The sequence below is a fragment of the Sanguibacter suarezii NBRC 16159 genome, assembly GCF_001552735.1.
GTDB classification, from domain to species: Bacteria; Actinomycetota; Actinomycetes; order Actinomycetales; family Cellulomonadaceae; genus Sanguibacter; species Sanguibacter suarezii.
Window position 1 is genome coordinate 346,030 of sequence record NZ_BCRT01000021.1, and the last position, 216,790, is coordinate 562,819.

Sequence of the window (216,790 nt, forward strand, 5' to 3'; positions counted from 1 at the left end):
CCGGTGCGGGTCACCGAGATCCACCGGGACTGGGCGTCGCTCAGCTCGCGCCGCTCGTGGCCGTCGTCGACCTCGATGACGGCGAGGGCGGGCAAGGCGAGCAGGAGCGCGTCGTCGACCGCGGCGAGCTGCTGGCGGACCGCACCGACGGCCGTCGCGTCGCGCAGGACGAGGGTGACGACGGTGTCGAGGTCGGCGAGGTCGGCGAGGTCGGTGGTGCCGACGGTCGCTTCAGCGCCGGGCTGGTGGGCGGGCGCGGGGAAGGGCAGGCGCAGGACGGGGAGCGCGAGACCGCGGGCGTCGATCTGCTGGGCCAGGGCTGGTATCCCGGCCAGCGCCGGACGGCTCTGGTCCAGGCTGAACCGCACACCGCCCTCGCGGGAGGCGACCGTGATGTCGTCGGAGACGGACCGCACCGCGGCGAACCCGACGCCGAAGCGCCCGACGGCCCCGGCACTCGCCGCCGGGGTTGCGTCGGTCGTCGCGTAAGTCGTCGCGCCGGCCGTCGCACCGGTCTTCGCGGAGGCGCGCAGCGAGGACAGCGACGCGACACCGTCGGCGTCCAGGCCGGTGCCGGTGTTCGCAGCGATGAGACGGACGCCGTGGGCGTCCTCGACGAGCCGGAGCACGAGGCGACCAGCCACACCTGCCCGGGCCGCGGCGTCGGCGGCGTTCTGGGCGAGCTCGACGATCACGCGGTCCCGGTAGTAACCGGTCGCGTGGTCCTCCTCGGTGTTCGCGTCCTCGCGGAACCGGGCCGGTGACCGCTCCCACGCAGTCAGGACCGCCGAGCGCAGCTCGGCGGTCCTGAACGGGTCGGTCGTCATCGGTGGCTCGTCATGGCCGACGGGTCACTGCTCGGCTGCCGGGGCCTGCTCTGCCGGAGCCTGCTCTGCGTCGGCCGGCACGACGACCTGCTCGACGATCTCGAGCTGCATCTCGTTGATCACCGGGGCGGAGTCCGGCCAGTCGGTGGGGTGAGCCGGGACGTCCGTCTCCGAGTGCGCCCCGCAGCCGTGGTCGTAGGAGACGACCTTGCCGTCGTCGGGCGACCACTCGTTGACGCACACGCCGAAGACCTGGCCCAGCGCGCCCTGCAGCGGGACCAAGAAACCGCAGGTCCCACAGCCGGCAGCGGACTGGATGGCGCCGGGGGTCGTGGGGCCGTGAGAGCCCTCGTACCAGCGCTGCGCGGCCTCGTTGCGGCCCTCGGGTGACAGGACGCGGACGCGGGCCAGAGCCAGCTCCTCGATCGCGACGCGATCTTCTTCCTCGTCACCGGTCGGGGTGTAGCCCGGCTCCAGGCGTGGGTCGTCCGGCTGGAAGGGCAGCACGTCGCCAGGACCGATGTCGCCGGGGCGCAGGCGCTCCGACCACGGCAGCCACTCAGGGGCGAGGATCGCGTCGTCGCCCGGAAGGAGCTCGACCTCGCACACCGTGGCGTTCTTCGCCCGGGGAGCCCGGGCCAGGGTGACCGTCCAGTGCCATCCCCGGTAGCCGCGCATGGTGCACGCGAAGCTGTGCGAGACGAGCCGGTCCGCGTCCATCGTGGCACCGAGGTGCTCACCGACGTCCGAGGGGTGCTCAGCCGTCTCCTGGGCAGCGTGGAGTGCAACCTCGACGGCCCCCATAAGGACGGCGTCTGGCTTTGGCCGAGACGCCCGCGTTCGCGGGGCCGAGCCGGTGGCAGGTGCTGCTGACATGTGTTCTACGCCTCGATGTCGTCCGCGACGGCTCGGAGGACCGTGGCGACCTTGGTCGCCGCTGCCTTCTCTGGGTAGCGTCCCCGTCGCAACGAGTTCCCCAAGCCGTCCAAGAGTTTGATGAGATCCTCGACGATGACCGCCATGTCGTCAGCGGGTTTGCGCTGCGCCTTGGCGACCGAGGGCACGGGGTCCAGGAACGTCACGGAGAGAGCCTGCGGGCCCTTGCGTCCGTCGGCCACGCCGAACTCGACCTTGGCTCCCGGCTTGGGCGCAGTGACGCCCTCAGGCAGCGCGGAGGCGTGCAGGAACACCTGCTCGCCGTCATCGCTGGCGATGAAACCGAAACCGCGTTCTGCATCGAAGAACTTGACCTTGCCGGTGGGCACGTGAAACCTCGGAGTGCTCGTCGGGATATGACCTCACAGGGTATCGGACCAGAGCCCAACAGTGAGTCTCGATCATTATCCGCGCAGAACGGGCCAGTCGCCTAACCAGCGGCGCGCCCCGCGCGCGTCACGGACGGCCCAGGCCGTAGTACGTCCACCCGGCAGAACGCCACTTGGCAGGGTTGAGGACGTTGCGTCCGTCGATGATCACGGGGGCGTTGACCAGCGTGGCTGTCTCCACCGGGTCGAGGATGACGAACTCGCGCCACTCGGTGACGAGCACGACGAGGTCTGCCCCCTTGAGCGCGCCGTCGATCTGCTCGGCCTGCTTGAGGGTCGGGTGCAGGCGCGCGAGCGGTGGGAGCGCTGCGGGGTCGGTGACCACCACGTCGGCGCCGAGCGCGCTCAGCCGAGTTGCGACCTCGACGGCGGGTGAGTCACGGAGGTCGTCGGAGTGCGGCTTGAACGCGGCGCCGAGGATGGTCACCTTCGCCCCGGGGAGCCTGTCTCCGAGCGCTTCTTGTGCGAGGTGGACCACGCGGTCGCGGCGGCGCAGGTTGATCTTGTCCACCTCACGGAGGAACCCGACGGAGTCGTGGGCGCCGAGCTCGTCGGCGCGGGCGGTAAAGGCGCGGATGTCCTTGGGCAGGCACCCTCCCCCGAACCCGACGCCAGCCTGGAGGAACTTCTTGCCGATCCGGTCATCCATGCCGATAGCACCGGCCAGCTGGGTGACATCCGCTCCGGTGAGCTCGCAGATCTCGGCCATGGCGTTGATGAAGGAGATCTTCGTGGCGAGGAAGGAGTTGGCGGCCACCTTGACGAGCTCGGCGGTGGCGTAGTCAGTTGTCAGGCGGGGGATCTTGCGGCGCAGCTGGTCGGCGTAGACCTCGTCGAGGACCTCGCGCGCGGCCTCACCGGCGGGGCCTTGTGGGAGGCCGTAGACGATGCGGTCCGGGGACAGGGTGTCGTTGACTGCGTACCCCTCGCGCAGGAACTCGGGGTTCCAGATAAGCGTGGAGCCGACCGCCTCGAGCTGGGCGGCGAGGCGGGCGGCGGTGCCGACCGGGACGGTGGACTTGCCCACGACGATGGGGGTGCGTCCGCTCGCCTTGTTCAGCTCGACTAGTGCCGTGACGGAGGCGTCGACGTAGGTCATGTCTGCTGCGTCGCTGCCTGGGAGTTGGGGGGTTCCGACGCAGACGAAGTGGACTTGAGCATCGGCCGTGCGGGCGATGTCGGTGGTGAACGTGAGGCGACCGCAGTCCAAGGCGCGAGCGAGCAGCTCGGGGAAGCCGGGCTCGTGGAAGGGTGCCCGCCCCTCGGCCAACGCGGCAATCTTGCCTGGATCGACGTCCACGCCGACCACGTGGTGTCCGAGGTCTGCCATACAGGCAGCGTGCACGGCACCGAGGTAGCCACAACCGATCACTGAGATACGCATCTGAGTACCGCTCTCGCTAGCAGGTGCGTCTCGTCCGCACCCTCATCCAGGACTACTTCTCACACGACCGCGTCAGCAGCGCTACTTCCCACGGACTTCACTTGCATGCTGGTGGTACCAGTCCACAGTGGACTTCAGTCCGTCTTCAAGCGAAATCTTCGAGCGCCAGCCCGCCTCTGCCAACAGCGTGACGTCGAGGAGCTTCTGCGGCGTTCCATCGGGCTTCGACGTGTCCCAGGCAGTCCGCCCCTCGTAGCCGACTACCCGTGCGACGGTCTCTGCGATCTCACGGATGCTCACGTCGACGCCTGTCCCCACATTTACCTGCTGCGGGCCGTCGTAGTGCTCAAGCAGGTGCAGACAAGCGCTTGCCAAATCATCTACGTGCAGAAACTCTCTGCGCGGCGTTCCCGTCCCCCAGTTGGTCACAGACCCCGCACCCGAACGGGCTGCGTCGTCATACCGCCGGATCAAAGCCGGAAGCACGTGCGATCCCGTTGGAGAGAAATTATCGTTCGGCCCGTAGAGGTTGGTCGGCATGGCACTGATCCACGGCAGACCGTACTGACGTCGCACCGCCTGCACATGCAAGATTCCCGCGATCTTCGCGATCGCATAGGCATCGTTGGTCGGTTCAAGAAGACCCGTGAGCAACGAGTCTTCTCGGATGGGCTGCTCTGCAAACTTGGGATAGATACACGAAGAACCAAGAAATAGGACGCGCTCGACGTCGTGCGCGAGAGCTGCATCAAGCACATTAGTCTGGATTCGGAGATTGTCCGACAAGAAGTCGACGGGCATGGTGCTATTTGCCAGAATCCCACCGACCTTTGCTGCTGCGACTACCACATATCGCGGCTTGACCTCTTCGAAGAATTCAAAGACACTTTCACGCTTTTTGAGGTCCAGCTCACTAGATGATTTGCCCACCAAGTTGTGGAAGCCCTCTGCTTCCAGCAAGCGCCAGACCGCCGACCCGACGAGCCCTCTGTGACCAGCAACATAGAAGGTCCCGGCACGGTCCAACGGTCCTGGCGTGTAAACGTCCTGGGATCGCGTAGTCACTCGTGCCCCCAAGACGCGAGCTTCACGGTGTCGATCCAAGGGCGGCCCGAGTTCTCAAGCGCGCTAACGTCTGCGTCGACCATCAACTTGGCAAGCTCGTGTCCATCAACAGTGGCCTTCCAGCCCAACTTTTCGGCCGCCTTGCTTGGGTCTCCAATGAGCGCATCGACTTCGGTGGGGCGCAAGTACCGCTCATCGAACCTCACGTGATCCTCCCAGTTCAGCCCCACGTGCTCGAAGGCCGTCTCCAAGAAGTCGCGAACCGTGAGCCCGACGCCGGTGGCGAGTGCGTAATCGTCAGGCTCGTCGACCTGCAGCATGCGCCACATACCCTCAACATACTCGGCCGCGTAGCCCCAGTCTCGAATCGAGTCGATGTTACCGAGATACACATGCTCCTGCTGGCCGGCCTTAATCGCTGCTACAGCACGTGTGATCTTTCGAGTGACAAACGTCTCTCCACGGCGAGGCGACTCATGGTTGAACAAGATGCCGTTTACGGCGTACAAGCCATACGCTTCCCGATAATTCTTGGTAATCCAGTAGCTGTAGAGCTTAGCGGCCGCATAAGGAGATCGGGGATAAAACTGCGTGGTCTCACTCTGCGGAGGAGGGGTAGCGCCGAACAACTCGGAAGACGACGCTTGATAGAAGCGGGTAGCGATCCCCGAGAGTCGAACTGCTTCCAGGAGCCGTACCGTGCCGGTACCAGTGGTGTCTGCAGTATGCTCCGGCTCATCGAAGGACACGCGAACGTGCGACTGTGCGGCCAAATTGTATACCTCGTCCGGCCGGATCTCTGACATCAATGTGACGAGTCGAGAGCCATCACTCAGGTCGCCATAGTGAAGAAACAGCTTCGCGGCGGGATCGTGGGGATCGACGTAGAGATGATCAATTCGAGCGGTATTAAACGTGGATGCCCGCCGAATCAGCCCATGAACCTCATAGCCCTTGCTAAGCAGCAGTTCCGCAAGGTAGGAACCATCCTGACCCGTGATTCCAGTAATCAACGCGCGCTTTGTCATTCAACTACTCACTTTATCTAGGGGGCGTGACGAACGGGACTCTGCCGTCAAAGAGTACAGCCAATCCTCGAACTGGTCCAGCGCCGCGCGCTCGGTCAAAACTTCCTCACGAAAGCGTCTTCCTGACTCCCCAAGAGCGCTGGCCAGGAGAGGGGTACGGCCCAGATCCTCAGCGGCAATCAACAACGCCAGCGGATCCCCTGCCTCGACCCGAATTCCACCTCCCGATGCAGCGATTTCGCTAGCTGTCGCTCCACCTGGCGCCGTGGCAGCGAGGACAGGAACACCAGTGGTGAAATACGAGGTCAACTTGCTTGGCACAGACATCTCTGCCACACCGACCAACTCGTTCACGAGCAACACGTCGGCTGCCCGCATCATGTCCTGGTACTCGCGGTCTCCAACGCTGTCGATGAAGGAGATCTTCTCAAGCCCCGACGCGGATCGCTCGAGCGCGGGCCGTTGGTTACCATTCCCCAGGAGCACAAATTTTACCCTTGATGAGCGACTTTGAGCGAGCTTGGCAGCCTCGACGACATTTCCCAACCCTTGCTTCACGCCCATATTGCCTGTATGCAAGACGACAACATCGCTATCGCTCCAACCATAACGCGCACGGGTCGCCACTCGATTCACCGGAGCATGATCCTCCAGGTGTGACCAGTTGCGTATCACACGAACCGACGATTGCTTGACCCCCATTACGTCAACCAGTTGACTTCGGAAGAGTTCGTGAATGACCACCACGCCGTTTGCGAGTCGCAAAGTCCGCGATTCGAACTTCGCAAGAATACCAGCAAAACGTCCGTTTAGCTGGCCCGTTTCCTGTGCGCCTTTTGAGTAAATATCTTGGATCCAAAATCCGATCACTGGCCGTCTGTATTTAAATCGGAAGAACCCCGATGCAATCGACGAAGATATTAGCGCCGGGCTCGTTGCAATAACGACGTCAGCGCCCTTCCATCCTTTGAGTCCGGCTTGGACACCAAAGATTACTTCCATAGCTACGCGCGAGGCTAAAGTCGGACTAGCCGGGATTGGATGACGGAATCGCGTCACATGGACCCCATCAATAACCTCGCTTCGCCGACGACCTCTGTAGCCTTCAACAAGCTTCCATTGGGGGTAGTGGGGCAAGCCCGCCAACACTCGAACCTCATGCCCCCTTTGCGAGAGCCCCTCGGCGAGCCCCGCTGTATAGGGAGCGCTACCACTGGGTTCAGGTCGGTAGTTCAGACCAATTATTAGGATTCGGAGCGGTGCGGGTTTCATTGCCTGCATTGTACACGAAACTAGACGAGCCGGAGACGCTCATTGGCAGGACGCGCGATGCTGCCACACGTCTCCAGACGGCAGCGATTCAGCGACGAAGAGCCGAGCGTTAGTCGCCTAGATCGCCCTGGTCCCCAGGGTTTAGCAGAGACACGCGGTTGAGCGCAGTGAGGCGTTTTAATGTCGTACACGAGCAGCTTCGAGATAGTGAGCCCAAGTACACGCGTGCAATAGCTCTTCGCAGTTGAGAGTGCAGCGGGGTCAGGCGTGGCGGTCCCGGGATCGGCGCCTCGGCACAGTCGCCAAGTAGGGCCGTAGCCGGTGGGTTGTGGCTCTTGCAATCGAGGGTGTAGTCGGGGGCAGGCCAGCCGCGGCGTGTCGTTGAGCAGGTAGCGGTCGAGGTCTTCCGATGATGGAGGTTCTCACACTGCCTATCCGGAAGACGTGTCTGACTGTGCGTCTTGGGATGGCTGGTCTGGGACCTGCTGTCGCTACCTTCACATGCCCTGACCTGAGCACATTCTGTCGCCTCGACGAGTTGGGCCTCGAAGCCGTTGGGCAGCACCTCGGGCCTGACCGGGCGGTGTTGGCGTGCCGGGTCACCGAACCTGATCAGTGGTGCCGGCGGTGCAGGTGCGAGGGGATCTCTCGAGAGAGCGTCACTCGTGAGCTCGCGCACGAACCTCTGGGTTGGCGCCCGGCCACGCTCGTGCTCACGGTGCGCCGCTACCAGTGCGCGGGCTTCTCTCATGTGTGGCGTTAGTACACCAGCGCCGCGGCCGAGCCGCGTTCGAAGATCTCCCGTCGCGGTCTTCGCTGGGCATTGGAAGGCCTGGTCGTGCAACATCTGACGGTCACCGGGGTAGCCGAAGGCCTCGCGGTTGCCTGGAACGCCGCCAACACCGCTGTCTTGGCCGAAGGTCGTCGCCTCCTGATTGCCGATCCCCACCGCTTCGAAGCAGTGACGACGATCGGGGTCGACGAGCACGTCTGGCGACATGTCCGCCGGGGCGAGAAGTACGTCACCGTCATTGTCGACCTGACCCCGATCCGCGAGAAGACGAGCCCCGCCCGGCTCTTGGACACGGTCGAAGGCCGATCCAAGGCCGTGTTCAAACAGTGGCTCGCCGACCGCCCTAATCTCTGGCGGGCCGGCGTTGAGGTCGTCGTTGTGGACGGCTTCACCGGGTTCAAGATGGCGGCCGCCGAAGAGTTGCCCGACGCGGTCCCAGTCATAGACCCGTTCCACGTCGTCCGCCTCGCGGGCGACGCGTTGGACCGCTGCCGCCGACGGGTTCAGCGCGATCTGCACTGCCACCGCGGACGTCGAGACGACCCGCTCTACCGCGCTCGCCGGATCCTGCACACCGGCGCCGACCTACTCCCCGAACGCCAACAGGCACGCCTGCACTCCGTGTTCGCTGACGACGAGCACGTGGAGGTCGAAGCGACCTGGGGCACCTACCAGGCGATGGTCGCGGCCTACCAGGAACCCGACCGCGCCCGTGGCCGCGACCTCATGCAAGCCCTGATCGACACGGTCAGCTCCAGCGTTCCCACCGCATTGACGGACATCGTCACGCTCGGGCGCACGCTGAAGAAATGAGCAGCCGACATCCTGGCCTACTTCGATCGCCCCGGCACCAGCAACGGACCCCGGAGGCGATCAACGGCCGCCTCGAGCACCTCCGCGGCTCCTCCCTCGGCCTCCGCAACCTCACCAACTACATCGCCAGATCACTCCTGGAGACCGGCGGATTCAGACCGCTCCTACACTCTGGATTGCAATGAGCCCTCAAACCCTTAGGAGACACGCCCTAGGCCCAGGTCAGAGTCGCCGAGCAGGTCCTCTACTTCCCCGGCGGGGTCTAGGTCGCCCAGCTGCGACGCACGCGCACAGAGAAGGGCAAGAAGAGCGTCGAGTCGTCTACGTCATCACCTCGATGACCGCCCACGAGGCCTCACCCGATCAGATTGCGACCTTGGTCAAAGGGCATTGCTCCATCGAAAACCGGCTGCACTTGGCCCGAGATGTCACCCTCGACGAAGACAGTTCCCAAATCCGCACCGGCAACGTACCCCCCCGCGTCATGGCGACCTTGCGCTCGTCAGCGATCAGTCGCATCCGCCTCGCCGGCCACGCCAACACCGCCCAGCCCCTGCGACATCATGCCCGCGACGCCACCAGGCCCATCACGCTCCTGCTGACCTGCTGAAACACGACTTTGCCGAGGCCCTGCAGTTTCGGGGCCCTGACACTGAGGGCGCGGCCATGGTCGGGAACCAAATACGCCCCTACGAAGCGCCAACTTAGCCAGCCGCTTCAATCCGGGCTTCACGCTCGCCATCCCGTGACGCAGATAATAGGTCAGCGGAACGTGGCTCTGAACGCGCATCGAAGACGGTGAGACTGAAAGGTCAAATGCGGTAGCTACACGATCAGCGATCAGCAACTGGCCGAGCGCCGTGGGATGGATACGGTCTGGACCGAGCAGTAGGGCACCACTGAGGGTGCCGTCGACGACGACCACTCCGGTGCCAACCTCCGTCGCGGCGCGCCGAAGTGCGGCTGTGTGATCAGCGGATCTCACCGTAATTACGGCGATCTGGTTGGCTACCCCTTGGAGCCGGTGCAAGATCAAGGAGGCATTCGCCTGGAGTATTTCCGGCGGAATCCCCTGGAGGGCATCATTCGTACCGACCGAGACGACCGCATAGTCGTAGGTGGTAGCGACCAGGAAGGCTAGCTCGGCTGCGACCACCTCGGAGGTGGCTCCTCCCCGTCCATAACGGGTGTACGAGCAGTCCGCGGCTTCGGCAACCCAGTGCCCGAAACCCATCGAAGGGATGTTCGCTAACGGGACGGTGAACCCATTTACGATGCTGTCGCCAAGAGCGACCAGGCTACCGGCCATGGGCGGCGCCCCTTAGTACGTTATTGACGCGCGCCCCGACAACCTTCGCTGCCCAGACCATACGACTTGGCTTCTGTACTATACGGACACCGAGGCGCCAAATAGACGTTACCTGGCTGCGCAGCAACTCGAGGCGTCCGACCAATGCCGCGTTGACCGTCACTGTAAACCGCTCCGCAAGGAGTCCCGGTCGCGCCCTGATGCCTTGCACCGTGTTTGCGATGTTCCGGTCGTGCACCGCCTGCAACCACATGGGCTCAACAGCAACCTGAGTGACGGGCCCATGCGTCGCGAGGCGGTCATGCCAGTCGACGTACACCCCCACTGCATCCTCACGACGCTCGATAAGAGTCATGAAAGCATTCGACGGATCGGAGCGATGGAAGAGCCGACCATCGTCGGCCATCTGGAGGCCGTTTGTAAAGTTGATGAACTCGCGATCCTGGCCCGTGAACTGTCCCTGCACACGCACGACGAAGCCATCAGCGATCGCATCGTCGTTGTCAAGACGCGTTGTAAGGATGTGGACAGCCTCTGACCTTGCTGTTGCGGGAGCGACGAGGTCAGCCGCTGTGGGCATACCCGAGATCCAGATCGGCTCAAAGCCGCAGCCGACTTTAGAAAGCCGAGAGATCTCATCATCGAACCAGTCCTCTCGCTCCTCGTCCAGCAAGATCAGCCATCGGAAGTCACCGGATTGCGATGAGACAGACGGAAGACATACACGCTCGAAATAGCCGAGTCGGTGACGAAGCCACGACTCGGGTGCTGGATCCGCACCGTAGCGCAAGTTGAACCGCGTGAGTATGAAGTGGTCGTATGCTGCGGACATGCGGTCCACCATATCTGGTCCTCGTATCGGCAGGTACCACCACGGTGCGCTCAGGCCCTCGGGCGACGTGGGGTCTGCTGCACGAATCGGCGACAGTTCGTTTCAGGCTGCGAGTGCTACCTGAGTGGTCATGATGGCTTCGTATTCGATGGGGGTCAATCGGCCGAGGCGGGCTTGGCTGCGGCGGCGGCAGGTGCGTTCGATCCAGGTGATGATCGCTAGGGCGTGTCTCCTGATGTGCGGAGCCAAACGATGATGGCTCCCAGGACTGCTACGCCGCGGTAGATGACAGCGAGTTTGTCGTAGCGGGTGGCCAGGCAACGCCATTGTTTGAGAACGGCGAAGGAGCGTTCGACGACGTTGCGGTTCTTGTAGAGGACGGGGTCGTAGCTGACGGGTCGTCCCCCGCGCGATCCGCGCCGGGTGCAATTGGCGCGTTGGTCGCGCGGCTCGGGAACGACTGTCTCGTACCGGGTTTAGTGGAGGCTCGGAACTGACGCTTCGACGGTAGCCGAGGCGGGGTTGTGACGGTAGTGGTTGGTCTCATGTTCGGCGGGTGGGATCAGGCCGATCTCCCCGTGTAGGCGTCGGTGGTTGAACCAGTCGATGTACTCGGCTGTGGCGATCTCGAGGTCGTCGATGCCGTTCCACGGGCCTTTGTTGCGGACGAGCTCGGCTTTGAACAGGGAGTTGAAGGCCTCGGCGAGGGCGTTGTCGTAGGAGTCGCCTGTCGTGCCGACCGATGCGACGGCGCATGCTTCGGCGAGGCGCTGGGTGTAGCGAATAGCGACATATTGAACGCCTCGATCGCTGTGATGCGTCAGGCCCGACAGGTCGCGGCCTTCGCGTTTGCGGGTCCAGATCCCCATCTCCAGGGCGTCCAGGGCGAGGTCAGTGCGCAGCGACGTCGACAACTGCCAGCCGACCATGCGCCGGGAGAACACGTCGGTGACGAACGCCGCGTAGACCCACCCGGTGAAGGTCCGGCAGTAGGTGATGTCGGCGACCCACAGCTGGTCGAGTGCGGTCGCGGTGAACGCTCGCTTGACCAGGTCCGGACGGTCGTCAGGGCCGCGGCCAGGGACGGTCGTGCGTGGCCCCTTCACCCGGCTGATCCCACGCAGCCCAGCCGTTTTCATGAGCCGGCCGACCGTGCAGCGCGCCACCGCGCGTCCTTGCCGATGGAGTTCGGCGTGGACTTTGCGGATTCCGTAGACACCGTCGTTGGCCGTGTTGACCTCCTCTATGACCGCGGTCATAGAGGTATCTGAGGCCGAACGCGCCGAGGGTGGGCGCGCCCTGGCCGCGTAGTACGTGCTCGGGGCGACCTGCAACGCCGTGCAGATCGGCTCGACCCCGAACTCGTCCTTGGTGGCCTCGATGTAGGCGACTACCTGGTGTGTGGGCGGTCGAGCTCCGCCGCGAAGAAAGCCGACGCCGACTTCAAGATCGCGTTCGCCCGGCGCAGCTCACGATTCTCACGCTCCAGTTCAAGAAGACGCTGCGCATCCGCCGTCGATGTGCCCGGCCGATCCCCCTCATCGATCTCAGCCTGATTGACCCATCCTCGCAGCGTCTCAGGGTTGATCCCCAACTGCTCCGCGACGCGGCGCACAGCGCCAGGCCGGGCTGCCGGGTCTCGCCGGGCATCCACGGCCATCCTGATCGCTCGTTCCCGAAGCTCCTCGGGGTACTTCCTCGGTGCTGCCATGACACTCATCCTTTCGTGGAATGAGAGCCTCCATCAAACCCGGTACGAGACACCCTGCGCCCCACGCCCGCACTATGACACCAAGAAGGCCTTGGCGCGAGTCAGGTCCGATGTGAGCGTAGTTCAGAACATCCTTCCGCAGCGGGACCGATAGAAATCGAGATCGCCATGACAAGCAGCAGCCAGCCGCCAGCCTGCCACTGAATAGGCTGAGAAAAGACTGCGGTAACCAGGAACATAACTAGTGGCATTAAGCCGAATGGATGGCGAACCGCAATCAGGACTGTTAGCACCAGCGCAATTGAGAGAGTCGCGGCTAGAGTTGGAGAATGCTGAAAAGCGACAATAAGGTTAATGTTCCCAAGCGAAGCAGACGTTGCCGCAGTCGACTCGAAAATCCCGCGGTCGGAGACGGATTCTGGTGCCAGCGAGCCCTTTTCCGAGATCAATCGCATCGAGAACCACAAGCCCACCGCGAGCAGCCCCAACCCGGCGAGCATCGCCAACAACGGTTGCCGACCCCTCTTCGATAGCCACAGGCACACATAAAGGGCCAAACCCGCAAGGAAGGCGACATACACCCCAAAAGATTGTGTGGCTAGCGCAACGAAAGAAAGCGAGATTACAGCAAGGATCCTATGCGCCCTTCGCTGGAGAAGAGTCAAAGCAGCCGTCAGCAATGGAATGAGGAGAAAAACGGTCAACCCAGGCTCACCGACCAGTGGGGCGAATCTGCGCGTGCCCTCGATAAGAGGTGGACCGGCGCTAGAAAGAGTTACGGGGGCATACACAAACACCAGCCGTTCGCCCACCTCGACCACCCGGGCGGGACCACTTGGAAAGCCGGTGATAACCGTCGTAAAATACGAAAAGGCGAGCGTCCCAAGGACCAGAGATAATCCCCGACAGGCGTCTCGAGTAAAATCCGTCCGTTGCATCACGAGCATTGCACATATGCCGATCAAGACATAAAGAGCCCCAACTTGCGCTTGACCAACTAGAAGCATCGCAATGAAGCAGCAAGAAAAGACGCCAGCAACGGCAACGGATGTAGCTAAACGAGGGCTCTTCGCGGCCGGATATGTACAGATGATGACCAATAGCCCCGCCGCCCCGCAAAGCGCCACCAATAGCGAGCTTTCGCCGAACACTCCCGGCGGGATTCCTAGAATGCAAAGCGCAGCAAGCGTTCCACGAACGCCACATATTACGGCGGAGAGCAGTATGAAGGCCGCAACCAGCAGCGATTGTGCTATCAGCACATCGCCGCCCATCGTCACTGCCACAACTGCGCCAACAATCGCGAGCACGCAACCCGACAGGAAGTACGGGCGGCTGACAACGCGGCGCAAATAGATGTCGCGTCTCCCGTCGATCAATCTTGGTTCAGAGCGAGTCATCCACCTGCACGCCAACCTCTCTTGTGAATCGCTGCCGGATAAGTGATGCGGGATTCCCTCCTACGATCGTATACGGATCGACGTTCCGAGTTACCACCGATCCGGCACCAATTACTGCTCCATCTCCAATAGAAATGCCAGAAAGGATAACGGAGCCGTAGCCAATCCAAACACCCTCTCCGATATCGATTCGGTCACTAGGTGAGGCTCCGCGGTCGCCCACCCATGTCGCCTCCAGGATAGTTATGCCGATCTCATCGATAGCATGATCGGAACGCCCCACAATACCAACGTTGGCAGCGATTAGAGTCTTGCTTCCAATTCTTCCTGCAACTTCGATAGTGCAATTTCTACCTATAGCGACATCATCTTCGATGTGAAGTCCATGAAAAGATCTTATGATCGTACCAGATCCTATACGAACTGACTGGCCAAGTGTTACATCGCCAAAGACAGTCAGGCGCGTTGCGAACTTCTGCCATACGGCTCGAATAGCCGATCCTCCCGGCACACTTCCCAGCCTTCCGCGGTCACGAGCAATCACAATCGTCCTTTCGGATCGTCCTGAAGGGCAGAAAAGAAACCTTGAGCCATGGCGGTTGAGGAGTAGCTTCGCGCCACCGACTCAACGATTCCGGTGTGATTCCACGCAGCCCTTGTGCGCCAAAGTTCGACAATAGCCCGGGATAGGCTTTCAGAGTCATCCTCTCGAAAGTGAACGCCCACGTCCTTGTTCATGAGTTCGATTTCAGGTGCGTGCGGTTCTCGATCCGCAACTATCATCGGGACACCGAAGCCAAGCGACTGGGTAAGGCTGAGGCCAGCATAGCCGGGAGAAGCAGAAGCAAACGCCTCTGAATAGAGTTGCTTAAGAACATCATAGTCGGCGATGTGACCTAGTGTGTCGACGCGCGTTGAAATTCCTCGTTGGTGAGAGCTGGATTCGATTCTCTCAGCCAACGATCCTCCCCCCACAAATGTCAGCCTGACCTCTTCCGGCAAGTGGCGGAGCGCTCTCTCGAATCCGTCTAGGAGCAGTTCGGGCTTCTTGGCTGGCTCCATCCGACCTACATAGAGGAGACGGAAGCGGCTCGTCGTCTCGTCCCAGCCGAGTGCATCCACAGGGTATAGGCCATTTGCCGCAACCCAGACCGCTACTGAAGGCTCATCTTTAAGCACTGCTCGAGCATCGTCCCAAGTGTAGGCTATCAACCCCGTGGCCAATCGACGCATCACTCTACGCAACGGGGCCGTTCGCGCTGCTGGCCCCCGTCGCGGATACATGTGGCCCCACAACAGGATTCGCTTTCTCGTTATTCGTGCGTACGCAATTAGTGCCCACGCGGTCAGGGACCTAGGGTTGAGGTCAGCGACGATAGTGTCGACATGCCGGGCTCGACTCAGAGCGCCTTTTTGCCAAAGCAGCCGATGGCCGAGCAAATGGCGGTTCTCGAGGTGCCGGACTCCCTTGAACCCAGCGCTTTGAACTGTGATGTCGAGATGCTTATCGCCTGCGGCGATCTCAATTTCGTCGCCGCTATCTCTCGAAAGCGCCAAAAGCTCGTTAAGGAAGTTGCCTCGATAGTCAGGTAGCACGGCCAATATAACGGCTGTTCTCATGATCAGTGTTTCCTTCTGAGTAGTTGAATGCGCTTGCAACCACCGCTGGGGAAGCTGCGCACAAGGTCTCCATCCAAGCGCCCGCCGTACATGCCAGCACGCACTTTTTAGCCGTTGACTTACGCAGGATCATAGGGGAATTCTCGTTACATACGCTAAGTTCAGTTTTGGGCAATCTTTCCGGAATTGATGATCGTGTGTTAATTCCCATCTTCACCGGGCAGACCGCGCCCGCATCTCAACCGGTCCGGTGCGTCGCCACAAACCCCGGGGTGAGGACCCTACCCGGCGACATTGCCGAGGCCCCGGCTCCAGCCCCAGCACGACACCGCCTACCACGCCATCGCTACTAGCTACTAGTTAACCGGCGATGAGGTTAGAATCCACCATCCAGTCAAGGTAGCAAACCTCAAGTGGTGGTTCTACCCTCTGGTCTTGCGCTACTGCCTCAGCGTGCGATCTGGCGGAATGCAGGTCCCAGTCTGCGAGTAGATCACCAAGCACTCTCACCGCATCCGCAGGATCATCTCGGGTGTATCTCAAACCCCAGACCACGGAATCGGTCGGAGGTTCGATCGAGTCCGCGTAGATCACCGGCAATCCGACGCCGGCCGCCTCTTGCATCGCGAGGCTATTCGCTTCATGGGCCGACGTATGGAAGAGGACATCCGACATTCTCAGCACCTCGCTGGGAGAATCGGTCGAGCCACAATAGCTGCCCGCCAATGGGGGCTTTTCATTCAACGCCGAGTCGAGATGCGTGTCGCCCGATAGTGGGCCCCACCATTCAAAACGGAGATCCGGGTACTTCTCGCTGGCCAATTCAACCACCTGACGCCAGAATAACGGCCGCTTCACCGGGTCCACCCGGGCCAGAGTTACAACTCTGCGAGGCACGCTACTGATTGCCGGCTTCGGCGAGAATTTGCAAGAAGGTCGGTTTAAGATCACCGTCGCTCGCTTTGTATTCCCGAAATGTGCCCTATACCTTGTCAATTGAGCTTCGCTGACCGCAATGACACTAGCTGTGATAGGCAGAAGGATGCGTTCTAATATTCTTGCGGAAACCCTGGCGAAATCGTCGCTCCCACTGTGGAGAACGACATGAACTGGCGCAACACCTATGCTAGCTACGCGCGCATAAAGCGCGGGAAGATATGAGTGGGCGACGACAAGGGCCGGGTTCAGCCGCTTAAGTTCCTTCCGCAGGCCGATTAGCCGTCTCCAGCGACCCGAGCGCACCTGCTCTGGGTCTAAATAAACCGTCTCTGACTCGTGAGTCATGGCCTTCCAACCGACACCGAGGTCAGCCACAAGGCTTTCAGCACCGCCGATACGCTCGCTCAATAGAACCTGAACGATCATCATAACAATCCAGCCCCTTCAGCAGGCACGTGACTCTCTCTACGAAACGCTCTCAAAAGCACCGTCACCAAACTCGCGCTGAGAATGGTCTGCAGCGCGCAAAATGCGAGTCCCGCTCCAACCGCGCCATAGGCGTGCCCGAGCGATCCAACAAGTATCAATTGGGCGGCAACCGATACGGAGAAGGTTAATGCGACCGCTCGGTCGTGCCCGCGTGCTTGCAATGCGGTAGCCATTGGTTGATTCAGAATGGCCGGTATAGTGCCGAGCGCGAGGAGACGCAGAACTGTTGCGGAACTCTCGAAAGCGTCTCCTAGAAGCACCGTGACTATTCTGGGGGCCGCCCAAGCCATTAGGCCAGAAACGAGTACTGCAACCAGGAGGAGCCATGCGGACTTCGACACATGCCTGAGCGCGCTGCGTAAGTCCTTCGCGCTCGCCACGAATGGCACTGAAGCACTCGAGAATGCTGATGCAAAAAGGCCCATGGGCTGGGTCCAACGATTCACCGCGCCATACAGACCGGCTGCGCTGCTTCCACCAACGAATGCCAAGGCAGGCAAATCCAACTGTTGTCCGCTTAGAGCGACTGCGCTAATTCCGTAGTATCTTGCGCCGGTCCAGGGATTGGATCCTTTGACTCGCCAAAATCGCGGACGTCCCCAGGTCGCGATACTGAACCAAGCAGCCGTGGACGCCGCGGAAGTGCCAACAACGAGACTGAGCCAGAGGCCCCATGCCAGGGAAGCGTCGAAAAAGACTAGAAGAGCGAAAGTAGCGAACGCTACTATGCGCTCAACCAGTAGAAGCATTGCAATTTGACCTCCCCTCTTTTCAGCGCGCAGAGGCACTAGGATGGATTGAAACACTAGCCCCGAGAGAAATATTGCAGCCGCACCCGTCAGGGCCGGAGCGAATGGAATGCAAATCGCGGCATAGACAGCTGCGACCATTATACCCAAGAGCAGTTTGCGTTTTAGGCGTGCCGCATATTCAAGTGAGGTCATCCGACCGCTCGACATTTCTCGAACGGCGTACGGGTTGGCACCAAAATCTACAATTCCTAGGGCACTTAGGCCAAGGGCTATCGTTGTGACGGTGCCGCCATAAGCAACGGGTCCCACTTCCCGCGCCGTGAAAATGTACAATAGAGAAACCACTACCTGCGCTGCGGCAGTTGCTATCGAGAGCGCAATGGCTTGCTTGCCGACGCTCGCTAGTCTCGGCTTCCCCTCTAGAGTCCTCACGTCAACTTCCTGACGAACAACTCTACTCCGGCATTCAAGTCGAGCGGTGCGTGCCTACTTCCCTGGGATGCCAGGATACCTGCGGCAATACCGCGCTCGTTCAATGAGCACCAACGAGCCCTCCCGTGGAGCGAACGTGCATCTTTCCGCAAGGAGGAAGCTCCTGCGAGCACGAGTGGAGTACCCACAATTGCGGCTTTTCCCACAATGCCACTCGGACCCTCGTTTGAATGCGCTGCCACTATGCAATCAACTTCGTGGATAATTGCGTCGAACTCCGCGTCGCCGACGGTACCGGGCCATCGAACGAGTCGGCCCGAATCTCGGAGAGCATTTAGGAGTACAGCATTATCCCGCTCGACGGATGCCTCCACAGAACCAGCGATCGCAAGCCCGGCGCCAGGGGTAGCAAGTACAGCGCGTGCCACAATGTCAAGGTTCTTGCGGGGCGTAATCGAGCCGACTACGCCCACCCAGTACAGGCCTGCGCCGCTGGACAACTTCTTTCGCACCGATTTCCGAGCATCGTCGTCATTTATCACTGCCACAGGATCGGCGACCCATGAAATTGGCCAGGTGCGATTTACGAGCGGACTCCTCAAGGCAGATACTTGCGTCTTGCGACGTCGATCGGCAGCCATGATGAGAAGTTTCTTCGCGTGTCCGGTAATGAGCATCCTAGCTGCGGATCCCGTGGGCTGCGCATCCGGTCGCATAGCGAGAAGCGAGAGGTCTCCATGGCCATGCCACCCTCTCTTGAGCACCTGGAGGACATGCCGGTCACCGTCAGGGATCACCGTAATACTGGAGCGCACATTGTGAGCAAGCTGGGCGATCGCCTCTAGTTCAAACTTGCGCGTGGTGATCACAGTGACGGACCCGTGGACTATGTCTGACAGATGGACCTTCCATTCATCAGCCGTACTGGCACCAGGAGATGTGGCTATGACAACCCGATCGCCAGCACTCGCACAATTGCGAACAAGAAGGGCAACGTAGTAGAGGCGATGTCCAGAGACGTTCGGTTCTACGATGAGGACTGTTCGGCCACTATGCGCACCACCGATTAGTCTCTGGCTAATAGGCACCGTCACGCCTCGCAAGTGCTCTTTGGGTCGGAATGAAATTCTGGATGCGGTCAGCCACCAACACACTCTCCAAGTTGTAGGACTCGCGCACAATTCGGTCGCCTTCGCCAGATACTCGAACGGCGTCTGGTTTAGGAATGGCCCTAGATCGTCCCGCCATCTCGAATCGATGGGCACTTCCAACGAGCGGCTGCGAAATCGTCGGGAGAACTAGCGCGCATTGGATTTTTTCCAAGCGCATCTTGAGCCATTTGAGCTTTCCATTCACTCCACGCAAGGGTCGTGCTAGTGCAATGATGGATGCCTTGGGTTTGTCAGCCTCTGCATCGCCGTGTAACTGGAGGGAGGCGCTCGGTTTTAGTTGAAAGTCGCGATCCGACTCTCCATGCGCGTCCACAGCAGTTGGGGCTCCAAGTGACACGCCGATAGGCATGGGTGGCGTGAGTGAGGAATCCATACTGTCTCGCTCCTTTCAGACGCGAATAGAATAGTGACGGTTTCGTGAGTTGATGCGGACGTTCGACGATTCTTTCTAACGTGCGCCATTGTGAGTCGATCTGAGAAACCGAAATAGATGTGATAGGGCATCCTCTGGCGGGGTCGCAATTTTGCACAGTGGTCTGTGTCCAAAGGTGGATTCGCGGTCACACGCTGACTGCGAGAGCAGAGGAGAGTACTGCATGATGGATCAGTAGGCCCCTTCGCCTGCGATCATAGCTTTCGCGGTCCGCGCGAGGATAAGAAGATCTCCGAAGAGTGTCCAATTTTCTGCGTAGAAGACGTCCATGCGAATTCCCTCTTCGGCGCTCAGGTCAGACCTCCCCGAGACCTGCCACAACCCAGTCAGACCCGGGTTCACAAGGAGTCGCCGATTCGCCGTACGGTCGTACTGTGCCACCTCTTGATCAATCTGCGGTCGCGGACCAACGAGGCTCATTTCGCCACGCAGCACGTTGAGAAGCTGGGGAAGCTCATCCAGGGAGTACTTGCGCAGCACCCGCCCAACTTTGGTCACGCGGGCATCGTTCTTTGGCTTGTAGAAGAGGCCCACGCTCTCGATCCCCTCGGCTGCGAGCACCTCATCTAGGCGGCTGTGGGCGTCAGCTACCATCGAGCGGAACTTGATCATCTTGAATGGCTTGCTACCGACCCCCACGCGCTCCTGTTGGTAGAATACGGGTCCTCTGCTCGTAACCTTCACGAACACCGCGATGACCACGAGCATCGGAGAGATCATCACAAGGATCACTAATGCCAGTATCCAGTCCATGACGGACTTGAGTGCGTACTTGGGACCTGCGAAGCGTGGCTCGTCCACGTAGACCAGAGGGAGTCCGTTGACCGGCTGCATCGTCACCCGTGGTCCCGCCACATCCCTGATCGCCATCGTCAGTGCGATCTCGACGCCCGTTCCCTCAAGATCCCATCCGAGCCGGCGCAGCGCCTCAGTCGTCATGTTGTCCGAGCCGACGACCACCACGATGTCCGCTTTGTAATCGAGTGCGACCGACGCGGCATCGTCCATTGTCCCAAGGATCTCGATGCCCCCGGCTTCCCCACCGACGGCTTCGCCGGCGGGAATGCATGCCCCGATCACCCCAAACCCGGTGTTCGGCGCCTCCTTGAGCTCCTCAACCATCAACGCGGCCTTGCGCAGGTGTCCCACCACGAGCGCCCTGGACTGGAAACGCCCTGCAGCGCGCTGACGGTGCAGCCATTGGCGCCATGAGTACCGCCCGAGAAACACGAGAGTGAGTCCGAGAGGGAACGCAACTCCCAGGTACCCCCGGCCGATCTCCATCCGCAGCATGTACGCAACCACGGCGACAACCGCGCCCAGCCGCCACGACGCCTGCCAGACGCGCTGATACTCGGTGGGGCCCGAGCCGATGAGCCGGTGGTCATGGGTGCGGCCGAGGAAGAGCGCCGCGGTCCACGCAGCGAAGAGCACGACGGACACGACCAGGTAGCTGGGCGCAAATGCGCCGCTGACTCGCGCGACCCCGTCAGTGTCGAACCGCAGGACATAGGCGACTGCCACGGCCACGGCGACCGCGATGACGTCAGTGACCATGATGCGGAGAATGTAGGGCCGGAATCGCCGCTCCTGGGGTGTCGAGCCGCCCGCTGCCAGACCGATTTGTTCGTCGACGACAGCCCGACGGACTTGCTCGGTCGCAGTCACGGATCCCCCTAGATGCGCTGTGGGCCGGCGCGACCCAGGTAGATTCTGGCATGTCGATGCATTCATCCCAGCCGTCTGATCAGTGATTCTGCTCTCTGATCGGGTGATTTCTGGGCTCCTGATTGGACATAAGGGCCATCTGCCAACACAATCGGCACCTCGTCGTAGCCATGCTCGCCGCCTACACCCTCGGGGTACTCGCGGTGCTGGCTTGGCCTACCCCCGTTGACTCCTCTGCCGCCGGCCCACTCACCGCCCTGACCCGCTGGCTGGCCGCCCACGGCTTCGCATGGCTGACCTACTCCGTCATCGAGTTCACTGCGAACGTCGCCCTCTTCGTCCCGATCGGCCTCCTCGTCACGCTCACCAGCCCGCGGCTTCGGTGGTGGCAGGTGGTGGGCGGCGCCGCAGTTCTGTCGTCGCTGGCCGAGATCGCGCAGGCGACACTGCGCCCGGAACGGTTCGGCACCGTCCAGGACGTTCTCGCCAACACCGCTGGCGCGGCCCTCGGATTCATCGCCGCCCGGTACCTGCAGACCCGGCGCACCGCACCACAGGACACCCCGACGACGTAAGGTCACTGACGTGGTGACGTTCAGCGACTGGCTCCGTGCACGCTCCGACGAGCAGTTCGTCGCGCTGCTGTCCCGGCGCGGCGATCTCGCTTCGCCGTCGCCGTCCACTTTGCTCTCTCTCGCGGCCCGGGCCACCAGCCGCGCGAGCCTGCTGCGGGCCGCCGCGGCCCTGGACGCCGCCCACCTGACCGTGCTGGAGTCGGTGGCCGTGCTCGACGCCCTCGGCGAGGAGGCCACAGCCGATCGCGTCGTCGCCGCGATCGCCGCGCCGTCGGCCCCCGGCACCCAGGACCCCCCGCCCCCGGACGACGCTGCCACCGTCCGCGCTCTGCTCGAGGACCTCACCACCCTTGCGCTGCTGTGGCACCCGACCCCGGGCACCTACCGCCCAGCTCCCGGCATCGAAGAGACCCTCGACGCCTACCCCGCCGGCCTCGGGCCCGCCCTGCGTCCTCAGGACACACGGCCCGACCTGGCGCTGCTGGACTCCCCCGATGCCCCCGCCGGCGCCCGCGCCATCCTCACCGCGCTGCAGTGGGGTCCGCCGGTGGGCCGCATCCCGGCCTCGACCGACAGCCCGACGTACACCCCCACCCGCTGGCTCCTCGACCACGGCTTCCTCCGCCAGGTCGACGCCCACCACGTCACCCTCCCCCGCGAGGTGGCCCTGGACCTGCGGTCGGGGCGCACCCACCAGGGCCTGCCCCCGGCGCCCCCGCTGCCCATCCCCACGCTCACCCCGGAGACCGTCGACGCGGAGTCGGCCCGCGCCGCCCAGGAGATCGTCCGCAGAGTCGCCCAGGTCATCAGCCTCTGGCAGACCACCCCGGCTCCTGCGCTGCGCTCGGGCGGGCTGGGCGTCCGCGAGCTGCGGCGCCTCGCCGGCCAGCTGGACGCCGACGAGGCGGCTACCGCCGTCGTCGTCGAGCTCGCCCTGATGGCCGCTCTGATTGCCGACGACAGCGGCGACCCGGCCACCTTCGCCCCGACTGACACGGCCGACGAGTGGCTCGCCGCCGACCTGCCGACCCGCTGGGCCACGCTCGTCGCCGCGTGGTTCGCCTCGGCGCGGGCGCCGTGGCTGGTGGGGACGCGCGACGACCGCGGCGCCCTGCGCTCCGCCCTCGAACCCGAGCTGCACCGGGTGTGGGTGCCGCGGCTGCGTTCCCAGGTGCTCCGCGTCGCCGCGCAGGCCCCGCTCGCAGCGGTCGACGCCGAGTCCGTCGTCGCGGTCCTGGCCTGGCGCACCCCGCGCTCGGTCCCCCCGCAGGCAGCCGTCGCCGCGCTGCTGCACGAGGCGGCTCTGCTCGGGGTCACCGGCGCTGACGCCCTGGCCGCGGGCGGCCTGCTGCTCGCCGCCGCCCCTCCCCTGACCGTGCTCGACGACGACGCCCACCGCGCCCTGGCCGACACCCTCGAGCGCACCCTGCCCGAGCCGGTCGACGAGGTGCTGCTGCAGGGCGACCTCACCGGCATCGTTCCGGGCCGCCCCACCCCCGAGCTCGAGGCGCTGCTGGCCGACGCCGCCGAGGTGGAGTCCCGCGGCGGGGCGATCACCGTGCGGTTCACCGCTGCCTCGGTCATCCGTGCCCTCGATGCCGGGCGGACCGCCGAGGACCTGCTCGCCGACCTGGCCCGGCACTCCCGCTCAGCGATCCCCCAGCCCCTCGACTACCTCGTGCACGACGCCGCCCGCCGCCACGGTCAGGTGCGCCTGGGCGTGGCAGCCAGCTACATCCGGGTCGACGACCCGGTGCTGCTGGCCGGCCTCGTCGAAGACCCCGCGCTGAGCGCGCTGGGCCTGTTCCGCCTCGCCCCGACCGTCCTGGCCTCGACCGCACCGGCGAGCCAGCTGCTCACCGCCCTCCGCGAGCGCGGCCTGGCCCCCGCCATGGAGGACGCCGAGGGGAAGGTGGTCCACTCCGACCGGCTGACGCCGCGGGTGCGCGTGCCTGGCCGGCGCTCGCGGCGGGCGAGCCAGCATTCCCGCGCGGTCGACGGCTCGCCCGAGCACGGCACGGGCGGGGCGCTGCGCACGGACCGGCTGCAAGCCCTCGTCGCCCGGCTGCGCGAGCAACATCAGCTAACCCAGGAACGACGCGCGCAGGGCGCAGGCTCAGCGGGATCACTGGGCGGGACAGGAACACCGAGCGAGATGGGAACACCCGACCCGCTCGTGGCGTTGGGACTGCTGCGTGAGGCAGCCGCCGACGGCCATGAGGTGTGGCTCGAGGTGGCCGGGCCCACCGGTGCGCTCACCCGGCGCCGGGTCCGCCCGCTGCGGATCGACGCCGGACGGCTGCGCGCCGTCGACGTGGCCCGTGAGGCTGAGCTCACCGTGGCGGTGCACCGCATCGCCGGGGTCGAGCCCGTCGCCGACGCCTGACCCGCTGCCCGACCGAGTAGTACGGAGACCCACCCGATGGCTGACGGCCCGCTGATCGTCCAGAGCGACAAGACCCTGCTCCTCGAGGTCGACCACCCCCAGGCCGACGCCGCGCGCCGCGCGATCGCGCCCTTCGCCGAGCTCGAGCGTGCCCCCGAGCACGTGCACACCTACCGGCTCACCCCGCTGGGGCTGTGGAATGCCCGCGCCGCCGGGCACGACGCCGAGCAGGTGGTCAACGTGCTGCTCGCGTTCAGCCGGTACTCCGTCCCGCACGCCCTGCTGGTCGACGTCGCCGAGACGATGTCCCGCTACGGGCGGCTGCAGCTGTCCCAGCACCCGGTGCACGGGCTGGTGCTCACCTCGACCGACCGCGCCGTGCTCGCCGAGGTGCTCAAGTCCAAGCGCACCGCCGGGCTGGTGGGTGAGCGGATCGACGAAGACACAGTCGTGGTGCACCCCTCCGAGCGCGGTCACCTCAAGCAGGTGCTGCTCAAGCTCGGCTGGCCGGCCGAGGACCTTGCCGGCTACGTCGACGGCGAGAAGCACCCCATCGCGCTGAGCCCCACCGACCCCGCCCACGGCGACGCCCCGTGGGAGCTGCGGCCCTACCAGGAGCAGGCCGTGGACGGGTTCTGGCACGGCGGGAGCGGCGTCGTCGTGCTGCCGTGCGGGGCCGGCAAGACGATCGTGGGGGCCGGTGCGATGGCCCGGTCGGCCACGACCACGCTCATCCTGGTGACCAACACCGTCTCGGCGCGGCAGTGGCGCGACGAGCTGCTGCGCCGGACCACGCTCACCGAGGACGAGATCGGGGAGTACTCCGGAGCGCGCAAGGAGGTGCGCCCGGTGACCATCGCGACGTACCAGGTGCTCACCACGAAGCGGAAGGGCGTCTACACCCACCTCGAGCTGCTCGACGCCCGCGACTGGGGCCTGGTCATCTACGACGAGGTGCACCTGCTGCCGGCGCCCATCTTCCGGATGACCGCGGATCTGCAGGCCCGCCGCCGGCTGGGGCTGACCGCGACGCTGGTCCGCGAGGACGGGCGTGAGGACGAGGTGTTCTCGCTCATCGGGCCCAAGCGCTACGACGCGCCGTGGAAGGACATCGAGGCTCAGGGGTACATCGCCCCGGCCGACTGCGTCGAGGTGCGTCTGACCCTGCCTGAGCGTGACCGCATGCTCTACGCGACGGCCGAGCCGGAGGACAAGTACCGCCTGGCCGCCTGCGCGCCGGGCAAGAACCAGATCGTGGAGCAGCTGGTCGCCCGGCACCAGGGCGACCCGACCCTCATCATCGGCCAGTACATCGACCAGCTCGAGGAGCTCGCTGACCACCTCGGGGCGCAGATCATCACCGGCGCCACCTCCGTCCGCGAGCGCCAGCGGCTCTTCGACGCCTTCCGCACCGGGGAGATCACCACGCTCGTGGTGAGCAAGGTCGCGAACTTCTCGATCGACCTGCCCGAGGCGTCTGTGGCGATCCAGGTGTCAGGCTCCTTCGGCTCACGCCAGGAGGAGGCGCAGCGGCTGGGCCGGATCATGCGCCCCAAAGCCGACGGCCGCACGGCCCACTTCTACGCCGTCGTCGCCCGGGACACCGTGGACCAGGACTTCGCCGCCCACCGCCAGCGCTTCCTCGCCGAGCAGGGCTACGCCTACCGCATCGTCGACGCCGACGACCTCCCCGTCACCTGACCCCGCCCCCTCCCTCCCCGAACTCGTGACCCGCCCGTCGAACTCGTGAGCCAGCGTCCCTGGCGGGGCGCGGAACGGTCGTGGCGCACGAGTTCGGGGGATCGTTCACGAGTTCGGGGGCCGGCTCACGAGTTCGTGTGGCGTTGCGTTATGTAGCGGGGTAGTTGAGGATCGCAGTGTGCCAACTCGCTCAGTGCTGACGACGAACTCCCTGCTCATCCGCGTCTTCACGGGAGCCCTGCTCAGCTGCGCGCTGCTCGTCGGGCTCCTGGTCGGCGGCGCGTCGTCGGCCCGTGCGCAGGACCCGATGAACGTCCCGGGCGAGATCACCGACCCGGCTGGCGCGCTCACCGACGTCTCCGCGGTGCAGGGTGCGCTGGACCGCCTGCGCGACAGCACCGACATGCAGCTCTTCGTCGTCTACGTCGACACCTTCGACGGCCTGAGCGGCGAAGAGTGGGCCGACGAGACCTACGACCTCTCCGGCATGGGCGTCGACGACGCGCTCCTCGCCGTGGCCATCGAGGACAGGAGCTACGGGCTGGTCATCGACCTCGACGCCCCCATCACCGACGAGGAGTTCGACCGGATCTCCCGCGCTGTGGAGAGCGACCTCTCCGACGATGACTGGGACGGAGCCGCGATCACCGCCGCCGAGACGCTGCGCGGCGCGCTCGTGGGGGGCGACGGCGTGAGCGCCTTCACCGTCCTGCTCGTGGCGGGCCTGGTCATGCTGGCGATCGTGGCCGTCATCATGTGGCGCTCGAGCCGCAAGCGCGCCTCCGCGGGCAACCCCGCCGAAGGCCAGCTCTCCACCCTGGCGACCGCAGAGCTCAACCGCCGGGCGAGCAGCGCCCTCGTCGCGATCGACGACGAGCTCAAGACCGCCGAGCAGGAGCTCGGCTTCGCCCAGGCCCAGTTCGGGGACGAGGCGACGAAGGAGTTCGCCGCCACCCTCGAGCAGTCCAAGGCCCGGGTCACCCGCGCCTTCACCCTGCGCCAGCAGCTCGACGACGCCACCGCGGAGGCCGAGCCCCAGGCCCGCCTCATGATGGCGGAGATCGTCACCATCTGCACCGAGGTCGACGCCGCCCTGGCCCAGAGCTCCAAGCCCTTCGACGACCTGCGCGACCTGCAGGCCAAGGCCCCCGAGCTGCTCGCCGCGACCGGTCGTGACATCCCGACCATCCGCGCCCGCATCGAACCAGCCCGGGCCACGCTGACCGGCCTCGCGCTCACCTACCCCGCGTCCGCCCTCGCCTCCGTCTCCACCAACCCCGACCAGGCAGACCAGCTGCTCGACGCCGCCGCCCAGGCCGTCACCGCGGGCGAGGCGAACGTCGCCTCCGGTGACCGTGCCTCCGCCGTCGCCCAGCTGCGCGCGGCGACCCACGCCGTCGGGCAGGCGGTGACGCTGCTCGACGCGGTGGACCGGGCCGGCGACGACCTGGCCTCGGCCGGGCCACGCCTGGACGCGGCGCTCGCCTCGATCCGCTCCGACCTCGCCGACGCCCGCTCCATCGGGGCGGGCGACCCGGCGGTCACCGCAGCCGCGGCCCGCGCCGAGCAGGTCGTGGCGAGCGCGCAGGGCGCTCGCGACGGCGGCGACCCGCTCGCCGCCCTGGCAGCCCTGGCCGACGCCGAGGCGAGCCTGGACGCCGCCCTCGCGCCCTCGCGTGAGGTGGCCGAGCAGCGCGCCCGCGCCGCGGCGCTGCTGCGCGAGGGTCTGGGCCGCGCGGAGTCCCAGATCCGGGCGGTCAACGACTTCATCGACACCCGCAAGGGCGCGGTCGGGCCGGAGGCACGCACCCGGCTGTCCGAGGCGATCAGGCTGCTCGGGGAGGCCCGGTCCCTGGAGACCTCCGACCCGGTCGCTGCTCTGGACGCTGTCCGCCGGTGCGAGCAGCTGGTGCAGTCCGCCCAGCAGCTGGCCCAGATCGACGTGCAGAACTGGGAGAACCAGCAGCGCGGCGGTGGTGGTGGATCGAACATCGGCGGGATGGTGCTCGGCGGCATCCTCATCGACTCGATCCTGCGCGGGGGCGGCGGCTTCGGTGGAGGAGGCTTCGGTGGCGGGTTCGGCGGCGGCATCGGTGGCGGTGGCCGCTCTCGTGGCGGCGGCTTCGGTGGAGGTGGTGGCAGGTCCCGCGGCGGCGGGTTCGGCGGTGGCGGCCGAGGAACACGCAGCCGGGGCGGCCGGTTCTGACCGCACGGCATCAGTCTCGATCCACGTGAAACAGCCCACACGCGGATCGTCAGCTCGACGGGCGCACACCAGAAGAAAGGCACTCCCATGGCACAGAAGCAGAGCATCTTCGGACGCGTCGCCCAGCTCGCGAAGGCGAACATCAACGCCCTCATCGACGGCGCCGAGGACCCGCAGAAGATGCTGGACCAGCTCGTCCGTGACTACACCAACAACATCGCCGAGGCCGAGGATGCCGTCGCCCTGACCATCGGCAACCTGCGCCTGGCGGAGCAGGACTACAACGAGGACGTCGCTGCGGTCCAGGAGTGGGGCACCAAGGCGGTCGCCGCCTCCCAGCGCGCCGACCAGCTGCGGGCGTCGGGCAACGCCTCCGAGGCCGACAAGTTCGACAACCTCGCCAAGATCGCGCTGCAGAAGCAGATCGACGCCGAGGCCGAGGTGCGCCAGGCCGAGCCGCTCATCACCTCCCAGCGCGAGACCGTCGACAAGCTCAAGACGGGTCTGGCGCAGATGAAGGACAAGCTGCGAGACCTCAAGTCCCGCCGCGACTCCCTCGTGGCCCGGGCCAAGACCGCGCAGGCCCAGCAGTCCGTCCAGGGTGCGCTCAACTCGATCAACGTGCTCGACCCGACGAGCGAGATCTCACGCTTCGAGGAGAAGGTGCGTCGCGAGGAGGCCAAGGCGATCGGCCAGGCCGAGGTCGCGGCGTCGTCCTTGGACGCTCAGTTCGAGGAGCTCGAGGCCTCGAGCGCGCAGATCGAGATCGAGGCACGCCTGGCTGCCCTCAAGGAGGGCAGCTCCGCCGGCGCGCCGCAGATCACGCCCACCCCGGTGACCCCGGCCATCGAGCAGTCCTGACCCTGGGGCTGAGTGCGGTCGAACGGCTGCTCGACGTCCGGAATGTCCAGTCATTCGGCCGCACTCAGCGTTTCCCGGCTGCCTCGTCTTCCAGCTGGGAGCGGTCCAGCAACGCCACCCAGCGGCGCCCGGAATCGATGATGCCCTCCTTCTTCCACCTGCTCATCACCCGCGAGACCGACTCCGGCGTCGAGCGGGCGAGGCCGGCGAGGTCGGCGCGGGACAGCGGCACATCGAGCAGCTGGCCGTGGTCCCCACGGTCGTCGCCGAGCTTGTCGCCCAGGCGCAGCAGCGCCGTCGCCACCCGCTGGGACACCGTGTCGGTGGTCTGGCCCCCGATGTCGCTGTGCGCGCGGGACAACCGCGCGGCGACGTCGTCGAGCACGCGCAACGCCGCCTGAGGATGCTCCAGCAGGACGTCGCGGAAGTCGTCCTGATCGATGCCCAGCGTGCAGGACCCGACGAGCGCGGTGGCCGTCTGCAGGTGGGAGGGCTCCCCGAGGATGTCCATCGCCCCGAACAGCTCACCCGGGACGAGCACGTCGGCGACGGTCTCGGTGCCATCCGGTGTCACCTGGGAGACCTTCACACGCCCCTCCGCCACGACATAGAGCGCACGGGCCCGATCACCTGCTCGGTAGAGCTGACCCCCTGACGCCCAGAAGGCGGACCGCATGCGCCGGTCGATCGAGTCGAGCTCGCTCTCGGACAGACCCCGGAAGTACGGGGCACGGGCCAGCACCGCCATCCGCACCGGCCGCGGGCACTGGTGCGGCAGGGTGATCTCACGCAGGGGAATGAACCGGCGGCCCCCGGCCTGGCGCACGGTGTCCTGCGATCCCATGTCGCCACCCTACCTGTGGTCGGCCAGCCCCCTTCCTCGCACGTCACAGTCTCTGCGCGGTTAATTGACGGCCGTCATGTCGGCGCCCCTGGCGACTTCCTAGGTTGAGATCACCGGGATCACCCCGGACGATCCGACCAGACAGGAAGCACACCATGACCACCCTCCCGTCCCAGCCCCTCACCCGTTCGGTCTTCCGCGCCGAGGGCTTCAGCTGCCCGTCGTGCGTCGCCAAGATCGAGAAGCAGGTCGGACGCCTGGCCGGCGTCCAGGCCGTCACCGTGAAGTTCGCGTCCGCACGCATCGAGGTGGACCACGACCCGGCCGTCGCCACGACCGAGATGATCGTCGCCGCGATCGCCAAGGCGGGCTACACCGCCGTCCCCTCGACGATCTGAGTCGCCCACCGGTGGCCGGTCTGCTCGTGACCGGCCACCCTCCCTCCGCACGAAAGGCATCACGATGTCGACCCTGACCCGCCCGTCCCCGCTGACCCGCCTCCGCCGCGGGCACTGGGCAGCCCCCGCCGCCTCTGCGCTGTTGATCACCGTCGCCGCGGTCCTCTCCTGGACCGCCGGCGTCAACCCGTTCTCCGGCGGCCACGGCCCCTCCGACCTGACTACCGGCTCCGCCCTCCTGGTCGGGGTGTCTGACCTGCTCATGGTCGCCGCTGCGGCCGTCTCCGGTGTCCCGATCCTCATCGGGGCCCTGCGAGCGCTGCTCGTGCGGACCATCGCCATCGAGCTGCTCGTCTCGATCGCCACCATCGGCGCGGTGATCGTCGGGGAGTTCTGGGAAGCCGCCGCGGTGACCTTCCTGTTCTCCGTCGGTCATGCCCTCGAGGCCGCGACCTTGACCAAGACCCGGTCGGCGCTGACTGAGCTGGTCGCCGTCGCGCCGGACACCGCCGTGGTGCTGCGCGACGGCACGCAGGTCGAGGTCTCCGCCGCCCAGGTGGCCGTCGAGCAGATCGTCCTCGTCAAGAACGGAGCCAAGGTCCCGGTCGACGGCGTCGTCCTGACCGGAAGCGGCACCCTCGATGAAGCCTCGATCACCGGGGAGTCCCTCCCTGTCGAGAAGGTCGAGGGCGATCACGTCTTTGCGGGGACCGTCTCGACCGGAGGGTTCCTCCAGGTCCGCGCGACCGGCGTCGGCGTCGACACCACGCTCGCGCGGATCATTCATCGCGTCGAGGAGGCCCAGGACGCGAAGGCCCCGGCGCAGACCTTCATGGAGAAGTTCTCCACCTGGTACACCCCGATCATCATCCTCGGGGCCGTCATCACCGCCTGGGTCACCGGAGATGTCGTGCTGGGGCTGACACTGCTGGTCATCGGCTGCCCCGGTGCTCTGGTCATCTCCATCCCCGTCGCGATCGTCGCCGGAATCGGACGTGGGGCCAAGGACGGCATCCTCATCAAGGGTGGTCAGCACCTCGAGACCGCCGCACGGATCAGCGCGGTCGCGCTGGACAAGACCGGAACCCTCACCGAGGCCCGGCCGCACCTGACCGACGTCACCGTCCTCGATCCAGCCCTTGATCGCGGCGAGGTCCTCGCCTGGGCCGCCCGCGCCGAGGCGGGGTCCGAGCACCCACTGTCCCGTCCGATCATCGATGCCGCCACCACTGCGGGTCGTGCGGTCGAGGGCTTGCCGGAGCAGACCTTCCCCATCCCGGGCAAGGGCATCGTCGCGATCGTCGACGGTCACCGCGTCAGCGTCGGCAACCTGCCGCTGCTCGCCGCTGAGGGCATCACCGACGACTCCGGCGCCGCCGCCCAGGTGGACCGGCTGGCTCGTCTCGGCCGCACCCCGATGGTGGTCACCCTGGACGCGCGGGTCATCGGCATCATCGCCGTCGCAGACCAGGTCCGGTCCGACGCCGAGGAGATGGTCTCCCGTCTCCACACCAGCGGCATCAGGACGGTCGTCATGCTCACCGGTGACGCCCGCCGTGTCGCTGAGGCGGTCGCCGCCGAGGTGGGCGTGGACGAGGTCCACGCAGAGCTCCTGCCCGAGGACAAGCTCGACGTCGTCCGCCGCCTCCAGTCGGAGCGGCACACGGTCGCGATGGTCGGCGACGGCGTCAACGACGCCCCCGCCCTGGCCGCGGCGGACATCGGGGTCGCGATGGGAGCCGCGGGGACGGGCGTCGCCATCGAGACTGCAGACATCGCCCTCATGAAGGACGACCTGCTCAAGCTGCCGCAGGCGGTCGCCCTGGCCCGCAAGACCATCCGGGTGATGACCCAGAACATCACGATCGCACTGATCACCGTCACGGTGCTGCTCGTCGGAGTCTTCGCCGGCGGGGTGACCATGACCCTCGGCATGCTCGTGCACGAGGTGTCTGTGCTCGTCGTTGTCCTCAACGCGATGCGGCTGCTGCGTCCCGACGCCGCAGCAGGTGGATCCCGCCGGGCTCCGGGGTCGATCGCGGACCGGGCGCCGGCCGCGGGCGAGCCGGCCGTGAGCGCTAGCTGAGCGCGCTGGCAGCGCGGACGGCGGCGACCAGACCGGCTGCGACCGCCCGGCCGCTGCTGGCCATCCGTTCGGCGTGCTCGTCGGCGTGGGCGGGGTCGGAGTCCTCCCCGCTGAGCAGCCAGGCGGACAGGCGCATGGTGGACACCTCGGCGTGAAACTGCGTCCCGACCGCTGAGCCGAGGCGGAAGACCTGGAAGGGATACATGTTCGACGACGCGAGCCACACCGCCCCCTCGGGCAGCTCGGTCACCGCGTCCACGTGCATGGACGGCACGAGGCTGGCGCGTTCCCCGGCCTCGGCGACGGACCGGGCGAGCTCGCCCACCAGCGGGTCGGTGAGCGCCTCGGGACGCCAGAACACCCGGACCGGTCCCGTCTCGGGGCCGGGTGGGGCGGCGAGGGTGACCTGACCGCCGCCGGCCACGGCCAGCAGCTGAGCGCCCAGGCCGACCGCCAGGGTCGGCACGCCCTCGGTGGCCGCCTCCAGCAGCAGCGTCCGCAGCTCGGGCAGCCAGGGCGAGGCCTCGTCGTCGTAGGCGGACATCCAGCCGTCCAGCACGATGAGCGCGGCGCCGAGCTCGGCGCAGGTGGGCAGCGCCTCACCCTCGTCGGCGCGTACCGTGCGCACCCGCAGGCCGGCCGAGGCCAGCTGGTCGCCGAGCGAGCCGATCGGCAGGTCGGGCGAGCTCTGGATCACTGTCACGTCTGGAGACGTCATCACATCGTCCTTGCAGTGCTGGGGGGGAGGACATCGACGGTCAGCGTCACTGGCAACCGGTCACCTCTCGACGAGGCGATGTGTGAACGGTACGTCGCCATCCCGCCGGTCCCAAAACCACGCGTGCACCGCACAGACTGGCGCAGCGACGGCGGGGCGCCGGGCCGGGAGGCGCGCGTTACCACATAGAGTGGAGCCATGTCTGGCTCAGATTCACGCGCTCAGCGCCCCACGTACCTGCTCGTCGACGGTGAGAACATCGACGCCACCCTCGGCATGAACGTGCTGGGTCACCGCCCCAGCCCCGACGAGCGCCCGCGCTGGGACCGCATCGCGGAGTTCGCCGGAGCGGTCTGGGACAACCAGCCCGTCAACCCGCTGTTCTTCCTCAACGCCTCCTCCGGGCAGATGCCCATGCCCTTCGTCCAGGCGCTCCTCGCCATGGGCTACCGTCCCATCCCCCTCGCCGGCGCCAGCCACGAGAAGGTCGTGGACATGGGCATCCAGCGCACCCTCGAGGCCATCGCCGACGTCGAGGGTGACGTGCTGCTCGCCAGCCACGACGGCGACTTCCTGCCCCAGGTCGAGGCGCTGCTGGACGGCACCCGCCGGGTCGGCATCCTGTGCTTCCGCGAGTTCGTCAACAGCAAGCTCGCCGAGCTGAGCGGGCGCGGACTGCAGTTCTTCGACCTCGAAGAGGCCGTGGGAGCCTTCACCACGCCGCTGCCGCGCGTGCGCATCATCCCGATCGAAGAGTTCAACCCGCTGCGCTACATCTGATCGACGCCTGGTCGGCGTCGGGTCGACGTCTGATCGATGCCGCGAGGCACCGCTGGGCTGACGCTGCACCCGCAGCGCCGGCCCAGCGCTCTCCCAGGCGTTCCCCAGAAAGAGGTCGCAGACTAGGACCATGACCGAACCCGAAGCGCGCCTGGTCGTCGTCGACGACGAGCCGAACATCCGTGAGCTCCTGGCGACCTCGCTGCGTTTCGCCGGCTTCGAGGTGTACGCGGCCGAGGACGGCATGAGCGCGCTCAAGCTCATCCGCGACATCGACCCGGACCTCATCGTGCTCGACGTCATGCTCCCGGACATGGACGGTTTCACCGTCACCCGCCGCCTGCGGGAGAAGGGCCAGCACATGCCGGTCCTGTTCCTCACCGCCCGGGACGACACCCAGGACAAGATCACCGGCCTGACCGTGGGCGGCGACGACTACGTGACCAAGCCGTTCAGCCTCGAAGAGGTCGTCGCGCGGATCCGGGCGGTCCTGCGCCGCACGCACCCCGCTCCCGTCGACGACGCCGTCCTGCGCTTCGCCGACCTCGAGCTCGACGACGACTCCCACGAGGTGCGCCGCGCCGGGCAGGTCATCGACCTGTCCCCCACCGAGTTCAAGCTGCTGCGCTACCTCATGCTCAACCCCGGCCGGGTGCTGTCCAAGGCGCAGATCCTCGACCACGTGTGGCAGTACAACTGGGGCGGCGACGCCAACATCGTCGAGTCCTACATCTCCTACCTGCGCCGCAAGATCGACAACGCCCCGCTCCCGGACGGCTCCATGCCTGAACCGCTCATCGCGACCAAGCGGGGCGTGGGCTACCTGCTGCGGCAACCGGCGGCGAAGAAGTCCACGTGACCGGCTCGTCCCGGCCTCTGCCACCCGTCCCACCCCCTCCCCCCAGCGCAGCCGGGTCCCGGGTGCCGGGCTCTCGCCAGCACGACGCCGCAGGGCTGCCTCCCGTGCCTCCCCCGCCGGCACCACCGTCGCCCGAGGGGGTCGAGGGGGTCGAGGGTGAGCACGTCGGTCCGGTGCGTGCCTTCTGGGCGCGCACGCCGCTGCGCATCCGCCTCGTCGCGATCGTCACCCTCGTGCTGCTGGCGGGGCTGGGCACGTCGGTGGTGCTGACCACGACGGTGCTCTCTCGGTTCCTCGTCGACCAGCTCGACGAGCAGCTGGAGTCCACCGGCGACCAGCGGTTCAACCAGCTGCCCGAGAGCACCGACCCCGAGCAGATCCGCCAGCTCCTGCCGAGCGACTACTACATCGCCATCTACCCGGCCGAGGGGGCGCCCCGGGTGGAGGTCCAGGCCCAGACGGTGGAGAAGTACGGCGTCCCCACGATCACGGCGTACACCTTCACCGACGCCAACCGCCCTACCGAGCCGTTCACCACGTCCTCGGTCGACGTGCACGGCACCGGGGAGACCGGGTCGCGGTGGCGGGTGATCGCCGGGTCCATCGTGTCCGGGGGTGTGAAGGTGGCTGACGTCTACGTCGCGCTCCCGCTCCACTCGGTGGACGCAACCGTGGGCCAGATCAAGCAGATCCTCGCGCTCAGCGCCCTGGCGATCACCGTCGTCGGCGCCGTGGTGGGGCTGCTGGCGGTGCGCCGCTCGCTGCGCCCGCTCGCCGACATCGAGCGGACCGCGGCCGCGATCGCCGACGGCGACCTCAGCCGGCGCATCCCCCAGGCTCCCTCCTCGACCGAGGTCGGTTCCCTCGCGCAGTCGCTCAACGTCATGCTGAGCCAGATCGAGCAGGGCTTCGCCGCGCGGGAGGCCTCCGAGGCGCGGATGCGCCGCTTCGTCTCCGACGCCAGCCACGAGCTGCGCACCCCGCTCGCCACCATCCGGGGGTACGGCGAGCTGTACCGCATGGGTGCGCTGCGCACCCCGGAGGCGATGGACGACACGATGCGCCGGATCGAGGACTCCGCCCAGCGGATGGGCACCCTCGTGGAGGACCTGCTGCACCTGGCCCGCCTGGACGAGGGCCGCGCGATCCAGCGGGTCCCGGTCGACCTGACCGTGCTGGCCGCCGACGCCGTGAGCGACCTGCACGCGCTGGACCCCACCCGTGAGGTGCGGCTGGCACCGCTGACCCCCGGCGCGGCCATGGGTCCGTGCGTGGTGATCGGCGACGACGACCGGCTCCGTCAGGTGCTCGGCAACCTCATCGGCAACGTCGCCACGCACACCCCGGCCGGGTCCCCGGTCGAGATCGCGCTGGGACCCACGACCACCGGCGACCGGCCCATGGTCACCCTGGAGGTCCGTGACCACGGCCCAGGCATCTCCGACGCCGAGGCCGACCGGATCTTCGAGCGGTTCTACCGGGTGGACTCCTCACGCAACCGCACCTCCGGCGGGTCCGGGCTCGGCCTGGCCATCGTGGCGGCCATCGTGGGGACCCTCGGCGGCACTGTGGGGACGGCGCCGACCCCCGGAGGTGGGCTGACCGTGCGCGTGAGCCTGCCCGCCGCGACCCCGGCCACGACTCCCTCGGCGGACGAGGTGGCCGTGACGAGCGACCTGCCGGACGTCTTCCTCTGAACGGGGACGCAGGAGGCGTTCCGGTCGCGCCACCCAAGGGTTACTATTGCCGGTCGTCCCAGACATCACCGTGACATCACCGTGGGCGGTCCGCCCCCACCTGTCGAAAGCTGGTTCATGCCTCCTGTCAGCGCAGATGCGCCTCAGTGGCTGTTGTCATCGTGGATCCGCAGTGTTCAGGCCGCCGGAGCCACCGCGCCAGAGAGTGAGATCCGGGCCACCGGTCTCGCGCTGCTGGACCGCTGGCACGAGACCGGACGGATCTATCACAACGTCCGGCACCTGGCCGACGTGCTGAGCCGGGTGGACGAGCTGGCCGAGGAGACCCACCAGCCCGACCTCGTCCGGTTGGCCGCCTGGTACCACGGCGCGATCTTCTCGGCGGCGTCCAGCGTCGCCTACGCGACCCAGGGCGGGGAGGACGAGGTGGCCAGCGCCGCCCTCGCGCGCACCGAGCTCGTCGAGCTGGGCGTCCCGGAGAAGGCGGCAGACCGGGTCAAGGCACTGGTCACGGCCCTCGCGCGGCACAAGCCGCTGCCTCACGACGACGACTGCGCTGTGCTGTGCGACGCCGACATGGGCATCTTGGCCGCCGAGCCGCAGCGGTACAAGGCCTACCTCATCGACATCCGTCAGGAGTACGCGCACATCCCCGTGCGCGACTACCTCGAGGCCCGCCAGCGCATCCTCGCCAAGCTGCTGGACCGCAAGGCGCTCTACACGAGCCCGCTCGCGACCGGCTGGGAGGACGCCGCACGCCAGAACCTCGCGGCGGAGGCTGCTCGGTTGGGCAAAGAGCTCCGTAAGCTCGACGAGTCCTCGGCGTCCGCGAGGGACACCGAGGACTCGTAGCCGTCCGGGGCCGGCTGGGTCAGCCGGCCCGACCGGGCAGGGCTAGACCGGCTGCCCGACGCCGGCCAGCTGGGCGAGCGTGGGGTAGGAGGACTGCGCCCCCGGGCGGGTGGCGGCGAAGGCCGCGACCCGTGCCGCTACCTGCGCGGCCTCCACGAGGGTGGCGCCGGCGGCGATCTGCTGAGCGAGGGCTCCGGTGAAGGCGTCACCGCAACCGGTGGTGTCCACGGCCTCGACCGTGACCGCACCGACCTCCACGACCTGGTCCGCCGCAGGGGCCGTGGCGTCCAACACCACCGAGCCGCGAGACCCCAAGGTCACCACCGCACGTCGCACACCGACTCCGGCCAGGGCCGCCAGGACGGCGTCCCACCCGGCGTCGACGACGTCGCGCCCGAGCAGGTCAGCCGCCTCGTGGTCGTTGACCAGCAGCACGTCCACCAGCTCGAGGAGCTCCGCCCCGACCGGCTGGTAGGGCGAGAGGTTGAGCAGCACCTGCGCCCCGGCGTCGCGGGCGTGCCGGGCGGCCGCGGTGACGGTCTCCAGGCTCACCTCCAGGCACAGGCACAGCACCGCCGCCCCCGCGAAGAAGTCCTCGCCGAGGTACTCCGGGGTCAGGTGCCCGTTGGCGCCGGGCGAGATGATGATCGAGTTCTCACCTCGGGCGTCCACGGAGATGACGGCCGTGCCGGTGGCCACGCCGTCCAGGCGCACCACCGACGTGGTGTCCACGCCTGCTCGCGCCGCGGCGTCGAGCAGGAGGGTGCCGTTCGCGTCGTCGCCGACCGCGCCGAGCATCGACACGTGCCCGCCGAGCAGGGCGGCCGCGGCCGCCTGGTTGGCGCCCTTTCCGCCGGGCAGGACGACGAGCTCGGAACCGCGGACCGTCTCGCCCGGGGCGGGCATCCGCTCGACCTGGACCACGAGGTCGGCGTTGAGGGAGCCCACCACGACGACCGTTCCCGATTCCTGCGACATGTCAGTGCCTTCCATGGTTCAGTCCGCGATCTCGGCGCCGACAGGGCGCGGGATGAGGAACGAGACGGCCAGCGCCAGGAGGGTGATGACCAGTCCGACAATCATGGCGGTCACGTAGCCCTGGCTCGACCCCTCACCCGCCGGGCTGCCGAGGATCTGCACCGCGGGGAGCACGGCGAAGCTCAGGCCAGCACCGAGGTTGAAGGCACCGGCGTTGAGGCCGGGCAGGAACCCGGGGTTGTCCTTGGGCGAGAGGACCACGCCGAGGCCGTTGAGCATGATGTTGACCATCCCGGCGTAGCAGATGCCCGTGATCACGGTCGCGGCGATGAGCACCGGCAGGGAGTTGATGCCGACGAAGGCCATGAGCGCGATCGACGCGGCAGAGCCGGCCAGACCGATCCGCAGCACGTTCCCGTAGCCCAGGGTCGGTGCCAGGCGCCCGGCGAAGGGTCCCACGATCCACCCGACGATGGCGTACGGGGTCAGCAGCGCGAGGGATGCCGCGTCCGCGCCGAGGTCGAAGCCGGCGGTCGGGTTCTGGGCGAAGGACATGACCAGGCCGTTGACCGTCGCGAACACACCGGTCATGGTGAGCAGCGTGGTCAGCAGCAGAGCCCAGGTGGAACGCTGCTTGAGGTGGCGCGGGGCCACGAGGGGCTCGGCGCTGCGGTTCTCGATGGTCCAGAAGGCGATGAAGGCGACCACCGAGATGACGAGGGAGACGACGACGAAGGTCCAGTTCGCCGCACTCGTCTTGCCGGCCTCGTTGAGACCGATGAGCAGGCTGGCGATGGAGATCATGAGGGCCACCACGCCGTACCAGTCCATCTTCACGCCGGCCGACGGCTTGGACTCGGGGGCGAACTTGGCCACCAGGACGGTGCTGATCGCCGCGACGGCGGTGATCACCCAGAAGACCGAACGGAAGCCGAAGTTGCTCGCCAGCACGCCACCGGCCAGTGCGTCGACCCCGGCGATACCGCCGTTGACGGCGGTGACCAGGCCCATCATCGTCCCGTACATCTTCGGGTCGGAGATCTCGTGACGGAGCATGAGCAGGCACAACGGCACGACCGGTCCGGAGACACCCTGGATGATCCGGGCGACGTAGAGCACGCCGACGTTGGGGGCGAGGGCCGCCAGGACGGTGCCGAGCGTCATGATCGCCAGCATCCAGACGAGCACCTTGCGCCGTCCGACGATGTCGCTCAGACGAGGCAGGAAGAGGGAGAACAGCGCTGCCGCGGTGAAGAACATGGTCTGGGACAGACCGATCGCGGCGTCGTCGGTCTTGAGCTCCTTGGCCATCGTCACCAGCACCGGGCTGAGCATCGAGGCGTTGAGCTGGAAGGCGACACAGGCGGCGAGCAGCGCCGTCATGAGGACGCCGATGCGGACCCGGGGGCCCGTGGTGAGGGGTGCGGTCGAGGCGGTCATCACTCCACGTCCCCGATGGTGACGAGCGCGTCGGTGATGAGGTCCCAGAACCGCTTGTGGTCGAGGTCGACGGCCACGGACGTGGTGCAGTCGTCGGGGGCCGGGGCGCGGAAGTCCGCGACGGTCATGCCGAGGGTGAGGGTGCCGGTGAGCTCGATGTCCACCGGGACCTTCTGGGTCGTGACGATCGTCGGGTCGATGACGTAGGCCACGGCGCAGGGGTCGTGGACCGGCGGGAAGTCGAAGCCCTGGGCGTCGCGGTAGGTCTCGCCGAAGAACTCCAGCAGCTCCAGGACGAACTGTGCGGGCTTCGTACCGACGGCCTTGATCTGCTCGACGACCTCGTCGGTGGCCAGCGCCTGGTGGGTGAGGTCGAGGCCGACCATGACCACGGGCCAGCTCTCGTTGAAGACGATGTGGGCGGCCTCGGGGTCGATCTTGATGTTGAACTCCGCGACAGCGCTCCAGTTACCGACGTGGTACCCGCCGCCCATGAGGACGACCTCCTTGACCCGCTCGACGATGCGCGGCTCCTTGCGGGCCGCCAGGGCGATGTTGGTCAGGCCCGCGGTGGGCACCAGGGTGATGGTCCCGGGCTCGTGGCTCATGACGAGGTCGATGATGAGGTCGACGGCGTGGCGGGGGTCGAGCTCGAGCTCAGGCTCCGGCAGGACCGGTCCGTCCAGGCCGGACTCCCCGTGGATGTCCGGGGCGGTCTCGATCTGGCGCACGAGGGGACGAGCGCACCCGGCGGCGAAGGGGACACCGGTGATCCCGGCGATCTTCGCGACCGACAGCGCGTTGCGGGTGACCTTCTCCAAGGTCTGGTTGCCCACCACCGTCGTCACGGCCAGCAGGTCGATCTCTGGGCTGCCGTGGGCGAGGAGCATCGCGATCGCGTCGTCGTGTCCGGGGTCGCAGTCGAGGATGATCTTCTTGGGCATCAGGTGCTCCACTTCGTCGGGGTGAGCGGCCGTCAATGGCCTCTCGTGGCGTCATCGCCGGGGTTATCACTGGATTCTGCACCGGTCTCGACGGCCGCGTCAAGCGCTTAACGTTGACCAGGGGTTATGCGCTTGACGTTCGTGGCACCAACGGTTGCCGCCCCACAGTGGCTACGATCTGACCATGGGTGACAGGACACAGGAGTCGACGACCACGGGTGCCCCCTACCAGCGGGTCACCGCGGCCATGGTGGCTGCCCGCGCAGGGGTCTCCCCCGCCACGGTCTCGTTGGTCGCCAACGGCAAGACGGCGGGGCGCGTCTCCGTGCAGATCATCAACCGGGTCGAGGAGGCGATCGACGAGCTCAACTACGTCGTCGACAAGGTCGCCAGCTCCCTCTCGCGCGGGTCGAGCAGCTACGTCATCCTCGTCGCCCCGGACATCGCCAACCCGTTCTTCGGCAAGGTCATCGCCGGCGTCAAGGACGCTCTCGGTCCCACCTACCAGCTCCTGCTCTCCGTGAGCGACGTCGGGCAGGTGCCCCAGGCGGGCGACGTGCGGTCGCTCTTCGCCTTCCGCCCCGCCGGTCTGCTCGTCGACGCTCCCAACGCCCAGTTCCTGCAGGACCTGGCCATCGAGGCCCCCACGGTGCTGCTCGACGCCCCGGACATCACCAGCGCGCCGTCGGTGGACATGGACGTCGCGGCGGGGGCCCGAGCCCTCGCCGAGCACCTCGCCTCCCGTGGGCACCAGACAGTGGCCTACCTCGACTCCGTCACCGCGACCGCGACCTTCGCGCTGCGCCGCGAGGCGTTCCTCACCCGAGCCGAGGAGGTGGGCATGCGGGCGGCGGCGGGCGAGGTGCCCCGCTCGGTCATCGACCTCGAGGACTCCTCGGAGACCTTCACCCAGGCCTGGCCCGGCTGGCACGCGGAGGGCGTCACCGCCGTCGTGTGCGCCACCGACACCCAGGCCTATGGCGTGCTGCACGCGGCGCGCGCCCTGGGGGTGGACGTGCCCGGCGACCTCGCCGTGGCCGGTTTCGACAACCTTCCCTACTCCCAGGTCTCCCGGCCCGGCCTGACCAGCGTCGAGCTGCCCGGCCGCGAGCTCGGCCACGCTGCGGCGGCGCACCTGCGCGCCCTCATGGAGGGCCGTGAGCCCGACGCCGCAGCCCTGCTGTGCAGCCGGCTCGTCGTGCGAGAGTCCACCGGCGGCTGAAGCGCGTCCGCGCTCTGCGGCTACAGCTCCTCCCCAGGTCATCGGCCGTCACCGCCAACTACAGCCGACGCGAGGGGTCCGGTCACCGCGGGCGCAGAGTCCTAACGTCGTGCTCGAGCGACGGAGTCCGTCAGAGGGTCCGCGCCCGGCACCACCCGGTGCCCCGACCCCGAGGAGTCACCATGAGCAAGTTCGGAGTAGACGTCAGTCAGGTCTCGGCAGCGAGTGCGGTGGTGGCCACGTCCGTGTCCACCATCAGGTCGGAGGTCGCCGCGATGCAGCGTCACCTGACCGACCTGCAGTCCTCCTGGACGGGAGCGGCTGCGCTCGCCTTCTCGGGGGTGGTCGCCCAGTGGCAGGCCACCCAGGTCCAGGTGGAGAACGGCCTCGACGCGATCACCTCGGCCCTGGGCCGCACGGCCGCCACCTACGACGAGGCGGAGACGGCCGCGCGCACGAACTTCCTGTGAGCGCACCGCCCGACCTGCCCGGTGGACACCGGGCAGGTCGGGCGAGTGACAGGCGGAGCACTCGGCAGGTCGAGCGTCACGGGTCAGCTCACTTGATCGATCCGCGCATCACGCCGGAGATGACCCACCGCTGGGCGAACAGGTAGACGATCAGCAGCGGGGCCATGGCCATGAGGTAGGAGGCGAAGGCAGCGGTGTAGTTGGTGTTGAACTGCCCCTGGAACACGTAGTTGGCCAGCGGCAGCGTCTGTGCGGACGGGTCGGAGAGCACCACGAGCGGCAGGATGAAGTCGTTCCACGCCCACACGCACGTCAGGATGCCCACAGTGGCCAGCATCGGGGACATCAAGGGGAAGATGACCTTGCGGAAGACCGTCCACGTCGTCGCGCCGTCGAGCAGCGCGGCTTCTTCCAGCTCGACCGGGATCGACCTGATGAACGCCACGAAGAACAACGTGTTCGTCGACAACCCGAACACCGTGTAGAGCAGGATCAGGCCGGCCTGGTTGTCCAGCCCCATCAGCGCCGTCTGCTTGACCACCGGCAGCATGATGATGGGGAACGGCACGAAGATGGCCGAGACGAGGTAGAAGTAGATGCCCTTGAAGAACTTGCGGTGCATGTTCCGGGCGATGGCATAGGCGACCATCGAGTTGGTCGCCAGGGTCAGCAGCACCGCGCCGACCGTGATGAGGGCGGTGTTCATGAGCGCCCGCGGGAAGTTCGTGAGGTTCCACGCGTCGGCGAAGTTCTGCAGGTGGATCGAGGTCGGCAGCTCGAAGCCGGTCCCGCCCAGCTGGTCGGGGGTCTTCAGGGCCGTCACGACCGTGAAGTACAGCGGGATCAGGATGGTCAGGGAGCAGACCATGAGCAGGGCTGTGATCCACCAGTTGATCTGGCGGCCGTCCTCGTCAGTGCGTGCCCGACGACGGACCGTGCGCCGGGGGGCGGGGGTCGTCGCGGGGGCGGCGACCTGGGCAGGCTCGGGGCTGAGGGTGGTGGTCATGAGGGCGAAGACTCCCGACGTTGCAGGACGCGCAGCTGGAACAGTGAGATGGCGACGATGACGAGCAAGAAGATCACTGCGTTCGCCGTCTGGTAGGCGTACTCCCCGCCTTGGAAGCCGCCGCGGTAGATGAGCAGCGACACCGACTGCGTGGACGTCCCCGGGCCGCCGTCGGTGAGAGCGACGATGTGGTCGAACACCTGGAGGAAGTTCTTCAGCGACAGCACCATGTTGATCGTGAAGAACGCCGCGATCAGCGGGAAGGTGATCGAGGAGAACTTGCGCACGGGCCCCGCCCCGTCGAGGGAGGCTGCCTCGTACACCTCACCCGGGATGGTCTGCAGGCCGGCCAGGTAGATGATGATGTTGAAGGCCGCGGCCTGCCACACCGCGAGGATGACGATCCCGACCCAGGCCAGGTCCGGGTTGGCCAGGATGGACGACGACAAGGCCGTGATGCCCAGCCGCTCGGCGATCTCAGGCAGAGAGTTGGAGAAGAGGTAGTTGAAGACGTAGCCGACGATGAGGATCGAGAGGATGTTGGGGATGAAGAAGATCCCGCGCATCCCGGTCTGGAACTTGATCTTCGCGTTGAGGCCGAGGGCGACCGCCAGGGAGATGACGTTCACCGCGACCGTGGCGACGAGGGCGAAGCCGAAGGTGAACAGATACGCCTTGATCACCTGGTCGTCCTTGAACAGGTTGACGTAGTTGTCGAACCAGGTGAAGTCCCAGCTTCCGTAGCCGGCGTAGTTCGTCATCGAGAAGAACATGCCGGTGAGCACGGGAACCGTGTGCAAGACGAAGAACAGGACGACGGCCGGGATGACCATCCAGTAGAAGGTCGGGGAGATCCGGCCCGCGCCGGTCCGTCTGCGCCGGGTCAGTCGGGTGCGCGCGTCAGGCGGCACGAGCGGGGCGCGCGTTGCTGAGGTTGTTGCCATGGTCGTGCTCCGTCATCTCTTGGTCGAGCGGGCCGCGACCTTGCGCCACTCGTTGTCGAGGTCTGTGAGGAAGGCATCGGTGTCGCCGTCGAGGACCAGTTGCTGGGCGAGCGGCTGCAACGGGATCGACGCGGGGATCTGATGGTCGATGTATCCGGTGATCCGACCCTGTGCCACGAAGTCGTTCAGGCCGGCCAGGTACGGGTTCGTCGACGGCTCGGCGTCGACGAGCGGGGAGAAGGTCGACTGCGCCTCGCCGTAGGCGGCGACGTGCTCAGGCCGCATGAGGTAGGCGATGAACTTGTCGACCTCAGCGCGGTGGGGGGTGTCCCGTCCGGCGGCGAGAACCACGTCGACGCCCGTGACCAGCACGTTCTCGGCAGGGTCGTTCGAGGCGGGGTAGGGGAAGGTGCCGAGGTCCAGGTCGGGGTTGTTCGCCAGGATCGGGGCGATGGCAAACGTTCCCTGCAGGTACATCGCGGCCTCACCGTCGGCGAAGGCCTTGTTGCCGGCGTTGTAGTCGCGGCTGGCCGCGCCCTTCTGGTTGTAGGAGAACAGCTTCGTGATCTTCTCCGCCGCCTCTCGGTAGTCCGCGCTGAACGACACCGCCGAGTCAGCGTCGACGTCCGTGCCCTCGGCGCGCAGGTCGTCGAAGAAGTTCTCCGGTAGCAGGGCAGCGCCCAGGTTGTTGAAGGCCGGCATGACCGGCCACTGCTCCTTGAGCGTCCCGTAGAAGGCTGTGATGCCCGCCGCCTGGAACGTGTCCGCAGCCGCGATGAGCTCGTCCCAGGTCTGGGGGACCTCGACGTCGTGCTCAGCGAAGATCGTCTTGTTGTAGATGATGCTCGACGCCGCGAGGGCGAAGGGCACACCGCTGATCTCGTCGCCGAACTGGCCCAGGTCGGTGACGATCTTGATCGACGCGTCGGCGACCGTGGCCAGCGCGGGGTTGGCGGACATGTCGGCGAATATCCCGGCCTCGGTGAGCTCACCAAAGGTCCCGTTGGCGTTGAGCGTCATGACGTCGGGGACCTTGTCCTTGACGAGCAGCGTGCGCAGCGCGGTGTCGGCCTCCGGCTGGTGGTTCTGCACGACGGTGATGCCGGGGTTCTCCGCCTCGAAGCCGGCGATGAGCCGGTCGAAGTCAGCCACGGCTTCCGGCTTGAACTGGAAGAAGTTCAACGTGACCTGATCGGAGTCGGTCGAGCAGCCGGCGACGGCGGCCATCATGAGCGCCGCCAGGGAGATCGTGGCGGCACCCTTGGTCAGGCGCCGACGGCGTCGTCGGGGTTGGGGGTTGTCCTGGTGCATGCTGCGCCTCCGTGCGCGAGTGATGAGTCACGACCCGGCCGCCAGCGGCCTGTCGCAGGGTGGAGCATCGTGGGTGGTGCTGAGCGGGCGGGTCGACCGCCCCGCTCGGTCAGAGGGCCCGGACGTCGATGAGGAGCAGCTCTTCGGGGTAGAGGATCGGCGCCTGCAGGCCGGCGGTGGCCAGCGCCCGGCCAGTGGTGGTGACTCCGTCCTGGGCCCACAGCAACGGCGACTGCCCCGGGCCGGGGACTGCGTCGAAGGGCTCGGCGAGGCGCACGGTGTAGCTGCGCAGCGGGTCCAGGCCGGGCAGGTGCAGGCGCCCGGTCGGGTAGTTCGCGCTCGTCGTGCGCTGGGTGATGGTGAACAGGGCGCGCGAACCGTCGGCTGCCACCACCCCGCGCAGGTCCATCGACTCGTCGGGCAGGTCGGCGTGGACGACGCGGCCGGTGTGGGCGAGGTCGCGGACGGCCTTGTGCGCACCGACCCAGCGGGTCAGCTCGGCCTCCTCGGCATCGGTGAGGCGGGAGATGTCCCACTCGATGCCCAGGTGGTGGAAGAAGGCGATGCCGGCCCGCAGGGACAGGTCGTGGCTGCGGTGGGTCGAGTGCGAGCGCGGCCCGGAGATGTGGGCGCCCATGAGCTCGGGCGGCAGCAGAAGTCCGGTGTAGCGCTGGTTGTCCAGCCGCTCGATCGGGTCGATACAGTCGCTCGTCCAGATCCGGTCGGTGCGCTCCAGGATGCCCAGATCCACGCGCGCCCCGCCCGAGGCGCAGGACTCGATCTCGAGCCCGGGGTGACGAACCTTGAGCTCGTCCAGCAGCCGGTACAGCGCCAGGGTGTGCTCGTGCACGACGACGCGACCGGTGCGGGCGTCGCCCGCGCCGAGCAGGTCGCGGTTGTGGTCCCACTTGATGTAGGCGATGTCGTAGGTGCTGAGCAGGTCGTCGATCCGGGTCAGGATGTAGTCGAAGGCCTCGGGGATCGCCAGGTTGAGCACCTGCTGCTGGCGGGCCGGGACGGGCAGGCGGCCGGCTGGCTGCAGCAGCCAGTCCGGGTGGGCGCGAGCCAGGTCGGAGTCGGGGTTGACCATCTCCGGCTCGAACCACAGCCCGAACTCCATGCCCAGGTTGCGCACGGTGGAGATCAGCGGGTCGAGACCCTCCGGCCACACGTCGGCGTCGACGTACCAGTCACCCAGGCCCGCGGTGTCGTCGCGGCGGCCCAGGAACCAGCCGTCGTCGAGCACGAAGCGCTCGACGCCCACGCGTGCGGCGCGCTCGGCGAGGGCGGTCAGGGTGGCGAGGTCGTGGTCGAAGTAGACCGCTTCCCAGGTGTTGAGGGTGACCGGGCGGGGGCGGGTGGGGTGCACGGCACGGCCGCGGACCTCGGTGTGGAAGCGCCCGGCGAGCTCGTTGAGCCCCTCGCCCCAGGAACCCATCGCGAGCGGGGTGGTGTAGGACTCCCCCGGTGCCAGGACCAGCTCGCCGGCCAGCAGCAGCTCGCTCGCCTGGAGGAAGGACTCGGCGGTGACGGTGCGCTCGGCGGCCAGGCGGTGGTTGCCGCTCCACGCCACGTGGACGGCGTGGACCAGGCCGGACTCGAAGCCGAAGCCGCGCTCGCCGGCGGCGAGCAGCAGGCTGGCGTCGGCGCCGGGGCGGCCCTTGCGGCTCTCCCGCAGGTGGATGCCCACGGTGAGGTCGCGGCGCTGGGGGGAGCGTTCGCGCAGGTGGCGTCCGGTGGTGTCGAGGATCTCGGTGGCCGTGGCCGGGAGCGGGAAGGTGGGGGCGAGCGCGCCGAGCTCGAAGGGGGTGTCGGCGAGGTTGGTGAGGGTGAGGCGCTGGGTGAGCAGCCCGGCGGGGGTGACGTCGAGCTCGACGAGGAGCTCCAGGCCGGCGACGTCGTCGCGGGCGGTGAACGTCGCGCTGTGCTCGGTCGCGGTGTGGCTGGTGAGCGCGAGGGCGCTGGAGAAGAGCAGTCCGGCGCGGTGGCCGTCGAGGCCGGGGGTGCCCTGCCAGCCGAAGGCGTCCTGCGGGAGCAGGGTGAGGCGAGCCGGCACGTCGATGCCGCCGGAGACCCGTTGCGGCACCGCTGCCAGGGCCAGTCCGTCGAGCTCGGCCGTGGTGAGGTCACCGAGGTCGGTCCCCCAGTGCACGATGGCCGGCAGCCCGTCAGTGGTCAGATCGAGGACGACGCTCGTGTCGCCATTGCGCAGGTGGAGGGTGCTACGTTGCATGGATAATTTTTAGACGGAAAGAATTGCCATGTCAACCCGGCCGATTTGCCGCCTTTGTTCGATCGCTTCCCCGCGCAGGGCTCCGAATAGTACGCTGAGGGAAAATAATGTCCTCCGACTAGGAGAAACACGGCTATGACCTCGCAGGTGAGCCCGCCACTCAGTGACTCCGCACGCGAACTCGCCCGCGAAGTCATCGTCCGTGGGCCCATCTCGCGAGGCGAGCTGGGCCGTCGCCTCGGCCTCTCCCCCGCGAGCCTGACCCGTCTGAGCAAGCCGTTCTTCGACCAAGGCATCTTCGTCGAGGGAGCCGAGCTCACCGACGGCGGGGTCGGACGCCCGGCCCGTCCCCTCGACGTCCGCGTCGACGCGCTGACCTTCGTGGGCATCAAGATCACCGGGGACACCGCCGTCGGGGTGAGCACGGACCTGCGCGCCAATGAGCTCCACCACGCCGACGCCAGCTTCACCTCCACAGACCTGCCGGCGGTCCTGGACGCCATTGAGAGCGTCGTCGACGCCCTGGGCGGGGCCGAGCGCTTCGCGGGGATCGGCGTCAGCCTCGGCGGGAACGTCACCGGCGACGGCGTCGTGCAGCGCGCCCCCTTCCTCGCCTGGCGCGACGTCGACCTCGCGAAGGCGGTCCGCGACCGGCTCGCGCTGCCCACCACGGTCGAGAACGACGTGGTCGCCCTCACCGCGGCCGAGCACTGGTTCGGCGCAGCCCGGGGACGCACGGACTTCGCCGTCATCACGGTCGGGGCGGGGGTCGGCTATGGGCTCGTCATCAACGACCGCGTCATCCGTACCCACGACGTCGGGCTCGGGCTCCTGGGGCACTTCCCCCTCGACCCGGCCGGCCCGGTGTGCATGGAGGGCCACCGCGGCTGCTCCACAGCGATGCTCTCGATGCCGAGCATGACCGCCCAGGTGGCCACCGCCCTCGGCCGTCCCGTCAGCTACGCGGAGGTGCTCGAGCTCGCCGCAGCCGGGAACGCCGCGGCCCGCGCCGTCGTCGACTCCGCCGGGCGGGCACTGGGGCACCTGGTGGCGGCAGTGAGCAACATCGCCATGGTCTCCACCGTGGTCCTGGCCGGCGAGGGCATCGCCCTGCTCGACGTCATCGACCCGGTGTTCACCGCGGCTCTCGCCGCGGACCGCGACCCCGACGCCAGCCCGCTCGAGCTGCTCGTCGACGCGACCGGCTTCACCTCGTGGGCGCAGGGCGCCGCCGCCGTCGCGATCCAGGACAGCATCGGTTCACTAGGATCCTGACCCCCCACCCCTCCCCCCGAACTCGTGAGCCCTACGCCGAACTCGTGAGCCACGACTGATCCCATCCCGGTAGCTCACGAGTTCGGCGGACCATTCACGAGTTCGGCGAGCTCCGGGGCCGTGGTGTGGGCCCGGTTGGGGGGAAGCGCGCGTTCGGCGCCGGGCAACGACAGAGGGCTGGTCCGCCCGGGGTATCCCGGGCGAACCAGCCCTCTGGCAGCGCTAAGGCGCAGTGCGGGGTGGACTCAGAAGTCCATGCCGCCCATGCCGCCGTCTCCGCCGCCCATCGGGGCAGCCTTCTCGGGCTTGTCCGCGACGACTGCCTCGGTGGTGAGGAACAGGGCCGCGATCGAGGCAGCGTTCTGCAGAGCAGAGCGGGTCACCTTGACCGGGTCGTTCACACCAGCGGCGAGCAGGTCCTCGTAGACGCCGGTCGCGGCGTTGAGGCCGTGGCCGGAGGGGAGGTTGCGGACCTTCTCGGCCACAACTCCACCCTCGAGACCAGCGTTGATCGCGATCTGCTTGAGCGGAGCGTCGATCGCGGCACGCACGATCTGCGCACCGGTCGCCTCGTCGCCCTCGAGGGCGAGGATGGCGGCAGACTCGAACGCGACCTTGCCAGCCTGGATGAGAGCGACGCCACCACCGGCGACGATGCCCTCTTCGACGGCTGCCTTGGCGTTGCGCACGGCGTCCTCGATGCGGTGCTTGCGCTCCTTGAGCTCAACCTCGGTAGCGGCACCGGCCTTGATGACCGCGACACCGCCGGCGAGCTTGGCGAGACGCTCCTGGAGCTTCTCGCGGTCGTAGTCGGAGTCCGACTTCTCGATCTCGGAACGGATCTGCTTGACGCGACCGGCGATCTGGTCGACGTCGCCGGAGCCCTCGACGATCGTGGTCTCGTCCTTGGTGACGACGACCTTGCGGGCCTGGCCGAGCAGGTCCAGGGTCGCGGTCTCCAGCTTGAGGCCGACGGTCTCGGAGATGACCTGACCACCGGTGAGGATGGCGATGTCCTGCAGGATCGCCTTGCGGCGGTCGCCGAAGCCCGGAGCCTTGACGGCGACGGACTTGAAGGTGCCACGGATCTTGTTGAGCACGAGGGTCGCAAGAGCCTCGCCCTCGACGTCCTCGGCGATGATGAGCAGCGAGCGACCGGCCTTCATGACCTGGTCGAGCAGCGGCAGCAGGTCCTTGACGTTCGAGATCTTCGACTCGACGATGAGGACGTACGGGTCTTCGAGGACAGCTTCCTGACGCTCGGCGTCAGTCTCGAAGTAGCGGGCCAGGAAGCCCTTGTCGAAGCGCATACCCTCGGTGAGCTCGAGCTCGAGGCCGAAGGTGTTCGACTCCTCGACGGTGATGACACCTTCCTTGCCGACCTTGTCCAGCGCCTCGGCGATGAGCTCGCCGATCGCGGTGTCCCCGGCCGAGATGGCAGCGGTGGCGGCGATCTCTTCCTTGGTCTCGATGTCCTTGGCGGCGACGAGCAGCTGCTCGATGACGCCCTCGACAGCAGCCTCGATACCGCGCTTGAGCGCGATCGGGTTGGAGCCGGCAGCAACGTTGCGCAGGCCCTCGCGCACGAGAGCCTGAGCCAGCACGGTAGCCGTGGTCGTTCCGTCGCCAGCGACGTCGTCCGTCTTCTTGGCGACCTCCTTGACGAGCTCAGCACCGATGCGCTCGAAGGGGTCCTCGAGGTCGATCTCCTTGGCGATGCTCACACCATCGTTCGTGATGGTGGGCGCGCCCCACTTCTTGTCGAGGACGACGTTGCGACCCTTGGGGCCGAGCGTGACCTTCACGGTGTCGGCGAGGATGTTGAGTCCACGCTCCATACCGCGACGGGCCTCCTCGTTGAAGGCGATGATTTTAGCCATTGGGGTGTGATCCTCCGCTGGTGGCGTGTGGTGGTCGAGCGGCGCCCGCGACGGACGGCGAGGATCGAAGGCGTTCATGTCACGCCGCCGGGTCCGCACCTCACTGATCGACCGGTGTTTCTGTCACTCTCAGTATGAGAGTGCTAACGCCATTATTGGCACTCGACACACGAGAGTGCAAGGTGACATCGCCCTTTTCCCTGATCCTCGGTACGCCGAACGCGGAATGCCTGCCGCCGACGCAGGATACTGTTCAGTCGTGACCCTCCTCACACCGGACAACGACGTCGGCCCGGACCCCGGCACCGCCCCCAGCGCCGTCCGCGGCACCCCGAGGCCACGGCCTGGCCGGCGCCCGCGCCGTGCCGCCCCCGCCCGCCTGCGACTTCGTCGCGCGGTCGTGTCCGGCGTCGTCATCACCCTGGTCGGGACGGGGATCACCGCGGGTGCCTGGGTGGCCGAGCGCGGGCCGTTCACCCCCGTGCCGACCACCGCGATCGTGCCGCTCGCCTCGACCAGCCTGGCCGTCGCCCCCGACGGCACCCGCACCCCGCTGGCCCCTGGCAGCGGCCTCGTCTTCCTCGAGGGCAGCCGCGTCGCGGTGACCGACCCGTCTGCGGCGACCGCGGCCGAGGAAGCCACCGCCCAGGAGATGCGTGACTGGCTCGCCGCCGGCACGGTCCCCGGCGCCGGGACGGAGTTCGAGGACATGGCCACCAACGCCCTCCTGGACATCTACGCCCTGACCCTGGACGACGGCGCCGTCGTGGCCGGCTGGACCCCGCACTGGCGCTACGCCTGGCCGCGGGACAACGCCTTCGTGGCCGTCGCCCTCGCCGCGACCGGGCACACCGACGACGCCCTCGAGGTCCTGGAATTCTTGCAAGGCGTGCAGTCCTCCGACGGTTCCTTCCAGGCCCGGTACCTGCCTGACGCCTCCGGCCCGCCCGACGACCGCGGGGTGCAGACCGACGCCACCGGATGGTCCCTGTGGGGCGCCTCAGCCGTCATCGCGAGCATCGAGGACCCCCAGCGTCGCGCGGACGCGGCCCGCACGCTCGCCCCGCTCATCGAGCGCAGCACCGCTCACATCCTCTCCCTGACCAAGGACGGCACGGCCCTGCCGCCGGCGTCCCCGGACTACTGGGAGAAGCGCACCCGCAAGGCGACCCTGGGGACGTCAGCCCCGCTGCTCATGGCCCTGCACGGGGCCGGCGACCTCATGACCCTGCTCGACGAACCACGCCGGGCGAGCGCCGCCGCCTCCGCCGCGACGACCTTCGACGCGGTGGTCAAGGACGCCTTCGGCCCCACCTTCCCGCGAGAGAAGGGCGGCTCCGCCGTCGACACCGCGGTGGCCTTCCTGCTCCCGCCCTTCGCCGCGACCGCCGACGACGACGTGCTCACCGCCTGGCGCGCCGCACCGGCGACGATGGCCCGGGCCGGCGGCGGGCTCGCACCCGGCGCCGGGTGGAAGCAGGACGGTATCTCCTGGACGCCCACCACCTCCGTGTTCGCCATGACCGCGGCGTGCTCCCAGGAGAGCGAGGCCGCCCTGGGCTGGCTGCGCTGGGTGGACTCCCACCGCACCACGACCGGGTCCATCCCGGAGAAGGTCCTCTTCGACGGCTCCCCCGCCCAGCTCGCCCCGCTCGCCTGGTCCAGCGCGAACGTGCTGCTCGCCCTCAGCTGCCTGGACGGCTGAGGCCCACCGGCGCGAGGGAGGGGAGCTCGCGGATCCCGAAGCGGTCACGCAGCACCCGGCGGGCGGCGTACCACCCGCCCAGGCCGTGCACCCCCGGACCGGGCGGGGTCGACGCCGAGCACAGGTACGCTCCCTCGACCCCGGTGCCGTACGGCGGGAGCCGCGGCGTGGGCCGGGCGGCCATCTGCCACGCGGTGACCGCCCCGGCCGCGATGTCTCCGCCGACGTAGTTCGCGTTGTGCTCGCCCATCTGCTGCGCGGTCAGCGCCCGCGACGCGACGACCACGTCGCGGAAGCCGGGGGCGAACCGTTCGATCTGCGCGGTCACCGCCTCGGTCTGGTCGACGCCGGACCCGGCCGGCACGTGCGCGTAGGTCCACAACGGCCGCAGCCCGCCGCTGGCCCTGCCGGGGTCGACGACGGTGGGGTCGGAGGCCAGGACCACCGGACGCACGGCGTGCCGGCCGCGGGCCACCTCCCGCTCGGCGCGCACCAGCTCCGCCCGGCCGCCGCCCACGTGCACGGTCCCGGCCAGGGCCACCTCAGGGTGCGTCCAGGGGACGGGGCCGGAGAGCACGAAGTCGACCTTGGCGGCGGCGTTGCCGTACCGGAACCGCCGCAGCGCGCGGGCCGCCGCGGCCGGCATCCGCTCCCCGAGGATCTGCGCCGCGGCCAGGGGCGAGGTGTCGAAGACGTAGGCGCGGGCCGGTGGCAGCGCGCCGCGGACGAGCTCCCCGGTGCGTACCTGACCTCCGTGCGCGGCGAGGTCGGCAAGCAGCGCAGCGGTGATGGCCCCCGACCCGCCGCGCGGGATCGGCCACCCACCGGCGTGCGCGAGGGACCCGAGCAGCAGCGCCGTCCCGGCGGCGACCAGCCCGGGCAGCGGGGTGATCGCGTGCGCCGCGACGCCGGTCAGCAGCGCCGGTGCCACGTCCTCGGCGAACCGCACACCCCACAGCGGGCTGCCCTGCTCGGCGACGGACAGGCCCAGGTGCGCCCCGACGCGGACGGCCGTGGCGGCGTCGGGCAGGGAGATCCGGTGCAGGCGGCGGTCGCCGAGCGCGAGGGCGACCGTCGCGTCCGGCGCGCCGGCCAGCGGTCCCAGGAGGGTGCGCCAGGCGCGGGCGTCGCGGCCGAGCCCAGCGGCGGTGCGCTCGAGGTCGCGGTAGGCGATCCCGGCCCGCCCGCCGTCCAGCGGGTGGGCGTACTGCACCTGCGGCAGGAGCAGCTCGACCCCGCGCGCAGCCAGGTCGAAGGCCTGGAAGAACGGGGACGCGAGGGCCAGGGGGTGCACGGCTGAGCACAGGTCGTGCTCGACGCCGTCGGCCAGGCCGAGCCACTCGGTCCGGGCGCCGCCGCCCGGGGTGGCAGCAGCCTCGAGGACCAGGACGGACAGACCGGCTCGGGCGAGGGTCACCGCGGCCGCGAGCCCGTTGGGCCCGGAGCCGACGACCACCACGTCCCAGCCGGCCATGGCGGGCTAGCTCCCGAACGATCCAGCGAGCACGACGGAGACCGGTCCGACGAGGTTGGGGGCCTCGAGCACCTCGGTGATGCCCAGCAGCTGGGCGACCTCACGGGCCTCGTCCTCGCTGTCGGCGTCCTTGTAGTAGACGAGGGAGCCCGACGGGCGGGTTCCGGTGAAGTTGTCAGCGACGACGTCGGTCCAGCCGGCCTCGGCGAGCGTCTCGGCCGCACCGGCTGCCACACCCTGGCGGCTGGTCGCGTTGAGCACCCGCACCGGGGTGGCGGTGTCGGCGACGGGGGCCGGCGGCTCGACCGGGGTCTCCGGCTCGACGGGGACCTCAGGCTCGACCGGTTCCGTGGGCTCGGTGGCATCCGGGGTCTCGACGCCGGTGACCTCTCCGGCGTCCGGGTCGGTCCCTTCGGTCGGCGCGCTCGGCTCCGCGGAGACGGAGGGCGTCGGATCGGCGTTCAACCGCGAGGTCGGCGACTGGGAGTAGTAGTACACGAGCCCCACCGCGAGCGCCGCGGAGACCGCGACGACGATGAGGTACGGCGCGGTCCGGCTCCAGCGCGACCTGGGTGCCCGGTGCGCCCCTGCGGGTGCGGCGTCGGGGTCCACGCGGTCGAACTCGTCCTCGGGATACTTCGTCGTCGGCTTGCTCACGGGCCAAGGTTAGCCGGTGCCGCCCGTGATCTTCGACGCACGCGCGGGAGCAGCGGCGACGCTCTCGGCACGCCCCAGTGAGGCGGTGCAGGTGCGCGGCCGCAGGTCAGACGCCGGATCGACGCGCCCGCCGGGCGCTCCGGCGGGGCTCAGGCCTGGTTGCGTCGCTGCGTGCGGTCGCGCTGGCGGCTGGCGCGCATCCGGCGCAGGCGCTTGACGAGCATGGGCTCGGCGGTCAGCGCGGCCGGGGAGTCCAGCAGGGTGTTGAGCACCTGGTAGTACTGCGTGGCGGACAGGTCGAAGAGCTCGCGGATGGCCTGCTCCTTGGCACCGGCGTACTTCCACCACTGCTTCTCGAAGGCGAGGATCGCGGTGTCGCGCTCGCTCAGGGCCGGTTCTACGGCGTCTGGCTCTGCGGCGTCTGGCTCTGCGGCGTCTGGCTCTGCGGCGTCCGGTTCTGCAGCTTCCTCGAACATCATGACTCCCACCTGCACTTGTCCTCACTCGCGAGCCTGCGTCCTGACGGGGAATCCTCACCTCGCGGACCGGCCGGGGTCTGGGTGGCCTCTCCGTGCAGTCTACGGCGAATGACACGGCGGTCATTCATCTGCGACCCTCGACGGATGTCCCTCCTCGACGCCGTCGCTCCCGACTGGGCCGCCGCCCTGGCACCGGTCTCCTCACTCATCGACGACCTGGACGCTCGGCTGCTGCCGCCCGCCCCGCAGGACGGCTCTGGCCGCGGGCCTGCTGGGGCCGCGCCGTCGGTGCTCCCTGAGCGTGACGCGGTGCTGCGCGCCTTCCGGGAGCCGCTCTCCCGGGTCCGCGTCCTCGTCGTCGGGCAGGACCCGTACCCGACTCCGGGGTACGCGATGGGGTTGTCCTTCTCGGTCCAGCCGCACGTGCGGCCACTGCCGCGCTCGCTGCAGAACATCGTCACCGAGCTGCGGTCCGACGTCGGCGCCCCCGAGCCGGCGACCGGCGACCTGACCCCGTGGGCGGAGCAGGGGGTGCTGCTGTGCAACCGGGTGCTGACGGTGCGCGCCGGGGAGGCCGGGTCGCACCGGGGACTGGGCTGGGAAGCGGTGACCGATCGCGCCGTGACGGCCCTCGTCGAGCGCGGCGGGCCGCTCGTGGCGGTGCTCTGGGGACGTGACGCGCAGGCCCTCACCCCGCTGCTGGGGTCGGTGCCGATCGTGGCCAGCGCTCACCCGAGCCCGTTGTCCGCCCGGCGCGGCTTCTTCGGTTCCCGGCCCTTCTCGCGGGTCAACGAGCTGCTGGTGGCGCAGGGCGGGGAGCCGGTCGACTGGACGCTGCCCTCCGCGGGCACCACGGAGGACCTGCTCTTCTGACGGCGCTGCTCGTCTGGCCGGACGGCCCCACCGCGTGGCGTGGGTCAGAATGAAGAGGTGAACGACGTCGACAACACCTCAGTCCCCGCCTCAGTCCCTGCGGTCGCCGTGCCCGCCTCCGTGACGTCCTCGGCGCAGCCGTCGGACCCGCCGCACCCCTCGACCGACGGCGGCGAGCGCCTGCCGGCGCCGGGACCGTGGTCGAGCTTCGTGGCCATCGGCGACTCCTTCACCGAGGGCCTGTGGGACCTGCACCCCGACGACGACACGCACTGCCGCGGCTGGGCGGACCTGCTCGCCCAGAACCTCTCCCACCGGCGCATCGACGCCGGCCAGGACCCGCTGCTCTACGCCAACCTGGCGATCCGCGGGCGCCTCATGCGCTCGATCATCGTCGACCAGCTGCCCGCCGCCCTGGAGATGAAGCCGGACCTGGTCAGCCTGGTCGGTGGCGGCAACGACATCCTGCGACCCACGATCGACATCGACTGGATCGCCCGCAACCTCGAGGACGCCGTCGTGCGGATCCGGGAGACCGGCGCGGACGTCCTGCTGAGCACGGGCTTCGACACCGCCGAGAGCCCGCTGGTGTCCATGACCCGCGGCCGGGTAGGAATCTTCAACTCCCTCATCTGGTCGATCGCCCACCGGCACGGCGCCTACGTCATGGACGTGTGGGGCATGCGCTCCCTCAAGGACGCGCGGATGTGGTCACCCGACCGCATCCACCTCACCCCCGAGGGCCACCGCCGGGTGTCCCAGGCGGCGCTGGTCGGCCTCGACCAGGTGCCCGACGACGAGGCCTGGGACGATCCGCTGACCCGCCTCCCGGGGGTCCCCCGCATCGAGTGGGTGCGCGAGAACGCCCAGTGGCTGCGCCAGCACGTCTACCCCTGGGCCACCCGCCGGCTCCGCCGCCAGTCCTCCGGAGACACCCGCACCGCGAAGTACCCCGAGCTCACCCCCTTCGGCTGACCCCGCGACGGCCCGCCCACCTCGCGCCCCCTCCGCCCAACTCGTGAGCCCTCCGCCCAACTCGTGAGCCCTCCGCCGAACTCGTGAGCGAGGGGCGATCGCGGGGCACGATTCATCCCTCGCTCACGAGTTCGCGAGCCGACTCACGAGTTCGGCGAGAGAGATCGCGCGCTCGCGGGGCGTGGCTCGCGGGAGCGTGAGCGCGCGGGAGCGTGAGCGCGCGGGGAGCTACTGGGTTGCTGGCTGGGTGCGGAGCTCGTGGAGGGCGCCGGCCAGGCGCTGGGGGAACCCGGCGGGAGTGTTCTCGGGCAGGTCTGTGATCGGGAACCAGGCGAGCGCCTCGCTCTCGTCGCTGACCGACGGCTCCAGGTCGCCGCGGGCGACGACGGCGTAGCCCACGTCCCAGTGGACCGCGCACCTCCCGAAGCCGTCACCGAGGCCGTGCCGGTCGAGGTCCACCGGACCCGGGCGCAGCAGCGACAGGTCAGACAGCCCGCTCTCCTCGTGCGCCTCGCGCAGCGCCGCGTGGGCGAGGGAGGCGTCCGTCCGCTCGACGTGACCGCCGAGCTGCACCCAGAACTGACCCTTGCGGTGGAAGCACAGCAGCACCTGGGTGAGATCCGCAGTGACGACGAAGGCGCTGCCGGTCACGTGCTCAGGTCCGCCGTCACGGTCGAGCGCCCGTTCCCCGCGTGCGGCGACAAAGCTCTCGTACTCGCTCAGCAGCGTCCGTTGCCCCGGGGCCACCGGTGACCAGCTCCCCAGATCGTCGAGGAGCTCGGCAGAGCGGTTCCGGGTCTCGAGCGCAGCGACGTCGTCCATCCCGGAACCCTATCCCCCTCCGCCACCCGCCCCACCCGCGCCGCGAGCTCGTGAGCCAGCAGCGTTCCGGCCCGAGCCGCAGCCGTGGCTCACGAGCTCGGCGGGAGCGAGGGCAGCGGTTGCTGTGCGGTGGGGGGCGTGACAGCCTCGGAGGAGCGCAGCAGCGGGTGGTCGAGAGGGACGGAGCGTGCCATGGGACTCATCCACATCGACCTGTTCACCACCCTCGACGGCGTGGCGCAGGCCCCCGGCGGTCCCGAGGAGGACACCGACGGCGGATTCACCTTCGGCGGTCGGCAGGCGCCGCTGCTCGACGAGGTCGTCGGGGAGCAGGTCGGCGCCGGGATGGAGGGGATGGACGCGCTGCTGCTGGGCCGGCGGACCTACGACATCTTCGCCGGGTACTGGCCGCGCATGGAGGACAGCGCCGACGCGTCCATCGCGCGGCTGTTCAACCGCATCCCCAAGTACGTCGCCTCACGTCAGGACCTCACCCTCGACTGGGCCGGGTCCACGATGCTCGGCCCGGACGTCCCCGGGGCGGTGCGCGAGCTGCGCGGTCGGCACGAGAACATCCACGTCATCGGCAGCCTGGACCTCGTCCAGACCTTGTTCACCGAGCGGCTCTTCGACCGACTCACCATGTGGGTGTACCCGATCCTCCTCGGCAGCGGCAAGAAGGTCTTCGCCGACGGGGTGGTCCCCACGAACCTCCGGCTCCTCGAACCTGTCGTCACCTCGCCGCGGGGTGCGGTGCAGCAGCGTTACGCGCTGGCCGAGGGGACTCCCGCCGTCGGCGACATGTCCGTCCGCGACGAGCAGGGTTAGGACGATCCCGTGGTCTCCCCCGTGTCCTGGCCCTGGCCCACCGTCCCGGCGCCCTCCTTCACACCCGTCACCTCGATCACGCCCCACCTGATCCCCTCCTCCCCCGGCGTCTACGCCTGGGCTCGCGAGGGCAGGGTCGTCTACCTCGGGGTGGCTGCCTCGGGAGGTGGCCTCCGCTCCCGGATCCGCACGCACCTGGGGACGAGCACAGACCTGTCCCGGTCCGCCTTCCGTCGTAGCGTCGCCGAGCACGTGCTGGACGTGGCCGGGGCGTCGCGCAAGCGCCTGCGCACCCTCGACGTCAAGGAGGTCGCGGTCGTCAACGACTGGGTGCGCGAGTGCTCGGTGGGCTGGATCGAGACCGCCCGGGCCGAGGAGGCACGCGAGCTCGAGGAACGCCTGCTCGCCCAGCACCAGCCGCGCCTCAACCGGCGACAGGCCCAGTGACGCACGCAGGCCAGCCTCCGGGAGGAGACTGGCCTGGCGTGGATGGAGCCGCCTGTCGGGTTCGAACCGACGACCTTCGCTTTACAAGAGCGGTGCTCTACCAGCTGAGCTAAGGCGGCGCGGACGACGGAGTCCGTGCGGTGAGAACCTTACCGTCACTTCGTCGGCCGTGGAAGTTGCCGGGCCTGCCTCACCGACCGTGCGGTCGGCCAGGCAGGCCCGGCGGATTCAGCGCGAGAGGCGCCCTGGGTCAGGGAGCGACGGTCGCCGTCTGGGCTGCGGCGATCTCCTCCGCGAGCGCGCCCGGGGTGGTCCAGTTGCTCGTGATCCGCTCGCCGTTGATGAGGATGGTCGGCGTGCCGAAGTTGCCGTTCTCGTTGAGGAGCTTCTCGTTGTTGAAGGCGATCTCGGTGAGAGCGTCGACGAACTTGTTGTACGTCCCGTCCGCGATCTTGGCGGCGACGTCCTCAGGCACGCCGACGCTCGTGGCGATCTCGGCGATCTGGTCGTTGCTCAGACCTGAGGTGCCCTCACCGGGCTGCTGGGCGAACATCGCCTCGTTGAAGGCGAGTGCCTTGTCCGGGGCGTTCTCGGCGACGTAGGCGAAGGCCTGCGCGGCGCGGGTGGAGAAGGAGGAACCCTGCGACTGGGCGTCGAGGATGGAGACCGGGTGCAGCACCAGGGTGATGTCGCCGTTCGCACGGAGCTCGTCGAGCTCAGGACCGTTGATCTCTTCGAACACACCGCAGATGGGGCACATGTAGTCGAGGTACACGTCGACCACGACGGCGTCGTCACCGGAGGTGGTGCCGGCCTCACCGGTCGGGCCGAAGCTGATGCCACCGGCGTCGTCGGAGACGCTGGGCACAGCCAGACCGGCCGGGAACTCCGTGATCCCCGAGGGCACGGACGGCCCAGCGCTCTTCATGATGAAGTAGCCGATGCCGACGACCACGAGCACCCCGGCCAGGACCGAGGCGATGATGACGTTGCGGGTGCGCTTCTCCCGGCGGATCTGCTCCTGCTGCAACTTCAGGGCCTGCGCGCGCGCGGCGTCGCGACGGTCAGCCTTGGACGGCTGAGGTTCCTTCGTAACCATGGGGTTCAACTGCCTCCGTGAGTGGGTCCTGCCTGCTCCGCCGGAGTTTACTGTCCGAAACTGGGGGGTTCCTGAAGAGGTGTCCAGTCGGTCGGCTGCCCCGTCTGGACGAGGTCGAGGAAGTACCAGGAGGCCAGAGCCGCGAGCAGCACGATCACGAGGGTGCCGATCCACCCCGGCGCCACCCGGTTGAGGGTCACCCGCGCGCCGTGGCGCACGAGGGAGGTCAGCGGTCCGAACCACAGCAGCACCGCGGCGATCGCCGTGGCCGCGCCGAGCACCGTGGCGAAGACCCACGGCTCGTTGCCGCCGGCACCGACGACCACCCGGTCGGTGGACAGCGCCCACCACGTCACCCCACCGAGGATGACCACCGTGCTCGCCGCGATGAGCACCGACGGGACCTGGGCGACCAGCGCCCGCAGGAGGTGCCACGGGCTGCGCACCACGGCGCGGGCCACGTCACCCCCGCGCGCGCCTCGCGCCTGACGCCGCGAGTGGAACGAGGAGTGCACCGTCCCCACCACGCGGGCGACCACGCACACCACGAGCAGGGTCACCAGCGCCTTGCCGGGGTAGGTGGCCCCGGCGAGCACGAGCGGCACCGCGAGCGCCAAGACCGCGAAGGGTCGACGTCGCACCTGCGGGGCGGCGTAGCCGGGCGGCGGCGGGAAGCCCGGACCGGGGCCGTGCTGGGCCGGGTCGGGGTTCGCCAGGTCGTAGGGGTAGGGGTCCGGCGCCGGGTAGCTGGGTGGAGCCGGGGACGCGGGGTGGCTGGGCGGGGACGCGCGGTAGGTGGGCGGGGCCGGAGAGGCGGCAGACGCCGGATAGGGCGTGGTGTACCCGTCCGAGGAGGGGTACACCGTCGTGTCCCCGGGGCCGGGGACCGGCCCCGGGTCGGTGGTCGGCAGCACCGAGGTGTGCGTGACGTTGTCCGCGTCGGGGAACGGGACGTGCCGGTTGACCCGTCCGTCGACGACCTCGGTCGCGGCCGGCGCAGCCGCGAAGGCTTCGGTCTGGGCCGGGCCGGCGGTGAACACCTCGGTCGCGGCGCCTGCCGCGGTGAGCACCTGAGTCGCCCCGGCGACCGGACCGACCGTCTCCACGGCCGCGGGTGGGTCTCCGTGGTCGGCGGCCTGGCGCAGCGCCGCCACCACACGCTCCGGTGACCAGCGCTGCGCGGGGTGGGGTGCGAGCGCACCGCGCAGCGCCGCCGCGGTGAGCGGGCCCAGGCCGTCGGTGTCCGGCTCGCCCGAGCGGGCGCGGGTGATGACCGCCTCGATCGGTCGTACCCCGAAGGGTGCCCGGCCGGTCGCGGCGTAGACGAGCACCGCGGCCCAGCCCCACCAGTCCGTGGTCGCGGAGGGGTCGCCGCGGTCGATGAGCTCGGGCGCGAGGTACCCGGGGGTACCCATGACAAAGCCCACGGAGGTGACGCGGGCGTCCTCCATCCCGTGCGCGATGCCGAAGTCGATGAGCACCGGGCCGGCGTCGCTGATGAGGACGTTGCCGGGCTTGAGGTCGCGGTGGATCACCCCGGCCGCGTGCACCGCCTCGAGGGCGTCACGGAGCTGGTCGGCCAGCTCGAAGAGGTCGACGGCGTCGAGCGGCCCGCCGTCGGCGATCTCCGCCTCGAGGGTGGGTCCGTCCACGAGGGCCGTGACGATGAACATCTCGGAGGAGTCGGCCTCGGCGTCGAGCAGGTGCGCCACGGCCGGGTGCTGGACCCGCTGCAGCGCGCTGATCTCGCGGCCCAGCCGCTGGCGCGTCTCGGCGTCGGCGGTGACCTGGGCGTGCAGCAGCTTGAAGGCGACGAGGTTCCCGCCGCCGTCCACCGCCTTGTACACCGCGCCCATCGCGCCAGCGCCCAGCGGCGAGACGATGCGGTACCCGCCGATCTCAGTTCCAGGCTCCAGGCCGATCCGCTCCATGACGCTTACCGTACGCTGAGAGCGACGTCACGACCGCTCCACGAAGCACGTTTCCCCTGGTGTCGATACCCTGGGGATAATCCAAGGAGTTGATCATGCATGGGTAAAGATGGGTACAACCTCGTCGTTGTGGCCAATCGGTTGCCGGTCGATATGGCAGTGGCCGAGGACGGGACCGTCGACTGGCAGCGGTCCCCTGGCGGGCTGGTCACAGCCCTCGAACCAGTGATGCAGGGCGCCGACGGCGCCTGGGTCGGCTGGTCCGGCGCACCGGGGCTGGAGGCTGACCCCTTCGACGCGGACGGCATGCGTCTGGTCCCGGTCACGTTGTCCGAGACGGAGATCCAGCGGTACTACGAGGGCTTCTCCAACGACACCCTCTGGCCGCTCTACCACGACGTCATCGCCCCGCCGGCCTTCCACCGTCAGTGGTGGGACTCCTACCGCAAGGTCAACCAGCGGTTCGCCGAGGCAGCCGCGGGCCAGGCCGCCGAGGGCGCGATCGTCTGGGTCCAGGACTACCAGCTCCAGCTCGTCCCCCAGATGCTCCGGGCGCTGCGCCCGGACCTGCGCATCGGGTTCTTCAACCACATCCCCTTCCCTCCGCTCGAGCTCTTCCAGCAGCTCCCCTGGCGCCGCCAGGTGCTCGAGGGGCTGCTCGGTGCGGACCTCATCGGCTTCCAGCGCCCGGGTGACGCCTCGAACTTCGTCCAGGCGGTGCGCCGGCTCACCGACCTGACCACGCGCGGGCAGCACATCATGATGAACGCCTCCGACGGCACCACACGGACCGTCCGCGCAGCGTCGTTCCCGATCTCGATCGACTCGCGTCGCTTCGACGAGCTGGCTCGCTCCCCCGAGGTCCAGGCCCGTGCCCGGGAGATCCGTGCAGACCTCGGCGACCCCGAGATCGTCATGCTCGGCGTCGACCGGCTGGACTACACCAAGGGCATCCGGCACCGGATCAAGGCCTATGGCGAGCTGCTCCAGGACGGCCGGCTCGATCCGGCCAAGTGCACCCTGGTCCAGGTCGCCAGCCCCAGCCGGGAGAACGTCGGGGCCTACCAGGAGCTGCGCGAGCACGTGGAGATCCTCGTCGGGAGGATCAACGGGGAGTACGGGGAGATCGGGCACAGCGCGATCCACTACCTGCACCACTCCTACCCGCCCGAGGAGATGGCGGCCCTCTACCTCGCCGCCGACGTCATGCTCGTCACGTCCCTGCGTGACGGCATGAACCTCGTGGCCAAGGAGTACGTGGCCGCCCGCTCGGACACCGCGGGGGTGCTCGTGCTCTCGGAGTTCACCGGCGCTGCCGACGAGCTCGCCGGCGCGATCATGGTCAACCCGCACGACATCGACGGCATGAAGGACGCGATCTACCGCGCGGCCACCATGGACCCGCGCGAGCAACGCCGCCGGATGCGCCGGCTGCGTCGCAAGGTGCTCACCGACGACGTCGCGAAGTGGTCGGAGAGCTTCATCGCCGCCCTCGGCGGCACCGCGGAGGTCCCCGCCACCCAGGAACCGGTTCTCGAGGTGACGGCATCACAGTGACCACCACCCTGGACCCGCGACTGGTCGCCGCGATCAAGCAGCTGGCTGCCCGGGCCACCCCCGGGCGGCCGCTGCTCGTGGCGAGCGACTTCGACGGGGTGCTCGCCCCGCTGGGCGACGACCCGTCCGCCTCCCGCCCGACGCCGGCCGCCGCGGCCGCGCTCGAGCGTCTCGCCGCCGCGCCCGCCTCCCGGGCGCGGCTGGCTCTGGTCTCCGGCCGCACCCTGGAGTCCCTCGGCGCGCTGTCCGGCGCACCGCTGGGCACCCTGCTCATCGGCAGCCACGGCGCCGAGCGCGGCGAGGTGGTCGCCACCTCTCCGGACGGTGTGCCCGGCGTCGAGCACCGGCCCTTCGCCCTGAGCGAGGCCGAGGCCGCGCTGCTCGACGAGGTCCGCACCGGCCTCGAGGGCGTCGCGACCGGCGTCGAGGGGGCGTGGGTAGAGCACAAGCCGTCCGCGGCCGTGCTGCACACCCGTCTCGCCTCGACCGAGGAGGGCGCACAGGCCGCCGACGCCGCGCACACCGTCGGCACCACCCTGGGCGCGCACACGATGCGCGGCAAGGACGTCGTCGAGGTCGCGGTGGTCGCCACGTCCAAGGGCCAGGCGCTCACCGCGCTGCGCCGGGACCTGGGTGCCGCGGCCGTCTTCTACATGGGCGACGACGTCACCGACGAGCGCGCCTTCGAGGTCCTGGGACCCGACGACCTCACCGTCAAGGTGGGCGCCGGGGACACCGCCGCACGGTTCCGGGTCCCCAGTCCCGACGCCGCCGCGGAGGTGCTCGCCGTCCTCGCCGAGGCGCTCGTCCCCCAGGGCACCGGCCCGTCCGGGCCCGTCAGTCACGACTAGGTCACAGTCCCGTCGTCCACCCGCTTTTGTGTGGCAGGATGAGTCCTGGCTCACACCATCGCTGGTGGGTGCTGTGTCAGCGACGACGCTACTGACACCTTTCACAACGGATCGTCCGGCACGTACCTGCCGGTGAAGGGCTGTAATTCTCATGGCAACTGTTACTTACGACCACGCAAGCCGGATCTACCCCGGGACCGAGCGTCCCGCTGTCGACCAGCTCAACCTCCACGTCGAAGACGGCGAGTTCCTCGTCCTCGTCGGCCCCTCTGGTTGTGGTAAGTCCACCTCGCTGCGCATGCTCGCCGGCCTCGAGGACGTCAACGCAGGCCGCATCCTCATCGGCGACCGCGACGTCACCGACGTCCAGCCCAAGGACCGCGACATCGCGATGGTGTTCCAGAACTACGCGCTGTACCCGCACATGTCCGTCGCTGACAACATGGGCTTCGCCCTGAAGATCGCCGGCAAGCCCAAGGCTGAGATCCGCAGCCGTGTCGAAGAGGCCGCGAAGATCCTCGACCTCACCGAGTACCTGGACCGCAAGCCGAAGGCCCTCTCCGGTGGTCAGCGTCAGCGTGTGGCCATGGGACGCGCCATCGTGCGTAACCCGCAGGTGTTCCTCATGGACGAGCCGCTGTCGAACCTCGACGCCAAGCTCCGCGTCCAGACCCGTACGCAGATCGCGTCGCTGACCCGCCGCCTCGGCGTCACGACCGTCTACGTCACCCACGACCAGGTCGAGGCCCTCACCATGGGTGACCGCATCGCGGTCCTCAAGGACGGCATCCTCCAGCAGGTCGACACTCCGCGTGCGCTGTACGACACCCCGAAGAACGTCTTCGTCGCCGGCTTCATCGGCTCCCCCGCCATGAACATCGGGACGTTCAACGTCGTCAACGGCGTGGCCAAGATCGGTCAGGCTCAGATCCCCCTCACCCGTGAGGCCGTCGCCGGCCTCACCGCCGAGGACAACGGCAAGGTGACCCTGGGCTTCCGCCCCGAGTCCCTGGACATCGTCGCCGAGAACGACCCGTCGGCCATCGAGGTCGAGGTCAACATCGTCGAGGAGCTCGGCTCCGACGCGTACGTCTACGGCACCCTCAAGGGTGACCTGGCCGGCGCTGACCTGGCCTCCCCCACGGCCGGTGACCACGAGGTCATCGTCCGCATCAACCCGCGCACCGCGCCGGGCAAGGGCGAGCGCATCCACGTGGCGATCCGCCCCGGCCAGGAGCACGTCTTCTCCCCGAGCACGGGTCTGCGTCTGTCGAACTAGTGACGTAAGTTGAGGGGCGGGTGCTGGCTTCGAGCCGCACCCGCCCCTCTTCTTGTCTCCCCCCTCACACCGCCTTCGCGGCGGCCTCCCGCGCGGGTCGCCGTCGCGTCCTCACCACGGAAAGGACGTTCCCGTGGCACAGAACCTGCAGATCACTGCTTCCTCGCCCGACCCAGCGCTCCTCGACCTCCCCTGGGACATCCCCCTGGAAGACTGGCCCACCGAAGTCCTCGCAGCGCTGCCGCGAGGCCTGTCCCGGCACGTGGTGCGCTTCGTGCGGATGTCCGGCGGCGTCATCGCGGTGAAGGAGATCGGCGAGTCTGTCGCGTACCGGGAGTACGAGCTGCTGCGTCAGCTGAGCCGCATCGACGTGCCCAGCGTCGAGCCGGTCGGTGTGATCACGGGCCGCGCGGACAAGAACGGTGAACGCCTCGAGGCGGTGCTCATCACCAAGCACCTGCAGTTCTCCCTGCCCTACCGCTCCCTGTTCAGCCAGTCGCTGCGCCCGGACACCGCGACCCGCCTCATCGACGCGCTCGCCGTGCTGCTCGTCCGGCTTCACCTCGTCGGGTTCTACTGGGGCGACGTGTCGCTGTCCAACACCCTCTTCCGCCGTGACGCGGAGACCTTCGCGGCGTACCTGGTCGACGCCGAGACCGGCGACCTGCACCAGAAGCTCAGCCCCGGGCAGCGCACCTACGACGTCGACCTGGCCCGGGTGAACATCATCGGTGAGCTCATGGACCTCGCCGCAGGCGAGCTCCTCGACGAGGACATCGACACCATCGCCATCGGCGACGCGCTCGTCGAGCGATACAACGAGCTGTGGAGCGCGCTCACGGACGAGGAGTCCTTCGGGGCCGACGAGCGGTGGCGCGTCGCCGCACGCATCGAGCGGCTCAACCACCTGGGCTTCGACGTGGGCGAGCTGGAGATCACCACCGACATCGACGGCACGAGCGTCCAGATCCAGCCCAAGGTGGTCGACGCCGGTCACCACTCGCGCCGTCTGCTGCGCCTGACCGGGCTCGACGTCCAGGAGAACCAGGCCCGGCGCCTGCTCAACGACCTCGACTCCTTCCGTGCGGCCACGGACCGCCAGAACGACGACGAGGAGTTCGTCGCCCACGACTGGCTCTCCGGGGTCTTCGAGCCGACCGTCCGGGCCGTCCCGCGTGACCAGCGGCGCAAGCTCGAGCCGGCTCAGCTCTTCCACGAGGTGCTCGACCACCGCTGGTACATCTCCGAGCAGCAGAACCGCGACGTCCCCATGCCCGAGGCCGTCGCCAGCTACGTCGAGAACGTCCTGCGCCACCGCCCCGACGAGATGGCCATCCTGGGCCTCCCCCCAGACGCCGCCGACCAGCAGGAGTAACCCCCCTCGGCACTCCCCACTCCCCACTCCTCCCCTCCCTTCATCTCCGCCCAACTCGTGAGCCACCCGCCCAACTCGTGAACAGTCCGCCGAACTCGTGAGCCAGGCCTGTTGTCGAGGGGTAGAAGGCCCGTCACTCACGAGTTCGCGGGGTGGTTCACGAGTTCGGGGAGCGGTGGGAGCGGTGCCCGCGGAGCGGGAAGCTCGGGGTGGGAAACTCGGGGTGGGATGACGAACGGGCGGTGCACCTTGGTGCACCGCCCGTTCGTGTGTGGTCTCGCGGCCTGGCCGCGAGATCCGGTGGCTCCTGCGGAGCCTGGAGATCAGTCCTGGGCCGCGCGGACCTTGGCGACCTCGTAGAGCGCGATGCCCGCGGCGACGCCGGCGTTGAGGGACTCGACCGTCGAGGCGATCGGGATGGACGCGATGACGTCGCAGGTCTCGCGGACCAGGCGCGACAGACCCTTGCCCTCGGAGCCCACGACGAGCACGATCGGGTCGACCGAGAAGGCCAGGTCACTGACCGACACCTCGCCACCGCCGTCGAGCCCGACGATGAAGCACCCGGCCTGCTTGTACTCCACCAGCGTGCGGGTGAGGTTGGTGACCCGGGCCACGGGGACGCGGGCCGCCGCGCCTGCGGAGACCTTCCACGCCGAGGCCGTGACCCCGGCCGAGCGACGCTCGGGCACGATCACGCCGTGGGCACCGAAGGCGCCGGCGGACCGCAGCACGGCCCCGAGGTTGCGCGGGTCCGTCACCCCGTCCAGGGCGATGATCAGCGGCGGCTGCTCGAGCTCCGCTGCGATGTCCAGGAGGTCGTCGGCGTCCTTGTACTCGTACGGCGGGACCTGGATGGCGACGCCCTGGTGCACGGAGTCGTCGGTGAGACGGTCGAGCTCGGGCTTGGTGACCTCGAGGAGGTTGTAGCCACGTCCCGAGGCGATCTGCAGGATCTCCCGGGTGCGGTCGTCCGACTCCAGCCGAGTGCCGATGTAGACGGTCGTCACGGGGATCCGGGCACGCAGGGCCTCCAGGACCGCGTTACGGCCGGAGAGGATCTCGTGCGTGGCCGAGCCGCTGCGCTTGGCCGGCTTGGAGCGGCCGGGGCCGGGACGCGACGACGACGAGCGTCCGGGCGCGGGGCGGCCGGTGGCCACCGCACGTTCGATCGAGGCCTTGCGCTTGCCTGCCGGGTGGTGGGGGCGGTCCTCGGCCTTGGGGGTCGGGCCGCGACCCTCGAGGGCCTGCTCGCCCCATCCGCCGGATCCCTTGCGGGCGCCCTTCTTCGAACCGGGCTTGCGCACCGCTCCGCGGCGCTGTGAGTTGCCTGCCATCAGTTCTGGTCCTCCGTAGTTGTGGCCGCGAGTGTCCATCGCGCACCGAGTGCTGAGTCCTCGACGATGATCCCGGCCCGCGCAAGGCGGTCCCGGATGGCGTCCGAGGTGGCGAAGTCTCGAGCGGCGCGCGCGTCGGCGCGTGCCTCGAGCTCGCAGGTGATGAGTGAGTCGAGGGCCGTGCGGTACCGGCTGTCACCGGTCGTGGCCGTCCACTGGCGCGGGTCGAGCCCGAGCACGTCGAGCATCGAGCAGACCGCGACCAGGGCACTGCGCGCCCCCGCGTCGTCGCGCTCCGCGAGCGCGGTGTTGCCGGCCTTGAGCCGCTCGTGCACGACGACGAGAGCCGCCGCGACGTTGAGGTCGTCGTCCATCGCCTCGACGAAGGCCTCCGGCAGGGCTGCGGTGGCGACCTCGTCGTCGGGCAGGGCGCCCACGCGCTCGGTGGCGCGCTCGACGAAGCCGATGAAGCGGTCCCAGGTGGCGTCCGCCTCGGCGACCGTCTCCGGGGTCCACTCGATCATGGACCGGTAGTGCACCCCGGCCAGGGCGAAGCGCAGCACGGGGGCCCGGGTGTGGGCGAGCACCTCGGTCACGAGCAGCCCGTTGCCCAGGGACTTGCTCATCTTCGTCCCGCCCTGGGTGACCCACGCGGAGTGCATCCACAGCTGGGCGAAGTCGTAGCCGGCCGCACGGGACTGCGCCTGCTCGTTCTCGTGGTGCGGGAAGCGCAGGTCCAGTCCGCCGCCGTGGATGTCGAAGGCGTCTCCGAGGTAGCGGTGGGCCATCGCCGAGCACTCCAGGTGCCAGCCCGGGCGCCCACGGCCGAACGGCGTCGGCCAGGAGGCGGTCTCGGGCTCGCCGGGCTTGGCGGCCTTCCACAGCGCGAAGTCGCGGGGATCACGCTTGACGCTGGCCTCGGCCTCGTCGGTGGCTGGGGTGAGGTCTTCCAGCCGCTGGTTGGTGAGGGAGCCGTAGGGCTCCCAGGACCGCACGTCGAAGTACACGTCGCCGGGGCCGGTCTGGTAGGCGTGTCCGGCCGCGACGAGGCGCTCCATGAGGTCGATCATGTCGACCACGTGACCGGTCGCCCGCGGCTCGTAGGTGGGCGGCAGGTTCCCCAGGGCGTCATAGGCCTGAGTAAAGGCGCGCTCGTTCGTCGCCGCCCAGGCCCACCACTTCTCCCCCGCCGCAGCGGACTTGGAGAGAATCCGGTCATCGATGTCCGTGACGTTGCGGATGTGGGTGACCGTGTTGCCGGTCCGGCGCAGCCAGCGCACCAGCACGTCGAAGGCGATAGCCGAGCGCATGTGCCCGATGTGCGGGGGGCTCTGCACGGTCGCACCACACACGTAGACGCCGACCTCGCCCTCGATCAGGGGCTTGAAGTCACGCACGTCTCGAGTGGCGGTGTCGTACAGGCGAAGGGTCACAGGCCCAAGGTTACCGGCGGCCCCGCTCCTGCGTGGAATCGGGGGCGTGGCGCACCGGCGCCGAGACCTGGCGCCCTCGGGTCAACCGAAGTTCTTGCCCTCTCCGCGGTAGGTCGCCACGGTCTCCACGAGCTGGTCCCCGCGGACCAGGTGCACCTCGTCGAAGCGTTCGTACTGCTCTCCTGCCTTGGCGTGGCGCAGCCACACCCGGTCCCCGATCGCGGGCAACGGCTCGGACGCCGCACCGCGTCGGCGCCGGGCAGCGAGCGGGGTCTGCACCTCTCCCGCACCTTCGTTCGGCAGCAGGTGCAGCCCCGGTGGGTCGACCACCCGCGGCTGACGGCTCGCCGACGTAGGACCCGAGGCGATGTAGCCGCCGCCGAAGGCCGTGGCATGGTGCGGGCTGGGGCGGCGGACGACGTCGAGGCCGAAGAACGCCGCCGGGAGGGCGTCGAGGGTGCGGTACCCGTCGAAGAGCCCGGGCAGGAGCAGGCCGGACCCGGCGGCCACCTCGGTCACGACGGGGTCGGCTGCGCTCGTCTCGAGGGACCCGGTCCCCCCAGAGTTGACGATCTCCAGCGGACCGACGTGCGCCTGGACCGCATCGACCACCTCACGGCGGCGTACGCGCAGGTCACGGACGGACAGCTTCTTGACCAGACGCACGGCCGGGCTCGTGTCCGGCAGCCCGGCGACCTGGGCCTCGTAGAACATGACGCCCACCAGACGCACGCCGGGCGTGGCGGCGGCCCGGGCCGCGAAGCGGCTGGCCTCGTCGGCGGTGTGCACCGGTGAGCGGCGCACCCCCAGGTGTACCGCCGCGCGCGGCAGGGCCGGCACGCCGCGCAGAGCGGGCAGGGAGAAGCGCAGGGAGGCGTCGATGTCGAGGGACAGCCGGACGGGCAGGTCCTGCGCAGGCGTCTGTGCGCGGATCGTCTGTGCACGGATCGCGGTCAGCAGGTCCAGGTGTGCCGGGTCGTCCACCGTGAGGGTGATCTGCGTGAGCGCCTGAGGCGAGGCCATGAGCTCGGCGAGCGCGGCCCGGTCGACGCTCGGGTAGGCCACGAGCACGTCCTCGATCCCGCAGGAGACCAGCCAGAGCGCCTCCGCGACCGAGTACGCCATGACGCCGCGGAAGCCGGGGCGTGCCAGCGCGGCGGTGAGCAGCGAGCGGACCCGCAGGGACTTGCTGGCCACCCGGATCGGGGTGCCGCCCGCGCGCCGGACCAGCGCGTCGGCGTCGGCCTCGAAGGCGTCGAGGTCGACGACGGCCAGTGGCGCCGACAGGCCGCGGGTCGCGGCGTCCAGGCGCTGGCCGAGGGTCAGGGCTCCACCACCAGACTCGTCAGGTACTCCGCCATCATCTGAACCTGCTCGTGCGCGGCGGCGTCGTCGCGGTCGACGACCCAGCCCATCGACACGCCGTCCAGGAAGGTCGAGGTGTACCGGGCGATCTGGTCCATCGGACGGGCCCAGGTGATGCCCTGGACCTCGGCGAAGGTGGTCAGCAGGGTCGTGGCGAAGGCGCGGGCCTTGGCGTACTGGTCGGTGGCGAGGGACCGCAGCGCGGTCCGGCGCAGCGCGACGAGCACCAGCTCGTAGCTGACCAGCTGGTGGTCACGGCGGGCGGACAACGCCTCCCACACCTGCTCGGCGATGACGCCGAGGACCTCGTTGACGGGGCCCTGCGCGCCCAGGCTCAGCGTCTCCGAGGTGATGTTCTTGGTGGTCACAGCCACGCTCAGGGCTCGGAGCAGGTCCGCCTGGTCCTCGAAGGTCTGTTGCGCGCTGTCCCAGGAGATCCCTGCCCCGTGCGCGGCGGCGCGCAGGTTCACGTGCTCGACACCCTGGTCGGCTGCGATCTGCAGGGCAGCGTCGACGATCCGGTCGCGCCGTTCTTCGAGCGTCCATCCCATGTCTGTCTCCTCGGTCGCTGTGCACAGCAGTCCCTACGCCCAGTCCATCATGGCGTACCTCGCGCGCCCTGGATACCACGACCCATGATCCGGACCTCCCTCGCGGGGACCGTCGCATGGTTACAGTTCTGGTCATGACCAGCACCTCGACGTCCCGCGCACCGCAGTGGACCAACTGGGCCCGCACGACGACGTGCACGCCGTCCCAGATCATCGAGCCGCTCGACGAGGCAGAGGTGCGGTCGGCGGTGCTGGCCGCAGCCGCCCGCAGGGAGCATGTGCGCACGGTCGGTGCGGGCCACTCCTTCACCCCCGCGGTGACGACGTCGGGGACGCTGCTGCGCCTGGATCACCTGGACCAGCTTGAGCGCCTGGAGCCGCTGCCCGACGGCGGGTCCCTCGTGACCGTGGGCGCCGGCATCCGGCTCCACGCGCTCAACACGCTGCTCGCCCAGAACGGCCTGGCGATGGTCAACCTGGGCGACATCGACCGCCAGTCTCTGGCCGGTGCGCTGAGCACCGGGACCCACGGCACCGGCGGCCGGCTCACCGGCCTGACCGCCCTCGTGCACGGGGTACGGGTGCTCACCGCGGACGGGTCCGTGATCGAGGCCGACGCCCAGACCCACCCGGGGCTCTTCGAGGCGGCCCGGCTGGGCCTGGGCACCGTGGGGGTGCTGCTGGCCGTCACCCTGCGCACCAGCGCGGCCTACACCCTCACCGCCCAGGAGGAGCCGTGGGCGCTCGACGCCGTCCTGGACGGGCTCACCGGCCCCGGCAACCTCGTCGACACCAACGACCACTTCGAGTTCTACTGGTTCCCCCACACCCGTCGCACGCTGACCAAGCGCAACAACCGCGGCCCGGCCCGGACCGCGGCCCAGGGCCTGCTCGACGGCGGCGCAGGCCTCTCGCCGTGGGCGCGCACCCGCCGCTGGGTGGACGACGAGCTGCTCTCCAACGGCGTCTTCACCCTGACCAGCGAGCTTGGTCACCGCGTCCCGTCGACCATCCGCCGCGTGAACCAGGTCGCGGCGCGCGCCCTGGCGCCCCGGACCTATACCGCGCCGTCCCACGAGGTCTTCATCACCGCGCGCCGCGTGCGGTTCCGGGAGATGGAGTACGCGATCCCCCGGGCCGACCTGCCCGAGGTGCTGGGTGAGATCGACCGGTGGATCGAGGCGTCCGGGGAACGGGTGTCCTTCCCGGTCGAGGTGCGCTTCGCCGCGCCAGACGACGTGTGGCTGTCCACGGCCTACCAGCGCGAGTCCGCCTACATCGCGATCCACCAGTTCGTGCGTACTCCCTACGAGCGGTACTTCAGCGGGGTGGAGACCATCCTGCGCCGGGCCGAGGGGCGACCGCACTGGGGCAAGCTGCACACCCTCGGCGCGGCTCAGCTGCGTGACCTGTACCCGCGCTTCGACGACTTCCAGGCGGTGCGCAGAGCCCACGACCCTGCGGGGCTGTTCAGCAACGCCTACACCCGCCGGGTGTTCGGGGACTAGCCGCGCGCGGCTGCTTCCAGGGTGGCCATGTCGATCTTGACCATGGGCATGAGCGCCTGCATCACCCGCTGGGCAGTGGCCGGGTCGGGATCGGTCATGAGACGCCCCAGCGACTCCGGGACGATCTGCCAGGAGACCCCGAACCTGTCCGTCAGCCAGCCGCACTGGCTCGGTGCGCCGCCCGAGGTGAGGGCGTCCCAGAGGTGGTCGATCTCGTCCTGGTCCGTGGCGCGCACCGACAGGGAGATCGCCTCGGTGAAGGGGAAGTCCTCACCGCCGTTGATCGCCTGCATCGGGGTGCCGTCCAGGAGGAAGTCGATGGACAGGACCGTCCCCGCGGGCAGCGGGGCACCCTCGCCGTACCGAGAGACGGCCGTGATCGAGGAGTTCTTGAAGATCGAGACGTAGTACTCCACTGCTGTCTCTGCCTGGTCTGCGAACCACAGGCAGGGCATGATCGCGTTCATGATGGCCTCCACGGAGTGCGTCGTCGGACTGCTGGCTTTTCAGCCTATGCCTGGCGCCAGCACCACGGGAGGTCGGTCTGTGGTGGTGGCTGCGACGACGCCGGTGAGGGGCCGCTCAGAGGCCGGGGAGATGCCGCAGAGCGCGTCAGCCGACGACGAGCGCGGTCGCGATCGCCGCGACCCCTTCGCTGCGGCCGGTCAGGCCCAGCCCGTCCGTCGTGGTGGCGGTCACCGTGACCGGTGCGCCCGCGGCGGCGGTGAGGACGGCCTCGGCCTCGGCGCGGCGCGCCCCCAGGCGCGGGCGGTTGCCCACCAGCTGCACGGCGACGTTGCCGATCTGGAAGCCGGCTGCCCGAGCGCGCGCGGCGGCCTCTGCCAGGAGGCTGGCTCCGCTCGCCCCGGCCCACTCCGGTGCGCTCGTGCCGAAGTTCGAGCCGAGGTCGCCCAGGCCGGTCGCGGAGAAGATGGCGTCCGCCGCGGCGTGCGCGACGACGTCGGCGTCGGAGTGGCCGGCCAGGCCGTTCTCGCCGGGCCAGTGCAGCCCGGCCATCCACAGCTCCCGGCCCAGGGCGGGGTCGGCGAAGGCGTGGACGTCGGTGCCGATCCCGACCCGAGGCAGTCCGGCGGGCTGGGTCGTGGGCGCGGGGTCCATCGGGTCTCCCTCGGTGAGGACCAGGACCTCGGCGACGGCCAGGTCCTGCTCCGTGGTGATCTTCAGGGCGCGGGGGTCGCCGTCGACGATCCACACCGCCTCTCCCAGCGCCTCCACCAGGGCCGAGTCGTCGGTCGCGGCGGTGGACTCCACGCCGGCGCGTGCTGCGCCCGCCGCGTGCGCGCGCAGCAGCAGGTCCCAGGCGAAGCCCTGGGGTGTCTGCACGGCCCGCAGCGCGGCCCGGTCGACGGTGCCGGCCACCCGCACCGCGCCGGAGGCGTCAGGGGCGTCAGCGTCGTCGTCGACCTGCTTGATGGTGTCTGTGACGGCCAGGCCGGGCACCACGGCACGGTGACCAGCGCGGACGGCATCGATGATGCGCCGCATGAGGGCGGGCGGGGCGAGGGGGCGCGCGGCGTCGTGCACGAGGACGACGTCGTAGACGTCGCCCGGCTCGCGGGAGCTCTCGAGAGCGGCCAGACCGGCCGACACGGAGGCCTGACGGCTCGCGCCGCCCGCCACGACCTGCCACGGGACGGTCAGACCCGGTTCGGCTGCCAGCGCCGCGCGGAACTGCGCCAGGTGCTCGGCGGGTGCGGTGACGACCAGCGCGCCGATCTCGCCGGTCGCGCACAGGCGGCTGGCGGCGTGCCCCACGAGGGAACGCCCCGCCAGCTCTGCGAGTGCCTTGGGATAGCCGAGGCCCAGCCTGCTCCCGGATCCGGCCGCCGTCAGGACGGCGACCGCTCCGGAGGTCATCGGCAGGCCTCGCTCAGGTGCGGCGTCAGGACGCCAGGACCTCGTCGAGGATGGCTTCGGCCTTCTCTTCTTCTGTGTGCTCGGCGAGCGCGAGCTCGGAGACCAGAATCTGACGGGCGCGAGCGAGCATCCGCTTCTCACCAGCCGAGAGTCCTCGGTCCGCGTCACGGCGCGAGAGGTCGCGGACGACCTCGGCCACCTTGATCACGTCGCCCGAGGCGATCTTCTCGACATTGGCCTTGTACCGGCGCGACCAGTTGGTCGGCTCTTCCGTGTACGGGGCGCGCAGCACCTCGAACACGCGGTCGAGGCCTTCCTGCCCGACCACATCACGAACACCGACGAGGTCGATGTTCTCCGCCGGGACCTCGATGGTCAGATCTCCCTGAGTAACCTTGAGCTTCAGGTAGATCTTGTCCTCACCGCGGACGGTGCGGGTCTTGATCTCTTCGATCAGAGCGGCACCATGGTGCGGGTAGACAACGGTCTCCCCAACTGTGAACGTCATCTGTGGATGTCCCCTTTCGCGGAAACCCATCTTACCACGTCAGATCGTTGAAATTCCGCGCCCGCCGCGCGGTCTTGGGCGTCCGGGCCGATGCGCGGGCGGCCGCACGGCCTGCATGTCTGCACGCGGGGACGGGCGCGCGGGCCTCGGCGTCGGGCGCAGATGTGGCGTGAGCCATACCTGTCAGGCTTCGCTGAGCGGCGTCTCACGCACTAGGCTTGCGCCATACGGCCTGGTCCCTGCACGCCTTGCGCGCATCGATGACGAGCGCGAACTCCCGTGCCGCGCGCACCGCCCTCGAGCGGGAGGATCAGCGCAGCGCACCACCGGACGACTCGGCCGTACGACAAGGGAACAAGCCAAGGAACCCATGCGGGTCCGCAGAGTGTCAACAGGAGTTCGAGTGATTCAGCTGAAGAAGTCCCGAGCGGCACTGGTCGTCGGCGTGGTCGGTCTTGGTCTGGGCCTGTCCGCCTGCTCACCCACGATGACCAACCAGACCTACGCCGCCTCTGACGGCATCCGCGCCACGCTCGGCGACTTCACCTTCGAGAACCTCTCGATCGTGACGCTGGCGCAGGGCGACCCGGGCCAGCTGCTCGGGGCCGCGACGAACAACTCCTCCAACGCCGGCAGTGTGACGCTGACCTCCGCGGACGGCGAGATCGTCATCCCGGTCCCGCTCAAGGCCAACTCGACCGTCAACTTCTTCACCGACGGCAAGGAGCTCGGGCTCGTCTCCGAGGTCCCCGCCCCTCCGGGCGCAACCATCGAGTTCACCGTCTCCGACCTCGACGGACAGTCCACGACCGTCTACGTGCCGGTCCTGGACGGCAACTGGCCCGAGTACGCCGACGCGGTCCCCTCCGCGGGCTGACCCGCGGCCTTACCGCAACGCCCGACGGCGCCGGCTCCCTCCAGGGAGTCGGCGCCGTCGTGGTCTGGCGTCGGTGCGGGAACGGTCTGCGCCGGAGTCCCGGCGCCGCAGGTCACCCGAAGCGGCCGGAGATGTAGTCCTCGGTGGCCTTCTGCGACGGGGAGGAGAACATCGTGGAGGTGTCGTCCATCTCGATGAGCTTGCCCGGCTTGCCGGTCCCGGCGATGTTGAAGAACGCCGTCCGGTCGCTCACCCGGGCGGCCTGCTGCATGTTGTGGGTGACCACGACGATCGTGTAGTCGTTCTTGAGCTCGGACATGAGGTCCTCGATCGCCAGGGTGGAGATCGGGTCCAGAGCCGAGCACGGCTCGTCCATGAGCAGCACGTCGGGGCGCACAGCGATGGCGCGAGCGATGCACAGGCGCTGCTGCTGCCCGCCGGAGAGCGAGGACCCGGGACGCCCGAGACGGTCCTTGACCTCGTTCCACAGGTTCGCTGCTTGCAGCGAGGACTCCACCAGGTCGTTCGCGTCAGACTTGGAGATCCGCTTGTTGTTGAGCTTCACCCCGGCGAGCACGTTCTCCGCGATGGACATCGTGGGGAAGGGGTTGGGCCGCTGGAAGACCATGCCCACCTGGCGGCGGACCTCGACCGGGTCGACGTCGTCGGCGTAGAGGTTCTGGCCGTCCATGACCGCCTTGCCCTCAACCCGCGCGCCGGGGATGACCTCGTGCATGCGGTTGAGCGTGCGCAGGAAGGTGGACTTGCCGCACCCGGACGGGCCGATGAGCGCGGTCACCGACCGCGCCTCGATGGTCATGGAGACGTCCTCCACGGCGAGGAAGTCGCCGTAGTAGACGAAGAGGTCGTTGACCTCGATGCGCTTGGACATGTGGAGCCTTTCTTTCGCCGCCCCCAGTCTGACTGGTTCGACGGTGTCTGTTCGACGGTGTCTGTTCGACGGTGCGTGCAGGGGCGGGCAGGTTCAGCGGCTGGCCTTCGGGGAGAAGAACTTGCTGATGAGACGGGCGACGACGTTGAGCAGCATGACGATGAGGATGAGGGTGAGCGCCGCGGCCCACGCGCGGTCCACACCCGCCCCGCCCTGGGAGTACTGGTTGTAGGCGTAGACGGGCAGCGTGGTCATGCGTCCGTCGAAGAGGTCCCAGTTGACCTTGGTGATGATGCCGACCGTGAGCAGCAGCGGGGCGGTCTCACCGATGACGCGGGCGACGGCGAGCATGACACCGGTGACGATCCCGGCGATCGCGGTGCGCAGCACCACCTTGATGATCGTCAGCCACTTGGGCACCCCGAGCGCGTAGGCGGCCTCGCGCAGCTCGTTGGGGACCAGGCGCAGCATCTCCTCCACGGAGCGGATGACCACCGGGGTCATGAGCACCGACAGCGCGACGGCGCCCATGATGCCCGCCCGGTAGGCGGGACCGAAGATCAGCGTGAAGAGCGAGAAGGCGAAGAGCCCCGCCACGATCGAGGGGATGCCGGTCATGACGTCGACGAGGAAGGTGATGCCCTTGGCCATCGGGCCGCGGCCGTACTCGACGAGGTAGATCGCGGTGAGGATGCCGATCGGGACCGAGATGACGGCCGCCGCGGCGGTGACCAGGACGGTCCCCACGATCGCGTGGTAGACCCCGCCCTCGGTCATGTCACCGAAGACACCGACCATGTTCGTGTTGAGGAAGGTGGGGCCGAAGACCTTCGCACCCTTGGACACCACGGTCCACAGCAGGGAGATGAGCGGGATGAGCGCGATCCCGAAGGCGAAGGTGACCAGCGTCGTGGCGAGGCGGTCGGTGGCCCACCGGGGACCTTCCACGACCCGGGAGACGACCGTGAGCACCACGAGATAGGTGACGGCTGCCAGCGCAACGACCGAGGCGACGGTCGGGGTGGCGGCCACGAGGAGCACGAGGAAGGCCACCACGACGGAGCCGCCCGCGACCGCCCACGGCACCCACCGCTGCAGGCGCGTGCGCCCGCTCGTGCCCGACGCCGCACCGCGCCCGGGGCCGGTGGGCACGGCCGGGGTGGGGGTGAGGGGAAGAGTCGTCATCAGTTGGCTCCTGAGAACTCGCTGCGGCGGGAGATGATCCACCGCGCGAACATGTTGACTGCGAGGGTGATCACGAAGAGCGCCAGGCCGGTCGCGATGAGCGCGCTCACCGACAGGCCGGAGGCCTCGGGGAACTTGGCGGCGATGTTCGCGGCGATGGACTGGTGCTGGCCGGGCTTGAGCAGGAAGAAGGAGTACAGGAAGCCGGGCGAGAGGATCATCAGCACGGCCATCGTCTCACCGAGCGCGCGACCCAGACCGAGCATCGAGGCGCTGATGAGCCCAGAACGGCCGAAGGGCAGCACCGCCATGCGGACCATCTCCCAGCGGGTCGCACCCAGGGCGAGAGCTGCCTCCTCGTGCAGGCGCGGGGTCTGCAGGAACACCTCACGGGCGACGGCCGTGATGATCGGCAGGATCATCACGCCGAGCACGATCGAGGCGGTGAGGATGTTCTTGGCCGGCGGCTGGTACCCGGCGAACAGCGGGATGAAGCCGAGCGCGCTGGTCATCCACTCGAAGATCGGGTTGAGGGCGGGCGCGAGCCAGAGGGCGCCCCAGAGCCCGTAGACCACCGAGGGGATCGCGGCGAGCAGGTCGATGATGTAGCCCAGGCCCTGCGCGAGCCGCCGCGGTGCGTAGTGGGAGATGAACAGCGCGATGCCCACCGACAGCGGCACCGCGACGAGCAGTGCGATCACCGAGGCGAGCAGGGTGCCGAAGATCAGCGGGCCGACGTAGGCCAGCAGCGAGTCAGCCCTGAACCAGGAGATCTCCTGCAGCTCGGCGGGCGAGGCGGTCAGCGCCGGCCAGGCGCGCAGGACGAGGAAGCCCGCGACCGCTGCCAGGGTGAGCAGGATCGTCAGGCCGGCGGCGGCAGACAGCCCGTGGAACAGTCGTCCCACGAGGCCACCCTTGCTGCGCTTCACGGCCGGTTCGTCCTCTGAATTCTGCTTGGTCTTGGCGGGGCTAAGAACAGCCACGGGAACTCCGTCAGCTCGGTTAAGTGGAGTGGTGCATGCGGTGCTGGGTGGTGCAGGTGCTTCGGTGGTGCAAGTACTTCGTGGTGCAAGCGGTGCTGGGCCGCAGCCGGGGTCTCCCCCGGCTGCGGCCCCTGGTCTGCTGTGTCAGCCCTGGACGGTGATCGAGTCGATCGCCGCCTGGACCTCGGTGCGCAGCGAGTCGGAGATGGGAGCGGATCCGGCGACCTTGGCGTCGGAGGCGAGCTCCTGGCCCTCGGGGCTGGCGACGTAGGACAGGAACGCCTTGACGTTCGCGGCGTCCGCGGCGTCGTCGTAGGCCGAGCAGGCGATGGAGTACGAGATGAGGACGAGCGGGTACGCCCCGGCCTCGGTCGTGGTGCGGTCGAGCTTGACCACCAGGCGCTTGTCGGTCGCGTCGTCGGCGCGCGGGGAGGCGTCGACGACCTTGGCTGCGGCCTCGGTGGAGAAGGGCACGTACTCGTCGCCGACCTTGAGGGCGACGGTCCCCAGGTCACCGGCGCGGGAGGCGTCGGCGTAGCCGATCGCACCCTCGGCGCCGCTCACGGTGTCGATGAGGCCGGAGGTCCCGTTGCCGGACTGGGTCCCCGAGATGGGCCAGTCACCGCTCGCCTCGTAGGTCCACGCGCCCTCGGACGCCTTGGCGAGGTAGTCCGTGAAGTTCTTCGTGGTGCCGGACTCGTCGGAGCGGTTGACCGGGACGATCGCGAGGGCGGGGAGCGTGACGCCCTCGTTCTCGGCGGCGATGGCCGGGTCGTTCCACGTGGTGATCTGGCCGCTGAAGATCTTGGCGATCGTGGCCGGGGACATGTTCAGGTGCTCGGCGTCGACCCCGGGCAGGTTGTAGACCACGGCGATCGGGCTGATGTAGAGCGGCAGCTCGATGGCCTCGCCACCGAAGCAGCGGTCGACCGCCGCGGCGGCCTCCTCGGCGGTGAGGGCGGAGTCGGAGCCGGCGAACTGGACGCCACCGGCGAGGAACTGCTCACGGCCGCCGCCGGAGCCGACGCCCTCGTAGCTGACGGTCACGTCGGGGGCGACCTCGCCGAACTTGGCGATCCAGCCGCCCATGGCCTTCTCCACCGAGGTGGCGCCGGCGCCGGCCAGGTTGCCGGACAGATCTGCTGCGGCCTCGGTCGAGGCATCGTTGCTGGCACCGGTCGTCGCGCTCGTCGTCGCGTCGGCACCGCATGCGGTGAGGGTTGCTGCGAATGCTCCGACCAGCGCGATGCTGGCGAGGGTGCGGTTGTTCACACGCTTCACTGTCTTACCCATCCTCAAGTCTCCGGTCACAGCAGGTTCTGCGATCACCGCTGACGCTAAGCACCCCGGGTGACGCGTCGAGGGTCCAAGGGTGAACGGAAGATGAACAGTGCACAGACACTTCAGCCCGCCCCACGACGGCCGACGGCGCGCGCCCAGGCAGGGCGCGCGCCGTCGGGCACGAGGGGTGGTGCTGGTCAGGAGGCGTCGACGAACTTGTAGCCCAGGCCGCGCACGGTCAGCAGCAGCTCGGGGTTGGCCGGGTCCGCCTCGACCTTGGCCCGCAGACGCTTGACGTGCACGTCCAGGGTCTTGGTGTCACCGACATAGTCCGACCCCCACACGCGGTCGATGAGCTGGCCGCGGGTGAGCACCCGGCCCGCGTTGCGCAGCAGGAACTCCAGCAGGTCGAACTCCTTGAGGGGCAGGGCCACGACCTCCCCGCGCACGGTCACCACGTGGCGCTCGACGTCCATCTGCACCGGCCCGGCGGTCAGCAGGTCCTCGAGCTCGTCCTCGGGCTCGGTCGGCGGCTGGTGGCGGCGCAGCACGGCGCGGACCCGGGCGAGCAGCTCACGGAAGGAGTACGGCTTGGTGACGTAGTCGTCCGCGCCGAGCTCGAGCCCGACGACCTTGTCGATCTCGCCGTCCTTGGCGGTGAGCATGATCACCGGGACGTCGCCGCGCTGGCGCAGCTCCCGGCACACCTCGGTGCCGGACAGGCCCGGGAGCATGAGGTCGAGCAGGACGAGGTCCGCGCCACCGGCGTCGTAGGCGGCGAGGGCCTCGGTGCCGGTGGCCACGGCCACCACGTCGAAGCCTTCGCGGGTCAGCTGGTACGTGAGCGGTTCGCGGTAGGACTCCTCGTCCTCGACGACCAGGATGCGGGTCACGCATCCACCTCCTTGTGCGGGTCGGATGAATCGTTGGGGTCTGACGGGTCGGACGGGTCGTCGGGTGCGGTCGTGCCGGCCGGAGCGGCCGGGATCCGCAGGGTGAAGGTGGATCCGCGTCCGGGCTCGGACCAGATCTTCACGTCTCCGCCGTGGTCGGCGGCGACGTGCTTGACGATGCTCAGCCCGAGGCCGGTGCCGCCGGTGTCCCGCGAGCGCGCCGGGTCCACCCGGTAGAACCGTTCGAAGACCCGGGACTGCTCGGCCGGTGAGATGCCGATGCCCTGGTCGACCACAGCGATCTCCACCAGCCCGTCCACGAGCGCGACCCCCACCCCCACGCGTGTGTGGGGCCCGGAGTAGGCGACCGCGTTGTCGAGCAGGTTGCGCACGGCCGTGACGAGGAGGGAGTGGTCGCCGTAGACGGTCAGACCGGAGTCGCCACCCAGGGACAGCGTGATGTCCTTGGCGGCGGCGACCACCCGGGCACGGTCGGCGGCCTCGTCGATCACCTCGTCGATCCCGATCACCGAGACCTCCGGCAGCGCGCCTGCGACCTGCAGCCGGGACAGCTCGATGATCTCGTGGACGAGGGCCGCCAGCCGGGTGGACTCCTGCTGCATCCGTCCGGCGAAGTGCCGGACGGCGTCGGGGTCGTCCGCGGCGTCCTGCATGGTCTCGGCGAGCAGGGAGATCGCCCCCACCGGGGTCTTCAGCTCGTGGGAGACGTTGACGGCGAAGTCGCGGCGGATGGCCTCGATGCGCCGAGCCTCGGTGCGGTCCTCGGCGAGGACGGCGACGTGGTCGGTGTCGATGTGGGCGACGCGGACCTGGAGCATGACGCGTCCGCGACCGACCGGGCCGCGGGGCAGCTCGAGCTCCTCGTCGGCGATGACGCCGTCGCGGCGCACCGCGTCGATCATGTCCTGGATCGCGGGGTGGGCGATCGCGTCGTCGCGGACCAGGCCGAGGGCGTAGGCCGGCGCGCTGGCTCGGATGACGGTGTCGTCGGGTCCGAGCACCACGGCGGCCGAGCGCAGGATCGCCAGCACCCGCACCACGCCAGGGTCCAGCTCGGCGGGCGGCTGCACAGGCACCCTGCGCTGCTGGTGCTCGCTCACCCGGAAGGCAAGGGTCGCCGCAACCCCGGTCAGGAGACCGAGCAGGCCTGCGACCACGATCTGAAGTCCATCCACGCCGACCACCCTACGGTCAGTGACCTGCGGCGCAGCGCACCCCGGTACGGTGGTGGCGTTCGGGCGGCGTCGATCCGCAGCAATCCGGGAGCGCCGAGAGCGCATGTCGCGAAATGTTCATCTGGAGTCGGTTCGGCGTTCACCCAGACGCCGCCCGGTCCACACCTGATGTTGTCATCGTTGCGGCTGCACCACACCACGAGAGGGAACACATGCGCGAGATCTTCGAAGCCGAGCTCAAGCAGATCGGCGATGACCTGGCGGAGATGAGCCGCCTGGTCGAGTCTGCCATCAGCCGTGCGGGCACCGCCCTGCTCACCGCTGACCTGCAGCTGGCTCAGTCCGTCATCGCCGACGACCGCACCATCGACCAGCTCGAGCGCGTCCTCGACGAGCGCTGCGTGCTGCTGCTGGCCCAGCAGGCACCGGTCGCCACCGACCTGCGCGTGGTGGTCAGTGCCCTGCGGATGAGCGCCACCCTGGAGCGGATGGGCGACCTCGCCCGGCACATCGCCCAGGTGGCCCGCGGACGCTACCCGCGTCACGCCATCGCCCCGGTCGTCGAGGGCACCTTCGCCTCCATGCACGACGCCGCCACCCGCGTGGCGCGGCGCACCACGACGCTGCTCACCACGCGCGACCTCACCGTGGCCAGCAACATCGAGCGTGACGACGACCTCCTGGACGCCCTGCACCAGGACACCTTCGCCGCTCTGCTCACCGACTCCTGGACCGGCGACGCCCAGGCCACGATCGACGTGACCCTCGTGGGTCGCTACTACGAGCGCTTCGGTGACCACGGCGTCTCCATCGCCCGCCGCGTGGTGTACCTGGTCACCGGCGACTTCGCCGACGAACGCGGCACCCCCTCCATCCCAGCCTGACCCGCCGTCCCCCTGCTTTCGCTCCCCTCGATCCCCCTTCCCCCTCCCCTCGATCCCCCTCCCCCGCTCACCTCCTCCCGAGGTCGTGACCGCTGCGCCGAGCTCGTGAGCCCTCCGTCGAACTCGTGAGCCAGCGGTGTCTTCTCTCGTGAGGCCCCCCGTAGCTCACGAGTTCGCGGAACGATTCACGAGTTCGTGAGGTGGGTCACGAGTTCGTGAGGTGGGTGGCGAGTGCGGAGGGGTGGGTGGCACTGGGCTTCGGTGGGGTAGGAATGCGAGAGGCTCGCCACCCGTGGGGGTGGCGAGCCTCTGTCGTGCGTGGGGTGCTGGGTCAGCGGCCCTGGTTGGCGACGGCGGCGACCGCAGCGGCGGCAGCGTCGGCGTCGAGGTAACGACCACCCTTGACGACCGGGACGAAGTTCTCGTCGAGCTCGTAGACGAGCGGGATGCCGGTCGGGATGTTCAGCCCGGCGATGTCCGCGTCAGAGATGCCGTCGAGGTGCTTGACGATGGCGCGCAGCGAGTTGCCGTGTGCGGCGACGAGCACGATCTTGCCGGCCTTGAGGTCGCTGATGACCTCACCTTCCCAGTACGGGAGGGCGCGCTCGAGGACGTCCTTGAGGCACTCGGTCTGCACGACGGGGGCGTCGGCGTAGCGCGGGTCGCCGTCCTGGGAGAACTCCGAGCCGAGCTCGATGGGGGGCGGCGGGACGTCGAAGGACCGGCGCCACAGCATGAACTGCTCCTCGCCGAACTCGGCGAGGGTCTGCTTCTTGTCCTTGCCCTGGAGCGCACCGTAGTGGCGCTCGTTGAGGCGCCAGCTGCGCTTGACCGGGATCCAGTGGCGGTCCGCGGCGTCGAGCGCGAGGTTCGCGGTCGTGATCGCGCGGCGCAGCAGCGAGGTGTGCACGACGTCGGGCAGGATGCCGGCGTCCTTGAGTAGCTCGCCTCCGCGCTTGGCCTCGGCCACGCCCTTCTCTGACAGGTGGACGTCCACCCAGCCGGTGAACAGGTTCTTTGCGTTCCAGTCGCTCTCGCCGTGGCGGAGCAGCACAAGGGTGTATGTCATGGTCCCTATCTTGCCGCATCTCCAGCGTGACGCGCGTGGGTCTTTCGACCGATGGACGGTGCGCAGCGAGGATCTGCGGCACACCGACCAGCGGTCAGCGGCGCGCCGCGCGGGAGTAGACCGCGAGCGTCTCCTCGGCCGTGGTGTCCCAGCTGAACCTGGATGCCACCTCGAGCGCGCCGCGGGCCAGCGCGCTGCGCCGGACGTCGTCGTGCAGCAGCTCAGAGAAGACCTTGGCCCAGCGGTGCGGGTCGTGGTCGCCCACCAGCACGCCGGAGACGCCGTCGGCGACGGCGGTGCGCAGCCCGCCGACGTCGGCCGCGACCACGGGCGTGCCGCAGGCCTGCGCCTCGACCGCCACGAGGCCGAAGGACTCGCTGCGCGAGGGCACCGCGACGAGATCAGCTGCGCGGAACCAGCGCGCCAGGTCCTCGCGCGGGACCGCCGGACGGAAGACGACGTTCTCGCTGACCCCGACCTGGTAGGCGAGGGCCTCGAGCTCGCGCACGGCCGTGGGGCGCCCGCTCGCACCGCCCACGATGACCAGGGTCGGCACGTCCTCACCGTGGTCGGCGAGGACGCCGAGCGCACGGACGAGCACGTCGGGTGCCTTGAGCGGCTGGACCCGTCCGGCGAAGACGATGACCTTGCCCTCGGGCGGCAGGCCGAGGCCGATCCGCTCGGCGGACCTGGTCAGGCCGCCCGGACCGGCCGGCCGGAAGGTCTCGAGGTCGACGCCGGGGGTCACCACGTGCACCTTGGCCGGGTCGGCCTGGTACTCGCTGATGAGGTCCGCGGCCTCAGCCGGGGTGTTGGCGATGAGCGCGTCCGCCTCGGTGACCACCTGCTCCTCACCGATGATCCGGCCCATCGGCTCGGGGGTGTCGCCGGGGGCGAGGGTGAGGTTCTTCACGCGGGCCATGGTGTGCATGGCGTGCACCAGCGGGACGTTCCAGCGGTCCGCTGCCAGCCAGCCGGCCTGGCCCGAGAGCCAGTAGTGGGAGTGCACCACGTCGTACCAGCCCGCATGGCGGGCGGCTTCGGTGCGCAGCACCCCGGCCGAGAAATAGCAGAGCTGACCGGGCAGGTCGGTCTTGTCGAGGCCTTCGAACGGTCCGGCGGTGATGTGCCGCACGAGGATGCCGTCGGCGACCTCGACGACGTCGGGCTGGGCCGAGGAGGTGCGCCGCGTGAAGATCTCCACCTGCGCTCCGCGCCTGGCCAGCGCGGCGGACAGCTCGGTGATGTAGACGTTCATGCCGCCTGCGTCACCCGTTCCGGGCTGGGCGAGCGGCGAGGTGTGGACGGAGAGCATGGCCACGCGAGGAGAGTCGCTGGTCATAGCCGTCCTGGGGTTGTACGCATGGCTCAAGTCTCGCATCTTCTGGGCGAGGGGGCGCCGTCTGCTGGGTCACTCTCGCCCTCGGGAGGGCCAAAGGTCCCATGACTATTCGTGGGGTCTGGGCGACGATGGACATATGGAACAGCAGGCAGCGCCTCAGCGCATCGCGGACCCGCTCGCAGCCCTGCGTCTCATGCTCGACGAGAGCCCGGAACAGCCCGAACCGGTTGTCCCCGCTCCTGCCGCCGAGTGCGAGGCCCTGGCCGACGATCACCTGGTGTGCGGCTGTAACAACGTCTCGGCCGGAGAGATCCGGGAGACCATCCGCTCTGGCCGGTGTGCCAGCCTCGACGATGTGCAGGTGTGCACCCGCGCCGGTGGTGGCTGCGGTCACTGCCTCCCCGTCGTCGCCGGCCTCGTCGAGGTCGAGCTCGGCCGGACGGTGAACGCCTGAGGCCGTCGCCTCAGCGAGAAGCAGTCACTCAGCCGCACCCACGACCAGCAGGCCCCGGACGCACCGCGTCCGGGGCCTTCGTCGTGCGCGGGTCAGACCGGCAGCGCAGGTCAGACCGGCAGCACTGGTCAGACCGGCAGCACGCAGGCCGGAGCCGGCAGGTCCAGGGTCGCGGTGAGCGTCCCGGTCCCGCTGGCCCGGTCGATGCGCAGCACCGTGAGGGTGGAGGAGTTCTGGTTCGCCACGACGACGACGTCAGCGGCGGAGCTGCCGTCGCTCGTCCGGCCTGCGGTCGCCTCGCCCGCGTCCGCCTCGTCTGCGACTGTCGTCTCCCCTGCCAGCACGGCGAAGTGCCGCGGCCACACGCCACCGATCGGGGTGTCGGCGAGGTGGGTGACGCCAGAGCCGTCCGGGGTGACCGCGAAGGTCGAGAGCACGTCCGGGCCGCGGACGGCCACGTACAACCGGCTGCCGTCAGCGCTGAGCGCGACGTGCGAGGGGTAGGAGCCCGTCCCCGGGTCCGGGGTCACGCAGGCGGGCACCGAGGCGAAGGCCTCCCACGCACCGCCAGAGGAACCGGCCTGCGCCGCGCGGCGCAGCAGGTGCACCCGCGAGTCGAGCTCGCCGACGACGAAGACCGTCCCGCCCGGGTGCACGACGGCGTGGCGCGGGCCTGAGCCGGGCGGCAGCGTCGCTGCGACGCCGTCGGCCACGAGGACACCCTGCTCTGCTGCGCCGCTCGCGGGGGCAGCCGATCCCTGGGCCGCGCCGGCTGCGGTGTAGCGCCGCAGCTCATCGGTCCCCAGGTCGACGACCCAGGCTCCGTCACCGTCGGGCGCGGGCAGGCAGAAGTGCGCGTGGGGACCTTCTTGCCGGTCCGCGTCCGGTCCGGTGCCGGTGTTCCCGAAGTACTGCACCTGTCCGGTGAACGCGGCCGTGGCGTCCAGACCCAGGGCGGTGAAGGTTCCCGAGGAGTAGTTCGCCACCCACACCTGCTCGTCCCGAGCGACGACGTGACAGGGGTGCACCCCCTGCGTGGGGCGGGTCTCCCCCACCTCGAGGGCGTCGGAGGTGAGCGTGAGAGCGGTCACCGTGCCCTCGTCCAGCTCGGAGACGGCGAAGAGGGTCTGCCCGTTCGGGTGGAGGGCGACGAAGGACGGCGACGCGATCTCCACGAGCTGCCGCGCGCCGGTCAGCTCACCCGTCCCCACCTGCACAAACACCTCCCACAGACCTTCTCCAGACCCGGCGGTCTCGCCCGTGGGATATGTACCGATGATCAACCGTTGCACAGCAGCACCTCAATGGCTCAGAGAAAGACGACGTCACATAAAGAAGAGTTCTCGGACACACAAATGGGTGATGAGCCCGAAGACTCATCACCCATGTGTTCTGCAGAGCAGGTGTTGAGCAGGCTCAGTGAGCCGCCTCATATGCTGCCTTGGTCTCAGCGGAGATACGTCCGCGCTCGCTCACGGCGATACCGTTCGCACGGGCCCACTCGCGGATAGCGTTGGCGTCCGAGCTGCTGCCAGAACGCGTGGAACGACGCGCGGGGCGGGCGGCCGAGCGGCCGACCTTGCGTGCGTGGCCGACCCACGAGGCGAGCGAGTCGCGCAGTGCTGCTGCATTGTCCGTCGAGAGGTCGATCTCGTAGGAGACACCGTCCAGAGAGAACGTCACGGTCTCGTCTGCACTGCCACCGTCGAGGTCATCAACAAGAATGACCTGAACCTTCTGAGCCACTATGGACACCTCACCATTTCATAGGTCTTCGGGCCACAATCATCACACCCATATTCATTGGGCGTCAAACGCTCAGGTTTAACAGAGTGTTACTGCTGTGCCGAGGCGGTGTCGCGAGGAGCCTGCGGCTGCCCTTCATGCGCCAGTGCATCAAGGCGGTCCAGCTCGGCAAGATTGGCGCGTTCGTTCCGGTCGGCGCGCACCACAAATCGCATTGCGAAGTAGAAGATGACGCCCACACCGATCGAGGGGACGAGCGCGGCAACAGCAGTCCAGAACGTAGTCACACGTCCACTCTACGACCCGCGCGGCAAAGTTCCAGCAACGCCGACGGCGCACCGCCCGGGTGGGCGGTGCGCCGTCGGTCCGTCCGAGGCGCCCCCGGGTTCACCCCAGGTGCGCCGTCGCTGCGCCGTTGGAAGAGGGCCAGTCTCAGCGCTGCGGCTTGACCAGCGGGAAGAGGATGGTCTCGCGGATCCCCAGCCCCGTCATGGCCATCAGCAGGCGGTCCAGGCCCATTCCCATGCCACCGCTCGGCGGCATGGCGTACTCCATCGCTGTGAGGAAGTCCTCGTCGAGAACCATGGCCTCGTCGTCCCCGGCAGCGGCGAGCAGTGCCTGCGCCTCGAAGCGCTGACGCTGGATCACCGGGTCCACCAGCTCGGAATAGGCGGTCGCCAGCTCGAATCCACGGACGTAGAGGTCCCACTTCTCGACCTGACCGCGGATCGAGCGGTGATCACGCGTCAAGGGTGATGTCTCGACCGGGAAATCGCGCACAAAGGTCGGGGCATAGAGACCGTCGCCGACGTGGTGCTCCCAGAGCTCTTCGATGAGCTTTCCGTGGCTCACGCGCTTGGGGTCCATCGAGATCTCGGCGCGCTCGGCATAGCGCAGGAGCTCCTCGACCGTGGTCTCAGGAGTGATTTCCTCACCGAGCGCCTCGGACAAGGAGCCGTACATCGTCAGCTCCGCCCATTCCCCGCCGAGGTCATATTCAGACCCGTCCGGAAGGGTGACCACGGTGGTCTCGAGAACATCCTCGGCCGCGGTCTGAATGAGGTCTTTTGTCAGGGCTGCCATCGTGTTGTAGTCGCCATAGGCCTCATATGCCTCGAGCATGGCGAACTCCGGCGAGTGCGTGGAGTCAGCACCCTCGTTACGGAAGTTTCGGTTGATCTCGAAGACCCGCTCGATCCCGCCGACAACCGCGCGCTTGAGGAACAGCTCGGGCGCGATCCGCAGATACAGGTCGATGTCAAAGGCATTCATGTGCGTGGTGAACGGGCGCGCCGCAGCACCTCCGTGAATGGTCTGGAGCATCGGCGTCTCGATCTCCATGTACCCACGACGGTGGAAATTGTCGCGCAGCGACCGCACGACGCCGGAGCGCAGCCGGGCCGCGTCGCGGGCCGCCGGACGGGCGATGAGGTCGACGTAGCGCTGGCGGACGCGAGCCTCTTCGGAGAGGTCCTTGTGCAGAACCGGCAGCGGGCGCAGCGCCTTGGCCGCGATCTGCCAGGAGTCGGCGAAGACGCTCAGCTCGCCGCGCTTGGAGCTGATGACACGGCCGTGGGCGAAGAGGTGGTCGCCGAGGTCGACGTCAGCCTTGAAGGCGGCGAGGGACTCCTCCCCCACCACCGCCTGGCTGAGCATGACCTGCAGGCGGTTGCCCTCGCCGTCCTGGAGGGAGACGAAGCACAGCTTGCCGGAGTTGCGCAGGAAGACGACACGACCGGCGACGCCGACGAGGTCGTCGGTCTCCTCACCCTGGGCGAGGTGGGCGTACTGCGCACGGACCTCGGCGATGGTGTGGGTGCGAGGAACGGCGACCGGGTAGGCCTCCTCGCCGCGCTGGAGCAGCCGGTCGCGCTTCTCTCGGCGCACCCTGAGCTGTTCGGGGAGGTCTTCGTCACCGGTTGCGGGGGTGGTGGGCGCGGGGGATGCGGTCTGCTCGGAAGTCACTCGCCAATCTTAGACGTGCGGGCACCCCTTCGGGACGGGCGCCGGCCGGTCAGCGCGAGACGAGGTCGAGGGCCAGGTCGAGGATGGGGGCGGAGTGGGTGAGCGCACCGACGGACATGTAGTCGACCCCGGTGGCGGCCACCTCGGCGGCGCGGTCGAGGGTGAGGTTCCCGGTCGCCTCGAGCTCGACCGGACCCACCTCGGCCTCGAGGCCGCGCACGGCGGCGACCGTGGCCGTCAGGTCCGCCGTGGTCATGTTGTCCAGCAGGAGGAAGCGCGCACCGGCGCCGATCGCCTCGAGGGCCTGCGCCTGGGTGTCCGCCTCCACCTGGATGAGCACGTCGGGGAAGGCGGTCCGGACGGCTTCGATCGCGGCCGCGACCGAGCCGGCGGCGACGACGTGGTTGTCCTTGACCATCGCGACGTCGTACAGGCCCATGCGCTTGTTGGTGCCGCCGCCGGCACGGACGGCGTACTTCTCCAGCATGCGCAGGCCCGGGGTCGTCTTGCGGGTGTCCAGGACCATCGCGCCGGAGCCGGCGAGGCGGTCGGCCCACGCCCGGGTCGCGGTGGCCACCCCGGAGGCTCGGCTGGCGAGGTTGAGCAGGGACCGTTCGGCGACGAGGATCGCCTGGACCGGGCCGGTGAGGACGGCCAGCCGCTGGCCGGCGGTCACTCGGGCGCCGTCGGGCACGTCGAGGACGACGGTGACGGGGTCCAGTCCCAGCCGGGCGCTGACCTGGTAGACGGTCTCGCGCACGACGTCCAGCCCGGCGACCACGCCGTCCGCGCGCGCCATGAGGTGGGCCACCGCGCCCGACGACGCGGCGATGGTCGCCTGGCTCGTCACGTCGCGCCCGGGGTAGCCGCCCAGGTCCTCGTCGAGGGTGCGGCGCACGACGTCGGTCACCCACGCCGGGTCCAGACCCGCTGCGCTGCCGGCGGCGGCGGGCACCGACGAGGCGGCTGCGAGGTGGTCGGTGGACGTGGTGGAGGGCACGGGCGCGGAAGTCACACGCCCAACCTACCGCCCTGACCGGTACCGACGGGGTCGGCGACCGGCTCGGCCACCGGCTCGGCGACCGTCTCTGCGACGGGGGACGCGGGGAGGCGGTCGGTGACGGTCAGCGTGCCGTCGTCGGCGAGCTGGACGACCACCCGACGCTCCCAGGCTGGGTCGGCCACCGGGAAGTCGGTGCGGAAGTGCCCACCGCGGCTCTCGGCCCGTTCGGCCGCCGCAGCTGTCAGCGCCGAGGCCACCTGGTGGATGTTGCTCGTCTCCCACTCGGCGGTCTGCGGCTGGGCACTGAGGTCACCGGCGATCGCCTCGGGCAGGTTGGCGTCGGTGCGCACCGCGGCCAGGCGGCGCGCGGCGCCGGCCAGGCTCTCCGCCGAGCGCAGCACCCCCGACCCCTCGGTGGTCACCCGCTGGATCCGCGACCGTGTCGCGGCCATGACCAGGCCGGTCGGGCCGGGACGGGGGACGGGCTCCTTGAGCGGCAGCTCCCCCGCTGCCATCCGAGCGGCGATGTCCGCGGCCGCGCGGTGGGCGAAGACCAGCCCCTCGAGCAGGGAGTTGGAGGCGAGCCGGTTGGCCCCGTGCACGCCTGTGCAGGCGACCTCACCGATCGCGTACAGCCCGCGCACCCCGGTGCGCCCGTCGAGGTTCGTGATGACCCCGCCGGAGTGGTAGTGCTGGGCCGGTGCGACCGGGACCGGCTCCTCGGTGATGTCGAAGCCCTGGGCGAGCAGCCGCTCGGTGATCGTGGGGAACCTCGTGCGCAGGAAGTCCGCGCCCAGGTGGCGGGCGTCGAGGAAGACGTGGTCCGAGCCTGTGATGGCCATCTGCCGCACGATCGCGTGCGCGACGACGTCGCGCGGGGCGAGCTCGGCCATCTCGTGCACGGCCGGCATGAACCGGTGCCCGTCGGAGTCGATGAGGTAGGCGCCCTCGCCGCGGACAGCCTCGGAGATGAGCGTCAGCTGCCCCCGGGCGCTGCTGCCCAACCACAGCACCGTCGGGTGGAACTGGACGAACTCGAGGTCACCCAGGGGTGCGCCGGCACGCAGCGCAGCAGCCATGCCGTCCCCGGTGGCCTGCGGCGGGTTGGTCGAGGAGACGTAGATCTGCCCGATGCCGCCGGTGGCCAGCACGACCGCCCGGCCGCGGGCCGCGCCCACGCCGTCACGGCTGCCGGCCCCGCGCACGTGCAGGGTGACGCCGCAGACCGCGCGGCGGTCGCCGTCGGCGGCGAGCGGGGTCACCGGTCCGTCGCTGGTGAGCAGGTCGATGACGAGGGCGTGCTCGATGATCTCGATGCCGGGGTCGTTGCGCACGGCCTCGAGCTGGGCCACGAGCGCACGGGAGATCTCCGCCCCGGTCGCGTCCCCGCCCGCGTGGGCGATGCGGTCGGCGTGGTGGCCGCCCTCCCGGGTCAGCGACATCTCACCGCCGCCGTCGGTGTCGAAGTGCGCGCCGAGCCCGACGAGCTGGCGCACCCGCGCCGGTCCTTCGGTGACGAGCACCTCGACGGCGTCAGGGTCGCAGACCCCCGCGCCGGCGACGAGGGTGTCGGCCAGGTGGGCGGCCGGGGAGTCGCTCGGGGCGAGCGCGGCAGCGATCCCACCCTGGGCCCACACCGTCGATCCCGAGGACAGCTCGCCCTTGGTGACCAGCAGCACCCGCGGCACGCGCGAGCGCAGCTCGAGCGCGGCAGTGAGCCCCGCGATCCCCGACCCGACGACGATGACGTCGGCCTCGGTGGTCCACCCCGGCTCGGGCGCAGCGAGGGTCGTGACGAGGGTGGTGGGCTCAGCCGCGCCCGCGGCGCTCACGCCTCGGCGCCGAGGGCCTGTGGGGCGGCAGCCTGTGTGGCGGCAGATGCCTGGAAGGGTGCGATGGGCAGGCCGGAGGGCTCCAGGTCGTAGCCGTCGGGGACGAGCCCGGGCTCGCCGGAGACCTCGACGATCGCGTTGTCGCCGTCGACGAAGACGACGTGCGGCAGGTAGTGGCGCGCCTCGGCGTCGGCCATCATGCCGTAGGCGATGACGATGACAGTGTCACCGGGGTGCACCAGGTGCGCGGCGGCACCGTTGATGCACACCTGCCCGGAGCCGGGCTCGCCGGGGATGACGTAGGTCGTCAGCCGGGACCCGTTGGTGACGTCGACGATGTCGACCTGCTGGCCCGGGTACAGGTCAGCGGCTTCGAGCAAGGTCTCGTCGATGGTGATCGAGCCGACGTAGTGCAGGTCGGCCTGCGTCACGGTCGCGCGGTGGATCTTGCCGATCATCATGGGACGTTGCAAGGACGTCACTGGATGCCTCCTGGAGTGGCGGGCTGGGGAGCTGGGTGCAGCTCGACCGCCATGTTGTCGATCAGTCGTGTGGCCCCCACCCTGGCTGCCACGAGCAGCAGAGCCGGACCGACGTAGGTCTGGGGGACGCCCTCAACGGTAGTCGGGTCCACGAGCGCCAGATAATCCAGTACAACGCCGGGGGTCGCAGCGAGCATTCCCTCCGCGACCGCGCGCACCCCCGCAGCGTCCGCGCCCGACGCCGCAGCCTCGCGCCCGGCGCGCAGCGCGCCCGAGAGAGCGAGGGCGTGGGCGCGGTCGGAGGCCGAGAGGTAGGCGTTGCGCGAGGACAGGGCGAGCCCGTCGTCGTCGCGCACGATCGGGACGCCGTGGATGGCGACGGGGACGTTGAGGTCGGCGACCATGCGGGAGATGGCCAGGAGCTGCTGGGCGTCCTTCTCACCGAAGACGGCCACGTCAGGGGCGGTGAGGTGGAGCAGCTTGAGCACGACGGTGAGCACCCCGTCGAAGTGCCCGGGGCGGAACTCACCCTCCAGCACCGTGCCGATCCGCCCGGCACTGACCGTGACGATCGGGTCGCCGCCGGGGTACATCTCCTCGTCCGAGGGGGCGAAGACGACGTCCGCACCGGCCGTGGCCAGCAGCGCGACGTCGGCGTCGAGGGTGCGCGGGTAACGCTCGTAGTCCTCGCCCGGACCGAACTGCAAGGGGTTGACGAAGATCGTCACCACGACCTGGTCGGCCAGGCGACGTGCCGCGCGCACCAGCTCCAGGTGCCCGGCGTGCAGAGCGCCCATGGTCATGACGACCGATCGAGCCGCTCTGCCGCTCCCCGGGCCCTCTCCCCCACCGACGTGGGCGGGGTCGGGGGCGCAGGCCAAGGCCTGGGCGAGGTCGGCCCGGGTGGTGACGACCACGGGGCGGGGGGTGGGGTCCGAGACGGACCCGGTCTGGTCGATGACCATCAGTTCTCCTTCTGGCGGGCGTTGAGCACGTCGAGCAGTGCCTGCGCCTGCGCGTCCTTGATCCGTCCGGCGCTGAGCGCCCGGACGGTCGCCGCGCGGCTGAGCGCGCGGTAGCTGTCCACGGTGTCGCTGGCCTCGTGGTGGGCGGCGAGGTCGGTCAGCGCTGACAGGTGCTCCACGACCGTTCCCGCGTCACCGCGCACCACCGGCCCGGTGAGGGTGCGGATCGGGTCGGAGGCGCCGTCCGCCGCGCGCAGCGCACCATCCAGGGCGGCGTGCAGCAGCGGGGCCAGCGCCCGGCCCGGGTCCTCGATCCCGGCGACCTGCAGCGCCTGCGCGGCCTGCGCCACCAGGACGACGAGGTGGTTCGCCCCGTGGGCGAGACCCGCGTGGTAGAGCCCGCGGTCGCGCTCGTCGATGATGACCGGCTCCCCGCCGAGCTCGACGACGAGCGCCTGGCCGATGGGCTGCACCGGCCCGGGGGCGGTGACCGCGAAGGTCGTGCCTTCCAGCCGGGACAGGTCCAGGGAGGTTCCGGTGAAGGTCATCGCCGGGTGGATGGCGAGCGGGATGGCCCCGGCCGCCCGTGCGGGGGCGAGGACCTCCGTGCCGTACCGGCCGGAGGTGTGCACCACGAGCTGACCGGGCTGCCAGGCTCCGACCTCGGCGAGGCCGGCGACCAGGCCGGGCAGGGCGTCGTCGGGCACGGCGAGGAGGGCGAGCTCGCTGAGCTCGACGACCCGGCGGACCTCGAGGACCGGGATCCCGGGGAGCAGCGTGTCGATGCGTTCGAGGGACTCCGCGGAGATGCCGCTAGCACCGACGACGGCGTGACCGGCAGCGCGCAGAGCGCTGCCCAGGACCGCACCCACCCGGCCGGCGCCGACGATGCCGACCCCCAGGCGGCCCGGCTTGCGGGGTGCGGCTGCGGCGTCCTGCGGGTCAGTCACGAGAGGTCCTTCGGAGGCAGCGGCGGGGGTGGGGGCGACGACAGCTCGGGCGACGGGTGCTGGCCGGTCGCCTGCATCCACCGCTCCGGCCCGGCGAGGGTGCGGGCCGCGCGGGCCCGGCTCGCCTGGGTGCGCAGCAGGTCGGCTGCGTCGGCGTCGGCCAGGTGCGGGACCATCGGGGAGACCGGGCCGGGGGTGGAGTGCAGCACGAAGCTCGTCAGGCCCAGACGGCGCTGCAGGGGCCCTTGAGCCAGCCCGAGGGACTGGGTGCGCTCGTGCGGGACGACCTCCAGACGCCGGGTGAGCCGGCCGCGCCGGATGAGCAGGCCGCGATCGGTCACCCGGTAGCCGTTGCGGCGCCAGGCCAGCGGGTCCACCCAGACCGCCGAGCGCGGGCTCGTGATGAAGCCGCCGTCGCGCCCGGACCCGGACAGCGCCGTCTCCAGGACCGCACGCGGGTCCGCCACGCCGAGGTCGGGCAGCACGAGCCACAGAGCGCTCAGCGCCTCGTCGCGCGAGCCGACCGGCAGCAGCACCGTGCCGGAGGCGTTGCCGTCCGAGGCATCGGCGTAGCCGGCGACGTTGACCTCCACGCGCCACCAGTCGGCCTTGCGCCACAGCAGGCCCTGGGACAACCGGATCGCCTGGACGCGGCCCGGCGGGATGGTCTGTGACCGGGTCTCGAGCAGCCCGTGGCGCAGCCGGATGCCGTCCGGGGAGATAGCCCCGGTGAAGTTGAACTCGCTGGTGAAACGCGAGGCGACGTAGGCTCCCACACCGATGAGGGCGGGCAGGATCGTGGCCAGCGGGCCCGCGCTGCGTGCGGCGATGACCGCACCGATCGACCCCGCGATGATGAGGAACAGCGCGATCGTGGCCCCGGACAGCAGCAGCGACACGATGAGCCGGCCCGGGGGAACCTGCAGCACGGGGCTCTCGGGCGCCTCGGGGATGACCTCGCCCTCAGCGGTCTCCTCCAGCCCGGCCGCGCGCGCGAGCAGCAGGTTGCGCAGCTGGTTCGCGTCGGCGTCGCGCAGGAATCCCAGGCGGGCGCCGGAGTCGCCGCCGCCGGCGACGCTCAGCTTGAGCTCGGCGAGGCCGAAGAAGCGGGCCAGCAGCGGCTTGACGATGTCGATGGCCTGCAGCCGGTCCAGGCGGACCTTGCGCTGCTGCCGGAAGAGGATGCCGGAGTGCACGTAGACGGCGTCGGCGTCGTAGGCGTAGCGCGTCACGCGCCAGGACAGCCAGGAGTACACACCGCCGATGAGCGCCACCACGACGAAGCCGGAGGCGAAGATCCACCAGTTGCTGCCGTCGACCGGGATCCCGTTCTCCGGGCCGTTCTCGATGGACTGCCGGCCGAAGATGACGAGCAGGACGGCGATGACCGCCCAGCCGCGCACGAGCGGGGTCACCGGGTGCAGGCGTCGCCAGACGAGATCAGCGGGCGGGGCGTCGACTGACTCGACCTCGCCTGACTCGACCTCGGCGGGCTCGGGCTGCGCCGGCGAGGCGCCCTGCGGGGGCAGGTGGCTCACAGCCCGGCCAGCCTGGCCTCGCCACGCGAGGCGAGGCGGTCACGCAGCCGAGCCGCCTCGCTCGGGACGAGCCCGTCGATGGTCGCGTCGGTGCCCGGCGAGGCGGTGTGGAGCTGGAGCGAGGAGATGCCGAGCTTGCGAGCGAGGGGCCCGGCGCTCACGTCGACGAACTGCATCCGCCCGTAGGGCACGACGACGAGGCTGCGGAACATCACGCCCTTGCGGATGAGCAGGTCCTCGTCTCGCTCGGCGAAGCCGATCGCGCGGACCTGACGCGAGATGACGATCGCCGACCAGGCCACGAGCACAGCGACCACCGCGGCGGAGATCCACAGCCACGGTCCGGCGCCGGGAAGGGCGATGGCCAGGACGACGAGCGCGAGGAGCGGGATGCCGAGGAAGACCGCGAGCATGATCAGGCGGGCGGTGACCAGGCGCGGTGAGACGCGCTGCCAGACGATGCCCTCCGGGTCGAAGGGTCCCGCAGCTGGCGCAGACACGGGGACGTGCAGGTCGCTCGCAGATTCGTCGGTCATGGCTTCATCATTCCACCCAGAGGCGACACTCCCGAATCTGGACGCGGGGTGCGTCCGTGGAGCGGTCCGGGTCAGCGCGGGCTGGGTTCGTCGCCGAGCTCTGCGGGGGTGGCGTCGCTCGGTGGAGGCAGCTGGCAGAAGCGCTCGGCGACCACCCCGGCCACGCTGAGCACGATCGCGCAGAGCGTCGCCACGCCGGCCGACAGCGCACGGCTCTGCTGGGACTCGATCTGCAACCGCCCGAGGGTGAGCAGCAGCTGGCTGCCGTACCACCCCACGAGCAGCGCACCGGTGAGCGCGGCCGCCTTGGCCAGCGCGACCGTGCGTGCGGCGCGCAGCGGGTCGAGGGACGGCCGGCGGCCGCGCTGGTAGGCGCGGACGGCCAGCGCCAGCCACAGCACGACCGCGGCGAGCACCACCAGGACCGGGCTGATGAGCCAGGGCACCGGGCTGAGGTGCGTGCCCTGGCGTTCGAGCAGCACGAGCAGCCCGAAGGAGACGGACAGCGTGCCGACCGCCGCGAGGGCGAGCACGGAGATCCTGGTGCGCTTCATCAGAGCGGCGGAGCCGGCGGGACCGCGGCGGACTCGTCGTCCGACTCGTCGTAGGACTCCACGCGCGGCTCGTCGGCCCGGCGGCCGCCGGCCTGAGCACCACGCGCGGGCAGCGCCGACGCCGGGGGCTGGCTCGCGTGCTCCGGCTCAGCAAGCCAGTCGAGCGCGAGCCAGCGGATGCCCGCGCGGTCGGGAGCCGTCGCGGCCAGCGCACCGACCGGCCCGCCGCCCAGACCCGGGAGCACCGCGTCCGGGGACAGGTGCGCCCACGGGGCGAGGACGAAGGCCCGCTCGTTGGCGCGCGGGTGCGGGATGTCGAGGTCGTCGGCGGAGTACACGAGCGCTCCGTAGGCGATGAGGTCGATGTCCAGGGTGCGCGGACCCCAGTGCTCGAGCCGCTGCCGGCCGTGCTCGGCCTCGATGCTCTGGCAGGCGTGCAGCAGCTCCCGCGGGGACAAGGTGGTCGTGGCGAGCACGATGGTGTTGAGGAAGTCGGGCTGGTCCGGCCCGCCGACCGGTGCCGTGCGGGCCAACGGGCCGACGTCGGTGATGGTCAGCGCGGAGATGGAAGCGAGATCAGCGACTGCGCGTCGCAGCGTGTCCTGGGCGTCGCCGAGGTTGGCACCCAGGGCGATGACCACCTCGACCGGCTCGGTCGCGACCGTGTCCATCCGGTCGGTGACCCGCGGCAGGACGGCCGTGGCGTTCATGTCCTCCGCGTCCTGCTCGATGGCGACGTCCTCGTCGACGACGTGGTCCTCGTCAGCGACAGGCGCCTCGAAGGACTCGATGTCGGCGTCCTCGGGCGCGTGCGGCTCGTCGGCGGCGAAATCGTCGACGACGTGGTCCTCGTCAGCGACAGGCGCCTCGAAGGACTCGATGTCGGCGTCCTCGGGCGCCGGCACGGGCTCGAAGGCCTCGACGGAGACGACGGGCATCTCGGTGAGCGTGTCGGGCGCGTGCGGCTCGTCGGCGGTCTCGGGCGACTCGGTGGTGAAGGCCTCGGGCTCTTCGGGGTCGTCGACGAGGTCGTCAGTAGCGTCGACCGGCGCGGCTGATTCCGTCGCGGTCTCGACTGCGTCAGCGTCAACGTCGTCGGCCGGGTCGGCCGGGTCGATGTGGGCGTCGTCGTCGGGCTCGTCCTGGTGGACGTCCTCGAGCCGGATGACCTCGGCGGTGAGGAAGTCCTCCGGCGCCGTCACGCTCGGCGTCTGCGCGGAGTCCGTCGACAGCGGCGGCTCCCAGCCTGTGCTCAAGGTCGCTATGCCGAAGACCTCGGGGCGGCGGGCCTGCTCCGAGCGCCGCGCCTGCTCGGCGAGCATCTCGTCGTCCAGCGGGGGCAGCACGGCTGTGAGGCCGATGCCCAGCGGCGGCGTGGCGGGTGCGGAGTCGGCTGAGTCGGCTGAGTCGGCGTCGACCGGCTCCGCGACCGACGGCGCGGAGGTCTCGTCCTCCACGGTCTCGGTCTCATGGGTCTCGCCCGCGGAAGGGAAGGGCACCGGCGGCATGGTGTGCGTGGTGTCGGCGGACCACGGGGCAGAGTCGCCGGCGGGTGCAGGCTCGCTGGTGGCTGCGGCCTCGCGGGTCGGCACGGGGTCGCTGGCGAATGCCGCCGCGGACATCGGGACGACCGGGGCCGGCGCGTCCAACGGCGCTGCCAGCACATCCGAGTGCGTGACCAACGGAACCATCGGCGGAGCGTCCAGCGGGTCGGTCAGCGGCCCGTCCAGGGGCGCGTCCAGCCGCGGTGCGAAGGACCCGATGCTGTCGTCCTCAGGCTCTGCCGGGCGAGAGATGACCACGGGCATCACGGCGGTCGGCAACGGCTCCCGCCGCACCTGCGGCGTCTCGACGGGCTCGATCGACTCTGGGGCCTGAGCCTGCTCTGACGCGGCGACAGGCTCGATGACCTCGATGACCTCGGCCGGCTCTGCGGCCTCGCTCACCTCAGGCTCGGCCTGCTGCTCATCCTGCGGTGCCAGCTCCTCCTGCGCCGCCTGGGACTCGCGCTCGGCCGCGTCGGCCTCGAGCCCGGTCAGGTCGGCGACAGCACCCTCGACCGGAGAGGCGACGGCGACGGTGCTCCGGTCACGGTGGATCGCCACGACCACGTCAGCGAAGGGCACCGGGATCGGCGCCTGCGGCTTGTGCACCGCGACGTCCACCGCGACGACCGCGGGACGCGCCAGCACGGCCGCCGCGATCTGCTCGGCGACCGTCTCGATGAGGTTCACCGGCGCACCGCTGAGGATGTCAGCGATGTCCTGGGCGACCAGGGCGTAGTTGACGGTCTCGGTGAGGTCGTCGCCGCGGGCGGCGGGACGGGTGTCCAGGTAGAGCGTCACGTCGGCGCTGAAGTCCTGACCGGCCTCACGCTCGCTCGTGAGCACACCGTGGAAGCCGCGGGCGGCGATCCCCGAGATGTGAATCTGGTCGAGGGCCTCACCGCTGCGTCCAAGAACCGATCGCTGCGCCAGCGTGCTCATGAGCTCTTCCTGTCCTGTGGTCGTCATCAGTCAGCCGTGATGTGAGGTCGGTGCGTGCCGCCGGCGTCCACCCAAGCCTGGGCTACCCGGACGGCGTCGCTCGTTCCTCGGACGTCGTGAACCCGGACGCACCACGCGCCCGACATGGCAGCCAGCGTACTCACTGCGGCGGTCGCACCGTCACGGGCCAGCGGTGGGACCGGAACACCGTCCTCACCAGCGAGCAGATGGCCCAGGAACCGCTTGCGCGACGCCCCCACGAGCACCGGCAGCCCGAGAGCGACGAGCTCGTCGAGCCGGGCGAGCAACGGCCAGTTCGCCGCGCCGGACTTCGAGAAGCCGAGCCCCGGGTCCAGGACGAGCTGTGACCGCCGGACCCCGGCGGCCTCCAGGGCCGCCACCCGCTGGGCCAGCTCGGCCCGCACGTCCAGGACGACGTCGTCGTACTGCTCGAGGTCGTCCATGACGTCGGCGTGACCGCGCCAGTGCATGACGACGTAGGTGACGCCGGTCCGCGCGACGACGTCGGCCATGGCGGGGTCGGCGAGCCCGCCGGAGACGTCGTTGATGATGAGGGCACCGGCAGCGACCGCCTGCTCGGCGACCACGGCTCGCGTGGTGTCCACGGACACGACGGCGCCATCGGCGGACAGCGCCGTGATGACCGGCAGGACCCGGTCGAGCTCGTCCTCGACGCTGACGCGCGCCGAGCCGGGGCGGGTCGACTCGCCTCCGACGTCGAGGATGTCGGCGCCCTGGTCGAGGAGCTGCCTGCCGTGGGCGATCGCCGCCGACGGCTCGAACCACTCGCCCCCGTCGGAGAAGGAGTCCGGGGTGACGTTGACGACGCCCATGACGAGGGTGCGACCGGCTGTGATCAGGCGCTCCGGGAGCGGCAGTGTCTGAGTCATGACGAACGGCCGGGTCAGCGGCCGATGATGAGGCTCATGGCCTCGGCGCGGGTGGCGCCGTCGCGCATCTGGCCGCGCACGGCGGAGGTCACCGTGCGAGCGCCAGCCTTGCGCACCCCGCGCATGGACATGCACAGGTGCTCGCACTCCATCACCACGATCACGCCGCTGGGAGCGAGGAACTCCACGAGGGCGTCGGCGACCTGGGCGGTGAGGCGCTCCTGCACCTGCGGCCGCCGCGCGAAGACCTCGACGAGGCGGGCGAGCTTGCTCAGGCCGGTGACCCGTCCGTCCGCACCGGGGATGTAGCCGACGTGCGCCACACCGTGGAAGGGCACCAGGTGGTGCTCGCAGGTGGAGTACACCTCGATGTCCTTGACGAGGATCATCTCCTCGTGCCCACCGATGTCGAAGACGGCGTTGAGCACGTCACCGGGGCTCTGGTGCAGCCCGGCGAAGGTCTCGGCGTAGGCGCGGGCCACCCGTCCCGGCGTGTCCACCAGGCCTTCGCGGTCGGGGTCTTCCCCGACCGCGAAGAGCAGCTCGCGGACAGCAGCCTCTGCTCGGGCGAGGTCGATCTCGGGGGCAGGGATGTCGGTGTCGATCGGTTCGGTCACGGCCGCGTCACTCGCCCGCGCCGGGCAGCTCGGTCTCAGGCTTGGCCAGGTTCACCGGGCCGACGGAACCGCCGTCGGGGATCTCGCCGAGCTCCTCGGCCGGGTGCTCCTCGCGGGCAGCCGCGGCCTCGTCCTCGGGGATGACCGGGCCGTCGCCGTGCGCGGCGCGCTCGGCCGCGGTGAGCACCGGCGGGCGGTCGGAGACAGCACGCTGCTCGCTGGAGAGCCACACGTCGCGCGGAGGACGCTTGACGACGGGAGCGAAGATCTCGGCGAGCTCGGCCTGGTTGAGCGTCTCCTTCTCGAGCAGCTCGAGCACGAGGTGGTCGAGGACGTCGCGGTACTTCACGAGCACCTCCCACGCCTCGTCGTGCGCGGACTCGATGAGCTTGCGGACCTCGTGGTCGACGGTCCCGGCGACGGACTCGGAGTAGTCGCGCTGGTGGCCCATGTCCCGGCCCATGAAGGGCTCCGCCGAGCCCTGACCCAGCTTGATGGCGCCCACGCGCTCGCTCATGCCGTACTCGGTGACCATCTTGCGGGCCGTGGCGGAGGCCTTCTCGATGTCGTTGGAGGCACCGGTGGTGGGGTCGTGGAAGACGATCTCCTCCGCCACGCGCCCACCCATGGCGTAGGCGAGCTGGTCGAGCAGCTCATTGCGGGTGGTGGAGTACTTGTCCTCGGTGGGCATGACCATCGTGTAACCGAGGGCACGGCCGCGGGGCAGGATCGTCACCTTGGTGACGGGATCGGTGTACCGCATGGCAGCCGCCACGAGGGCGTGACCACCCTCGTGGTACGCGGTGATCTTCTGCTCCTTGATGTTCATGATCCGGGTGCGCTTCTGCGGACCGGCGATGACGCGGTCGATCGCCTCGTCCAGGGCGCGGTCGTCGATGAGCTGGGCGCCAGAGCGCGCGGTCAGCAGCGCGGCCTCGTTGAGGACGTTGGCCAGGTCCGCGCCGGAGAAGCCCGGGGTGCGGCGGGCGACGGCCTTGAGGTCCACGCCCTCCACGATCGGCTTGCCCTTGGCGTGCACGCGGAGGATGTCGGTCCGTCCCTGCAGGTCAGGAGCCTCGACGGCGATCTGGCGGTCGAAGCGTCCCGGTCGCAGCAGTGCCGGGTCGAGGATGTCCGGGCGGTTGGTCGCCGCGATGAGGATGACGTTCGCCTTGACGTCGAAGCCGTCCATCTCGACCAGGAGCTGGTTGAGGGTCTGCTCGCGCTCGTCGTGCCCGCCGCCCATGCCGGCGCCGCGGTGACGTCCCACGGCGTCGATCTCGTCGACGAAGATGATCGCCGGGGCGCTCTCCTTGGCCTGGGAGAACAGGTCGCGTACGCGGGAGGCACCCACACCGACGAACATCTCGACGAAGTCGGACCCGGAGATGGAGTAGAACGGCACGCCGGCCTCACCGGCGACAGCGCGGGCGAGCAGGGTCTTACCGGTTCCGGGCGGGCCGTAGAGCAGCACACCCTTGGGGATCTTCGCGCCGACGGCCAGGAACTTGGCGGGCTCGGAGAGGAACTCCTGGATCTCGCGGAGCTCCTCGACGGCCTCGTCCGCGCCGGCGACGTCGGCGAAGGTCACCTGCGGGGTGTCCTTCGTGGCGAGCTTGGCCTTGGACTTGCCGAAGCCCATGACCCGCGAGCCACCACCCTGCATGCGGGTGAGGATGAAGTAGAAGATGACGCCGATGATGAGGAACGGGATGATCACCGAGAGCATCGAGCCGAGGAAGCTCGCGCGGGCCACCTCGGAGTTGTAGCCCTCAGGCGGGTTGGCCGCCGTGATGGCGTCGACGATCTGCTCGCCCTGCGGCTCGACGTAGTAGAACTCGACGCTCGTGCCCAGGTCTTCCTCGCCGACCGTGTACGGCTCGGAGAGAGTCAGCTGGACGCGCTGGTCACCGTCGACGATGAGTGCTTGCTCGACCGTCCCGCCCTCGAGCAGCTCGAGGCCGGCCGACGTGTCGATCTTGGAGACCTTCGGCCCGAGCAGCGTGGTGAGGGCAAATCCAAGGATCACCAGGCCCAGGACGATCCACAGGAATGGCCCGCTCAAAAGACGCTTCATGTTCATCGTCGACGGGGCACGCCCCGCATCCTTCCGCTCGCGCACTGGTACGCCGTCGAAAATACACGTCTCACCTGACATTTGACTGTCAGGGAGCTCCCTGTTCGCCCAGGGCAGGACGGCGTGCCCGTCGCGGGGCGGTTCTCGGGAGGTTCAGTGCATGTTCAACAGTCGCTCAGCGACTGGTTGGGAATCCTTCAGCTCGAGTAGACGTGCGGTGCCAGCGTGCCGACGAACGGCAGCGTGCGGAACTTCTCGGCGTAGTCGAGGCCGTACCCGACGACGAACTCGTTGGGGATGTCGAATCCCACGTAGCGGACGTCGACCTCGACCTTGGCGGCCGTCGGCTTGCGCAGCATCGCCGCGACCTCGACCGACGCCGGCCCACGGCTGCGCAGGTTGGAGATCAGCCAGGACAGCGTCAGGCCGGAGTCGATGATGTCCTCGACGATGAGCACGTTGCGCCCGGTGAGGTCGGCGTCGAGGTCCTTGAGGATGCGCACCACGCCGGAGGACTTGGTCCCCGAGCCGTAGGAGGACACCGCCATCCAGTCCATCTCGACGCCCTGGTGCTTGATGCGGCGGGAGAGGTCAGCCATAACCATCACGGCGCCCTTGAGGACGCCGACGAGGAGCAGGTCCTTGCCGGCGTAGTCGGCGTCGATACGCTCCGCCAGCTCGTCGAGCTTGGCAGCGATCTGCTCCTCGCTCAGCAGGACGTGGTCGATGTCGCCGGTCTGGGCAGATCCCACGGGGAGCGCTCCTTGGTTCAGTGAATCAGTGGTGAAGGGGTTCAAGGACTAGCCTGCCACAGTCCCGGCGTCCCACGACCGCCCCCGGCAGCTGGATGGGTCCCTGGCCGCGCCAGTCCGTCACGAGACGGTCCAGCTCGAGGACGTGCGAGCGGGCGAGCGCGCCGGCGGGGCACCCCGCCTCGAGCGCCGCCCGGCGCAGCGCCCGGGTGCGCACCGCCCTCGGCGAGGCGGCCAGCACGGCGACGTCGAGCCTGTGCGTGCCGTCAGTGCCTTCCGCACTGCCAGCCCGCGCCTGTTCCAGCAGCTGTGCGGCGAAGGCGCTGAGTGCGGCGTCGTCCTCGTCGAGCTGGTCCGCGGTGCGGGTCAGCGCGCCGACCACGCCGGGGCCGAGCACGTCGTCGAGCAGGGGGAGGATGCGCGAGCGGACCTGGGAGCGCAGGGGCGCCCCGGGGCCGTCGCCGGAGTTGGTGGGGTCCTGCCAGTAGGTCAGTCCGCCCGCGTGGCAGATGGCTTCGGTGTCCAGGCGTCGCAGCCCCAGGAAGGGCCGGCGCAGCAGGCCGGTCGCGGCGCGCATGCCGGCCAGCGACCTGGCACCGGAGCCGCGAGCGAGCCCCAGCAGGACCGTCTCGGCCTGGTCGTCGGCCGTGTGCCCGAGCAGGACGGCGGCGGCACCCAGCCGCGTGGCCGCCTCGTCCAGGGCCCGGTAGCGCGCCGTGCGCGCGGCGCCCTCCGGGCCGCCATGGCCCGGCCCGGTAGGCACCACGGTGGTGATGACCTCGACCGGGTCCAGCCCCAGGGACCGGCACTGCTCGGCGGCGACCTGGGCGACCGCGGCGGAGCCGGCCTGCATGGCGTGGTCGACGACCACCGCGCCGGCCCGTAGCCCCAGGCGCGCGGCCACGAAGGCAGTGCTCACCGCGAGCGCGAGCGAGTCCGCCCCGCCGGAGCAGGCCACCAGCACCAGCGGCACGGAGGTTGTGGCACCGGCGCGCATCGTGGCGTCGGCAGGCATCGTGGCGTCGGCAGGCATCGTGGCGTCGGCAGGCAGTGTGGCCCCGGCAGACGCGGTGGCACCGGCAGACGGGGTGAGGTCGGCCAGGGCTGCACGCACCGCGAGACGTCCCTGCGCGACCGCCCGCGGCGGACCGCTCACCGGCGGTCCTCAGCCATGGATGCGGCGGACCCAGGCGATCGGGTCGGCGATCTCCCGCGCGCTGGGCAGCGCCTGCGGACCAGACCACACAGCGTTGAACCCGGCCATGTCGACCTCGGCAGTCACCGCCCGGACGAAGGACGCCCCGGTGCGGTACTGGTCCATCTTGGCGTCCACGCCGAGCAGCCGGCGCAGCACGCCGTCGCGCCCCTGCGGGGTGGCGCGGCGCTTGTCGAACTTCGCCCGGATGGAGCGCACGCTCGGCACCACCGACGGCCCGACGGCATCCATCACCACGTCGGCATGCCCCTCCAGGACGCTCATGATCGCGGTGACCTCGTCGAAGACCGTCCGCTGCGCGGGGGTGAGCAGGCCGTCCAGCAGGGATGCGCCCTCGTGACCGCGCACGGCCGCGTAGACGGCGCGCACGAAGGCAGCCAGCCGCAGGCTCGTCTGCCAGGGCGAGGCCGAGACGTCACTGATCCCGGAGACCAGCTCGGCGGTGCGCTCGCGCAGGTGCTCGGCCAGCCACGGGGCGGCGGCGAACTGCAGGGCGTGGGTCTGCTCGTGCAGGCACACCCACAGCCGGAAGTCCTCCGGGCGCACCTGCATCTCTCGTTCCACGTGCAACACGTTCGGCGCGACGAGGAGCAGCTGCCCCGGAGCACCGCCGTAAGGGTCGAACTGACCCAAGATCTTGGTGGACATGAAGGCCAGCGCCGCGCCGACCTCCGCGCTCGAGGCGAGCTCGGCCGCCAACGGCACCGCCCTGCCCGACGCCGTGCGCAGGGCTCCGGCGGTCATCGCCTCCATGGACGCGGCACCGGCCTGCGCCCACCGGGCGCGGTCGATGACGTGCACGGTGGACAGCGGGGAGACGGTGAGGTCCCGGCCGTCGGCGGGGAGCATCCCGGTGGCGGCGACGACGGGCTCGACCGCCCGGCTCGCGGCCCGGCGCAGGGAGGCGACGAGGTCCTCGATCTCGGTGCGCGAGGCCGTCGGTCCGGGGGCGACGAGCCTCCCGGCGACCCGGGCGGCGTCGGACCAGTCGACGAGCTCGCGCCTGTCCCCGGTCATGAGCAACCGCACGCCGCGAGGCTGGAGACGAAGTCGTCCATCGCCTGCCGCGGTCCCCACTGACCGCCGTCGGGCGTCTGGTCGGCCATGACCACGAAGGTGAGCTGGCGGTTGTCCGCGGTCAGCGCGGTGCCGGCCAGGGAGGTGACGTGCGGGAGGGACCCGGTCTTGGCACGGACCACGCCTCGTCCCTGGGTGCTGAGGAACCGGTCGGAGAGCGTGCCGTCCAGGCCGGCGACCGGCAACGAGACCGCGGCTGCCCGCAGCTGCGGGTGAGCGGGGTCGTTGAGCAGGTCCAGCACCTCCAGGATGGTGGTGGCGGTGAGCCGTGAGCCGTCGGCCAGCCCGCTGCAGTCGGTCATCACGGCACCGGAGACGTCGACTCCGAGGGAGGAGATCTCGGTCAGGACCGCTGTGGTCGCTCCCTCGAAGGAGCCGGGCAGGCCCACCTCCAGTGCGACCAGACGCCCCACCACCTCGGTGATCGTGTTGTCAGAGGTGTGCAGGAAGTACTCGACGATCTCCCCCATCGGGGCGGAGTCGACCGAGCCCAGGACGCGGGCGTCCGGGCTCGTGGTGCCGCGGGTCGGTGCCCCTTCCACGCTGACCCCGTGCGCGGCGAGGGCTGCGACGAAGGCTTCGGCGGCCACCATCGCCGGGTCGCCGTGGCGCGGGGCGTACTCCCCCGCTGCCATCCGGCCGGTGTCGACCCCGAGCGCGGCGACCGGCGCGGCATAGCCGAGGCCGGGGATGTCCTCAGCCCAGCCACCGGTCGCGGACCCGGTGAACAAGGAGTCGTCGAGGGTGAGGGAGACCGAGACGCGTCCGGCGAGGGACAGCTCCTTGGCGACCTGCGCGGCGAGGTCGTCCAGGCCGGCGTGACCGTTGACGGCGTCGGGGTCGCCGCTGCCAGCGGCGAGCATCATGTCTCCGCCGCCGACGAGGGTGATGGTTCCCGGGGAGGACTGGGTCACTGTCGTGGTCAGCACCCGGTCGTCACCGAGGGCGTCGAGGGCGGCGGCCGCCGTGAGCAGCTTCTGGATGGAGGCAGGCACCCGGGGGATCTCGGGCGAGGCGGAGGCCAGCACCTGACCGGTGAGCGCGTCGGCGACCACCACGCCGGTCGAGGTGCCCATGCGCGGGTCGGCGACGAGGGCGTCGACGGCGGCCTGCACGGTGGCCGGGGTGGGGATCGGCGCTGTGGCGTCGAGCACGCTGAGGGTGTCCTGGGGCTCGGGGCCGGGGATGGCCGCCGGGGCGTTGGGGAAGGGGGCTGCCGGGGCGGGCTCGGGGCCCAGCGTGAGGACTCCGGGGACGATGTCATGGGCGTCCGCCCAGGCATATCCCCCGGCCACGACGAGGGCAGCAGCGACCGTCCCCGCGACGACGCGCGCCATCAGGGCCATGAGACGCTCACTTTCATGCCTCCAGGATATGGACCGCGCCCGGTTGCACGTGCCCGCGAGCCACACTAAGCCACGTCAAGCGTCACACCCGTGAACTTCCGCAGATCATCACGATGTCGTCTACTCTGGCGAGTGGCTACACCGACCACGCATGCGATATACACGACCCACCGGAGTGCGCAACCCGCGCGCCCGAGGGGCAACTGGAGGAAGAACAGTGGAGTTCGACGTCACGATCGAGATCCCCAAGGGTCAGCGCAACAAGTACGAGGTTGACCACAAGACCGGGCGGATCCGTCTGGACCGGATGCTGTTCACCTCGACCCGGTACCCGGACGACTACGGGTTCATCGAAGGGACGCTCGGCGAGGACGGCGACCCGCTCGACGCTCTCGTGCTGCTCGAAGAGCCGACCTTCCCCGGCTGCCTGATCCGCTGCCGTGCGCTGGGCATGTTCCGCATGCGCGACGAGGCTGGCGGCGACGACAAGGTGCTGTGCGTGCCGACCGGTGACCAGCGCGCCGCATGGCGCCAGGACATCGACGACGTCTCCGACTTCCACCGCCTGGAGGTCCAGCACTTCTTCGAGGTCTACAAGGACCTCGAGCCGGGCAAGTCCGTCGAGGGCGCGCACTGGACCGGCAAGGCCGAGGCCGAGGCCGAGATCGAGCGCTCCTTCCAGCGTGCCAAGGACGCCGGGTACTACGCCCACTGAGCACCGCTCCTGCACGACGACGAACGGCCGGCACCCCCAGGGTGCCGGCCGTTCGCACATCCACAACAACCCCACCCCCACCCACCTCGCTGAGTGCTGGGTTGTCCACGCGAAAACCCTCGATCTGCGTGCACAACCCAGCACTCAGCGGGTTGTGGGGGGGTGGGATGGGGGGGGTTAGGGGCGGCCGGCGTAGGGCATGAGGGTGGCGTTCCAGCGCATGTGGGTGAGGCGGGAGGCGACGCCGGGCTGGGCGGCCTCGACGATCTGGCCGTTGCCGGCGTACATCGCCACGTGGAAGATCGTCGACGCGTCGCTGGGGTTGGTCGCCCAAAACACCAGGTCGCCGGGGCGCATGGAGTTGAGGTTGATCTTGAGGACCTGGGTGTACTGGTCGCGTGAGGTCCGGTTGATGGCCCGGCCGGCCGCGCTCCACGCACGGCTGGTGAACCCGGAGCAGTCATAGGCGTCCGGGCCGGTGGCTCCCCAGATGTAGGGCAGGCCCAGCTTCGTCTTGGCCCACTCGACGGCGGCCTGGCCCTGCGCGGCGGTGCCACGCGAGCTTCCGGTGCCCAGCCCGCCCCCGCTCGACGGAGGGGGTGTGACCACCGGTGGCGTCACCGGAGGGGTCACCACCGGCGGGGCGACCGGCGGGGCCACGGGCGGTGTGCTCGGCTGCGACGCCGGCGTGTCCACCGGAGTGGTGGGGGCCGGCGCGGGTGCCGTGGTGGGCGCGGGCGCGGGTGCCGTGGTCGGCGAGGTCGTCGGGGTGGTCGTCCCCGGGCGGGCCGGCTGGGCCGGGGCGGCGGGACCACTGACCGCCGGCGCCTGGGCCTGGGCCTGGGCCTGCGCGGCAGCCAGCGCACGCTCGCGAGCGAGCCGCTCAACCTCGGCGTCGCGCTCGGCCTGCAGCTCGGCCTGCCGGGCCTGCTCGACGGCGATGCTCGTGCTGCGCGCCGTGGCGAGGCGCACCAGCAGCGCGTCCCGGTTGACGTTCGCGGTCGCTACGGCCTGCTCGGCCGCGGCCTGGGCCTCCTGCGTCTGGGCGAGCGCCTCGTCGGCGGCCTCCTTCTTCGCCTGGCGGTCCGCCACCGCGGCGGCGGCGACACCCTCCAGGGTGGAGGAGACGACGGCGTCGGCCTGGAACTGCTGGGCCGCCTTGTCCGCCTTGGAGCCGACGAGCGCCATCGCGTTGGCGGTGCTGACCGCATCGCTCACGCCGTCGGCGGAGAGGTACATGCCCAGCTGCTCGAGGCCGCCACCGTTGCGGGAGGTGTCCCGCGCGAGGCCCACGAGCAGCTTGCGAGACTCTTCGGCGCGCAGCTTCGCGGTGTCGCTGCGGGCCTGGGCGTCGGCGGCGGCCACGGTCGCGGCGTCGAAGTCGACGACTGCCTGGTTGTACGCCTCCCCGGCCGCGGCGGCGGCGGTGAAGGCCGCCTCCTGGTTCGCAGTGAGCGAGGCCATCTCCACGTCCATCGCGGCGACGGAGGCGGCGGCGTCGATCACGGACTGCCGTGCGGCGTCGACGTCGTCCTGGGAGGGGGGCGTGGGCTCGGCTGAGGCAGGGAGCGCGGTGCCCGCGGCGAGCAGAGCGGTGATCGTCAGGATCACCAGCACCCTGGGGCGGCCAGCGTCGCGGGACGCTCGCAGGGGCAACGCCATCGGGGTGGTCCTCTCGCTGCTGGACGCAGCCGGTCCTGACCAGCCGCGATGAGTCTTCCCCGAGACTACCCAGGTGTGGGCCCGGTGTGAACTCCTGCCACACCTCTCACAGCAGTCTCACCCGCACCAGTTGTCACAGGGAAGAGGTCGACGCGGCCACCTCGGGGCCCTCCAGGCCGAGAATCCCGCATATTGGAACAGAACTGCCCTTCGACCATCCACGCAGTGAGATTTTCCGGCTCCAGGGCTGTCGCGGGGCGTCAAGCGTGCCTACGCTCTCACCATGACGAAGCGAATGTGCAGCTGACCAGCCCCCTCGGCCACCACCGCACCACCCTTCGTCGTACCCGCTCCACCAGCAGCCAGCACCCGACGGAACGACCCGTCGGCACCGCTCCCCGCCTCGACCGAGCCGGGACGAGCACCAGCCGCTGGCCCGGGGCACACGACTCGGCACGTGCATCCCCACCCACCATCCCCAGGAGCATCCGATGAGCAGCCCCCACTGGTCCTTCGAGACCCGTCAGATCCACGCCGGCCAGACGCCCGACCCCACGACCGGTGCCCGCGCGCTGCCGATCTACCAGACCACCTCCTTCGTGTTCCCCGACGCTGGCGTCGCCGCTGACCGCTTCGCCCTCAAGGACCTCGGACCGATCTACACCCGCATCGGCAACCCGACCCAGGAGGTCGTGGAGAACCGCATCGCGAGCCTCGAGGGCGGCGTCGGCGCCCTGCTGCTCGCCTCCGGCCAAGCCGCGACCACCTTCGCGATCCTCAACCTCGCCGAGGCCGGCGACCACATCGTGGCCAGCCCGTCCCTCTACGGCGGCACGTACAACCTGCTCCAGTACTCCCTGGCCAAGCTCGGGGTGGAGACCACCTGGGTCACCGACCCGCACGACCCGCAGGCCTGGCGGGACGCGGCCCGTCCGAACACCAAGCTCTTCTTCGCCGAGACGATCCCCAACCCCAAGGCCGACATCCTCGACATCGAGGCCGTGGCTGCCGCCGCGCACGAGGTGGGCGTCCCGCTCGTCGTCGACAACACCGTCGCCACGCCCTACCTGCTGCGTCCGATCGAGTTCGGTGCGGACATCGTCATCCACTCCGCGACCAAGTACCTCGGCGGGCATGGCTCGGCCATCGGCGGCGTGATCGTCGACTCGGGCAACTTCGACTTCTCCGCCGACCCCGAGCGGTTCGCCAACTTCAACACCCCCGACCCCAGCTACAACGGCATCGTCTACGCCCGCGACCTCGGGGTGAACGGGATCCTCGGCGCCAACCTCGCCTACATCCTCAAGGCCCGCGTGCAGCTGCTGCGCGACCTCGGCTCAGCCATCTCCCCCTTCAACGCCTTCCTCATCGCCCAGGGCATCGAGACGCTCTCCCTCCGGGTGGAGCGTCACGTGGAGAACGCCAAGAAGGTCGCCGCCTGGCTCGACTCGCGTGACGACGTCGTGAGCGTCGGCTACGCCGGCCTGCCCTCGAGCCCGTGGTACGCCAACGCCCAGAAGTACACCCCGCGCGGACCCGGGGCGATCGTGACCTTCGAGGTCGCCGGCGGTGCCGCGGCGGGTCAGGCCTTCGTCTCGGCCCTGGAGCTGCACTCCAACGTCGCCAACATCGGCGACGTGCGCTCCCTGGTGATCCACCCCGCCTCGACCACGCACTCCCAGCTGTCCGAGTCCGAGCAGGCTCTCTCCGGCGTCACCCCCGGCCTGGTGCGTCTGAGCGTGGGCATCGAGCACATCGACGACATCCTCGCCGACCTCGAGAACGGCTTCATCGCGGCCAAGGCCGCCGACGCCGCCGGAGCATAGGGCGATGACGAGCGATCCGGCGTCGAGCCGCGGCATCCCCGAGTCGGTGCCTGCGCACTGGACCCTGGGGATGGACACCCCCGCGCCCGGCGCCGGATCGTCCGTACATTGGGCGGCGATGAGCCACGACTCCCAGGGCTCGGGGCCCTCGTCCCGGCCGAACCTGCAGTGGACCCGCACCGGCGGTCCCTCCCGCGCGCAGTCGCGCCGCCTGACCACGCCCTTCCCCGCGAGCGGCGCCTGGCGTGAGGGCGACCCCGTCGGGGGACGGCGCTTCGCCGACATCGGAGCCCTCGAGCTCGAGGCAGGCGGGCACATCCCCGCCGTCCGCATGGCCTATGAGACCTGGGGGACCCTCAACGAGGCAGGCGACAACGCCGTCCTCGTGCTGCACGCGCTCACCGGTGACAGCCACGTCACCGGTGCGGCCGGTGACGGCCACGCGACGGCCGGCTGGTGGTCCCAGATGGTCGGCCCGGGCGCCCCCATCGACACCGACCGCTACTTCGTCGTGGCCCCCAACGTCGTCGGCGGCTGCCAGGGGTCCACCGGCCCCTCGAGCCCGGCCCCCGACGGCCAGCCGTGGGGCAGCCACTTCCCGATCATCACCGTCCGCGACCAGGTCGCCGCAGAGATCGAGCTGACCCGTGCGATCGGCGTGCAGTCCTGGCAGTTCGTCGTCGGTGCGTCGATGGGCGGCCTGCGCGTGCTGGAGTGGGCGCTGCTCGGCCCCGAGGCCGGGATCGCCGTGCAGTCCATCGGCGTGATCGCCTCCGCGGCGCAGACCCCGGGCGACCAGATCGCCTGGGCGCACCCCCAGCTCACCGCCATCCACGCCGACCCCAAGTTCCGCGGCGGCGACTACTACGACGCCGCCCCCGGCGACGGCCCGCACCTCGGCCTGGGCATCGCCCGGTCGATCGCGCACACCACCTACCGCAGCGCCCACGAGTTCGACGAGCGCTTCGGACGGATCTCCCAGGGCGGGGAGGACCCGATGCGCGGCGGACGGTTCGCCGTGCAGTCCTACCTCGACCACCACGCGAGCAAGCTCGCCAAGCGCTTCGACGCCAACAGCTACGTGGTGCTCACCGAGTCGATGCTCACCCATGACCTGGGCCGCGACCGCGGCGGGGTGAACACCGCGCTGGCCTCGATCACCGCGCGCACCCTCGTGGTCGCCGTGGACTCCGACCGGTTGTTCCTGCCGGCCGAGTCCGAGCGCATCGCCCGGTACGTACCCGACGCCCAGGCACGGCTGCTGCACTCGGAGTTCGGCCATGACGGCTTCCTCATCGAGTTCGACCAGCTGGGCCCGATCGTGGCGTCCTTCCTCGCCGGGGCGGACCGCTCTGCCTGAGCCGGCTGTTTGACCTCGAGCGCACTCGACATGTTTGAGTGAGCGCCATGACCTCAGCACACACAGACCAGCTCCAGGTCGCCCTCGGGGCGATGACCTTCGGCACGCGTCAGGACGAGGCGACCTCCTTCGCCCTGCTGGACCAGTTCGTCGACGCCGGCGGGTCCTGGATCGACACCGCGAACTGCTACGCCTTCTGGGAGTCCCCGGACGGACGCGGCGGCGCCAGCGAGACCATGCTCGGACGGTGGTTCGCGGCCCGCCCCGGCGCCCGCGACCGCGTGCAGATCTCCACCAAGGTCGGCTGCGAGCCGGCCGGCCCGGGCACCTACCCCGAGGCGACCGAGGGCTTGGCGGCAGCCACCGTCGAGCGCGCGCTGGAGGAGTCGCTGACCCGCCTGGGCACCGACCATGTTGAGCTCTACTGGGCTCACCGCGACGACCGCGGCACGCCGCTGGAGGAGACCGTCGGCGCCTTCGCGGCGCAGGTCGACGCCGGGAGGGTGGGCCGGGTGGGGCTGTCCAACTACGCGCTGTGGCGGGTCGAGCGGGCCCGCGGGATCGCCGCCCAGCACGGCTGGGTGACGCCGTCCGCCCTGCAGCTGCGCCACTCCTACCTGCAGCCGCGCCCGCTGGTGCGCGACGCCGTCCACGACCACCGCTTCGGGTGGGTCACCGACGAGGTGCTCGACTACGCCACCACCGAGCCCGGCTGGGAGCTGTGGGCCTACAGCCCGCTGCTCAGCGGCGCCTACGACCGTGACGACCGTCCCCTCCCCCAGGCCTACGACCACCCGGGCACGACGCGCCGCCTCGCCGCGCTGACCACGCTGGCCGGCGACCTGGGCGTGAGCCGGTCCGCGGTGGTCGTCGCGTGGATGCTCGCCTCCACCCCGCCGGTCCGTCCCATCCTCGGGGTGAGCACCCCGGCCCAGCTGGCCGACGCCGTCGCCGGGGCGCGGTTGCGTCTGACCCCCGCGCAGGTCGCAGCGCTCGACGAGCCGTGGTGACCGGGCAGGACAGCTAGGCCGCGAGGCTAGGCCGGCTGAGCAGGCGGAACAGGCTGCGTCCGTCGCCGGCCGGTCAGCCGGGCCACCAGCCACACCACGACCGCGGCGACGGCGAGGCCCGCACCGAGCACGTACCCGGCCCGCAGCGCAACGAGGGCAGACTCGCCGAGAGTGTCCGCGAGCGCGACGGTCACCTCGGTGCGAAGCCGTGACCCGGACAGCGACTCGACGTACCAGGAGCGCCCGACCACGACGGCGAGGCTCACCAGCGCCGTGGCGGCCACGATGAGCCCGGCCGCCCAGGCGAGCGCCGCCGCCCGCCGCCGGGCCAGCGCGACCGCGGCGACCAGCATGAGTGCGGCCACCCACGGCAACCAGTCCGCCACGGTGTCCAGGGTGGAGTAGGCGCTACGGGCGGTGACGAGGTCCTCGCTGGAGACCAGCGGGACGCTCGCGTCGATCTGCGGGAGGGAGTCGGCGAGCGTGATGCCTCGTGCCAGGAGCTCCGCGCGAGCGAGCTCGACCACGGGGGCCAGGTCGAGGGTCACCTGGCCGTCGTCGGACAGGCCGAGCGCGCCGGCGTCGCCATCGGTGAGCAGGGCGAGGGCGGTGGTGTGCGCCCGGCGGTTGGCCTCGCTCCAGGCGGTCGCGAAGGCGTCGCTGTCCACGACCCGGGTGAGGACCTCGCGCACGAGGGACTCCATCGCCAGGCGCAGCGGAGCGCCGGCGTCGACCTGGTCGAGGGTGGCGGTGGTGAGGTGGTCCACCAGCGCCTCACGCACGTCGTCGTCGGCTGCCAGGGTGTCCGCGACGGCGACGTAGCCGTCGGTGCTGCTGATCGTCTCGCGCGCCCAGAGCGCCGTGAGCGCCAGCGGCGTGAGCAGGGAGCCGACGAGCAGGAGTGCGACCACCGCCGCGCGGTGTCCGCGCTGGTGGTGTGCGTGAACCATAGGAGGAACAGTACGTCCCGAAGGGGTGACGCCGCCCTCTGTGTGCGGCAGGATGAAGTCATGACGGCCGACCTCCCCCAGATCACCTCAGCCCTGCACACCCAGTGGTCCCGGCTGCAGTCGTGGGTGGGGCCGCTCGGGGACAACCTGCTCGGTCAGCGCACCAAGCCCTCGGTCCTGGACGGCTGGACGATCGGCGAGCTCGTGGCTCACCTGGGACGCGCCATGGACGCCCTCGCGGTGTGCACGCCGGCGGAGCCGGGCACCCGGCCGATCGAGCTCGCGGAGTACGTGGGGTCCTACCCCGAGCGCGCCGACGACATCACCCGGGTGACCCGGGAGCTGGCCGAGGAGATCTCCGACTCTCCGCTGGAGTCCGTCGACGCGCTGGCCCGCGCCGCCCTGGCCCGCCTCGACGAGCTGAGCCTGGACGACGTGGTCGTGGTGCAGGCCCGACGCGGGGCGATCACGCTGCGCGACATGGCCATGTCACGCCTCATCGAGCTCGTGGTGCACGCCGAGGACCTCGTCGCCTCGCTCAAGGGCGTGGTGGACTCCGCCGGCCCGGCGAACCCGATCGACCGCGAGGCGCAGCGGATGGTCGCCGAGGAGCTGCTGGACATCGTGGTGACCCGCGGCGGGTGGGACCTGGAGGTCGTCGACCCGGGGCTGTGGATCCGGCTGGCCACCGGGCGGGCCCGGTACAACGTGGACGACCTGGCGCGGGCGCTGACCACGGACTACACCGCCGGTGGGGTCCCCGACCTGGGGCGGATGCTGCCGATCCTGTGAGACCGGGCGGTCGCGCCCGGTGGCACGGCCACCACATCCGCAGCCACAGCCACCACAGTCACGCGGGCAGGACACCCCGGGCGGTGCAGACCGAGTAGCCCTTGGGCTCGAGCCAGGGCTCGGTGCTCGCACCGAACCAGTCCTCCACCCGGTTGGTCACCCGGTCCACGAGCAGCTGACGCGTGGCCGGGTTCTCGTCAGCCCCGTAGAGCGTGAACAACGACGTCGCGTAGCGCACCAGCGGACCCGGCTCGGTGAAGACCAGCTCGTTGTCGTGGCGCACCACGTCCACCGAGGCGAAGGACCGCCCCACGAGCTCGGCGACGGTGGCCGTGGTGACCCAGTTGGTGTACTCCGGCACCGCCAGGCCCAGCGCGGCGAGCTCGGTCTCGATGACGTGACGGATCATCGGCACCGTGCGCGCGTGGTTGACGGTCGCCACGAACACCCCGTCATCGGTCAGCACCCGGGCGCACTCGGCGACGACCGCCTCGGGGCTGGAGCAGTGATAGAGCATGTGCCGCGAGAGCGCGACGTCCACGGAGCCGTCCGGGAGCGGGATGTCGTCGGCGGAGGCGTGGATCGCCTCCACCCCGGGGACCTGGCGCGCGGCGAGGTAGGCGGCGTGGGAGATGTCCAGGGCGATCACCCGACCGGTGTGCCCCTCCTCCACGAGCTGCTGGACGAAGGAGCCCGTCCCGGACCCGATGTCGAGGACGGTCTCGGCGCCCGTCAGCGTGAGCGCGTCACGGACAGCCGCCTCCACGTCGTCGTCACGGCGGCTGAAACGCCGGTGGGTGTCCGCCCGGACCTGGAGCGGGGTGAGGTTCGCGTACTCGGCGTCCGAGGCGCGGCGGACGCCGTCCCTGTCGATATCCATACGCGAACCTTCTCCCACGTGAGGGACCTTCGCCACCGGACATACGGGGCCCCGGAGCGGTAGGTTGGCAGGATGCTCGCAGCCTATGTCTCCCGGTTCATGCCCACGTCACCCGCCGACGGGCTGTCCGTCGGAGACCGTCCCGCGCCGGCTCCTCGGGAGGGCTGGACCACCGTGACGGTGCGCGCGGCGAGCCTCAACCATCACGACCTGTGGTCCCTGCGCGGGATCGGGCTGCGCAGCGAGCAGCTCCCGATGATCCTGGGCACCGACGCCGCCGGGGTGACCGACGACGGCCAGGAGGTCGTCGTGCACGCGGTGATCGGCGCGGACGGGCACGGCGTCGGGCCGGAGGAGACGCGGACGCTGCTGTCGGAGAAGTACGACGGCACGCTGGCCGAGCAGGTGGCCGTGCCCACCCACAACCTCGTGCCCAAGCCCCCGGAGCTGAGCTTTGTCGAGGCGGCCTGCGTGCCGACCGCGTGGCTGACCGCCTACCGGATGCTGTTCCGCACCGCCGCCCTCAAGCCGGGGCAGTCCGTGCTGGTCCAGGGCGCCGGCGGCGGGCTGGCCTCGGCCGCGATCACGCTGGCCGCAGCGGCTGGCATCGAGGTGTTCGTCACCTCCCGCAGCGGCGCCAAGCGCACCGCCGCCCTCGGCCTCGGCGCGAGCCGCGCCGTCGAGCCCGGCGGCCGGCTGCCGCACCGGGTCGACGCGGTCATCGAGAGCGTCGGCGCGGCCACCTGGTCCCACTCGGTCCGCTCCGTGCGGCCCGGGGGCATCATCGCCGTCGCCGGCGCGACGTCAGGGGATCCCACCGCGGCCGAGCTCACCCGGATCTTCTTCAACGAGATCACCGTGGCCGGCACGACGATGGGCACCCGCGAGGAGCTGACCGACCTCCTGGCCTTCATGGTCCGCGCGGACCTGCGCCCGCGCATCGACACGGTGATGCACCTCTCCCAGGCGCGCGAGGCGATGGTCCGCCTGGCCGAGGGCGAGCACGTCGGGAAGATCGTGCTCACGCCGTGACCGACCGCGTCCCGCTGCCGCGCTTCTTGTCCGGGTCGGTGCCCGGGCCGGCGCCGCGCTCGGCGCACCACCCGGCGCGCGGGGAGGTGCCCGACGGCGTGGTGCCCGCTCTGGACGCCCAGCTGTCCGAGGTCATCGCGGAGGAGCTGGACGCACGCACCCGGGTGGTCAGCGCCCGCAGCGCGGACGCCGCGTGGGCGCCGGACGCGCTCGGACCCGGTTTCGAGGTGCGCACGCTGCCCCTGGCTCCCGACGACGAGGGGGACGTCGTCGCCTCCCTCGTGCGGCTGCGCACGTCGGCGTCCATGCGCTCGGCGCGGGCTGTGCTGTACGTGCACGGCTGGAGCGACTACTTCTTCCAGACCGAGACCGCGCACTTCTGGGACCGGCTGGGGGTCGCCTTCTACGCCCTCGACCTGCGCAAGTACGGTCGCAGCCTGCGGCCTGGGCAGACGCCGGGGTACACCGACGACCTCACCGTCTACGACGAAGAGCTCGAGGCGGCCCTCACCGCGATCCGCGCCGACCTGGGGCACAACACCTCGATCATGCTGCACGGCCACTCCACCGGCGGGCTCACCGCCGTGCTGTGGGCCAACCGCAACCCCGGGGAGACCGCCGGCCTGGTGCTCAACAGCCCATGGCTGGAGCTGCAGGGCTCGGCGGTGCTGCGCACCGTCTCCGCGCCGGCGATCAACCGCCTCGCGCGGTTCCAGCCCAAGACGCCGCTGCCCAACATCGACGCCGGCTTCTATGCCCGCACGGTCCGCAAGGCCGACGGCGGGGAGTGGGAGTTCAACGAGACGTGGCGCCCCACGCCGGCCTTCCCCGTCCGGGCGGGCTGGTTGCACGCGGTGATCAGGGGGCACTCCGAGGTGGCCCGCGGTCTGCACGTCACCCAGCCGGTCCTCATGCTCGCATCCTCCCGCACGCTCATGTCCGCGCGGTGGTCCGACGAGATGCGCGCGAGCGACATCGTGCTCGACGTCGAGCTGCTCGCCCGTCGCGCCATCCAGCTCGGTCCCACCGTCACGGTGTGCCGCATCGACGGCGGTCTGCACGACCTCGCTCTGTCGACCTCACCCGTGCGGGCGCAGTACTACGCGCAGATCGCCCGGTGGTCGTCCGCCTACGGGTGGGCGTCGAGCTGACCGCGCCGGGCGAAGCAGGCCAGGACAGCTAGGCGCGCAGCTCGGCGAGGGTGGCCCCGTGGTCTCCGGCCCGCCAGACGCGCCACCCGTCGGAGGCAGTGCCCCCGGACACGGCGCTGGCCGCCCACGTCGGATCGGCGTACCGCACACCTGCGTCAGTGTGCAGGGAGCCGTCCGGGTGGAGCACCACCTCGAAGCGCTCCCCGCGCCGGTGGCGCAACCACACCAGGGCCAGCGGTTCCGCCAGCTCCCTGGCCAGCGCGGCGAGCTGGGAGTCGACCGGTCCGACGACCGCGCCGGGGTCGCGCGGCGGGGCGAGAAGGTCCAGGGCCGGGGACACCTCCTGGTCGTCGGCGGGTGGGGGCAGGTCGGAGGGGCGCGCCGGGAGGGCGGGCAGGCCGTGCGGGAGGTCGAGGAAGACCGGGACGTAGGCGGGGGCCTCGTCGTCAGGGTCCGGTGACACCGGCACCGGGGCGGTCGCTCCTGCCGGTGGTGCCACCGTGCCGAAGGCCGACCGCAGCTCCCCGGGACCCTGCGCCGCCGCGGGAGGGACGACCGGCAGCGCCCCGGTGAGCGCGTGCTCGACGGCGCGCCGGGCGGCCACGACCCGCGCGGGGACGGCCGCCGCGGTCACGGAGGTCGCTGCACCGTGTGCCAGCGGCGACACGTCGACAAGGTGCTGCCCGTCCTGGCCGGCGACCAGACCGACGTGCAGCAGCTCCACGCGCGCGGCCCCTGAGCGCAGGAACTCCACGCTCGGCAGCAGCGCGGCCTCGACCTCCGCGCACACGATGACCAGGCGGACCGTGCCGAGCGCCGAGCTCGGTGCCTGGTGGCGGGCCGCCGGGGCGGCGTCGACGAGCTCCCGGAGGGCGGCGTGGAAGCGGTCCGGGCCGCCGGGGTGCAGGGCCGCCAGGTCCCCGCGGGTCAGGCGCGCTGCCTGGCCTGCGGCGTCGAGCGCCTCGAGCAGGTCCGAGGCGGTGAGCCGCGCCACGATCTGCACGACGACGGGGGAACCGGAGGAGTCCAGGGCCAGGAGGTCCGCTGCCGCGCGGGGCTTCTCGGCGACCGTGACCACCGGCTCCCCGAGGAGGACGGACAGGTGCTCGCTGACCACCGCACGGGCGGCGGCGGAGAAGGCTGCGTCGTCGGGCTGGGTGGTCGCCACGGGGAGGGCGCGCCTGGCTCCCCGGATGTCGAACAACGGCATGGGGAAATCGTAGACTAGCCGTCAACCGGCACTATACAGTCCAAAGCCCCACAGAACCGGCGAGTGCGATGCGCTCGTGGCCGCTAGCATTCCTCCATGGGAATCACGCTGCTGTTCATGAAGGTCGAAGACGGCGACAAGGTGGACGCGGACAAGGCCGCGGTCGCACGCCTGCTCGAGCAGCGCGGGCTGCGCGTCGTCGAGGGGCCGGACGGCGGCCAGATCGTCACCCATGACGGCCAGCCGCTGACCTTCGACGGCAGCCCCTCGGACATGTTCCTCGGACACCTCGACGACCCCGAACCGTTGATCGGTGCCATCTCCCACGCCACGCTCACTGCACAGGAGTGCGAGTTCGTCTACGACCTGTGCGTCGCCGCCGGCTTCCTCATCGTCCACGTCCCGGGCGGTCCCCTGTACGTCGTGCCGGAGCGCAATCACGCGCCCGAGGACGTTCCCGACCTCGACGACACCGCCTGGGTCACCAGCAGCGCCGAGCTCGCCCACGTGCTCTCGGGTGAGGACCGGTCTGCCGAGCCCGCCCTGTGACGGGATCAGCTGCTGAGCGCTGAGCGCTGAGGCATGGCCTCAGCCTTCGGCGAGGCGGGCCTCCACGCGCTCCACCTTGCCGGTGAGCTCACCGGTGTGACCGGGGCGGATGTCCGCCTTGAGCACGAGGGACACCCGGTGCCCACCGGCACCCACGGCCTCGGTGGCGCGCTTGATGACGTCCATGCACTCGTCCCACTCACCCTCGATGGTGGTGAACATGGCGTCGGTGCGGTTGGGCAGGCCGGACTCGCGGACGATCCGGACGGCGTCGGCGACGGCGTCGGTCACGGACTCACCAGAACCGAGCGGGGCAACTGAGAAGGCGAAGAGCATGCCCCCCAACCTGTCACCTCCGGGCGACGAAGTCGAGCGTGACGTGCGTCGCACAGGGCCCTGATCGGGACCTTCCGCCTGGCCTGGCGTCACGGTCGACACCTAGGCTCCCGACTGCGCTGTGTCCGCTGCCCGCACCCGGGCACGCCTGAGGCGCCCCCACCCGAAAGGTCCGTCGTGACTCCTTCTGCTGCACCCGCCGTCCCCGCTGCGCCTGTCGCCACCGCTGACCCGGTTGCGTCCGCACCGGCCTCCTCCCTCGCGTCAGGGCTGGTGGCGACCGCCCACCGGGCCGTGGCCGACCCGGGCCCGCTCGGCCTCGGGGCGTTCGCGCTGACCACCTTCATCCTGTCGGTGTTCAACGCCGGGATCCTCGACTCGGCCCTCGAGCCGGTCGTGCTGCCGGTCGCCCTGTTCTACGGGGGCCTCGTCCAGCTGCTCGCCGGGATGTGGGAGTTCGTCAAGAACAACACCTTCGGCGCGCTGGCCTTCTCCTCCTACGGCGCGTTCTGGATGTCCTTCGCCGCCTACGTGAAGTTCGTCGTCCCGGAGCTGCCCGCCGGGTCCGCGCACCAGGCCACCGGCCTGTTCCTGCTGGCCTGGACCATCTTCACGGTCTACATGACCGTCGTGACGCTGAAGATCTCGGTCGGCCTCATGTCGGTGTTCGTGCCGCTGGCGATCACCTTCGCCCTGCTCACCGTCGGGGCGTTCGCCCAGGCTCCCACGGTCACGAACATCGCCGGGATGGTGGGCCTGCTGACCGCGGCGACCGCCTGGTACAACTCCTTCGCCGGAGTCCTCAACACCACGTGGAAGCGCACCGTCCTGCCCCTCGGCCCCCGCGGCTGACCTCTCACCGAGACATCTCAGCCGCAGGGTCGAGGCAGCTCAGCTGTAGGACTGCAGGGCCCGGTCGATGGGGATCGGGCCCGTGTTGAACTCGATGAACCGGCCGATGGTGCCGGGCAGGTCCAGGACCGCGGCGGCCACCGCCGCGACGTCGTCGCGAGGCACGGTCGTGCCCTCCAGGTGCGCACCGATCTCGATCTCCCCGGTCCCCGGGTCGTCGGTCAGCGCGCTCGGGCCCAGGATGGTCCAGTCCAGCGACGAGGACCGCAGGTACTCGTCCGCGGCGGCCTTGGCCTCGGCGTAGGCGAAGAAGCTGTCCTCGGGCGGCACACCGTGCTGGAGCCGGGCTCCCTTGTAGGACACCATGACGTAGCGCTTGACTTGAGCGGCCTGCGCGGCGTCGATCGAGCGGATGGCTGCGTCCCGGTCCACGGCGTAGGTGCGTTCGGGCGAGCCGCCGCCCGCCCCGGCCGACCACACGACGGCGTCGTGCCCGGCGAGCGTCTTGGCGAGCGCGTCCGGGCCGAGCCGCTCGACGTCGGCGACGACGGGCGCGGCGCCGGTGTCGGCGACGTCCTTGCGCTGGTGCGCGCTACGGATGATCGAGGTGACGTCATGGCCGGACGTGGTCAGCAGACGTGCAAGACGCAGCGCCACCTTGCCATGCCCTCCGATGATCGCGATGCGTGACATGGTGGTCCCTTCAGATGGTCGATGAGACGCCACGGGGGCGCCGTCACCGGCAGGTCAGAGTCGGTCGGCCAACAGCTCCGCGAGTGCCTTGCCCTTCACCCCGGCGAGGTCGTCGGCCTGGGTGCGGCAGGAGAAACCGTCCGCGAGGAAGATGTCGCCGTGCTCAGCCTGCCGCAACGCAGGCAGGAGCGCATTTTCAGCGACTGCGACGGAGACGTCGTAGTGCCCCTTCTCCATGCCGAAGTTCCCGGCGAGCCCGCAGCACCCGGCCAGCGTGGTGATGGTGGCACCGGCGCCGCGCAGCAGCGCCTCGTCGGTCCCGTAGCCCATGACGGAGTACTGGTGGCAGTGCGGCTGGGCGACGGCGGTGACGTCGGACAGGTCAGGCATGACCCACCCGGAGTCTGGCCCGGGGGCGGTCTCGGGGTCGGTGAGGAGCTCGGCGAGGGTGTGGGTGGCGGCGGAGACCGCGTGGGCCCGCGGGTCGTCGGGGAAGAGGTCGACGAGGTCCGAGCGCAGCACCGCGGTGCACGACGGCTCCAGCCCCACGATCGGGATCCCGTTGACCGCGAAGGGCCCGAGGGTGTCCATGAGCGTGGACAGCTTCTTCTTGGCGCCGTCGAGCTGGCCCGTGCTGATCCAGGTGAGCCCGCAGCACGCCTCGTCGGTGGGGATGACCACGTCGTACCCCGCTGCGAGCAGCACCTTCACGGCGGCCTCGGGCACGGAGGGGGCGAGGGCGTCGCTGAAGGAGTCCGTCCACAGCACCACCTTCGGCTTGCGGGTGGCCGCGGACTGCCCCTCCGCAGACTGCCCGACGCCGGCCCGTGAGGTCGCGGCGAGGGCCGCTCCCTCGCGCTTCCACCACGTGCGGAAGGGCACGTCGGCGAAGGTCGGCATCGACCGCCGGGTGTCCATCCCGCCGAGGGTCAGCACGAGCTTGGAGAGCGGCTTGATTCTCAGCGCGAAGTTCACCAGCTTGGGCATCCGGCTGATGAGCCGGGTCCAGCGCGGCAGCCAGCCCAGGGCGTAGTGGTTCATCGGCCGCAGCCGGCCCTTGTAGGTGTTGTGCAGCACCTCGGACTTGAGCTGGGCCATGTCCACCCCGGCCGGGCAGTCGCTCGAGCAGGCCTTGCAGCTCAGGCACAGGTCGAGGGCGTCGTGCACCTCGGGCGAGCGCCAGCCGCCGGTGACCAGGGTCCCGTTGGCCATCTCCTGGAGCACCCGGGCGCGACCGCGCGTGGAGTCCTTCTCGTCCTTGGTTGCCAGGTAGGACGGGCACATGAAGCCGCCCGCCGCGGTCGAGTCGGCCCGGCACTTGCCCACGCCCACGCAGCGGTGGATCGCCTGGGTGAAGTCGCCGTGGTCGTGGGTGAAGCTGAAGCCGCTCTTCGCCAGGATCGGCTTGGCGTGCGGGCGGCGCAGGTCCGCGTCGATCGCGTTGGGGCGCACGAGCACGCCGGGGTTGAGCAGGTCGCGTGGGTCGAAGAGGGCCTTGAACTGCTCGAACATCGTGATCGCCTCGGGCGAGTACATGGCCGGCAGCAGCTCCGAGCGCGCGCGGCCGTCGCCGTGCTCCCCGGACAGAGACCCGCCGTACTTGCCCACCAGGGCGGCGGCCTGGGTCATGAAGGACCGCAGGATGTCCCCAGAGGTCTCCAGCGGGATGTCGATGCGCAGGTGCACGCAGCCGTCGCCGAAGTGCCCGTAGGGCAGGCCGTCCACGCCGAACTCCGCCATGAGCGCGTCGAGGTCGCGCAGGTACGCCCCGAGCTGGGCGGGCGGCACGGCCGAGTCCTCCCAGCCGGGCCACGCCTGGGCACCCGACGGCGTGCGCCCGGCCAGTCCGGCGCCGTCGGCCCGGATCTGCCACATGGCGGTGGCCTCGGGTCCGGCGGGCAAGATGCGCGTGGCGGTGGTGCCCGAGTCGCGCACGATCGCCTCGGCGTTGGCCAACGCCTCGGCGGCCGACGACCCGCCCACCTCGACCATGAGCCAGCCGCCGCCCGGCGGCAGGGCCGGGACGGTGCCCGCGCCCTTGGCGCGGCGCACGACGTCGACCAGGCGGGCGTCGAGGCCCTCGATCGCGAGCGGGGAGTGGGCGAGCAGGGCCGGGACGGCGTCGGCCGCGGCGGGCATGTCCGGGTAGCCGAGCACGACGAGGGTGGGCGCGCCGGCGATCGGCACGAGGCGGACAGTGGCCCCCAGCAGGGACATGACCGTGCCCTCGGTGCCCACGAGCGCGCGGGCGAGGTGGGTGCCGTTCTCGGGCAGCAGGTGCTCGAGGGAGTAGCCGGAGACCTGGCGGCCGAAGCGCCCCAGCTCGGTGCGCAGCAGCGCCAGGTTCGCGGTGACGAGCTCCCCCAGGCCGGGGACGCGGTCCACGCCCTGCCCGTCCGGGCCCGCGGTGAAGCGCCGGCCGAGGCCGTCGACGACGTCGAGGTCGACGACGTTGTCCGAGGTGCGCCCGTAGGCCACCGCGTGCGGGCCGCAGGCGTTGTTCCCGATCATCCCGCCGAGGGTCGCGCGGTTCTGGGTCGAGGGGTCCGGGCCGAAGCGCAGCCCGTGCGGGGCGGCGGCCTTCTGCAGGGAGGACATGATGACGCCGGGGTCGATCCGGGCCGTGCGGGCCTCGGGGTCGATCTCGTGGATGGTGTTGACGTGCCGGGAGAAGTCGATGACGACGCCGGGGCCGATCGAGTTCCCGGCGCAGGACGTGCCGGCGCCGCGGGCGGTGATCGCCACACCGGCCTCGCGGGTCACGGTGATCGCGGCGAGCGCGTCGTCGACGTCCTTGGGGATGACCACGACCTGCGGCACCACGCGGTAGTTGGAGGCGTCCGTGGTGTACTCGGCGCGACGCAGGGAGGAGTCGGAGACCTCTCCGTCGACGCTGGCCCGCAGCGCGGCCACGAGGGCTGCGCGGGCATCGGCGGCGGACCGGGCGGACTGGGGTGCGCCGGGACCGGTGATCTCAACATCTACTGGGCTTGCCACAGCGACATTCTCCCACCGACGCCGCGATGGTCGGCTGGGACTTCCAGGGATCGAAACGGCGGGGGGCGACGCACAGCGCTCTGGCACAGTACTCCCATGTCTGTCGAAGAGATCATCGGTTTTGCTACCGGAGCCCTGTGCGTGTGGCTGGCCGTGCGCCAGAACGTGTGGACCTTCCCCATCGGGATCGTCAACAACGTCGTCTACGCGGTGCTCTTCACCTCGACGGGTCTGTACGCCGGCGCCGCCCTGCAGGTCGTCTATCTGGGACTGGGCGCGCTCGGCTGGTTCTGGTGGCTGCGCGGCGGGGCCGGGGGTGGCAACCTCGGTGTGCGGAGCACGCCCCGCCTGGCCTGGGTCGGTGCCCTCGTCGCCGTCTGTGCGCTGACGCTCACGCTCGTCTGGGTGCTCAGCACCTGGACCGACTCGTCGGCGCCGGTGCTGGACTCGGTGACCACGTCGCTGAGCCTGGTCGCCCAGCTCATGCTGGGCCGCAAGTGGATCGGCAACTGGGTGGTGTGGATCATCGCCGACGTCGTCTATGTGGGGCTGTACCTGTCGATGGGGCTCTACCTCACGGCGGTCCTGTACACCGGCTTCATCGCGATGTGCGTGGTGGGCATCCGCGACTGGCGCCGCGAGCTGCGCGCCCGGGCCCAGGCCCAGGCCCAGGCGGACAGCACGCCCGACGACGGCCGCGAGGCGGTCGCCCCGGTCTGGCCCTCCGTGGGCACGACACCGTGACCACGACGGAGGCGGCCACGAGTCAGGCGGTCCCGAGTCAGGCTGCCCCGACTGCGGAGGCCGCGGCCGAGTCGACGACGTCCTTCGCGCACGGCCTGGTGATCGGGAAGTTCTACCCCGTGCACGTCGGTCACCTCAACCTCATCCGCAGCGCCTTGGCCCGCTGCGAGCGCGTGAGCGTCCAGGTGCTCTACTCCTCCCAGGAGTCCGTCGCCGCGGAGGTGCGCGCCCAGTGGCTGCGCGAGGAGGTCCCCGGCGCGCACATCATGACCGGCCTGGACGACGCCCGGATGGACTACACCAGCGCAGCAGTCTGGGACGAGCACGTCACCATCATGAAAGACCTGCTCGCAGGCGCCGGCCCGCTCCCCGCAGTGGACGCCGTCTTCACCTCCGACGCCTACGGCGCCGAGCTGGCCCGCCGCTTCGACGCGACCTGGGTGCAGGTGGACCCCGGTCGGGTGGTCGTCGCAGCCGCTGGCCGGGCCATCCGCACCGACCCCGGCGCCCACTGGTGGGCGCTGCCCGCCGGGGTGCGGTCCTGGTTCGCGCGGCGCGTCGTGGTGCTCGGGGCCGAGTCCACCGGGACCACGACCCTCGCCGAGGACCTCCAGCGCCACTACGGCCTGCCGCCGGTCCCCGAGTACGGACGCACCTGGTCCGAGATCCGCCCCGGCGGCCTGAGCGCACCGTGGCTCACGAGCGAGTTCGACCTCGTCGCCCGGGAGCAGGCCCGCCTCGAGGACGACGCCGCCCGGATCACGCCTCGCCCGCTCCTGGTCTGCGACACCGATCCCCTGGCGACGGTGCTCTGGCACGAGCGCTACGTGGGCTCGCACTCCCCCAGCGTCGCCGCCCTCGCCGCGACCCGGGTCCCCGACCTCTACCTCCTCACCGGAGACGAGATCCCCTTCGTCCAGGACGGCATGCGCGACGGCGAGCACATCCGCCACGCCATGCAGGACCGGTTCCGTCAGACGCTCGCCGCACAGCAGCCGGGCGGCGCGCCCTGGGTCGAGCTGCGTGGCTCGCGCGCCGACAGGCTCGCCCAGGCGATCGTCCTGATCGACGAGCTCGTCGCCTCCGCCCGCCCCATGGCCGATCCCCTGCCCGTCCACGGGGAGATCCCCGGGTAGCCTGATCCACCCCGCCTGAGCGTCTGGCGCTCGTGGCACACTCGACGTGTCACGCGCACAGACGTACCGAACCCACCTCGCCGGAGGCCACGTTGCCTGAGCACGGACAGCAGGACTACGCGCGATCGGGGCCGCCCTCCCCCGCGCCCTCGCCGCTGGGGCACGTCTCGAGCGCGCCGACGCGTCCCCGGACCGCCGACGACGGCGCCCTGGGCGCCTTCGACCTGGATGTCGCGGACCTCTTCGGTGCGGCGCCCACCCCGGCGGCCGACGGCGTCGGGCAGGTGGACCTGGCGGAGAAGCTGCGCCAGGGGTACTTCTGGGTGGTCAACCACGCGATCATCTCCCCGCACTACGACGTGGAGTTCTCCGCCGGGCCCGCCGCGCCGGTCACGTCCTACCGGCTCGGGGACTCCAAGGCGCTGCTCAACCTGCCCTCGGACCAGTCCTACTCCAGCTTTGTGCTGCTCCCGCTGCTGACCTTCGCGGTGCGCGGGCGGTGCCTGCTCATCGGTGGGCCCGGACGTGGGAAGACTGCGAGCGCGGTCCTCATGGGGGTGCTCGCGGGCTACCCGGTGACCGAGGTGCGCCGGGCCATGCAGCACGGCCACCCGCAGCTGACCGTCTCCGACCTCTTCGGCACGCCGCTGCCCAAGGACCTGGTGCAGGCCGACTCCCTCGCCGACGTGGCCGTCGCGTGGCGGTCCTGGCTGGGGATGCGCGTGAAGATCATCGACGAGTACAACCGCATCCCCACCCGGACGCAGTCGGCTCTGCTCACGGTCCTGGCCGACGGCTACGTGGAGGTCTTCGACCAGTTCTACGAGACGGGTGAGTCGGCCTGGTACCTGACCGCCAACGACGACGCCGGGGGCGGCACGTACCAGGTGGTCGAGGCGCTGCGCGACCGCATCGACGTGGTGGTCCACGCCCTGCCCTTCAACAACCGCTTCCTGGGCGACCTCATCGAGCGCGCCGAGCAGGGCATCCGGCCCGAGAAGGCCGTCCCGGAGTCGATCGTCTTCGACGACGCCGAGCACGAGCGGCTGCACCGGGAGGTCACCGGGGTCCGCATCGAGGCGCCCGTCCGCCGTCGCCTGGAGTTCTTCGCGAGCCAGCTGGAGCTGCTCGAGGGCGCAGCGACGCAGTTCGAGTACCGCAGCAAGGACACCGCGCGGCTGGCCGGGATCGACCCGCACCTGGTGTCCTCGGCCGACACCGGACGGGACCGCCTCAGCGACATCGGCTCCCAGACCCTCAACGGCCTCTCGGTCCGCGCCCTGCAGTCCCTCGTCGCCTACGCCAAGGCGATGGCGTACTTCCGCGGTCGCTCGAGCGTCGGGCTGGACGACCTGCGGGCCGTGCTGCCCTTCGTGCTGCACGACAAGCTCGTCCCGGACCAGCAGTCCGTGGTCTTCGACGACCCCGCCCGCGAGCCCTTCCGCACCGACCGCATCTCCTGGATCCGGGATCTCTTCGACTCCGCGTGCACCCAGTACGACGCCCTCGGCCTGGACGAGGACGACCCGGTCGGCGAGGTGCTGGCGCAGGTGTCGGCCGGTCTGGACGACCTCGACGAGCAGGAGGTGCTCACCCGGATGGCCCGGATCGAGTCGATCCTGGCGGGGTGGCAGGACGGCCGCAAGCTGCACGGTCACCTGCATGAAGATGCACTGGTGCTCAAGTACGCGCACCAGCGGTACACGAACTACCTGTCGTGGTTGCAGTGGAACCGGTAGCCGCGAGTGTCGGCGTCTGGCAGGCGGTGCTCGGTGCCCGGCGCGAGGAGCTCAACGCGCTGCTCGCGCGAGCACGCGCGGCAGGCGCCTCGCCCGAGGCGCTGCGGGAGGCGCTCGTCGAGGTCGGTCCGGCCGTCGAGGACCTGGCCGCCCGGGTGCCGCGCAGCGCGCTCGACGCGCTCGCCCCCGCGCTCGTCGCCGTCGTGTGCGAGCTGGTGCAGAGCAGCCTGTGGACCGAACGGTCCCCCCAGCGGTGGGCGGTGCTCACGGTCATGGCGTCTCTGCCGGTCGCCCTCACCCGGTCCCCGCAGGCGTGCCTGGACGTCCTGGTGACCGGTGCCGCGCGACTGTCCGGCTCGACCGACCTCGACGCCTGGGGCCGCCGCCTGGCAGCCGCCGACGCCGTCATCACCACGAACGACGAGCTCCGCCTGGCGGCGACCGTCGCCGCCTGGCGCTCTGGCCTGGTCCGCTCGCGCGGCGCCGCCCTGCGCAGCGCCGCCGCGCTGCCCGATGCCGCGCTGGCGGCAGTCCTCGACCTTCCCGACGCCGCCGGTGAGCCCAGCGCGCGGCAGACCCTGGCGGCCAACGCGGCGGACCCCTTCAGCTGGCCGCAGCTCCCGGCCACCGGGCTGGTCGCCTCCTACGGAGGCCACCGCGGGCTCGGTGGGCCGTGGACCTCCGTCCCTCGTGTGCTGGGCGCCCACCGCGCGGACACGCCGACCTGGGTGGTGCGCACCGACGAGAGCGACTGGGTGCTCATCGCCGACGCGCACGGTCACACCGTCCTGCGCGCCCAGGACTCCGCCCTGACGGCCGTGGTCGAGGGCCCTGAGGTCTCCCCGGACGCGGTGGTGCCCGTGATGACCTGGGCAGACGAGGTCACCGGGGCGCACCGGGCACAGGGCGCGGGCGGCACCGATGGCACGGACGGCACGCGCGCTGCGGCGTCGGGCGGCGCGGTCCCCGGCGGTGCGGTCCTGGTCAGCCGGCGTACCTCCTACCGGGTGCACCTGGTGCGGGTGCCATGACCGATCTCGACGCGGTGCGGACCCTCTGGAGCCAGACGTGGCCGCAGGCCCTGACCGCCTGGGGACGGTTCACCCGGCTGCGCCCACCCCGGCTCCTGCCGGAGGCCACCGGCTCTCAGGAGCCGCTGCGGGACAGCCTCGCCTGGTTCAACCTCCTCGACGTCGAGGTCTCGGTCAACCTCGAGACGATCATCCGCGCCGGCGTGCACGAGCACGCGCTGGCCATCCTGGCCCACGAGATCGGTCATCACATCCTCGCTCCTGGCGACCTGCTCACCGCCGGACGGATGGCGGTGCGGGCCCGCCTCGGCCTGCAGGAGCGCGACATGCACTCCGCGCTGGTCACCAACCTGTGGGCCGACATGCTCATCAACGACCGCCTGCAGACCCGGGCGCACGTCGACGTCGCAGCCGTGTACCGCACCCTCGACACATCGGCCGACCCGGTCATGCGGCTGGTGCTCCGCGCCTGCGAGATCCTGTGGTCCTTGCCCGCCGGAGACCTCGCCGGTCCCGGCCCGCACCCCGAGGCCGAGGCGCTGCTCATCTCCCGGCTGGTCCGCGCCTATGCCGCCGACCCGGTCGGCGGGGTGGGCGGCTTCGCCCTGGTGCTGCGGCCCTTCCTGCCCCTGGCCGCCGCCGTCGAGGTCCCGTGGTGCGCGCACCACGAGAGTATCGGCACGCCCGTGCCGGGGCTGGCCACCGACCCGACCATCACCCGAGACCCCCTCCACCCTGCCCTCGACCCGCGCGTCATGGGCAGCGCGGTCCTGGCCGAGGCCGAGGACAGCGCCCCGGTGGGCACCGCACCCGCTCAGGGCAGCGGCTCGAGCACCCTGTCCCCGGCCGACTACTCAGCGGTCCTGGCGTCCTTGGGGGTCGGGACGACGCCGCGCGCAGCGGCGCACGCCTGGTACCGCGAGCACGCCTCCCAGCACCTCGTGCCCTTCCCGGTCCGTCACGACGACGCCGCCCCCGAGGACCTGCTCGGCGGCCACGACGCCTGGGACGTGGGTGACGACCTCGCCGACGTCGACTGGTCCGCCACCGTGCTCGCCTCCCCGCAGGTCATCCCGGGCATGACCACGCGCCGGCGCCACTACGAGCAGGAGCAGGGCACGCAGACCGAGGCCGTGCCGGTGGACCTCGACATCTATCTCGACTCCTCCGGGTCCATGCCGGACCCGGTCCGCACCGGTGCGCCCATCGCCCTGGCCGGTGCCATCCTGGCGTTGTCCGCGCTGCGGGTCGGTGCCCGCGTCCAGGCCACCACATGGAGCGGGCAGCACCAGATCGCCGGGACCGGTGGCTTCACCCGCGACTCCGAGGCGGTGCTGGCGGCCATCGTCGCCCACTTCGGCGGCGGCACCTCCTTCCCGCTGCACCTCCTGGAGCGGACCCATCTGTCACAGACCAGCACCACCTCCAGCCCCGGGGGCGGACGCCGCCGCCCCTGCCACATCGCCGTGATCTCCGACGAGGGAGTCGTCACCATGTTCACCAACGGCAGGTCGCACCTCCCGGCCTCCTTCGACCCCGGATCCACCCCCGCGGCGCGCGCGGTCCGCGCAGCCGGAGGGGGTGGGACCCTGGTGCTCAACGTGCCCGACGCCGCGAGGTACCGGCAGATGGCTCCCGGCTACGACGTCTACGCCGTGCGGACCTGGGACGACATGGTGGGCTTCGCCCGGTCCTTCGCCCGCACCCTGTGGGGGCGGTCATGAGCCCCTTCGTGCTGCCCGGCGACGGGCGGGTCGACCCCAGCCGCCCCACCGTCCCCGGTCCCGCGCTGAGCACCGTGGTCCGGCGGCTGCACCAGGCCCCCGCGGACCTCGTCCTGTCCCCGGGCACCGTCCTGGACGCCGCCGCCCTCGTCGCCGACGCCATCGACGAGATGACGGGCGCGCCGACGGCCCCCGGCCACCAGCACGGCGCCGCCGAGCTGGAGGAGATCCGGGAGTTCTTCGCCGGCCCGGAGACGGCTCCGACCTCGGCCAACCCCCGCTCCCGCTCCGCGGCGCTGACCGTCTGGGTGCTGGTGGACCCGGCCGTCCACGCGGCCCCCGCCCTGATCCGGGACACCTGGACCATGCCGCCGCTGGCCGACGGTCGCCCCTGGCCGCGCTCGGCCGCGATCGCGCGCTGGGCCACCGCCACGATCACCACCGTCGCCTCGACCTTCGCCCCGGTCGTCGACCCGAGCGCCTGGACAGCCACGAACGCCTCACGCGAGGAGGCCGCCCGCGCGATCCTGCGTGCGGCGGGGATGCACCCGGCCTACGAGACGGCGGTGAGCGCCGAGGCCCGCTGGCAGAGCGTCAGCACGCTCATCCAGCAGCAGGTCCTCAACCAGCTGGCCCTGGAGGCGCGCCGGGCGGAAGAGCTCGCCGCACGGTTGCGCAGCAAGGCCGCCGGAGAAGCCGTCACGCAGATCAGCCATGTCTGACCCGACGCCGCGCACCGACGCCGCGGCCCCGCTCCCGCCCGGCGTCCCCGACCCTGCCCTCGCGGAGTACGCCGTCGGCGGCTCCCTCGCCCTGACCGACGCCGAGCGCTGGCCGCTCATGTCCGCCCAGGGGCGGGCGCGCCTGGAGGCGCTGCGCCACCACCCCCACGCCCCGGTGTGGGTGCACGAGACGGGGGACCGGCTGGACTCGGACGACCTGACCGCCCTGGCGCAGATCGACGCCGCGGTGGCGGCGGGGACCTTCCGCGCGACCGCGCCCGGCGCGCCGGCCTGGGTGGACGCGCTCGTCGAGCGTGCCTACGCGGTGGTGCCCCGGTACCGCCAGGCCGCGCGGACGCAGGGACGGCGCGCCCGCGACCTCAGCGAGGTGCCCCCTGTCCATCGCGGGGACCTGATCGAGGACATCGCCTCCTTCGTCCCCGTGGACGTCCCGCTCGACCGGGTCCTGGAAGGCACCAGCTCCGGCAGCGGCGGCACCGCCCTGACCGTGCCCCTGCACCCGGTCTCGACCGCCGCCGAGGTCCTCTACTTCACCGACCTGGCCCGCCAGGCGGGCGTGGAGTGGGAGCCGGAGCCGGGCCGCCTCGGCCTGCTCAACGTCATCGACCAGCGGGCGGGGTTCACCTACGCCTCCGCGCTGACCAGCAAGGGCGGCGTGCCCATGGCACGGGTCAACGTCCACCCCGACGCCTGGCGCGCTCCCGGGGACCGGGAGGCGTTCCTGCAGGACCAGGACCCGGTGGTCGTCAGCGGTCACCCCTTGTCCCTGCTTGCCCTCGCCGAGCTGGAGGTGGACCTCGCACCCCGGGTCGTCTTCTCCGGGGCCGCGCACCTGACCCCCGCCGCCCGGCGCCAGCTCGAGCGGCGCTGGGGGGTGCCGATCATCGACGTCTACGGAACCCGCGAGGCGGGGCTGATCGCCGCAGACCTGCACGGTACGCCCGAGGGACACGCCGGGACTCCGACCGAGCACGTGGTCCTCTCCCGCCGCATCCACGTCGAGATCCTCGACGCCGCCGGTCAGCCGGTCCCGGAGGGCACCCGCGGAGAGATCACCGTCACGGTGGAGGACAACCCGTACCTGCCGCTGCTGCGCTACCGCACTGGCGATACCGCTGCCCTGCGTCACGACCGGCTCTCGGACGGTACCTGGGCGGCGGTGCTGGTGGGCCTCGAAGGCCGGGCGCCCGTCCGGTTCGCGAGCGCGGCGGGCCCCTGGATCCCCTCGGTCGACCTGACCCAGATTCTGCAGGCCTACGGGCTCACCGGGTGGCACCTGCACCAGGACGCCGCCGGAGACCTCGAGCTGACGGTCTTCGCTCCCCTGACCCCGGCTGACCTGAGCGCGGTGGTCGGGGCCGTCGAGCGCCTGACCGGACGCCAGCCCGCCGTCGCCACCGTGGCCCCGGTGGATGCCGGCACGGCCCCCAAACGCCGGTTCACCAGCACCTATGAGACCTGAGACCCGTCGGCTACCCCTACCGTCCTCCCTCAGGTGACCCTGAGGGAAGATCAGGGGCATCCCCCATCGACGCAGGTCAGCGCTCTGCGCCAGGATGGTTGCAGACAGGTTTGCCCCCTGTGCCCTGATCGTCAGACCGTCCGGTTGCCCCTCCCTCAGAAGGCCCGCCCGAAGAAGAGATGAGAACTGCCATGTCCGTTCCTCCCGCCAGCCCGCCGTCGCGCACCACCGCGATCGCCACCGCGCGCGGCCTCGTCAAGACCTACGGCAAGGGCTCCACGGCCGTCCACGCACTGGCCGGGGTCGACGTCGACTTCGCACGCGGGCAGTTCACCGCGATCATGGGCCCCTCCGGCTCGGGCAAGTCGACGCTCATGCACTGCATGGCCGGTCTGGACACCCCCACCGAGGGCACCGTCGTGGTCGACGACCTCACCGTCTCCTCGATGAACCAGCGCCAGCTGACCAAGCTGCGCCGCACCCAGCTCGGCTTCATCTTCCAGTCCTTCAACCTCGTCCCGACGCTGACGGCGCTGGAGAACATCACCCTCCCGCTGGACATCGCCCGACGTCCGGTGGACAAGGCGCACCTGGCCGCCGTCGTCAAGGCCGTGGGGCTGTCCGACCGCCTGAGCCACCGCCCCAGCGAGCTCTCCGGCGGCCAGCAGCAGCGTGTGGCCTGCGCCCGCGCCCTGGTGTCCAAGCCCTCCGTCGTCTTCGCCGACGAGCCCACCGGGAACCTCGACTCCGTGTCCTCCCGCGAGGTGCTCACCTTCCTGCGCAGCTCGGTCGACGAGCTCGACCAGTCCGTGGTCATGGTCACCCACGACCCGGTCGCGGCCAGCTACGCCCACCGCGTGCTGTTCCTCGCGGACGGCCTGATCGTCGCCGAGCTCGCTGAGCCGACGCCGGACACCGTCCTGGAGGTCCTCGGCTCGCTGACACGCCAGAAGGCGGCCGTCTGATGCTCAAGGTCGCCCTCCGCAACGTCCGGGCGCACCTGGTGCGGCTCGGCCTGTCCATCCTCGCCGTCGTGCTCGGCGTCTCCTTCGTGGCCGGCACCTTCGCCCTGCGCGAGATGCTCTCGACGACCTTCGACAACATCGTCGACGCCGGCTACGTCGGCGATGTCTACCTGCGCGGCGCCGAGGACTCCTCGGCCATGGTCCAGACCGGCGCGAGCGCCGGGGCCGTGCGCAACACCATCCCGGCCGAGCTCGCCGAGGTCGTCTCCGAGGTCGACGGCGTTGAGCTCGCCCTCGCCGACTTCACCGGCCCGATCACCCTCGTGGGAGCCGACGGCACCGCAGTCGCCGGTGGAGGCGCGCCGAGCTTCGCCGTGGCCTACTCCGAGCTCGACCCGACCGCCACCGTCTCCCAGGGAGCCGCCCCCACCGACTCCTCCGAGTTCGCCCTCGAGGTCCGCAGCGCCGAGGCCGCCGGTCTCACCATCGGTGACACCACGACCCTCGTCGTGGGCGGAGAGCTGCACGAGGCAACCCTCACCGGTCTGGTGGACATGGGCGCCTCGATGGCCGGCGCCACGATCGTCTTCCTGGACCAGGCCACCGCCGCTGCCACCTACGCCCCCGACGGCCTGGTCTCGACCATCTCGGTCTACGGCGAGGACCAGGTCGACGACCAGGCCCTCACCGACCGGGTGCACGCAGCGGTCGAGGCCGCGGGCGCGGGCAGCACCGTCGAGGCGGTCTCCGGCACGGACATGCGCGAGGAGGCCCGCACGGACATCGAGACGATGCTCGGCTTCGTGGAGACCTTCCTGCTCATCTTCGCGGGCATCTCGCTCTTCGTGGGCGCCTTCATCATCTCCAACACCTTCGCCATGACCGTGCGCCAGCGTCAGCGTGAGTTCGCGCTGCTGCGGGCGGTCGGTGCCTCACCGCTGCAGGTGTTCTCCTCGATCCTGGTCCAGGCGGCCGTGGTCGGTGCGCTCGGTGGTGCGCTGGGCATCGCCGGCGGGCTCGGGCTGGTCACCGCGATCAAGTCGATGTTCGGCGCCATGGGCATGGAGCTCGCCGGCGACATCCCCATCACCACCTCGATGGTGGTCATCTCCCTCGTGCTCGGCATCGTCGTCTCGATCGTCTCGGCCGCCGTCCCGGCACGCCGGGCCGCGCTCGTCCCGCCGGTCGAGGCCATGCGGGAGGACTCCCCCGCCCCCGCCGGCTCGCTGCGCCTGCGCGGGATCATCGGTCTGGTGGCTCTGGGCGCCGGGACCGGTGCGGTCGTCGCCGCCGTGGTCCAGGCCGCCTCCGACGACTCCGCCAGCACCGGCTCGCTGCTGGGACTGGGCGCTGTGGGCGTCGTCGTCGGTGCGCTGGTGCTCGCTCCGGTGCTCGCCCGGCCGGTGCTCACCGTCCTGGCGGCGCCGTTCACCGCCTGGGCCAAGCCGTTGGGCAAGCTCGCCCAGGGCAACGTCACCCGGAACCCGCGCCGCACGGCGAGCACGGCGAGCGCCCTGATGATCGGCATGTGCCTGGTCGGTGCGGCCTCCGTGCTCGCCGCCTCGACGCAGGCGTCGATGCGCTCCGTCGTGGAGAACGAGTCCCTCGCCGACCTCGTCATCCAGTCCGCCTCCGGGATGGTCCCCGCGGGCGCGGTGAGCGACATCTCCGCCCTGCCCGAGGTAGGGGTGGCCGACGCCGTCGCACTGGACTCCTTCTACGTCTCGGAGCCGTCCTCGACCGACGACCCGGAGATGCTCTATGCGCTCGGCTCCACGCCCTCGACCTTCGGCCGGACGTGGCAGACCACGACGGTCGACGGTGACCTGGCGTCGATGTCCGACGGGGAGATCGCCGTCCAGGAGCGGACCGCCACCGCCCAGGGCTGGGAGGTCGGTGACATCCTCACCGTCTCCTCCCAGAAGGGCACGGTCACCGCGCCGGTCGGGGCGATCTTCAGCTCGGCCGCGCTGGACACCCCGCTGGTCATGGACGACGTGAGCTTCGACTCTCTCTCCGCCGCCGCCGCCGATCAGGTGACGATCCTGCTGGTCAAGGCGGCAGACGGGGTGGACCTCGACGAGCTCAAGAGCGCGGTGACCGCCGCCGCGGCGCCGTACGTCATCGTCTCGGTGCAGGACAACGACGAGTTCGTCTCCGACCTGGCCAGCCAGGTCGACCAGATGCTCACGATCCTCTACGCGCTGCTCGGGCTGTCGATCGTCATCGCCATCCTCGGCATCGTCAACACCCTGGCGTTGTCGGTCATCGAACGGACCCGGGAGATCGGGCTCATGCGGGCAGTCGGGCTGGGCCGCGCCCAGCTGGCCACGACCATCGCCATCGAGTCCGTGCTCACCGCGGTGTTCGGCACGGTCCTGGGGCTGGCGGTCGGGGTGGCCCTCGCCGCGGGCCTGCCGACCGTCTTCGGCAACGCCGGGCTGACCGACCTGGTCATCCCGTGGGGCTCCCTCGTGACGATGCTCGTCATCGCGGTCGTGGTGGGCGTGCTGGCCGCGGCGTGGCCCGCGATCCGCGCGGCGCGGCTGCCGGTGCTGGAGGCCGTCACGGTCGACTGACGCGCCTGCGTCAGTGCTTCACCTGCTTCACCTGCTTCACCATCGACACGGCCGGGTGCCCACGAGATCTCGTGGGCACCCGGCCCTGTCAGTGCAGCGTCGTGCGGCGACGCCTGCGACTACGTCGTGCGGCTACTTCTCGAACACCGCGTCCAGGGTGATCGTGGTGCCGGTGAGCGCCTTCGAGACCGGGCACGTCTCCTTGGCGTCCTGCGCGGCCTTGAGGAAGGTCGCCTCGTCGATCCCGTCGACCTCACCGCGGACGGACAGCGCGATCTCAGTGATCCGCAGGCCACCGGCCGGGTCGGGGGCGAGGGTGACGTCTGCCGAGACGTCCAGGGCGACGGGCGTGCCGCCGGCTGCGCCGATGACTCCGGAGAGCTGCATCGCGTAGCAGGAGGAGTGCGCAGCGCCGATGAGCTCTTCGGGGCTGGTGGTGCCGGTGGCCTCGTCGGCGGTCCGCTTGGGGAAGGAGACGTCGAAGGTCCCCGCCTTCGAGCTGGTGAGCTCAACCTGGCCGGCGCCCTCGTTGAGCGTGCCGTTCCAGGCGGTGCGTGCGGTACGGGTGGTCATGACAGACCTCTTTCACCTCGGGGATGTGACATGACCACCGTAATCGCATCTGTGCTGCTCGGCTCAGCCGTGCGAGCGAGAATCCTTCAGAAACGACGCCCTGCCGCCGATGAGTAGCGTATGAGACCTGTCGTGACCGTGGCTGAGGACGAACGGGGCGTACCGTCGCCCCGGTCGGGGCTCGGCGACGCCAGCGCGGACGGCCAGGTGGTCCTGCGGGACCCGACGCCCGTCGAGCTCGTGTGGATGGAAGAGCTGCGCATCCACCTGCGCGCCCCGGACGTGGACATCACCACGACCGCGGACCTGTCCCGGCTGTTCGACACCTACTGCACGGCCTGGCACGAGCGTGCGGACGGGGAGCGGTGGAACCCGGACTACGTCATCACCGCCCTCGGCGTCGCGCTCGGGGACGTCCTCGTCGCGCGCGGGCGCGAGCACTGCGGCGGTGCCCGGTGGATGGTCGCTGCCGGGCAGACCGGCGCCACCACGGTGGCGGTGCGCAACGACCCGTTCCGCCGCACGATCTTCCCGGTCGACGCCGTGGCACGGCGGTGGATCACCGCTGAGACGGACTGGGTCGCCGGCTTCGTCGAAGCCACCGACACCCCCGCTCAACGGCTGTCACGCTGACGCGGGACGCTGACAAACGACGCTGACGAACGACCGAGCGAGGCTGACAACCCACCAGCCCCACCCGGTCGTTCGACATTCCCCCTGCAGGCCCCCTGCCTCGACGCCGCGTGAGCCTCAGCTCGTCGCGGCGAAGTCCACGTGAGCGTCCGCGACGGCCAGGACCGTCCAGACGCTGGTGTCCGAGCCGGTCAGGGTGTACGTGGGCAGCAGCACCACGGACCCGTCCGGCTGCACGTAGCTCGCCGTGGTGAGCGTCGCCTCGGTGATCGTCACCGTGGTGACCGGCCAGGCGATGGCTGCTCCGGCGACCGGCGCCGCCGGCAGCGTGGGCACGGCGGCCGGGTCGTCGGGCACGGCGGTCATGGAGTCCATGCCGCGGGCGACGCCGACGTCACCGGCGGCGTAGGCGATGCCGGACTGCGCGGCGCCGAACCGCTCGTCGGAGAGGCGGTCGACGGCGGTCTGCGGGCTGACCACGTCGTAGGTCCCCAGGTCCACGCGCGGAGCGAGCGCTCCGCTGAGGTTGGCCATCCCCTCGGTGGTCACGCTGGCGTACCAGGAGCCGTTGCCGTCGACGGCCTGCGCCGGGGTGGCCATGACGGAGGTCGCGCTCGGGTCTTGGTCGTCGGGGGTGATCGTGTAGCCGGCCGGGTCCAGGCCGAGCTCGGTCATGACGGCGGTCAGCGCGGCGACGGCCTCGTCGGCCGGCACACCGGTGGCTGTGGAGCCCTCCGTCCACGGCTGGATCGTGGGGTCGGAGTAGTAGAAGGAGGTCTGGCTGTCCGAGGAGAGGTCCACGGTGGGCGTGGTCCAGTCCGTCGAGCCGACGTGCCAGGAGCCGTACTGCAGGGCCGGGTCACCATCCACCCCGAGCGCCGCGGCGACGCGGGCGGCCGTCTCGGCGGAGAAGGTCGTGGAGGGGTCGTAGCCCCAGGCCTGGGCAGCGGCGGGGGCGGCGTCGGACAGACCGGAGGAGGTGAAGACGGTCCGGCCGAAGAAGTATCCGGCCGTGTCCATCGCCGCGGTCGACTTCGCCTCGTCGCGCGCTCCGGGCTGCGCCTCGGCGGAGAAGCCGAGAGCGGGGGACGCGCCGTCGACGGCCGGTCCCTCTGGCGAGGCCGGTCCGGTGGCGTCACGGGCGTCTGAGGACTGCGCGGTGACCGGCGTGTCAGCACTCTGCTGGCCCGCGAAGAACGCGCCCCCGCCCACGGCGACGATGCCCGCTGCGGCAGCGGCGACCTGCAGCCAGCGTGCCGGGCGACGCGTGCGCCGCTGCTCGGCGAGGTCCACCACTGCTGGGGTGGTCTCCACCGCGGGTGTGGTGGTGGGTGCACCGGCGAGGGGTGCGTCCACCTTGGCCCGGATGACTGCGGCGTCGGGCTCGGCGGACGCCGCCGGGTCGGTCGCCCGCAGGCGGTCGAAGGCAGTGTCGGACGGGTGCTCGTCGGACAGGTGATCGTCGCGCGGATCGATGTCGCTGGTGCTCATCAGGGACCTCCAGGTGAGGGACCCGGTGCCGGGTCGGCTACTTGGTCTGTGTCGTGGAGCCGGTCGATCTTGCAGGCGCTGCCCCCTCGATCACGGCGGGACCGTCCTGGGCCGGGGCGTCCCACGCCTGGCGCAGGCGGCTGCGCGCGCGAGAGAGCGCGGCGTCGGCCCCGGAGCGGGAGATCTCCAGGACGCTGGCCAGGGCCTCTCCCTGGAGCCCCTCCCACGCGGCGAGCAGCAGGATCTGCTGGTCCCGCGCGCCCAGCTGGGCGAAGGCCGCCCGGACCTCGAGGTCCTCCATGACCAGGAGCTCCGGGGAGGAGTGGTCGCCCTCCTCGGGCATCGTCTCCACGGGCACCGGCTGGCTCTTGCGGTGGTGGTTGGCGATCGTGAAGCCCGCGGTGCGGAACAGCCAGGCCAGCTCGAAGCCTTCGGGGACGTCCTCGCGGCGGCGCCACGCGGTGGTGAACACCTCGGCGGTGAGGTCGTCGGCGTCGTCGCGCGCGGCACGGCGCACCACGAAGCGGAAGACGTCGCGGGCGTGGGTGCGGAAGAGCCCCTCGAACCACTCGGAGTCTCTGAGCGGACCGCTCGGGCTGGTCTGCGTCACAGAGGGCTCCAAACGTCGGCGGGCGCGGCGGCGCGATCAGCGCGGTAGGCGCGGCGGGGCGCACAGGACAGTGCGTCTTACCTGTCCTATGTCTGCGACCAGGGCAACCTTGCAGCGCCAGCCGCAGCAGTTCTCCGGCTCGTCACCGGGTACGTGTCCCAGGCGGCTCGCGCGGTGGCGTCCGTCGGGTCATGCTCCGTCGATGGACGAGGCCAGGACCTGCAGCCGAGCCATCATGACACGGACGTCGATGAACGACTCCGGCTGTGCGGCCGGGTCGACTGCCGGCTGTGCGGGCGTGATGACCGTGAAGGGGTGGGTGACCACCGGCCCAGCCGCTACGCCGGTGTCCGGCCAAGGCATGGGGATGACGTACTGGATGCCGATCGTGTGCGCTCCCAGCGTCAGGCCCGCGCTGTACAGGGAGACCGGTGAGGCCCCGAGCCGGTGCACCGTGCCGGAGGTGGCACCGTCGAGGTAGACGCGGACGGAGTGGCCGGTCAGCCCGCTGATCTCGATGTCGAGGTCGTCGTACAACCCGTTCCTGTCGTGGTCGACGACGCTGTGGGCGACCTCGGCGCCGGCTGCCGGCGCGAGCACCTGAGCGCCGCTCATCGTGTACGGACCGCGCGCCGGGCTCGCCGCGGAGAACCAGCCCTCCGCGTCGACCGCGCGAGCGGTGATCGTCAGACCGTCGGCGGTGGCCTGCTCGGTCAGGGCGTCGGACCACGGGTCGACGGCTCCACCCCGCACGCCGTCCACGCCGATCGTGGCCGACCACTCACCGCTCGGGGCGGTGGCGACCTCGGCGAGCAGACGACCTGCTGCGTCCTCGAGGTGGATGGTCGTCCCGGGTTCTGCGGTGCCGGTCATCGTGGGGTAGACCAGCAGCGGGTCTGCGGGATCGGGACCGGTGAGGGTCGGGATGGCCGGGGCTGCGGGAACCGCTGGCCCGGGCGGAGCAGCGGGATCAGCGGGATCAACAGGTGCAGCGGGACCTGTGGGATCGAGGCCCCACGGAGGATGTGCCGCCGGAGCGCCTGGGTCCTCCGCCGGGGGTGGCGGGAGCACGGGAAGCGGACCCGCCTCGCCGTCGGGCCCGGACGGAACGGGAAGCACCTGCGGGACGGAGGTCTCAGGGACGGCCGGGGGCAGCAGCCGTCCGGGCCCGCGGTCACCAGAGGGCGGGCCCGCGGCGTAGTCCGAGCCGGGCTGGGCGGCGGGAGGGGCCGCGGACTCCACCGGCTGGGACGCCTCGGGGGCGGAGCCTTCGACAGACGGGTCAGGCTCGGGCAGCGGGGCCGGTGAGACCGCGGACAACGACAGCGTCGTGCCCGCACCCACCCATGCCCCGTTGAGAGACCAGGCTCCCGCTATCACCACGAGAGCCAGCACAGCCGAGATGACGGTGACCGGCCCGGTCCAGGTCTTGGAGGTGCGCCCGGTGGAGGCGCCGGGGGTGGGAGCGACGTCGGCGCCAGAGCTGGACTCGGAACCCACGCCGTCGGCACCGTCGGCACCGTCGAGACCATCGAGACCGTCGACGTCGGCGAAGGTGTCCCACGGGACGCCCACGACGATCGGGATCATGACGAGCCCCAGCTTGCGGGAGATCTCATTGACCTCGTCCACGAGCGCGAGGCACCGGGTGCAGCCGTCGACGTGCTCCTGGAAGCGCGCCTTCGTCGCGCCGCGCAGGGCGCCGCGGTTGAAGTCCCCCATCCGCTCCGCCGCCCAGGTGCACTCCGGCGGGACCGCGTCGGAGTTCACGTGGACCTGCAGCCATGCCCGGCGCAGGCCTTCGCGGGCACGGTAGGCCAGCGCCGAGACGGCCCCGGCCTTGATCCCGAGCAGCGGGGCGATCTCGGCCGGCTCCAGCCCCTCCACCTCGGAGTACCACAAGACCGACTGCCACCGAGCGGGAAGGCTGCGGAAGGCCGTGGCAGTGACGGAGTTCTCCAGGATGGTGGTGCTCATGTCAGAGCCGTCGGAGATGTCGTCCAGGGCGGCGATCGACTGCTCGACGGGGCGGCCCGCCCACGTGATCGCGATGTTCCGGATGGTCTGATAGAGGTAGGGCCGGAATGTCAGGTCCGGGCCGCTGCCGTTCTGCAGGGCGGAGTAGATGCGCAGGTAGGCCTCTTGGACGAGGTCTTCGGGGTCGCTCGCCTGGGTGAACCGGGCCGCGACCCGCCGTCCAGCCGCTGCGTGCCGTCGCCACAGCTCCTCGAAGGCCTCTCCGGAGCCGTCACGGGTCTGGGCGATCAGGTGCTCGTCGCCGACGTCGGTGCGGTCGCCAGACCGGGACACGCCGGTGCCGCGCCCGGTCGCACGGGGTGCCGCGTCGTGCGCGGTCCCTGTGGGAGGAGGCGCGCTCCTGTCTGTCACGTGTACTCGATCGCCTGTCTGGTCCCGCCCGATGCCCCGCTCTCCACCGCCGTCTGGACGACGGTGGAGAGCGCAGAGCCTGTATCGAACAAAGACAAGCACCTGCTGCGATCATGACGCTGACCTGCGATCTTTCCACCGGGTGAAAAGAACCAGCCTCGCTGGAGCGGGCAGCTGGGGCGCCCGGGGTGGCACCCGACGAGCGTGTCAGCTGCGGCTGTGCCGGCCCCTCCTGCTGACGGCGACGAGCACGACGCCGGCCAGTCCGGCGGCCCCGGCCAGCACGACCATCGCCCCCGCGTCTGCTCCGGTGCGGGCCAGGTCACCCTGCCGGGCGGTGGCGGTCGCAGTGACGGCTGACCGAGCGGCCGGGGTGGTGGCCGGGTTGGTGGCCGGGGTCTGCGGGAGGACGGCGCCCACCACGGTCGTGGTCGGGGCGGTGGGTGCCGGGCCGGTCGAGGGCGGGTCGAGGAGCGGCGTGGGCACCGGGGTCGGGGCGGGCGTGGGCGTCGGGGGCGGAGTGGGCGTCGGCGTCGGGTCCGGGGTCGGTGTCGGTGTCGGTGTCGGGTCCGGCGTCGGCGTCGGCGTCGGTGTCGGCGTCGGCGTCGGGAGAGCGACGAAGGTCGCGGAGGCGGTCGACGCGTGCGGCTCGCGCGGGACGTCCACGAAGGCCGCGAAGACCTGGCAGACCCGGGCCGGCGCGACGGAGGCCGAGCGGTTCCACGACACCTGGCGCAGGGGCTCCTGCGCGGCGCTCACCGAGACCGTCACCGGGCCAGCGACGGTGGACGTGGCGCACAGCTCGACTCGGGCCGCGGTCGTCGAGGCGTCTGCGGGAGGTGCGACGGTGAGCGTCGTGCCCGTCAGGGTCGCGTCCCCGGCGCAGATGGTGAAGGCACCCAGCGGTGACGCGGTCACCTCGATCGGCTGGTCGAAGAGGGTGGTCGTCAGCCCGATCCGCGCCGTCTCCCCGACGTCGTGGGTGAGCCCGGAGGAGTCGAGGTCGAGCTCGACGACGGGCTCGACCGGGATGAGCGCGAGCAGGCGGGCCTGCTCCTGCGCCGGCAGGTTCGCCTGGCAGGTGGCGCGGAAGTCGTCCGAGGGGACAGTGTCGGGGTCGGTGATGCACCAGACGAGGACCTGCAGCGCCTGACGGGTGTTGGTCGACGTGCCGGCGTCGGCGCGGGTGGTCCCACCGAAGCCGTAGTCCGCCCCCACGCCCACGTAGCCGTGCCCGTTCTCGATGAGGTACCCGACGAGCCGCTGGGCGTCGGCGGACAGCGTCGGGTGGCTCGCGGCGGTGTCCATCGCCCCGACCGGAGCGCCGTCGCTGTCTGTGCCCTGACCGAGCTCGTCGACGTCGCCGCACAGGTCGTCGGCGTAGGTGGTGCAGAACATCCACTGGGACTCAGCCACCGCGGTCCCGTCGTCCGCGACGACCCGGCGGGTGCCGCACAGCGGCGCGTCCTCGGTCCGTCCGGCCGCGTCGTAGAGCGGAACCACCGCTCCGGCGTTGTAGTCAGCCAGGCGTGGGCCGCTCACCGACAGCAGGTTCGCCAGGCCCGAGTGCTGGGTCGGGTCGGTGGGGTCCACCGTCGTCGACCCGTCGCACCGCGGGGCCTCGAACTCGCTGACCGGAGCGACCGCACGCAGCGGAGCTGCGGCACCCGGGCCGAGCCCGACCACCACCCACACCATCGACAGCACGACGACGGCTGCGCCCGCAACCACCCTGGCCCCCGCGGTACCCAGCGGGACGGGGCCCCGCCTCGATCGAGCTGCACCGCATGACCGGCTGTCTCCGTGCATCACGCCACCTCCGTCGTCGTGCTCGTGTGGATGGACTCGTCATGCACGCGAGGCGGTGTGCCGCCGACGCTCGAGTAGTCACCTACTGATGAGACGAGCCGCCGACGGCGCGATGACGGGGTAATCGGGTGACCCACAGGTGAATGCAGGCCTCCTGCGAGGACGGTGCGGTTCACCCGGCGCGTCACCCCGTGGACCACCTGCGCGGCCACCCCGACGGTCACCCGCAGCCGGGGCCGCAGCGGCGCTGGCGTAGCCTGAGGCGTCCACAGAACGATCGTCACAGGGAGAGCAGTCATCACCACCCGTCAGCGGATATACGGATCGAGCGGCTTGCTGCTGGCAGCGATGCTCGTCTACGCGCTCAACCTCCGCGCCCCCTTCGTCTCCCTCGCTCCCATCGTCGACACGGTCGCTGACGGCCTGGGGGTCTCCCCCGAGGCGGTCGGGCTGCTTACCGGCATCCCGGTCCTGTGCTTCGCGGTCTTCGCACCCTTCGCCTCGGTGCTGCTGGCCAAGGTCGGCATCGAGCGGGCCATCTTCTTCTCGCTCCTGGGCGTGTTCGCGGGGACCTGCATCCGCTCCGCGGGCAGCTTCGAGCTCGCGCTGGTGGGGACCGTGATCATCGGTGCGGCGATCACCATCGGCAACGTGGCGGTCCCCGTTCTCATCAGCCGCGACTTCGCTGCCTCGGCCGGGGCTGTCACCGGGATGTACACCGCTGCGCTCAACCTCGGCTCGGTCATCACCACCCTCATCACCGCCCCGCTCGCCGCTGCCGTCGGCTGGCAGTGGGCCCTCATGGCGTGGACGCTGTTCATGCTCACAGCGATGGTCCTGTGGCGCCGGGCGACGGCTGGCCGGGCAGCCACGCCGGTCAACCTCGTCCAGGCCCGCGCCGACGACGCCCTCGGCCCGGTCTGGCGCCGCGGGATCGCCTGGTGCCTCATGCTGGCCTTCGCCGGGCAGTCCTTCTCGTACTACGCCGTCACCACGTGGTTGCCTGAGATCCTCGGCGACCTGCAGGGCATGAGCGACTCCGGCGCCGGCGGCGCGGCGTCGCTCTTCCAGCTCTTCGGCATGATCGGCGGCGTCGGCGTGCCGCTGCTCGTCGCCCGCGGGGTGTCTTTGCGTGCGGTGTTCGCGGGGATGAGCGCGCTGTGGCTGACCCTTCCGCTGGGCCTGCTCCTGGCACCCCATCTCTGGCCGGTGTGGGCGGCGTGCGCGGGCATGTCCCAGGGGGGCAACTTCACCGTGATCTTCACGCTCGTGGTGCAGCGTTCGCGCGCGCAGGGCGAGGCCCGCCGGATGTCGGCGATGGTGCAGGCGCTGGGCTACACCGCTGCTGCCGTCGGCCCCTTCGCCCTCGGTGCCATCCACACGCGCACCGACGGGTGGACCGCGCCTCTCCTCGTCGTCCTCGGTGCCCTCCTCGTCATGACCGTCAGCGGACTCACCGCTGCCAGCACGCGGCGGCCCGAGCCGGCATGAGCGACGTCGTCGTCGGGGAGGACGGGCTGGCCCGGCCGGCCTGGGCCGCCCGTGACCCCTTGCTGCGCGAGTACTACGACACCGAGTGGGGCATGCCCGTGCGCGACGAGCGCGGCATGTTCGAGCGGATCAGCCTCGAGGCCTTCCAGTCCGGGCTGTCGTGGGCGACGATCCTGCGCAAGCGCCCCGCCTTCCGCGAGGCCTTCGCCGGTTTCGACCCCGACGCCGTGGCCCGCTTCGACGACGCCGACGTCGCCCGGCTGCTGGCTGACGCGGGCATCGTGCGCAACCGCGCCAAGATCCTCGCGACGATCACCAACGCTCGCGCCACGATCGCCCTGCGCGAGGACGGCGGGCTCGTCGAGCTCGTGTGGGCCCACCAGCCGGTAGCCACCCCAGCCCCGCGGACCATCGAGGAGATCCCCACGCGGTCACCGGAGTCCCTCGCCCTGTCCAAGGCACTGCGGGCCAGGGGGTTCGTCTTCGTCGGACCGGTGACCATGCGCGCGCTCATGGAGGCTGTGGGGATCATCGACACCCACCTGGTGTCGAGCCACCGTCGGGGGTCCTCCGGGGTGTGGCCCGTGCTCGGCCACGACACCGCGGACCGGATCGTCGAGGCGACCGCCGAAGCCGCTCACGGGACGGACGGCGCGCAGGCTTCATCAGCGTCGAGGACTGGGCGCGGTTCGGCGTCGGGGAGCCGGACGAAGACGATCTCTACGCGGACTACCTGACCCGGCGCACTACTCCCGGACTAGCGGACGCCGGGACACCGGGCGTCTACGACTGCATCCACGGCATGGTCGGCGTCCGCCTGACTGGACCCCATGACGAACGCGAACGCCTCAGCGGCCGCGTCCAGGTCTCCCGCAGGGATCTGCGGCGAGCCCTCTTCGAGGAACGTGCACAGCGTCCCCGCGATCTCGTCGACGTCGGAGTCGCTCAGCGCGATAACTACCTGCGATGACACGGCACGGTCCATCGACTCGTCGTCGCCCCCGTCGCTCGAGCATCCGGCGAGCCCCACCACAGCACAGAAAGTCACCAAGGCCACAAGTGTCGGTTTCCGCATCATCTGCCCACACTAACACCACAACCCCCAGGACGACAAAGACCCGGCTCCAACTTACGTTGGAACCGGGCCGTTTGCGCTGCTGAGCCGCCTATCAGAATCGAACTGATGACCTTCTCATTACGAGTGAGACGCTCTACCGACTGAGCTAAGGCGGCGGGCTTCTCCTGTGTCCGGAGCGAGTCACTGACCCAGGTGAAGAACCGTCGCTAACACTACTGGCACGAAGGCCACACGCCAAAATGAAGCGGACTCGTGATCGTCTCTTGACGAGCGCGGCGCGCGGCCGTCCGGCGGGGTGCGCCGGCTGCGCACCCGCCAGCGGTCAGCACATCGGGTCGGAGGCGGGCACCGTCCCGTTGACGAAGTAGTCGTCGACGGTGTTGAGGATGCAGGCGTTCGACGTGCCGTAGGCGGTGTGCCCCTCGCCGTCGTAGGTCACCAGCACGCCGGAGTCGAGCTGGTCGGCCAGGCCCTCGGCCCACACGTACGGGGTGGCCGGGTCGTTCGTCGTGCCAATCACCAGGATCGGCGGCGCGCCCTTGGCGGACAGGTCGAAGTTCTGATCGACCTGCGGGAACGGCCAGCTCTCGCAGCCGAGCCCGCCGTAACCGAAGAACTCTCCCATGGTCGGAGCGGCCGCGATGATCTCAGCCGCCTCGGCGTCCATGGTGGCCCGGTCCGTCTCCCCGCGGTCGTCGAGGCAGTTGATGGCGCGGAACGCCTCGCCCTGGTTGTCGGCGTAGGTGCCGTCGGGGTTGCGGGAGTTGTAGCTGTCCGCGCTGGCCAGCAGCGCCGTTCCGTCACCGTTGAGCGCGTCGGTGAGCGCGGCGGTGAGGGTGGGCCACATCGCCTGGGAGTACAGCGGCTGGGCGATGCCGTAGAAGGCCAGGGTCTGGGTGAGCGGGCGCGCCGGGTCGTTGGTCGGCAGCGGGTTCGCCAGGATCTTGTCGAAGAGGGACTTGACCTGGGCCATCGCCTCGTCGACGGTCCCGGTCAGCGGGCAGCCGGCGCTGGCGAGGCAGTCGGTGACGTAGGCGCGCAGGGCGTTCTCGAAGCCGACGGCCTGCTGCAGGCTCTGCTCGTGAGGGGTCAGGCGCAGGTCGATCGCACCGTCGAGCACCATCCGCCCGACCTTCTCCGGGAAGAGTCCGGCGTAGGTCGCGCCGAGCTGGGTGCCGTAGGAGAACCCGAGGTAGTTGAGCTTCTCGTCGCCCACCACCTGGCGGATGACGTCCATGTCGCGGGCGGCGCTCTGGGTGTCCACCTCACCGAGCACGGCGCCGGTGTTGGTCAGGCACGCTTCGCCGAAGGCCGCGGCGTCGGCGGCCATCTGCGCCAGGCCGGCGTCGTCGGTCGTGTAGGTCTTGGCGTCGGCGACGTCCCGCTCGGCGTCGGTCAGGCACGAGACGGCGCTGGACTCCCCCACCCCGCGCGGGTCGAAGCCGAGGATGTCGAAGTTGTCCAGGAGCTCGGTGCCGAAGATGAACGGGGTGTACTCCACAAAATCGACCCCCGAGCCGCCGGGCCCACCGGGGTTGATGAGGATGGTGCCCATCGACGTCTCGTCGGCGGGGTGGCGCTTGGCGCCGATGGTGATGGTCTCGCCTGTCGGGTCGTCCCAGTCGAGGGGGACCATGATGTCCGCGCACTCGAAGCCGGAGCCGCAGGAGGTCCAGTCGACCGTCTGCTCGTAGAAGGGCAGCAGCTCCGGGGCGATCCCGTCCAGGTCCGGGGCGGCGGTCGTGGGGGCGGCGCTCGCACTCCCGCCCTGGCTGACCTCGGTCTGGACCTTGGAGGCGGGGTCGGCGCACGCGGCGAGCACCAGGACGGTCCCCAGCATCGCGGCGGCGGCGCGGGCCATCCGGCTGCGCAAGGTGCGCGGGCGCGTGTCACCACTGGCCGGCGAGGCTTCCTGGGCAGGTCGTGCGGGCGCGATGGAGTCGTCAGAGGCAAAGGTCACGACACAAACGTAACGAACCTCGACGCCGAACAACACTCGCGGGTGAGGAGGTCCTGGAAAGAAGGCCTGCCCACAGGTGGTGCGCGGGCGCCGCGCGGGGGCTCAGCCCTGCGGACGCAGCGCGATCGCCATGGCCTCCAGCGCCAGCACCGGCGAGACGTTCCCTCCGAGCCGGGTGCGGGCCACGCCGATCGCGTCCATCCGCCGGATGGTCTGCTCGGGCGTGGACTCCTCGGCCAAGGTCCGCACGGTCTCGTCAAGCTCGACGTTGACCAGCTCGACGCCGGCGCGCAGCTGGACCATGAGGACGTCGCGGTACAGAGAGAGCAGGTCGACCATGGAGCGGTCCAGGACGTCACGCTGGCGCCGGGTGGCACGGCGCTTCTGGTCGTCCTCGAGCTGCTTGACCTGGGAGCGCAGCGACGGGGGAAGCGTCTGCCCGGACTCCGCGCCGAGGGAGCGCAGCAGGGCCGCCTTCTCGTCCGCGTCCCGTTCCTCGGTCGCGGCCTTGGCCTCAGCCTGGGCCACCTCGACGAGCTCTCCGGCGGCGATGACGGCGTCGGGCACCCCGCGGATGCGTCGGGCGATCGCCAGCACGGACGCGCGCCGGTCGCGGGCTCCCGCGTCGCGGGCCAGGCGGCGGGCGAGGCCGATGTGCGACTGCGCGGCGCGCGCACTGGTCAGCGCGGTCGCGGGGTCGATGCCGTCGCGGTTCACAAGCAACGTGGCGACATCCTCGACCGGCGGGATCCGCAGGCTCACGCCGCGGCAGCGGGAGCGGATGGTGACCATGACGTCCTGCGGGCTCGGGGCGCACAGCAGCCACACGGTGCGCGGCGGCGGCTCTTCGATGGCCTTGAGCAGCACGTTCGTGGTGCGCTCGGCCATGCGGTCGGCGTCCTCGATGAGGATGACCCGCCAGCGTCCTTGGGAGGGAGTGCGGGAGGCGGAGGTGATGAGCGAGCGCACCTCGTCGATCGCGATGGTCACCTTCTCCGTCGCGACGACGGTGAGGTCGGCGTGGGTGCCGGCGAGCGTCGTCGTGCAGGCCTGGCAGTGGCCGCAACCGCCCTGCTCGCACTGCAGCGCGGCGGCGAAGGCGCGCGCGGCGTTGGAGCGCCCGGACCCGGGCGGTCCCGTGAGCAGCCAGGCATGCGTCATCGCGTCGGGGTCCGCGATCGCCCCGCGCAGCACCGCGATCGCGCTCTCCTGCCCGACGACGTCGTCCCAGACGGACACGTCAGCTCACCTCCGGGACAGGCGCGCGGGCGGGCTCCGGCGCGGGCACGATGCCGAGGCGGGAGGCGACCTCGTCGCGGATCTGGACGGCGATGGACTCGATCGATGCCGCGGCGTCGATGACGATCCACCGAGTGGGGTCGAGGGCGGCGCGGTCGAGGAAGGCCTGGCGGGTGCGCTGGTGGAAGGCGTCACCGGCGCTCTCCAGACGGTCCGGGGCGTCGGTCAGACGGGTGGCGCCGACGCGTGGGTCGAGGTCGAGCAGGATCGTGACCTGCGGGAGCAGACCTTCGGTGGCCCACAGGGAGAGCTTCTCGACCTCGTCGATGGCCAGGGTGCGCCCGCCCGCCTGGTAGGCGATCGAGGAGTCGAGGTAGCGGTCGGTGATGACCACGTCACCGCGGCTGAGCGCCGGGCGGATGAGGGAGGCCACGTGGTGGGCGCGGTCGGCTGCGTAGAGCAGCGCCTCGGTGCGCGGGTCCATGTGGTCCCCGTGCAGCACCGCCTGGCGCAGCACCTTCCCCAGCTCGGTCCCCCCAGGTTCACGCGTCCAGACGACGTCACGGCCGGTGGCGAGCCGGAGCCACTCCCCCAGCAGGCGCGACTGGGTGGACTTGCCGACGCCGTCGCCTCCCTCGAAGGAGATGAAGAACCCTGACTGCTGCTGTGAACTCACGGCCCCAGCCTATCCGCGACCACCCACACTGCGGTCAGCCGGTTGTGACTGCGCCACGGGGACCGACGTAGGGTCGAGGTCATGCTCACTCCTGGCCTCGCCTTCGCTGACCGCACCTTCGACGCGCTCCTGTTCGACATGGACGGGACGCTGATCAGCTCGATCGCCGCGGTCGACCGCTCCTGGTCGCAGTGGGCCGACGAGTACGGCTTCGACGGTGCGACCTTCGCGATCGCCCACGGGACGCCCGCGCGCACGCTGGTCGAGCGGCTGGTCGCGCCGGAGGCGGTCGACGCCGCCCTGGACCGGATCAACGCCATCGAGCTGGCCGACACGAGCGGCGTCGAGCTGCTCGACGGCGCCGCCGCTCTCCTGGCCGCGCTGCCCGCCGAGCGCAAGGCGATCGTCACGAGCTGCACGCGCGCACTGGCCCACGTCCGGATCGCGGCGGCCGGCATCACGGCCCCCGACGTGGTCGTCACGGCCGACGACGTCTCGCACGGCAAGCCCGACCCTGAACCCTTCGCGCTGGCGGCCGAGCGTCTCGGGTTCGCGCCCGAGCGGTGCCTGGTCGTCGAGGACGCACCGGCGGGGCTGGCCTCAGGGCGCGCGGCAGGCTGCGCCACGCTGGCCGTCGACGGCACCCACGACCTGGCCGAGCTGGACGCGGACGCCTACGCCGCCGGCGTCGGGCAGGTGGGAGTCGTGGTGCTCGAGGACGGCACGCTGCGGGTGGTCGACCGGTCGGGAGCGCTCTGAGCTGAGCTCACCCGACGCCACGTCGATGGTGTGTCAGTGGGTCCGCCTAGAGTCGAGACAGCAGGTGGGAGGCGCGTGATTCCGCGGCTCCCTGGGTCTTCGACACTGACGTCAGGCGGTGAGTCGTGGCAGGCAGCACGCAAGCAGCGGAGGCGCTCGTCGCAGCGCCCGTGGTCGAGGCCGGGCTGACGCGGTCGGCGACAGAACAGTCGCGGACGCGGTGCGCGCGGATCGCGGCGCTGGACACGTCGATCGCAGCGTTGACGGCGGAGCGGGCGGCCCTGCTGGTCGCTGAGCGGGACAGTGCGGTCTGGAAGGCTTCCGGCTTCCCCTCCTTCGAGGCCTGGCGCGGGCACATGTCAGGGGAAGGGCTCCGGACCGCTCGGACACAGGTGAACGTGGCCACCGTGCTGGCCGAGTCCCCCGAGACGTCCGTCGCGCTGGCCGCCGGGGAGGTCACGCTGGTCCACGCCCAGGTGCTGGGCAGGGTTCGCAAGGCGGCGGACCGCACGAGCGCCGGTGCGCTGAGCGCTGACGACCACGTGGAGCTGCTGGACCTGGCCCGCGGGCAGGACGCCGACACCTTCTCCAAGACCGCCGACCGCTGGCTGGCCCGCCGCGACAGCGTCGCCCACGACGCGACGCACGAGGAGATCCGTCGTCGCCGGTACCTGACGATCAGCACCACAGCGGCCGGCACGCACGTCAAAGGGTTCCTGGACGAGGTGGCCGGACGCACCCTGCAGCTGGCTGTCGAGGCGGCGATGACCCGCCCTGGTGCCGATGACGACCGTGACTACGGCCAGCGGTGCGCCGACGCCCTGGTCGACGTCGCACAGGTCGCCATAGCGGGTGGGACGCTCAAGACCGGGGCCCTCGTGCGGCCGCACGTGTCGCTCATCATGACCGAGGCCACGTTCGTCGAGGCCCGCCGCGAGCTCCGACGCCGCGCCCGCGTGGGGAAGTGCGCCATCGAGACAGCAGATGGCGAGACGGGGGCTGGTGGCGACACCCGGCTGGCGGGCACGCCCACGCATGGCTCCGCGCCACCAGGGCCGTCAAGGCCACCGGGAGACACGAGGGCGCCGGGTCCGGTGGAGCCGGCGATCTTCGAGGACGGCACTCCCGTGCCGCTCAACGAGCTGGCCCGGATACTGTGCGATGCCCAGGTCACGCGCGTCGTCGTGGATGCCGAGGACGTCCCCATCAATCTTGGCCGAACCGCTCGCCTCTACTCTGGCGAACAACGCCGAGCCATCATCGCCAGAGACCGCCACTGCCAGTTTCGCGGGTGCACGCAGCCATCCCGCTGGTGCGAGGTCCACCACATCGACTGGTGGGATCGCGACGGTGGCGAGACCTCGATCGCCAACGGCATCTTGCTCTGCGTCTTCCACCACCACGAGGTCCACAAGAACAACCTCACCGTCCGCCCCGACTCCACCGGCGCGATGGTCGTCCGGGTTGCCCGTCACCGCTCAGCGTCCCCAGGGACCACGACGGAGCCCCTCACGCGGGCAGAGACGGGCACCCAACGCGGCACAGGAGTCGCCGCGAGATCGAGGTCTCCCGTCGGCGCAGGTATGGCTGGCAGGAGAGCGGCAGGGGACGGCACGCCCCGGCGTACGGCCGAACGGGCCGGCACAGGCCCGGGACGACAGCCTGATCCACCCGCCGAGACAGCCACAACCACCAGCAGGAGCACTCGTCTGCGCCCCACCATGGAGGCCGTCGGTGAGGTCGGCGGCCAGAGAACTGACCGATTCATGAGCCAACGGCCCTTCGAGGGCTGGTGAACCGAGGGACGCCAGGGATGTGATCGACAGGGTCAGAGCACGCCTGCACGGCGGCCGGCGTCGATGACAGTGGACACGGTGTGACGGACGTCGGTGAGCTCGGCGGCGGACATCCCCGTGCGGGCGACCACCTGGGCGGGGATCCCTTCGGCGACGGAACGCAGAGCCTGGCCCACCTCCGTCAGGGAGATCGTGACGACCCGTGCATCGCGGTCGGACCGGGTCTTGTGAACGTATCCCAGGGTCTCCAGGCGGCGGACGAGCGGGGTCACCGTGGCCGGGTCGAGGTGCACCATGGCCGCGATCTCGGTGAGGGATAGGTCGCCGTGCTGCCACAGAGCGAGCATGACGAGGTACTGGGGATGGGTCAGCCGCAGCGGCTCGAGCAGCGGACGGTAGATCGCCACCATGGCCCGCGCTGCGGCCGACAGCGCGAAGCAGACCTGGCTCTCCAGCGCGAGCGGGTCCAGCTCTCCCGCGGCGTCCGCAGACGCGGGGACACCGGTAGCGGGCGTGGCGGTAGCGGGCGTGGCGGTAGCGGGCGTGGCGGAATCAGGGTCCGGGGAGTGCTGCGTGGACGTCACAGTGACATCGTAGGCACAGCCGGGTTAATGTTGGTACACAAATCATTTGTGCACCAAGAGTGCACCACGATGTGGGGAAGCTCAGATGTTCGGACGTCGCTCGACCAAGCGCGCAGCCCGCAAGTCCCGCGGGATGCGCATCACCGAGGGCCTGCTGCCGATCTTCGGCCCGGCCCAGGTGGGCGACTCCACCGCGCCCCTGCGCGAGCCCTCCGAGGCCGAGCGTGGCCGCGACGCCGCGCTGCGCACCGAGCTGACCCGCGTCGTCGGGCCGGACGGCAGCAGCTACGTGGTCCAGGCTCCGGTCACGCCCCCGCCAACCGACGCGGCCTGACTCCGCCGTCAGTCACCTGGCCCCGCCGGCGCCTGGCCCCGCCGGCGCCGGAACCCCCGGCGCCGGAACCCCCGGCGCCACCAGTAACACCACTAGCACCAGCACCAGCACCAGCGAGCGTCATTCCCCCGGGTAGCGCACCCCGATCTGTGCGCGGACCTCGTCCATGAGCTCCATGAGCTCCAGCGACTGGTCGAGGGTCATCCGCGGGCTCTCCGTGAGCCCGGCAGCCACGCACCGTGCCACCTCGGCGGCCTCGAACTGCTTGCCCTCGGAGTACACCTCTCCGCTTTCCGAACGCAGCAGCCCGTCGTAGCTGGTCGCCGTGCCGTCCGCGGTCGTCACAGTGAAGGTGGTGGGCAGGAAGTAGCTCTCGGCGATGTCGATCCGCCCGGCCGAGCCGATGATCGTCGCCGTCTGCGGCCGCGAGGTGCGCACCGACGTGCTCAAGGTGGCGAGCGCCTGCTGCCCGTAGCGCAGCACGATCGTCTCCTGCGCGTCCACGCCGGTCGGCGTCAGCAGACCGCTCGCCCGCACCTCGTCCGGCGACCCAAGCAGGTCGACCGCGAAGGACAACGGGTAGATGCCCAGGTCGAGCAGCGCACCACCGGCGAGATCGGCGTCGAACATGCGGTGCTGGGGGTCGAAGGGGACGTCGACGTCGAAGCTCGCGCGGATCTCACGGACCTCACCGATGTCACCTCGGCCGATGATCTCCGTCAGGGCCACCATGTGCGGGAGGTGGCGGGTCATCATCGCTTCCATGACGAACACCCCCGCGCTGCGGGCGGCGTCGATCACCTCGCGCGCCTCGGCCGCGTTACGGGTGAACGCCTTCTCCACCAGCACGTGCTTGCCCGCGCCGATCGCCAGGAGCGCGTGGTCGTGGTGGTGGGAGTGCGGCGTGGCGACGTAGATCGCGTCGACGTCCGGGTCGGCCACGAGCTCTTCGTAGGAGCCGTAGGCGCGGTCGATGCCGTGCTCGGCGGCGAACTTCACCGCCTTGGCCACCTCACGGGACCCCGTCGCCAGGACGGTGCTCGTCGTGTGGTGGGTCACCGCGTCAGCGAAGGACCCGCCGATGTACCCCGCACCGAGCACGCCCCACCGCAGCGGCGGCGCCTCGAGGGGATCCCCCACGACCCCGGACAGGAGAACCGGCTGGGCGGTCATGCTGCACCCTCACCGGGGAAGACGACGCCGACCTGGCGGCGGACCTCGTCGAGCGAGCCGAGCACGTCCAGCGTGCTCTGCCAGCTCATCCGGTCGGACTGGGTGTCACCGGCGTGCACCCGGCGCGCAACCTCGGCCGCCTCGAAGGCGAGCCCGGCGACATCGGGGCGAGCCACCTCCCGGACGGTGCCGTCGTGGCGCACCACGCGCATGGACGTGGGCGCGTAGAAGGCGCCGTCGATCTCGATGCGCCCGGCGGTCCCGGTGATGGTGGCGGTGGTCGGCGTGGCCGCCCACAGCGTCGTGGTCAGCACGGCCTGCGTGCGACCGGGATAGTCGAAGATCATCGAGACCTGGCCGTCGACGCCGGTCTCGGTGAGCGTCCCCACCGCCGTGATCGACTCGGGCACCCCGAGGATGTCGTGGGCGAAGGACACCGGGTACACCCCGAGGTCGAGCAGCGCACCGCCGGCCAGGTCAGGGTTGACCAGCCGGTGGGTGTCAGCCACGTCGAAGAACTGGCCGTGGTCGGCGGCGAGGGTGATGATCTCGCCGATCTCCCCGTCGGCGATGGCCGCGTGGATCGCAGCCACGTGCGGCAGGAACCGGGTCCACATGGCTTCCATGACGAACACCCCGGCGTCGCGCGCGGCCGCGAAGACCTCCTCGGCCTCGGCGGCGTTGCGGGTGAACGCCTTCTCCACGAGGACGTGCTTGCCCGCCGCGATGGCCAGCAGTGCGTGCTCGCGGTGGTGGGAGTGCGGCGTGGCGACATAGACGACGTCGACGTCGGGGTCGGTGACCAGGTCTTCGTAGGACCCGTGGGCGGTCGCTCCCGCGGCGTCGGCACCCAGGTGGGCGTCGGCGAAGGCGCGGGCCTTGGCGGCCGAGCGCGAGCCCACAGCGCGCACCGTCGATGCGGTCGCGCTGGTCACAGCCTCGGCGAAGCTTCCGGCGATCCACCCGGCACCCAGGATGCCCCACCGCACGGCCGGCGCCTGGTCGGTGGCCGGAACGAGGGAGAGAGCTGTCGTCACGTCAGTGTGGGAAGTCATGGCCCAACGCTAGCCGAAGGCTGTGACCTGCGGGGGCGCGTGGTCCACGCGCCGCCCGATCATCTGCTGCGACCTACTCGGCCGCAGTCTTCTTGGCGGGAGCCTTCTTGGCCGTCGTCGACTTCGTCGCGGTCGTCTTGGGCGTCGTCGTCTTCGCCGTCGTCGTCTTGGCAGCCGACTTGGCCGGAGCCTTCTTCGCCGGGGCCTTCTTGGCCGCCGCCGCCTTGGTCGTCTTCTTCACCGGGCCCTTGGCGCGCTTCTCCGCGAGCAGCTCGACAGCCTGCTCGTGGGTGATCGCCTCGATGGTGATGTCCTTGGGCAGCGTCCGGTTGGTCGTGCCGTCCGTGACGTACGCGCCGAAGCGGCCGTCCTTGATGACGATCGGCTTGCCCGACGTCGGGTCCTCGCCCAGCTCCTTGAGCGGCGGTGCGGCTGTGGCGCCGCGCCCGCGCTTGGGCTGGGCGTAGATCTCCAGCGCCTCTTCGAGGGTGACCGTGAACATGGCCTCCTCGCTCGGCAGCGTGCGGGAGTCGGTGCCCTTCTTCAGGTAGGGCCCGTAGCGACCGTTCTGCGCGGTGATCTCCGCACCGGTCTCGGGGTCCACCCCGACCACGCGAGGCAGCGACAGCAGCTGCAGCGCGTCCTCGAGGGTGATGGTCTGCAGCGACTGCGTCTTGAGCAGCGAGGCCGTGCGCGGCTTGGGCAGCGCGGCCTTGGCACGCTTGAGCGCAGCGGCCGAGAGGCCCTCCTCGAACTCCGGCTCGGGCAGCAGCTCGGTCACGTACGGTCCGTAGCGCCCGCCCTTGGCCACGATGGTGGTCCCGGTGGTGGGGTCCTGACCGAGGACGAGGTCACCCTCGCCCTGCGTCTCGAGCAGCTCGCGCGCCTTGGCGACGGTCAGCTCGTCGGGGGCGACGTCGTCGGGCACGGAGGCGCGCGGGGGGTTCTCGCCCTCGGCGACCGGCGCGGCGGTGTCCTCGATGTAGGGGCCGTAGCGACCCACGCGCAGGACGATGCCGTCGCCGATGGCGATCGAGTTGATCTCGCGGGCGTCGATGTCGCCGAGGTTCTCGACGAGCTCGTGCAGGCCTTCGCCGCTGGACACGCCGGAGCCGTCGTCACCGAAGTAGAACTTCGTCAGCCAGGCCACCCGCTCGGTGTCACCGGCCGCGATCGCGTCGAGGTCAGCCTCCATGCCGGCGGTGAAGTCGTAGTCGATGAGCTGACCGAAGTGCTCCTCGAGCAGGCGGATCACCGCGAAGGCGAGCCAGCTGGGCACGAGGGCCTGGCCGCGGCTGAGCACGTAGCCGCGGTCCTGGATGGTCGAGATGGTCGAGGCGTACGTCGACGGGCGGCCGATGCCGCGCTCTTCGAGGGCCTTCACCAGGCTCGCCTCGGTGAAGCGGGGCGGTGCGGAGGTCGCGTGGCCGTCCGCGGTGAGGTCGCGCGAGGTGAGGTCGTCGCCCTCGGCCATCTGCGGCAGGCGCGCGTCGTCGTCGGACTTCTTCGAGGCGCCCTCGGTGTCGTAGCGCTCGGTGTCGCGGCCTTCCTCGTAGGCGGCGAGGAAGCCGCGGAAGGTGATGACCGTGCCCGACGCCGCGAAGACGGCCTCGGTCGTGGACCCGGCGGAGGCACGGCCGATGGTGGGCGCGTCCGCGCCCAGCGTGCCGGTCACGGCCAGACGCACCGAGGCGGTGGACCCGCGGGCGTCAGCCATCTGCGAGGCGACCGTGCGCTTCCAGATCAGCTCGTAGAGCTTGAACTGGTCGCCGCTGATCTCCCGGGAGACCTGGGCGGGGGTGCGGAAGGAGTCACCGGCGGGGCGGATGGCCTCGTGGGCCTCCTGCGCACCCTTGTTCTTGGCGGTGTAGACGCGCGGTGCGGACGGGACGAACTCGGGCCCGTACAGCTCGGCAGCCTGGCGCCGGGCGGCGTCGGTGGCCTGCGTGGACAGCGACGGGGAGTCCGTACGCATGTAGGTGATGTAGCCGTTCTCGTACAGCGACTGCGCGGTGCGCATCGTCTGGCGAGAGGACATCCGCAGCTTGCGCGAGGCCTCCTGCTGGAGCGTGGAGGTGGTGAACGGCGCCGCCGGGCGGCGGGTGTAGGGCTTGGTCTCCAGGCTGCAGACCTGGGCGGGCTGGTCGGCCAGCGCGGACACGAGGGCGGTGGCCGCTGCCTCGTCCAGGTGCACCACGCCGCCCGGGGACTTGAGCACACCGGCGTCGGAGAAGTCACGGCCGGAGGCCACGCGGGCACCGTCGACCTGGGCGAGCTTGGCGGAGAACCACTCCCCGGCGTCGGGGCCGGACTGGGTGGTGAACTCCCCGGAGACGTCCCAGTAGCTCGCGGAGACGAAGGCCATCCGCTCACGCTCACGCTCGACGACGAGGCGGGTGGCCACCGACTGCACGCGACCGGCGGACAGGCCCTGGCGGACCTTGCGCCACAGCACGGGCGAGACCTCGTAGCCGTAGAGACGGTCGAGGATGCGGCGCGTCTCCTGGGCGTCGACGAGGCGGGTGTCGAGCTCGCGGGTGTTCTCGAGCGCGCGGTGGATGGCCTCGCGGGTGATCTCGTGGAAGACCATGCGCTTGACCGGAACCTTGGGCTTGAGCGCCTCGAGCAGGTGCCAGGCGATGGCCTCGCCCTCGCGGTCCTCATCGGTGGCGAGGAAGAGCTCGTCGGCGTCCTTGAGGAGCTTCTTCAGCTCCGAGACCTTCTTCTTCTTGTCCGCGTAGACCTCGTAGTACGGCTCGAAGCCGCCGTCGACGTTCACTGCGAACTTGCCGAAGGGCCCCTTCTTCATGTCCGCGGGCAGCTCGGACGGCTGCGGCAGGTCACGGATGTGCCCGACGCTCGCCTCGACCTCGTAGTCGTCGCCGAGGTAGCCGGCGATCGTGCGCGCCTTGGCGGGCGACTCCACGATGACGAGTTTGCGACCAGCGGACATACAAGGGCCTGCTTCCGTGACGAGGACTGCGGAGGTTCGGTTGGCGCTCAGTGAGCAGCATCGGTTGCTGCACGGGCGCCCAACTCGGCAGCCTACGGCCTCATGGCACGCTCGTCACACCGGAACTCGCGCGGTGCTGCGCGCCACGGTCTGGCGGAGCGCCAGGAGCAGGGCGAAGACCACAGCCGTCGCCGCGACCACGGCACCGGCCCCACCGAGGTAGGCGATGGTCTCCTCGCGGCGGGTGATCACGGCCGCGGACTCCACCACGTCGATGGTGTGACGCAGCGCCCACGCGGCCGCGACTCCTCCGACGACGGCCCCCGCCGAGAGCACCGCGAGAACCCATCCGGCGCCGGAGCCGCGGGCGGCACGGCTGGCGCCGCGAGCGCCGCGAGCGCCGGAGGACGGGGCCGGGTCCAGGGAGGACGACGTAGTCAGGGCGCAGGCGAGCGCCCCCCAGAACAGCACCACGGCCAGGGCCGCGACGACGTCGCTGGGCCGGTGCCACTGGCCCACCAGGGTGGAGATCCCGGTGGCGCCGGTGTACACGGCGCCGAGCAGCGCCACGAGCGGGCGGGCCGTGCGCGGGACGGCGAGCACGAGGGCCACCGAGACCGAGGCCGCCACGGTCGTGTGACCGCTGGGCAGGCTGTTCTGCCACCAGCTCTCCCCGCCGAGGTTCACCCGGTCGAAGACGGAGTACTTCAGGAACTGGGTCGTGACGTTCGAGCCGACGACCACCACGGCGACCTGCATGGCCAGGCTCCACCGGCGCCGCAGCAGCGCCACGCCCATCGACACCACGGTGCCCAGCACGATGAAGCTCACCGAGACGACGTCGAGCAGCGGCTCGGCGACGGTCCACAACCAGTTGCGGCCCAGCAGGGCGCCGTCATAGGCCAGCTCCTCGACGACCTGCCCCTGGTGCGTCCCCACGAAGATCCGCCACAGCGCCACCGTGGCTGCCGCAGCAGCGAGGGCGACGACGACGGCCAGCACCCGCGGGAGCCTGGGGACGTGGCGGGTGCCGTGCTGTCGCTTCCCCGGGCTCGAGCCCCCGCCCCCGCGTGGTGCGCCCGCGACCGGGTCGTTCGGGTCCCGCGGCGCGCGGGTGCCACCGTAGCCGGGCCCCGAGGGCTCGGTCACGGGCAGCAGTCGCGTCGTCTCGTCGGGTCTCACCCCGCAACGGTATGTCAGACCTGTGAGGGTCCGGCGGAGAACGCGTCGATGCTCTGGGCACGATCAGCAGTGTTCACAGCAGGCTCATAGGTTCGTCTCAGGCCGCGCGAAGGGTCCAGATGCACCATGTACACATGGTCACCACCCCCTCCGTGCCAGCCAGCAGCGACGGCGCCGACCAGCCGCGCCGCCCCGTCGACACCCCGGTCCAGCCCGCCCAGCCGCGCCTGACCCGCCCGGACGGCAGCCCGCTGCGCGTCCTGGTCGTCGACGACGAACCGAACCTCGCCGAGCTGCTCACCTCGGCGCTGCGATACGAAGGCTGGGACATCTCCACCGCGCTGACCGGGCAGAGCGCCGTCAAGCTCGCCCGTGAGGTCTCACCCGACGTCATCGTCCTCGACGTCATGCTGCCGGACATCGACGGCCTGCAGGTGCTGCGGCGCATCCGCCAGCACCAGCCCGCCGTCCCGGTGCTCTTCCTCACCGCCCGCGACTCCGTCGAGGACCGCGTGGCAGGGCTCACCGCCGGCGGGGACGACTACGTCACCAAGCCCTTCAGCCTCGAAGAGGTCGTCGCCCGGCTGCGCGGCCTGCTGCGCCGCGCGGGGGCGAACGCCGCCCGCCAGGACGCCACGCTCGTCGTCGGCGATCTGGTGCTGGACGAGGACTCCCACGAGGTGACCCGCGGCGGGGAGGAGATCTCCTTGACCGCCACGGAGTTCGAGCTGCTGCGCTATCTCATGCGCAACGCCCGCCGGGTGATGTCCAAGGCGCAGATCCTCGACCGGGTGTGGCAGTACGACTTCGGCGGGCAGGCCAACATCGTCGAGCTGTACATCTCCTACCTGCGCCGCAAGATCGACGCCGGTCGCCAGCCGATGATCCACACCCTGCGCGGCGTCGGCTACGTGCTCAAGCCCGCCGGACCGGCTGAGTGACCCCCGCGCACGCGGGACGACCTCGCCGGCCGTGGACCCTGCGCCGCCAGCTCGTCACGCTGCTCATCGGCCTCGTCCTGGTGATCTGCACGCTCATGGCGGTCGCCTCCACCCTCGCGCTGCGCAGCCAGCTGCTCGACCAGGTCGACGCCCAGCTGACCCAGGCGAGCGACCGCGCGGTCAACCGACCGCGGATCCTGGGCTCCCCGTCTCCGACCGACCAGCCCCCGGGAGCGAACCAGCCCGGACAGATCCCGGGGCAGGGCGCCGGCACCATCGACGTCTTCTTCTCCGGCTCCGAGGTGGTCCAGGCGACCTATCCCGACGACTCCGGCACCCTGACCGAGGTGACCGACGCCCAGCTCGCCGAGCTCCTGGCCGTCCCTACGGACGGGCAGATCCATCCCGTCCACCTCAGCGACCTGGGCTCCTACCGCGCGATCTCTGCGACCACCGTCCTGGGTGACCGCGTCATCACCGCCCTGCCCACGACCACGGCCGACGAGCCGCTGCGGTCCTACGTCACGGTCGAGATCCTGCTCATCGTGCTCGCCGCGGGGGTCGCCGCCGCAGCCGCGACCATCCTCGTGCGACGCTCCCTGCGTCCCCTCGAGCGGGTCGCCCACACCGCCATCCGCGTCTCCGAGCTGCCGCTGGACCGCGGTGAGGTGGCCCAGATCCCCGGGGTGGACCCGGTCGACACCGACGAGCGGACCGAGGTGGGCACGGTGGGCGCGGCGCTGAACCGGATGCTCGGGCACGTCGAGACCTCCCTCGCCGCCCGCCACGAGTCGGAGACGCAGGTGCGCCAGTTCGTCGCGGACGCCAGCCACGAGCTGCGCACCCCGCTCGCCTCCATCCGCGGTTACGCGGAGCTGGTGCGCCGCTCCCCCGACGTGGTGCCCGCCGGCACCCTGCGGGCACTGGACCGGATCGAGTCCGAGGCCTCGCGGATGAGCGCCCTCGTGGAGGACCTGCTGCTGCTCGCTCGTCTCGACGCCGGCCGCCCGCTCGAGCGTGCCGAGGTGGACCTCACCGTCCTGGCCATCGACGCCGCGGCGGACGCCCACGCCGCGAGCCGCGACCACGTGTGGCGCCTCGAGCTGCCCGGCGGCGAGGACGACGCCGACCTGCCTGAGCCCCCCGACGCCGTCGTCGTCGGCGACGAGGCCCGGCTGCGCCAGGTGTTCACGAACCTGCTCGGCAACGCCCGGGTGCACACCCCGCCGGGCACCACCGTGACGCTGTCGGTGCGCCCCGAGCGCGAGCGCGTCGTCGTCGTCGTGTCCGACGACGGCCCGGGCATCCCGGCGTCCCTCGCGTCGTCGTTGTTCCAGCGCTTCAGCCGCGGGGACTCCGCCCGCAACCGCGACGGCGGGTCCACCGGGCTCGGCCTGGCGATCGCCCAGGCGATCGTCGCCGCCCACGGCGGAGAGATCACCGTCCGCTCGGCCCCTGCCCCGGCGACCGGGGCGACCTTCGAGGTCGCCCTGCCCCGCAACCCGCGCGCGGCGTCGACGAGCGCGGCCGCCGAGGGCTGAACGCGGGCGGGTGCGAGCGGTCGGTCAGGCCTCAGGCCGGGACGAGGAAGCCGTCGCGGACCAGGCCGCGCACCGCCGGCAGCAGCTCGCCTGCGAGCTCCCCGGCGGGTACCTCGAAGAGGGAGGCGATCGCCGTGGTGAGCTGGCCGACCGTGAGCTCTCCGTCGCTCGCCCCGACCAGGGCCGCCAACCCGGCCGAGGCGTGGATGCCGCGACCGAGGCCGTCGCCCTGGCGGACGATGACCACGTTGGGGTCCCCCGCGCCCGGGGTGAGGTAGCGCTCCTCGCTGACGTCCGGCGCCACGGTGAGCCGTGACCCGGCGAGCGCGGCGTCGTCGCGGGCCTCGAGCCAGTCGTGGGCGGCGAGCGAGACGGCCAGGTGCCCGCCGAGCGGCTGGCGCACCGACCCGGTGTGCTCCTCCAGCCGGCGCAGGCTCGCCCCGGTGCCGGCGACCGGCTTGCGCAGGGTGACGATGCCGAAGCCCACCGCCTCGACGTCGCGGCTGGCGAAGTCGTCGAGCCACGCCTCATAGGACGCGGCCCACTCAGCGGGCTCACGCTCGGGGGTGGTGCCGCCGTCACGGATCCACGTCTCGGCGTACTCCGCGGGGTCAAGGACCTCGCGCTGGATGACCCATCCGTCCAGCCCGGCCTCGTCGAGCCATCCCCCGACCCGGTCCATCCAACCCTCACCGCGTCGGTGCTCCCAGTTGCCGAGCATCTGGGCGACCCCGCCGGGGGCGAGGACGTCACCGACGCCCTGGATGAGGTCGCGTACGAGGTCGTCGCCGGCGCGGCCGCCGTCGCGGTACTCGTAGTCCGGGATGGTGCCGCCGCCTGCGGCCCGCGGGGTGATGACGAAGGGCGGGTTCGACACGACGAGGTCGAAGAGCTCCCCGGCGACCGGCTCGAGCATCGACCCTTCTCGCAGGTCGAGGCGCACCTCGTCGAGGGCAGCGTTGAATTCCGCGAAGGCCAGCGCGCGGCGGGAGATGTCCGTTGCGACGACGGACCTGGCGTGGCGGGAGGCGTGCAGCGCCTGGATGCCGCAGCCGGTGCCCAGGTCGAGCACCCGGTCGACGGGGGTGCGCATGGTCACCTGCGCCAGGGTGATCGAGGCGCCACCGGCACCGAGCACGTGGTCGCCGGCGAGGCGGCGACCTGTCGCGAGCTCGCCCAGGTCCGAGGCGAGCCACCAGGACACCGGTCCGGCGGCGTCGGCGGCGGCGTAGGGGCGCAGGTCGAGCAGCGCGCGGACGCCGTCGTCGGGTCCGGCTCCCGCCGCGACGACGAGGCCGAGACGCGCGGCGCCGTCCGTCCCGACGCCGGGCAGCGCCGCGTCGAGCTCGGCGCGGGTGACCTCCATCCCCAGCAGGAACAGCGCGGTGAGCACCGCGCGGGGCTCGGGCAGCCTGCCCGACGCCGCGGTCCGCCCAGCACCACCCGCCGCACCACCGAGCGCGGCGCGCGCGACGCGCAGGGCGGGCACCGCCTGCTCCCGGTGCAGGGCTGCGGCGGCGAGCGGGCCGAGGAAGTCCTCGACGCCGTCGACGGTGTAGGACGCGGCGGCGAGGTCGGTGCGCAGCAGCGGCAGGAGGGTCGGGTCGATCGTGGGGTCACCGAGAGGCATGGGACCTATCTTCCCCCGGACCGGGTACATGACAGGAGGCGGCCCCCGAGGGGACCGCCTCCTGTCAGACGAAGCGCTGGAACGAAAAGGCTCAGGCTTCGCAGTTTTCGGTGGTGAAGGTGTCGACGTTGTCGCTCGCCGTCGTGACCTCGTCGGAGGACATGAGGTCCGTCACGGCCATCAGGTCGTCAGCGGCGGTCTCGGAGGTGGGGTCGATGTCCTTGACGGCGGTCAGGTACTGGTCCATCGCGTCGGTGACGACGGCCCAGTCGTCAGCGATCTCCTTCGGGGCGTCGAGCGACTTGAGCTGCGAGATCATCTCGTCCGCGGCCTTGTCGACTGCCTCGGAGTCGGTGAAGTCGACGTCGTCGAGGGCGGTGCTCTCGGTGAGGGCCTCTCCCTGTGCGCAGAACTCCTCGATGGAGGCGTCGTCGCTGCTGCATCCGGTGACCAGTGCAGCCAGGAGAACAGCGGCGCCGGCCCCGGCGGTCAGGCGCTTCATGTGTGTAGTCATGGGACTAATGCTCGCGGTTGCTGAAGGTTTCCTGCAAGGGGCAGGGACGGGGACAACTGCCCATGCGGTCAGCCCTTTTTCACCCGGCCGCCGGTGCCTCGAGGTCGATGCCCAGGTCACACACCAGGGGCAGGTGGTCGCTGCCCCGCTGGGCCGCCGCCGTGTGCAGCACCTCGCTCGGCCCGCCGGTGATCGCCGCGCCGGCGAGCACGCCGTCGATGCGCCGACGCCCGACCGGCGCCGGGAAGGTCCCCACCGTCGACCCGGGCGCCATGTCTCGCAGGTGCCGGCTCAACGCCGCCCACGACGGCCCGTCCGGGGTCTCGTTGAGGTCTCCGGCGACGACGCACCGCTCGGGACCGTAGCGCTCGATCAGCGCGTTGATCTCCTCGCAGTGTTCAGCCCGCTCCCGCGCGTCCAGGCCCAGGTGCACCGAGATCACCACGACGCCCCCGAGGTCCACGACGGCGCACCCGCGGCGGGTGGGCCAGGCCACCAGGTCACGCCGTCGCCACCACCGCCACGACAGCGGCCGTCCACGTCGGGCCACGACGTCGGGCGCCCGCTGCGCGGAGACCAGCAGCGCGGTCGTGTAGGCCCCGAAGGGGCTGCCGCCGGGGATGACGCAGACCATGCCGGTCGCCGCGGCGAGCCGGCGCATCCGCCGCCGGCCGCCGGTGAGGTAGCGCGTGGGCTCCTGGATGGCGACGACGTCGGGCGCGGTCTCGATGATCACGTCGCGGACCGCGTCGGCGTCGACGAGGAGACTCTTGATGTTGTAGCTGAGCAGGCGCACTCAGTCACCGTACGTCGGGAGCGACGCCTCGCTGCAGTTCTCGTCGGCGTAGCTGACGATCTCCCGCACCGCGCGGCCGACGTCGCTGTCGGAGTCTTCCAGCTCAGCCGCCAGCGGTTCCCAGGTGGCCTCGAAGACGTCTTGGTCCGCGGAGTCGTCGAGGTCTTGCAGTGTGCTGTAGGCGTCCCACATGAAGGCGTCGGTGGTCTTCCACTGCGCACTGAGCCCCGACGGCGGCTGGCTCCGGCTCACGAGCTGGTACGTGCTGCGAACCTCGGAGATCCCCACGTCCGAGGTCGACGTCGATGTCAGGTCGCGCATCTCACGGGCGGCGGCGCAGCCCGTGATCGGGGACTGCGCGCCCGAGTCTCCAGGGCAGCCGGTGAGGACCACCGAGCACAGCAGCGCCGAGCCGATGAGTACGGCCGTCCGTGGTGCGCCCCTGGTGTGGTCCATACCTCGCATCGTGGGCGCACCAGAGCGCCCGTGCAACCGGGACGCTCAGCGCCAGCGGTCGAGCAGCCGGGCGATGGGATCGGCGGCGTCGTCGAGGACGTGCTCGCTCCCCGAGGAGGCCGCCGACATCAGCGCGGCACTGACGAAGTGGGCGAGCAGGTCGACGTCGTCCACGCGGGCGAAGCCGGAGGCTCCCAGCACGGTGGCCATCGCCGCGAGCAGGCGCGGCCGGCTCGCGTGCATGATCCGGCCCAGCTCGGGGTCGCGCATGGCGGTGAACATGGGGTCGAGGCGGATCGAGACCACCGAGTCGTCCACGTGCGGGGCGAAGAGCACCTCGATGAGCAGCCGGGCGGTGGTGCGGGCACCGCGGTTGCGCACCGGGAGCGCGTCGGCGTAGGTCTGCGCCGCGGCGGCCCGCAGGTCCTCGGCAGCGGTGACGGCGGCGGCGAGCAGGGCGGCGCGGGAGGGGTAGTAGTAGCTCGCCGACCCCTGCGGCACACCGGCGACCGTCGCCACCCGGCGGTGGGTGATGGCGTCGATGCCCTCCTCGATGAGCAGCCGCGCTGCCGCCTCGGTCATGGCCTCCTGGCGGTCGTTCGAGCGCTTCTGCACCGTCCGGCGGGTGCCGGGCGGGACGGGCGCATCGGTCTGGGCTGCCATGAAGCCATCGTAGGCGGCGCGTCGCGGGCGTCTCGTGGGACCTGTGACCTCGGCGAACCCGGCTCCGTTGTGTCACGGTTTTCACGAAACCCATACGGGTGTATGGTTCTTATGAACAGATGAATCTTCAAGCAAGGAGTGCGACGTGATCGAGGCTGAGAAGCTCGTCATCGACTGGGCAGCCATGCCCACCTACAACACCGTCATGTCGGTCGCGGTCGGAGCCGGGCTCATCCTGCTGGTCGCGCTGGGGCGCGAGATCCTCAAGGACCCCAAGAAGGTCGTGTACGAGGGCTGGTCCCTGGCCTTCGCGGTCCTCGGGTTCATCCTCACCGCGACCGGTCTGCACATGACCCTCACCTGGCCGCTGGCCTCCGGTGGCTTCCCCTTCGACAACATCATCTTCGGTGAGACGTCGTTGGCCTTCGGCGTGCTGCTGCTCGCGGCGGCGGTCTACCTCTGGTTCCGCGGACGGGCAGCCCTCGAGCGCGAGGACGCCGTCGAGCACATGAGCGCCGTGGCGCGGCCGGTGTCGGTGTTCGTGCTCGGCATGGGTCTGGGCCTGTTCGCCATCGCCATCGCCGGGGTCACCTACCAGCTCTTCGCCGCACCGCCGCAGGAACCGATCTCCGGCGCCTTCGCGGACTACCCGCTGGTCGAGGCGATCTTCATGTCCGGCCTCATCGCCCTCGTCGGCCTGGGTGCGGTGCTCTTCCCCTTCGGGCTGCGCGCCACCCCCGCGGCGGCAAAGGTCCGCACCGTCATCGGCTGGGCCTGGGGCCTGTCCGGCCTCGCCTTCGTGCTCTTCGGCGCGATGAACTTCTTCACGCACATCGGTCTCATCGTCAACACGATGGGCTGAGTGCATGCCTCGGCGGTCGGCGCACAGACGACCGCCCCCCGCGCCCCGTCCTGGACCTCTCCCCCCGGAGTCCAGGGCGGGGCGCGGCTCTGTCCGCCGCCGGTCTACGACCCGCGCGGCGCTGACCCGTCCTCGTCCACCTGCCCTGAGCCCACCTGCCCTGAGCGCGAGCGGGACTGGGACGACATCGACGACCCGGCCGGGGACGCGGCCGGGGAAGGGTCCGGATCGGGCTCCGTCGAGGCGGTCCCCGACGGTCCAGGCCGTAGGTGCGTCTCCCCCGGACCCTCGTGCGCGGACTCGGCGTCGATCCGCGCCACCCGCAGGCGGCTCATGATGATCGCCCCGAAGGCGACACCGGCCGCGACCACCGCGATGGAGATGCGCAGCGCGTGGTTGGCGTCGGCCGGCACGCTCATGGTCACCACGGCCGGCGCCACGAGCAGCGCCACGAGGTTCATCACCTTGATGAGCGGGTTGATCGCCGGACCGGCGGTGTCCTTGAAGGGGTCCCCCACCGTGTCACCGATGACCACGGCCTCGTGGGCGGGCGAGCCCTTGCCCCCGTACATCCCGTCCTCGATGATCTTCTTCGCGTTGTCCCACGACCCGCCCGAGTTCGCCAGGAACACGGCCATGAGCACCCCGGCGCCGATCGCCCCGGCGAGGAAGCCCGCGAGGGGACCGACACCCAGCCCGAAGCCCACCGCGATCGGCGCGAAGGCCGCCAGCAACCCCGGCGTGGCGAGCTCGCGCAGGGAGTCGCGGGTGCAGATGTCGACGACCTTGCCGTAGTCGGGCCGCTCCTGGTACGTCATGATCCCCGGGTGCTCACGGAACTGTCGGCGCACCTCGAAGACGATCGCACCGGCCGCCCGGGTGACCGCGTCGATGGCCAGGCCGGAGAAGAGGAAGACCGTCGCAGCGCCCAGGATCACCCCGACGAGGGTGATCGGGGAGATGATGTCGGTGCTGAGCATCGAGGGGATGAGCCCGGTCGTCGAGGCCGTGGTTCCGATGTCCCGCAGCGCCCCGGCCACGGCGTCGGCGTAGGAGCCGAAGAGCGCGGTGGCCGCGAGCACCGCCGTCGCGATCGCGATGCCCTTGGTGATGGCCTTGGTCGTGTTGCCGACGGCATCGAGGTCGGTGAGCACCTGCGCACCCTCGGCGTCCACGTCGCCGGACATCTCCGCGATGCCCTGGGCGTTGTCCGAGACGGGGCCGAAGGTGTCCATCGCCACGATCACCCCGACCGTGGTCAGCAGCCCGCAGCCGGCCAGCGCGATGAGGAAGAGAGAGAGCCAGACGGATCCGCCGGCCAGCAGGAACGCCCCGCAGATCGCCGCCGCGATGATGCCCGAGGTGTAGACCGAGGACTCGAAGCCCACCCCGATCCCGGACAGCACCACGGTCGCCGCCCCGGTCCGGGAGGTCGCCGCGACGTGCAGCGTCGGCTTGGACGTCGTGCCGGTGAAGTACCCCGTGACCCACAAGATGATGCCCGCCAGGACGATGCCGATGAGCACGGCCAGGCTCGCCACCACGCGCGGGTCGCGGGCGACGTCGGACAGGTCCGCGGTCCCGGGAGACTCGGCGAAGGTGGCCGGCAGGTAGGCGAAGGCCGCGACCGCAGCCAGCACCGCCCCGAGCAGCGCCGAGACGTAGAAACCGCGGTAGATCGCGCGCAACCCGTTCTCCTGGCCGCGGACCCGGGTGATGACCACACCGAGCAGCGCGACGAAGGCGCCCATCGCGGTGACGATGAGCGGGAAGACCAGACCGGCCTCCCCCAGGGTCGCCTTGCCGAGGATGAGCGCCGCCACGAGCATGACCGCATAGGACTCGAAGAGGTCAGCGGCCATCCCGGCGCAGTCCCCGACGTTGTCGCCCACGTTGTCCGCGATCGTCGCGGCGTTGCGCGGGTCGTCCTCGGGGATGCCCTGCTCGACCTTGCCGACCAGGTCGGCGCCGACGTCGGCCGCCTTGGTGAAGATGCCGCCGCCCACCCGCATGAACATGGCCAGCAGGGCGGCTCCGAAGCCGAAGCCCTCCAGCACCGACGGTGCGTCCGCGCGGTAGATGAGCACCACCCCGGCCGCTCCCAGCAGCCCCAGCCCCACCACGCACATACCGACGACGCCGCCCGTGCGGAAGGCGATCCGCGCCCCCTCCGCGCGCGCACCAGGCCGCATGGCCGACGCCGCGACACGCACGTTCGCACGCACCGCCAGCGACATGCCCAGGTACCCGATCGAGGCGGAGAAACCAGCCCCCACCAGGAAGGCGACGGACCGCCCGATCCGGATCCCACCGTCGCCGGGGAGCAGGAACAGCAGACCGAAGACGATGATCGCGAACAGCGCGAGCGTGCGGAACTGTCTCCTCAGGTACGCCGACGCGCCCTCCTGGATCGCCGCGGCGATGTCCTGCATCTTCGCGGTGCCCTCCGGCGCGGCCAGGACCTGTCTGCGCAGCACGACCGCGACGACCAGGCACAGGGCACCGATCACCGCGATGACGGCGACGATCGCGATGCTGGATGTTCCGAGCTCGGGCATTCGGCCTCCTAGGCGAGCACGGTCGCCACGTGACGAGGGTCACATCGGCGGCGATGTTGCGGGAAGTCTACGCAGCAATGCCGGTGGGCGCATGGATACCGGGGGTGATCACGCGGCGCGGTCTCTGGGACACGACTGCCTGCGACCACCCCAACGTTCTGGCCTGCTCGTTCGTCATGATGGGTGACGGGCAGCACCGGATGAAGGAGACCCATGGCGGACTGGAACGACGACCTCAGCGAGCTGGTGCGTACCCGGCACCGGGCGCTCATCGGGTACGCGTACCTGCTGTGCGGCAGCACCCGGGAGGCCGAGGACCTCGTCCAGGACGCCCTGGTCAAGGTGTACTCGCCGCGCAAGACGCCTGAGGTCTCAGCCACAGAGGCCTACGTCCGCCGCGCGATCCTCACGATCTACCTCGACGTCTACCGCCGACGCCGACGGTGGTCGGGCATCAAGCACCTGGTCGGCGCGGCTGAGCGGACAGACAGCCACGACACGGTCATCACGACCCAGGTGGATGTCGCCGTCGCACTCGACGCGCTCACCCCGCGCCAACGCGCCTGCGTGGTGCTGCGGTACTTCGAGGACCTCACCGTCGCCCAGATCGCCCAAAGCCTGGGGTGCGCCGAAGGCACCGTCAAACGTCACCTCTTCGATGCGCACGCGGTCCTGGCGGGACGGCTCGGCCCGCTCGGGGCCCTTCCGGACGACAGCCCACCACCGCGTCCCCCAGACGATCAGCCCGCGCCCAGCCCCGCTGAGAAGTTCGGGCCACCGCGTCCCGCGAACCCCTCCGCCGCTACCGCGAATCCGAGGAACTCATGACCAACGACCTGCGCACAGCACTGCAGGACCTCGCGAACACCGGCGCAGACCACGCTGGTCCTGCCACGATCCTCGCGGGCCGCGCGACCAACCGCGTCACCGCCCACCGCCGCCGTCGTCGCGCGGTGATCTCGGTCGCCACCATCGCCGGGATGGCCGCCGTCGGCACCGGCGCGGCAGCGGCGATCAGCTACTTCAGCCACGACCGGGTCTCCACCTTCCCCGACCGTCTCGTCCCCGGCGTCGAGGCGCCCGCCCCTCTGACCGGGTTGCTGTGCGACGCCGAGGTCGGCGACCTCACCGCGTCGACCACGCCCTTCGTGCTGGGGAACGAAATGGCCATGGTCGAGAGCGACGTCCCCGCGGTCATCAACGTGGAGGCCGCCTCCATCGTCCCGATGTTCCTCACCAACACCACGACCGACGGCCTCACCGTCACCATGACCGAGGGTTCAGGGGTCTACCTCGTCCAGGATGGACGCGTCGTGGCGGCACCGGTCCGTTCCGACGCAGCACCCACCGACGCTGCCCTCGACCCGGACCAGGACGAGTTCCTCGTCAACGACCCTGTCGCCGCCTGCGACGCCGCCGCGGGGATTCCGGCCGGCGACTACCAGGCCTACGGCTCGATCGAGGTCACCGTGACGGGTGGTGCGCACAGCGGGACGTACGACGTGGTCGGGGGCCCGTGGAGCGTCGTCGTGCCGGGTGAGGACGCAACGGCGGGCGGCACCGACGCCCAGGGATCGGTCGTCGACCCAGCGGCGACCTTCCCCCAGTGCGGAGCGATGCTCGTCGTCACCGAGCAGCAGCGCCCGGTCCGCCTCTCCTTCACCGGCGAAGCGCCGATGACCACGGGTGAGCAGACGTCGGTCCCTCTGGAGATCGTTGCGACCAACACCACCGCGGACCACCTCCGCGGAGCCGCCGGGCCGGTGACGCTCGCGGTCGTGCAGGACGGGGTGGTGGTCGGGACGGCGTCGGAGATCACCACCGACGACGGAGGCACCGTCGACCTCGACCCCTCGGCCGGCCTGACCACCCCCGCTCGCCTGGACTACACCGCGTGCAGCCCCGAGGCGGTGTCACCGGGATGGCTCCCGGTCGGTGAGTACAGCGTCTGGGGCGCCCAGTCCTTCACCGTCGGCGAGCGCACCCCGGTCGCCTCGGACGGCCGCAGGGGCACCACCTCGGTGGTGGCCGAAAAGTACGAGGGCTTCAACGAGGTAGCCAAGATCTGGATCGAGGAGGGCGGGCAGCCGGTCATCCCCGCCGGCCCCTGACCCGCCGAGGCTGGTGGCCGGCCGCTCGGTCAGCCAGCCGGGGCGGCTGGGGCGGCGGGGTGCGTGCGGCGGTAGCGGGCGAGGCTCGTGACGAAGGCCTCGCTCGCTCCGTCGGTGCGCACCTCCTGCACCACGACGTCGGTCACGCCCAGGGCGGTGACGGTGCGGCGGATCTCCGCCACGTCGTCGGCGTTGAGGATCGTGGGGTCGAGGGTGGTGCGCACCTGGACGGGGACGCCGGCGTCGAGCACGTGGCGCAAGGAGGCGAAGGCGGGGTCGGCGCTGTTGGCCACGCCGGTCACCGCGGAGTACTTCCCCACAGGAGCCTTGATGTCCAGGCCGACCCAGTCCACCAGCGGCAGCACCTCGGCCAGGCGGCGCGGGTACGCGCCGCCGGTGTGCAGGCCGACGGCGAAGCCCATCCCTCTCACCTGGCGCATGGCGTCGGCCAGGCCGCCCTGGCGGGTGGGTTCTCCGCCGGAGAAGACGACCGCGTCGAGCAGGCCGCGCCGCGCTGAGAGCAGCTCCCGGACCGCTGACCAGGCCACCTGCCCGGGCGCGCGCGGGTCGATGATCGAGACGTTGTGGCAGTAGGTGCACTTCCACGGGCAGCCCTGCAGGAAGACCACAGCCGCGAGGTGGCCCGGCCAGTCGCAGGCGGAGAACGGCTCCACGCCGGCGATCGCCAGGTCGCCGGCGCTCTGCAGCGGCGCGGGCAGCGACGTCGGGCGGGGCGGGGCGGACGTCATGCCAGGACGCGGGACGTGCGCGCCCGTGCCTCCTGGAACATCTGTCGTTCGGCGTGCTCGCCCTTCTTGCCGATGTTGAAGGAGCTCACCGGGCGGTGGTAGCCCATGACTCGGGTCCACACCTCGCACACGGTCGGCTCGGCGTCGGGCCGCTCGACGGCGCAGCGCGGGCAGGTGGGCTGCTCGCCCTGGAGGTAGCCGTGGACGGGGCAGATCGAGAACGTCGGGGTGACGGTGATGTACGGCAGGCGGAAGCTGCTCAACGACCGCTTGACCAGCTCCTTGCAGGCCTGGGCGGTGGAGACCTTCTCGGACATGTACAGGTGCAGCACCGTGCCGCCGGTGTACTTGCTCTGCAGTTCCTCCTGGCGGGCGAGCGCCTCGTAGGGGTCGGCGGTGAAGCCGACCGGGAGCTGGGAGGAGTTCGTGTAGTACGGGTTGTCGTCCGTGCCCGCCTGCAAGATGCCGGGGAAGCGGGCGCGGTCCTCCTTGGCGAAGCGGTAGGTGGTGCCCTCGGCCGGGGTGGCCTCGAGGTTGTACAGGTGGCCGGTGGCCTCCTGGAACTCGACCATCCGGGCGCGGACGTGGTCGAGCAAGCGAACGGCCATGGCGTGGCCGGCCTCGGTCGTGACGTCGTCGTCGGCGTGGTCGCAGTCGCGGTCGCAGGGGTCGGCGGTGAAGTTGCGGATCATCTCGTTGATGCCGTTGACGCCGATGGTCGAGAAGTGGTTGTCCAGGGTGCCCAGGTAGCGCCGGGTGTAGGGGAACAGCCCTTCGTCGATGTAGTGCTGGACCACCTCGCGCTTGAGCTCCAGGGAGTCCTTCGCCAGGTCGAGCAGGGCGTCCAGCGCAGCCAGCAGCGCGGGCTCGTCGCCCTTGTGCAGGTAGCCCAGACGGGCGCAGTTGATCGTCACGACGCCGATCGAACCGGTCTGCTCGGCCGAGCCGAAGAGGCCGTTGCCGCGCTTGAGCAGCTCGCGCAGGTCGAGCTGGAGACGGCAGCACATGGACCGGACCATGCCCGGCTCGAGCTCAGAGCTGAGGAAGTTCTGGAAGTAGGGAAGGCCGTACTTGGCCGTCATCTCGAAGAGCCGGGCAGCGTTGGGAGACTCCCACGGGAAGTCCTCGGTGATGTTGTACGTGGGGATCGGGAAGGTGAACACGCGGCCGGAGGCGTCACCCTCGGTCATGACCTCGATGTAGGCCTGGTTGATCATGTCCATCTCGATCTGGAGGTCACCGTAGGTGAAGTCCATGGCCTCGTCGGCGATGATCGGGACCTCGTCCTTGAGATCGGCCGGGCAGGTCCAGTCGAAGGTGAGGTTGGTGAACGGCGTCTGGGTGCCCCAGCGCGAGGGCACGTTGAGGTTGTAGATGAGCTCCTGGACGGCCTGCTTGACGTCGTCGTAGGGCACGTCGTCCTTGCGGACGAAGGCTGCCATGTACGTGTCGAAGGAGCTGAAGGCCTGCGCGCCGGCCCACTCGTTCTGCATCGTGCCGAGGAAGTTGACGATCTGGCCCATCGCCGAGGACAGGTGCTTGGGCGGGTTGGACTCGACGCGGCCCGGGACGCCGTTGAAGCCCTGGGTGAGCAGCATCCGCAGCGACCAGCCAGCGCAGTAGCCGCCGAAGACGTCGAGGTCGTGGATGTGCAGGTCGCCGCTGCGGTGCGCGGCGCCGACGGCCTCGGGGTAGACCTCGGAGAGCCAGTAGTTGGCGGTGACCTTGCCCGCGGTGTTGAGGATCAGTCCGCCCAGGGAGTAGCCCTGGTTCGCGTTGGCGTTGACACGCCAGTCCGTGCGGTCCAGGTATTCCTGCATCGTGCTGCTGACATCAATGGTCACCATGGGGGGCGCTGTCCCTGCGTCTAGTTGGCCAACTCGCGGATGAACTAGATATCGATCCTTGCTGGCTGCAGGCGGTTTTTCCGGGGACTTTTGTCCTTGCGAGCCATAGGGTGCGGGCATGGACCAGACCCTGTTCGGCCCCGCTCTGCTCGAGTCCCTGCGGGTGCTGGTCCGGTCGACACCGGGGGCCTTCCTCGAGATCGGTCCCCACGGCGTCGGCGCGATGACCATGACGACGCCATTCGCGATGTTCACCGGGGTCGTCACGACGGACCTGGCGCCGGACGCCGGCGAGATCCGCCGGTGGGCGGAGCGGTTCCGGGCGTCGCCGCTGCCCTGGAGCATCCAGCTGCGGGGCGAGCCGTCGCCGGCGATGCTGGCGCTGGCCGCTGGGTACGGGCTCACCGAGCGTCACACGGAACCGCTGATGGGGGTCGTCCTGGGGGTGCGGGCTCCGGGACCCGTGCTGGGCAGTGCGCCAGGGATGCGAGCGCCGGAACCGCTGGCAGGCGCGGTCCCGAGGACGGGGGATCCGATGCGCGGTGGCGGGTCCGTCGTCGTCGAGCAGGTGCGCGGGGAGTCCGCCGACCGCTACCTCTCGACCCTCGCAGCTGGGTCTGAGGCTCCGGCTGACGCCCTTGCTGTCCTGGCGTCGCCAGACCTCCTGGACGACCCTTCGGTGGCCGCCTACCTCGCCCGGTCCGGCGGCGACCCGGTCGCCACGGGCATGACGACCCGGGCGGGCGACGTCCTGGGTGTGCTCAACATGGCGACCGTCCCAGCTCACCGACGCCGCGGGCATGCCCGCGCGGTCCTCGTCGAGATGCTCGCGGCCGGAGTCAGGTCGGGGGCGCGCGCCGCCGTCCTGCAGGCCAGCGACGCCGCCCAGCATCTCTATGCGTCCGCGGGCTTCCGCACGGTCGAGACCTGGACCTACCTCATGGCACCCGACTGACCCGCGTCGCTGCACCACACCGGCACACAGGTCCCAGAAACCCCCGCCCCACCCGCGCTCCCCGGCCCTCGCCCGCACCCCTCGCTCCCAGCCCCGCTCTCCCAGCCCCGCTCCGCCGTCGAGTGCGTGAGTTTCGTTGGTGTGCGTGCTTTCAAACTCACGCATGACAACGAAAGTCACGCACTCGACGGGGAGCGGTTGGGCCATCCGGGCGGGGTGGTCCATCCGGGGGACGCGGGCGGGGCAGCTGGCCGGGTCGGGGGTCAGCTGGCCGGGTCGCGCGTCAGCTGGCGGGGGCGGAGGCGACGGCGACGAGGAAGGCCGGCGGGGTGAGGCCTTCAGAGCTGAACGCCGCTGCCACCTCCCCGGCGACCTGCTCCACGTCCTCCGCGCGGACCAGGGCGATCGCCGAGCCACCGAAGCCGCCGCCGATCATCCGTCCGCCGAGCGCCCCAGCAGCGATCGCCGAGTCCACGGCGACGTCGAGCTCGTGGCAGCTCACCTCGTAGTCGTCGCGCAGCGAGGTGTGCGCGGCGGTCAGCAGCGGACCCACCTCGGCCGTGCGGCCGGCGTCGAGCAGGCGCTCGACCTCCTGGACGCGGGCGATCTCGGTGACCACGTGGCGCACCCGGCGGGAGGCGACCTGCACGTCCTGGCCCGCTGCGACCAGGGCCGCGACGGTCTCCGGCTCACCCAGCGTGGCGAGCGCGGCGTCGACGTCGGTGACCTCGCGCAGCGTGCCCACGCCGAGCGCGGTCGCAGCCGCCTCGCAGGTGGTGCGCCGTGCGGCGTACTGACCGTCGACCAGCTGGTGCTCGGCGCGGGTGTCGATGACCAGCAGCGCGAGACCGTCTGCTGACAGGTCGAAGGGGATCTGACGGACCTCGAGGCTGCGGCAGTCCAGCAGCAGCGCGTTCCCGGCCTGGGTGCGCAGCGCGGCGGCCTGGTCCATGCCCCCGGTCGGCGCTCCGGCGATGTCGTTCTCGGCCCGGATGCATGCCGCGACGAGGCGCTGACGTCCCGCGTCGTCGCCCGCGAGGCCGAGGCCGTAGAGCGCGTCCAGGCCCATCGCGACCGAGCCCTCGAGCGCGGCCGAGGAGGACAGGCCCGCGCCGTAGGGCACGCAGGAGGTGATGGCCACGTCGAAGCCGCCGAGGGTCAACCCCTCCTGCGCCAACGCCCAGGCCACGCCGACGACGTAGGCGATCCAGCCGTCGACCGCGCCGGGTGCGACGTCGGCCAGGGCGATCTCGCGGATCTCGCCGTCCTCCTGGGCGGAGACCAGGCGGACGCGGCCGTCGGTGCGCGCGGTCATGGCGGCGTAGGTGCGGTGCGGCAGCGCGAAGGGCAGCACGAGGCCGCCGTTGTAGTCGGTGTGCTCACCGATGAGGTTGCCGCGCCCGGGGGCGGACCAGACGCCGGCCGGCGCCTGGCCGAAGGTCACCTCGAAGAGCGCCGCGGCCCGCGCGGACCCTTCCTCGGGGGACCAGGCGTCGAGCCATTCCACGTCGAAGGTGTTCATGCGTCGGCTCCCGCTGCGGTGTCGGTCAGGTCGGTCAGGTCGGTCAGGTCGGTCGGCGCGGTCGCGTCGGCTGCGTCGGTCGCGTCGACCGCCCGAACGTCGACCCACCCCGGCGAGGCGACCTCGGCGAGACGGTCGGCGATGCGCTCCGGCGTCGTGTCGGAGATCCATGCCCCGCCGCCCGACTCCGAGCCGGCGAGGAACTTGAGCTTGCCCGGGGCGCGCAGGATCGAGAAGAGCTGCAGGTGCAGGCGCAGGTCCTCACGCCCCTCGCGGACCGGGGCCTGGTGCCAGGCGGCGATGTACGGCGCCTGGGTGGGAGTGCCGTCCTCGGCGGCCGGGAAGAACCGGTCCATCCGGCCCAGCAGCTCGAGGTAGATCGCAGCGAGGTCGGTGCGCTCGGCGTCGGTCAGCGCCGGCAGGTCGGCGACGTCGCGGCGCGGGGCGAGGTGCACCTCGATGGGCCAGCGGGCGGCCGCGGGCACGTAGGCGACCCAGTGCTCGGACTCGGCGATGACCCGCCGGCCGGCGCGCAGCTCGGCGTCGAGCACGTCGCGGAGCAGGTTGCGTCCGGTCGCGGCGCGGTGTGCGCGCGCCTGGCGGAGCATGACCTCGGTCTTGGGCATGAGGTAGGGGTAGGCGTAGATCTGCCCGTGCGGGTGGCTGAGCGTCACCCCGATCTCCTTGCCGCGGTTCTCGAAGCAGAACACCTGCTCGACGCCGTCGACCTGACCCAGCTCGCTCGTGCGGTCGGCCCAGGCCTCGATGATGGTGCGCATCCGGCGCGGGCTGACCTGGGCCAGGGACTTCTCGGAGTCCGGGGAGAAGCAGATGACCTCGCAGCGCCCGACGGCGGGGCGCACCTTCCACAGCTCCTCACCGTCGAGGTCGCTCACCTCGTCGACGGTCCCGGGGACGCGCATCAGGGAAGGGAAGCGGTTCTCGAAGACGACGACGTCGTAGTCCTCGGCGGGGATCTCGCCGTCGGAGTAGGCGGCACCGGGCTTGGCCGGGGCGAGCGGGTTGGAGTCCGCGGCGGGCAGGAACGTGCGGTTCATGCGGTGCGCGGCGTGCGGGATCCACTCGCCGGTCAGCACGTCGAGGCGCATGGTCGGGCCGGTCACCGGCTGGGTGACGGGCTCGCCGTCGGGGCCGGTCGTGGCGATCGGGTCGAAGCGGCCGGGCAGCGGGCGCGGGTCGTCCAGGCGGCGGGTGGCCGCCCCGGAGACGTAGGGCTCGGAGTCGTCGAAGTAGAAGAAGTCACGGCCGTCAGCCAGCGTCGTGCGGGTACGCCGGACGGCGGGGGTGGCGGTCGGCGTGGCGCTCGCCTCGGTGGTCGGCGTCTCGACGCTCGGGCTCTCGGTGCTCATGGTGCCTCTCTCATTCATGGTCTGCGGGTCAGGTGCTGCGTCGGTCGCGGTCACGACGTCACGCGGGAGCGACGGCGCTGCTGGCGGCGCTGGCGCCGGTGGCGTCGTCGGCCACCAGGTGCAGCAGCACCAGGTGCTCGGGGTGCTGCATGGGCGCCTGGACTCCCACGCGGTCCAGCACGCGGCCGGAGAGCCGCACGCCGTCGTCCCACCACTGCAGGCGGTCCACGCCGGTGCGCTCCCCCATGGCGCCCGCCGGGTCGATCGCCTGGACGCGGTAGGTGCGCGCCGGGTCGAGGCCGGGCAGACGCACCCGGCCCGGTGCCTGGTTGGGGCCGGAAGACAGCTGCACGACGGCGAAGATCGCCTCGGTCTGGTCGGTGGAGACGACCCCGTGCACCCAGTTGGTGGGCTCGGGGTGGTCCGCCCGCACGACCGTCCCGGTGTGCAGCAGGGTGCGGTGGGTCTTGTGCAGCTCGATCCAGCGGGCCAGCTCGGCCTTGTCCGCGTCCGAGGCGCTGGTGAGGTCCCACTCGATGCCCAGGTGGCTGAAGAAGGCCGTGCCGGCCCGGAAGCTCAGGTCGTGGCGGCGCCCGGTGGTGTGGGAGTGCGGGGAGCCGATGTGGGAGCCCATCATCTCCGGCGGCACGAGCAGCCCGGTGCCGGCCTCGATGCTCTGCCGCTCGAGGGCGTCGATGCAGTCCGAGGCCCACAGGCGGTCGGTGCGGTCGAGGATCCCCAGGTCGGCGCGGCCGCCGCCGCCCGAGCAGCTCTCGATCTCCACGCGGGGGTGGCGGGCGCGGATCTCGTCGATGAGCCGGTAGAGCGCAACAGCCTGGTTGTGAACCCCGGCCTGGCCGGTCGGAGAGTGCCCGGCGTCGATGAGGTCGCGGTTGTGGTCCCACTTGATGTAGTCGATCGGGTACTCGGTGAGGATCGCGTCGATCCGGGCGAGCACGTAGTCGTAGGCGCCGGGGTGGCCCAGGTCGAGGACCTGCTGGAAGCGCGCCTCGGGGGGCATCCGGTTCCCGGTCGCCAGGATCCACTCGGGGTGGGCGCGGGCCAGGTCGGAGTCGGGGTTGATCATCTCCGGCTCGAACCACAGGCCGAACTGCATACCCAGGCCGCGCACGTGGTCGATGAGCGGGGAGAGCCCGTCCGGCCACACGTCCTCGTCGACGTACCAGTCCCCGAGGCCGGCGTGGTCGTCGCGGCGGTGGCGGAACCAGCCGTCGTCGAGGACGTAGCGCTCGACGCCGATCGCGGCGGCCTCGTCGGCGAGGGCTTTGAGCTTGTCGAGGCGGTGGTCGAAGTACACCGCCTCCCACACGTTGATCAGGACCGGGCGCTCGGGGCGGCCGTTGGCCACGCTCGGGTGGTGGGGGCGTGCGCGCAGGTAGGAGTGGAAGCGAGAGGACATCTCGTCCAGGCCGTCGCCGTAGGAGCCGAACACCCACGGCGAGGTGTACGTCTGCCCGGCGCCCAGGATGATCTCCCCGGCCAGCAGCAGCTCCCCGGCGGCCAGGTGGCGGGCCCCGCCCTGGATCTTCTCGGCCACGATCCGGGAGTTGCCCGACCACGCCACGTGGACGCCCCAGACCTCTCCGGAGCGGTAGCCGAAGCCGGACCGGCCCGCGGCGACGATGAGCGTCGCGTCGTGCCCGCGTCCCTTGCGGACCTCCCGCACGTGGGTGCCGAAGGTGAAGGGCTTGCGCTGGGCGGCACGCTCGCGGATCCACCGACCGGTGAAGTCGAGGATCTCGTCCGCCTCGGTGGGGACCGGCAGCGACAGGTCGAGGGAGGACAGCATGAACTCCGGGACCTCGGCGGAGGCGGTGCTGGTCACCGCGACGCGGGTGCGGACCAGGCCGCTCGCGGTGAGCTCGATGTCCAGGACCAGGTCGAGCGCGGCGTCGTCGTCCGTGGCGTGCACGCTGACTCGCTGGGAGCCGGGGTGCTCGCCGGCGCCGACGGTGACGGCGTCCGGCCCGGCGGTGCGGAAGGCGGTGGAGAAGCTGGCGCCGCGACGGTGCCCGGTCACGCCCGGGGTACCCAGCCAGCCCACCGACTGCTCGGGGACCACCGTCAGCGGGACCGGCTGGTCCACGCTCGCTCCTGCGATCTGCGGGATGCTCGCCAGCGCCAGCGCCTCGAGGTCGGCCGCTGGGACGTCGCCGAGGTCCGCTCCCCAGTGCAGCACCCGGGGCAGCAGCGGCCCGGCAGTGTCCAGGACGAGGCTCACCCCCGCCGCGCGCAGGTGGATGAGGTCAGGTGCTGGGCTGGTCACGGGCATGACTCCTTCGTCGTGGGGGTTCCGGTCCACTGTCCCGGCACCATCTACGCCTTTAGTTCTACGCTGGAACTTAGTGGGTTGTCAATCGTCCACGCGCGCGACTGGCGGATAGCAACCGCCCGTCAAAGACCCTGTAAAAAGCGGAAGACCGCCCGGGCTGTTGGTTAGTTGACAGATGGAATAAACTCGATCCACCATGACTACTCCGGCCCCCGCCGTCACCTGGACCCCGTTGTCCGGGCCGACCCGTCAGATCGCGCTCGAGGTGCTGCTCGACGGTCCGCTCTCCCGCAGCGACCTCTCGCAGCGCATCGGCCTGTCCCCGGGGAGCCTCACCCGCCTGACCAAGCCGCTGCTCGACTCCGGCCTGCTCGTCGAGGCCGAGCCGGACACCGCCCCCGCCGCCGGGGCCGCACCTCGGCTGGGCCGTCCCGCCCAGCCCCTCGACGTCGCACCCACCTCCCATCACGTCATCGGCATCAAGCTCACCGGCGACCACGCCTACGCCGCGCTGACCGACCTGCGAGCCGACATCCTCGCCGCCGACGACGCCCCCCTCCCCTCCCCCGCCCCCGACGACGCGGTCGAGACGGTCGCGCTGCTGGTGGACCGGCTGGTCGAGCAGCTGCAGCAGGTGCGCCCCGGAGCGCGGGTGACCGGCCTCGGCATCAGCCTCGGCGGCCACGTCGAAGACCGCTCGACCGTGACCCTGGCCGACTACCTCGGATGGCGCGACCTGCCCCTCGCTGCGCTGCTCACCGAGCGGACCGGGCTGCGCACTGTCGTGGAGAACGACATCGTCGCCGTCACCGAGGCCACGCACTGGTTCGGCGAGGGGCACGGCTGCGACCGGTTCGCGCTGTTCACGATCGGCGCGGGCATCGGGTACGGGCTCGTGGTCCACGGCCAGGCGGTGACCAGCCCCGAGGCCGGGCTCAGCCTCCTCTCCCACTTCCCCCTCGACGCGCACGGGCCGGTGGGCCCGTGCGGCCACACCGGCTGCGCGACGGCGCTGCTCACCATCGACGCCCTCGTCGCCCAGGCCACCGAGCGGCTGGGCCGGCCGGTCACCTACGACCAGGTGCTCGACCTGGCCGCCGCCGGCGACCCCGAGGCAGGCGCCGTCGTCGACCGCGCCGGCCGGGCGCTCGGGCGGATGCTCGCGGCGATCGCGAACCTCACGCTGCCCCAGCGGATCGTGCTCGGGGGCGAGGGCGTGCGCCTGGCCGAGGTCGCGGCCGATGCCGTCGCGGCGGGCCTGCACGCTGACCGGAACCCGCGCACCAGCGACCCTGAGCTCGCCCTGCAGAGCCCTGAGCTCGCCCGGTGGGCCCGCGGCGCGGCGGTCGTGGCGATCCAGTCGCTCGTGCTGGGGCGCTGACCGGAGCTCTCATGCCGCGACGCCACGCCCGGGCCGAGCGGTCACCGTGCCTGCGCAGAGACAGCCGGGGCGCCCCGGCCCGCCTCCGCGAGAGTCTGCGCGAGCCACGTCAGCTGGCGGCGAGTGTGCACGGCCTCGCCGCCCTCGTGATGGTTGAAGGGGTAGACCTCGATGTGGCGTCGCGCCTGACGGTCGTCGCCATGGGCGAGACCGTAGTGGTTGAAGGCGGCAAAGGCCGTCGAGGGCGGGCAGACGGTGTCCCGCAGCCCTACCCCGAAGTGCGCGGGAGCGGTGGCTCGTCGGGCGAACAGCACGCCGTCCACGTAGGACAACGTGGTCAAGACCGCGTCGACCGCGTCCCGGTGCACCGCCAGGTACTGCACCACCTCGCCGTAGGGGTGCTCGTCGGTGAGGTTGAGCGCACGTTCCACGTCGCACAGCAGCGGGGCGCTGCTCAGGACCGCGGCAAGATCAGGGACGAGGCCGGCCACGGCGACGGCGAGGCCCCCGCCCTGGCTGTTGCCGAGGGCGACCACGCGGCCGGCATCGACCCCGGGCAAGGCGCGGACGGCGTCGACGGCACGCACCGCATCGGTGATCAGGCGGGTGTAGTAGTAGTCCCCCGGGGCGAGGATGCCCCGGGTCGCGAACCCCGGAGCTGCCGGGTCGCAGCCGACCGGATCTGGCGTCGACCCCCCCGACCCGTACCTGCTGCCCTGTCCGCGCACATCCATGACCAGGTGCGCATATCCCGCTGCCGCGAAGGTGATCCGCTCGTGCGGGAGCCCGCGTCCGCGTCCGTAGCCGACGTACTCCACGACAGCGGGCAACGCCTCCTCCAGGCTCCCAGCCGGACGGGTCAGCCACGCCTTGATCGGGTGGCCGTCGAACCCGGCGAAGGTGATGTCCCACGTGTCGACGAGAGTCAGGCCTGAGTCCTCGCTCGTGACATCGATGACGGCTGGGGAGGTCCTGGCCCGATCGAGCACCCGTTCCCAGAACTCGTCGAAGTCGTCGGGCTCGGCCACCTCGGGGAGGTAGGTCTTGAGCTGGTGCAACGGTTGATCGAACATGGTCACGTGCCGTCCTCGTCGTCGTTGATGGGGAAGTCGTGGGGCGTCACTATCGGGAAGGCGGTGCCGTGCTCTCCCGGATGACCAGCGTCGTCGCCAGGTCGATCCGCCGGCTGGGCAGCGCCGTGCCGTCTGCCAGGTCGATGAGCATCTGGGTCGCCGTGCGAGCCATGTCGTGCAGGGGCTGGTTGACCGTCGTCAGCGCGGTACCGAGCCACTCGGTGAGCGGAAGGTTGTCATAGCCGACGACGGAGAGGTCCTCGGGCACCCGCAGACCGAGCTCGCGGGCCGCACGAAGCACGCCGAGCGCCTGCATGTCCGAGCCGGCAAAGATCGCCGTGGGTCGGTCGCGGAGGGTGAGCAGCGCCTTGCCGTGGACGTAGCCGCCGTCGAAGTAGAAGTCCCCGTACCGCGTGAGCGCGGGGTCGATCGGGACGCCCGCCTCGTCGTGGGCGCTGCGATAGCCGTCGACACGCGCCCTGCTGCACAGGACGTCCGGCGGCCCCGAGATCACCGCGACCCGGCGATGGCCAAGGCCAAGCAGGTGCCGCGTCGCCGAGAGCCCGCCGCTCCAGTTGTTCGAACCGACCGTGGGGATATCGTCAGGCGGCTCCCCGGCGGTGTCGAGGACGACGAAGGGGATCGATCGGGACTCGAGCTGGTGGCGCTGCGTGGCGTCCAGGCTCGATAGGACGAACAACACTCCCAGCGGCCGGCGCGCGAGGATCTCGTCGAGCCACTCCTGGTGTGGGCGGTGCTTGCCACCGAGCTCGGAGAGCACCACGCCGACCCCCGCCGCGGCCGCCGCCTCCTCAACTCCTCGGATGATCTCGATGGACCACGCCGAGTCGAGCTCGTGGAAGGCGAGGTCGAGGAGCCGTTGGCCGCCGGCACCGCGGCTCTTGCGACGGCGGTAACGGTGCTGCTCGAGGAGCGCCTCGATGCGCGACCGGGTCGCCGGTGCCACGTCGGGCCGTCCGTTGAGGACCTTGGAGACGGTCGGGACCGACACGCCAGCCTCGGCAGCGATCGAAGCGATCGTCGCGGGTTGCGCGGTGCGTCCTGACCCCGCGCTATGAGTGGGCTCAGGGGCAGCGGCTCGGGTGAGCTGAGGAACCATCAGTGGCTTGCCTGTCGGAGTCGGGCGCAAGTTTCGGGGTCAGCGTAGCACCGGCAATGCCTGCAAGATCCGTTTTACCACGGGGTTGACGGCCGCTTCGTCCACAAACTACTGTCTGCGCACATGAGGTATCGCGCCTCGTTTCGATACTTTCGACACCACGACGCAGTGGCGTTGTTCCGGCACCGTCGCCGGGACGAAGGCACGCTCGTCGTGGCCGGATGCGAGGGGTGAGCTCAGTGCCAGACCAGTCAGCCGTGTCCGTCGCGTCCGCGTCGCACCCATCTGCGGCTCGCCGCAGCACACCCCACCCCCCTGCCTGTGCGGACGACCCGTCGGCACCCCACCCGGCCTGGCTGCCGGACAGCGCCTTCGCAGCCGTGGGATCGCGTCGCGTCCTCACGGCGGGCGAAGGCCTGCTCGTGGACACCGTCCGTCTCGAGATCGCCCAGGCCACCGCGGCGTTCTCAGGCACGGTTGCCGACGTGCCCCACGACGACACGCAGCCGGATCTCGTGCTGGCCCTCCTCGACCACGCACCGCAGACCGTGGCTGACGTCGCCTCCGCGCTCCGAGAGGCGGGGCCGCTCGGCGAGGAGGGGTTCGTGCTTGCTCGCCGAGCAGGGACCACGGTGGTCCTGGCCACGCACGGAGCCGGGCTGCTGGCCGGCATGTTCCACGTGGTGCGCCTGGGCGAGTCGGCGTTCTCCGCGGACATCACCCCCGAGCGGCACGCGCCTGCGCACGCCCTGCGCAAGCTCGACCACTGGGACAACATCGACGTCCATCCCGTCATGGGACAGGTCGAGCGCGGCTACTCCGGGGGCTCTGTCTTCTATGCCGACGGCGGCCTGCGTACCGACCTGTCACGGGTGCGCGGATATGCACGGCTGCTGGCCGCGAGCGGCATCAACCGGGTGACCATCAACAATGTCAACGTCCACGCGAGCGAAGCCCTCCTGCTCACCCGGCGGCTCGCCGACGTCGCCGCTCTCGCCGACGTGTTCCGCCCCTACGGGATCCGCACGCACCTGGCCGTGAGCTTCGCTGCTCCCATCCTCCTCGGAGGGATGTCCACCGCCGACCCGCACGACTCGACGGTCGCCAGCTGGTGGGAACAGGTCACCCGCACCGTGCATGCAGCGGTACCGGACTTCGGTGGGTACGTCGTCAAGGCGGACTCCGAAGGCCAGCCCGGGCCCTTCTCCTACGGTCGCGACCACGCCGACGGCGCCAACATGCTGGCACGCGCACTCGCCCCGTACGGCGGCGTCGTGCACTGGCGCGCCTTCGTGTACGACAATCACCAAGACTGGCGCGATCGATCGACCGACCGGGCCCGCGCTGCCTACGACCACTTCGCCCCGCTCGACGGACGCTTCGACGACAACGTCGTGGTGCAGGTGAAGCTCGGCCCGATCGACTTCCAGGTCCGTGAACCCGTCTCACCGGTGCTGGCCGCGATGCCGCGCACGCGTCTGGCGGTCGAGCTGCAGGTGACGCAGGAGTACACCGGCCAGCAGAAGCACGTCTGCTACCTCGCCCCCCAGTGGAGCGAGGTCATGGGCTTCCGTCCCTGGGGCCAGGACGGACCGGCGGTCTCCGACATCACGACAGGCGCCCCTTCCCCCGACGCCCGTCGCAGCGTCCGCGACCCTCACGCCGGAGGAGGCCTGGCCGCGGTGTCGAACGTCGGCATGGACCAGTTCTGGACCGGCCACCCGCTGGCCCAGGCCAATCTCTACGCCGTCGGCCGCCTTGCCTGGGACCCCTCGCTCACCCCCTCGGCCATCCTCGCGGAATGGTCTGCCCTGACCTTCGGGGCGGACGACCCGGTCGTGGCGAGCACCGTGCAGACGATGCTGACCGGATCCCGCGACACCTACGAGGCCTACACGGCGCCGCTGGGAGTGGGGTTCATGGTGCACCCGGGGCACCACTACGGCCCCGGCATCGACGGCTACGAGTACACCCCGTGGGGGACCTACCACTTCGCCGACCGTGACGGCGTCGGCGTGGACCGCACCCGAGCATCAGGCACCGGCTACACCGGGCAGTACCCCCAGCCGTGGGCAGCCATCTACGAGGACCTCGATCAATGCCCCGACGAGCTGCTGCTGTTCTTCCACCATGTCCCCTACACCCATGTGCTCAGGAGCGGCTCGACAGTGATCCAGCACATCTACGACACGCACTTCTCGGGGGTCGAGCAGGTCGACGCCATGGCGCGGTCGTGGAGTGGTCTCGCAGGGCTGGTCGCGCCGGACGTCTACGACCGGGTGCAGGAGCGGCTCGAGGAGCAGCAGCGCTGCGCGCGGGAGTGGCGAGACCAGGTCAACACCTACTTCTTCCGCAAGTCCGGTGTCCCCGACGAGCGCGGGCGCCAGATCTTCTGACCGCGACGCGCTGACAGCCCCACGCTGCTGACCTCGGCGCGGCCGGTCTGTCGGCCACGCCCCCTCCCCCGGGTGGGAGAATCACCGAGTGCCCCGTGTAGATGAGCTCCTCGACGTCCTCGTCGCGGGCGGGCGTCGGTCCGGGCGCCTCACCCACGTCGAGCACCTGCCCGCACGCACCGGCACCCAGGGCGACTGGCCCGCCTGGGCCGACCCGGCACTGGTGGCCGGGTACCGGTCGATGGGCGTCGAGCGCCCGTGGCTGCACCAGGTCGAGGCGGCCGACGCCGCGTGGTCGGGCAGGCACACCGTGCTGGCGACGTCGACCGGCTCGGGCAAGTCCCTCGCCTTCTGGCTGCCGGCCCTGACCTCCGTGCGCTCCGACCGTGCCGGCCAGGTCTTCGCCCCCGGCCGCATCGAGTCCGTCCGGGAGCGCGGCTCGGTCCTCTACCTCAGCCCCACCAAGGCCCTCGCCGCCGACCAGCTCAACGCCGTCACCGGCCTGCTGCGCGCGAGCAGCGCCCGTGACGTGCAGGTGGACACCTGCGACGGCGACACCCCCTTCGCTGCCCGCAAGTGGATCCAGGACCATGCCGACGTCGTGCTGACCAACCCCGACTACCTGCACTTCTCCCTCCTGGCCAACCACGCCCGGTGGGCGCGGTTCCTGCGGTCGCTGCGCTACGTCATCGTCGACGAGGGGCACGCCTTCCGCGGGGTGTTCGGGGCGCACGTCTCCCTCGTGCTGCGCCGCCTGCAGCGCCTCGCCGCCCACTACGCCCCACCCGTGCCCGACGCCGCAGGCCGGTTGGCCAGCGCGGGCCCCGGATCGCGCACCGCACCCCGGCCCGCCGGCCCGACCTTCATCGTCGCCTCCGCGACCACCGCCGACCCGGCGGTCAGCGCCGCCCGGCTGATCGGCGTCGACCCGGCCGACGTGGTCGCGGTGACCGAGGACGCCTCCCCCGCCGGGCGCAAGACCTTCGCCCTGTGGGAGCCGCCCGAGCTGCCTCCGGTGCCCACGGCGTCGGGCTTCGCGCGCGCCGCGGGGGACGCCGCGGTCGCGGCGCTCACCGACGACCCGTGGGCGATCGGGTCCTCCACCGAGGACCTCGGCCTGGTCGACGACGCCGACCCGGTCGACACCGGCGGGGACGGCCCCCGTCCGCGCCGCTCGGCCACCGCCGAGGCCGCCGACCTGCTCGCCGACCTCACCGTGCACGGCGCCCGGACCTTGGCCTTCACCCGGTCCCGGCGCGGTGCGGAGTCGGTGGCGACCACGACGGCGGACCACCTGCGCTCGGTCGACCCGGCGCTGGGCCGCGCCGTGGCCGCCTACCGCGGGGGCTACCTGCCCGAGGAGCGTCGGGCGCTGGAGGGCGCGGTGCGCACGGGGGCCATCCGCGCGCTCGCCACGACCAACGCCCTCGAGCTCGGCGTCGACATCTCCGGGCTGGACGCGGTGCTCATCATCGGCTGGCCGGGGACGCGGGTGTCGCTGTGGCAGCAGGCCGGGCGCGCCGGGCGGGCCGGGTCTGACGGGCTGGTGACCTTCATCGCGCGGGAGGACCCGCTCGACACCTACCTCGTGCACAACCCCGAGGCGATCTTCGCGGCACCGATCGAGGCGACGGTCTTCGACCCCACGAACCCCTACGTGCTGGCCGGTCACCTGTGCGCGGCCGCGGCTGAGCTGCCGCTCACGGCCGAGGACCTGCCGCTGTTCGGCGGTGACGGCGCCCGGGTGCTGCTCGACCAGCTCACCGAGCGCGGCACTCTGCGGCGGAGGCACTCCGGCTGGTACTGGACCCACCACCAGCCCGCGGCCGGCTTCACGAACATCCGCGGCGAGGGCGGCACGCCGGTCTCGGTCGTGGAGGCCGCGACCGGTCGTCTGCTGGGCACGGTGGACGCCTCGTCCGCAGACGGCTCGGTGCACGAGGGTGCCGTCTACGTGCACCAGGGCGAGACCTTCGTGGTGCTCAGCTACGACCTGACGAGCTCGGTCGCCCTGGTGGCGCGCGAGGACGTCGGCTACGGGACGTGGTCCCGCGACGTCACCTCGATCGCCGTCATCGACCAGACGCAGCACGCCAGCTGGGGCACCCCGCCCGAGGGGAGCGACGGGACCGGCACCGCGCCCGACGGGGGCGGCGGCACAGACGACACAGACGGCACAGCCGACACCGCACGCTCCCCCGTCGAGTGGGGCCTCGGCACCGTCGAAGTCTCCACCCAGGTGGTGAGCTTCCAGCGGCGCCGGCTGCCCGCCCAGGAGGTGCTGGGCACCGAGGCCCTGGACCTGCCGGTGCGCACGCTGCGCACCGCCGCGGTGTGGTTGACGGTCTCGGCAGAGGTGCTCGAGGCGGCGGGGGTGGAGACCGACGCGGTCCCCGGCGCCCTGCACGCGGCCGAGCACGCCTCGATCGGGCTGCTCCCGCTGCTGGCTACCTGCGACCGGTGGGACCTCGGCGGCGTCTCGACCGCGGTGCACGTGGACACCGAGCGCGCGACGGTCTTCGTCTACGACGCCTTCCCCGGCGGCGCAGGTTTCGCCGAGCGCGGCTTCCACCTGGCCGAGCAGTGGCTGCGCGCCACCCGCGAGGCGATCGCCCGCTGCGCCTGCACCGACGGCTGCCCCGGCTGCGTCCAGTCACCCAAGTGCGGCAACGGCAACCACCCCCTGGACAAGGCCGCCGCAGTCCGCCTGCTCGACGCCGTGCTCGCGCACGCCGGTCACAGGTCCGGTGCGCACTCCGCCTGACCGGCCAACGACAGCCCGGTGAGGTCACCGGCCTGGAAGGTCGTCACGAAGCCGGTCGTGGGGAACATGATCTGCGCCGGGTCGTCGACGTGGTCCAGGCCCACGAGGTGAGCCAGCTCGTGGCGCAGCACCGGCAGGTACGCCGGCACGCCGCCCAGCCCGGGCAGGGCCAGCAGCTCGACGTCCAGGTAGACGGTGCCGCTGACGTAGTGGGTGAGGCCTGAGGGCCCGGTCATCGCGGAGCCGCCGGCCTGACCCACCGTGTCTCCGGCGAGCCCGGGCACCGCGACGTCGTCGGTGAAGCGAATGAGGACGGGTGCCCACCGGTCACCGTAGACCGCGGGCTGGTGCGGCTCCCGAGCGGGGGACGCCGCCTCGATCACCGCGCCGTCGTCGACGAAGAGGAGGCCCGTGGCCGCGCTGATCTCGGCCACCGCGACCCGCACGCTGTCCTGGAAGTCTGCTGGCGCTCCGGTGACGTCGACGACGTAGTGGACAGGGCGGCACGGAGACCAGCCGTAGGGACGCAGCGCGTCCTGACTGGGTGAGACGAAGGCGTACTGGTCCCCGAAGACGGACGGGGTGACCACGGGCAGCAGCCTGGTCGGGGACTCCTCCAGCCCGGCCGGTGGCAGCCGGCTGCCGTCGGCGGCCCGCCGCGGCGGATCCGTCAGCGCCCCGTCCAGCAGTCCGTCGGGCAGGGCCAAGCCGCCAGGGAGCTCGGCGAGAAAGCCTGCGACAGAGTCCGACCTCTGGGCGGACCAGCTCCACCACAGCCCGGCCAGCACGATGAGGACGGTGAGCGTCGCCACCCCGCGGGGGTTCCTGCTGCGGCGTCGGGCAGCGCGCCGTCCGTCTCCCCTGCCCGGCTGCCGCCAGGCCGTCTGTGCCGGCGGCTGGCCGGCGACCTCGTCGCGGACCCACTGAGGGACACGCCCGGACGGGGAGCGCGGGAGGTCGTCGGGAGCTGTCACACCGAGCACATCGGCACGAACCAGTCGCGATCTGAGCGGATACCGCATATCGGCTGTGACGCTCGCCACGTTCTCATGGAAAGTCACCACAGGAAGATAGGTATGCCTTACTTTAGTTAGGGCACCCTACGGTGCGTCGTGTCACAGCCGACACATTCCCCACACACAGGCAACGGAGACCCCAGACATCATGGCCCTGCATCTCACGAAGACCGTCGTCGGGGCGGCCTCCGTCCTGGTCGGAGCACTGTTCATGACCGGCTGCGGCGCCGGCGCCGCCGAGACGCCCAGCCCCTCGTCGGCCACCACCTCCGGTGCCGCGTCCGCCGACGCACCGACCAGCGTGTCGATCGAGTCCAACCTCGGCACGGTCGAGGTGCCCGTCAACCCAGCCCGCGTCGTCGCCCTGGACAACACCTCCTTCGAGACGCTGCGCGACTGGGGCATCACCCCGGTCGCCGTCCCCAAGGGCCTGCTGCCCGGCACCGGCTTCGAGGACTGGCTCGCCGACGAGTCCATCCTGGACATCGGCAACCACCGCGAGCCCAACCTCGAGCTCGTCTCCGAGGCCGACCCTGACCTGATCATCGGCGGCTACCGCTTCGCCTCTGTGCAGGAGGACCTCGAGTCCATCGCCCAGACCATCGACATCGCCGGCTCCGACGAGGCGGCCGGCGGCTACGTCGACTCCCTCAAGACCCAGACCGTCAGCCTCGGGGAGATCTTCCAGAAGCAGGACGAGGCTGCGGAGGTCGTGGCCGCCCTCGAGACCGCCACCGCCGACGCCGCAGCAGCCACCAACGGCGAGACCGTCTTCCTCTCGGTCGTCAACGGCGGCAAGATCGACAACGGCGCCGAGCGCATCGGTCGCATCCTCGAGCCCCTCACCCTCACCGACGTCTTCGCCGGCAAGGAAGGCGACATCCACGGCGACTCCGGCCTCGCACCCGAGACCATCGCCCAGGCGAACCCGGACTGGATGATCGTGCTCGACCGCGACGCCGGCGCCAAGACCGAGGGCGCTCAGCCCGCCAAGGCCGTCATCGACGCGACCGAGGCCTTCGCCGAGACGACCTTCGCCCAGAAGGACCAGATCATCTACCTGGACCCGCAGTTCTACACCCGCGAGGGCATCCAGGCCTACACGCAGGCCTTCGACCAGATCACGGCCGCCTTCTCGGCCTAGCCGCAGTCCCGCCCGACGGCGGGCCGCCCAGTCCCAGCGGACAGGCGGCCCGCCGTCGGGCACCGCACGTCCTCCGGGACATCACCTCTAGGCCGGCCATGCGCTCCCGCACGCTCCTGCTGCCACTCATCTCCGTGGTGGTCCTGCTCCTCGTCCTCGCCTCGCTGCTGGTGGGCGGGTACGACATCACCGTCGCCAACCTGTTCACCGACCCCGCGGCCTGGAACATGTTCGTCATCTCCCGGGTGCCGCGCACGCTCGCGCTGATCTTCGCCGCGGTCGCGATGAGCTTCTCCGGGGTGATCATGCAGATGATCACCCAGAACAAGTTCGTCGAGCCGACGACGGCCGGCACGAGCCAGTGGGCCGGGCTGGGGATGCTCGCCTGCCTCATCCTCGCCCCGGCCGCCCCGCCCCTGGTGAAGATGGTCGTGGCCTCCGTCTTCGCCTTCGTCGGGACGATGGCCTTCCTCGGGGTGCTGCGGCGGATCACGGTGCGGTCCTCGATCATCGTGCCGCTGGTGGGCATCATGCTCGGTGCGGTGGTCGGCGCGGTGACGACCTTCCTCGCGGGCACCTTCGACCTCCTGCAGTCGATGTCGGCGTGGCGCTCCGGCGGCTTCAGCGGGATCGTCCGCGGCTTCTACGAACCGCTGTGGGCGGTCGTGGTCATCGCCGTTCTCGCCGTCGTCATGGCCGACCGTTTCACCGCGGCGGGCCTGGGCAAGGACCTCGCCACCACGATCGGCATCCGCTACGAGCGGGTCGTCTTCGCCGGCGTGACCATGGTGGCCCTGGCCACCGGCATCACGAGCGTCGTGGTGGGCTTCATCCCCTTCCTCGGTCTCGTCGTACCCAACCTCGTCTCACTGCTCCTGGGCGACGACCTGCGCAAGAACCTCCCGTGGATCGCGGTCATCGGCACCGGGCTGCTGCTCGCCTGCGACCTCGTGGGGCGCACCGTGGTGGCCCCCATGGAGATCCCGGCCTCCGTCGTCCTCGGCGCGGTCGGCGCCGTCCTGTTCATCACCCTGGTCCTGAGGCAGCGTCGTCATGTCAGTGCTTAGCACCCCCACCGCCTCCGCCTCCGCCTCCGCCGAGGCCGCCACCCTGCCCGACGCCGCGCCCGGGCCACGGCGCCGGCTCACCGTGCGCCTGCCCCGCCTCCCGAGGCTGCCGCGACTCCCCGAGCGCATCGCCGCTCGCCTGACGCCCGGGGTCCGCCTGTGGATCGTGGGGACGCTCACCGTCGTCGCGATCGCCTGCTTCCTGCTGCTGTTCATTCGGGGGTCCTTCGACTTCACCTTCCCCCGGCGGCTGACGATGGTCGGGGCGATGGTCGTCGCCGCCTTCACCCAAGGGGTGGGCACCGTCATCTTCCACACGGTGACCGGCAACCGGATCCTCACGCCGTCGATCATCGGCTTCGACTCGATGTACACGCTCATGCAGACGCTCATGGTCTTCGTCTTCGGCGGGACGGTCATCGCCAGCACCGAGGGGATGCCCAAGCTCGTCGCCCAGACCACCGTCATGGTCTTGTTCGCCACCCTGCTCTACCGGTGGCTGTTCTCTGGGCGGTTCGGCAGCCTCTTCCTCATGCTGCTCGTGGGGGTGGTCATCGGGATGGCCTTCGACTCCTTGTCCACGTTCTTGCAGCGACTGCTCTCCCCCACCGAGTACGACCTCCTCTCGGTCAAGCTGTTCGGGCGGCTGAGCGCCGTCAAGGACGACTACCTCCCGCTGGCCTTCGGTGTCTGCGCGGTCATCGCCGTCATCGTGTGGCGACGGCGGATGCGCCTGGACGCGCTGCTGCTGGGCCGCGACGCGGCGACCGGGATCGGCGTCGACCACAAGCGCGAGCTGACCGTGATGCTCGTCCTGGTCGCCACGATGATCGCGTTCTCGACCGCGCTCGTGGGGCCGATGACCTTCTTCGGCTTCATCGTCGCGACCCTCGCCTACCAGCTGGCCGGGACGTACAAGCACGCCTTCGTCCTGCCGATGGCCTTCCTGCTCGGCCTGTTCACGCTGGTGGCCGGGCAGTTCCTCATGCAGCACGTGTTCTACGCCGCGGGCTTCCTCACCGTCATCATCGAGTTTGTCGGCGGCCTGCTGTTCCTCCTCATGATCCTGCGAAAGGGCACCCTGTGATCGAGTTCGCCGACGTCACCAAGAGCTACCAGGAGGCGCGGGTCCTGGGACCGGTCAGCGGCGTCATCGAGGACGGCGGCATCACCGCCGTCGTAGGGCCCAACGGCGCGGGCAAGTCGACGCTCCTGACGATCATCGGCCGGCTCCTCGACCCGACGTCGGGGACCGTGACCGTGGGCGGCATGGACGTGCGCACCACCCGCTCGCGGGACCTGGCCAAGCACCTGTCGATCTTGCGCCAGGAGAACCACATGACTGCGCGCCTGACCGTCCGCGAGCTCGTCGGCTTCGGGCGGTTCCCGCACTCCCAGGGCCGGTTGACGCCGCAGTGCCGGGAGAAGGTGCAGGACGCCATCGACTTCCTCAACCTCACCGACCTCGCCGACCGCTTCCTCGACCAGCTCTCCGGCGGGCAGCGCCAGCGGGCCTTCGTCGCGATGGTCCTGGCCCAGGACACCCGCTACGTGCTGCTCGACGAGCCGCTCAACAACCTCGACGTCAAGCACTCGGTGCTCATGATGCGCCAGCTGCGCCGCGCCGCGGACGAGCTCGGCAAGACCATCGTCATCGTCATCCACGACGTGAACTTCGCTGCCGCCTACTCCGACCGGATCATCGCACTGCGCGACGGCGCGGTGGTCACCTCCGGGACGGTCGCGGAGATGATGGTCGACGACGTGCTCAGCGACGTCTTCGACACCCCTGTCGAGGTCCACCACATCAACGGCCGCCCCACGGCCGTCTACGCCGCCTGACCTCACCTGCGCAAGGATGGGTCCATGCCCACCGCTGACGAGCTGCTCGGACCCGACGTCGCCCACCGGCTGCGCGACGTCGTCGCGACCGCGGCGCCGGATCTGCCGCTGCCCGAGCTGACCCGCGCCGCCGCCCTCCTGCCTGGCCACACCCTGCGCAGGCGCACCGACCTGCTGTGCGCCGCGCTGCTGGCCGACCTCCCCGGCACCTTCGCGTCCCTGGACACCACCCTCCGGCGCGCCCTGGCGGACCCGCGTCTGTCCGGCTGGATGATCTGGCCCGTCACCGAGGCCGTCGCCTCCCGCGCGCTGTCCGACGCCGACCCGGCCGCCTTCGACGGCGCCCTCGCCCTCCTCGCCGATCTCACCGGCCGCCTGACGGCCGAGTTCGCTATCCGGTCGCTCCTCGCCCATGACCTGCCCCGGGCGCTGGCGATCGTCGCCACCTGGACGGACCACCCCGACGAGCACGTGCGCCGGCTCGCGAGCGAGGGCACCCGCCGCCACCTGCCCTGGGGCACGCAGGTCCCCGGCCTGGCCACCGACCCCCGCGCCACCCTCGCGATCCTCGACGCCCTGTACCGCGACGAGAGCGAGTATGTGCGCCGCTCCGTCGCCAACCACCTCAACGACCTGAGCCGGCGCGACCCGGAGGTCGTCGTCGAGGTGGCCGGGCACTGGCTGGCCGCGCCCGATGCCGCCACCGAGCGGCTGGTCCGCAACGCCCTGCGCACCCTGGTCAAGGCCGGGGACCCCGGCGCCCTGGGACTCCTCGGCTTCGCCCCGGCGCCAGGGGCCGTCGTGGACGGGCCCGACCTCGGTGCCACGACCGTCCAGGTCGGGGAGGCCCTGACCTTCACCGCGACCGTGCGCAACACCGGAGCAGAGCCGGCCCGGCTGGTCGTCGACTACGTCGTCCACCACCGCAAGGCGAACGGCACCCAGACCGCCAAGGTCTTCAAGATCACCACGACGACGCTGCAGCCCGGCGAGCAGCTGGTGATCGACCGCCGCCACTCCTTCAAGGTCATCTCCACCCGCCGCTACCACCCCGGCGAGCACGCGCTCGAGCTCCAGGTGAACGGCGTCCCCAGCGGCCGGGCCACCTTCGAGCTGGCGCCGGGGAGCCTCCCGGCGGTCTGAAGCCTGGCCAGCACACCCGCCTCGGAGCAGACTGGGACGGTGACTCCCATGACCTCTCTGCGTGCCCGGCTCAGCGACGGCCTGTTCGCCATGGTCGCCGGCCCCGACGGGCCGGCCGCGCGCGAACGCATCCACACCACCCCCGGGCCGCGATGGTTCCCGCCCGGCAGCCCCATCCAGCGGGTGCACGGGGACACGTCGATGTACATCGGCGGGCTGCGCGCGCTGCTGCTGCAGTCCCTGCACCCGCTCGCGATGGCAGCGGTCGACGACTTCTCCGACTTCCGCCACGACGTGTGGGGCCGCCTGGCCCGCACGAGCACCTTCCTCGCCGAGACCACCTTCGCCGCTGCGCCCGACGCCGAGCGTGCCGTCGCCGTGGTCCGCGCCGTGCACCGCCACATCGCCGGGACCGCCCCGGACGGGCGCCCCTACCGTGCGGACGACCCGCACCTGCTGACCTGGGTCCACGTGGCCGAGGTGGACAGCTTCCTCACCGCCCACCAGCTCTTCGGTGCCGCCCCGCTGACGGACGCCGAGTGCGACACCTACGTGGCGCAGGCCTCGGTGGTCGCCACCAAGCTCGGCGCGAGCGACGTCCCGACCACCCAGGCGCAGCTACGCTCCAGCCTGGACGCCTTCCGAGCCGAGCTCACCAGCACCCCGGCTGCCCTCGACGTCGCGCGCTTCCTCATCACCGACGCACCGATCCCGCGCCGGGCGCGGCTGCCCTACGCGGCGCTCACCCGCTCAGCCGTGGCGACCCTGCCGCGGTGGGCCCGCGAGCCGCTGCACCTGCCGGACCGCCCACGCCTGGACTCCACGCTCTGGCGCGCCACCGGGCACGTCAGCACCCGCGGTCTGCGATGGCTGAGCTCAGCCCAACCGGTCCCCGGCGAGCCGGGCAGTTCTGCCACCATCGCCGTTCCGGAGCCTCGGGTCGAGCCCGCTGCTCCCGTTGTCCCCGTCACCCCGCATGCTCAGGTGACCACTCCCGACCTCGACGAGCGCGAGATCTGACGGTGGCGCAGCCGGAGCACGCGGCCGTCGAGGTCCGCCCCGCCGTCCTCGAAGATCGAGCCGGTGTGTGGCCGCTGGCCAGGGACTTCGCGACGTCCTTCGTCGTGAGCGAGCCGGAGTTCGCCGCGACCTTCGAAGCTCTTGTCAACCCTGCCGGGTCAGTCACGGACGCCGCGACCGGGTCCTTGCTGCTGGTCGCGGTCGATCCGCCCGCTGACGTCGTCGGGTACCTCTTGAGTCACACCCATCGCTCGTTCCTGGCGAACGGTCCGCTCGTCTGGGTCGAGGAGATCATGGTGGCGCAGGAGCGCCGCCGCGGCGGAGTCGGGCGGCTCCTCATGGAGGCTGCAGAGCGGTGGGCGCGCACGAACGGCGCAGCCTACGTCTCCCTCGCGAGCCGCCGTGCGGGGCCGTTCTACCTCTCCTTGGGCTACGAAGACTCCGCGACATTCTTCAAGAAGAGTCTGTAGAACGGCGCCCGACGCATCGCTGCGCGGCAGAGGGTCAGAGGCGGGCTTCCAGGGCTGCGAGGAGCACGCAGGTGGCGACGCCGTCCATCGACGTCCCGACGTCCTCGAGGGAGGGGAAGCTCGGGGCGAGGCGGATGTTCGTGTCCAACGGGTCGTTGCCGTAGGGGTAGGCAGACCCGGCGCCGGTGAGGGCGATGCCCGCCTCCTTGGCCAGCTGCACCACGCGCTTGGCCGTGCCGGGCACGACGTCGAGGCTGATGAAGTAGCCGCCCTCGGGACGTGTCCAGGTCGCCACGCCGGTGCCGCCGAGACGGTCGTCCAGGATCGACAGGACGAGGTCGAACTTGGGGGCCAGGATGGCGCGGTGCTTGGCCATGTGCGCGCGCACGCCGTCGGCGTCGCCGAAGAAGCGCAGGTGACGCAGCTGGTTGACCTTGTCCGGGCCGATGCTCTTCTTGGAGTAGTGCGTGGTGTACCAGGCGATGTTCTCTGCGGAGGCACCGAAGAAGCTCACGCCAGCACCTGCGAAGGTGATCTTGGAGGTGGAGGCGAGCACGAGCGGGCGGTTGGCGTTCCCCGCCTCGACGGCGAACCCGAGGATGTCCAGGGCCGGTGCACCGTGCTCCACGAGCGTGTGCACGGCGTAGGCGTTGTCCCAGATGATGCGGAAGTCCGGGGCTGCGGTCTCCATCTCCACGAGGGCACGGGTGACCTCCTCGGAGTACACGGCACCGGTGGGGTTCGCGTAGGTGGGGACGGTCCAGATGCCCTTGATCGCGGGGTCGGTGGCCACCAGCGCACGGACCACGTCCATGTCCGGGCCGTCCTCGTTCAGCGGCACCGGGATCATCTCGATACCGAAGGACTCGGTGATCGCGAAGTGGCGGTCGTAGCCGGGGGTCGGCGCGAGGAACTTCACGACCGGTTCCTTGGACCACGGGCGCTCGGAGTCGGTCGTGCCGTGCAGCAGCGCGAAGACGATGAGGTCGTGCATGATCTCGAGGCTCGCGTTGTTGCCTGCGACGAGCTGAGCTGCGGGGATGTTGAGCAGCTCGGCGAAGATCGACCGCAGCGCGGGCAGCCCTGCGGTGCCGCCGTAGTTGCGGGTGTCTGTGCCGGCGGGGTCGGTGTAGTCACCGTCGCCGGGGAGGTCGAGCAGCGCGTTGGACAGGTCGAGCTGAGCCGGTGCCGGCTTGCCACGCGTGAGGTCCAGGGACAGACCGCGCGCCTTGAGCTCGGCGTACTTCTCTGACAACTTCTCGTGCTCGGCGACGACCTCGGCGGGGCTGAGGGTCTCGATCTCGACCTGGGAAGACATCCGTGGCAACCTCTCACCGGCCGTGGCGCCGGGCATGTGCAGACGTGCGCGTGCGGGACCGGTTCGGCCCCTCCACCGATCCTAGAGGTCACCTGCGCTCTCAGCCGGTAGCTGGAGCGTGAACAACGGCTGGAAGTCGTCGCGCAGCGCCTCGGGGAATGCCTCCAGGGTCCGGAGAAACCCCTGGCAGAACTCGCACCCGGCAACGTGGCGGTCGAACCTGTCGGCCGCGACCTGGGTGAGCTCACCGCGGGCGCGCCCGTCCGCCCGTTGGACGAGCCAGGCGCAGGTGTCCGTGAGAGTGGGGTCGCAGACCAGCTCGACGAGCCACTCGGCGCGCAGCTGGTCGATCGACTCGGCGAGCAGCGGAGCGATCACGGCCTCCTGCTCGCCCATGAACATCGCAGTCTCGGCGGGAGCGACCTGCTCCACCACGGCGTACCAGAGCACGGTCTGCGCGCGCACCGGGAGCCGGCGGAAGGCACGCAGGAGGTTGGTGGTCGGCAGCGCTGCGGCGTCTCGGATCCCGAACTCCTCGTGGAGCATCCGCAGCAGATAGGGCCGGAACGGGCCGAGGGGGTCCAGGTCGACGGTGATCTGACCGAGCACCCGCGAGAAGGCACGGTTGACCGCGGCCTCCACCGAGCGCTCGCTGATGGACGCCGTCGCGGCGACCCGACGGGCCGTGTCGACATGCCTCACCCACAGCTGGAGGTAGGCGTCGCGGTCGCCCGCGCGTGCTTCCTCCACCAGGTGGGAGTCGGAGATGACGGCATCAGCCAGCGGCTGCTGCATCGCTCCGTCACTTCTATGTTCTGTTCTGCTCACTGGTCGTACGCCCCCTGTCACTGCCGCCCGTGGTGGCACGTCAGCCCTGCTCACTACTTCACGATCGACGCCGCAGCGGCACATCAGCGCCACTGGGTAAAACGCCGTCACCGATGGAGACCTTCCACACCGGTCGACTTGACGCGCGGCAGCGGGTGAAAAGCCTGGTCAGCGCGCTCAGGCCGGTCACGAGGCCGCGTTCATGCCATGACCATCGCTGATTCAGGGTGCTGCAGATATCGGTCCGGCGCGCGCTGAAGCCGATGCGGTGCGGCCGGCGGGCGCACCGACCCGCACCGAGACCGCATACACCCCATCTCCCTCACCGGCGCAGGACGCCAGCTCGGCGCCGTTGCGTCGAGCGGTCTCCCCGGCCGCGTCGCACGGCACGGCGGTGGCGTACATCGCTGCGGTCGCCGCTGCCAGCACCACCAGGTCGGCCGCTGACTGGGCTCGGGTGCGCGCCGCGGACGTCCCTGCCAGCACCGCCACGGTGACCGCCACGACGACGAGCGCAGCCACGACGGCGAGCATGAGCACGCTCGCGCTGCCGCGCTCAGCATCTGCCGCACCGCCGCAGCACCGGGCTCGCGCGTTCCTCATGGAGCACCGCCCGACGGCGACGAGATGGCGCTCTCGAGCCATGCCGTGGCATCGCTCGTGGCGGTGAGGCCGCTGGCAAACCATCCGCCCGCCACCGGGCGCTGGACCCGCACCGTGACCCACGGCTCTGCGCGCAGGACAGTGACGGTGAGGTCCTCACCTCCCACGCGCCGGGCGATCGCGGTGACCTGGTCGTCGGTCTCGCCTGCTGCAGCGGCTCGGGCCCCGGCGCGTGCGGCATCGGTCACCTGGAGATGGGTGGCACCCGCCAGGGCGACCAGGAGGACGGCGACCAGCACGAGGACCACCGCAGGGAGCGCCACCGCGAACTCCGCCGTGACGGCCCCGCGCTCGGCGGCACCGCCCTGACGCCAGCTGCGGGCGCGCACCCTGCGGGGATCGTCCATCGTCAGCCCACGCTCAGGGCGGACTCGATGATCGTGGTCAGCAGCCCGCGGACGGTCTGGCTCTTGAGCACGAGGATGAGCAGCCCGGCGAAGCCCACCGCGGCGATGGTAGCGATCGCGTACTCCGCGGTGGCCATCCCCGCCTCGCGGCGCTCGGTCATGCTCACGACGACGGCCCGCCGCCAGGCCCGTGCGCGCCCCGCCCCGCCTGGTCGTGGTGCTCGGCGTGCGCTGGGGTGGGGCTGGGGGCGCCTGCGCGGCGCGCCCGGGACGGTGGTGGTTCTCATGACAGCTCTCCTGTCGCTCAGAGGTCGCCCGGGGCCGTCGGCCGCGGGTGTGCACCGTGGTGGTGCTGGTGCTCGAGCCTGCGCCGGCGGGTCCGAGGCGGTCCACGACCCCTCGCCCAGGTGTGCGGTGCGCCGCTGATCCATCGACCTGTGCGCAAGGTCTTCGACCGCCCGGCCCACCCCCTCGCCTGCGGTCACTGGAGCACCCCGGACCCCAGCGACAGCAGCACCGGTACCAGACCCACGAGCACGAAGGCCGGCAGGAAGCACAGACCGAGCGGCAGCACGAGACGGACCCCGAGCCGGGCCGCCTCGGTCCGCGCTCGGGCGTCGGTGTCCTGACTGATCTGCAGGCCCGCGACCCGCAGGGCCTCCCTCGGGGCCGCACCGTGGGTCCACGCCGGTCGCAGCGCCGCGGCGAGCAGCGTGAACCGCGCAGGAGCGGCGGACCAGGCGGTGTCCCACGACGCACCGAGCAGCAGGGCGGCTGCCACGGAGCTCAACGCACGCCCCTCCGCCCCGCCCAGCGCTCGTCCGGTCGCCTCAATCGCCCGGGGGACTCCCGCTCCGGAGCTCAGTGCCGCGCCGAGGAGGTCGAGCACCACGGTGATCTCGACCCGGGGTAGCTCGCCCGTGCTCACTCCCCGGTCTGCCCCGTGGCCCAGCCAGCGCCTCCACCAGGACCGCCGGCATCTGTCGCGGCCATCACGTCCACCACGCCGCGTCACCGCCGGACGCCGACCGGCGACCCGCCACGGCGTGCTCGCCACCCAGGCGAGGACGGCCACCACGACCGCCACCACGGGCAGCGAGGTCTCGGTCACGGCGGGTCACCGGCCGTGCGGGCCCGCGCGACCAGCCGGGTGGTCCACCGGTGCCCCACCCCGACCAGCACCAGCCCGACGACGGGAGCCGTCGCGCCCAGCCCGCCGGCCGCCACCAGGCCGAGGGGGTCGGCACCGAGCGACATCCCCACGACCGCTCCGATGCCCGGCAGCCAAGCCAGCACGCGGGCCGTCGACCTGGGCCCGGCCAGGGCGGCTGCTCGCTCCTGCTCTCCGCGCGCGGCCGTCACCAGAGTTCCGACGATGACGTCGAGCACCGCAGCCAGCGGTGCCCCCGTCTCGGCGGCGAGGCGGCAGGCCGCGACGATGGCTGCGACCTGCCGGCGCGCCGCGGCGGTGACGGCTCCGCGCACCGGTCCGCTGCCCGCGATCACAAGAGCGACGAGGTCGTCTGCGTCGGGGATCCCCCGCGGGTCGACGCGCACCTGCCCCACCGACTGCCAGGCCTGGCCCGGCGCCATCCCCGCGCGCAGCATCCCGGCCACCTGGGTGACGACCACCTGCACGCTGGGCGAATCACTCGCCCGAGCGCCCCACGGCAGCCCGGGCCACCACCGCAGGCGGCGCCCGAGCGCACCGCCTCCGGCCCCGCCGGCTGCACGGCCTCCCTCCGCGCCGAGACCCCATCGGCGGGCGGTCACCCCGCGCACCGACCGTCCCCGCGGCCCGGCGACCAGCAGGACCGACATCCCCACCAGCGCACCGACCGCCATCTCCCACGGTCCGACGTCGAGCATCCCGGCCAGCACCTCGCGCGCCGTCATCGCACCCCTTCCCCAGGCCCCAGCCGCTCGACCAGAGCCGGCCATCCACCGCCCTCCTGCGGAGCACCGACCCCGTTCCAGGTCAGGGCTGGCGTCACGACGAGCCGGTCGCGTTCGTCCCGGCGCACGAGGGCCACCTCGCTGACGAAGCGACGAGCTCCCTCCCCCGCGTGCCGGGTGCGCCGCAAGTGGATGACCACGTCGAAGGCACTGACCGCCTGCGCGGCGACGGCCTCCCGGTCCATCCCGGCCAGCGCCGCGAGCGCCTCCAGGCGCGCCGGGACGTCACCGGCGGCGTTGGCGTGCACCGTGGCGCACCCGCCCTCGTGCCCGGTGTTCAAGGCGGTGAGCACGTCACGGACCTCAGCACCACGGCACTCGCCGAGCACGATCCGGTCTGGCCGCATCCGCAGCGCGTTGCGCACGAGCGCGGACAGGTCGACCGCTCCCGAGCCTTCGACGTTGGGCCGGCGGGCCACGAGGGAGACGACGTGCGGATGGTCAGGAACCAGCTCACGAGCTTCTTCGATGGTGACGATCCGCTCGCCCCGGTCGACGAGCGAGAGCAGCGCGGCGAGCAGCGTCGTCTTCCCCGTCCCGGTCGCCCCGGAGACGAGGAAGCTCACCCGTTCACGCACGACGGCGCGCAGCACCGGCTCCCAGCCGGGCGGGATCATCCACGTCTCGACGAGCTCGGCGACTGTGAAGGCGCGGGCGCGCAGCACGCGCAGGGAGATGACCGCTCCGCTCGCGCAGACGGGTTCGATCACCGCGTGCAGGCGGGTGCCGTCAGGCAGGCGCGCGTCGACGGTGGGACTCGCGTCGTCGAGCCGTTGCCCGCCCGCGGCCGCCAGGCGCACCGCGAGCTCACGCACGTCCTGCGCCGTGCCGAGGTCGACGTCGGTGCGCTCCAGCCCGCGCCCGCGATCCACCCACACCTCGGCCGGTCCGTTGACCAGCACGTCGGTGACCAGCGGGTCGTCCAGGAACCGTTGCAGCTCACCGGCGCCGAACAGCTCGGCGCGCACCTGGGCGAGCATCTCGGCGAGCGCGGTGCTGCCCAGCACCAGCCCGCTGGCCTGGACCGCGTCGACCACCTGGGCGCGGGTCGGTGGCCCGGCCACCCGAGACAGTCGTTCGCGAACTCCGGCCAGGACCGGCTCCCCCTCGCGCATGCTCATGGCTGCGCCCATGACGGAGACCGGGCGCGCCCGGATGCGCCGACCTGCGCCAGGACTGCTGCCGCGACCCCGGCCAGCCGTCCGGCTCCGCGGACCATCCGCGGCCCTTCCCCACGTTCCAGGGCCCTCGCCAGCGACCGCACAGGCCGCATCTCTCCCCAGAGGTCGAGGCCGCTGGCCGCGGCGACGTCCTGGGCGGTGAGCCGCCCCGGCGCTGGTCCGCGCACGACGACGCCAGCCGGCACGGCGCGGTCGAGCACCCCGTCCAGCGCGATCGCGCCGGCGACGGAGGCGAGGTCGCGGCGGGCCAGCACCACCCATGCGGTGCACCCGCCGCGGCCCCCGGTCGCACCCCAGCGCCCCACCTGGTCGGCGGGGACGTCGTGGACCACGACGTCGCACGCCACGGCGAGTGCGTCCAGCACGTCACCGGGGACGTCGTCGGGCAGGGCGGGTGGGCGGGCGCGGTCGGCGCTGAGCACGCCGGCACCCCGCCAGCGCGGCAGCAGGGCGTGCAGCTGGTCGCCGACCACCTCACCGCGGGCGGCGTGCAGGTCCGGCCAGCGCAGCCCGGGTTCGTCCTCGATGCCGAGCAGCACGTCGAGCCCGCCGCGGTCGCGGGCACCGTCGACGAGCACGGTGCTGGCTCCGGCGCGGACGGCCATGGCCGCGAGGGCCGCGGCGAAGACCGACGCCCCCACGCCTCCCCGCGCGCCGACGACGCCGATCACCACCGGGGCGCTGTGCGCGCGGCCACCGGCATCGCCATCAGCCCTGGAGCGGTCTCTCATCCCGCCATCGTGGTGGGCGACCGCCGGAGGTCACGTCCGCGGCCGGCCACCGGTGGACGAGCCGGGAACGCCGCGCCCTGGGGAGGACCCGTTCTGCCGGGCCCTCCCCGGGGCGGCACCGACGGACGCTCCGCACGCCGAGCCCGCCCACCGTCTAGGCTCACTGTGTGACCCACGACACGGAGCGTCGCCGTAGCGCCGCGTTCTTCGACCTGGACAAGACGATCATCGCGACGTCCTCCGCGGCCGCCTTCTCCCGCCCGTTCTACGCGGGCGGCCTGATCAGCCGCGGTGCGGTGCTGCGCAGCGCCTATGCGCACTTCCTCTACATGGTCGGCAGCGCTGACGCCGACCAGACCGAACGGATGCGCGCCCACCTGAGCTCGCTGGTCACCGGCTGGCCGGTGGAGCAGGTCTCCTCGATCGTCGCCGAGACGTTGCACCAGTACATCGACCCGTACGTGTACTCCGAGGCGGTCGCGCTCATCGCCGGTCACCACGCCGCCGGGCGGGACGTGGTGGTGGTCTCCGCCTCCGGTTCCGAGCTGGTCGAGCCCATCGCCGCGGTGCTCGGCGCCGACCACGTCATCGCCACCCGGATGGAGGTCTCCGAGGGCCGGTACACCGGGCTCATCGACTTCTACGCCTACGGGGAGAACAAGGCGCTGGCGATCACCGAGCTCGCCGAGCGGCTCGGCTACGACCTCGCCGAGTCCTATGCCTACTCCGACTCGATCACCGACGCCCCCATGCTCGAGGTGGTCGGTCACGGCTTCGCGGTCAACCCTGACCGCACCCTGCGCCGGCTCGCGGCGGAGAGGGGGTGGGGGGTGCTGACCTTCAACCGCCCCATCGCCCTGCGCCCCCGGCTCACCCCGCGGATGACGGTGCTGACGGCCGTCGCGGTGGCCGCCGCAGCAGCAGCGACGGTGCTCGTCTGGAGGTCGGCTCGCACCGCTGTGCACGCTGCCTCTCCCCCACTTTCCAACCGCGCAGAACTGGGGTAGAAAGGGAGAACAACAGCACACACAGGTGAACCGGAACCCACGCGCGATCAGTCCACGTTAGGACATGTTGACCGGGCTCGTCCCGTAGCAACAACTTGATGAAGCACGCTTGCTCACCGTTCACCGGTGCGACCTCACGGCGTCTCTCCTTCGGAAGAGGCGCCGTCAGGTTGTTCTGGGGCGATGGACCCGGTGCGCGGCCCGTCCGGCGACCTGTTGTGCTCGTCTCAGCGATCACTAGTGTGTGCTCATGACGACTCTGCCGAGCGTGTCCTCCTCGATCACTGTCCGCCTCGAGGTCGAGGCCCGGCCCACCGCGGTGAGCGAGCTGACCACGGCGATCGAGCAGACCGGCGGGATCGTCACCGCCCTGGACGTCACCGCCTCGGGCCACGAGCGCATCACCGTGGACCTGACCTGCGCCACCCGAGGCGACACCCACGCCACCGAGATCGTCGACCACCTCAAGGCGCTCACCGGGGTGAGCGTCGGTCCGGTCAGCGACCGCACCTTCCTGCTGCACCTGGGCGGGAAGCTGCGGATCGAGTCGAAGGTCCCCATCCGCAACCGCGACGACCTGTCGATGATCTACACCCCCGGGGTGGCCCGGGTCTGCGAGGCGATCGCCGCGAACCCTGCCGACGCCCGCCGCCTCACCATCAAGCGCAACACCATCGCGGTCGTCACCGACGGGACTGCGGTGCTCGGGCTGGGGGACATCGGGCCGCTCGCCTCGCTGCCCGTCATGGAGGGCAAGGCCGCGCTCTTCAAGCGCTTCGCCGGGATCGACGCCTTCCCGATCGCGCTGGACACGACCGACGTCGACGAGATCGTGGCGGCGGTCAAGGCCATCGCCCCGGTGTTCGCGGGGATCAACCTCGAAGACATCTCCGCACCGCGCTGCTTCGAGGTGGAGCGCCGGCTGCGCGCCGAGCTGGACATCCCGGTGTTCCACGACGACCAGCACGGCACCGCGATCGTCGCCCTCGCGGCCCTGACCAACGCCCTCAAGGTGGTCGGCAAGACGATGGCCGGCGTGCGGATCGTGCTGTCGGGGGCGGGCGCCGCCGGGACCGCGGTGCTCAAGCTGCTGCTCGCGGCCGGCGCCGTGGACGTGGTGGTCGCCGACGTCGACGGCGTCGTCAGCCGCGACCGGCCGGGCATGACTCCCACCCTGGCGTGGACCGCCGAGCACACGAACCCGCGCGGGGTCACCGGTTCCCTGCGGTCCGCGATGGCCGGGGCGGACGTGTTCATCGGCGTCTCCGCACCGCACATCATCACCGGGGCCGACGTCGCCACGATGGCCCCGCGGTCCATCGTCTTCGCGATGGCGAACCCCGAGCCGGAGATCGACCCGGACGAGGCGGCTCTGTTCGCCGAGATCGTGGGGACCGGACGCAGCGACTTCGCCAACCAGATCAACAACGTCCTGGCGTTCCCCGGGGTGTTCCGTGGGCTGCTCGACGCCCAGTCGCACAAGGTCACCGACGCCCTGCTGCTCGCGGCAGCCCAGGCCCTGGCCGCGGTGATCAGCGAGGACGAGCTCAACCCGACGTACATCATCCCGAGCGTGTTCAACCCGCAGGTGACCACGTTGGTGGCCGCCGCTGTGGAGGCCGCCGCGCGGGCCTGACCGCCGCTCTCCACCACCTCACAGGTGCCGCAGGAACCGCTCCGGCGCGTCGAGGAAGGACCGCCAGCTGCGCACGAGCGCCAGGTCCTCCCAGGCGGTCTCCCGCAGGCCCCACTCCCCGACCTCGTAGATCGTCGCGCCCGGCAGCGCCGCGAGGAGCGGCGAGTGAGTCGACAGGATGACCTGGGATCCGCCGTCGTCGAGCCGGTCCTTGAGGATCGCGAGCAGCGAGAGACAGCCGGAGAAGGACAGTGCCGACTCTGGCTCGTCGAGCAACCACAACCCCTTCTTCTTGAACCGGTCGACGACCAGGTCGAGGAACGACTCCCCGTGGGAGACCTCGTGGAAGGTCATGTCCGGTCGGGACGCGGAGGGGTTCTTCTCGAGGTACGTGAACAGCCCGTGCATCGTCTCCGCCCGCAGGAAGTACCCGCGCCGGGTGGACCCGAGGTTGCGCTCGAGGCCCAGGTGCTGGCCGAGGACCGACTCGCTGACCCGGGTGGAGTGCATCGCCCCGGTCGACCCACCCTCGGGAGAGAGCCCGTAGGCGGCGGCCACGGCTTCCACGAGGGTCGACTTGCCAGACCCGTTCTCCCCCACGAGCACGGTCGCCGGGCCCATCTCGAGACCGGCGTCGAGGATCTGGGCCACCGGGGCGAGCGTGGCAGGCCACTCCCCGCGCGGCATGGGATCCAGTGGATGGTCGGTGAGGCGGCGGATCGGGAACCGGTCGACGTCCATGCGCCCCATCCTGGCAGGTGGGCGGCTACGGTTCCCGGACCCGGCTCAGCCGCGCGTCCGCTCCCCCGTCGCCTGCGCCGTCGTGCCCGCCTGCGCCGCCGCCCCCACCGTCCCCGCAGCCGGTGCGAAGTCCACCACGGACGTGCAGCACGCGCCGACGAGCTCGGTGTCGTGGCTGATGAGCAGCACCCCCAACCCTCCGGCGGCCTCAGCCAGGACCAGGCGCACGAGGGAGGCGGTCGTCGCGGCGTCGAGCATCGCGGTGGCCTCGTCGCACACGAGATAGCGCGGCGCCTGGACGAGCGCCCGGGCCAGGCAGGCGCGCTGCAGCTGGCCGTCGCTCACCTGGTGCGGGCGCCGCCCGAGCAGGTCCGCGGTGAGTCCCACCCGCTCGGCCGCCTCCAGCACGTCCACCCGGCGCCCGACCACGTCCCCCGGCTCGGCGATGATCGCCGCGAGGGTGTGGCGCGGGTCGGTCGAGGCCCGGGGGGACTGGAACAGCATGGCGACCGCACCGCGCACGGCGCGCGGTGCGCGGAACCGCGTCCCGGTGGCCACGACGCCGTCCACCGTGACCGTCCCGGAGCGGGGCCGGTCGAGGAGGGCGAGGACCCGGGCCAGAGTGGTCTTCCCCGTCCCGGACGGCCCGGTCAGCCCGACCACGGACCCGGGGGCCACGGACAGCGTGACCCGGTCCAGCACGTGCGGGCCGCGGCCGTACCCCGCGGTGACGTCGATCGCGTCGAGGCTCATCAGGCTCCTGTCCGGGTGCGGTAGCGGCGATCGCCGACGCTGACCAGCGCCGTGGGACCGCCGGACTGGCGGCTCTCGGGACGGCGCAGGTGGTAGACGCACTCCTCCGGGAGATCGGTGAGCACGGGCGGGCTGCCCGGGATCGGGTGCAGCCCGCGGCTCGGCAACGCGGCGAGCAGGTCCCGGGTGTAGTCGTGGAGGGGATCCTCGAGGACCGCGCGGGCCGGGCCGGCCTCCATGAGCCGGGAGGCGTACATGACGGCGACGGCGTCGGCCACGTCCGTGCGCAGCAAGGACGCAAGGTCGTGGGTGATGAGCAGCACGGCCGCGCCGGCGTCGGCGCAGTCGCGCAGCACTGCCAGGACGTGGTCGGTGAGGGCGCGGTCCAGGCTCGCCGTCGGCTCGTCGGCGACGATCACGTCCGGGTCGCCCGCGAGCGCACCGGCGATGGCCACCCGCTGCGCCATGCCGCCGGAGAGCTCGTGCGGGTAGCAGTCCAGGGCGTCGGGGTCGAGACCGACGCGGCGGGCCAGCTCGTCGGGGGTGCGGGCGGTGCCGAGCAGCCGGATGGTCTCGGCGAGCTGGGAGCGGGCGGTGCGCACCGGCGTCAGGTGGGTCGCCGCAGACTGCGGGACCAGCCCTACCCGCCGGCCGCGGAACGGCTCTGCGGCGAAGACGTCGAGCGCGTCGTGGCCGGTGCCCACCGTCACGGTCCCACTGTGCCGGGCGCCGGCGGGCAGCATGTTCATCACCGCGGAGGCGAGGATCGACTTGCCGCAGCCGGACTCCCCCACGAGCGCGGTGACGGTCCCGGGCGCCACCTCGAGGTCGATGTCGCTCGCGGCGTGGACCACCTTCCCCCCGGGCAGCGGGAGGCGGACCGTGAGCGAGGAGATCCGCAGGCCGGACGACGACGGCGGCCCGGTCCGAGGTGCAGGCGCGGCACTGGTGGAAGCGGCGGTCACAGTCTCAGCTCCGACGGTTGGGGTGGGGCGAGCACCGTGCGCAGGGACGTCCCGAACACCGCGACGCACACCGTCGTGAGGACCAGCACACCGGCGGGGAAGGCCAGGGTCCACCACCCGCCCAGGAGCAGGGAGCTGCGGGCCTCTTCGAGCAAGGTGCCCAGGCTGGCCTCGTGGGGCGGCAGCCCGAAGCCGAGGAAGGACAGCGTCGACTCGTGCCACACCGCATGGGGCAGCAGCAGCACGACGGCGATGAGCGCCTGCGGCGCGGCGGCCGGGATGAGGTGACCGGTGATGACGCGCCGGCGTCCGGCTCCGGCGAGGATCGCCGCGTCGATGTAGGGCCGGTGCCGCAGGCTGAGGATCTCCGAGCGGATGATCCGCGCGACCTGGGTCCAGTGCGTCAGGGCGATGGAGAGCACGACGGCCAGCAGGCTGCCCCGGAACATCGCCACGATGACGATGCCCAGCAGCAGGTGCGGCAAGGCGTTGACGGCGTCGGTGCTGCGCATGACGATCCGGTCCACCCACCCCCCGGCCAGGCCGGCCGTGGTCCCGACGACGACGCCGATCACCGTGGCCAGCAGCGCGCAGGCGAGGGCGACGAGCAGCGAGGTGCGGATGGCCGAGGCGATCCGCACGAACAGGTCGCGCCCTGCGGAGTCCGTCCCGAAGAGGTTCTCGAGGGACGGTGCGAGGCGGGCGCTGGAGTAGTCGGTGACGCGGTCGTCCACCCCGGCGACCCACGGCACGAGCACCGCGTAGGCCACCACGACGGCGAGCAGCGCGCCGGCGACGACCATCCGCCGCCTAGCCATCGGTGCTCACCCGGGGGTCCAGGAGCGCCACGACGACGTCGGCCAGCAACGATCCGAGCAGCACCACGAGGGTGGTGCCCACGGTCAGCGTGGCCAGCAGCGCCAGGTCCAGGTCGCGGGCCGAGGTGACGATCGCACCGGCGATGCCCGGCCAGCTGAAGATCTCCTCCACGAGCACCGCCCCCACCACGAGCTCGGGCAGGCGGACCCCGACGACGTTGGCGAAGGGCCCGAGGGAGGTCGGCAGGATGTGCCGGCGGGTGATCACCGGTGCGGGCACTCCCCGGGCGACCGCCCCGGCCACGAAGTCCTCGCTCGCGGAGGAGACCATCGACTGCCGAACCGACAGCAGCAGCCACGGCACCTGGGTCACGGCCAGCACGGCCGCGGGCAGCAGGAGGTGGCGGGCGACCTGCCCCACGGTCGGGTCAGCGCCGGCGTCGGTCAGCCCCGCGACGGGGAACAGGCCCATCCCCAGGGCACCGACCGCGATCGCCCCGAGGGCCATGACGAAGGGCGGGGTGCCCTGGATGACGATGCAGGCCCCCGTGACGAGCCGGTCGAACCAGCCGCCGCTGCGCATCGCAGCCAGCATCCCCACGCCGAGCGCGACGACGATCGCCACCGCGAGCGCGGTGCCCACCAGCAGCAAGGTCCAGGGCAGCCGTTCCCCGAGCACCTGCGCGACCGGCTGCTGGAAGGACCGCGACGCACCGAGGTCCCCCGAGAGCAGGCTCTGCAGCCAGTGCCACCACGTGAGGTACCACGGCTCCGCCAGGCCGAGCTGCTCGGCGATGATCGCCTTGTCCGCGTCGCTCGTGGTCATGTACCGGGTGCCCAAGTACCCCACCAGCGGGTCGAAGGGGGAGATCGCCGCCGCCCCGAACAGGCCCAACGAGACGAGGAGGACCACCGGGACCATGAAGAGCAGGCGCCGGCCGATCATCCGCGCGATGTCGCGGCGGCGCTCCCCGCGCCGGCTCACCCGTGCCCGACGCCGGACGGCCGCGGTCCCGGGGACCGCGACGCGTGTGTGCTCCTCGCCCGGCCGGGGGCGGACGGTCGTCATGACTGGCGGGACCAGGTCTGCAGCGACCACCACGGGCCCCAGGTCACCCCGTGGGCATGGGGCTCGAGGACCTGCCCGGACATCGTCCACCCGGAGTCCTTGGAGACGTAGGTGTGGTCGAGGAAGACGAGGAACACGTACCCGGGGTCCTCGACGTAGGCGGTCTGGACGTCGCGGTAGGCGGCGCTGCGCTCGTCGGCGTCGAGGCTGTGCCGCCCGGTCTCCAGCCCGGCGTCGACCGCGGCGTTGGTGTAGTCGCTCGCGTTGTTGTAGATGCTGCCCACGCCGGGGGTGACGTACACCGAGCTCAGGGCGTCGTAGGCCTGGGTGTCGGCGTCGAAGGGCTCGTCACCGCCGCCCAGCAGCGTCAGGTCGGTGTTGATCCGCGGGTCGATGCGGTCCCAGGACAGGGCCTCGAGGTCGACCTCCACACCGACGGCGAGGGCATCGGAGGCGAAGGCCTGGGCGAGGTCGCGGCGCACGGTGTCGGTGGAGTTGTACATGACGGTCATCTCCGCGCGCTGACCGTCCTTGGTGCGGATCCCGTCAGCGCCGGCCACCCACCCGGCGTCGGTGAGGACCTGCTCGGCGGCCGCCGGGTCGTAGGTGAAGGTCGCGGTCGGCTCAAAGGTGTCGCCGTACACCTCGGGGATCGGGGTGTACGCCGCCCGACCGTGCCCGCCCAGGACGTTGTCGATCATGGACTGGCGGTTCACGGCGAGGTTGAGCGCCGTCCGGACCGCTGGGTCACCGGCGACGGGGTTGGAGGTAGGCATGGACACCCCGCGCCAGTCGGCGGAGGTGTGCGCGGTGACGGTCATCCCTTCCCGGTCGGCGAAGGTGTTGGCGAGCAGCGGGGGCAGGTTCGTCCCGTCGATCTCCCCCGAGCTCATCCGCTGGGCACGGGTGTTGTCGTCGGCGACGTAGAGCAGGGTGAGCTGGGTGATCTCCGGTGCGCCGTCCCAGTAGTCCTCGTTGGCCTCGAAGACCGCGCGGTCGGGTGAGAGGTCGACCAGCGTGTACGGCCCGGTGCCGATCGGTGCGGTGTTCAGGGTCGACTCCGCTGCCAGCCCCGGCGTCGCCACGGCCTCGGCCGGGACCACTCCGATGAGCAGCTTGGTGAGGAAGGGCGCGTAGGGGTAGGCCAGGCGGAACTCGACGGTGCTCTCGTCCACCGCCACCACCTCCGAGATCATCTCGAAGGAGGTCCTCGCCTCGGAGGCCGAGGCCGGGTCGAGGATCGCCTCGTAGGTGGCCACGACGTCCTGTGCGTCGAAGGTGGACCCGTCCGAGAACGTCACGCCCGGGCGCAGGGTGGCCGTCCACACGCTCGCGTCCTCGTTGGGGACCGGGACGGCGGTGGCCAGTGCGGGCTCGAAGGTGGGCATGCCCTCGCCGCCAGCGAGCCGCACCAGACCGTCGTACATCTTGGCGTCCCCTGCCGCGCCGTAGCCGGCCACCGGGTTGTACCCGCCCAGCTCGTACCCGTCGGCGAGAACGAGTGAGGGCGAGTCCTGCGTGTCCGCGCCGGCCGAGCCGTCGGGGGCTGAGCAGGCGGCGAGCAGCGCCCCCGCGGCGAGCAGCCCCACCACGCTCAGGCGGCCTCCCTCGTGTGCCAGGCGACGTCGAACGACCTTCTGCGATCGAGCCACTGCTGCTCCCTCCGAGGGTGGGCAGCAGTGGCTCGTGGGGCCCCGCCGCCCGGATGATCGGTTCTGTCATCCTGTCAGCGGCGTGGGCGCCTCGCATGCTTTCACACCCATTTGCATACTTTCGCAAGCAGGGGCGACGGACACCCAGGCGAATGCAGGACGCCGGACGCCAGTTCCGCGCGCGCTGCGGTCAACGTAGGCGCCCTCGGGCCGCATGACGGTGGCAGTGGGGTCGGCGCTGGCGGTCGGTTGTTCTGACGACACGTCGAGACTCGCGTGTTGCCCATGACGTTCTCGTGGGCGTCTCAGCGTCTCGCAACCCAGGCCTATGACACCGAAAGCACCGCCCGCTTGCGAGACGGGGTTACGAGATGCGCGGGCTATGGGCAACCCGCTGGCTCCGCGTCACCGCTGACGGCATCGATGAGACGTCTCGTAACCCATGAGTTGCGAGGCGCTTCGTTGCGACCTCAGGGTTGGATCTTGACGAGATCCCGCTGGCCTGAAACCCGTCGAACCCAACTAACCCACCCTTCTATCTGTAGCGGCAGCTACGGATCGACGTGCAGATGACCGTCGCCAGCACTCGACTCATGCACTTCGGTGCGATCGCCAATGCCCCGAATCGTCGACCCGCTGCGCCAGTCTTCGCGCCTGCCATCTTGGTGAGAAGCGGCCAGGCGTTCAGGTGTCCTGGACGAACTCCTGCGCGGGCGCGGGCGCGGGCGCCGTCGTCGAGATCGGAAGCGTCATGATCAGCGGCGCTACCCGGACGCATTGGTCCCGCATCGCGATCGAGCGATCCTGACCGTTGACGTAGGGGGACCCCGGCACCGCTTGCGCCTTTCGGGTGCATCCGTTCCTTGCGTTAGAGGATGCTCTCATTTAGTGTCTTCCCAGGTGAGACGTCCTAAAAGTGCATCTCGCTGTCCGCGCAGCAAACCGCCTGCGCTGCCCCTGTCAAACCGGGTCCAAGTGACTGGTGATT

184 protein-coding genes, 2 tRNA genes, 6 pseudogenes and 1 other annotated feature (1 of these 193 cut by a window edge) are annotated in these 216,790 nt (G+C 70.6%); of the genes and pseudogenes, 71 read left to right on the forward strand and 121 right to left on the reverse strand.

Translation table 11 applies throughout. The features are described 5' to 3' along the window. The 7 genes from SS2_RS15010 to SS2_RS17115 form a co-directional block, all read right to left on the reverse strand. Positions 1-827, reverse strand: the beginning of a protein-coding gene (locus tag SS2_RS15010) for a sacsin N-terminal ATP-binding-like domain-containing protein (RefSeq protein WP_066465505.1). The gene continues 2,224 nt to the left of window position 1, outside the view; 827 of the gene's 3,051 nt are visible here — the first part of the coding sequence; it begins with the start codon at positions 825-827; its stop codon lies off the left edge, out of view. Positions 828-851: 24 nt separating this feature from the next. Continuing rightward, positions 852-1,631: a DUF3027 domain-containing protein gene (locus SS2_RS15015; protein ID WP_369405220.1), complete on the reverse strand. Its 780-nt coding sequence runs from the start codon at positions 1,629-1,631 to the stop codon at positions 852-854. Positions 1,632-1,708: 77 nt separating this feature from the next. After that, positions 1,709-2,092 carry a cold-shock protein gene (locus SS2_RS15020; protein ID WP_066465514.1) on the reverse strand — a complete coding sequence of 128 codons (384 nt, stop codon included), beginning with the start codon at positions 2,090-2,092 and terminating at the stop codon, positions 1,709-1,711. 127 nt (positions 2,093-2,219) lie between these two features. Next, complete coding sequence (locus SS2_RS15025; RefSeq protein WP_066465515.1) at positions 2,220-3,536, reverse strand: UDP-glucose dehydrogenase family protein; 1,317 nt, start codon at positions 3,534-3,536, stop codon at positions 2,220-2,222. An 81-nt stretch (positions 3,537-3,617) separates the two neighbouring features. Further along, positions 3,618-4,613: a GDP-L-fucose synthase family protein gene (locus SS2_RS15030; RefSeq protein WP_066465516.1), complete on the reverse strand. Its 996-nt coding sequence runs from the start codon at positions 4,611-4,613 to the stop codon at positions 3,618-3,620. Continuing rightward, positions 4,598-5,629 carry a GDP-mannose 4,6-dehydratase gene (gene gmd / locus SS2_RS15035; RefSeq protein ID WP_066465517.1) on the reverse strand — a complete coding sequence of 344 codons (1,032 nt, stop codon included), beginning with the start codon at positions 5,627-5,629 and terminating at the stop codon, positions 4,598-4,600. The genes SS2_RS15030 and gmd overlap by 16 nt, the downstream gene beginning before the upstream one ends. Further along, positions 5,630-6,910 carry a glycosyltransferase family 4 protein gene (locus SS2_RS17115; protein ID WP_083942288.1) on the reverse strand — a complete coding sequence of 427 codons (1,281 nt, stop codon included), beginning with the start codon at positions 6,908-6,910 and terminating at the stop codon, positions 5,630-5,632. It lies immediately after the preceding gene. A 457-nt stretch (positions 6,911-7,367) separates the two neighbouring features. Here SS2_RS17115 and SS2_RS15040 point away from each other — a divergent pair. Next, positions 7,368-8,692: pseudogene (locus SS2_RS15040) on the forward strand (ISL3 family transposase). Positions 8,693-9,009: 317 nt separating this feature from the next. On the opposite strand, the gene SS2_RS17120 reads toward SS2_RS15040, so the two are convergent. The 8 genes and pseudogenes from SS2_RS17120 to SS2_RS17640 all read right to left on the reverse strand — a co-directional run bounded on the left by SS2_RS17120 (position 9,010) and on the right by SS2_RS17640 (position 14,938). Further along, positions 9,010-9,816 carry an SGNH/GDSL hydrolase family protein gene (locus tag SS2_RS17120; protein ID WP_083942289.1) on the reverse strand — a complete coding sequence of 269 codons (807 nt, stop codon included), beginning with the start codon at positions 9,814-9,816 and terminating at the stop codon, positions 9,010-9,012. After that, complete coding sequence (locus SS2_RS17125; protein ID WP_169796315.1) at positions 9,806-10,648, reverse strand: glycosyltransferase; 843 nt, start codon at positions 10,646-10,648, stop codon at positions 9,806-9,808. The genes SS2_RS17120 and SS2_RS17125 overlap by 11 nt, the downstream gene beginning before the upstream one ends. Positions 10,649-10,750: 102 nt before the next feature. Further along, a pseudogene (locus SS2_RS18310) lies at positions 10,751-10,870 on the reverse strand (IS3-like element ISAar45 family transposase); the annotation flags it as partial. Continuing rightward, positions 10,867-11,082, reverse strand: a pseudogene (locus SS2_RS17130) (transposase); the annotation flags it as partial. The pseudogenes SS2_RS18310 and SS2_RS17130, both read right to left, overlap by 4 nt. A 42-nt stretch (positions 11,083-11,124) precedes the next feature. Next, positions 11,125-12,359 (reverse strand): IS3 family transposase gene (locus SS2_RS15055; protein WP_245643620.1). Its coding sequence is split into 2 segments (ribosomal slippage): positions 11,125-12,080 and positions 12,080-12,359, totalling 1,236 coding nucleotides; the frame shifts between segments, so codons are not numbered across the junction. After that, positions 11,968-12,081, reverse strand: a sequence feature (AL1L pseudoknot). Its footprint overlaps the gene before it by 114 nt. Before the next feature lie 101 nt (positions 12,360-12,460). Then, a complete protein-coding gene (locus tag SS2_RS17470) occupies positions 12,461-13,759 on the reverse strand; it encodes a hypothetical protein (RefSeq protein ID WP_157607370.1) in 1,299 nt (432 codons plus the stop codon). A 16-nt stretch (positions 13,760-13,775) separates the two neighbouring features. Continuing rightward, a pseudogene (locus SS2_RS18315) lies at positions 13,776-13,943 on the reverse strand (DapH/DapD/GlmU-related protein); the annotation flags it as partial. A gap of 356 nt (positions 13,944-14,299) precedes the next feature. Then, complete coding sequence (locus SS2_RS17640; RefSeq protein ID WP_169796316.1) at positions 14,300-14,938, reverse strand: glycosyltransferase; 639 nt, start codon at positions 14,936-14,938, stop codon at positions 14,300-14,302. A 207-nt stretch (positions 14,939-15,145) separates the two neighbouring features. Between SS2_RS17640 and SS2_RS17645 the strand changes: the two genes are divergently transcribed. Then, a complete protein-coding gene (locus SS2_RS17645) occupies positions 15,146-15,352 on the forward strand; it encodes a hypothetical protein (RefSeq protein ID WP_066465532.1) in 207 nt (68 codons plus the stop codon). 387 nt (positions 15,353-15,739) lie between these two features. Here the strand turns inward: SS2_RS17645 and SS2_RS18045 are convergent, their stop codons facing one another. The 3 genes and pseudogenes from SS2_RS18045 to SS2_RS15070 all read right to left on the reverse strand — a co-directional run bounded on the left by SS2_RS18045 (position 15,740) and on the right by SS2_RS15070 (position 21,264). Next, positions 15,740-16,246, reverse strand: a complete 507-nt coding sequence (locus tag SS2_RS18045; protein ID WP_245643624.1) for a glycosyltransferase family protein — start codon at positions 16,244-16,246, stop codon at positions 15,740-15,742. Positions 16,247-16,330: 84 nt separating this feature from the next. Beyond that, positions 16,331-16,747: pseudogene (locus tag SS2_RS18265) on the reverse strand (glycosyltransferase); the annotation flags it as partial. A gap of 3,020 nt (positions 16,748-19,767) precedes the next feature. Then, positions 19,768-21,264: a sugar transferase gene (locus SS2_RS15070; protein ID WP_245643626.1), complete on the reverse strand. Its 1,497-nt coding sequence runs from the start codon at positions 21,262-21,264 to the stop codon at positions 19,768-19,770. Positions 21,265-21,434: 170 nt separating this feature from the next. On the opposite strand from SS2_RS15070, the gene SS2_RS15075 reads away from it, so the two are divergent. The 5 genes from SS2_RS15075 (at position 21,435) to SS2_RS15095 (ending at position 28,993) form a co-directional block, all read left to right on the forward strand. Then, positions 21,435-21,839, forward strand: coding sequence for a VanZ family protein (locus tag SS2_RS15075; RefSeq protein ID WP_066465535.1), 405 nt, complete (start codon positions 21,435-21,437; stop codon positions 21,837-21,839). A gap of 10 nt (positions 21,840-21,849) precedes the next feature. Continuing rightward, a complete protein-coding gene (locus SS2_RS15080; protein ID WP_066465536.1) occupies positions 21,850-24,225 on the forward strand; it encodes a helicase-associated domain-containing protein in 2,376 nt (791 codons plus the stop codon). 36 nt (positions 24,226-24,261) lie between these two features. After that, positions 24,262-25,926, forward strand: coding sequence for a DNA repair helicase XPB (locus tag SS2_RS15085; protein ID WP_066465538.1), 1,665 nt, complete (start codon positions 24,262-24,264; stop codon positions 25,924-25,926). A 178-nt stretch (positions 25,927-26,104) separates the two neighbouring features. Further along, complete coding sequence (locus tag SS2_RS15090) at positions 26,105-28,132, forward strand: TPM domain-containing protein (RefSeq protein ID WP_157607373.1); 2,028 nt, start codon at positions 26,105-26,107, stop codon at positions 28,130-28,132. An 87-nt stretch (positions 28,133-28,219) separates the two neighbouring features. After that, entirely contained in the window at positions 28,220-28,993 is a 774-nt protein-coding gene (locus SS2_RS15095; protein WP_066465541.1) for a PspA/IM30 family protein, read from the forward strand. Positions 28,994-29,057: 64 nt separating this feature from the next. Here SS2_RS15095 and SS2_RS15100 read toward each other — a convergent pair whose 3' ends face one another. Further along, positions 29,058-29,837, reverse strand: a complete 780-nt coding sequence (locus tag SS2_RS15100; RefSeq protein ID WP_066465543.1) for a Crp/Fnr family transcriptional regulator — start codon at positions 29,835-29,837, stop codon at positions 29,058-29,060. A 155-nt stretch (positions 29,838-29,992) separates the two neighbouring features. Between SS2_RS15100 and SS2_RS15105 the strand changes: the two genes are divergently transcribed. Further along, positions 29,993-30,235 (forward strand): heavy-metal-associated domain-containing protein, encoded by a 243-nt coding sequence (locus SS2_RS15105; protein ID WP_066465545.1) that lies wholly within the window; start codon positions 29,993-29,995, stop codon positions 30,233-30,235. 64 nt (positions 30,236-30,299) lie between these two features. Beyond that, positions 30,300-32,321, forward strand: a complete 2,022-nt coding sequence (locus SS2_RS15110) for a heavy metal translocating P-type ATPase (protein ID WP_083942295.1) — start codon at positions 30,300-30,302, stop codon at positions 32,319-32,321. Here the strand turns inward: SS2_RS15110 and SS2_RS15115 are convergent. Beyond that, positions 32,314-33,039 (reverse strand): type 1 glutamine amidotransferase, encoded by a 726-nt coding sequence (locus tag SS2_RS15115; RefSeq protein ID WP_066465547.1) that lies wholly within the window; start codon positions 33,037-33,039, stop codon positions 32,314-32,316. The genes SS2_RS15110 and SS2_RS15115 overlap by 8 nt on opposite strands. A 198-nt stretch (positions 33,040-33,237) precedes the next feature. Between SS2_RS15115 and SS2_RS15120 the strand changes: the two genes are divergently transcribed. The 4 genes from SS2_RS15120 to SS2_RS15135 all read left to right on the forward strand — a co-directional run bounded on the left by SS2_RS15120 (position 33,238) and on the right by SS2_RS15135 (position 37,227). After that, positions 33,238-33,819, forward strand: coding sequence for an NYN domain-containing protein (locus tag SS2_RS15120; RefSeq protein ID WP_066465548.1), 582 nt, complete (start codon positions 33,238-33,240; stop codon positions 33,817-33,819). Between the two features lie 130 nt (positions 33,820-33,949). Continuing rightward, the gene (locus SS2_RS15125) at positions 33,950-34,678 is read left to right on the forward strand and encodes a response regulator transcription factor (RefSeq protein ID WP_066465550.1); all 729 of its coding nucleotides are present in this window, start codon (positions 33,950-33,952) and stop codon (positions 34,676-34,678) included. A gap of 104 nt (positions 34,679-34,782) precedes the next feature. Further along, on the forward strand, positions 34,783-36,375 hold the full coding sequence (locus SS2_RS15130; RefSeq protein ID WP_245643628.1) for a sensor histidine kinase: 1,593 nt from the start codon (positions 34,783-34,785) through the stop codon (positions 36,373-36,375). A 117-nt stretch (positions 36,376-36,492) separates the two neighbouring features. Then, positions 36,493-37,227 carry an HD domain-containing protein gene (locus tag SS2_RS15135; protein ID WP_066465552.1) on the forward strand — a complete coding sequence of 245 codons (735 nt, stop codon included), beginning with the start codon at positions 36,493-36,495 and terminating at the stop codon, positions 37,225-37,227. Positions 37,228-37,269: 42 nt separating this feature from the next. Here the strand turns inward: SS2_RS15135 and SS2_RS15140 are convergent, their stop codons facing one another. From SS2_RS15140 to uriH, 3 genes are read right to left on the reverse strand one after another with little or no spacing between them, the layout of a single operon-like run. Continuing rightward, on the reverse strand, positions 37,270-38,220 hold the full coding sequence (locus SS2_RS15140) for a ribokinase (protein ID WP_245643629.1): 951 nt from the start codon (positions 38,218-38,220) through the stop codon (positions 37,270-37,272). A 3-nt stretch (positions 38,221-38,223) separates the two neighbouring features. Next, entirely contained in the window at positions 38,224-39,645 is a 1,422-nt protein-coding gene (gene uriT / locus SS2_RS15145) for a uridine transporter UriT (RefSeq protein WP_066465557.1), read from the reverse strand. Next, on the reverse strand, positions 39,645-40,589 hold the full coding sequence (gene uriH, locus SS2_RS15150; protein WP_066465877.1) for a uridine-preferring nucleoside hydrolase UriH: 945 nt from the start codon (positions 40,587-40,589) through the stop codon (positions 39,645-39,647). Before uriH ends, uriT begins: the two co-directional genes overlap by 1 nt. A 247-nt stretch (positions 40,590-40,836) precedes the next feature. Between uriH and SS2_RS15155 the strand changes: the two genes are divergently transcribed. Beyond that, positions 40,837-41,811 (forward strand): LacI family DNA-binding transcriptional regulator, encoded by a 975-nt coding sequence (locus SS2_RS15155; RefSeq protein WP_083942340.1) that lies wholly within the window; start codon positions 40,837-40,839, stop codon positions 41,809-41,811. Between the two features lie 182 nt (positions 41,812-41,993). Then, a complete protein-coding gene (locus SS2_RS15160) occupies positions 41,994-42,281 on the forward strand; it encodes a WXG100 family type VII secretion target (RefSeq protein ID WP_066465559.1) in 288 nt (95 codons plus the stop codon). An 88-nt stretch (positions 42,282-42,369) separates the two neighbouring features. Here the strand turns inward: SS2_RS15160 and SS2_RS15165 are convergent, their stop codons facing one another. The 4 genes from SS2_RS15165 to SS2_RS15180 all read right to left on the reverse strand — a co-directional run bounded on the left by SS2_RS15165 (position 42,370) and on the right by SS2_RS15180 (position 47,775). After that, entirely contained in the window at positions 42,370-43,287 is a 918-nt protein-coding gene (locus SS2_RS15165; protein WP_066465560.1) for a carbohydrate ABC transporter permease, read from the reverse strand. Then, complete coding sequence (locus tag SS2_RS15170) at positions 43,284-44,231, reverse strand: carbohydrate ABC transporter permease (protein ID WP_083942296.1); 948 nt, start codon at positions 44,229-44,231, stop codon at positions 43,284-43,286. Before SS2_RS15170 ends, SS2_RS15165 begins: the two co-directional genes overlap by 4 nt. A 12-nt stretch (positions 44,232-44,243) precedes the next feature. Continuing rightward, positions 44,244-45,542 (reverse strand): ABC transporter substrate-binding protein, encoded by a 1,299-nt coding sequence (locus SS2_RS15175; RefSeq protein WP_083942297.1) that lies wholly within the window; start codon positions 45,540-45,542, stop codon positions 44,244-44,246. A 109-nt stretch (positions 45,543-45,651) separates the two neighbouring features. Beyond that, positions 45,652-47,775, reverse strand: a complete 2,124-nt coding sequence (locus tag SS2_RS15180; RefSeq protein WP_066465567.1) for an alpha-galactosidase — start codon at positions 47,773-47,775, stop codon at positions 45,652-45,654. Positions 47,776-47,910: 135 nt separating this feature from the next. Between SS2_RS15180 and SS2_RS15185 the strand changes: the two genes are divergently transcribed. Next, complete coding sequence (locus SS2_RS15185) at positions 47,911-49,050, forward strand: ROK family protein (protein ID WP_066465569.1); 1,140 nt, start codon at positions 47,911-47,913, stop codon at positions 49,048-49,050. Positions 49,051-49,295: 245 nt separating this feature from the next. On the opposite strand, the gene groL is transcribed toward SS2_RS15185, so the two are convergent. Further along, the gene (groL, locus tag SS2_RS15190) at positions 49,296-50,930 is read right to left on the reverse strand and encodes a chaperonin GroEL (protein ID WP_066465570.1); all 1,635 of its coding nucleotides are present in this window, start codon (positions 50,928-50,930) and stop codon (positions 49,296-49,298) included. 259 nt (positions 50,931-51,189) lie between these two features. Here groL and SS2_RS15195 point away from each other — a divergent pair, with 259 nt between their 5' ends. After that, a complete protein-coding gene (locus SS2_RS15195) occupies positions 51,190-52,635 on the forward strand; it encodes a glycoside hydrolase family 15 protein (protein WP_066465571.1) in 1,446 nt (481 codons plus the stop codon). On the opposite strand, the gene SS2_RS15200 is transcribed toward SS2_RS15195, so the two are convergent. The 3 genes from SS2_RS15200 to SS2_RS15210 all read right to left on the reverse strand — a co-directional run bounded on the left by SS2_RS15200 (position 52,616) and on the right by SS2_RS15210 (position 55,242). Further along, positions 52,616-54,109, reverse strand: a complete 1,494-nt coding sequence (locus SS2_RS15200) for a phytoene desaturase family protein (RefSeq protein ID WP_066465572.1) — start codon at positions 54,107-54,109, stop codon at positions 52,616-52,618. The two genes, SS2_RS15195 and SS2_RS15200, sit on opposite strands and share 20 nt — an antisense overlap. A 6-nt stretch (positions 54,110-54,115) precedes the next feature. Further along, the gene (locus SS2_RS15205) at positions 54,116-54,766 is read right to left on the reverse strand and encodes a LytR C-terminal domain-containing protein (RefSeq protein WP_066465574.1); all 651 of its coding nucleotides are present in this window, start codon (positions 54,764-54,766) and stop codon (positions 54,116-54,118) included. Positions 54,767-54,915: 149 nt separating this feature from the next. Next, positions 54,916-55,242: a DUF3263 domain-containing protein gene (locus SS2_RS15210; RefSeq protein ID WP_066465881.1), complete on the reverse strand. Its 327-nt coding sequence runs from the start codon at positions 55,240-55,242 to the stop codon at positions 54,916-54,918. Between the two features lie 147 nt (positions 55,243-55,389). Here SS2_RS15210 and SS2_RS15215 point away from each other — a divergent pair, with 147 nt between their 5' ends. Then, positions 55,390-56,118 (forward strand): uracil-DNA glycosylase, encoded by a 729-nt coding sequence (locus SS2_RS15215; RefSeq protein WP_217995612.1) that lies wholly within the window; start codon positions 55,390-55,392, stop codon positions 56,116-56,118. Between the two features lie 180 nt (positions 56,119-56,298). After that, positions 56,299-57,093 carry an SGNH/GDSL hydrolase family protein gene (locus SS2_RS15220; protein ID WP_066465883.1) on the forward strand — a complete coding sequence of 265 codons (795 nt, stop codon included), beginning with the start codon at positions 56,299-56,301 and terminating at the stop codon, positions 57,091-57,093. A gap of 228 nt (positions 57,094-57,321) precedes the next feature. Here the strand turns inward: SS2_RS15220 and SS2_RS15225 are convergent, their stop codons facing one another. Beyond that, positions 57,322-57,915: an NUDIX hydrolase gene (locus SS2_RS15225; RefSeq protein WP_066465578.1), complete on the reverse strand. Its 594-nt coding sequence runs from the start codon at positions 57,913-57,915 to the stop codon at positions 57,322-57,324. Between the two features lie 192 nt (positions 57,916-58,107). Between SS2_RS15225 and SS2_RS15230 the strand changes: the two genes are divergently transcribed. Together SS2_RS15230 and SS2_RS15235 are read left to right on the forward strand one after the other, a co-directional pair. After that, a complete protein-coding gene (locus tag SS2_RS15230; protein WP_066465580.1) occupies positions 58,108-58,743 on the forward strand; it encodes a dihydrofolate reductase family protein in 636 nt (211 codons plus the stop codon). Positions 58,744-58,752: 9 nt separating this feature from the next. Then, positions 58,753-59,190, forward strand: coding sequence for a GIY-YIG nuclease family protein (locus SS2_RS15235; RefSeq protein WP_066465583.1), 438 nt, complete (start codon positions 58,753-58,755; stop codon positions 59,188-59,190). Between the two features lie 43 nt (positions 59,191-59,233). Here the strand turns inward: SS2_RS15235 and SS2_RS15240 are convergent. The 3 genes from SS2_RS15240 to SS2_RS17795 all read right to left on the reverse strand — a co-directional run bounded on the left by SS2_RS15240 (position 59,234) and on the right by SS2_RS17795 (position 62,220). Further along, a tRNA-Thr gene (locus SS2_RS15240) sits at positions 59,234-59,309 on the reverse strand. A 131-nt stretch (positions 59,310-59,440) separates the two neighbouring features. Next, positions 59,441-60,289: a DsbA family protein gene (locus SS2_RS15245; RefSeq protein ID WP_066465585.1), complete on the reverse strand. Its 849-nt coding sequence runs from the start codon at positions 60,287-60,289 to the stop codon at positions 59,441-59,443. A gap of 47 nt (positions 60,290-60,336) precedes the next feature. Further along, positions 60,337-62,220 carry a serine/threonine-protein kinase gene (locus tag SS2_RS17795; RefSeq protein ID WP_066465587.1) on the reverse strand — a complete coding sequence of 628 codons (1,884 nt, stop codon included), beginning with the start codon at positions 62,218-62,220 and terminating at the stop codon, positions 60,337-60,339. A 99-nt stretch (positions 62,221-62,319) separates the two neighbouring features. On the opposite strand from SS2_RS17795, the gene otsA reads away from it, so the two are divergent. The 4 genes from otsA (at position 62,320) to SS2_RS15270 (ending at position 67,282) form a co-directional block, all read left to right on the forward strand. Beyond that, complete coding sequence (gene otsA, locus SS2_RS15255; protein ID WP_083942298.1) at positions 62,320-63,777, forward strand: alpha,alpha-trehalose-phosphate synthase (UDP-forming); 1,458 nt, start codon at positions 62,320-62,322, stop codon at positions 63,775-63,777. After that, the gene (gene otsB / locus SS2_RS15260) at positions 63,774-64,628 is read left to right on the forward strand and encodes a trehalose-phosphatase (protein ID WP_245643630.1); all 855 of its coding nucleotides are present in this window, start codon (positions 63,774-63,776) and stop codon (positions 64,626-64,628) included. Before otsA ends, otsB begins: the two co-directional genes overlap by 4 nt. 151 nt (positions 64,629-64,779) lie before the next feature. Then, complete coding sequence (locus SS2_RS15265) at positions 64,780-65,907, forward strand: ABC transporter ATP-binding protein (protein WP_066465589.1); 1,128 nt, start codon at positions 64,780-64,782, stop codon at positions 65,905-65,907. A gap of 133 nt (positions 65,908-66,040) precedes the next feature. Beyond that, on the forward strand, positions 66,041-67,282 hold the full coding sequence (locus SS2_RS15270; RefSeq protein ID WP_066465590.1) for a DUF4032 domain-containing protein: 1,242 nt from the start codon (positions 66,041-66,043) through the stop codon (positions 67,280-67,282). Positions 67,283-67,605: 323 nt separating this feature from the next. Here SS2_RS15270 and rlmB read toward each other — a convergent pair whose 3' ends face one another. From rlmB to SS2_RS15290, 4 genes are all read right to left on the reverse strand, one after another. Further along, entirely contained in the window at positions 67,606-68,619 is a 1,014-nt protein-coding gene (rlmB, locus tag SS2_RS15275) for a 23S rRNA (guanosine(2251)-2'-O)-methyltransferase RlmB (protein WP_066465594.1), read from the reverse strand. Next, positions 68,619-70,052, reverse strand: coding sequence for a cysteine--tRNA ligase (gene cysS / locus SS2_RS15280; protein ID WP_066465596.1), 1,434 nt, complete (start codon positions 70,050-70,052; stop codon positions 68,619-68,621). Before cysS ends, rlmB begins: the two co-directional genes overlap by 1 nt. Positions 70,053-70,133: 81 nt before the next feature. Continuing rightward, the gene (locus tag SS2_RS15285) at positions 70,134-71,378 is read right to left on the reverse strand and encodes an alanine racemase (RefSeq protein WP_066465597.1); all 1,245 of its coding nucleotides are present in this window, start codon (positions 71,376-71,378) and stop codon (positions 70,134-70,136) included. Continuing rightward, the gene (locus SS2_RS15290) at positions 71,375-71,968 is read right to left on the reverse strand and encodes a TetR/AcrR family transcriptional regulator (RefSeq protein WP_066465598.1); all 594 of its coding nucleotides are present in this window, start codon (positions 71,966-71,968) and stop codon (positions 71,375-71,377) included. The genes SS2_RS15285 and SS2_RS15290 overlap by 4 nt, the downstream gene beginning before the upstream one ends. A gap of 134 nt (positions 71,969-72,102) precedes the next feature. On the opposite strand from SS2_RS15290, the gene SS2_RS15295 reads away from it, so the two are divergent. Beyond that, positions 72,103-73,476, forward strand: a complete 1,374-nt coding sequence (locus SS2_RS15295) for a D-arabinono-1,4-lactone oxidase (protein WP_066465599.1) — start codon at positions 72,103-72,105, stop codon at positions 73,474-73,476. Here SS2_RS15295 and SS2_RS15300 read toward each other — a convergent pair. The 3 genes from SS2_RS15300 to SS2_RS15310 form a co-directional block, all read right to left on the reverse strand. Further along, the gene (locus tag SS2_RS15300) at positions 73,473-73,943 is read right to left on the reverse strand and encodes a VOC family protein (protein WP_066465885.1); all 471 of its coding nucleotides are present in this window, start codon (positions 73,941-73,943) and stop codon (positions 73,473-73,475) included. The two genes, SS2_RS15295 and SS2_RS15300, sit on opposite strands and share 4 nt — an antisense overlap. A 145-nt stretch (positions 73,944-74,088) precedes the next feature. Beyond that, complete coding sequence (locus tag SS2_RS15305) at positions 74,089-75,354, reverse strand: bifunctional 2-C-methyl-D-erythritol 4-phosphate cytidylyltransferase/2-C-methyl-D-erythritol 2,4-cyclodiphosphate synthase (protein WP_066465601.1); 1,266 nt, start codon at positions 75,352-75,354, stop codon at positions 74,089-74,091. Between the two features lie 25 nt (positions 75,355-75,379). After that, entirely contained in the window at positions 75,380-75,862 is a 483-nt protein-coding gene (locus SS2_RS15310; RefSeq protein ID WP_066465603.1) for a CarD family transcriptional regulator, read from the reverse strand. A 403-nt stretch (positions 75,863-76,265) separates the two neighbouring features. Between SS2_RS15310 and SS2_RS15315 the strand changes: the two genes are divergently transcribed. After that, positions 76,266-76,739, forward strand: coding sequence for a hypothetical protein (locus SS2_RS15315; RefSeq protein ID WP_066465605.1), 474 nt, complete (start codon positions 76,266-76,268; stop codon positions 76,737-76,739). A gap of 112 nt (positions 76,740-76,851) precedes the next feature. Here the strand turns inward: SS2_RS15315 and pstB are convergent, their stop codons facing one another. The 6 genes from pstB to SS2_RS15345 all read right to left on the reverse strand — a co-directional run bounded on the left by pstB (position 76,852) and on the right by SS2_RS15345 (position 83,178). Further along, positions 76,852-77,631 carry a phosphate ABC transporter ATP-binding protein PstB gene (pstB, locus tag SS2_RS15320; protein WP_066465607.1) on the reverse strand — a complete coding sequence of 260 codons (780 nt, stop codon included), beginning with the start codon at positions 77,629-77,631 and terminating at the stop codon, positions 76,852-76,854. Positions 77,632-77,724: 93 nt separating this feature from the next. Further along, the gene (gene pstA / locus SS2_RS15325; RefSeq protein ID WP_066465609.1) at positions 77,725-78,816 is read right to left on the reverse strand and encodes a phosphate ABC transporter permease PstA; all 1,092 of its coding nucleotides are present in this window, start codon (positions 78,814-78,816) and stop codon (positions 77,725-77,727) included. Then, positions 78,816-79,799, reverse strand: a complete 984-nt coding sequence (gene pstC, locus SS2_RS15330; RefSeq protein ID WP_066465611.1) for a phosphate ABC transporter permease subunit PstC — start codon at positions 79,797-79,799, stop codon at positions 78,816-78,818. The genes pstA and pstC overlap by 1 nt, the downstream gene beginning before the upstream one ends. 144 nt (positions 79,800-79,943) lie before the next feature. Next, the gene (pstS, locus tag SS2_RS15335) at positions 79,944-81,092 is read right to left on the reverse strand and encodes a phosphate ABC transporter substrate-binding protein PstS (RefSeq protein ID WP_066465614.1); all 1,149 of its coding nucleotides are present in this window, start codon (positions 81,090-81,092) and stop codon (positions 79,944-79,946) included. A gap of 185 nt (positions 81,093-81,277) precedes the next feature. Beyond that, the gene (locus SS2_RS15340) at positions 81,278-81,973 is read right to left on the reverse strand and encodes a response regulator (protein ID WP_066465616.1); all 696 of its coding nucleotides are present in this window, start codon (positions 81,971-81,973) and stop codon (positions 81,278-81,280) included. Beyond that, positions 81,970-83,178, reverse strand: coding sequence for a sensor histidine kinase (locus SS2_RS15345; RefSeq protein ID WP_066465618.1), 1,209 nt, complete (start codon positions 83,176-83,178; stop codon positions 81,970-81,972). The genes SS2_RS15340 and SS2_RS15345 overlap by 4 nt, the downstream gene beginning before the upstream one ends. 203 nt (positions 83,179-83,381) lie before the next feature. Between SS2_RS15345 and phoU the strand changes: the two genes are divergently transcribed. Beyond that, on the forward strand, positions 83,382-84,053 hold the full coding sequence (gene phoU, locus SS2_RS15350) for a phosphate signaling complex protein PhoU (RefSeq protein WP_066465620.1): 672 nt from the start codon (positions 83,382-83,384) through the stop codon (positions 84,051-84,053). Between the two features lie 331 nt (positions 84,054-84,384). On the opposite strand, the gene SS2_RS15355 is transcribed toward phoU, so the two are convergent. Both SS2_RS15355 and mshA read right to left on the reverse strand, forming a co-directional pair. Then, entirely contained in the window at positions 84,385-85,122 is a 738-nt protein-coding gene (locus tag SS2_RS15355; RefSeq protein ID WP_066465624.1) for a phosphoglyceromutase, read from the reverse strand. Between the two features lie 94 nt (positions 85,123-85,216). Beyond that, the gene (gene mshA / locus SS2_RS15360; protein WP_066465626.1) at positions 85,217-86,464 is read right to left on the reverse strand and encodes a D-inositol-3-phosphate glycosyltransferase; all 1,248 of its coding nucleotides are present in this window, start codon (positions 86,462-86,464) and stop codon (positions 85,217-85,219) included. Positions 86,465-86,600: 136 nt separating this feature from the next. On the opposite strand from mshA, the gene SS2_RS17655 reads away from it, so the two are divergent. Beyond that, positions 86,601-86,918, forward strand: a complete 318-nt coding sequence (locus tag SS2_RS17655; protein ID WP_066465627.1) for a (2Fe-2S)-binding protein — start codon at positions 86,601-86,603, stop codon at positions 86,916-86,918. A 128-nt stretch (positions 86,919-87,046) separates the two neighbouring features. On the opposite strand, the gene SS2_RS15370 is transcribed toward SS2_RS17655, so the two are convergent. From SS2_RS15370 to dacB, 20 genes are all read right to left on the reverse strand, one after another. Then, complete coding sequence (locus SS2_RS15370; RefSeq protein ID WP_083942300.1) at positions 87,047-88,210, reverse strand: lactonase family protein; 1,164 nt, start codon at positions 88,208-88,210, stop codon at positions 87,047-87,049. 124 nt (positions 88,211-88,334) lie between these two features. Further along, positions 88,335-88,664 carry a histone-like nucleoid-structuring protein Lsr2 gene (locus SS2_RS15375; protein ID WP_066465631.1) on the reverse strand — a complete coding sequence of 110 codons (330 nt, stop codon included), beginning with the start codon at positions 88,662-88,664 and terminating at the stop codon, positions 88,335-88,337. Positions 88,665-88,753: 89 nt separating this feature from the next. Further along, positions 88,754-88,951: a hypothetical protein gene (locus SS2_RS15380; protein WP_066465632.1), complete on the reverse strand. Its 198-nt coding sequence runs from the start codon at positions 88,949-88,951 to the stop codon at positions 88,754-88,756. A 145-nt stretch (positions 88,952-89,096) separates the two neighbouring features. Continuing rightward, positions 89,097-90,629, reverse strand: a complete 1,533-nt coding sequence (lysS, locus tag SS2_RS15385; RefSeq protein WP_083942301.1) for a lysine--tRNA ligase — start codon at positions 90,627-90,629, stop codon at positions 89,097-89,099. A 49-nt stretch (positions 90,630-90,678) separates the two neighbouring features. Beyond that, positions 90,679-91,584 (reverse strand): carboxylating nicotinate-nucleotide diphosphorylase, encoded by a 906-nt coding sequence (nadC, locus tag SS2_RS15390; RefSeq protein ID WP_066465886.1) that lies wholly within the window; start codon positions 91,582-91,584, stop codon positions 90,679-90,681. 56 nt (positions 91,585-91,640) lie between these two features. Next, a complete protein-coding gene (locus tag SS2_RS15395; RefSeq protein WP_083942302.1) occupies positions 91,641-93,464 on the reverse strand; it encodes an L-aspartate oxidase in 1,824 nt (607 codons plus the stop codon). Next, the gene (panD, locus tag SS2_RS15400) at positions 93,461-93,946 is read right to left on the reverse strand and encodes an aspartate 1-decarboxylase (RefSeq protein ID WP_066465637.1); all 486 of its coding nucleotides are present in this window, start codon (positions 93,944-93,946) and stop codon (positions 93,461-93,463) included. Before panD ends, SS2_RS15395 begins: the two co-directional genes overlap by 4 nt. Beyond that, positions 93,943-94,911 (reverse strand): pantoate--beta-alanine ligase, encoded by a 969-nt coding sequence (gene panC / locus SS2_RS15405; protein ID WP_066465641.1) that lies wholly within the window; start codon positions 94,909-94,911, stop codon positions 93,943-93,945. Before panC ends, panD begins: the two co-directional genes overlap by 4 nt. Further along, the gene (locus tag SS2_RS15410) at positions 94,911-95,861 is read right to left on the reverse strand and encodes a Rossmann-like and DUF2520 domain-containing protein (protein ID WP_066465642.1); all 951 of its coding nucleotides are present in this window, start codon (positions 95,859-95,861) and stop codon (positions 94,911-94,913) included. Before SS2_RS15410 ends, panC begins: the two co-directional genes overlap by 1 nt. Next, a complete protein-coding gene (locus SS2_RS15415; protein ID WP_083942303.1) occupies positions 95,858-97,399 on the reverse strand; it encodes a PH domain-containing protein in 1,542 nt (513 codons plus the stop codon). The genes SS2_RS15410 and SS2_RS15415 overlap by 4 nt, the downstream gene beginning before the upstream one ends. Then, entirely contained in the window at positions 97,396-97,935 is a 540-nt protein-coding gene (locus tag SS2_RS15420; RefSeq protein ID WP_066465644.1) for a PH domain-containing protein, read from the reverse strand. The genes SS2_RS15415 and SS2_RS15420 overlap by 4 nt, the downstream gene beginning before the upstream one ends. 71 nt (positions 97,936-98,006) lie before the next feature. Next, on the reverse strand, positions 98,007-98,489 hold the full coding sequence (locus SS2_RS15425; RefSeq protein ID WP_066465645.1) for a DUF3180 domain-containing protein: 483 nt from the start codon (positions 98,487-98,489) through the stop codon (positions 98,007-98,009). Continuing rightward, positions 98,489-101,002 (reverse strand): 2-amino-4-hydroxy-6-hydroxymethyldihydropteridine diphosphokinase, encoded by a 2,514-nt coding sequence (gene folK, locus SS2_RS18050; RefSeq protein ID WP_245643632.1) that lies wholly within the window; start codon positions 101,000-101,002, stop codon positions 98,489-98,491. Before folK ends, SS2_RS15425 begins: the two co-directional genes overlap by 1 nt. Then, on the reverse strand, positions 101,002-101,886 hold the full coding sequence (gene folP / locus SS2_RS15435; RefSeq protein ID WP_066465650.1) for a dihydropteroate synthase: 885 nt from the start codon (positions 101,884-101,886) through the stop codon (positions 101,002-101,004). Before folP ends, folK begins: the two co-directional genes overlap by 1 nt. Positions 101,887-101,900: 14 nt before the next feature. Continuing rightward, on the reverse strand, positions 101,901-102,503 hold the full coding sequence (gene folE / locus SS2_RS15440) for a GTP cyclohydrolase I FolE (RefSeq protein ID WP_066465651.1): 603 nt from the start codon (positions 102,501-102,503) through the stop codon (positions 101,901-101,903). Between the two features lie 7 nt (positions 102,504-102,510). Beyond that, positions 102,511-104,586: an ATP-dependent zinc metalloprotease FtsH gene (ftsH, locus tag SS2_RS15445; RefSeq protein ID WP_066465652.1), complete on the reverse strand. Its 2,076-nt coding sequence runs from the start codon at positions 104,584-104,586 to the stop codon at positions 102,511-102,513. 191 nt (positions 104,587-104,777) lie between these two features. Further along, positions 104,778-105,332, reverse strand: a complete 555-nt coding sequence (gene hpt, locus SS2_RS15450; protein ID WP_066465654.1) for a hypoxanthine phosphoribosyltransferase — start codon at positions 105,330-105,332, stop codon at positions 104,778-104,780. 25 nt (positions 105,333-105,357) lie between these two features. Then, the gene (gene tilS / locus SS2_RS15455; RefSeq protein WP_066465656.1) at positions 105,358-106,488 is read right to left on the reverse strand and encodes a tRNA lysidine(34) synthetase TilS; all 1,131 of its coding nucleotides are present in this window, start codon (positions 106,486-106,488) and stop codon (positions 105,358-105,360) included. A 9-nt stretch (positions 106,489-106,497) separates the two neighbouring features. Beyond that, positions 106,498-107,565 (reverse strand): zinc-dependent metalloprotease, encoded by a 1,068-nt coding sequence (locus tag SS2_RS15460; RefSeq protein ID WP_066465658.1) that lies wholly within the window; start codon positions 107,563-107,565, stop codon positions 106,498-106,500. After that, a complete protein-coding gene (gene dacB / locus SS2_RS15465; RefSeq protein WP_066465660.1) occupies positions 107,562-108,971 on the reverse strand; it encodes a D-alanyl-D-alanine carboxypeptidase/D-alanyl-D-alanine endopeptidase in 1,410 nt (469 codons plus the stop codon). The genes SS2_RS15460 and dacB overlap by 4 nt, the downstream gene beginning before the upstream one ends. Positions 108,972-109,188: 217 nt before the next feature. Here dacB and SS2_RS15470 point away from each other — a divergent pair, with 217 nt between their 5' ends. Beyond that, complete coding sequence (locus SS2_RS15470) at positions 109,189-109,686, forward strand: inorganic diphosphatase (protein WP_066465663.1); 498 nt, start codon at positions 109,189-109,191, stop codon at positions 109,684-109,686. A 177-nt stretch (positions 109,687-109,863) separates the two neighbouring features. Here the strand turns inward: SS2_RS15470 and SS2_RS18170 are convergent, their stop codons facing one another. Further along, entirely contained in the window at positions 109,864-111,348 is a 1,485-nt protein-coding gene (locus tag SS2_RS18170; protein ID WP_066465665.1) for a C40 family peptidase, read from the reverse strand. A gap of 491 nt (positions 111,349-111,839) precedes the next feature. On the opposite strand from SS2_RS18170, the gene SS2_RS15480 reads away from it, so the two are divergent. Genes SS2_RS15480 through SS2_RS15490 form a run of 3 tightly spaced genes read left to right on the forward strand, consistent with a single transcriptional unit; the run spans position 111,840 to position 115,544 of the window. Continuing rightward, positions 111,840-113,174: a bifunctional o-acetylhomoserine/o-acetylserine sulfhydrylase gene (locus tag SS2_RS15480; protein ID WP_066465667.1), complete on the forward strand. Its 1,335-nt coding sequence runs from the start codon at positions 111,840-111,842 to the stop codon at positions 113,172-113,174. A 4-nt stretch (positions 113,175-113,178) separates the two neighbouring features. Further along, complete coding sequence (gene metX / locus SS2_RS15485) at positions 113,179-114,534, forward strand: homoserine O-acetyltransferase MetX (protein ID WP_083942306.1); 1,356 nt, start codon at positions 113,179-113,181, stop codon at positions 114,532-114,534. Between the two features lie 47 nt (positions 114,535-114,581). Continuing rightward, the gene (locus SS2_RS15490; protein ID WP_066465668.1) at positions 114,582-115,544 is read left to right on the forward strand and encodes an aldo/keto reductase; all 963 of its coding nucleotides are present in this window, start codon (positions 114,582-114,584) and stop codon (positions 115,542-115,544) included. 26 nt (positions 115,545-115,570) lie between these two features. On the opposite strand, the gene SS2_RS15495 is transcribed toward SS2_RS15490, so the two are convergent. Beyond that, positions 115,571-116,494 carry a hypothetical protein gene (locus tag SS2_RS15495; protein ID WP_157607374.1) on the reverse strand — a complete coding sequence of 308 codons (924 nt, stop codon included), beginning with the start codon at positions 116,492-116,494 and terminating at the stop codon, positions 115,571-115,573. Between the two features lie 60 nt (positions 116,495-116,554). On the opposite strand from SS2_RS15495, the gene SS2_RS15500 reads away from it, so the two are divergent. Further along, on the forward strand, positions 116,555-117,286 hold the full coding sequence (locus SS2_RS15500; RefSeq protein WP_066465672.1) for a maleylpyruvate isomerase N-terminal domain-containing protein: 732 nt from the start codon (positions 116,555-116,557) through the stop codon (positions 117,284-117,286). Between the two features lie 58 nt (positions 117,287-117,344). Here SS2_RS15500 and SS2_RS15505 read toward each other — a convergent pair whose 3' ends face one another. Then, the gene (locus SS2_RS15505; protein WP_066465674.1) at positions 117,345-118,166 is read right to left on the reverse strand and encodes a class I SAM-dependent methyltransferase; all 822 of its coding nucleotides are present in this window, start codon (positions 118,164-118,166) and stop codon (positions 117,345-117,347) included. 72 nt (positions 118,167-118,238) lie between these two features. Here SS2_RS15505 and SS2_RS15510 point away from each other — a divergent pair, with 72 nt between their 5' ends. Beyond that, on the forward strand, positions 118,239-119,198 hold the full coding sequence (locus tag SS2_RS15510) for a zinc-binding dehydrogenase (RefSeq protein WP_066465676.1): 960 nt from the start codon (positions 118,239-118,241) through the stop codon (positions 119,196-119,198). Beyond that, entirely contained in the window at positions 119,195-120,349 is a 1,155-nt protein-coding gene (locus SS2_RS15515) for an alpha/beta hydrolase (protein WP_439646326.1), read from the forward strand. The genes SS2_RS15510 and SS2_RS15515 overlap by 4 nt, the downstream gene beginning before the upstream one ends. A 28-nt stretch (positions 120,350-120,377) precedes the next feature. On the opposite strand, the gene SS2_RS15520 is transcribed toward SS2_RS15515, so the two are convergent. Further along, the gene (locus SS2_RS15520; protein WP_066465677.1) at positions 120,378-121,559 is read right to left on the reverse strand and encodes a restriction system modified-DNA reader domain-containing protein; all 1,182 of its coding nucleotides are present in this window, start codon (positions 121,557-121,559) and stop codon (positions 120,378-120,380) included. Between the two features lie 96 nt (positions 121,560-121,655). On the opposite strand from SS2_RS15520, the gene SS2_RS15525 reads away from it, so the two are divergent. Further along, on the forward strand, positions 121,656-122,108 hold the full coding sequence (locus tag SS2_RS15525) for a hypothetical protein (protein ID WP_066465678.1): 453 nt from the start codon (positions 121,656-121,658) through the stop codon (positions 122,106-122,108). Between the two features lie 39 nt (positions 122,109-122,147). Here SS2_RS15525 and SS2_RS15530 read toward each other — a convergent pair whose 3' ends face one another. Beyond that, positions 122,148-122,444 carry an MTH1187 family thiamine-binding protein gene (locus SS2_RS15530; RefSeq protein ID WP_066465679.1) on the reverse strand — a complete coding sequence of 99 codons (297 nt, stop codon included), beginning with the start codon at positions 122,442-122,444 and terminating at the stop codon, positions 122,148-122,150. Between the two features lie 177 nt (positions 122,445-122,621). On the opposite strand from SS2_RS15530, the gene SS2_RS15535 reads away from it, so the two are divergent. After that, the gene (locus SS2_RS15535) at positions 122,622-123,296 is read left to right on the forward strand and encodes an acetate uptake transporter (protein WP_245643634.1); all 675 of its coding nucleotides are present in this window, start codon (positions 122,622-122,624) and stop codon (positions 123,294-123,296) included. Positions 123,297-123,335: 39 nt separating this feature from the next. Here SS2_RS15535 and SS2_RS15540 read toward each other — a convergent pair whose 3' ends face one another. Beyond that, positions 123,336-123,989, reverse strand: coding sequence for an NAD(P)H-binding protein (locus SS2_RS15540; RefSeq protein WP_066465681.1), 654 nt, complete (start codon positions 123,987-123,989; stop codon positions 123,336-123,338). Positions 123,990-124,043: 54 nt separating this feature from the next. Beyond that, the gene (locus SS2_RS15545; protein ID WP_083942307.1) at positions 124,044-126,986 is read right to left on the reverse strand and encodes an FAD-binding and (Fe-S)-binding domain-containing protein; all 2,943 of its coding nucleotides are present in this window, start codon (positions 126,984-126,986) and stop codon (positions 124,044-124,046) included. Between the two features lie 96 nt (positions 126,987-127,082). On the opposite strand from SS2_RS15545, the gene pnuC reads away from it, so the two are divergent. From pnuC to SS2_RS15590, 9 genes are all read left to right on the forward strand, one after another. Next, positions 127,083-127,730, forward strand: coding sequence for a nicotinamide riboside transporter PnuC (gene pnuC, locus SS2_RS15550; RefSeq protein ID WP_066465683.1), 648 nt, complete (start codon positions 127,083-127,085; stop codon positions 127,728-127,730). Next, positions 127,727-128,866 (forward strand): AAA family ATPase, encoded by a 1,140-nt coding sequence (locus SS2_RS15555; RefSeq protein WP_217995613.1) that lies wholly within the window; start codon positions 127,727-127,729, stop codon positions 128,864-128,866. The genes pnuC and SS2_RS15555 overlap by 4 nt, the downstream gene beginning before the upstream one ends. 92 nt (positions 128,867-128,958) lie before the next feature. Next, positions 128,959-130,605 carry a MoxR family ATPase gene (locus tag SS2_RS15560; RefSeq protein WP_245643636.1) on the forward strand — a complete coding sequence of 549 codons (1,647 nt, stop codon included), beginning with the start codon at positions 128,959-128,961 and terminating at the stop codon, positions 130,603-130,605. Beyond that, positions 130,584-131,636, forward strand: coding sequence for a hypothetical protein (locus SS2_RS15565; RefSeq protein WP_157607375.1), 1,053 nt, complete (start codon positions 130,584-130,586; stop codon positions 131,634-131,636). Before SS2_RS15560 ends, SS2_RS15565 begins: the two co-directional genes overlap by 22 nt. Continuing rightward, positions 131,633-133,360, forward strand: a complete 1,728-nt coding sequence (locus tag SS2_RS15570; RefSeq protein WP_066465688.1) for a hypothetical protein — start codon at positions 131,633-131,635, stop codon at positions 133,358-133,360. The genes SS2_RS15565 and SS2_RS15570 overlap by 4 nt, the downstream gene beginning before the upstream one ends. Then, positions 133,357-134,082, forward strand: coding sequence for a hypothetical protein (locus SS2_RS15575; protein WP_157607376.1), 726 nt, complete (start codon positions 133,357-133,359; stop codon positions 134,080-134,082). The genes SS2_RS15570 and SS2_RS15575 overlap by 4 nt, the downstream gene beginning before the upstream one ends. Continuing rightward, the gene (locus SS2_RS15580; RefSeq protein WP_066465691.1) at positions 134,075-135,565 is read left to right on the forward strand and encodes an AMP-binding protein; all 1,491 of its coding nucleotides are present in this window, start codon (positions 134,075-134,077) and stop codon (positions 135,563-135,565) included. Before SS2_RS15575 ends, SS2_RS15580 begins: the two co-directional genes overlap by 8 nt. A gap of 191 nt (positions 135,566-135,756) precedes the next feature. Beyond that, positions 135,757-136,530 carry an ABC transporter ATP-binding protein gene (locus SS2_RS15585; protein ID WP_066465692.1) on the forward strand — a complete coding sequence of 258 codons (774 nt, stop codon included), beginning with the start codon at positions 135,757-135,759 and terminating at the stop codon, positions 136,528-136,530. Beyond that, on the forward strand, positions 136,530-139,109 hold the full coding sequence (locus tag SS2_RS15590; protein WP_066465694.1) for an ABC transporter permease: 2,580 nt from the start codon (positions 136,530-136,532) through the stop codon (positions 139,107-139,109). Before SS2_RS15585 ends, SS2_RS15590 begins: the two co-directional genes overlap by 1 nt. 132 nt (positions 139,110-139,241) lie before the next feature. On the opposite strand, the gene SS2_RS15595 is transcribed toward SS2_RS15590, so the two are convergent. Next, positions 139,242-139,682 carry an OsmC family peroxiredoxin gene (locus tag SS2_RS15595; RefSeq protein ID WP_066465696.1) on the reverse strand — a complete coding sequence of 147 codons (441 nt, stop codon included), beginning with the start codon at positions 139,680-139,682 and terminating at the stop codon, positions 139,242-139,244. A 120-nt stretch (positions 139,683-139,802) separates the two neighbouring features. Between SS2_RS15595 and SS2_RS15600 the strand changes: the two genes are divergently transcribed. Further along, positions 139,803-140,315 carry a DUF3806 domain-containing protein gene (locus tag SS2_RS15600; protein WP_066465698.1) on the forward strand — a complete coding sequence of 171 codons (513 nt, stop codon included), beginning with the start codon at positions 139,803-139,805 and terminating at the stop codon, positions 140,313-140,315. 117 nt (positions 140,316-140,432) lie between these two features. Here the strand turns inward: SS2_RS15600 and SS2_RS15605 are convergent, their stop codons facing one another. The 4 genes from SS2_RS15605 to SS2_RS17705 all read right to left on the reverse strand — a co-directional run bounded on the left by SS2_RS15605 (position 140,433) and on the right by SS2_RS17705 (position 146,535). Next, positions 140,433-141,806 carry a hypothetical protein gene (locus tag SS2_RS15605; protein ID WP_066465700.1) on the reverse strand — a complete coding sequence of 458 codons (1,374 nt, stop codon included), beginning with the start codon at positions 141,804-141,806 and terminating at the stop codon, positions 140,433-140,435. Between the two features lie 37 nt (positions 141,807-141,843). Further along, positions 141,844-142,416, reverse strand: a complete 573-nt coding sequence (locus SS2_RS15610; RefSeq protein ID WP_083942308.1) for an RNA polymerase sigma factor — start codon at positions 142,414-142,416, stop codon at positions 141,844-141,846. A gap of 189 nt (positions 142,417-142,605) precedes the next feature. Next, the gene (locus tag SS2_RS15615) at positions 142,606-144,804 is read right to left on the reverse strand and encodes a sigma-70 family RNA polymerase sigma factor (protein WP_169796320.1); all 2,199 of its coding nucleotides are present in this window, start codon (positions 144,802-144,804) and stop codon (positions 142,606-142,608) included. Between the two features lie 207 nt (positions 144,805-145,011). Continuing rightward, positions 145,012-146,535: a hypothetical protein gene (locus SS2_RS17705; RefSeq protein WP_066465704.1), complete on the reverse strand. Its 1,524-nt coding sequence runs from the start codon at positions 146,533-146,535 to the stop codon at positions 145,012-145,014. A 411-nt stretch (positions 146,536-146,946) separates the two neighbouring features. On the opposite strand from SS2_RS17705, the gene SS2_RS15625 reads away from it, so the two are divergent. Then, complete coding sequence (locus SS2_RS15625; protein WP_245643638.1) at positions 146,947-148,104, forward strand: MFS transporter; 1,158 nt, start codon at positions 146,947-146,949, stop codon at positions 148,102-148,104. Beyond that, positions 148,101-148,688, forward strand: a pseudogene (locus tag SS2_RS15630) (DNA-3-methyladenine glycosylase I); the annotation flags it as partial. The gene SS2_RS15625 and the pseudogene SS2_RS15630, both read left to right, overlap by 4 nt. A 173-nt stretch (positions 148,689-148,861) precedes the next feature. On the opposite strand, the gene SS2_RS15635 reads toward SS2_RS15630, so the two are convergent. From SS2_RS15635 to tmk, 5 genes are all read right to left on the reverse strand, one after another. Next, positions 148,862-149,182, reverse strand: a complete 321-nt coding sequence (locus SS2_RS15635; RefSeq protein ID WP_157607377.1) for a hypothetical protein — start codon at positions 149,180-149,182, stop codon at positions 148,862-148,864. Between the two features lie 82 nt (positions 149,183-149,264). Next, a tRNA-Thr gene (locus SS2_RS15640) sits at positions 149,265-149,337 on the reverse strand. 167 nt (positions 149,338-149,504) lie between these two features. Then, complete coding sequence (locus SS2_RS15645) at positions 149,505-151,142, reverse strand: alpha/beta hydrolase (protein ID WP_245643640.1); 1,638 nt, start codon at positions 151,140-151,142, stop codon at positions 149,505-149,507. Between the two features lie 102 nt (positions 151,143-151,244). Then, the gene (locus tag SS2_RS15650; RefSeq protein WP_066465707.1) at positions 151,245-152,381 is read right to left on the reverse strand and encodes a DNA polymerase III subunit delta'; all 1,137 of its coding nucleotides are present in this window, start codon (positions 152,379-152,381) and stop codon (positions 151,245-151,247) included. Between the two features lies 1 nt (position 152,382). After that, entirely contained in the window at positions 152,383-153,057 is a 675-nt protein-coding gene (gene tmk, locus SS2_RS15655) for a dTMP kinase (RefSeq protein ID WP_066465709.1), read from the reverse strand. An 81-nt stretch (positions 153,058-153,138) separates the two neighbouring features. On the opposite strand from tmk, the gene SS2_RS15660 reads away from it, so the two are divergent. Beyond that, positions 153,139-153,816, forward strand: a complete 678-nt coding sequence (locus tag SS2_RS15660; RefSeq protein ID WP_066465711.1) for an HAD-IA family hydrolase — start codon at positions 153,139-153,141, stop codon at positions 153,814-153,816. A gap of 125 nt (positions 153,817-153,941) precedes the next feature. Continuing rightward, entirely contained in the window at positions 153,942-155,612 is a 1,671-nt protein-coding gene (locus tag SS2_RS15665) for an HNH endonuclease signature motif containing protein (protein ID WP_066465713.1), read from the forward strand. A 32-nt stretch (positions 155,613-155,644) separates the two neighbouring features. Here SS2_RS15665 and SS2_RS15670 read toward each other — a convergent pair whose 3' ends face one another. Then, positions 155,645-156,196, reverse strand: coding sequence for a MarR family winged helix-turn-helix transcriptional regulator (locus SS2_RS15670; RefSeq protein WP_369405221.1), 552 nt, complete (start codon positions 156,194-156,196; stop codon positions 155,645-155,647). A gap of 85 nt (positions 156,197-156,281) precedes the next feature. Here SS2_RS15670 and SS2_RS15675 point away from each other — a divergent pair, with 85 nt between their 5' ends. Beyond that, positions 156,282-156,530 carry a hypothetical protein gene (locus tag SS2_RS15675; protein WP_066465715.1) on the forward strand — a complete coding sequence of 83 codons (249 nt, stop codon included), beginning with the start codon at positions 156,282-156,284 and terminating at the stop codon, positions 156,528-156,530. Between the two features lie 120 nt (positions 156,531-156,650). Here the strand turns inward: SS2_RS15675 and SS2_RS15680 are convergent, their stop codons facing one another. From SS2_RS15680 to SS2_RS15695, 4 genes are all read right to left on the reverse strand, one after another. Next, a complete protein-coding gene (locus SS2_RS15680; protein ID WP_066465717.1) occupies positions 156,651-157,703 on the reverse strand; it encodes a Gfo/Idh/MocA family protein in 1,053 nt (350 codons plus the stop codon). Then, entirely contained in the window at positions 157,700-158,758 is a 1,059-nt protein-coding gene (locus tag SS2_RS15685; protein WP_066465718.1) for a Gfo/Idh/MocA family protein, read from the reverse strand. Before SS2_RS15685 ends, SS2_RS15680 begins: the two co-directional genes overlap by 4 nt. Before the next feature lie 73 nt (positions 158,759-158,831). Continuing rightward, positions 158,832-161,711, reverse strand: coding sequence for a type I DNA topoisomerase (gene topA, locus SS2_RS15690; protein WP_066465719.1), 2,880 nt, complete (start codon positions 161,709-161,711; stop codon positions 158,832-158,834). A 114-nt stretch (positions 161,712-161,825) separates the two neighbouring features. Next, positions 161,826-162,893, reverse strand: coding sequence for a phosphatase PAP2 family protein (locus SS2_RS15695; protein ID WP_245643642.1), 1,068 nt, complete (start codon positions 162,891-162,893; stop codon positions 161,826-161,828). 134 nt (positions 162,894-163,027) lie between these two features. Here SS2_RS15695 and SS2_RS15700 point away from each other — a divergent pair, with 134 nt between their 5' ends. Then, positions 163,028-163,834: a response regulator transcription factor gene (locus SS2_RS15700; protein ID WP_083942312.1), complete on the forward strand. Its 807-nt coding sequence runs from the start codon at positions 163,028-163,030 to the stop codon at positions 163,832-163,834. After that, the gene (locus SS2_RS15705; protein WP_066465721.1) at positions 163,831-165,375 is read left to right on the forward strand and encodes a sensor histidine kinase; all 1,545 of its coding nucleotides are present in this window, start codon (positions 163,831-163,833) and stop codon (positions 165,373-165,375) included. Before SS2_RS15700 ends, SS2_RS15705 begins: the two co-directional genes overlap by 4 nt. Before the next feature lie 31 nt (positions 165,376-165,406). Here SS2_RS15705 and SS2_RS15710 read toward each other — a convergent pair whose 3' ends face one another. From SS2_RS15710 to SS2_RS15730, 5 genes are all read right to left on the reverse strand, one after another. Further along, complete coding sequence (locus SS2_RS15710) at positions 165,407-167,005, reverse strand: DUF7059 domain-containing protein (protein ID WP_066465722.1); 1,599 nt, start codon at positions 167,003-167,005, stop codon at positions 165,407-165,409. 91 nt (positions 167,006-167,096) lie between these two features. Next, positions 167,097-167,519 (reverse strand): hypothetical protein, encoded by a 423-nt coding sequence (locus SS2_RS15715; RefSeq protein WP_157607378.1) that lies wholly within the window; start codon positions 167,517-167,519, stop codon positions 167,097-167,099. Between the two features lie 79 nt (positions 167,520-167,598). Continuing rightward, entirely contained in the window at positions 167,599-168,315 is a 717-nt protein-coding gene (locus tag SS2_RS15720) for an endonuclease/exonuclease/phosphatase family protein (protein WP_066465724.1), read from the reverse strand. Then, entirely contained in the window at positions 168,316-168,771 is a 456-nt protein-coding gene (locus SS2_RS15725) for a hypothetical protein (RefSeq protein ID WP_066465725.1), read from the reverse strand. 45 nt (positions 168,772-168,816) lie between these two features. Next, a complete protein-coding gene (locus SS2_RS15730; protein ID WP_066465726.1) occupies positions 168,817-169,434 on the reverse strand; it encodes a TetR/AcrR family transcriptional regulator in 618 nt (205 codons plus the stop codon). 145 nt (positions 169,435-169,579) lie between these two features. Here SS2_RS15730 and SS2_RS15735 point away from each other — a divergent pair, with 145 nt between their 5' ends. After that, positions 169,580-170,296: a DUF981 family protein gene (locus tag SS2_RS15735; protein WP_245643644.1), complete on the forward strand. Its 717-nt coding sequence runs from the start codon at positions 169,580-169,582 to the stop codon at positions 170,294-170,296. Between the two features lie 104 nt (positions 170,297-170,400). Here SS2_RS15735 and SS2_RS15740 read toward each other — a convergent pair whose 3' ends face one another. Further along, positions 170,401-172,854 carry a sodium-translocating pyrophosphatase gene (locus SS2_RS15740; RefSeq protein WP_083942313.1) on the reverse strand — a complete coding sequence of 818 codons (2,454 nt, stop codon included), beginning with the start codon at positions 172,852-172,854 and terminating at the stop codon, positions 170,401-170,403. Between the two features lie 213 nt (positions 172,855-173,067). Between SS2_RS15740 and SS2_RS15745 the strand changes: the two genes are divergently transcribed. Both SS2_RS15745 and SS2_RS15750 read left to right on the forward strand, forming a co-directional pair. Beyond that, positions 173,068-173,682, forward strand: coding sequence for an RNA polymerase sigma factor (locus SS2_RS15745; RefSeq protein ID WP_083942314.1), 615 nt, complete (start codon positions 173,068-173,070; stop codon positions 173,680-173,682). Beyond that, positions 173,679-174,965, forward strand: a complete 1,287-nt coding sequence (locus SS2_RS15750; RefSeq protein ID WP_066465727.1) for a hypothetical protein — start codon at positions 173,679-173,681, stop codon at positions 174,963-174,965. The genes SS2_RS15745 and SS2_RS15750 overlap by 4 nt, the downstream gene beginning before the upstream one ends. Positions 174,966-174,994: 29 nt before the next feature. Here SS2_RS15750 and SS2_RS15755 read toward each other — a convergent pair whose 3' ends face one another. Both SS2_RS15755 and SS2_RS15760 read right to left on the reverse strand, forming a co-directional pair. Then, the gene (locus SS2_RS15755; protein WP_066465729.1) at positions 174,995-175,714 is read right to left on the reverse strand and encodes an anaerobic ribonucleoside-triphosphate reductase activating protein; all 720 of its coding nucleotides are present in this window, start codon (positions 175,712-175,714) and stop codon (positions 174,995-174,997) included. Next, positions 175,711-177,561, reverse strand: a complete 1,851-nt coding sequence (locus SS2_RS15760) for a ribonucleoside triphosphate reductase (protein WP_217995614.1) — start codon at positions 177,559-177,561, stop codon at positions 175,711-175,713. Before SS2_RS15760 ends, SS2_RS15755 begins: the two co-directional genes overlap by 4 nt. Before the next feature lie 118 nt (positions 177,562-177,679). On the opposite strand from SS2_RS15760, the gene SS2_RS15765 reads away from it, so the two are divergent. Further along, complete coding sequence (locus SS2_RS15765; RefSeq protein WP_066465733.1) at positions 177,680-178,516, forward strand: GNAT family N-acetyltransferase; 837 nt, start codon at positions 177,680-177,682, stop codon at positions 178,514-178,516. Between the two features lie 283 nt (positions 178,517-178,799). Here SS2_RS15765 and galK read toward each other — a convergent pair whose 3' ends face one another. From galK to SS2_RS15780, 3 genes are read right to left on the reverse strand one after another with little or no spacing between them, the layout of a single operon-like run. Next, positions 178,800-180,038 carry a galactokinase gene (gene galK, locus SS2_RS15770; RefSeq protein WP_066465735.1) on the reverse strand — a complete coding sequence of 413 codons (1,239 nt, stop codon included), beginning with the start codon at positions 180,036-180,038 and terminating at the stop codon, positions 178,800-178,802. Next, positions 180,035-181,408 (reverse strand): galactose-1-phosphate uridylyltransferase, encoded by a 1,374-nt coding sequence (gene galT, locus SS2_RS15775; protein WP_083942315.1) that lies wholly within the window; start codon positions 181,406-181,408, stop codon positions 180,035-180,037. Before galT ends, galK begins: the two co-directional genes overlap by 4 nt. 58 nt (positions 181,409-181,466) lie before the next feature. Then, the gene (locus SS2_RS15780) at positions 181,467-183,701 is read right to left on the reverse strand and encodes an alpha-galactosidase (RefSeq protein WP_066465737.1); all 2,235 of its coding nucleotides are present in this window, start codon (positions 183,699-183,701) and stop codon (positions 181,467-181,469) included. Between the two features lie 196 nt (positions 183,702-183,897). Between SS2_RS15780 and SS2_RS15785 the strand changes: the two genes are divergently transcribed. Next, complete coding sequence (locus tag SS2_RS15785) at positions 183,898-185,082, forward strand: ROK family transcriptional regulator (protein ID WP_066465740.1); 1,185 nt, start codon at positions 183,898-183,900, stop codon at positions 185,080-185,082. Between the two features lie 41 nt (positions 185,083-185,123). Here SS2_RS15785 and SS2_RS15790 read toward each other — a convergent pair whose 3' ends face one another. Both SS2_RS15790 and SS2_RS15795 read right to left on the reverse strand, forming a co-directional pair. Then, positions 185,124-186,161 carry an acetylxylan esterase gene (locus tag SS2_RS15790; RefSeq protein WP_157607379.1) on the reverse strand — a complete coding sequence of 346 codons (1,038 nt, stop codon included), beginning with the start codon at positions 186,159-186,161 and terminating at the stop codon, positions 185,124-185,126. Positions 186,162-186,204: 43 nt separating this feature from the next. Next, positions 186,205-187,275, reverse strand: a complete 1,071-nt coding sequence (locus tag SS2_RS15795) for a LacI family DNA-binding transcriptional regulator (protein WP_066465741.1) — start codon at positions 187,273-187,275, stop codon at positions 186,205-186,207. Positions 187,276-187,697: 422 nt separating this feature from the next. Here SS2_RS15795 and SS2_RS15800 point away from each other — a divergent pair, with 422 nt between their 5' ends. Continuing rightward, a complete protein-coding gene (locus SS2_RS15800) occupies positions 187,698-189,671 on the forward strand; it encodes an alpha-glucuronidase (RefSeq protein ID WP_245643645.1) in 1,974 nt (657 codons plus the stop codon). An 88-nt stretch (positions 189,672-189,759) separates the two neighbouring features. Then, entirely contained in the window at positions 189,760-192,435 is a 2,676-nt protein-coding gene (locus SS2_RS15805) for a DEAD/DEAH box helicase (RefSeq protein WP_066465743.1), read from the forward strand. On the opposite strand, the gene SS2_RS15810 is transcribed toward SS2_RS15805, so the two are convergent. Further along, on the reverse strand, positions 192,408-193,409 hold the full coding sequence (locus SS2_RS15810) for a peptidase M10A and M12B matrixin and adamalysin (RefSeq protein ID WP_157607380.1): 1,002 nt from the start codon (positions 193,407-193,409) through the stop codon (positions 192,408-192,410). The genes SS2_RS15805 and SS2_RS15810 overlap by 28 nt on opposite strands. Positions 193,410-193,599: 190 nt before the next feature. On the opposite strand from SS2_RS15810, the gene SS2_RS15815 reads away from it, so the two are divergent. The 7 genes from SS2_RS15815 (at position 193,600) to SS2_RS15845 (ending at position 200,137) form a co-directional block, all read left to right on the forward strand. Then, complete coding sequence (locus SS2_RS15815; RefSeq protein WP_066465746.1) at positions 193,600-194,595, forward strand: siderophore ABC transporter substrate-binding protein; 996 nt, start codon at positions 193,600-193,602, stop codon at positions 194,593-194,595. Between the two features lie 98 nt (positions 194,596-194,693). Next, the gene (locus tag SS2_RS15820; protein ID WP_066465748.1) at positions 194,694-195,662 is read left to right on the forward strand and encodes an ABC transporter permease; all 969 of its coding nucleotides are present in this window, start codon (positions 194,694-194,696) and stop codon (positions 195,660-195,662) included. Beyond that, positions 195,649-196,749, forward strand: coding sequence for an iron chelate uptake ABC transporter family permease subunit (locus SS2_RS15825; RefSeq protein ID WP_083942317.1), 1,101 nt, complete (start codon positions 195,649-195,651; stop codon positions 196,747-196,749). The genes SS2_RS15820 and SS2_RS15825 overlap by 14 nt, the downstream gene beginning before the upstream one ends. After that, positions 196,746-197,504: an iron ABC transporter ATP-binding protein gene (locus SS2_RS15830; RefSeq protein ID WP_066465750.1), complete on the forward strand. Its 759-nt coding sequence runs from the start codon at positions 196,746-196,748 to the stop codon at positions 197,502-197,504. The genes SS2_RS15825 and SS2_RS15830 overlap by 4 nt, the downstream gene beginning before the upstream one ends. A 24-nt stretch (positions 197,505-197,528) precedes the next feature. Then, entirely contained in the window at positions 197,529-198,647 is a 1,119-nt protein-coding gene (locus tag SS2_RS18175) for a DNA alkylation repair protein (protein ID WP_066465752.1), read from the forward strand. 48 nt (positions 198,648-198,695) lie between these two features. Continuing rightward, positions 198,696-199,667: an oxygenase MpaB family protein gene (locus SS2_RS15840; protein WP_083942318.1), complete on the forward strand. Its 972-nt coding sequence runs from the start codon at positions 198,696-198,698 to the stop codon at positions 199,665-199,667. A gap of 2 nt (positions 199,668-199,669) precedes the next feature. Continuing rightward, positions 199,670-200,137 carry a GNAT family N-acetyltransferase gene (locus tag SS2_RS15845; RefSeq protein ID WP_066465755.1) on the forward strand — a complete coding sequence of 156 codons (468 nt, stop codon included), beginning with the start codon at positions 199,670-199,672 and terminating at the stop codon, positions 200,135-200,137. Between the two features lie 34 nt (positions 200,138-200,171). Here SS2_RS15845 and SS2_RS15850 read toward each other — a convergent pair whose 3' ends face one another. The 9 genes from SS2_RS15850 to ssd all read right to left on the reverse strand — a co-directional run bounded on the left by SS2_RS15850 (position 200,172) and on the right by ssd (position 207,161). After that, complete coding sequence (locus tag SS2_RS15850; RefSeq protein ID WP_066465760.1) at positions 200,172-201,455, reverse strand: aspartate aminotransferase type Ic; 1,284 nt, start codon at positions 201,453-201,455, stop codon at positions 200,172-200,174. 81 nt (positions 201,456-201,536) lie between these two features. Continuing rightward, the gene (locus SS2_RS15855) at positions 201,537-202,250 is read right to left on the reverse strand and encodes an RNA polymerase sigma factor (RefSeq protein ID WP_066465762.1); all 714 of its coding nucleotides are present in this window, start codon (positions 202,248-202,250) and stop codon (positions 201,537-201,539) included. 255 nt (positions 202,251-202,505) lie between these two features. Next, the gene (locus SS2_RS15860; protein ID WP_083942320.1) at positions 202,506-202,886 is read right to left on the reverse strand and encodes an Rv3654c family TadE-like protein; all 381 of its coding nucleotides are present in this window, start codon (positions 202,884-202,886) and stop codon (positions 202,506-202,508) included. Then, entirely contained in the window at positions 202,883-203,293 is a 411-nt protein-coding gene (locus tag SS2_RS15865; protein WP_066465766.1) for a TadE family type IV pilus minor pilin, read from the reverse strand. The genes SS2_RS15860 and SS2_RS15865 overlap by 4 nt, the downstream gene beginning before the upstream one ends. Before the next feature lie 2 nt (positions 203,294-203,295). Next, positions 203,296-203,580: a DUF4244 domain-containing protein gene (locus tag SS2_RS18275; protein WP_245643647.1), complete on the reverse strand. Its 285-nt coding sequence runs from the start codon at positions 203,578-203,580 to the stop codon at positions 203,296-203,298. 194 nt (positions 203,581-203,774) lie between these two features. Next, on the reverse strand, positions 203,775-204,404 hold the full coding sequence (locus SS2_RS15870) for a type II secretion system F family protein (protein ID WP_245643648.1): 630 nt from the start codon (positions 204,402-204,404) through the stop codon (positions 203,775-203,777). Continuing rightward, entirely contained in the window at positions 204,401-205,189 is a 789-nt protein-coding gene (locus SS2_RS15875; protein ID WP_066465770.1) for a type II secretion system F family protein, read from the reverse strand. The genes SS2_RS15870 and SS2_RS15875 overlap by 4 nt, the downstream gene beginning before the upstream one ends. Next, a complete protein-coding gene (locus SS2_RS15880; RefSeq protein ID WP_066465908.1) occupies positions 205,186-206,370 on the reverse strand; it encodes a TadA family conjugal transfer-associated ATPase in 1,185 nt (394 codons plus the stop codon). The genes SS2_RS15875 and SS2_RS15880 overlap by 4 nt, the downstream gene beginning before the upstream one ends. Continuing rightward, a complete protein-coding gene (gene ssd, locus SS2_RS15885) occupies positions 206,367-207,161 on the reverse strand; it encodes a septum site-determining protein Ssd (RefSeq protein ID WP_083942322.1) in 795 nt (264 codons plus the stop codon). Before ssd ends, SS2_RS15880 begins: the two co-directional genes overlap by 4 nt. 167 nt (positions 207,162-207,328) lie before the next feature. Between ssd and SS2_RS15890 the strand changes: the two genes are divergently transcribed. Beyond that, on the forward strand, positions 207,329-208,168 hold the full coding sequence (locus tag SS2_RS15890) for an HAD family hydrolase (RefSeq protein WP_066465774.1): 840 nt from the start codon (positions 207,329-207,331) through the stop codon (positions 208,166-208,168). A gap of 250 nt (positions 208,169-208,418) precedes the next feature. Next, complete coding sequence (locus SS2_RS15895) at positions 208,419-209,804, forward strand: NAD-dependent malic enzyme (protein ID WP_066465775.1); 1,386 nt, start codon at positions 208,419-208,421, stop codon at positions 209,802-209,804. A gap of 18 nt (positions 209,805-209,822) precedes the next feature. On the opposite strand, the gene SS2_RS15900 is transcribed toward SS2_RS15895, so the two are convergent. The 6 genes from SS2_RS15900 to SS2_RS15925 are packed head-to-tail and all read right to left on the reverse strand — an operon-like array spanning position 209,823 to position 215,802. Then, positions 209,823-210,545: an AAA family ATPase gene (locus SS2_RS15900; protein ID WP_066465776.1), complete on the reverse strand. Its 723-nt coding sequence runs from the start codon at positions 210,543-210,545 to the stop codon at positions 209,823-209,825. A 45-nt stretch (positions 210,546-210,590) separates the two neighbouring features. Continuing rightward, complete coding sequence (locus SS2_RS15905; protein ID WP_066465777.1) at positions 210,591-211,298, reverse strand: ABC transporter ATP-binding protein; 708 nt, start codon at positions 211,296-211,298, stop codon at positions 210,591-210,593. Further along, complete coding sequence (locus SS2_RS15910) at positions 211,298-212,263, reverse strand: ATP-binding cassette domain-containing protein (protein WP_066465778.1); 966 nt, start codon at positions 212,261-212,263, stop codon at positions 211,298-211,300. Before SS2_RS15910 ends, SS2_RS15905 begins: the two co-directional genes overlap by 1 nt. After that, positions 212,260-213,081: an ABC transporter permease gene (locus SS2_RS15915; RefSeq protein WP_066465785.1), complete on the reverse strand. Its 822-nt coding sequence runs from the start codon at positions 213,079-213,081 to the stop codon at positions 212,260-212,262. Before SS2_RS15915 ends, SS2_RS15910 begins: the two co-directional genes overlap by 4 nt. Further along, on the reverse strand, positions 213,074-214,150 hold the full coding sequence (locus tag SS2_RS15920; protein ID WP_066465910.1) for an ABC transporter permease: 1,077 nt from the start codon (positions 214,148-214,150) through the stop codon (positions 213,074-213,076). The genes SS2_RS15915 and SS2_RS15920 overlap by 8 nt, the downstream gene beginning before the upstream one ends. Continuing rightward, a complete protein-coding gene (locus SS2_RS15925; protein WP_217995615.1) occupies positions 214,147-215,802 on the reverse strand; it encodes an ABC transporter substrate-binding protein in 1,656 nt (551 codons plus the stop codon). Before SS2_RS15925 ends, SS2_RS15920 begins: the two co-directional genes overlap by 4 nt. Positions 215,803-216,790: the final 988 nt, after the last annotated feature.

Bases quoted from the DNA above. Each gene is read 5' to 3' on its own strand.
- SS2_RS15015 (WP_369405220.1), bottom strand. From the start codon at position 1,631: ATGGGGGCCGTCGAGGTTGCACTCCACGCTGCCCAGGAGACGGCTGAG.
- SS2_RS15025 (WP_066465515.1), bottom strand. From the start codon at position 3,536: ATGCGTATCTCAGTGATCGGTTGTGGCTACCTCGGTGCCGTGCACGCT.
- gmd (WP_066465517.1), bottom strand. From the start codon at position 5,629: ATGACAAAGCGCGCGTTGATTACTGGAATCACGGGTCAGGATGGTTCC.
- SS2_RS17115 (WP_083942288.1), bottom strand. From the start codon at position 6,910: ATGCAGGCAATGAAACCCGCACCGCTCCGAATCCTAATAATTGGTCTG.
- SS2_RS17120 (WP_083942289.1), bottom strand. From the start codon at position 9,816: ATGGCCGGTAGCCTGGTCGCTCTTGGCGACAGCATCGTAAATGGGTTC.
- SS2_RS17125 (WP_169796315.1), bottom strand. From the start codon at position 10,648: ATGTCCGCAGCATACGACCACTTCATACTCACGCGGTTCAACTTGCGC.
- SS2_RS17470 (WP_157607370.1), bottom strand. From the start codon at position 13,759: ATGACTCGCTCTGAACCAAGATTGATCGACGGGAGACGCGACATCTAT.
- SS2_RS17645 (WP_066465532.1), top strand. From the start codon at position 15,146: ATGCCGGGCTCGACTCAGAGCGCCTTTTTGCCAAAGCAGCCGATGGCC.
- SS2_RS15075 (WP_066465535.1), top strand. From the start codon at position 21,435: ATGCTCGCCGCCTACACCCTCGGGGTACTCGCGGTGCTGGCTTGGCCT.
- SS2_RS15085 (WP_066465538.1), top strand. From the start codon at position 24,262: ATGGCTGACGGCCCGCTGATCGTCCAGAGCGACAAGACCCTGCTCCTC.
- SS2_RS15095 (WP_066465541.1), top strand. From the start codon at position 28,220: ATGGCACAGAAGCAGAGCATCTTCGGACGCGTCGCCCAGCTCGCGAAG.
- SS2_RS15100 (WP_066465543.1), bottom strand. From the start codon at position 29,837: ATGGGATCGCAGGACACCGTGCGCCAGGCCGGGGGCCGCCGGTTCATT.
- SS2_RS15105 (WP_066465545.1), top strand. From the start codon at position 29,993: ATGACCACCCTCCCGTCCCAGCCCCTCACCCGTTCGGTCTTCCGCGCC.
- SS2_RS15110 (WP_083942295.1), top strand. From the start codon at position 30,300: ATGTCGACCCTGACCCGCCCGTCCCCGCTGACCCGCCTCCGCCGCGGG.
- SS2_RS15115 (WP_066465547.1), bottom strand. From the start codon at position 33,039: ATGACGTCTCCAGACGTGACAGTGATCCAGAGCTCGCCCGACCTGCCG.
- SS2_RS15120 (WP_066465548.1), top strand. From the start codon at position 33,238: ATGTCTGGCTCAGATTCACGCGCTCAGCGCCCCACGTACCTGCTCGTC.
- SS2_RS15125 (WP_066465550.1), top strand. From the start codon at position 33,950: ATGACCGAACCCGAAGCGCGCCTGGTCGTCGTCGACGACGAGCCGAAC.
- SS2_RS15135 (WP_066465552.1), top strand. From the start codon at position 36,493: ATGCCTCCTGTCAGCGCAGATGCGCCTCAGTGGCTGTTGTCATCGTGG.
- SS2_RS15140 (WP_245643629.1), bottom strand. From the start codon at position 38,220: ATGGAAGGCACTGACATGTCGCAGGAATCGGGAACGGTCGTCGTGGTG.
- uriT (WP_066465557.1), bottom strand. From the start codon at position 39,645: ATGACCGCCTCGACCGCACCCCTCACCACGGGCCCCCGGGTCCGCATC.
- uriH (WP_066465877.1), bottom strand. From the start codon at position 40,589: ATGCCCAAGAAGATCATCCTCGACTGCGACCCCGGACACGACGACGCG.
- SS2_RS15155 (WP_083942340.1), top strand. From the start codon at position 40,837: ATGGTGGCTGCCCGCGCAGGGGTCTCCCCCGCCACGGTCTCGTTGGTC.
- SS2_RS15160 (WP_066465559.1), top strand. From the start codon at position 41,994: ATGAGCAAGTTCGGAGTAGACGTCAGTCAGGTCTCGGCAGCGAGTGCG.
- SS2_RS15165 (WP_066465560.1), bottom strand. From the start codon at position 43,287: ATGACCACCACCCTCAGCCCCGAGCCTGCCCAGGTCGCCGCCCCCGCG.
- SS2_RS15170 (WP_083942296.1), bottom strand. From the start codon at position 44,231: ATGGCAACAACCTCAGCAACGCGCGCCCCGCTCGTGCCGCCTGACGCG.
- SS2_RS15175 (WP_083942297.1), bottom strand. From the start codon at position 45,542: ATGCACCAGGACAACCCCCAACCCCGACGACGCCGTCGGCGCCTGACC.
- SS2_RS15180 (WP_066465567.1), bottom strand. From the start codon at position 47,775: ATGCAACGTAGCACCCTCCACCTGCGCAATGGCGACACGAGCGTCGTC.
- SS2_RS15185 (WP_066465569.1), top strand. From the start codon at position 47,911: ATGACCTCGCAGGTGAGCCCGCCACTCAGTGACTCCGCACGCGAACTC.
- groL (WP_066465570.1), bottom strand. From the start codon at position 50,930: ATGGCTAAAATCATCGCCTTCAACGAGGAGGCCCGTCGCGGTATGGAG.
- SS2_RS15200 (WP_066465572.1), bottom strand. From the start codon at position 54,109: ATGGCCGGCTGGGACGTGGTGGTCGTCGGCTCCGGGCCCAACGGGCTC.
- SS2_RS15210 (WP_066465881.1), bottom strand. From the start codon at position 55,242: ATGTTCGAGGAAGCTGCAGAACCGGACGCCGCAGAGCCAGACGCCGCA.
- SS2_RS15215 (WP_217995612.1), top strand. From the start codon at position 55,390: ATGTCCCTCCTCGACGCCGTCGCTCCCGACTGGGCCGCCGCCCTGGCA.
- SS2_RS15225 (WP_066465578.1), bottom strand. From the start codon at position 57,915: ATGGACGACGTCGCTGCGCTCGAGACCCGGAACCGCTCTGCCGAGCTC.
- SS2_RS15230 (WP_066465580.1), top strand. From the start codon at position 58,108: ATGGGACTCATCCACATCGACCTGTTCACCACCCTCGACGGCGTGGCG.
- SS2_RS15245 (WP_066465585.1), bottom strand. From the start codon at position 60,289: ATGGTTACGAAGGAACCTCAGCCGTCCAAGGCTGACCGTCGCGACGCC.
- SS2_RS17795 (WP_066465587.1), bottom strand. From the start codon at position 62,220: ATGGAGCGGATCGGCCTGGAGCCTGGAACTGAGATCGGCGGGTACCGC.
- otsA (WP_083942298.1), top strand. From the start codon at position 62,320: ATGGGTAAAGATGGGTACAACCTCGTCGTTGTGGCCAATCGGTTGCCG.
- SS2_RS15265 (WP_066465589.1), top strand. From the start codon at position 64,780: ATGGCAACTGTTACTTACGACCACGCAAGCCGGATCTACCCCGGGACC.
- rlmB (WP_066465594.1), bottom strand. From the start codon at position 68,619: ATGGCAGGCAACTCACAGCGCCGCGGAGCGGTGCGCAAGCCCGGTTCG.
- SS2_RS15290 (WP_066465598.1), bottom strand. From the start codon at position 71,968: ATGGGATGGACGCTCGAAGAACGGCGCGACCGGATCGTCGACGCTGCC.
- SS2_RS15295 (WP_066465599.1), top strand. From the start codon at position 72,103: ATGACCAGCACCTCGACGTCCCGCGCACCGCAGTGGACCAACTGGGCC.
- SS2_RS15300 (WP_066465885.1), bottom strand. From the start codon at position 73,943: ATGAACGCGATCATGCCCTGCCTGTGGTTCGCAGACCAGGCAGAGACA.
- SS2_RS15305 (WP_066465601.1), bottom strand. From the start codon at position 75,354: ATGACCTCCGGAGCGGTCGCCGTCCTGACGGCGGCCGGATCCGGGAGC.
- SS2_RS15310 (WP_066465603.1), bottom strand. From the start codon at position 75,862: ATGACGTTCACAGTTGGGGAGACCGTTGTCTACCCGCACCATGGTGCC.
- pstB (WP_066465607.1), bottom strand. From the start codon at position 77,631: ATGTCCAAGCGCATCGAGGTCAACGACCTCTTCGTCTACTACGGCGAC.
- pstA (WP_066465609.1), bottom strand. From the start codon at position 78,816: ATGACGACTCTTCCCCTCACCCCCACCCCGGCCGTGCCCACCGGCCCC.
- pstS (WP_066465614.1), bottom strand. From the start codon at position 81,092: ATGGGTAAGACAGTGAAGCGTGTGAACAACCGCACCCTCGCCAGCATC.
- phoU (WP_066465620.1), top strand. From the start codon at position 83,382: ATGCGCGAGATCTTCGAAGCCGAGCTCAAGCAGATCGGCGATGACCTG.
- SS2_RS15355 (WP_066465624.1), bottom strand. From the start codon at position 85,122: ATGACATACACCCTTGTGCTGCTCCGCCACGGCGAGAGCGACTGGAAC.
- mshA (WP_066465626.1), bottom strand. From the start codon at position 86,464: ATGACCAGCGACTCTCCTCGCGTGGCCATGCTCTCCGTCCACACCTCG.
- SS2_RS17655 (WP_066465627.1), top strand. From the start codon at position 86,601: ATGGAACAGCAGGCAGCGCCTCAGCGCATCGCGGACCCGCTCGCAGCC.
- panC (WP_066465641.1), bottom strand. From the start codon at position 94,911: ATGGTCATCGACCAGACCGGGTCCGTCTCGGACCCCACCCCCCGCCCC.
- SS2_RS15420 (WP_066465644.1), bottom strand. From the start codon at position 97,935: ATGACCGACGAATCTGCGAGCGACCTGCACGTCCCCGTGTCTGCGCCA.
- SS2_RS15425 (WP_066465645.1), bottom strand. From the start codon at position 98,489: ATGAAGCGCACCAGGATCTCCGTGCTCGCCCTCGCGGCGGTCGGCACG.
- folK (WP_245643632.1), bottom strand. From the start codon at position 101,002: ATGACGACCACAGGACAGGAAGAGCTCATGAGCACGCTGGCGCAGCGA.
- folP (WP_066465650.1), bottom strand. From the start codon at position 101,886: ATGACTCAGACACTGCCGCTCCCGGAGCGCCTGATCACAGCCGGTCGC.
- ftsH (WP_066465652.1), bottom strand. From the start codon at position 104,586: ATGAACATGAAGCGTCTTTTGAGCGGGCCATTCCTGTGGATCGTCCTG.
- SS2_RS15460 (WP_066465658.1), bottom strand. From the start codon at position 107,565: ATGACCGGGGACAGGCGCGAGCTCGTCGACTGGTCCGACGCCGCCCGG.
- dacB (WP_066465660.1), bottom strand. From the start codon at position 108,971: ATGGCCCTGATGGCGCGCGTCGTCGCGGGGACGGTCGCTGCTGCCCTC.
- SS2_RS18170 (WP_066465665.1), bottom strand. From the start codon at position 111,348: ATGGCGTTGCCCCTGCGAGCGTCCCGCGACGCTGGCCGCCCCAGGGTG.
- SS2_RS15480 (WP_066465667.1), top strand. From the start codon at position 111,840: ATGAGCAGCCCCCACTGGTCCTTCGAGACCCGTCAGATCCACGCCGGC.
- metX (WP_083942306.1), top strand. From the start codon at position 113,179: ATGACGAGCGATCCGGCGTCGAGCCGCGGCATCCCCGAGTCGGTGCCT.
- SS2_RS15490 (WP_066465668.1), top strand. From the start codon at position 114,582: ATGACCTCAGCACACACAGACCAGCTCCAGGTCGCCCTCGGGGCGATG.
- SS2_RS15495 (WP_157607374.1), bottom strand. From the start codon at position 116,494: ATGGTTCACGCACACCACCAGCGCGGACACCGCGCGGCGGTGGTCGCA.
- SS2_RS15500 (WP_066465672.1), top strand. From the start codon at position 116,555: ATGACGGCCGACCTCCCCCAGATCACCTCAGCCCTGCACACCCAGTGG.
- SS2_RS15505 (WP_066465674.1), bottom strand. From the start codon at position 118,166: ATGGATATCGACAGGGACGGCGTCCGCCGCGCCTCGGACGCCGAGTAC.
- SS2_RS15510 (WP_066465676.1), top strand. From the start codon at position 118,239: ATGCTCGCAGCCTATGTCTCCCGGTTCATGCCCACGTCACCCGCCGAC.
- SS2_RS15520 (WP_066465677.1), bottom strand. From the start codon at position 121,559: ATGCCGTTGTTCGACATCCGGGGAGCCAGGCGCGCCCTCCCCGTGGCG.
- SS2_RS15525 (WP_066465678.1), top strand. From the start codon at position 121,656: ATGGGAATCACGCTGCTGTTCATGAAGGTCGAAGACGGCGACAAGGTG.
- SS2_RS15530 (WP_066465679.1), bottom strand. From the start codon at position 122,444: ATGCTCTTCGCCTTCTCAGTTGCCCCGCTCGGTTCTGGTGAGTCCGTG.
- SS2_RS15540 (WP_066465681.1), bottom strand. From the start codon at position 123,989: ATGTCACGCATCGCGATCATCGGAGGGCATGGCAAGGTGGCGCTGCGT.
- pnuC (WP_066465683.1), top strand. From the start codon at position 127,083: ATGTCTGTCGAAGAGATCATCGGTTTTGCTACCGGAGCCCTGTGCGTG.
- SS2_RS15570 (WP_066465688.1), top strand. From the start codon at position 131,633: ATGACCGATCTCGACGCGGTGCGGACCCTCTGGAGCCAGACGTGGCCG.
- SS2_RS15575 (WP_157607376.1), top strand. From the start codon at position 133,357: ATGAGCCCCTTCGTGCTGCCCGGCGACGGGCGGGTCGACCCCAGCCGC.
- SS2_RS15580 (WP_066465691.1), top strand. From the start codon at position 134,075: ATGTCTGACCCGACGCCGCGCACCGACGCCGCGGCCCCGCTCCCGCCC.
- SS2_RS15585 (WP_066465692.1), top strand. From the start codon at position 135,757: ATGTCCGTTCCTCCCGCCAGCCCGCCGTCGCGCACCACCGCGATCGCC.
- SS2_RS15590 (WP_066465694.1), top strand. From the start codon at position 136,530: ATGCTCAAGGTCGCCCTCCGCAACGTCCGGGCGCACCTGGTGCGGCTC.
- SS2_RS15595 (WP_066465696.1), bottom strand. From the start codon at position 139,682: ATGACCACCCGTACCGCACGCACCGCCTGGAACGGCACGCTCAACGAG.
- SS2_RS15600 (WP_066465698.1), top strand. From the start codon at position 139,803: ATGAGACCTGTCGTGACCGTGGCTGAGGACGAACGGGGCGTACCGTCG.
- SS2_RS15605 (WP_066465700.1), bottom strand. From the start codon at position 141,806: ATGAGCACCAGCGACATCGATCCGCGCGACGATCACCTGTCCGACGAG.
- SS2_RS15635 (WP_157607377.1), bottom strand. From the start codon at position 149,182: ATGATGCGGAAACCGACACTTGTGGCCTTGGTGACTTTCTGTGCTGTG.
- SS2_RS15660 (WP_066465711.1), top strand. From the start codon at position 153,139: ATGCTCACTCCTGGCCTCGCCTTCGCTGACCGCACCTTCGACGCGCTC.
- SS2_RS15675 (WP_066465715.1), top strand. From the start codon at position 156,282: ATGTTCGGACGTCGCTCGACCAAGCGCGCAGCCCGCAAGTCCCGCGGG.
- SS2_RS15680 (WP_066465717.1), bottom strand. From the start codon at position 157,703: ATGACCGCCCAGCCGGTTCTCCTGTCCGGGGTCGTGGGGGATCCCCTC.
- SS2_RS15685 (WP_066465718.1), bottom strand. From the start codon at position 158,758: ATGACTTCCCACACTGACGTGACGACAGCTCTCTCCCTCGTTCCGGCC.
- topA (WP_066465719.1), bottom strand. From the start codon at position 161,711: ATGTCCGCTGGTCGCAAACTCGTCATCGTGGAGTCGCCCGCCAAGGCG.
- SS2_RS15700 (WP_083942312.1), top strand. From the start codon at position 163,028: ATGGTCACCACCCCCTCCGTGCCAGCCAGCAGCGACGGCGCCGACCAG.
- SS2_RS15710 (WP_066465722.1), bottom strand. From the start codon at position 167,005: ATGCCTCTCGGTGACCCCACGATCGACCCGACCCTCCTGCCGCTGCTG.
- SS2_RS15715 (WP_157607378.1), bottom strand. From the start codon at position 167,519: ATGACTACACACATGAAGCGCCTGACCGCCGGGGCCGGCGCCGCTGTT.
- SS2_RS15725 (WP_066465725.1), bottom strand. From the start codon at position 168,771: ATGGACCACACCAGGGGCGCACCACGGACGGCCGTACTCATCGGCTCG.
- SS2_RS15730 (WP_066465726.1), bottom strand. From the start codon at position 169,434: ATGGCAGCCCAGACCGATGCGCCCGTCCCGCCCGGCACCCGCCGGACG.
- SS2_RS15740 (WP_083942313.1), bottom strand. From the start codon at position 172,854: ATGCCCGAGCTCGGAACATCCAGCATCGCGATCGTCGCCGTCATCGCG.
- SS2_RS15745 (WP_083942314.1), top strand. From the start codon at position 173,068: ATGGCGGACTGGAACGACGACCTCAGCGAGCTGGTGCGTACCCGGCAC.
- SS2_RS15750 (WP_066465727.1), top strand. From the start codon at position 173,679: ATGACCAACGACCTGCGCACAGCACTGCAGGACCTCGCGAACACCGGC.
- SS2_RS15755 (WP_066465729.1), bottom strand. From the start codon at position 175,714: ATGACGTCCGCCCCGCCCCGCCCGACGTCGCTGCCCGCGCCGCTGCAG.
- SS2_RS15760 (WP_217995614.1), bottom strand. From the start codon at position 177,561: ATGGTGACCATTGATGTCAGCAGCACGATGCAGGAATACCTGGACCGC.
- SS2_RS15765 (WP_066465733.1), top strand. From the start codon at position 177,680: ATGGACCAGACCCTGTTCGGCCCCGCTCTGCTCGAGTCCCTGCGGGTG.
- galK (WP_066465735.1), bottom strand. From the start codon at position 180,038: ATGAACACCTTCGACGTGGAATGGCTCGACGCCTGGTCCCCCGAGGAA.
- galT (WP_083942315.1), bottom strand. From the start codon at position 181,408: ATGAGCACCGAGAGCCCGAGCGTCGAGACGCCGACCACCGAGGCGAGC.
- SS2_RS15780 (WP_066465737.1), bottom strand. From the start codon at position 183,701: ATGCCCGTGACCAGCCCAGCACCTGACCTCATCCACCTGCGCGCGGCG.
- SS2_RS15785 (WP_066465740.1), top strand. From the start codon at position 183,898: ATGACTACTCCGGCCCCCGCCGTCACCTGGACCCCGTTGTCCGGGCCG.
- SS2_RS15795 (WP_066465741.1), bottom strand. From the start codon at position 187,275: ATGGTTCCTCAGCTCACCCGAGCCGCTGCCCCTGAGCCCACTCATAGC.
- SS2_RS15815 (WP_066465746.1), top strand. From the start codon at position 193,600: ATGGCCCTGCATCTCACGAAGACCGTCGTCGGGGCGGCCTCCGTCCTG.
- SS2_RS15820 (WP_066465748.1), top strand. From the start codon at position 194,694: ATGCGCTCCCGCACGCTCCTGCTGCCACTCATCTCCGTGGTGGTCCTG.
- SS2_RS15825 (WP_083942317.1), top strand. From the start codon at position 195,649: ATGTCAGTGCTTAGCACCCCCACCGCCTCCGCCTCCGCCTCCGCCGAG.
- SS2_RS18175 (WP_066465752.1), top strand. From the start codon at position 197,529: ATGCCCACCGCTGACGAGCTGCTCGGACCCGACGTCGCCCACCGGCTG.
- SS2_RS15840 (WP_083942318.1), top strand. From the start codon at position 198,696: ATGACCTCTCTGCGTGCCCGGCTCAGCGACGGCCTGTTCGCCATGGTC.
- SS2_RS15850 (WP_066465760.1), bottom strand. From the start codon at position 201,455: ATGTCTTCCCAGGTCGAGATCGAGACCCTCAGCCCCGCCGAGGTCGTC.
- SS2_RS15855 (WP_066465762.1), bottom strand. From the start codon at position 202,250: ATGCAGCAGCCGCTGGCTGATGCCGTCATCTCCGACTCCCACCTGGTG.
- SS2_RS15860 (WP_083942320.1), bottom strand. From the start codon at position 202,886: ATGAGGAACGCGCGAGCCCGGTGCTGCGGCGGTGCGGCAGATGCTGAG.
- SS2_RS15865 (WP_066465766.1), bottom strand. From the start codon at position 203,293: ATGGACGATCCCCGCAGGGTGCGCGCCCGCAGCTGGCGTCAGGGCGGT.
- SS2_RS18275 (WP_245643647.1), bottom strand. From the start codon at position 203,580: ATGAGAACCACCACCGTCCCGGGCGCGCCGCGCAGGCGCCCCCAGCCC.
- SS2_RS15875 (WP_066465770.1), bottom strand. From the start codon at position 205,189: ATGACGGCGCGCGAGGTGCTGGCCGGGATGCTCGACGTCGGACCGTGG.
- SS2_RS15880 (WP_066465908.1), bottom strand. From the start codon at position 206,370: ATGAGCATGCGCGAGGGGGAGCCGGTCCTGGCCGGAGTTCGCGAACGA.
- ssd (WP_083942322.1), bottom strand. From the start codon at position 207,161: ATGAGAGACCGCTCCAGGGCTGATGGCGATGCCGGTGGCCGCGCGCAC.
- SS2_RS15895 (WP_066465775.1), top strand. From the start codon at position 208,419: ATGACGACTCTGCCGAGCGTGTCCTCCTCGATCACTGTCCGCCTCGAG.
- SS2_RS15900 (WP_066465776.1), bottom strand. From the start codon at position 210,545: ATGGACGTCGACCGGTTCCCGATCCGCCGCCTCACCGACCATCCACTG.
- SS2_RS15905 (WP_066465777.1), bottom strand. From the start codon at position 211,298: ATGAGCCTCGACGCGATCGACGTCACCGCGGGGTACGGCCGCGGCCCG.
- SS2_RS15915 (WP_066465785.1), bottom strand. From the start codon at position 213,081: ATGGCTAGGCGGCGGATGGTCGTCGCCGGCGCGCTGCTCGCCGTCGTG.
- SS2_RS15920 (WP_066465910.1), bottom strand. From the start codon at position 214,150: ATGACGACCGTCCGCCCCCGGCCGGGCGAGGAGCACACACGCGTCGCG.